We start from the raw sequence: 229,818 nt of genomic DNA on the forward strand, positions 1-229,818 counted from the left end.
GCAAAGCATGACAAGGAATAAATTTGTTTCACCAACCACAGCAGGAACAATGGATTGGGCCAAGCTTGGTATTTTAGCAGCGATGCTCGTTTTTACACATGCGAGCCCGCTCACGAAAATGGGCATCGCATTTTTATTTACTCTAGCTGGCAATCTCCTATTCTTAAAAATCCTTCGCCATATTAAGGTGAACGATACGATCTATGTACCGTTAGTCGGATTAATGTTTGGCGGGATCGTCAGTGCAATATCTACGTTTATCGCCTATAAATATGATCTGATCCAAAACGTATCTGCATGGCTTCAAGGGGATTTTTCTCTTATTGTTCAGGGGCGTTATGAACTGCTCTATGTGAGTGTTCCACTTTTGATCATCGCGTATTTATATGCTGACCGCTTTACAGTGGCTGGTATGGGCGAGAGCTTTGCTGTCAACTTAGGTTTAACGTATAAACGTGTGATGGCGGTTGGTTTGGTGATCGTTTCGATGATTACGTCTGTCACCATTTTAACAGTCGGAATGCTGCCATTTCTCGGCTTAATCATTCCTAATATTGTATCGATCTATCGAGGCGATCACTTGAAAAAAAGCCTCCCGCATACAGCCTTACTAGGTGCCATTTTTGTTCTGATTTGTGATGTGCTCGGAAGGGTGATCATTTATCCATATGAAATTTCAGTTGGGCTCATGGTAGGCATCATCGGAAGTGCGATCTTCCTGTACATGCTATTAAGGAGGAAACGCTATGCATAAGAAACGTATATTATTCCTCATTGCAGCCATTGCAGCCGTGCTGGTCGTGATCTTCATCACCTTTCAAATGGGATACTGGCAGTACACAGTCCCGAGCCGTTTAAAGAAAGTGCTTGCGATGACATTGACGGGAGGCGCTATTGCCTTTTCATCTGTTGTGTTTCAAACGTTGACCAACAATCGAATCTTAACGCCAAGCATTTTAGGCTTAGACGCACTTTACTTGTTTTTACAAACAGCGATTATTTATCTTTTTGGATCGACCAATTTGATGATCGTCAATAAAAATCTGAATTTTTTCCTTTGTGTTGGGCTGATGATTCTTTTTTCCGTGCTGCTCTATACGGTGATGTTCAAACGTAAAAACAAGCACATTTTCTTACTTCTACTTGTTGGTATTGTATTTGGTACATTGTTCAAAAGTCTTTCTTCCTTTATGGAAATGCTCATTGATCCGAATGAATACCAGGTCGTACAGGATAAATCCTTTGCAAGCTTTAACCACATGAATACGGATATCCTACTCATTGCCTCTGTTTTATTTGTAGCGTTATGTCTTTATATTTGGACATTCCGCTCCAAATTAGATGTGATGTCCCTAGGAAAGGAACATGCTGTGAATCTAGGGATTGACTATGACGGCATCACAAAAAAGATGCTGATCGTGATTGCCGTCCTTGTGTCTATCGCAACGGCTCTTGTCGGACCTATTACGTTTCTTGGCTTACTCGTCGTGAATGTGGCAAGAGAGCTATTTCGTACATACCGGCATACGTACTTGCTATTAGGCTCTTTTTTCATCAGTGTCACTGCCCTTGTAGGCGGGGAGTTTCTTGTAGAAAAGGTATTTACTTTTCAAACGCCGCTGAGTGTCTTGATTGATTTAGTCGGCGGATTGTATTTTATTTACTTACTTTTAAAGGAGAGTCGTTCATGGTCGTGATGAAGGGAGTCAGTAAGACATATAACGGAAAAACAGTGCTTCACAAAACAACTGTCAGTGTGAAAAAAGGACAGCTGACCTCTCTCATTGGTCCAAATGGTGCGGGCAAGAGCACGCTTTTGTCCATCATGAGCCGCCTGATTCAGCCAGACACAGGTGCAGCTTATTTAGAAGACAAACCATATAGTGCGTATCCTCCGCAGGAGCTTGCGAAAAAGATGAGTATTTTAAAGCAGTCCAATCACATGAGTGTGCGCCTGACCGTACGGGAGCTTGTCAGCTTTGGCCGTTTTCCTTACTCACAAGGCCATCTGACAAAAGAGGATGAGAAGATGATCGATGTGTCTCTTCAATACATGAGGCTCGTCGATATTCAGCATCAATACTTAGATGAACTAAGCGGCGGACAAAGGCAAAGAGCCTTTATTGCGATGGTACTGGCTCAGGATACGGATTATATTTTCCTAGATGAGCCTTTAAACAATTTGGACATGAATCATTCTGTTGAGATGATGAAGCTGTTTAAGCAGCTCGTCCATGATCTCGGGAAAACGATTGTTGTGGTTCTCCATGATATTAACTTTGCATCTGTGTATTCTGATCATATCGTCGCCTTAAAAGATGGACAGGTGATCCAAGAAGGCGGAGTAGATGAAGTGATTCAAACAGATGCACTTGAACAAATTTATGACATGCGCATACCGATTGAAGTCATTCGTGGTGAGCGTATTTGCTTATATTTTTCTTAAAAAAATGAAGAGGTGATCAAGCATGAAAAAATGGATATGGATGATGACTGTATTAACAGCGATTGTTGTACTCGCTGCCTGCGGTAACCAAGGGAAAACAGAAGGAACAAATGAGGAAACCGTGACGGTAAAAGACATGTTGAATAAAGATGGCGTGAAAATCAAGAAAAACCCGAAAAAAGTCGTCGTGTTTGATATGGGAAGTCTTGATACGCTGGACAAACTAGGTGTGAATGTGACAGCTTTACCAAAACAAGTCGTGCCAACATATTTATCCAAATATGAAGGTGGCAAATATGAGAATGTCGGCGGCTTAAAAGAGCCGAACTTTGAAAAAATTGCAGAGCTCAACCCGGATTTGATCATTATTCAGCACCGTCAAGCAGATGCATTCGACGAATTTACTAAAATTGCTCCTACGATTTTGATGGATGTAGACACTGCCAACTATATGGAATCATTTAAAAAGAATGCCACGACGTTAGGGGAGATTTTTGATAAGGAAGATGAAGTCAAAAAAGAACTTGCAGCCATTGATCAAAAAGTGGATGCATTAAAGAAACAAGCAAAAGAGTTGAAACAAAATGGGTTGGTGATCATGGCGAACGACAGCAAAATGACTGCCTTTGGATCTAAATCAAGATATGGTCTCATCCATGATGTGTTTGGTATCACACCGGCAGATCGAAAGCTTGAGCCATCTGATAAACACGGCCAAAGCATTTCGTATGAGTACATGGTCAAAACGAATCCAGATTTCTTATTTGTCGTTGATCGAGGCGCAGCGATCGGAGAGGAAACGTCTGCGAAACAGCTTGTTGAAAATGATTATGTGAAATCAGTTAAAGCGATCAAAAACAATCATGTGGTGTATTTGAACTCAGATATGTGGTATTTATCTGGCGGCGGCCTTGAATCATTGACTGCCATGATTGATGAAGTGAAGCAAGGAATTGAACAAAAATAATGGATGAAAAGCTGCTCGTCTTGAGCGGCTTTTTTAATTGTGGATTCATAAAAATATGTTGCGTGCAGGAAACTTTCAGTGAAATATGTTATAGTGGAACCTACATTGATAGACTAAGATAGAGTGAGGGTTCGGAAAGGATGAAGGAGAAAACAAGATCAAAAAGAAGGCTGAGACCTTGGGTGAAAGTCGTGCTGTTTATCATGGCATTTGTCATGTTGATGGCGGTATCTGTGACAGGATACGCATATTATAAAATTTCAAAAGCGTCGAATAAGGCGCAAGTCTCGTTAGAAAGAGGAGACACCTCGCAAAAGCGTGTGAAAGCTTTTGATCCAGGGAAGGATAGCTTTTCGGTGCTGCTGCTTGGAATTGACAGTCGTCCAGGTGAAACGGTAGATGAAGCAAGAAGTGATGCGGTCTTACTGGCGGCGGTGAACCGAACAGAGAAAACCATCAAGCTCCTCAGTATTCCTCGTGATTCTTATGTAGATATTCCGGGAAGAGGATATGATAAAATCGCCCACGCCCATGCGTTTGGGAGTGCAGATTTGTCAGTCAAAACGGTAGAAAACGTGTTGAATATTCCGGTAGACTATGTGATTTCAGGAAACTTTAAGGCGTTTCAAGACATTGTAGACGAGCTAAATGGAATTGAAGTAACGATTGAAGATGAAGGCATCGCCAAACAAATGGAAAAGGATTCAAAGGGGAAAGTTCATGTGCAAACAGGCACACATACACTGAATGGCGAAGAAGCATTAGCCTTTGTGAGAACGAGAAAGGCAGATAGTGACCTCATGCGTGGAAAGCGCCAAATGGAAGCACTTCAAGCCATCTTTGAAAAATCTAAATCCATTTCTTCGATCCCGTCATATGACAACATCATTGATACACTCGGTGATAACGTCTCAACCAATTTGTCCATGAAGCAGTTTATCGGACTTTTCCCGTTACTAAGCTCATTGAAATCAGTGGAGACCATTCAGTTAAAGGGACATGATTATCAGCCTGGGAATGTGTATTACTTTGAGTTAGATGGAGCAGGGTTGGAAGAAGTCAGAACAGAGCTGAGAGAACAGCTTGAATTATCATAAATAAGAATGAGCCTGCCGCCGCGGCAGGCTTTATTCTTTTAATAGTAGAGGGTTGCAGGCATCGTTGGGTACCACACGCCATTTAAAGCAAGCGCCCAGCCATCGATCAATTCGGCAAAAATCGAAGGGTCTCTTTATTTTTGTAAAATATAACCATTTTTAATTTTCTTGATGGAGAAAATAACGAGTAAGCAGTTCCTCTACACGATGCCGTATACGCGGATTAAAGTATTTATGCTTTTCTTCATAGCCATTCATGATAAATAAATACGTCGTAAACCCTTCATCGTGTTCAATTTGCTGTACCTTCATTTTTTCTTTACGTAAATGCTGCTTCAGCTGATAAAGTGCTTTTTGAGCTTCCTGTAATGCAGAGGTGACAAGCCGAATATATGGTTCATTTAGTTTAAATGTTTGATGTTCTTTTAAGTGTGTCAAATCACGATTGAGGATGGAGATGACCATTGGAAGAAAGATGGCCTGTTCCATCATCTGAAGCTGTATTGTTGATAGTCTTGTCATGTCCATACCTGCTTTCTTTATGAATAGAACATTTGTTCTTGTTTATTATATCGAATGAGTCAAAGAATCTCAAGGGGGGGATGGAGAGGGGATTCATTTGTATATTTTTATGTTTTCCATGTAAAATGAAAAGTAGACAAACCTTGAAGGAGTCAAACAAGTTGCCATCATTTCTTTCTATCTTTACTCATGAAAATATCACATCATTTTTTGAGAGCTACAAGGCCTTTGGACCAATTGTGGCTATATTGCTCCCTTTAATAGAAGCATTTCTACCGTTTTTACCTCTTGTTGCGTTTGCTGTGGCAAATGCAAATGCGTTCGGCCTTTGGGAAGGCTTTTTATTGACCTGGATCGGTGCAAGCGCAGGGTCTATCCTTGTCTTTGTACTGATCAGAAAATTTGGGCAGATGAGAATGCTGAACTTTATCAGCAGACACCCTTCCATTAAGAAATTGATGCTTTGGGTGGAAAAGCGGGGATTTGGTCCGTTATTTATTTTACTCTGCTTTCCTTTCACACCTTCGGCTGCCGTTAATGTAGTAGCAGGTCTCTCAAGAATTAGCATCTGGCAATTTTCATTAGCTGCTTTATCAGGTAAGTGTGTCATGCTCTTTATCATTAGTTTTATTGGCTATGATCTTTCTGCTTTAGTAAAGAATCCGTTAAGAAGTGTTTTTGCGGTTCTAGTTATCGCTTTATTATGGTATGTTGGAAAGAGAGTAGAAAATAGGTTGAATATTCGAATGAGCAAGCGTGAGGACAAAGGAGGCTCTTAATGAAAAAGAAGCCATTACTATGGTTGATGATTATTACATCCATCGTCTTATTGTTCCAAGTAAAGAATTTCATGTTTGTCACGTACAAAGTAGAAGGGGTTAGTATGGACCCGACATTTACAGATGGAACAGAATTATTAATCAATAAGTTCTCGCCAAAACTCACGAAAATTAACCGGTTTGATTACGTTTTATTTCACGGGCCTAAAAATCAAATTTTGATCAAACGGGTCATTGGGCTTCCAGGAGAAAAGATCAAGTATGAAGATGATCAGCTATTTGTCAACGGAGCAAAGTGGAAAGAACCGTACTTAAAAGAACAGAAAAAACATAAAATGGGGAACGTCCTGACAGGAGATTTTCAGCTGAAAGCCATCACAGGACACGATAAAATACAAAAAAATCATTACTTCGTGGTCGGAGATAACCGAATACATAGCTTTGACAGCCGGCATTTTGGGACCATCTCAAAGGACCAAGTAGTCGGTGTAAAGAGGAATAACGATGAATAAAAAAGAGGCGCTCTGCTCATGCAAAGCGTCTCTTTTTTATTTTGCAGCTTTATAATCAGTCTGTCTTTTTGCCCAGAAATGATGTAAGAATCGAAAAAACGGTGGCAGCATGGCAATCACAAGAATGATTCTGACGACTTGTACAGCGACAACAAAGGTAGAGTCCTCGTGAAGGGTGACTGCTGTTGTCGCCATTTCTGCAATACCCCCAGGCGAAAAAGCAAGAATGGCTGTAATGACAGAAATACCTGTGATTTCTGCAATGGCAATTGAACTGAGAACAGTCGCAGCAATCAGCCCGGCTGAACTGACGACGGCCACAATGAAGGTGTTTTTTAGCCCAACAAACATCTGCTTATTCATTTTTGAACCGATGGTGGCACCTAGAAATACCTGTGAAGCAATATTCGTTTGTGCTGGCCAATAAGGAATCAAATCATGACCTGTGAGCGCACCTGCACCTACTTGAAGAGCTGCGACCCCTAACATGCTGCCGATCAGCCAAGGGGCAGGAAAGTGAAGCCGAACCGCTAGGCGTGACATGAGCCACGCCCCTAAAATGAGCGCGGCGGTCCAAGAGATGTTTGACAGTGTGAAAACGCCTGATGAGAAGGCACTGCCCTGTGCTGCTATAACCGCATCAGATTGATTTTTTGTATTTAAATAGAACACCGTAAATGGGATGGTGAGTACAACCATTAATACACGTATCGTTTGTACGAGACTCACAACAGCTGTATTTGCTCCAACCTCTTGGGCAATCCCCGGCATTGCGGATAGGCCGCCTGGTGCAGTTCCGACAAAGCTGGTCAGCATATCTGTTTTGCTCAGCTTCCATAAGAGAAAGCCGGAGAGCATCGCTAGTAGAATAGAAAAGACGAGCATGAAACTCACTGGGAGCCAATTGTCAGCGAAAATGTGAATGACTTTCATGTTCATTTTCTGTCCAAGTTCGATTCCGAGAATGAATTGACCAAGGAGTAGCCATCTGCTGTGAATACGTATGGTGTTGTTTCCTTTACGCTGAAACAGGGTGGGGCGGCGCATGGCAATAAATGCAGCTGTGATTAACGTACCGACCATCCAGCCAATAGACATTCCTGTTAAAGACAAAAGAAATCCACCTAAACCGCTTATCGCGATCAGAATCAGATCGGCTCGAAGGCTGTTTCCTTGTTTCATCACATGTAAACCTTCTTCCTATATGTTTGTTCAGTAAGTGAAATGTTGTTATATTCACTATAATACAAAAGTCTCTATAAATAAAATACGAATTTTTTCACCATTTTCATAAGATTATCTTATCGTTAATACGCTCTATTTATCTTCATGTAATAATATCGGATTTATATAAATAAAGATATCATTTTTACCAAAAGCAACAACAACACACAACGATTTTCCCCTATTTTTGTTATCAGTTGACTATCATTTTCAATTACACTACAATGCTTAGTGTGGGGTGATGACATGAAAATTCCTTCTTTTAAATATAACGAAAAGGGATTGAATCGTTTTTTTGGTCCTTTAGAGGGAAGGATTATGGAGATTCTTTATCAAGGCGAGGATATGCCGATTAAAGAGGTACAGCAGAAGCTGTCAGATGAGAAGCCGATTAATTTCAACACGGTGATGACTGTGCTGAATCGCTTAACCGAAAAAGGAATTGTGGAAAAGAAAACAAAAGGGCGTTCATCTATTTATAATCCCATTTTAACAAAAGAAGAATTTCTAAATGAGCAAACAAAGTGGATTACGCAAGGGCTGATGGATGATTTCGGTCCACTGGCAGTGAATCATATGGTAGATGCGATTGAAAGTGCTGATCCTGAATTACTCAAAGTACTTGAAGCAAGGCTTGCATCAAAAAAAGAGGAGCAGCAAAATGAATAAAATGAAGTCGAGTCTGCTTTTTTTAGGCGGTATATTGATTGGTTTAGCGATTTTTTATCAGATGGGGTATTATGTGCTCTCAAGCTTTTTCGGGTGGAATCAAGCATATAACCTGATCCATGTATGCCAGTCTGTTCTCGAATTCTACGGATTCACTCCTTTAAAATATTTTCTGGATGCTTTAGTTCTCTACACATTGGGATTTGCGGTTTTCTATATGACGAAGCAAATCAGAAAGTACATCCAATTCAAAGGAAATATGATGATGGCAGTCGATCAGGAAACGACCGATTTTCTATCAGAGAAATATGCAAACGACATCATTGTTTTTCATTGTCATGAACCACTTGCTTTTGCAATGGGGATGCTTCATCCAAAGGTTTACTTATCAACGGCACTTATGGACATGCTTGATGAAGGGGAGATTGATGCTGTTGTTCATCATGAATTGCATCACAAATACAGCTATGACCCTTTAAAGGCTTTCGCTTTTTCAATGCTCACAAAAGTGATTTGGTACATTCCAGTGTTAAAGCATATGAGACAAAGTTACTCCGTTTTTCGTGAAGTGATTGCAGATGACTATGCTATTCGGCAGACAGGCACGGAGCTTGGAGTGGGGCAGGCCCTCTTGAAACTCATTAAAAAGAGAACCCAGTTTCAAAAACAAACGAAGTTTGCGGTGTCCTTTGGAGATCGGGCGTTAAATTTAAGAATACAAAAGATCTTAAACCCAACATACAATATTCCTTTCAATGTACCGCTCATTCCAATCGTGACATCAGCCATCCTCATGGTGGTCTTAATGATTATGCTCAACCTAAATTACTAGTTTTTTTACTTATTCACATTACATTATGTAGTGTAAAAACAGGAGGAAATCACTATATGAAAACGAATCAAGAAATAGGAACACTTTTCGTACGCGTTATCCTAGGTATTATTTTCTTTTTACACGGGCTTCAGGCTTATCAAGGAGGGCTAGGGGGCACAGCTGCATTCTTTGGTCAAATCGGTGTGCCGGAATTTATGGCCTATATTGTGAAGACAATTGAGCTGGTCGGTGGAATTGCCCTGATTTTAGGTCTAGGAACACGTATTTTCGCAGCTTTATTTGTGCCAATTATGGCTGTGGCGATTATAACAGTTAGTTTTTCTAAAGGATTTGTTGGCGGTTATGAATTTGAACTTTCTTTATTGGTCATGGCGCTTTATTTGACACTTAGCGGAAGTAATTTACTGTCAATTGATGGGTTGTTAAAACATCAGCAGCAAAACAATGAAGCAAAATTTCATTAAAATATCATGAAAAACTCCTCCTGCTTTTTGTAGCAGAGGAGTTTTTTTTGATCAAATCGCCTTTTTCTCGTTTGAAAAAGTGAAAGAGATGAGAGGTTTTGTTGATGATAGCAGTTTATTTCACATGTTGAACGAAGAAAAAGGGATTTTCATTTTTTGACGGAACGTATGATCTCCTATTAAAATGAGACTACCTAGGAAACATGGTGCGTTAAAAGATATAAAAACCACACCGCATGCTGCTGTTCATCTGAAGCGATACGTTTCATTAATTCTTTTGTTCCTTGATCCCGGACATAGTCTGATATCGATAAGTAAAAATCGACTGTTTTTTGTTCGTCTTTAAAGGCGAAAACAAGGCCTTCTCTGAATTGATCTGGACAAGTTTCTGTCATGCTTGGTTTGTGGTTTTTACCAGTTAAAGAATAGTATAGCTTTGAAAACAGTTGATAGTGTCTGACTTCATCCTGGCGTATTTCTTGAATGATTTTTTTCGCCTCAGGATTATTTGCTTTTTGGGCAAGTTTTTCGTAGCATTGGATCGCAGAATATTCACCATTAAGAGCCTTCTCAAGGTCTGAAATGATTCTTGTGTTTTGGCGCATGTCATAGGGCGAGTAGTCATAGTAACCGTAATACATGATATTGCCAGCTCCTTTTAGATCATGATGGTTTATGATATGAAAAGAGCTAGGAAAGGTGCCTATTTCTTTTCAATGAAGAAGGAGAAAGGGAATATGATAGGAAAATAGCTATTTACCCTTATTTTCGCTAGAATATGAGTACATAAGAAAGGTGTTGTGGAACGTGGAAATTCAGTTTTTAGCAGGCAGATCGGGGAGTGGAAAAACGACTGCAATCTTAGAGGAGATAAAAGAACAGCTTCGGCTTGATCCGTTGGGTCCGCCAATCATTTTTTTAGTCCCGGATCAAATGACATTTTTAATGGAATACGAGCTTGCAAAAACGTCTGAAGCTGGCGGAATGATTAGGGCCAAAGTATTTAGTTTTACTCGTCTTGCTTGGTCTATTTTACAGCAGACTGGCGGAGCGAACCGGCAATTTGTCACAAGCACAGGGATTCAAATGCTTTTAAGAAAAGTGATTGAAGAGCAGAAAGAAAAGTTTAAAGTATTCAAAAAAGCGAGTGATAAGCCGGGGTTTGTTGAGCAAATTGAAAAAACGATGGCTGAATTCAAAAGGTACTGCATGCTGCCGGAGGATATTGAAAAAATTTCAGCGTCCAGCATGCATTCAGAGTATACAGAAGAAAGACGGGCAGCAGAAAAACTGCATGATCTGCATGTTCTTTATCAGCAGATGGAGCAGCATTTACAAGATGAATATGTGCACTCAGAAGATTATTTGACACTTCTTACGCAGCAAATTCCTTTATCTGATGAACTAAAAGGAGCGCATATTTATATAGATGGTTTTTATCAGTTTACCCCGCAGCAGCTTCTCGTCATTGAGCAGCTCCTGCTGCATGCCACAAAAGTAACCGCTGCTTTCACAGTGGATCGTTCATATCATGACACGCAGCCAAATGAACTTGATCTATTTCGCATGACAGGCAAAACGTATTTTCAACTCTATCAGCTTGCCAAAGAGTGCGGAGCGGACATTTCTGAGAACATTTTGGAGAGAAATAAACGGCATCTTCATACACCAGACCTAGCTTATTTAGAAAATCAATATGAGCAGAGACCGCCGCAGCCGTATCAAGAAGAAACGCCTCATCTCACAGTATCTAAAAGTGCAAACAAACGAGCTGAGATTGAGGGAGTAGCGAGAGACATTCTTGATTTAGTGAGAGAGGACGGCTTCAGGTTACGAGATATTTCGATTGTTGCAAGGCATGTAGACGACTATAAAGATACGTTAAAAGAGGTTTTTCGAGATTACGATATTCCTTTTTTTATTGATGGAAATGAATCGATGCAGTATCATCCGCTCATTGAATTGATTCGTTCGAGCTTGGACGTCATAAAAGGGAACTGGCGGTATGAAGCAGTGTTTCGCTGTGTGAAAACAGAGTTCCTATTTCCGCTAGAACTCGCTAAGAACAAAGCGAGAGAACAGGCAGATCAGCTCGAAAACTATTGTATTGCTTATGGTGTAAAAGGGGAACGCTGGACAAACAGCTCCCGTTTTCATTACAGGCGATTCCAATCATTAGATGAAGATTTTGGACAAACAGATCAAGAAATTGAAATGGAACAAATGCTGAATGACGTGAAAGAATGGATTGTTCCCCCTCTTTTTCAATTGCAAAAAAGATTGAAAAAAGCACAAAAGGTGAGGGACATGGTAGAGGCCATCTATGTCTTTCTAGAGGAAATACAAGTGCCGGATAAGCTTGAAAAGGCAAGGCTTGAGGCTGAAGAAACAGGTAGATTAGCTGAAGCGATGCAGCATGGACAAGTATGGGATGCTGTTATTCAATTAATGGATGAATTTGTTGAAATGCTCGGAGAAGAGGAGCTCTCATTTCCTTTATTCCAACAGATGATGGATACAGGTCTAGCATCTCTAAAGTTTGCTTTGATTCCGCCTTCACTTGACCAAGTATTTATCGGAAGTATGGATCTATCTAGAATGTATCAAGTGAAGTGCACGTTTATCATTGGTGTAAATGATGGCGTTATTCCAGCGCGTCCTTCTGATGAAAGTGTATTGTCTGAGGATGACCGGGAATGGTTAAAGCGAGCAGGAGCAGAGCTGGCAGAGACAGGGAAGGAACGGCTGCTAGATGAGCAATTTTTAATTTACCAAGCGTTATCAAGTCCATCCCGTCATTTGTATCTATCCTATTCGGCTTCAGATGAAGAAGGACGTTCTCTATTGCCTTCGACTTTCATCAAGTATTGCCAAGAGCTTATGCCAAATCACCAGCATGCTCTTTATGTGTTAGATCCAGAACAGCTGGATGACGAGGATCAATTAAAATTTATAGCGAATGAGCATGTCTCGTTATCCTATACCGTCTCGCAGCTGCAGCAATGGCTCAATCAATATCCCATCAGCGATGTATGGTGGAGTGTATATAATGATTTAATGACGTCACCCAATCGGGATGTATCAAAAAAGATCATGTCAAGTTTGTTTTTTACAAATAGAGCGAAGCGCTTAAAGCCAAATGTCACAAAAGAGCTTTACGGTGATCATATTCAAGGCAGTGTTTCAAGGATGGAGAAATTCAATGCGTGTGCATTTTCTCACTTTGCTTCTCACGGGTTAAAACTAAAGGATCGACAATTTTACAAATTGGAAGCACCCGATATCGGTCAGCTGTTTCACTCAGCTTTAAAACATATTTCAGATACGCTCATTGAACAAAAAAAGGATTGGAAGAACTTAACGAAGGAAGATTGTGTCACCTACTCAAGACATGCGATTGAACAGCTTGCTCCGCGTCTGCAAAAGGAAATTTTATTAAGCTCTAATCGGCATGCTTATATTAAAGAAAAACTTCAGAAGATCCTGATTCGCGTCTCTTCTATATTAAGTGAACATGCCAAAGTGAGTGGATTTTCTCCAGTTGGACTTGAATTAGGTTTTGGAGGTCAAGGGCCTCTGCCGCCGTTTACTTTTCAATTGAAAAATGGCTGTACGATGGAGCTTGTCGGAAGAATAGACCGAGTGGATAAAGCAGAAGGTTCAAAAGGGCTGCTTTTGAGAATTGTCGACTATAAGTCCAGCGAGAAAGGGCTTGATTTAGCAGAGGTATACTATGGCTTGGCCTTGCAAATGCTCACTTACTTAGACCTGACAATTACTTATTCTAAAGAATGGCTAGGCATGGAGGCGACTCCTGCTGGAATTTTATATTTCCATATTCATGATCCTCTCATTCAAGCGCCTATTCCGCTCGCAGAGGATGAAATTGAGCAGGAAATATTCAAGAAATTTAAAATGAAGGGTCTGCTGCTTGAAGATGTAGAAGCAGTAAAACTAATGGATCAAACGCTTGAGTCAGGATTATCCCAAGTCATTCAAGCGGGCTTGAAAAAGGATGGATCTTTCCGTTCGGATTCTGCAGTTTTAAGTGAAGATCATTTCCACATACTCACCAAACACGTTCGGCGCACTTTTAAAGAGGCAGGAGAAAGAATTACGAACGGTGAGGTAGAAATTAATCCATATAAATTGAAGGATCAAACACCTTGCCGCTTTTGTTCATTCAAGTCTATTTGCCAGTTTGATGAATCAATAGAGGACAATGAATTTAGAGTGCTCACATCAGAGAAAGATGATGTCATGATAGACCGGATCAAAAAAGAAGGAGATCAGTATGCAAATACCAAAACCGAATAACAGTACTTGGACGGATGACCAATGGGAAGCCATCGTTTCAGAAGGACAGGATATCCTTGTTGCTGCTGCGGCGGGGTCAGGTAAAACGGCTGTCTTGGTTGAACGGCTGATTCGAAAAATGACCCGGCCTGAGGATCCAGTTGACGTAGACCGTCTGCTCGTTGTGACTTTTACAAATGCATCTGCGGCAGAAATGAAGCACCGGATCACTGAAGCACTTGAAAAAGAGTTATCCAAAAACCCAGGGTCACTTCATATGAGAAGACAGCTGTCCCTCATGAATCGAGCCAATATTTCTACCTTGCACTCCTTTTGCTTGCAAGTTCTACGCACCTTTTATTATGAGATTGATCTTGATCCAGGCTTCCGTTTGGCTGATCAAACAGAAGGAGAATTATTAGGAGATGAAGTGTTAGATGAGCTGTTTGAAGATGAATATAAGGCTGGAAAGCCAGCATTCTTTGAACTGGTTGATCGTTACACATCGGATCGGCATGACTTAGATTTGCAATGGCTCGTGAAAAGAATTTATGAATTTTCTAGGTCTCATCCTTCTCCGGAGCAATGGATGCGGGCATTCCTTTCTCTTTATGATGTGGATGCACAAACAAAAGTAGAAAAATTACCATTTTATCCATATATAAGAGAGGATCTTTCTCTCGTTTTCCGGAGCTGTCAGGAGCTGCTCGAACGAGCTCTTACCCTATCAAAAGAGCCGGGTGGTCCAGCACCGAGAGCAGAGAATTTTATAGATGATTTAGAGCAAGTACATGAATTAATCAGGCATCAAGATGATTTTGAGAAGCTTTATGAGCTCTTACCGAACATCAATTTTAAAAGGCTAAAGACGTGCAAAGGGGACGAATACGACCCTGTTCTGTTAGAAAAAGCCACAGAGGCACGCAATCAAGCGAAAAAACAATTAGAAAAGCTAAAAGATGAATACTTTATGCGCAGTCCTGCACAGCATTTAAATAGCTTGGCTGAAATGAAGCCAGTTGTTGAGACCCTTGTGGAGCTTGTCATCCAATTTGGAGAACGTTTCGAAAGAGCAAAACAAGAAAAATCAATCGTAGACTTTTCAGATTTAGAGCATTATTGCTTACGCATTTTAGCGAAGCAGGACGCGGAAGGAAATTTGATCGAAACAGAAGCAGCTAAATACTATCAACAGCAATTTGAAGAAGTGCTCGTTGATGAATACCAGGATACAAACCTTGTACAAGAAACGATTTTAAAGCTTGTGTCTAAAGGGGAACATCCTGCAGAAGGCAACCTTTTTATGGTTGGTGATGTAAAGCAGTCCATTTATCGGTTTAGACTGGCTGAGCCAATGCTCTTTTTAAACAAATATAAACACTTTAAAACAGACGGCAATGAAACAGGTAAGAGAATTGATTTAAATAAAAACTTCCGTAGCCGTTCTGATGTTTTAGACTGTACGAACTTTTTGTTCAAACAGCTGATGGGGGAAACAGTTGGAGAAATTGAATATGATGAACAAGCTGAATTAAAGCTTGGGGCGAGTTATCCGCAAAGCAAAGATACAACGACAGAAATGCTCCTTGTCCATCTAGATCAACATGAAGCGGAAAGCGACGAAGAACGAGAAGAACTAGAGACCGTGCAATTTGAGGCGAGGGTCATTGCAAAGAAAATAAAAGAATTGGTTGAACAGCCTTTTCAAGTGTACGATGCAAAACAGCAAATGACCCGCAACTTGCAATATCGAGATATCGTGATTTTGCTTCGTTCTATGCCGTGGGCCCCGCAAATGATGGAGGAATTGAAGAAGCAGGGAATCCCTGTGTATGCGAATCTTTCGTCAGGCTATTTCGAAGCAACAGAGGTGTCTGTGATTCTTTCTCTGTTAAAAGTAATCGATAATCCATATCAGGATATCCCGCTTGCAGCTGTTTTAAGATCACCTATTGTTCATTTAGACGAAAATGAAATGGCACTTATGAGAACGAGTGATAAAAAAGGCACTTATTATGATGCTGTGAAGGCATTCATGAGTGTAACCCATTCTGATCACCCTACATGCAAAAAACTAGAGAGATTCTTCCGATTTCTGCGTAAGTGGCGTGATTTCTCCATGAATCATTCGGTAGCAGAATTGATTTGGGAAGTGTACCGCGATACCCAGTATGTAGATTATGTTGGCGGGATGCCTGGCGGGAAGCAGAGGCAGGCAAATCTTCGTGCTCTTTATGATCGAGCAAAGCAGTATGAAAAGGCTGCCTTTAGAGGACTGTTTCGATTCCTTCGTTTTATTGAAAGAATGCAAGAGCGTGGAGATGATCTTGGAGCAGCGAAAACGTTCAGTGAAACAGAGGACGTTGTTCGCATGATGACGATTCACAGCAGTAAAGGTTTAGAATTTCCAGTTGTCTTTACCGCAGGACTCGGCAGGAACTTTAATATGATGGACTTAAACCAGTCCTACTTGCTCGATAAAGAACTAGGCTTTGGAAGCAAATATATTCATCCAGAGCTGAGAATTAGTTATGCGACATTACCGCTTGTGGCGATGAAAAAAAAGATGAGAAAAGAGTTATTATCTGAAGAGCTGAGGGTTCTATACGTGGCGCTTACAAGGGCCAAGGAAAAATTATTCCTTGTCGGCTCCGTCAAAAATCAGGTGAAAGCATTAAGTAAATGGCAAAATGCCGCAAATGGAGAAGAGTGGCTCCTCCCTGATTTTGAACGATACCAAGCCAAAACTTACTTAGATTTTATAGGACCTGCTCTCATCCGTCATCAAGCGATGTCATCCATTTTAGAAGAAGCAGGCGATGTTGTTCTCTCACATCCATCATCATTCACCATCTCATTTACTCAAGCCTCAGATCTTCTAAAAGAAGATGTGTCACTTGAAAAGAAGCAGCATGACGAAGTGGTACAAGCATTAATGGAAGGTCTTCCTGTTGAAGGACGTGGTGATTATGAAGAGGAGGTTGCCGAGAGACTCTCATGGAAATACCCATATGTAGCGGCCTCGCAAGTCGGTACAAAGCAGTCTGTCTCAGAGATAAAAAGGATGAAAGAAGTACAGGATGAGTACAGTGTTCCTGCTTCTATTCGAAAAGCTCGTGCAACCTTGTATGACCGGCCGGCTTTTATGAAGAAAAAAACACTCACTGCCGCAGAACAAGGTACTGCGATGCATACAGTCATGCAGCACATTCCGCTTCCTTCAGAAGAGCCTTATGATGAATCTCGTATAGAGCAGCTGCTCGATTCCTTGCAGCAGCGAGACTTACTAACAGATGAGCAAATCCTGTCTATTGATCGAGAAGGGATCATGGCCTTCTTTTCTACTTCTATTGGTCAAAAACTGCGGAAAGCGGACTGGGTGAAACGAGAAGTGTCATTTAGTATGATTTTACCTGTCAAAGAGGTGTACAGCCATATTGATGCAGAGGATGAACCTGTGCTTATTCAAGGAATGATTGATTGTTTGTTTGAAGTAGATGGAAAGCTTTATTTACTTGATTATAAAACAGATAGAGTGCAAGGCAGATATTCTGGCGGACTAGAGGCTGCCGAATCGATTTTGAAAAAGCGCTATGAAACCCAATTAGCGTTATACGCAGCAGCAGTAGAACGTTTAACAAACAGATCATTAGAGGGGAAAATTCTCTATTTCTTCGATGGGAATTTAGAAATTTCTTTATAAAAATAACGGAATGAGAGGTGAATCACATGAGGATTCTGCATACAGCGGATTGGCATCTCGGTAAAACCCTTGAAGGCCGAAGCCGGCTTGACGAGCAAGCTCAGTTTTTAGATGAACTGTATCAAATCGTCAAAGACGAACAAATTGATGTCATTGTGATGGCTGGTGATGCCTTTGATACAGTGAACCCACCTGCTAGAGCAGAGCAGCTTTTTTATGAAAGTCTGTCTGCATTATCTGATAAAGGAAAGCGTCAGGTTGTGGTCATCTCAGGCAACCATGATAATCCGGATCGCTTATCAGCCGCATCTCCTTTAACAAATGATCAGGGGATTCATTTAATTGGCTATCCGACAAATGACATGATCCGCGTCAATGTTCCTTCTTCAAGTGAACGTCTATCCATTGCAGCACTCGCTTATCCGTCCGAGGCGAGGCTAAACGAGGTGCTGGCTGAAACATTTGAAGAGAAACTGCTTCGTGATCATTACAATTTAAAAATACAACAAGCGTTTCAACATTTAAGTGCTCAATTCCAAGCTGATACCGTCAATATCGCAACGAGCCATATTTATGTGGCAGGAGGAAGTCAAACAGATTCAGAAAGACCGATTGAAGTAGGAGGTGCATATACCGTTGCGGCTGAAAGTCTTCCCGAAGCCGCATGTTATGTCGCACTTGGTCATTTGCATCGTCCGCAAACTATCAAACGTGCCAAAACGATTGCCCGCTATTCTGGATCACCGCTTGCTTATAGCTTTTCAGAGTCAGGCTATGCCAAATCAGTCACCATTGTAGATGCAAAGCCTAATGAAAAAGCAAGCTGGAAAGAAGTGTTTTTATCAAGCGGTAAACCACTTGTGAAGTGGAAGGCGACTGAGGGGCTGAGTCAAGTACACGAGTGGCTAGATGAGAAACGGGATCTTCATGCCTGGATTGATTTAGAGATTCATTTAACAGATCAACTGTCAATTGAAGAGATCCATCAGCTCCGAAAGCAGCATAGTGGTTTTGTCCACATTAGACCAAAGTTCAAAGAATTAGAGAAAATAGAAGAAGAAAAACAAGTGGAAAAGCTCTCAATCGAAGAGCGATTCGTGAAATTTTATGAACGCCAGACAGGTGGCGGTCTGCCTGATGAAAAAACAGTCAAGCTGTTTTTAGAGCTTGCCAATGACATGCAAGAGGAGGAAGCGACTTGAAGCCGATCACGCTAACCATTAAAGGACTTCATAGCTTCAGAGAAGAACAAATCATTGACTTTAGCTCTTTATGTGATGCAGGTGTGTTCGGCATCTTTGGACCGACAGGAAGCGGAAAGTCATCCATATTAGATGCCATGACACTAGCACTCTATGGCAAAGTTGAACGTGCGTTAAATAATACACATGGTATTTTGAACCAAGCTGAAGAAAAACTGTCGGTTTCCTTTACATTCGCTTTGCAAAAGGAGCATCACATTTCTTATAAAGTCGAACGTGCTTTCAAGCGAGCAGATGAAATGAAGGTCAGAACGACATTATGCCGGCTGATTGAAATCAGTGATACGCAGACAGTTCTTGCAGATAAAGCGAGTGAGGTCAATCGTAAAATAGAAGAATTACTTGGATTAACAATTGATGATTTTACGAGAGCGGTTGTCTTACCACAAGGAAAGTTTGCAGAATTCCTTTCATTGAAAGGAGCCGACAGACGCCAAATGCTTCAGCGTTTGTTTAATCTAGAAAAGTATGGTGATCAGCTCGTCAAACGTTTGCGGGCAAAGGCTCAGAACCAGTATGGGCAGAAAAATGAACTGCTGGCTGAACTGAATGGCTTAGGAGAAGCTGGCCCAGAGGCATTAGCGCAAGCGAAGGAAGCCGCTAAGCAGGCAAAGGCCATTTTTCATGAGAAAAAACAAATGCGGGACGAAGCGTTAACTGCTTTTACAAAGGCGCAAGCGATTTGGCAGTATCAAAAAGAACTAGAGGCATATGAGACTGAACAAAACAAGCTCAACCTGTTGGCACCAACGATGGAAGAGAAAAAAACTCAACTCAACATCGCGGAGCAAGCAGAGACATTAAAGCCCTATGCGGATGCATTAACAAAGGCTGAAAAGCAGCTTTCTCAAGCGTCAAAAGAGAAGCAAGAAGCAGAAAAACAGTTACTTCATCAACGAACGATCTATGAACAAATGACGCAGGAGTATGAGCGAGCCCGGCAGACAAAAATAGAGACTGAGCCAGCGCTTCTTCAAAAGAAAGAACAGCTGATTCAGTTAAAGGAAATTGAACGTAAAAAAGAGGCGGCTCTTCAGGAAAAGACGGGGCTAGAGCAGCAAAAAAATGAAAAAGCGCAGCAATTGATACAAAAAAAAGCAGAAGCAGAGAATCTCCAATCTCTATTAGAGCGTGCACTGACGAAACAAACACAGCTGAAGCGTGAGCTGGAGCCATTACAAGTCTCTGTAAAAGAGCGGAAAAGTGTACAGGAGGCTTTGCGTTTAAGTGAAAATGTTCAAAGAATCAATCAGAACATTCAAAAGGAAGAACAAAAGATTGGGGAGCTAAAAAAGCGATCCTCACAGGCTGCAGAAGCTTATGAAAAGCTTCAAAAACAGCAAAAAGACCATCACGAAAAAATAGACCAGTCGTTTCAAGCGATTGAACAACTCTATTTTTATGTATGTGAATTTGAGCGAGCTCTTACAGAATGGAGTAAGAGAGAACAAAATCAGAAGCTCGAAAAATTAAAACAGCGTGATGCTGTAAGGGCAGCAGAATTAAGAAAAGAATTAGCGGCAGAGCTTGTAGATGGTGAGCCATGTCCCGTTTGTGGGTCGATTCATCATGATCCAAAAGCTGCGATAGCCAATGACCATGAAGAAACTGTTACCCAAATCGATGAAGTCATTCAAAGAATAGACAAAGAGCTCAAGCAAGCAGAGGAATATGCTAGAGACATGTATGCCGCAAAGCAGCTGCTAGAAACGTATGCCAATCAATTAGTAAAGCAGTTCGCCTTTTTATCTCAAAAAGCCCCCGGTGCGGAGGTAGCTGCAGCAGTAGAAGCAGTGCAAAATCCGCAGTCCTTGCAGCATCTGATTCAAGAATGGAAAGCCATGAAACAAGATATTCAAGAAGTTGAACGTAAACGTGCTCGTTTAATGGATGAAACCCGTGATCAGGCAGCAGAGATGAACAAAATGGAAGATCAATTGACATTTGAACAGCAGCGTATTCAAGAATTAGAGGTACTGATCAAGGAGCTTCAATCTGAGCTTTCAGAGCAAACAACACAATTTGAGCAGGCCTTCCCGCACTTTATATTGAGCCAAGTGCAAGAGATGCAAAAGCAAATCGATGAAAAGGACCAACAAGCAGAAGGCTATAAAGAACGTATTGAGAAAAGTATTTCGTTTTTAGAAGAAAAACAGCAGATAAAAGAGCAGCTGCAAACAACCACATACGATTTAGAGAAGGAGCTAGATAAACTAGCGCATCAGCTAGAAAGTCAGCAGCAGCTCATCCATCAATATGAAACAGATATAGGGCGATATCCATTAAAAGCTGCCTCTATTTCTGATGAACTGATCGAGGTTGAACAGTCTCTTAGTCATCTAAATGAAAAAGAACAGCAATCGTACCAGCAATTAAAGCATACGCAGCAACTGTTTAGTGAGGCGCAAAGCCATTTTTCAAGCAGTGAGCGTCAACTCCAAGAGGCTAACCAGCGAAAACAAGAAGCTGAAGCAGCATGGCAAAAAGAAACAGAGACTTCTCCTTTTCATAAGCCGCAGGAGATTGAGTCTGCTTTCATGGATCGAGCAGTACGTCATACGGTCAAACAGGAAATTGAAGAATTTGAGGATAAAAGAAAGCAGTGTGCTGCAAACTTAAAGCGAATTTCTGAACTGCTGAAAGAGGAGTCTCTAGATGAAGAGCAGTGGACAGAGGTTCAATTAAGAAAAGAAGCGGCAGAAAAGGCACTTGAAGAAGCAACAGTGATGAGCGGGTCTGCACATGAACACCTGCGTGTGATTGAAGAAAATCATCAGCGATTTGCAAGTATTCATGAACGCTTGGAAGGACTACAGCAAGAAATTGATCGGCTCGATAAGCTGCAAACTGTTTTTAAAGGGAATACATTTGTTGAGTTCCTAGCAGAAGAACAGTTAGAAAGTGTCAGCCGTGATGCATCAGCCCGTCTAGGCATTTTGACGAGACAAAGGTATGCAATTGAAGTCGACTCAGAAGGCGGTTTTGTGATGCGTGATGATGCCAATGGCGGCGTTAGACGCCCAGTGTCCAGCTTGTCTGGCGGAGAAACCTTCCTGACGTCATTGGCGCTTGCGCTTGCTCTTTCAGCGCAAATCCAGCTGAGAGGTGAGTTCCCGCTGCAATTCTTCTTCCTTGATGAAGGGTTCGGTACACTCGATCAAGACTTGTTGGATACGGTGATTACTGCACTAGAGAAACTACAGTCTCAAAATTTAGCAGTTGGTGTGATCAGCCATGTGGAAGAATTGAAGATGAGACTGCCGAAGAAACTGATTGTCCACCCAGCAGATCCAAGCGGGAAAGGGACAACAGTATCAATGGAATTAATGTAAATGTTGAGGTGATGACAGGGTGGCAAAGCAAACGATTGGATTATGTGAGCTGTGCGGAAGACAAGATGTCCTGCTCACGGAACACCACTTAACGCCAAGAGAAGAAGGTGGGGCATTTTTACCGACTGCCTTCCTGTGCATCTCTTGCCATAAACAAGTGCATGCCCTTTTTACAAACCAGGAGCTTGCCGCACGTTTGAACACGCTTGATGCGCTAAGACAAGATGAAAACCTTGTTCCGTACATCAAATGGATTCGAAAACAGCCGGCAAGCAAGCTGGTCAAAACAAAAAAATCGAGACAACGCAGAAAGAAATAAGCATAAAAAAGCACTCCTCTAAATGAAATGAGCGTAGAGGAGTCGCTTTATGCATTGCCTACCATATTCTGATCATTTAAGTCAGGATCCACATAGTTGGTGGCGCTAATGCCATTATTTAATATCAAGAAATCTCCGGTATTCCCCGCTCCAGAGCCTAAAGCAGATTTTGACGAACTTTTAGGCGAAAGGTAAAATGAGTCACCGACGTTTACGACGCCTCCAGAAATAGAGTTAATGTAAATGGGTCCGACAATTGCTGGCATAATCGACATCCTTTATTCGAAGTCATATCATCATCATATGCGCAGGTAGGTCCACTTGTGAGTTTGGCGGACTTTCGTCGTTGCTAAATACTAAATAACTGTCGAATATGCTTCACTCGCGCAACGCCATTCATTCTACACGTAGAGCCAATTTGAAATACAGAGGATGACGACACCCCTTCTACATGTATCGAAGAAACTTTAATAACCGGCTTTTCATGGTGAAATGCCGTTCTAACTGATCGTTCTGGCAGCATCAATGGAATGGGCTCATAATACACTTCAAATTCTTTTGCATCTAAGTTTTCTGCTTCATTCCCATAAAACAAACTAATCGTTCGTTGAACAGCCAGCACCTTGATCTTCGGGCATAGCTCCTGTGTATCACCAATTTGAACTACACTCGAAATCCCGACAGAATTCACCTTCGTGAACTTCACTTGAGATGTGCGCTTCATCATTATTGAGGTGACAGAGGAACAAACGGGCCGATAATAAGAGATTCTGGCGGTGTATCGAAAATCGAGGATAATTGTACATGGTCTGTGTCCCCGATGATAAATAGAGAAGAGGACGATACCCCAACTACTTTAATGCTTCCGGTCTCGATGTTGCGGTTGACAACTGTGAAATTCATCCGTTTTCCTCTCCTTTCGTTTCACTTGGAATATGGGCTAAAAAATGCTCAATCGCCCGCTTCACATCATGTTTCACATATTCAGCAATTTGCTCTGAACGCTGCAGCGGGGTCATATCTTCCCGTTGTGGCAGCTGTCCCGCATAGTATTTGATTCTGCTGTCAATTTGTTTTCGAATGTCCTCAATGATATGGTGTTTATTGCTTTCATCAAGAGAGCCTTCATATCGCTCCTCTAGTTCTTCAAGAAGTTCTGGTGCTTCTTCATTTAAAAATGCATCGACAAGCTGGCGTGTTTGATTGAAAAATTGATCAGCCATTTCTTGCTGCATCATTCCAATTCCCGGGGTTGTTGTTTGGCCTACTTCAAAATTTTGAACACTGTTTGGATCAGATGGATTGAGGCCAATATTCAATGTACCTTCCAGCCGCTCGATTTTCAGTTGATCAAATTGATAATCAATCCGTTCAATATTCGTTGTCGGTTTATCTTTGATCATTTGTATTTCCTGCTGAAGCTCGTTAAGCTTTTTTTCAAGCATCATGATTTGTTGTGTTTGCTTTTGAATGATGCCATACACTTGTGAAGCGTTGCTTTGATAGTCATACATTTACATACACCTCCGGGGATTGCAGATGAACTTAAGTTGTTGGTGACTGAAGCGGTACAAAAGGTACTGTGCTTGCGCCTTGAGATTCTTCAATTCCTTGTGAGCCTGCTGCGGCAGGTGCTGATTCTACGTAGCTGCCTGTGTTATACAGGTTGGAAAGCGCCTTGATTGATCCAGCACTCCCAATTTGCAGAACAGATGAGTTACTCACAGACTCCACACGTAAATAATTAATTTGTATCGCTTGATTAATATAGAAGTTCAACGGATTCTCACTCCTTACAAGTTACCAACAAGCGGTTGATCAATGACATCACTGTCGTACGTATTTGTCACACTTTTATAGTTGCTAATGCGCAATTGATCACCAGTGTTAAAACTGCCTGCGCCAGCAAACGTTTTAACCTGACTATTTGGAGAAATGGTGATGCAGTCTCCAACATGAACGACTCCGCTCGTTCCGACGGCATTTACTTTAAAGGCTCCAACAATAGCCGGCATAGCGGTGCACATCCTTTATAAAATTAGTGCGCTTTGATTTTGGGCGTTTCACCATAGCTTATGATGGGTCTTTTAATGTGTGATTGTCTTTTTAAAAGCTTTTGATGAGAGGAATTAGGTGTATGGTTTACCCTTTATTCGAGCATTCTTTAGAGGTGTATTTGCTGCCTTTATTTAAGAGTGTGTCAAGCTCTTGACTGCACCTGATGGTTTCTTCAGCATTCATACCGAATTTTTTTGCAGTCTCAATTAAATGTAATCTTTTTTGTTCAATTTCATAATTGATCATAACGGACGCCAACTCTCACATTTTTTATCAAATAGAAGGATATGGTTAGTATACTCTATTTTTCTATAAAAAAAGCTGTTTCGTCAATATGAGTAATAAAGTGACAAAATTCGAAAAAGTTCTTACGTGCCAGAGGTCTCTTTTCTAATCTCAGCTTGTAAATAACGTCGTCTTTTGTTGATATACTGCCGAATTAACTCTCGCTCTGACTGTAGTACTTCTTTTCGATCTTTCGTATATGGGTCGTCTGCGATTCGGTGCTCAATAGAGTCATGCCATTTCTCGATCATTGGACAGAGGCGGTCCTGTGAAAAATGTGTATCTAGTACATGCTGGAAAAGAGCATAATAGGCTCTCTTGAACGAAGGAATATCTAGTAATCTAGCGGTTAATGTATTAAATCCGCTTACTGGAATATAATCGAACGCCATTTCTTCTCCATGAATGTCACGGCCCCATGTCGCATCATAATCCCAAGGAAGCACTTGAAACCGCCCTTGTTCATTCACATAAAGAGCGTAGTTATGAACAAAGCCATCAAAATTTTGGGTGCACACTACACCAATGAGCCAGCGGAAATATTGATTGACATCAAGGTATTGCTCAATCTTTTCTGCAAAAATGTCGTCTGTTGCTGTATTCAGAAAGTAAATAAATTCGCTCAGTTGCTCGTCATGTCTTGATGTACCCGTTTTTTTCTCGTACCCGAGAAGAAGGTGTTTTTTGGGCTTTTTATCAAATGAACTTAAAAGGGAGAAATTGGCGTCGTCATCTACTGCATAATAAATACCGCCTCCTGATAGTTGCCGTTTTTGAAGAAATAGCTCATCCACGGATTCTATTTTTAAATAAATGCCTTCTTTTCTTCCATTGATGGTCAAGAATACATGAGAAGCGGCAGGGCTTAGCACCCCCATCTGTTCGAAGAAATAAAAGGACAGCCTGTTTCGAATAAAAGAAGGGTCATTGTACTCTGCATTTAAATGAAAGATGGCTTCGCCTTGTCTTTTTTTGGGTTTTCTATATTCAATTTGATAGGACTTTTTCTTGAGCTTTCTAATGTGTGATCCGCGGTAGGAAGCATAAATATGTGATTTGGTCTTGCCGGTTTTAAGAATGGCCTCAACAGGTTCATCGTTCCAGACGTCTTTTCTTAATTCAATAAGATCCTTTGGGTGAATCCAAATATCAAGTTGCTTTAAAGGTTCTGTGGTCATGTGTTCATCAGCCTCCTATGATCTTCTTTACTATATGAAAATGAAGGAATGTCCTGTACCCCTGCTGATAGGTAATCATGGAGTTTTGAAAGAAAGAGGCATTCGCCAAGAACACTTGTCTACCCAGTCTCGTAACATAAAGCAGAGAAGATAAACAGTTTTGTCTGTTTGTTTTGTCAAAGCATAGACTGGGGAGGGGAATTGTTCGTGAGCACATTTGATCATTCACATATTGAACATGCAGTTGATTCACTTCGAAGTGAGGGACGTGATCATCACTTAGATCGTGAACCAGAATCGAGACATTCGCACAAATCAGATCGTTCTCGTCATTCAAAACGCCGTCATTGGTTCTTTGGTGGAGGCGGCTGCCGTAAGTCACACCGCAGTAAAAAAAGCCACAAAAGCTATCGCTCTAAAAAAAGCCGCTGTTCAAAGAAAAGCGTGAAGAGTGAGAAGCCATGCAAAAGTAAAAAGTCGTGTAAAAGTAAAAAATCATGCCGAAGCAAAAAGAGTGAACCGAAAAAATCATGCCGTAGCAAACACAGATCCCATCATAAGAAAAGCTGCCGCAAGTCACACCGCAGCCATCGATCTAAACGTTCTCATCATCACAGACGAAGTCATTCTTGCCGAAGATGCGGAAAGAAAAAGCATCATTCCCGAAGCAGAGGAAATGTTGATCGTAAATGGGATCAAGGGAATATGTGGGAGTATCGACGCTACCGCTAAACATGAGGTCATCATTTTTGAAACCCTTTTTAAAAGAGAGTATGATAAAAAAGGGTTTTTTTTATTTCGTAGAGAAATAAAATGAGACATCATAACTTAGCGAATGAAGATTGTGAGGGGAAGACATGAAGTTTTTTACAGGTGAGATACATCACAGGATGTTTATTGGGGTAGTCATTGATGATGAATGGGTGATGGACGTTAAAAAGGCCGAGGCTAAATTATTTGAGCTGGAGACACTGCCAAACTCTTTAGCTGAATGCATCAACATGGGGGACAAGTTTGTCGAACACGTCAAACAGCTTCTTGATTGGGCTGAGAAAAAAGAGGAAGACCGCGGCTCTTATGTATATCCGCTTTCTGACGTCAAACTCCATGCACCGATTCCAAAACCAGCTAAAAACATCATGTGTGTTGGAAAGAATTATCAAGATCATGTCATGGAGATGGGAAGTGCGGCAGATATTCCTAAAGACGTGATGATTTTTACAAAGGCGCCTACTTCAGTGATTGGACACGAAGCGGATATTCTTCTTCATGAAGGTGTGACAAGTGAATTGGATTACGAAGGTGAGCTTGCCATCGTCATAGGCAAATCAGGGAAGAATATTGCACCTGAACAGGCACGCGATTATATCTTCGGTTACACCATTTTAAATGATGTAACGGCAAGAGATTTGCAGAAAAAACATAAACAATTTTTCATAGGCAAAAGCTTAGATACATCCTGTCCGGTGGGGCCTTATATCGTTCATAAGTCAGTGATCGAGGATCATGGAGCGCTCCATGTGGAAACAAAGGTAAACGGAGAAGTTCGTCAGTCTGCCAGTACGGAACTAATGATCTTTCCGATTGAGGACATTGTTTCAACTCTTTCAAAAGGGATGACGCTAGAAGCAGGTGATATCATTGCAACGGGTACACCTTCTGGGGTTGGCAAAGGCTTTGAACCGCCAAAGTTTTTAGCTTCAGGAGATCATATTGACATCACGATTGAACCGATTGGGACGTTATCGAATCGCGTCAAATAAAGGGCATGTTGACACAGGATTGTCGCTTTGTGTTCGACTTATTTCGTGGTACGATGAGATGGTACTTGTTCTGATAAAGGGGGAAATAACAAATGGGAACACATTTACATATTACAGCGTGGGTACTAGGGATTATTTTATTCTTCGTGGCCTTTGCTCTAGCAGGTAAAAACGACAAAGGTGCTAAAATTGTGCACATGATCGTCAGACTATTCTACTTGCTCATTATCGCAACAGGCGTAGAGCTGTATGTCCGCACAGGAATGAAAATTCCAAGTTTCGGGGGCGAGTATATCGGCAAAATGGTACTCGGTATCCTTGTGATCGGTTTCATGGAAATGGTTCTTGTACGCAAGAAAAAAGGAAAATCAGTGACGGGTGTGTTGATTGGTTTTATCGTGTTTGCGATTGTGACCATTCTTCTTGGTTTACGTCTGCCGATCGGTTTCCATATCTTTTAATATAAAAAGGGCATTGCTTATATGAAGCAGTGCCCTTTTTATGTGACATCAAACTTGGAAACCGACCGGTGACCGTCAGAAGTGGTCCATTCAAAACGAATTTGACCGGCGGCAGGCTCATGGTGACATTGTAGTGCTAGCGATTGTGTATCTGCTGAAAACTGAAAGAAAGAGACGCATTGAAAAGGATGAAAGGAAGAGAAGACACAATCGTAGACGGAAAAGCCAAACTGTTCTACTTGTTCAATGATTTGATAAAAAACGTTTTCAGGTACGAACATGAGTAAGTCAAGCCACCCTTTGGCAAGAGATGCTGTATATTGAATCATTTCACCGCCTTGTACTTCCAACAACTGCCCGTTTTCATGAAGAATCATAGACCCGAGCAATTCTCCTTTTGTCCATCGGTCATTCTCTTCCAAACAGATCATAGAGCTTTGAAGACTTTCTGGCAGCATGATCTCTCCTTCTTCATCTTCGATTAAACAATGCCCGTTTTCAATCAGTAAATACCCGTTACACCACCTTCGGCTGCAGCGCTCGAGATGCTTCATTCGTTTCTCCATTTGCAAAAGCTCCTTTCCTCTTTCTTTTCTTACCAAATGATGCTTGTCCTATACGCCGGAAAAAAAGGACAAATCAACTATCAAGGAGACGATGCATAAACTAAGAAAGGCTGAAAGAGAACACTTGATGAAAAACGGATGGGAGCTGATGATGATGTGTGGAATAACAGGCTGGGCAGACTTTAAAAAGCAGCTCATCCAACAGGATCATGTAATCAATCAAATGACAGAGACATTATCTAAAAGAGGGCCAGATGATACAAATACGTGGAAAAGTGAGCATGTGCTTTTCGGGCATAAAAGGTTAGCGGTTGTAGATGTAGAAGGCGGAAAGCAGCCGATGACATATACACATCAAAACCATGATTATACGGTTGTATACAATGGAGAGCTCTATAACACGGAGGATATAAGAAGAGAATTATTAAAAAAGGGGCACCGCTTTCTTGGGCATTCTGATACAGAGGTTCTTCTTCACGCTTACACAGAATGGAAGGAAGAGTGTGTCACCCATTTTAATGGTATTTTTGCATTTGTGATCTGGGATAGTGAGCGTGAATTATTATTTGCAGGGAGAGACCGGCTTGGTGTCAAGCCATTTTTCTATACAGAACGTCATCATTCCTTTTTATTTGGTTCAGAGATCAAAGCACTTCTTGCTCACCCTGATATGAAAGCAAAAGTCGATCATGAGGGGTTATCAGAGATCTTTGGCTTAGGACCGTCTAGAACACCAGGGCAAGGGGTATTTAAAGGTGTAAAAGAGCTGAGACCTGCACATGCTTTGACCTTTTCAAAAGATGGCCTGCGTGTGTGGAGGTACTGGAATGTCAAAAGCGAGCAGCATACAGACTCACTTGATGACACCGCTCAGCACGTCAAACATCTCTTTACAGATGCTGTCACAAGACAGCTCGTCTCTGATGTGCCTGTTTGTACATTTCTATCTGGTGGCGTTGATTCTAGTGCCATAACCGCCATTGCCGCCAAGCACTTTGAGAAAATAGGGAAAGCGCCGCTTCATACGTATTCCATTGACTACGAAGGAAATGATCAATTCTTTGAGGCAAGTCAATTCCAGCCGAATGCTGACGGCCCTTGGATTGATCAAATGACCAAAGCATTTCAAACGAATCACCACAGCTGTGTCATCGGCCAAAAGGAACTGGCTTCTTATTTGAAGGAAGCAGTTGAAGTTCGAGATTTACCGGGCATGGCAGATATTGATTCATCCTTACTTTGGTTCTGCCGAGAAATGAAAAAGGATTTCGTTGTCGGCCTTTCAGGTGAATGTGCTGATGAAATATTTGGAGGCTATCCGTGGTTTCATATGGCAAATGAAACGAATGGTTTTCCTTGGATGAGATCGACTGAAGCCCGCACGCAGCTTCTTCAAGACTCGTGGCAAAAGAAACTATCACTGAAGGAATATGCGCACAGCAAATATGAAGAAACCGTGGCAGAAACACCTCTTTTAGATGGAGAAACTGGAGTAGATAAAGCCCGGAGAGAACTTTTTTACTTAAATATGATCTGGTTCATGACAACGCTGCTAGATCGAAAAGATCGAATGAGTATGGGCGCGAGCCTTGAGGTGCGTGTGCCATTTGCAGATCATCGCCTTGTCGAATATGTTTGGAATATTCCTTGGGAAATGAAAATGCATGGAAATCGTGAAAAAGGGGTTTTGCGAAAAGCATTAGAGGGAATTTTACCGAATGAAGTGCTTTATCGCAAGAAGAGTCCTTACCCGAAAACGCATCATCCAGCCTATACCCAGGCTGTGAAAGAGATGTTAACAGATTGCCTTGCGCAAAAAGATTCTGTGCTTCATGAATTTTTAGATCCACACCAATTGAAACAGCTGATTGAAACCGAAGGGGCTTCCTTTCAAGTGCCTTGGTATGGCCAGCTCATGAAAGGTCCGCAGCTAATCGCCCATCTGGCGCAGATTCATCATTGGTTTGAAACATATCGAATTGATATAGACGCGTAATAAAGGGTCGGCTTTCTTGCACTTGTTGAAAGGAAGCCGGCTTTTTTGATACATAGCAAGAGACTTTTAGAGCACATCGAAAGTTGATCTAACCTTTCTAATTTGTATAATTAACTTAAAGTGAATTAATTTGGAGGAAAAAGGATAATGAAAATCATTGTGATCGGAGCAGGACCAGGGGGACTTGCGGCAGCGATGATGCTGCAAAGCAAAGGACATGACGTTCATGTATACGAAAAACAGCCCTTTGTTGGCGGACGTAACTCTAAGTTTCAACTTGGTGATTTCACGTTTGATACAGGTCCTACCTTTCTCAGCATGATTCATATTGCAGAGGAGCTGTTCACCTTTGCTGGCAAAAATCTTTATGACTATATCGATGTCATTGAATTAAAAGAAATGTATAGACTAATCTTTCAAGACGAGCAGCTTGATATGATTCGAGATCGAGACGAGATGTACAAACGGTTAGAAGCCTTTGCACGTGGTGAGGGCGAAGGGTATGTACGCTTTATGAACGATACAAAGCGCAAAATGGACCGCCTTACGCCAATTTTACAAAGTAAAATGGACCGTTTTCATCACTATTTGCGTCCGAAGGTGATAAGAGCACTTCCACAGCTCTCGTTAAATAAGAGTTTATATGATGTGCTCTCAGACTATTTCTCGAATGAATCGGTGAAATACGCATTTACGTTTCAATCAAAGTATTTAGGAATGTCACCTTGGGAATGCCCTGGAGCGTTCTCGATCCTTTCGTTTATGGAGCATGATACAGGCGTTTTCCATCCGAAAGGCGGCGTGAATCAGCTGTCAGAAGCGATGGCAAAGGCGGCAATTGAATCTGGAGCAGCCATTCATCTGTCATCTGGCGTCGAAAAGCTGCTCACTGAAGGCAGGAAAGTAAAGGGCATTCGCTTAGAATCTGGGGAAGAAGTACAGGCAGATGAGGTTGTCGTAAATGGAGACTTTGCACATGTGATGACAAAGCTGGTAGAGCCAGGTCTCTTAAAGAAATATAGTGAGAAAAAATTGAAAAAGAAAAAATTCTCATGCTCCACCTTTATGCTTTATTTAGGATTAGATACAATTTATGATGAGCCGCATCATACCATTGTTTTTTCCGATGATTACGCTAAATTCGTCAAAGGAATTACGAAAACGTATGAGCTGCCAGATGACCCGTCCATTTATATTCAAAATGCAAGTATAACAGATGACTCGCTTGCGCCAAAAGGAAAGTCAGCTCTTTATGTGCTGGCACCCGTTGCCAATAATCAAAGCGGTATTGACTGGGAAGCGCATCAAGATGAATTCAGAGAACTTGTGCTGGACACACTGGAGCGGAAAACCGGCTTTAACAATATTAGACAGCATATAGAAGTCGAGCGGATGATCACCCCGAAGCATTGGGAGGAAGACCTTTACGTATATGAAGGAGCTACATTTAACCTTGGCCATCAACTTACGCAAATGATGGTGCTAAGGCCGCACAATGAATTTGACGAATTGAAGCACTGCTGGCTCGTTGGAGGAGGAACGCACCCAGGAAGCGGATTGCCGACCATTTTAGAATCAGCACGCATCACGACAAATGCGATTCTTTCAAAAGAGAAACATACGCACAAAACGATACCTCATCACGAAAAGGGGAGCGCCTCATGAAGAAACATATATTGATTGCAGGTGGCGGTATTGGCGGAATGATCTCAGCGCTCTATTTAAAAAAAGCTGGACATGATGTCACCCTTGTCGAAAAAAATGAACGGCTTGGCGGGAGACTTGCTTTTGTACGTGAGAAAGGATATAAAGTAGATGAAGGTCCGACCATTGTCCTACTTCCTGATATGTTAAAAGGCATTTTACATGAGGTAGGAATTGACGAAACATCTCTTGATCTCTTGCAGCTTGATCCGCTGTACACGATCCAATATCAGGATGGAACATCCTACACGAAGTACTCTGATTCACTGCGCCAGTTAGATGAAATCAGACGTGTATTTCCAAAGGAAGATCAAGGGTTTCTGAAATTTATGGAAGACATGACGAATCGGTTTCAAGAAGGGCAGCAAGCTTTTCTAGAAAAATCGTTTCATGAAAAACGTACATTTTTTACAAAAGCAAATATAAAGATTTTAATGAAATTAAAAGCGTACCGTACGGTTCAAAGCGCTCTAAAAAAATATTTCTCAGATGAACGCCTGCGAGATGCATACGCACTTCAAACCCTCTATGTCGGAGGAAATCCGTATGAAGCATCTGCTATTTATTCGCTTGTTTCATATAGTGAGCACGCCCACGGAATCTACTATTTAAAAGGCGGATATGCCAGTTTAGTAGATATATTGGAGAGACAACTCATAGTGAAGGGTGTGCATGTAAGACGAAATGAAGAAATAGCGCAATTGGAGTTTGAGGGGAAACAGGCGGTCAAGGCAAAAGTAAATGATGAAAACATAGCAGCTGATGCCTTTGTAATCAACGGGGATTATCCAGCGGCGTTAAAACAGCTTGGGTTAGATGAGCAAGACCGGCGTAAATACGTTCCATCCTCTGGCTGCGTGATGGTGTATCTCGGTTTAAATAAGGTGTACCATGAAGCACCTGTTCATCAATTTTTTATGGGAGAACACTTTGATCAGCATATGAAAGAGGTCTTTCAAACGAAAACAGTCCCTCAAGACCCGTCATTTTATACATTTAATCCATCCATCATTGATCCATCTCTTGCCCCAGCAGGCTGCAGCGTTTTGTATATGCTCATTCCTGTTCCTTCAGGAGATCACATCAACTGGGAAGAGGAGACAGACTTTGTGGAAAACATGCTGAAACGTCTTGAGAAAAGAGGCTTTCCGCAATTGCGAGAGTCGATTGTATGGAAAAAGGTAAGAACACCAAATGATTCAATGCGAGAAGGATTGTTTGAGGGAGGCAGCTTTGGACTTGCGCCTAATTTGTTTCAATCAGGCGTCTTTCGCCCGCAAGTGAAGGTGGCAGAGACAGACAATCTTTATGCGGTAGGTGCCTCCATCCATCCTGGCGGCGGGGTACCGATCGTCATGCAAAGTGCGAAGCTCATGGCTTCTGTGCTACTAAAAGATTTGAACGACAGAAAGGAAGTGAAGCTAAGTGGTTGATGTGCAAACAGCATTGAAAGTATGTGAGGAGACCATTCAAACCCATTCAAAAACGTTTTATCGCGCCTTTTCTATGCTGCCTAAAAAGAAAAGACAGGCAGTTTGGGCTGTTTATTCCTTTTGCCGGAAAGCGGATGACATTGTAGATGAGTCTCCTTCACCAAAAGAGGAGTTAACATCCTTTCGGGAGGCGTTTGATCGATTCTTACATGGTGAGGTAGACCGGAATGATCCGATGTGGGTGGCGCTAGAGCATACATTTCAAGAATTTCGTATGGATGAAGCCCCGTTCCGTGACCTGCTCCAAGGACAGGAGATGGATTTAGAGCAGCATAGATATGAAACGTTAGATGAACTGCTCATCTATTCCTATCATGTAGCGAGTACAGTTGGACTCATGCTGCTTCCGATTATTGCGCCGCGTAAAAAGGAACAACTAAAAGAAGCAGCCATTTCGTTAGGGATTGGCATGCAGCTCACCAACATCCTTCGTGATATTGGTGAGGATGCAGCTGAAAGAAATCGCATTTATTTGCCTAAGCAAGTGATGGATCAATTTGGGTATACAGAGCAAGAATTGCAAGAAGGTGTGATCAATCAAGCATTCAAGCACGTATGGGAGTACATTGCTTTTGAGGCAGAGGCGTATTACGAGGAATTTTTTGACCATCTTCATGAATTTCCGCTTTATTCACGTATGCCGGTGAAAGCAGCTGCTCACTTTTATAAGGCCATTTTAGATAAAACTAGAGAAAATGAATACCGCGTCTTTACGCAGCGATCATTTCTTTCAAATCAGGAAAAAGCACTTATTTTAGAAGATATTACGTAATGGAAAAAGGACTGCACCCGCAGTCCTTTTAGCGTGTAGACAAAGACAAACCCCCGCATTCTGTGTCAGGTGTGCGCTCCGGTGCTCACGCATGTCAAAATTGCTCCGCTCCGTTACTTGTTAAAGGTTTTCTATCACGCTGAAAAGAAGACAAAGAGCTAAAATAAAGATCATTTTAGCTCTTTGTCAACAATCTGAATGGACTGCACCCACAGTCCTTTTTATGTGGAAGAAAAACGATACTCCGTCCATACCTTTGAACGCCACCGCCTATACATGAAGATGCCTCTTACCCATTCATCCACGATAAAAGAAATCCAAACCCCAATCAGGCCCATCTCAAGCTGAATGCCTAATATATAAGCGATCGGAAGCCCGATCCCCCACATTGAAATCATCGCCATATACACAGGAAACTTCGCGTCACCAGCAGCCCGCAAGGAGTTAATGATGACCATATTAAAAGAACGTCCAGGTTCTAAAATGATCGTCAATAGGAGGAGTAGGCCGGCGATTTGAATGATCTCGCTGTTGCTAGTGAAAAAAGCAAGCAAATGCGTCGATGATAAAGATAAAGCAATGGAAGAAAGAAGGGAGACGGCAATGGCCCAGTATAAACTTTTCATGCACCTGCGATAGGCAGCATCGAATTCTTTCGCCCCAATATGGCGTCCGATTAAAATTTGAGTCCCTTGGCTAATGGCTGCACCAAACAACATAATGAACATCATCAAGTTCTGAGTATATACTTTTGCTGCTAGTGCCTGCGTTCCCATAAATGTAATAAACAGCGTAATGACCATCTGAGAACCGTTATAAGAGAGCTGCTCGCCAGCAGAAGGAATCCCGATTTTTAGCAGCTTTTTTAAATGCGTCCGCTGGATATGAAACATGTTCTTCAGTGAAAACCGTAACCCAATTCGGCGGCGAACAATCAGGATCATCGCTATTAATCCGATGAACCGAGCAAGTGAGGTTGAAAGGGCAACACCCATTACACCTAACACTGGGAAGCCAAACGGACCGAAAATGACGAAATAATTACCGGCAACGTTTAACAAGTTCATTCCGATGGTGACATACATCGTGTCTCTTGTATATCCATAGCTTTTTAAAATAGCACTATAGGTCATAATGAGCGCTTGAATAAAAGAAAGCAGGCCGACAATTTGTAAAAAGACCGTTGCATCTGGCATCAGCTCACTTGATAACCCCACCATGTGTAAGATTGGAACAGCTAACACAAACATGAGGAGACTAATGACAAAGCTAATCAGGAAGTTGGTTCCTAGTGAAACATAGGCGACTTGAGCCGCTTCCTGCTCGCGGCTCGCTCCTAAAAGCTGAGCAATTACAATCGTCGTACCTGTTGTAATGAAGCTGAACATGACAATCAATAAATTTAGCAGCTGGTTGCTTACACCTACTGCGGCAACGCTGTTATCAGAGTATTGGCTCAGCATGAGTGTATCCGCACTTCCCATGAGCATATATAAAGAGATTTCGATAAAAATAGGCCAAGTTAACGCAAATAATGAAGGGTGGGATCTTTCACTTTTGGCTTGAATCTTTTGAAATGACAGTGCTTGAGGTTTCATCACATAGCCCCCTTTCGTATAAATCCGATTTATAGTGTACCTTGCTTCGACTATAATAAGAAGAGATGAAACCGAAACTTATTGGAGAAATCCGACTTCATAAGGGGATGAATATGGATCTATTTATTACATTTACTGTACCGCCGTTTCCGGTTTATATTGCTTCAGGCAAAGGCATATTTCATCAAGGAGAAAGACATATCTCTAGAATCTTCACTGTATTTGATCTTCTCTATGTCACAAAAGGTAAACTATGGATAACAGAGGATGAGGCGGCTCATCACGTAAAAGAAGGAGAATATATCATTCTATCACCCGGCCTGTCTCACGGTGGACATCTGCCATGCGAAGAAGAAACCCATTATGAGTGGCTGCATTTCTCAATTGATCCATTTGAGTTTACGAACCGGCCGAGAGAACACTGGTTTGATATGAAACAAAATCAAGCCACCTTTGAAAAACCCGCAAAATATGAATTTAGCCTGCCACGTCAAGGAAAAGTGAAAGGAAGAAGCGTGTTAGAGAAGCACCTTTCAGCTATGAGGGCGTTGAATGATGACGCGTCTGAACTTCCGTTAAAAAAACAGCTTCAATTTGAGGAGCTGCTCATTCATTTACAAAAAGAAGCATTTCATATTCCAAGTGCAAAGGAGACCGTCGCATCAGAAGTGGTTCACTATCTCGAGCGCCATTTTATGAAAAAATTACAAATGAAGCAGCTGGCAGAGAAGCTTCATTATCATCCTGATTACATCACACGATGCATGCAGACGGTATATGGACTGACTCCTAACCAGTACATCAATCGTCTCAAAATCGAAAAAGCCAAAAGCCTGCTTGCCTCAACGAATGAAAAAATAGCGGCCATTGCAGAACGTGTAGGTATTGACGACCCTACTTATTTTTCTAAGCTGTTTCGGCAAAATGAAGGCATGCCGCCTATCCAATACCGTCATCTAGCAAGAAGAACGACAAAGTAAAGGAACGTGAAATGATGAAAGGGAGAAAAGAGGAGTTTGTGAGCATACGCCCATTAGACGAAACTGATTTAGAGGTGGTGTGGCATTTGAAATTTAAAGCACCAGACCAGTCCTATCGAAAGTGGAATGCACCTTATTTTCATGAACACGAGATCCCGCTTGCTGCATTTAAGAAACGATACGTACAGGATGACGCCATTCCGCCAAAGCTATATGGCATTGTCATAGGTGGCGAAATGAAGGGCACCGTTTCTTATTATTGGGAGAATGAACGAACACGCTGGCTTGAATGCGGGATTCTTATTTATGACTCACGCTTTTGGAATGGAGGAGTTGGAACAAAGGCGTTAAGTCTATGGATAGATGAGCTATTTTCATACATTAATATCCCGCGAATCGGTCTCACCACCTGGTCTGGTAATGAACGCATGATGCGGTGCGCGGAGAAATGCGGGTTTACCCTTGAGGGAAGACTGCGAAAGGTCCGTTACTACCAAGGAGAGTATTATGATTCTATGCGTTACGGGATGCTGAGAGAGGAATGGCAAAGCCTCCCGCGCCATACCACTGAATAATTATTTTTATTTTTAGGACAAAAGTAGCGTATAATTGAATAAACTAAAAAAGAAGGGTGGCGAATGAGTTGCGCTGGATGACCGGATGGTTTGTGTCGATTATAGTGGCCATTTATCTATTTGTAGATGCGCCTAAACATGGGAAGAATAAATGGCTTTGGGCCATTTTAGGCCTTTTATTCGGGCTCTTTACACTTGGAGTATACCTCATCAAAACAGAAAGAAAAGGATTGGGCTGGACGGTTCTGATCGTGTCCATTATCATCTATTCTATTTTCATTCTAGTCTATGTCTTTTACTTCTTATTGCTGATCATTGGATACTCAAATGCATAATAGAGAGCACGCGTGTACATAAGGGGGTGTTTGAATCTTGAGAATTACGGGTTTATTCGTATCACTTGCTGTTGCCATTTATTTATGGTTTGATGCGCCAAAGCATGGCAAAGACAAATGGCTGTGGGCCATTTTAGGCGTGCTATTTAGTACAATCGTTCTTGGTATTTACTTGATCAAGACAGAAAGGAAGGGACTCGGCTGGACGATTCTCATTTTAACCATCTTGTTTTACCTCATGCTGCTGATCTCTGTTTTGATCGGTATGATTCTTTTTTATCAGAGTCCTTCATGAAGAAGGGCTTTTTTCTTTTACCTTTTGAGCAGGCACACCTGCAATGATCATCTGCTCTTCATGAAAGGAACGATTCACCACTGCATTTGCTCCAATTGAAATATGATTCGCAATATAGATGTTTCCAAACAGCTTAGCACCAGGGCCAATCCATACATGATCTCCGATGGTTGGGACATCATTTTCATGATGGTTTTGACCGATATTCACCCCTTGATGAATATCACAAAATGCCCCGATTTTTGCATGCTTGTTCACAATCAAAAGACCAGTATGATTGATTCTGAGCCCAGGGCCAAAGACGCCAATCGGAATATCAAAGCCAAGCTGCATGCCTTTCTTTTTATGTAAATAGCGGTAAAACCATTTGCGTAATGTGGCTCCGCTATTTGTATAGTATTCATATTTTCGTAAATACCTCTGATATTTCCATATATCATCCCCAAACCACTTTGGTCTTCTGTGCGTGATGGCTAATGCTTTCTTATCCTGTGACAAGTAGTGGTGAAGATCATGCTTCGTTACAATCATCAGATCTCCCTCGATTCCCTTTCGTTTCAGAGAAATTATACCATTAAAACCATTTATATCAATAAAAAATTGTGTTATTGCTTTTTTTCTACATTCATTTCATCCAGCTTTCTGTATAAAATAAGCACTCAGTGACGAGTAGAACAAAAGAACCAGGAAGAATGATTTGTCATTTTTTTCAACATTTTCACGATCAAGCGTTCATCTCCTTACGGCAGTAGATGTTTGTAAAAGATACACGAAAATACCCGTAAAAAAGAAAATATTGCATTCATATGATTTTCGAATCATCTTTTTGAATACAATTGACTTTCATATCGCATATCCTCTAGTCTAGTAAATGAAAATGATAATCTTTATCAATTGGAGGAGTGTTTTATTATGTCCATCAAAACCGTTTCTAAAAATCAGCAGTTTTTAGAGCAGCAAAATCAAAGAGAATCTAATGCAAGGTCTTATCCGAGACGGTTCCCATTAGCCATGCAAAAAGCCGAAGGTATGATCGTGACAGATGCGGATGGCAGAGAGTTTTATGACTGCCTGGCAGGCGCAGGAACACTTGCACTTGGTCACAATCATCCTGTTGTTATAGAAGCTATTGAACGTATGCTTCATGAAAAAAGACCATTGCATACGTTGGACATAACCTCAGAAATTAAAGAAGAATTTGTGAATGAGATTTTTTCTCACTTGCCAGAGGAGTTTGCAAAAAGAGCGAAAATCCAATTTTGTGGACCTACTGGTGGTGATGCGATAGAAGCAGCCATTAAATTAGTCAAGACAGCGACAGGAAATCGTTCGATTCTCTCCTTCCACGGGGCTTATCATGGTGCGACACATGGCACGATGTCATTAAGCGGCAACTTATCTCCAAAGGAAAGAGTGCAAGGTTTAATGCCAGATGTTCATTTCCTGCCTTATCCATATGAATACCGCTGCCCATTTGGGATTGGTGGTAAAGATTCGCACCGCATTTCCAGCTCTTATATTGAGCGTGTATTAAATGACCCTGAAAGCGGCATTCTTCCGCCTGCAGGTATGATCTTTGAAGCCGTGCAAGGCGAGGGCGGCTCAATACCAGCATCCATTGAATGGATGAAAGAAATGAGACGAATCACAAAAGAAAAAAGAATTCCGCTCATTATCGATGAGGTTCAATCAGGCATTGGCAGAACAGGGAAGATGTTTGCCTTTGAACATGCAGGAATAGTGCCAGATGTCATTGTATTATCAAAAGCAATTGGTGGAAGTCTGCCGCTTTCAGTTGTGATTTATGATAAAGACTTGGATCAATGGAATCCAGGAGCACATATTGGCACATTTAGAGGAAATCAAATGGCGATGGCTGCTGGAACCGCTACGCTTAAATTTATAAAAGAATCCAATCTGCTTGATCATGTAGACCAATTAGGTGATCGTATGCAGGCTCATCTAAAAGACATCCAAAAACAAGTGCCTGCACTCGGTGATGTACGTGGAAGAGGTTTAATGATTGGCGTTGAAGTCGTCAATCCAAATGAGAAACAGGATGTGGACGGAAGCTATCCAGCGAATCCAGAGCTAGCCAGTATCATTCAAAAGAATTGCTTCGATAAAGGCTTAATTGTGGAGACAGGAGGCCGTTTCGGAAGTGTAATTCGATTCTTACCACCATTGATCATGACAGAAGAACAGCTTGAAAAAGTCATCGCTATTTTTAAAGAGGCAGTTTACGATGCAATCAACTAAGCCTTCTGTTGATTCATTATTTATTAATCAAAGCCAGCTTGGGAGAGAGTCCTTCCAAGCGGCTCTCCATACATCCATCGACAGCTTACTGGCCCAGTGGCAAAAAGACACAGGACCGTACAGCGGAATATTGCCTGGGAAATTAGCGGCTAGTGTCGAATCGTTATTTCAATTTCAACCGTCTGGTGAATCAATTGATTCTGTCTTTCGAGATATAAAAGAACACCTTTTGCCTCATTTGGTTGATGTGTCACATCCTAAATGCTTGGCACATCTTCATTGCCCGCCCCTCATTCCTGCACTTGCAGCAGAGGTGATGGTAAGTTCCTTTAACCAATCGATGGATTCCTTTGACCAAAGCGGCATTGCTTCTTTGGTGGAGGAGGAAATCCTAAAGTGGCTGTGTGCGAAGTTTTCTTATGGAGATCTAGCAGATGGGACATTTACGAGCGGCGGAACCCAATCTAACTATATGGGACTGCTGCTTGCGAGAGATGCATTTTGCGAAAACACATGGCAATGGAATGTTCAGCAGAAAGGTTTACCGAGCGAAGCTCACCGTATGCGGATTCTCTGCTCTAAGAATGCTCATTTCACTGTGAAAAAATCAGCATCCCAGCTAGGTTTAGGGGAACAGGCAGTCGTACTGGTAGAGACCGATGAGCATCACCGAATGGACCTCAATGATTTGAAGCAGAAGCTGGTTGAGTTAAAGGAGCGTGATCTGCTGCCATTTGCGGTAGTGGCGACTTGCGGGACAACTGATTTTGGCAGTATTGATCCGGTTCGAGATGTGTATGACATCGTCAAGCCATACGGCCTGTGGATTCATGCAGATGCTGCATATGGCGGAGCACTTGTGTTAAGCGAAACCTACCGAAGTAAATTAGACGGTATTGAGCTTGCTGATTCGATCACGATCGACTTTCATAAACAATTTTATCAGCCGATCTCCTGCGGGGCATTTTTGCTAAAGGATAAAAGACATTTTGGTTTGATTGATTATCATGCAGATTATCTCAATCCAAAGGAAGATGAGCTGGAAGGAATTCTACATCTCGTGAATAAATCTGTCCAAACAACGCGCCGATTTGACGCACTGAAATTACTTCTCTCACTTCGTCTTATTGGAGAAGAAGGGTTTGGCGACATCATAGACCATACGATCCTTTTTGCGAAGGATGTGGCTGCGCTCATTGAAACAAATGCTCACCTTGAGGTGATCAATCCTGAGCCAGAGATCAATGCGGTTGTGTTTCGATTTATAGATGATCATCGAGAGGATGACATCAATAAGATCATTCACCGGACATTATTCCAAACAGGTACTGCTGTCGTTGCAAAAACAGTGGTTGATGGTCAAACATGCTTGAAATTCACTTTGTTAAATCCGAGAACGACAATCACACATATTGAGGAAATCCTTTCTGACATCATTGATATCGGGATCGCTCATATTCAATCCGGGAGGGTACTACGTTGAGTCAATATAAACAAATGGCTGAAAATGCAACCATGCAAAGCTTTTTAAACTGTTTTTTACGTGAAACAGGAATCGATCGATCTGCAAAAAAAGAGACCAAAGTAGATGGCTCACTTGTATTCGTGGCAAAACTAGCAAAGCAAGATCTTGAGCTTGTGATTCCGATCCGATATTTTTCACCTGTAGGCCGTCATCTATTTGATTTTCCGATTCGCTTTCGCCCGCAAGGTAGTGAACAAGAAGGCACGATTGTCGATTACACAACACTTGTTGCTTTATGTTCTAAGGAGCTTCTCATTGAATATGGCCGGACAGATGCAGAGGATGAATTCATGCTTCGCATCATTTTAAGCTGCCGGAATATTGAACGATTCTTAAAAGAGAGAGAAAGTGATCGAACGGCTCTTTCTCAAGCTGATTTTGAGTATATTGAGGCGGAGCAGTCACTTCTCCTTGGACATTTAACGCATCCTACACCAAAGAGCAGACAGGGAATGACAGAAGAGGAGGAAGCGGTTTATTCTCCTGAGCTGAAAGGGTCTTTCCAGCTTCATTACTTTAAAGCGCACCATTCTATCGTGCTTCAGGATTCTTCTATTTCACAGTCTGCCGCAAACCTCATGCTAGAGGAGCTCTCACGCCAGGTGCCAGAAGAAAAAGAGAGACTGCATACATTAACAGAAGACGGAGAATATGTCCTCATTCCGATCCACCCGCTACAAGTCAAAGTGGTCATGGAGAAAGCGTTCGTAAAGCGTTATGTGGATGGAGGGAAACTGACTTATTTAGGGCCGCTAGGGTCTGAATACACAGCGACCTCTTCGTTTAGAACCGTTTATCAAAAGGACTCTGCTTACATGCTCAAATTCTCTGTTCCTGTGAAAATTACGAACTCCTTACGTGTGAACAAACAAAAGGAACTTGATCGCGGAGTTGAGATGTCTCGCATTTTAAAAACTGAATTGGGCGTTTCTTTATATGACAAATTCTCTGGATTCCGGGTGATTGAAGATCCAGCGTATCTATCCATTCAAGGAGATGAGGCTGAATCTGGCTTTGAAGTGGTCATTCGTCAAAATCCATTTTTGCATCATGAAAAAGGGGCAAGCTTAATTGCTGGGCTATGCCAGGATCATGCGTATGGAGGAAAATCGCGATTAGCAGGGATCATTCATGAACTTGCAGACGCAGAAGGCCGGTCAACGGAGGCTGTCAGCCAAGATTGGTTTAGACAATATTTAACCATTTCGTTAGAGCCGATGCTCTGGCTGTTTGAAACGTATGGTCTTGCGCTGGAAGCACATCAGCAAAATGCTGTCGTACAGCTGAAGGCTGGTTATCCAGACACATTCTATTATCGTGATAACCAAGGCTACTATTATAGTGAATCGAAAAAGGATAAACTCGCAAATCTTGTCCAAAACTTGAGCGTCAGAAGTGAAACCATTTGTGCTGATGATGTTGCCGTTGAGAGACTGCGTTATTATTTCTTCTTTAATCATTTATTTGGTCTCATTAACGGCTTTGGCACAGAGGGGCTGGCAAAGGAAGAGGTTTTGCTGGCACTTGTTAGAGACACATTGCTCGCTCATGAAGAGAAATATGGTGCATCTGACCTGACAAACAGCCTTCTCCGCTCAAAGGAACTGCCTTCAAAAGCGAATTTGCTGACAAGGTTTGAAGATATGGATGAGCTGACGGGGTCTCTGGAAACACAGTCTCGATACACATCTGTATTGAATCCGCTCTTTTTACATAAGGAGGCGCTGATTGGATGAGGCATCGTATTAAGTTCATTCGCGCTGAATATGAAAGGGACGTCCGGCTTGTCCATAAGTGGATGCAAGAAGAGTACGTTCACCCATTTTGGCATTTGAATATTCCGTTTCCTGCTTTTGAAAAGCATTTTTATCAGGCGATTCATGATCCGCATCAGACCCTTTATTTAGGAACCATTGACGGGACGCCGATGAGTTATTTTGAGGCATACAACGTCAAAGGTGATGTGATTGAATCCTACTATCAGCCTTCTCCGCATGATCAAGGAATTCATCTGTTAATAGGGGAGCCAGATTATGTCGGAAAAGGATTTGCTGCGCCGCTGCTTCAGGCGATGACAGCATTTCAATTTGAGCAGAACAAAAGAACAGAAAAAATTGTTGCTGAACCGGATATTCGCAATGAAAAAATGATTCATGTATTTGAAAAATGCGGCTTTGAACGTGTAAAACCAGTTACTTTACCTGATAAAACAGGGCTTTTGATGTTTTGTGATCGAGATCGATTTGAAAGGAAGTATAACCATGACGTGGTTCAACAAGCAAAATAATGTAGTGGATGTAATTGGGATTGGCATTGGCCCATTTAACCTAGGGCTTGCCGCACTATCTGAAGAAGTAAATGAAATTGACGCTTTGTTTTTTGAAAGAAGTGAAGCCTTTCATTGGCATCCAGGTATGCTCATTGAAGGGACGACACTTCAAGTCCCATTTTTAGCGGACCTTGTCAGCATGGCAGATGTGAAAAGTAAATATAGCTTTCTCAACTATTTGCAGGAGCAAAACCGTTTGTATTCATTTTACTTCCTAGAGGACTTCCATATCCCGCGCAAGGAATACAGTCATTATTGCCGCTGGGTCGCTGACCAATTAGACTCTTGCCGGTTTGGTATGAATGTTGAATCTGTCTCATTGATCGAGAAGGCAGGAGAAAAGCGATATGAAGTGCATGTCCGTCATGTGAAAGATCAAACCGTAGAGGTGTTTGAAAGTAAGCACCTCGTCTTAGGAATTGGCACGCAGCCGGCGATACCAGCATCGCTCCAGCCAGCTTTAGGAGATAAGGTGTTTCATTCTGCTGACTATTTAAAACGCAAGAAAGAAGGCTGTTTCAAAGGAAAGTCTGTGACGGTCATCGGCTCTGGTCAAAGTGCGGCAGAAGTGTTTTATGACATTTTATCAGATGATGAGGCGAAGGATATTCACTGGTTCACACGGTCTAAAGGGTTTTTCCCAATGGAATATTCAAACCTTGGACTTGAGTATTTTTCTCCAGACTATATTGATTTCTTTTATGAGCTTCCGCAAACAAAAAAAGACGCGTTATTAAAGCAGCAAGACTTGCTGTATAAAGGCATCAGCTCTGCGATGATCCGTGATATTTATCACTTGCTTTATGAACGTTCTGCCTGCGGAGAACAGTTGAACACGGTGCTGCAAGCGATGACCGAGGTCAACTTGATTGAGGAAACAGCGGATGGCTTGTCGATTTCCTGCTCTCAATGGATAAAAGAGGAATCCTTTACTCATGAGACGGATATTGTCGTCTTGGCGACTGGCTACCAATCGGTATTGCCGCCGTTCATTGATCCGATTGCCCACCACATTGAGTGGGATGATCAAGGACGATTCCAAGTTGAACGTGAATATCGCCTGAAAACAAACACAATGGGTGAAAATGATATTTTTGTGCAAAATGCAGAGCTTCATACACATGGGGTCGGCGCACCAGATTTAGGGCTTGGGGCTTACCGAAACAGTGTGATTATCAATGAACTTGCCCGAAAAACCGTGTATCCACTATATCAAAAGCACGTCTTCCAGACATTTGGTACACACAAGAACGCAAACACATTTGAAGAAATCAAAGGTTAAGGAGGATGAAGCGATGAGTGTACAAGATGAATTGAAAAAAGCGGTGAATCCTGCTGCTTGGAAAAAGGCAAACCAGCGAATGGTGGCAAAAATGCTGTCTGAATACATGTATGAGGACATGCTTCATCCCGTTCAGCTAGATCGTAAGGATGGCATCGCTCAATATGAATTAATCATTCATGAACATAAGAAATATCGCTATCTCGCAAAACCTCGTTTGTTTGATAGTTATGATACGATCGCTGAATCGATCGAGTGCTGTCAAGACGGGAAATGGACAAAGGATGTCAGTGCCATTGTGTTTTTACTGGACATCCAGCCGATCATTCCAATGTCTTCTGACACAACAGGCCATCTGATCAAAGAGCTTCATCATACCCTGCTCGCAGATGTTCATTTGCTGTCGAAAAAAGCACTTCGTGCGGATGAACTGACAGATACAGATTACGCCTGGATCGAAGGAGAAATGACAGGGCATCCTTGGATTGTGTATAACAAAGGGCGCATTGGATTCAGTTACGATGATTACTTAGCCTATGCACCTGAAAGGCAAGAAAGTGTGCAGCTGTCTTGGATTGCTGTTCACAAAGAACTTGCGACATTCCATGCGGTTGAACATGAAAACTATGAACAAGTGATCGCAAAAGAATTAGATGAAGTGACCATTCGTCAGTTTCACCGCGTCTTAAAGGATGAAGGGCTGAATGCGGCTGATTATTATATGATGCCTGTTCATAAGTGGCAGTGGACTCATATGATTATTCAGCATTTCCCAGAAGATTTGGCCATGCGCCGCATTGTGTATGTAGGAGAGGGGCTTGATCAATATATTCCGCAGCAGTCGATCAGAACCTTTACGAACATTTCAAATAAAGGTAAGCATCATATTAAACTGCCAATGAGTATTTTAAATACACTTGTGTACCGAGGACTTCCGTCAGAACGTACAGTCATCGCCCCTCGTATTACAGCGCATATTAAAGGGATTGCTGATCAAGACTCATTTTTATCTGACGTATGCCGCGTGATTTTACCAGGTGAGAATGCAAGTATCAATGTCGATCATCCATACTACAGCAAATTGTCTGGTGCGCCGTATCAATATCTTGAAATGCTCGGTGTGATTTTTAGAGAAAGCATTTATACGTACTTAGATGAAGGGGAGTGCCCTGTTACACTTGCGGCACTCACTTATGAGGATCATGAAGGAGAGCCGTATATTAAACAGCTCATTGAAAAATCAGGTCTCTCAGCAAAAGAATGGATGGCGAAATTTTTCCATGTCGTGATGCCGCCGCTGCTGCATTTTATGTATCAATACGGTACAGTCTTTTCACCGCACGGGCAAAATACGATTCTTGTGTTAAAAGATCATCGGCCGCATCGTTTGGCGATCAAAGATTTCGTTGACGATGTGAACATTAGTGATCAGCCGCTGCCTGAATTAGCTTCACTAGAAGAAGAGTTAAAAGAAGTGCTGCGCAGTGAGCCGCCGGAAGGTCTAGTACAATTTATCTTTACAGGATTGTTTATTTGTAACCTGCGTTACGTATCAAACGTGTTAGACAATCATCAGCTGTTAGATGAAACCACTCTTTGGCGCTTGCTTGCAGAAGAAATTCAGCATTATCAAGAGCAATTCCCGCAGCTAAAGGACCGTTTTGAATTATTTGATCTATTCCAGCCTCAGTTGACAAAGCTTTGCTTAAACCGTAATCGAATGATTGATTATGGCTATGGAGATGGAGACGACCGGCCGCATGCGTCAGAGCATGGGAAGGTCACAAATGCACTCGCTCATGTTCTTTCATCCGTTGGCGAGAAGTAAAAAAGAAAAGCTGTAGACAAACCCTCGCATTCGGTGTCAGTCCTGCGTGCCGGTGCTCACGAATGTCAAATTCGCTCTACTCCTGTACTCGTCCTTCCTAGACTGCAAAGGTTTTCTATCACGCTGAAAAGAAGACAAAGGGCTAAAATGAGTTTATTTTAGCCCTTTGTCAACAATCTGAGCTGTAGACATCCTTTGTCTACAGCTTTTTGGTTTTTTAAGAAAATGCTTGAGAAGCAAGGAAATAAAGAAGCGCCGGATCGTTCTGCTTTTCTTTTCCGCGAATCATCATAAAATGCGCTTTGTTTGTTTTCGTAAACCCTGCTTCTATAAGTGATGTATGCAGGCGCTCAGCTGTTTCCTCCTGCATATCTAAACGAATGGCACCAGAATAAGATGAGATGAGCGATTGGATGAGTGAAAGCGCCGTTTGTTCATCGTTTGCTGCAAGCGGGCCAATCATCAGATTGGCTGGCGTTTCGACGCCAAAGGCAAAGCCGGTTATTTCGTGATGTTCATCCTTTGCGATCAGCCGGAACGCTGCTCGTTCCATTCGTTTTTTTAAAAAGCTTGCTCGATTGGTGCCTGCACCTTTCTCGTCAAGTGCTTCAATGGACGGAAGGTGCGTTTCACCAGCAGGAGAAAGGTCGATCTTACCTGACACGCGAAGTGCCGAAGGGTTTGTTTTCTGTGCTTTGTATGTATGAATGTAACCGGCCGTGTGAAACCCGATCTTTTCGTAAACCGGCTGCCCCTGTGCAGTAGCCGTTAAAACGACAGGAACGCTCTGATCACTTTGACGAAGCAAGGTGTCAATCATTTTACGTGCAAGGCCTAAGCCGCGATGTGTCTCCGATACAATGACAGCCCCAATTGACGCGACTCTGTCATATTGGAAAAGTCCTGCACATGAGATCACTTGTCCGTCAGTTGTTGTAAAACCTGTAAAATGTCCATTTGTTAAAAGAGATGTGAGTTCTTCTGCATTGTAATCAGGCCAGTCTACCTCTTTTGACAGTGCGATGAGATCTGGTATGTCACCAAGTGTTAATGATCGTTGAATAACGTTTGCCAATACACGCAACTCCTTCTTAGCTGAATTGATCTATCTGTATCGTACCATAAGAAGTCATAAGAAAAAGGAAAAGGGGGCTCCTTTTCCTTTCAGCGTGTAGACAAACCCTCGCATTCGGTGTCAGTCCTGCGTGCCGGTGCTCACGAATCTCAAATTCGCTCCGCTCCGGTACTCGTCCTTCCTAGACTACAAAGGTTTTCTATCACGCTGAAAAGAAGACAAAGGGCTAAAATCAAGATCATTTTAGCCCTTTGTCAACAATCTGAAAGGAAAAGGGGGCTCCTTTTCCTTTTTGTCGGATTAATAATTCAGGTCACGGTTGTATTCATATTCAAAGGTGAGCTGCAAGTTTTTAATCGACACAACGCCCACTTTGATTAATCGTCCACCAATCAACTGAGGAACCTCTGTCGCATTGAAAGACACAAAAAAGCGATCTTTTGCCGGAACCTGACTTGTTCTATAAGAAGAGATGTCCACTTTTTGTCCATTCCAAGCTACGTTCACTGTCCCGCCTTTTAAGGAAGAAACGGTGAATACATAATTGTGTGCGTTTGTACTGCCTTTTTCAGCCTCTAAGGAAAGACCAGTCACAACGGCATCCTGAGGCAAGCTGCTTAAATCAAAAGAAGAATTTGGAGAACCGGATTCATTGAAGCTGTTAAGTGTGGCAGGTGATCCATATCGTTTGGTTGTGCCTTTTTCAATGCTTTTATCAAACACAATACGATACATGTTATCTTCTTCATTTAATAATCGTTTTGGTTTAACGGCTAGGTAGTAATCAGTGCTGGCGGCAATTTTCGGCATATGAATGATCTCGTTTTGGTTGTTTGTCCGCACAGAGGAAGACACAAGTGACCCGTTCTTATTGTAAAGGTAGAGGTCGAAATCATTTCCAGACTTCACATTCACGAGTTTAATAGAAAAGCGGCCATCTGCTCCATCAAATTTGGAGCTGGTGAAACGGTAAAAATCGATGTCATCCATAGAAGAGATACTGCCCTCATGATATAAATACGTTTTACTCAGATGAAGGGAATGCTGTAAGAATTGAGCTTTTTCCATCGTATCATTGTTTGCATAATCACTGTCAGGGTACAGGTGCTCTAATTCTTCTGTATAATATTTTGTTTGTTTCGTAGAGGCTTCACTTGCTTGTGCAGGTGATTGAAAGAGAGGTGTAGCGATGAAGAGGCCGGTAAGCAGTAAAATCCCCATTTTCTTTTTGAACATGACAAACATCTCCTTTTAAGTGAATGACTTTCATTTGTAATATCGGTAAATAAGAGTAAATATTGATATTTATCCCAATATTTATCAAAAAAGAACCTCCAATCACGGAGGTCCTGCATTAATGAACATTAAAATATCGAGCTTCAGGATGAGAAACGACGATCGCTGAAACAGATGCTTCAGGTTCCATCATGAAGCCTTCTGTCAGATAGATGCCGATTTTTTCAGGCTGAAGCAGGTGGAACAGCTTTTCTTGGTCTTCAAGATTTGGACACGCTGGATAGCCGAAGGAATAGCGCTGCCCTTGATATTTGGCCTGGAACCGCTTGTCCATTGTGAAATCGACTGGGTCAGGGAAGCCCCATTTGTCACGAATCACTTGGTGGGTTCTTTCAGCTAAGCCTTCTGCAAGCTCAAGCGCCAGTGCTTGGACAGCATGCATTTTTAAATAATCACCTTCTTGCTTAAATTGCTGCGCCACATCACGTATGCGCGCACCAGCTGTGACGGCAAATAAGGCGATATAATCTTTCTCATTTTCTTCGCTTTTCCGCACATAGTCTGAAATGGAGCGGTATGGAAGTTTCTCCTGTCTTGGAAATTGAAATGTTTCAATGATGCGATCAGGCGCTTCCGGATCATAAATATGCAGATCATTCTCGTTTGAACTGGCAGGGAAGAATTGATAAACAAATGCCGGTGCAAACCAGCCTTTCTCTCTGCCTTCCTGAAGAAGGTCTGTGACAAGCTGTTTTAGCTCCAATGCTTTTGGGTGCTGTTCAGCTAATAATGTTTTGACCTTTCCTTTTAAGCCGAGGTGATGACCAATAAGCATTTGCTCATTCACATAGGGCATAATATGATGCAAATCGATGTCACGCACATAATGGCGTTTTGTATTTTCTGGCGTGAAAACCGGCGCCTGCGGGAGTGCCGCGCGTTTTTCCAGTAATTCAATGACGGCTTTCGGCTGTTTCACTTCTTTCTCTTTGATAAGTGCCTCTTGTTCCGCTGAGGGCTTTGTTTGAAATTGAAGAGGGTTTGCTTTTAACTCATTGGCTAATGACAGGCCGTCCATTGCATCTTTTGCATAAAGGACGGGTCCGTCATAATGAGGCGAAATTTTCATCTTCGTAAATTTCCGTGAAAGAGCAGCACCGCCGACCAAAATGGGAACGGAGATGTTCGCTTTTTGTAAATCTTGAGCGGTCAGTACCATTTGCTGTGCTGACTTGACAAGTAATCCGGATAATCCGATCATATCTGGTTTTTCCTTTTGCACAGCTTCGATCAATGTTTGAGGTGTGACTTTGATCCCGAGATCGACCACTTGAAAGCCATTATTGCTCAAAATGATGTCGACAAGGTTTTTCCCGATATCATGGACATCTCCTTTAACCGTCGCAAGGAGAATCTTCCCTTTGCCGCTTGCATGCTGCTTTTCCATATATTGCTCAAGATACGAAACAGATGCTTTCATGACCTCTGCCGATTGAAGCACTTCAGCCACAATCAATTCGTTTTGATTAAAAAGACGTCCAACTTCAGCCATTCCCTGCATCAAGGGTCCATTGATGATATGAAGAGGTGATTCGAATTGGTCTAAGGCAAGGGACAGATCATCAATCAGCCCTTCTTTTGTTCCTTCGACGACGTATAACGCCAGCCTCTCATCAAGCGATAAGGAGACCTTTGGTTTTTTCTCCGTTTTCTTTTTCCCGCGGTAAAATTGGGTGAATTCGGCAAGGGTTTGATCATTTGTTTCATAAAGTAATGTTTCAGCTAGCTTGATTTCTTCCTTTGGAATCGAAGCGAAACGTTCAAGTTTTTCAGTATTAACGATTGCATAATCAAGTCCTGCTTGGACGCAGTGATACAAATAGACGGCATTCAAGATCTCTCTGCCAACAGGCGGGAGTCCGAAAGACACGTTACTAATGCCTAAAATCGTGAGACACTCAGGCAGTGTTTCCTTGATCATTTTGATGCCTTTGATCGTTTCTTCGGCAGCGCCAATATACTGCGCGTCTCCAGTGCCTACCGGAAAGACGAGTGGATCAAAAATGATGTCACTTGAGGGAATTCCATATTTCTTCGTTAAGAGATCATGAGAACGTACGGCAATCTCGAGCTTTCGTTCTGCTGTTACAGCCATCCCTGTTTCATCGATCGTGCCGACAACAAGTGCGCCGCCATATAGTTTCACAAGCGGAAGAATTTCTTCAAACCGTTCTTCGCCATCCTCGAGATTAATGGAATTGATGATGGCTTTCCCTTGGGAGTACGTGAGTGCCTTTTCAATCACGTGTTTATCCGTTGAATCAATGACAAAAGGAGCTTTGACTTTTTTCATGGCCTCTTGTAAAAAGCCTTCCATGTCTGCTGCCTCGTCACGGTCTGGATCAGCGAGACACACATCAATGACGTGAGCGCCATTTTTCACCTGTGCACGAGCAATTTCTGACGCTTCTTCAAACTTTTGTTCCGCAATCAGCCGTTTGAATTTCCGGGAGCCAATGACATTTGTCCGTTCACCTACAAAAAGCGGACGCATTGCTTCTTCATAAATAAGGGGGTCAATTCCTGATACGGTATGCTGTGACGATTCATGAACCATGCGGCGCGGCTGGAGCGAGCGCACTTCGTCTGATAATGCCTGAATATGTGCAGGTGTTGTTCCGCAGCAGCCCCCGACGATATTTAACCAGCCTTCCTGTGCGAAGGCGGCGATTTTTTTAGCAAGGGAAGCAGGGGATTCGTGATATTGTCCTTCTTCATCTGGGAGACCTGCGTTTGGATAGCAGCTAACAGCTGACTTTGCGATGGAGGAGAGTGTGCGGATATGGTCTGTCATAAATTCTGGACCAGTTGCACAGTTTAGGCCAACGCTGATTGGTTTCATATGCTCAAGAGAGATATAAAAGGCTTCAATATCTTGACCGGCAAGGGTGGTGCCCATTGGTTCAATCGTACCTGATACCATGAGTGGTAATTGAATGCCGGTCGCGTTAAAGGCTTTCTGAATGCCCATGAATCCAGCTTTTACATTCAGCATGTCTTGGCTTGTTTCTAAAAGAAGGGCATCACATTTGCCATCAATGAGTGCGCGAGCCTGCTCTTCATAGTTTCTGACGAGCTCTTCAAAGGTTGTGCCGCCTGTCACAGATAATGTTTTAGTTGTAGGCCCCATTGCGCCTACAACAAAACGAGGCCACTCCGCTGTGGAGAAACGATCTGCTTCATTCTTTGCCAGCTGAGCAGCTCGTACGTTGAGTTCATAGGCGAGATGGCCAAGCCCATATTCATCAAGGACGAGCTTTGTAGCGCCGAACGTATTCGTTTCAATGAAATCCGCACTTGCTTCAAGATATTCCCGGTGGATTGTGGAGATGATGTGAGGGGCTGTCATGTTCAAATATTCGTTACAGCCCTCATACTCTTCTCCGCCAAAGTCCTCTGCTGTGAGATTGGCGTTTTGAATCATTGTGCCCATTGCACCATCAAGGACAAGGATGCGTCTCTTGAGCTGTTCAGTGATAGTTGACATGTACGTTTGGCTCCTTTTCTTTCTGATGGATGTAGGTTGTCAGTTCTGCTGTTAAATCTGATCGAAGGAAAGGGGTAATTAAATAAATGCCATTAAACAATTCGCAGGCTGTATCTAATAAAGAGCGGGCAATCGCTAAGCCTTCTGCTCGCTGCTTTTCCTTATCCTCGCCAGCCTTGACCATAATGTCACGAATGGAATCAGATAATTTGATGCCTGGAATTTCATGATGAATAAACTCTGCATTTCGGCTGCTTGTTAACGGCATAATGCCGATGTAAATCGGTTTATCCAAATGACGGCTTTCCTCATGAATTTTCACTAGCTGTTCCTCTGAATAAACAGGCTGTGAGATGAAATAATCAGCGCCGTATTCTATTTTTTTCTCAAGACGTTTTACTGCTTTATCAATATGACGTACATTTGGATTAAACGCGCCAGCCACTGAAAAATTGGTCTTTTTGCCAAGCGGCTTCCCAGAGAAAGAAAGTCCTTCGTTAAACTGTTTGATGAGACGAATCAAATCAAAGGAGGTTAAATCATAAACAGATGTTGCACCTGGGAAGTCACCAATTTTAGACGGGTCGCCTGTAATGGCTAAAATATCGGTTAATCCGAGAGTGTCGAGTCCCATCAAATGGGATTGTAGCCCAATCAAATTACGATCACGACACGTGATATGGACAAGTGAACGCATATCAAGCTGCTGTTTCAATAATGCACCGCAAGCCACATTGCTAATGCGCGGAGTCGCAAGAGAATTATCAGCTAACGTCAGGGCATCAATGCCTGCACTCTTTAATTCATTTGCTGCGACAAGGAATTTTTCAAAGTTCAGCTTCTTTGGCGGGTCCAGCTCTACGATAATCGATCGTTTTTTAACAGCCAGCTCGTCAAGTCCAGGTTCAGTGCGCTGGTCTTGGATCGAAATGATTTCTTCTTTTAATACTTTCACTTCTTTTTCAGTGATCGGTGCTAAATCTTTAACTGCTTCAGCCATTGCGTTAATATGCTGAGGCGTCGTTCCGCAGCAGCCTCCGATAATGCGTGCGCCTTGATTTCTAAACTCTAGTGCACTTTTTCGGAAATAGTCATTATCTGTATCATAGACGAGTCTGCCTTCTTCAAGAGACGGGAGACTGCTGTTAGGATAGACAGATAAATGAGAATTTTCCAAAATCGGAACGCCTTCGAGTGCCTGAATCATATGATAAGGGCCCAGCCTGCAGTTGATCCCAACGACATCAGCGCCAAGAGAGGATAATTCAGATAAACCGTCCTTCAGCGGTGTACCGTCCTGCAAAACACCTTGCTCGTGCATGGATACGTTCATGACAATCGGGAGAGTCGTTTCTTTGCGCGCAATTTCGAGAACGGCCTTCGCCTCTTCCATATCATAATACGTTTCAAGCAATAATCCGTCAGGCTGTTCATTTAATAGGATGTACAGCTGCTCTCTAAAGCTTCGTTTGATCTCGTCTATCGAGTAGGCATTTTTGTTAAACGTTCGAATGCCGCCAATCGTTCCGAGTACATAAGCTGAGCCAGCGGCAGCTTTTGCAATTTGTACCGCTTTTGTATTGATACGTTTTGTTTCTTCCTCTAAGCCGTAGCGGGATAGTTTAATATAATTCGCACCGTACGTGTTCGTTTGGATGATGTCAGCTCCAGCCTGCACATACGCCTCATGCACTCTTTTCACTTCATCTTCTTTTGATAAATTTAGTTCTTCAAAGCACCGGTCAATGCCGTAAGAGTATAAAAGTGTTCCCATTGCTCCGTCAGCAATCAATACGCGATTTTGTAAGTCTTGTAATAGGCCCATTGTATTCCTCCTTATTTCTATGTAACAAAAAAAGCCTTCTGATAAGAAGAAGACTTTTTGGCTGTATCGTAATTCTTCTCCTTATCTTCCAAGCAGTTGCTTGCTGGATTTAGCACCTTGGTCATAGAAAATACATTTCTACTACACCGGTTGCTGAGGCTTCACAGGGCCAGTCCCTCTGCCTCTCTTGATAAGAAAGCGATATGAACATGTCAATGAATTGAACTTCCATCAACTGTAACGAAAAAATCGAAAATAATCAATGGAAAATTTAAAATTTATCGAAAATTTATAAATTGGACGTCAATCGGCAAATCTGCTTTGCGCATGAGTGAAATGACCTCTTGTAAATCATCTTTATTTTTCCCTGTTACACGCACTTGGTCATCCTGAAACTGCGACTTCACTTTGATCCCAGATTGCTTAATGAGTGCGTTGATCTTTTTGGCATTGTCTTTATCGATACCGCTAATCAGCTTGGCACGCTGGCGTACTGTTCCGCCTAGGGCATGTTCGGTTTTTCCGTAGTCGATGTTTTTAGTTGGTACATTTCGTTTAATCAGCTTTGTCACAAGCACATCTTTTAGCTGTTCAAGCTTGAAGTCATCATCTGAGGTGAGAACGAGCTCTTCTTTTTCAAGTGAAATATCACTTTTACTTCCTTTAAAATCATAACGATTTTTAATTTCTTTTAGCGCTGCTTGAATGGCGTTTTGCACCTCTGGCAGTTCCACCTTCGATACAATATCAAATGAACTTTCTTTTGCCATAACACATGACCTCCAAGTATAGATATTGCGTCTATTTTATCATGCAAACAGGGCAAGAAGAAGCTTTATCATATAGACAAATCAAAGAGTTCAGCCGCTTGCGGTATAAATCAAGGGAAGTTTGTCCACTTTAGCTAACAGAACTAGAGATGTTCATGTTGAAAGAAGTATAGTAGAATAAAGTGAATCAAAAGATGAACGAACGCTCTTTTATGGGCAGATAGGAAGGAAGAGAACATGAGACCAGGTGAGCAATTGACCTTGCAAATAGAGAACGAGATGGAGTACGGCTACTTTTTGACAGATGGTGAAGATTCTGTCCTCTTGCATCGCAGTGAGATGACAGAGGATATTGATGACAGGGATGAAGTAGAGGTCTACTTATATGTAGATCATGAAGAAAGACTAGCAGCTACGATGAAAATGCCTACAATCAATGCACATACATATGGCTGGGTAGAAGTCGTAGACGTTGTAGAAGACATGGGCGCATTTGTCGATGTCGGGCTATCAAAGGATGCACTTGTTGCAACAGAACACCTCCCGCCTTTTGAGGAAGCATGGCCGAAAAAAGGAGACAAACTCTACTGTATGCTGAAAGTCACAAGCTACGGTAGAATGTTCGCAAAGACAGCCACTGAGGATGTGATCAGTGAATTGTTCACTGAGGCGCCAGAAACCTTAATGAACAAAGAAATCACTGGGACAATTTATCGCTTAATTGCGACAGGCTCTTTTATGCTGACAGATACAGGGGTGAGGGGATTTATCCACCGCACAGAACGAAAGGAAGAACCAAGATTAGGATCGGAAGTGACAGGCCGCGTCATTGCGGTGAAAGAGGATGGAACCGTGAACGTTTCTTTGCTTCCTAGAAAGCAGGATGCGTTATCTGTTGATGCAGAAGAAATTTTAACCTATATGAGAACGAGAAATGGCGCCATGCCTTACTGGGATAAAAGTGATCCAGAAGATATTCGTGAACGATTTCAAATGAGCAAGGCGGCCTTTAAACGCGCATTAGGTCATCTGATGAAAAATGATCTAGTCTATCAAGAAGAAGGCTGGACCTACGAGAAAAAGTGAGCATTTGCTCACTTTTTTTATTTTTGTCATAAATAATGGGTTTTTTCAGTGAAAAAAGTCATGAAAAAAGCTGAAAAACCTTCCCTTTATCATTGAAACAACGCCACTCAAATCCGATAAGAAAGGAGTAAGGATGATAAAAGGAGTGTGTTTTTGGATGAAAGTGAAGGTGTCAATACTTCTGATGGCAGCCATGCTCATGGTACTCGCCTCATGCAGCAATCAACAGGGAGGACCACCGAAGTCAAATGTGAAGCATATTGGCGTCATGCTGACAGACGATGGTCTTGGTGATCAATCATTTAACGATTCATCATTTAAAGGTTTAGAAAAAGCACGTGACGGGCTTGGCATTGAATTTGATTATAGAGAAATTGCAGAAACGGATACATACGAAAAAGGACTGGCAGAGCTCGTAAAAGATGGCAATGACCTGATCATCGGTGTAGGCTTCAGTATGCAAGAAGACATAGAAAAAGTCGCAAAAAAATATCCAAAGAAGCAATTCTTGCTGATTGATGCCGTATCTGAGCTGAAAAATGTGACCTCCGTGACGTTTAAAGAAGAGCAAGGCAGCTATTTAGCAGGGGCACTTGCTGCCATGACAACGAAAAGTGATGTCATTGGATTTGTTGGCGGCGTCGATGCGGATGTCATTCATCGTTTTGAAAAAGGATTTCAAAAAGGTGCCAAATCTGTGAATCCGAAAATCAATATCTTATCCACCTATGCAGGTACATTTAGCGACGCAGGCAAAGGTAGTAAAATTGCCAAAGAAATGATCAAAAAGAAAGCAGATGTTTTATATGCCGCAGCCGGCTATACGGGTGTTGGTGTATTAAAAGAAGCACAATCACAAGGCAAATATGCAATTGGCGTAGACAGCGATCAGTACTATACGGCTGAAAAAGCTGTGATTTCATCCATGGTCAAAAAAGTCGATGAAGTGGTCTATCAATTCAGCGAACAGCTCGTAAAGAACAATCAAATCAAAAGTGGGCATATCGTCTATGACTTAAGCAATGACGGAATCGATATGGCCAGAATCCGGGTGCTCAAGGATGCTGAGAAATTGACCAAAAAATTAAATGGACTGAAGCAGACGCTTCTGAAAGAAGAGGGGGCAGCATCATGAGCTTACGTGTCAAAATCTTGCTCAACTCACTCATCTCACTTCTTTTAGCGGTTGGTGTCATCGCCTTTATCATTGTCAGCATGACAAAGATCCAATCATCGAATGAAACAGAAGTTCAAACCTTACTAAACGTACAAAAAACGAAGGCGAGCTTTGAAAGTGTCGAACAAGCCATGACCAATTATTCCATGACACTTTCAGATGAACAGCTAGAGGTCGTTCAAACCGATATCTCTACAGCAAAAAAACAACTCCAAACGTTAAACAAAAACGCAGGGAATATGAACAAAGAAGCATTAACGAGGTTAAATTTAAAGTTTGACACGTGGACCAAGGAAGCGAACAATGCCATTGGTGAAAAAAATGCTTCTGATGCAAGACGTGTGGCAGCAAGAATTGATGGTGTCTTAAACGACGTGCATACGATGAATAAAAGAGCACAAGAAGCGTATGAACAAAATCAAGAGAATGCAGCAGAAAATGTGCAGTGGATCATCACAAGTGCGTTAGTCGCAGCCCTCACACTGATTGTCATCGCCGTCTTTTTAAATATTGGTTTAACGAGATCCATCGTGACACCAATCAAATCACTCTCCTACCGGGCAAAACAGATTGCAGAAGGAAACCTTGCTGTGGAGCGGATGGACATCCGGCGTAAGGATGAAATCGGCGGCTTAAATGAATCATTCAATCAAATGACAGATCAGCTGATTAGTCTGATTAAAGAAATCAGCAATGTCTCAAGTCAAGTGGAGACATTCTCGATCCAGTTAGATGATGAAAACAAAAAGCTGATGGAATCTGCAAATCAAGTATCTGTCTCGACAGACGAAATGGCAAATGGGTCACAAGCCATTTCAGAGGATCTCCAGCATGGCGTTAGCTTGATTGAAAAGATGGATCAGCATGGACGTAAAAATTCCGAACGTTCACAAACAGTCATCCAAAGTACAGAGGATGCGATAGAAGCAGTGGAAAGTGGAAAGCACACGTTAACAGAAACAAAAACGGCGATTGAAAAAAATACACATGCCACAAGGCAAATCGAGCAGTCGGCAGGAGAATTCACGCAATATGCTAGCGGGATCTCGGCTATGGCCAAAACAGTTTCTGACATTGCGGATCAGACAAACTTACTTTCGCTAAATGCGGCGATCGAAGCGGCAAGAGCAGGTGAGGCTGGAAAAGGCTTTGCCGTTGTAGCAGATGAAATTCGTAAGCTTGCCGACGAATCATCTAACGCTACAAGACAAATCTTTGATATGGTCAGTCATATTGAAAGAGGCATTCAATCCATTAGTCAAACTGTCAAAGAAGGGGTCAAGCTTTCTCTTCAGCAGCAGGATGCGATGGACAAAACCTCACACTCCTTTGAAGATATAGAAACAAAAGCACAGCATATTAAAGAAGAAATGGCATGTTTAAATGACCAAATTATTCAATCGACAGAGCTTGGCGGACAAGTGCTGCACTCGATTGAAAATATGAGTGCGGTTGTAGAAGAAACAGCAGCAGGCAGTGAAGAAATTTCTGCCTCGGCCAATGAACAGCTGCAATCGTTCCATCAAATGAACAAACAGGTAGAAGAACTGATGAGTATGACGGCTAGGTTAAATGAAACCGTTCATCGATTTAAACTTTCATAAGAAAAGCACCCTTCCCTATATGTTGAGGGAAGGGTGCTTTTTATGATGGTTTGCCTGTAAAGAAGATCGCAAGCGTGCTAGGACCTGAATGGGACCCGACAGCAGCACCGATGATATGAATATCTATTTCTTTTGGGTGGAATTCGGTTTCGATCAATTGTCTCATGTCTTCTGCAAGTGCAGGATCATCTCCATGACTAATGCCAACCGTTTGGTTCGACCAGTCCGTTCCGCGCTCTTTCATCAATTCAATAATGCGTTTCAGCAGTTTTTTACGTCCACGAATTTTTTCAAGTGGTATCAGTTTTCCATCCTCGACGTGTAAAATGGGTTTAATGCTTAACAAACCGCCAACAAATGCAGAAGCTTTACTGATTCTTCCGCCTCTTGCTAAATACGATAAATCGTCTACAGTAAAAATATGTTGTAAAGATTCACAAAAATGCTTTACAGACGTTTCAATTTCTTGTATTGTATTTCCGTCAATGGCAAGTGATTGTGCGTGTTTAACAGCAAGTCCATAGCCAAGTGAAGCACATTTAGAATCAATGATTCGTAAATCGAAATCAGGGTATTCTTCCTTCACTTCGTTTGCCATCATCACAGCTGTTTGGTATGTACCTGAAAGCTCTGATGAAAAGGCGACATAGATGGCGGACGTATGGGTTTGTGCAACAGAAACAAAGGCTTCCTTGATTCGGTTTGGTGAAGCTTGTGATGTTTTTGGACTTGCGCCTTGTCTCATCGCATCAAATACTTGTTTTGGTTCAATGGTGATCAAATCCTCAAATTCCTGCTCGCCAAGTAACACACGCAGCGGAATGAGTGTCATGTTATGTTCATCATAATAAGAAAGAGGCAGATCAGCAGCACTGTCTGCTATGATATGAACAGTCATCAAAATCCCTTCTTTCTAAAAAAATAAGCCATATTTTACATCTTTTTAGCCTAACTATATCATAGAAATCAACTTTTCGTGTTCAAATTCTAAATTTTAGGGAAAACCATAGAGAGAATGGTAGTGGAGGAATGACAACATGTTCATTGGAGAAGCAAAAAAACTCATTGTCGTCGTCATTGGTGCATTACTCAATGCGATTGGACTGAATTTATTCTTAATCCCAGCTGACGTATATGCGAGCGGTTTTACAGGGGTAGCGCAGCTGTTATCCAGTTTAATCGATCAATATGCGCCATTTTATTTATCAACAGGGATCCTATTATTTATTTTAAACATTCCAGTCGGCATTTTAGGCTGGATGAAGGTTGGCCGTTCCTTTACTTTGTATAGCATTATCAGTGTTGCACTGACGACCATTTTCCTTGGGATTTTACCAGAGACGAGCGTTTCTGAAGATATTTTATTAAATGCTGTGTTTGGCGGTGTGATTTCTGCACTCGGGATTGGAATCACGCTGAAATACGGGGCATCAACCGGCGGTCTCGATATCCTTGCGATGATTTTAGCAAAATGGAAGGATAAACCAGTCGGAACGTATTTCTTTATTTTAAACGGAATCATCATTTTTACAGCAGGATTATTACAAGGTTGGGAGAAAGCATTATATACCCTTGTCACATTATATGTGACCACTAGGGTCATTGATGCCATCCATACAAGACACGAGAAGCTGACGGCGATGATTGTGACGAAGAAAGCAGATGAAATCAAAGAAGCTATTTATGGAAAAATGGTCAGAGGCATTACGACTGTACCAGCGAAAGGCGCGTTTACCAACGAGCAAAAAGAAATGATGGTGGTTGTTATTACAAGGTATGAGCTGTATGAACTTGAACAAATTATTAAAGAAGTCGATCCAAAAGCCTTTACGAATATTGTTCAAACAACCAATATTCTTGGATTTTTCAGACGAGATTAAAAGGTGGGTAGAAGATGAAAAAAGGTGTGGTGCTTCTTCTCGTTCTATTGGTTTTAGCAGCTTGTGGACAACAAAAAAAGGATGAACCAAACAAGGAGGTATCCGGTCAAATGGGAGAGAAAACGGTTGTACTCACAGTAGACCCTGTCCAAAAAGGTTCTTCGGTTCAATTTAACATGTCACTGAAAAATGAATCAGATCGAGATATTGAATTTACATTTAACACAAGCCAGAAATTCGAGCTAAGTGTGTATGACGAAAACGGGAATGAACAATACCGCTATTCGAAAGACCGAATGTTCACACAGGCCATCCAATCCTTTGTGCTGAAGAAAGATGAGGCGTATGATTTTCAAGATACGTGGTCAAACGGTGTGGAGCCGGGAACGTATGAAGCGGTCGTCACATTTAAAGGAAAAGCAGAAGGGCTTAAGCAAATCACGGAAAAGAAAACATTCCATGTGAAATAAGTGCTTCCTGCTTCATGAGAAACAGAAAAAGCTGTCCAGATAGTGGACAGCTTTTTTACGTTAAAGATCATCAAGCATGTCTTGGAAGGTATGCAGCTGGTTTCTTTCTGCATCTGTAGAGTTGGCAAATGCAGATGATACGGCATTTTTTGCTCGCTTGACAGCCTGTTGACGCTCTAACCCAGATGAAAATGAAGAAGTAAGGGCTTCTTCAGTAAATGATTTGGCTTGATCAAAAAGTTCGTTTCTCACAATGAACCTCCAGAAGCATCAGTCTTCATATTTCCCCGGTCCTCCGCCGCTTCTTCAAGTGTGGAACGATACGGAAAACGTGCGTCATGCAGACTGACAGAATCTTTACCTTGTTGTATAAAGCGTTTCGATTTGCTTCTTTTACCCATTCGGAATCCGCCCCTTTACACAAGCTGACAGGTCAACCTGTCTAACGGTAGTATGCCCGCTTTCTTCGGATATGTATGAATGGAAAAATTAAAGAGAGAAGTAATTCGTTAGGAATTTTGCAATCCCATCTTGTTCATTCGTATCTGTGACTTCATTTGAGACGCGTTTCACTGCATCAATCCCGTTGCCCATTGCAACGCCGCATCCAGCAAATTCAATCATCTCTAAATCATTGTCTTCATCTCCAAATGCCACAATTCGCTCCTTAGGAACCCCGTAATAATCACTGATTTTTTGCAGTCCAACGGCTTTGTTCATGCCTGTTTTAATGATTTCAATCACGTGCCACGGAGCGGCCCATCGCCTGTGATCAATTACTTCTGCATGAACATCTGTTAAATAGCTCCGAATGGCTCCGACGTCTTCTTCTTTTGCATGAATTAAGACGCTCGTCACATTCTCTCCAAGGTTGTTTCTAAGGTCTCCGACAGTAACTTTGTTTGCATTCATATTAAATATATCAATGAGTTTTTCATCATGATAATGGAAATACAAATCATCGAGCACTTCAGCCAACACATTGTGCACTTTATACTCCTCACTGATGTCCACAAGCTGTTTAACAACTTGAAGATCAAGTGACGTGTGAAATCTGCCCCATTTTTCATCAAGAGGATGATGGACAAACGCTCCATTAAAGTTCACAATCGGTGAATCAAGCTGTAATTGCTGATAATAAGGAGAGCTGGAACGAAATGGCCGGCCTGTTGATATACATACATGATGCCCGCTGTCTTTCACTTTTTGAATGACGTCAAGCGTGTGTGAAGAAATGGTTTTATCATCTTTTAATAACGTGCCATCCAGGTCAAGTGCGATTAGATAAGGTTTAGTCTCCATAAAATCTCCTTTGATCTGTAAGTGATAGGAGGCAGTTAGTAATGGTGCCTCTTTCTATAGTGTATCTTTATCACATCTTCGTTGTCTACATGTTAAAATAAACAAAGACGGGAATGATAAAGGAGGATTCATAGGCTGTGATCACCATTGATGAGCAAATTGAACACGATATTCCATTTTTACATATCGTAAAAGCTGAAAATAAAGAAAAACCGCTGCCGCTTGTATTTTTCATACACGGGTTTACAAGTGCACGTGAGCACAATTTACACTTCGCCTTTCATTTGGCCGAAAAAGGCATGAGAGTCATTTTGCCTGACTGTGCTTATCATGGTGTAAGATCAGAAAACCTCAGCTTAGAGGAACTGGCATCAAAGTTCTGGGAAATTGTCCTGAACGAAATTCGTGAAATCGACATACTCAAAACACATTTTCAAGCAAAACAATTGATTGAAGCCGATCTGATAGGCGTTGCTGGTACATCTATGGGGGGCATCACGACCTTTGGTGCACTTGCAAAGCATGATTGGATTAAAGCAGCTGTCAGCCTGATGGGCAGTCCGAAATATACGACTTTTCTACAGGCACAAATCATGGACATGCGTCACAAAGGTTTCATGAAAGACATCACGGACGAAGAGGTCAAACAGCAATTAGACGCACTCCGCCCTTATGATTTAACGCTGCAAATGGATCGATTGAACAAAAGACCGCTGTTATTCTGGCATGCGGAAAACGACCCTGTTGTCCCTTATCGCCACGCAAAAGCCCTATATGACGAGTTAGCGGCAACCCAATATAAGCAAGACCCGCACCTGATTCGTTTTATCACAGATGAACAAGCAGGCCACAAGGTCTCAAGACAAGCGATGTTTGAAACGATTGACTGGTTTGTGACGCACCTGAAAAGCACAAACGTTTAGCCAAAAGTAAAAGTACGTTATACTAGTTGAAAAAGGAGTGGATATCATGGATGAAGCATTGAAAGAAAATATTTTAGGCGCCCTAGAACAGGTGATTGACCCTGAGTTAAATGTCGACATCGTCAATCTTGGACTTGTCTATGATGTCGATCTTGATGAGAATGGAAAAGCAGATGTCACCATGACCTTAACATCAATGGGTTGTCCTTTAGCACCAGTTATCGTGGATGAAGTCAAAAAAGCATTAAGCGACCTGCCTGAAGTGAAAGAAACAGAAGTTCACATCGTATGGAATCCGCCTTGGACACGAGACAAAATGTCAAGATACGCTAAAATCGCACTTGGTATTCAATAAGCACATATGAAAAACGCCTGGTATGAGTTGAACTCGTACCAGGTTTTTTTATGAAAAATTAAGGTGGGGGAGAGAATGGCCTGATATAATGGATGTAATTTTAAAGAACGGAGTACCTATAATGAAACGAAAGTGGATATGGATCGTTCTTTTCATGGGATATGCTGCTGCATTTTTTGCATCAATCACTATACGTGAAGGTCAAGCACATAAAAGTCAAAATCTTGATGCCTTTACAGATGTCAGTCATCTCATGCCTGTCAAAATAAAAAAAGTCGTTCAAGGTAAAGAAATACAGACATTAAAAGAAGTATTAGAAGAAGCAAAAGAGAAACATCTGCCGATTTCAATTGCCGGAAAGCAGCATAGCATGGGCGGCCACACGTACTATGAAAACGGGATCGTGCTCGATATGACTAAATTCCGCCAGATTTTAGCATTTGATGAAAACAAGCAGACCATTCGTGTCCAAAGCGGCGCTACATGGGATGATATTCAAAAATTTGTGAACCCATACGGTCTTGCTGTGAAGGTGATGCAATCGCAAAATATCTTTACGGTTGGAGGGTCATTAAGTGCAAACGCACATGGACGTGACATTCGCTATGGGTCACTCATTGACACAGTTCGGTCCTTCAGACTATTAAAAGCAGATGGAGAGATCATCACAGTCAAACCAGATGATGACTTATTCACTGCCGTCATCGGAGGATACGGCCTGTTCGGCGTCATTTTAGATGTTGAGCTTTCGTTAACGAGGGATGAATTATATAAAATGGAAACCACCTCTCTTGATTATCGTGAATACACCGCTTATTTTCAAAAGCATGTAAAAGACAATAAAGAGGTACGCATGCATCTTGCAAGAATCTCAACAGCGAAAAAACACTTTTTGAAAGAGATGTATGTCACCAATTACACCCTCTCTTCTGATCAAGAGATAGAAACATATCGGGAGCTCAAAGAAGATCAGCTTGTCATGCCCTTAACATTTATGCTCGGCCTTTCGAGAAGATTTGATATGGGGAAAGATCTGCTATGGAATTTGCAAAAGAAATATTTCCAAAGTCAAAATGGACAGTTGATCACAAGAAACAATGTGATGCGGTCTGATTCTGCATTTTTAGAATATGAAAATGAGTCTGACACTGATGTGCTGCAAGAATATTTTGTTCCAGTTGATCGTTTTCGTGCGTATATCGATGAAATGAGAGACCTATTACAACATGAAGAGTTGAATTTAATGAATATCACGATACGCTATGTACAAAAAAATGAAAAAGCGGACCTTTCATATGCAAAACAAGATATGTTTGCACTTGTTCTTCTTGTGAATTACGGTTTTGAGAAAGAAGAAAAGGCAGAAGCGAAGCGGATCATCCGCCAAATGACAGATGTCACCCTGCGGCACCATGGAAGCTATTACTTACCGTACATGCCTTATCAAACAAAGGCACAAATGAAACGGGCATATCCTAAAACCGATGTATTCTTTCAAAAGAAAAAGCAGGCAGATCCAGATGGCAGGTTTATCAACTATTTTTATGAAAGGTACAATACTCAATGAATGCAAAAGCAATGAAATGGTTCGTCTACTCACAAAGCCTGCTGTTTTTCGCCAGCAGTCTGATCTTCCCTTTTTACATTCTTTTTATTAAAAATGTTGGATCAAGTTATTCTCAGTTTGGTCTCGCGTATGGTCTGTTTGGTTTAAGCGGTGCGTTTATTCATTTACTCTTAGGGAAACTGCCAGAAACAACCGACAGGCGGCTCTTTTTAATCATTCATTCGTTTGGTATGGCTTTTCTTTTGCTGCTTTTTCCGCACATTACAGAAGTGGAGCAAGTGTATATGATACAGCTTGCACTAGGTGCGCTCGGTGGTTTTCAAAAGCACGGGGAGAAACTGCTCGTTACTGAACTGACAACTGAGAAGAAAAGAATGAAAGAAGTTGGGCACTATCATTTTTGGACAGCTCTTTTTTCATCTATCGCCATTATGCTGGGCGGCCTGTTTGCTGATTTCTTTACCGTTCATTTCATTTTTTATGCAAGCTCCTTATTATATTTATGCAGTGCGCTCATGGTCATCAATATGAAAAACGAAAGATAAATCCGCATGTCTCACGAAGATATGTGGATTTTTTTATGAAAAAAAATGAAAGAAAATATTAAATATACAATTGAATTAATTTTTATACATGTTATAATGTTAAATAATTTCACAAAGACCAAGAGGGTGTATTGACGTTGAAAATAGGTATTATAGGTGCTACAGGGTACGGTGGTGCGGAATTGGTTCGTATCTTAAGGCACCATCCACATGTGAAGGAATGTATATTGTATTCATCAAGTGGTGATGGGCAATCATACAGTCAATCTTATCCACATCTGACAAACATTGCAGATCAAACATTAAAAGCCATTGATCCGGCTGCCATTGTGCAAGAAACAGATGCTGTGTTTTTAGCGACACCAGCAGGCGTATCAAGTGAACTTTCGCCGAAGCTTATGAATCAAGGGGTGCCAATCATTGATTTATCAGGTGACCTGCGTATACAAGATGGAGCAACTTACGAAGCTTGGTATAAACGAAGGGCAGCGGATGAAGCATCCATCCAACAAGCTGTGTACGGTTTATCTGAACTGAATCGAGAAAAAATTGAGCAGGCTGAAGTCATTGCAAATCCCGGCTGCTTTCCTACCGCAGCTCTTCTCGGTTTAGCACCGCTGATGAAACAGAATTTAATTGATGAATCCATGATCATTATAGATGCGAAAACAGGGGTGTCCGGTGCTGGACGATCTGCCTCACTAGGAACGCATTTTTCAGAACTGAACGACAACTTTAAAATTTATAAGGTGAATGAGCATCAGCATACACCTGAAATAGAACAAGTATTGAGAGAATGGAATCCGCAAACGGCAAACATCACATTTTCAACGCATCTTGTCCCGATGACAAGAGGGATTATGGCGACGACGTATACACAATTGAAATCAGATGTCACAAAAGAAGAATTGATGAAGCGGATGAAAGGCTTTTATGAAGATTCCTATTTTGTCAGAGTGAGAGATCACGGGGTGTACCCGCAAACAAAAGAAGTATACGGCAGTAACTTCTGTGACATCGGTTTTCATTTAGATGAGCGAACAGGCAGGCTGACGATCGTGTCGGTCATAGACAATCTAATGAAAGGCGCGGCCGGTCAAGCGGTTCAAAACTTCAACATCATCAAAGGCTTACATGAAGAGGCGGGCCTCACAATGACACCTCTTTATCCATAAGAACAGGGGAGACAACAAACATGATTGAATTAAATGAAAAAAGCATTGTCAAAATAGACGGTGATGTATCATCACCAAAAGGCTTTGAAGCGAAGGGAATTCACATTGGATTACGCTTTTCAAAAAAAGACCTTGGCTTGATCGTCAGTGAAGTACCAGCAGCGAGTGCAGCGGTATACACTCAAAGTCACTTTCAAGCTGCGCCTCTACAAGTCACACAAAAAAGCTTAAAAAAGACAGGGCAATTAAAAGGTGTGATTGTCAATAGTGCCATCGCCAATGCATGTACCGGTGAGCAGGGATTAAAAGATGCATACGACATGCAGGCAGCCTGTGCAGACATGTTAGGGGTAGCGCCTGATTACATTGCAGTTTCTTCTACTGGTGTGATTGGAGAATGTTTGGATATGGATAAAATCAAAAAAGGCATCACCCAGCTGAAAGCAGCAAAAGCAGCAAAAGGCCATTTTGAAGAGGCGATTTTAACGACAGATACGGTCATTAAAAATACAACATACACCCTTACGATAGACGGAAAAGAGATTCTCATTTCAGGCGCAGCGAAAGGCTCTGGCATGATTCATCCGAATATGGCGACAATGCTTGGCTTTGTCACAACAGATGCAAATGTCGAGCAGGAAGCCCTGCAAAATGCACTTCGTGACATTACGGATGTGACCTTTAATCAAATTACCGTCGATGGAGAAACATCGACAAACGATATGGTACTTGTGATGGCAAATGGAATGGCAGAAAATGATGCGCTGAATGAAGAGCATCCAGAATGGCCATTGTTTAAAGAGGGCTTAAAACTAGCTTGTGAGGATTTAGCAAAAGAGATTGCAAGAGATGGAGAAGGCGCAACCAAATTAATCGAAGCGAAAGTCGCTGGCGCTAAAAACAACTTGGAAGCCGGTATCATTGCGAAAAAAATCGTTGGTTCAAGTCTTGTGAAAACAGCCGTATACGGTACAGATGCAAACTGGGGCCGGATTGTCGGAGCCATCGGACATAGCGCAGCTTCCGTTACACCAGAAGAGGTTGAAGTCTATTTAGGCGGACAATGTCTGTTTAAGCATAATGAACCGCAGCCTTTCTCAGAAGAGGAAGCAAAAGCGTATCTAGAGCAGGATGAGATTACGATTTTGATTCAAATGAATGAAGGAAATGGTGAAGCGGCAGCGTGGGGCTGTGACCTTACCTATGATTACGTGAAAATTAACGCGAGCTATCGCACATAATGAAGGGGATAGACATGGATAAAACGATCGTGTTCAAGTGTGGAGGCAGTGTCATTCGAGAACTTTCAGATACCTTTTATGAAAATGTCCGCTCACTTCAAGCTGCTGGATTTAAGCTAGCTATCGTACATGGCGGAGGACCTGAAATCACCAACATGCTGCAAAAATTAGAAGTGAAAACAGAATTCGTTGATGGACAGCGTAAAACAACGAAGCCTGTGTTAGAAGTAGCCGAAATGGTTCTTTCGGGAACAGTTAATAAATACTTTGTTTCAGAGCTGGCAAAGCATGATATTTCATCTGTCGGCGTATCTGGTAAAGATGGTCAGATGCTTGTCGCTGATTTTCTCGATCAAGATGTTTATGGGTACGTTGGTGAAATCAAAGAAGTCAATCCTGAAATGGCAGAAGCATTAATGGAAAAACAATTCATACCTGTTATTGCTCCGCTATCTATGACGGAAAAATGTCAAACCTTAAATGTGAATGCCGATTTAGCAGCATCAGCTGTCGCAGGAGCCATGAAAGCCGATAAGCTCATGTTTGTCACAGATGTTGAAGGCATTTTAAAAAATGGTGAGCTGTTAGATGTCGTCACAGAACAAGAAGCCCTTACACTCATTGATGAAGGCATTATTTCCGGGGGAATGATTCCAAAAGTACAATCAGCTTTAAGTGCTTTATCAGGAGATGTGGATGAAGTCATGATCGTGAATGGCAAAGGCAGTATATTTACAGGGGAAACCTTTAAAGGAACACGAATTGTGAAACAAAAGGAGGCGGTCCTGTGAGTCATCTCTTTCAAACATATGGCCGGTGGAATGTTGAAATAAAAGAGGCTGCAGGTTCTTGGGCAGTCGATACAAATGGTAAAAAATATTTAGACTTTATTCAAGGCATTGCGGTCACGAATTTAGGTCATAATCACCCAAAGGTGCATCAAGCCATCAAGGAACAGCTGGATCACGTTTGGCATGTATCGAATCTATTTCAAAATGGACTGCAAGAAAAAGCAGCAGAAAAGCTGGCAGCAAACAGTTCAGGGGATCTCGTGTTTTTCTGCAATAGCGGGGCTGAGGCAAATGAAGGTGCTATTAAATTAGCGCGTAAAGCCACAGGGAAAACAAATATCGTGACATTTTTGGACTCTTTCCATGGGCGCACCTATGCTGGTATGGCTGCCACAGGTCAAGATAAAATCAAAATCGGTTTTGGACCTATGCTAGAAGGCTTTCACTATGTACCGTTTAATGACCCTGAAGCCATGTCAGCGTGTGAAGTCGATGATGTTGCAGCGGTCATGCTGGAAGTTGTGCAAGGTGAAGGTGGAGTGAATCCTGCTACAGCAGAATTTCTAGAGGCAGTTCAAGCGTTTTGCAAAAAGCATCAAGCACTGCTCATCGTAGATGAAATTCAAACGGGCATTGGGCGCACAGGAACAGCATTAGCATACGAGCAAGCGGGACTTGATCCTGATATTATCTCAGCTGCAAAAGGTCTAGGAAATGGCTTCCCGGTCGGTGCGGTCATAGGGAAAAAAACATTAGGAGACGCTTTCTCACCAGGTTCACACGGAACAACATTTGGAGGCAACATGCTCGCCATGGCAGCTGTGAACGCGACACTCGATGTCATATTCAAAGAAGACTTTCTTTCAGAAGTCAAAGAAAAGGGTGCTTACCTTTTAGAAAAACTGCAAGATGTCAAACAGCTGAACATCGTCAAAGAAGTACGTGGAAAAGGATTGATGGCAGGCATTGAGTGTCATCAGCCAGTAGGTGACTACATCACAGCTCTTAGAGAACAAGGTTTACTGGTGCTTCCAGCTGGTCCGAATGTCATTCGTTTATTACCTCCGCTAAATGTGGAAAAAGCAGAATTGGATCAAGCGATAGAAGCGATCATTCAAGTGTTAGCAAATGAAACGGTCACAGTTTAAATTTTTTTACACAATTACGTATAAAAATGCATTGATATAATTAATTATTCAATTTTGGGGTGACACAAGCATGAAAGGTTATTTAAATTTAGAAGATGGAGCCTCTTTTGAAGGAGATCTGACAGGAGAAGCTGGCATTACTGGTGAAGTGGTCTTTTTTACAGGCATGACAGGTTATCAAGAGGTGCTCACAGATCCTTCCTATAAAGGTCAGATCATTGTTTTCACCTATCCACTGATCGGAAATTACGGCATCAATCATGAAGATTTTGAGAGCAAAAAGCCACAAGTAAAAGCGGTGGTTGTCTATGAGGCAGCTGAGCATTTTTCTCACCATCTTGCTGCGGTAAGCTTAAAAGAGTATTTACAGAAGTGGAACATTCCGCTTCTTACACATACAGATACTCGTGCAGTCGTGCAAAACATCCGGGCAAATGGCACAATGAACGCTGTATTAAGTGTAGACGAAAACGAAACGCCGCCGGCGATGAAACAAGACAATGTAGTAGCTCAGGTCACAGAAGATGAGATCTACACACAAGGCAGCGGCGAGGAACATGTGGCGCTCATTGATTTTGGCTATAAAAAGTCAATTGCAGATTCACTTGTGGCGCGCGGCTGTAAAGTAACAGTCATTCCATATAAACAAATGGAAAAGGTGTTTGAGATCAAGCCGGATGCGATTCTTCTGTCAAACGGACCTGGAGATCCCAAAACAATGAAACCATATTTAAAGACCATTCATGACATCATGATGACCTTCCCGACACTTGGCATTTGCTTAGGTCATCAATTAATCGCTCTTGCACTGGGTGGGGATACGTATAAGCTTCCTTTTGGTCACCGCGGAGCGAACCATCCCGTACAAGATACAGAATCAAAACGTGTCTTCATGACAAGTCAAAATCACAGCTATGTTGTGAATGAAAAAAGCATGAATGACAAAGAAGTGGATGTGAAATTCCTTCACGTCAATGATGGATCTGTAGAAGGATTCATTCATAAAGAGAAGCTGATTATGTCCGTTCAATTTCATCCAGAAGCACACCCAGGACCTGCTGAAAGTGAATGGGTATTCGATGATTTTATTGAGAAAGTGAAACAAGCAAGGAGAGAAGTCGCACATGCCTAAAGATCAAAGCATACAAACCATCCTAGTCATCGGGTCTGGTCCAATCATCATTGGTCAGGCAGCAGAATTTGATTACTCAGGAACACAAGGATGTATGGCCTTAAAAGAAGAGGGCTACAAAGTCATCTTAGTGAATAACAACCCAGCAACCATTATGACAGACGAGTCATTTGCTGATGAAATCTATTTTGAACCGCTTTCAGTTGATTCAGTGACAAGAATCATTGAAAAGGAAAAACCAGATGGTCTTTTAGCCAACCTTGGCGGACAGACCGCTTTAAACCTTGCTGTCGAGTTAGAAAAAGCCGGTGTGCTGAAAAAGCATGGGGTTACACTGCTCGGAACGTCAGTTGAAACAATTGAAAACGGTGAAGATCGAGAGAAGTTCCGTGCTCTCATGAAACATTTGAACGAACCTGTGCCAGATAGTGAAATTGTGGATAATGCGAAAGATGCCCTTCAATTTGCAAAAGAAGTAGGTTTCCCAGTCATTCTTCGACCTGCGTACACACTTGGCGGTAAAGGTGGAGGAATTGCTTTAACAGAAGAGGCGTTTAAACCGCTCATTGAAGGAGCCCTTTTAGCGAGTCCGATTCATCAGTGTTTAGTAGAAAAAAGCATTGCTGGCTTTAAAGAAGTCGAATATGAGGTCATGAGAGATCGTCAAAATACGTGTATCACTGTATGTAACATGGAAAATATCGATCCAGTTGGTGTGCATACAGGAGACTCAATTGTCGTTGCACCCTCCCAAACATTAACGGATCAGGATTATCAAATGCTCCGTTCAGCGAGCCTGAAAATTATTTCAGCGCTGGCCGTAGTCGGCGGTTGCAACATTCAATTTGCTCTTGATCCACTCAGTAAAGAATACTTTGTCATCGAGGTAAATCCTCGGGTCAGCCGTTCTTCAGCTCTTGCATCAAAAGCAACAGGCTATCCGATTGCAAAAATGGCTGCAAAGCTTGCGGTGGGCTATACACTAGACGAATTGAAAAACCCGCTCACAGGCACAACTTATGCTAGCTTTGAGCCGGCACTTGATTATGTCGTCGTGAAATTCCCGCGCTGGCCGTTTGATAAATTTAAACATGCAGATCGTAAATTAGGCACAAAAATGAAGGCGACTGGTGAAGTCATGGCCATTGACCGTAATTTAGAGTCTGCCATTCAAAAAGCAGTCGCCTCACTTGAAATCAAAACAAAGGGCTTTCACTTGCCAGAACTGAAAGAGCAATCGACTGAACAATTATTTGAATTAATCAAAACGCCAGACGATCGTCGTTTTTTCGCAGTCATGGAGCTTCTTTCTAGACAAGAAACGGTTGAAACGATTCATCAAATGACGAAAATCGATCTATTTTTCTTACATGTGTTCAAACATATGATTACACTCGAGCAAGAGCTGAAGAATCATAAGGGAACTCTATCCAAAGACACCTTGAAAAAGGTAAAGGAAAAGGGCTTTCTTGATGAAACGATCGCTTCTCTCACGGGAAGCAGTGAAGAGGCAATTAGACAGCTTCGCCAAGAATATGGCATTGCCGCTTCATTTAAAATTGTCGATACTTGTGCTGCGGAATTTGATGCGAAAACGAATTATTTCTATTCCACATACTTTGGGAAAAGTGATGGAGAGCATCAGGAGAAAACAAAGCAGCGTGCATTGATCATTGGCTCTGGTCCAATTCGAATTGGGCAAGGAGTCGAGTTTGATTATAGTGCAGTACATGGGGTTCTCACCTTGCAAAAGCTTGGATTTGAAACCATCATGATGAACAACAATCCAGAAACGGTAAGTACCGATTATGAGATTGCAGATCGTTTATATTTTGAACCCATTACATTAGAGCATATCTTAAACGTTGTGGAAGCGGAACAAATTGATTTCGTCATCGTCCAATTTGGCGGGCAGACAGCGATCAACGTAGCAGAAGGTTTGGAAAAAGCCGGTGTCACTTTGTTAGGTACGTCTTTTGACACACTAGATGCGCTAGAAGATCGTGATTTGTTCTATCAGCTTCTTGATGAACTGAAGCTTCCTCATGCAAAAGGAGCTACTGCTCATTCAAAAGAAGAAGCACTCGCGCATGCTGCAAGCATCGGTTACCCTGTGCTAATTCGCCCATCGTATGTCATAGGCGGAATGGGAATGATTGTTGTTCAATCTGAAGCGCAATTAACGTCACTGCTTGATCAGCCTGATCATTTGCCATATCCGATCTTAGTTGATGAATACGTCACTGGAAAAGAAGTTGAAGTGGATCTCATTTCTGACGGAAAAACAACCTTCATTCCAACGATCGTTGAGCATGTTGAGAAAGCTGGCGTGCACTCAGGTGACAGCTTTGCCATTTTACCAAGTGTCTCCATCAGCGAGGAGATCAAACAGCAGGTGTATAACGCATCTGAACAAATAGCGGAGAAATTAGCATTCAAGGGCATTATGAATATCCAATTTGTGATCAAAGGCGGTCAGGCACTTGTATTAGAGGTGAATCCTCGGGCAAGCCGGACTGTCCCAGTAGTCAGTAAGGTAATGGGCATTGAAATGATTCCGCTGGCAACACAGTTATTAGCTGGTGCGACGCTTGAAGAACTGAACCCTTCAACGAAAAACAAAGGGGGAACAGCTGTCAAATTCCCAGTTTTCTCATCACATGCCATTCAAGATATCGATTTAAAACTGACACCAGAAATGAAAGCGACAGGTGAAGGAATGTGTGTAGGCAAAAACGTCGAAAGCGCCTTGAAAAAAGTGTTTGCGTCCATCTGGCGTCAGAAAGGAAGTCTCTTTATACAGGGTAGTGAACTGTTAATAGATGAAGCGAAACATGCAGGCTTTGATGTCTGGACTGGCAGCTTTGAATCTTGGCTGCAACAAGGCGATAAATCTCTTCACATTCATTTAGGGGAAGATGAAGAGGCAAAAGAGCAGCGTGTAAAAGCTCTCACACATGGTGTTCAAGTACTAACCGAATATGAAACAGCTCAAGCATTCCTGCAAGGGAAAGAGGGAGATGTGTCGCCCGTATCTCTCCATGAATTATATAAAAAGGAAGTGACGGCATGAATCAAGTAGACGTGCAACCAGCATTATACGGAAAAGACTTTTTATCGTTAAAGGATTTCTCTATCCAAGACATTGCGTACTTAATTGAAAAAGCGGAAGAAATGAAACAAAATCCATATCAGAATTTATTCAAAGGGAAAACGTTAGCGATGATCTTTGAAAAATCCTCTACTAGAACTCGTGTATCGTTTGAAGCGGGAATGACGCAGCTAGGAGGGCACGCGCTCTTCCTCAGCTCAAATGATTTGCAAATTGGCAGAGGAGAAACGATTAGTGATACCGCCCAGGTGCTGTCTGGCTATGTAGATGGCATTATGATTCGGACCTTTGAACATGAGAAGGTAGAGGAGCTTGCAAAATACGCGTCCATTCCAGTCATCAACGGACTGACGGACTACTCCCATCCATGTCAGGCGCTTGCTGATTTATTGACGGTGAAAGAAGCAAAAGGGACATTAAAAGGCGTCAAAGTGGCGTATATCGGAGATGGAAATAACGTGGCTCACTCCTTGATGGTCGGCTGTGCGCAGCTAGGCTGTGACATTGCGGTCGCATCCCCAAAAGGCTATGAACCACTCCAAGACGTGACAGATACTGCACGTGAGTTTGCAAAACAATCAGGCGCAGAAGTGATTGTTACGACAGACCCTGTAGCAGCTGTTCAAGATGCTGATGTCATTTATTCAGATGTGTTTACAAGCATGGGGCAGGAGGTGGAAACAGAGAAACGTCTAGCTGAATTTAAAGAATATCAAGTCAATGATGAACTGATGCGTCATGCAGCAAAGGACTATATCTTCCTTCATTGTCTGCCTGCACACCGCGGAGAAGAAGTAACAGCAGACATTATTGACGGGCCGCACTCAAGAGTATTTCAGCAGGCAGAAAATCGCCTTCATGTGCAAAAAGCGTTAATCAAAGAGCTCATGTATCAACAAACCAAATAAACCTAAATGTGTCCCTGACTCGTATGAGCAGGGACTTTTTGCATATTGGATTGGAGAGGCAATGGAAGGGACATAATAACATCAATCGAGAAAGGAGGATGGAAAATGGGTCAGAAGCATCAGTTTAAATCTGGGAATAAAGCACCTAATAATGGTGTCTATATCGAAATCGGTGAAACCGGAAGTATGGTGAAAGATCCTTTAAAGATTAAGCTCAAAGCAGGCGACGTCTTTCCGGATAACTCGAACCATAACCGTGTTTGGACCTACCAAAGAAAGCCGTAAGCAATTGACTAAGAGTCCATGTGAATAAGTCTTTAGAGGCATGTGTCATGCCTCTTTTTTCTTTATAATAAAAAACAATTAAGTTCAAATTTTCAAATAAATAGTATGAAAAAAAGAGAATGTAAGGTAAAATATGTAATTATTAATAGAGATGTTGAAAGGATTTGTGTGATGGAAAAGACGAATCTCAGTGAAAGTGTTTGGAATAAACGCTTCACCTCATTATTCATATCAAGACTCATTAAAAATAGTGGAGAAAGTTTTGCTTTTACATCCGTTCTTTGGCTATTGATTTTAAGAGGGGATGGAGCGCTCGGTACAGGACTTCTTCTAGCAGTTACAGTTCTTCCTTCATCATTGTTAGCCCCAATACTAGGACCTCTTATGAAAAAGCACCATTTGTCTAAATGGATGTTCGCTTCAGACGTCGTTCGAGCAACAATTGTACTCATTATTCCACTACTGCACTTTTCGTATCTATTGCCCCTATGGTTATTGATCTCATTAATGGTGATTCAATCGGCAACAGGTGCAGCATATAACCCAGCTTCTGTGGCCATCTTACCGCAGATTGTTCCAAAGCATCTCATTCAAAAAGCAAATGCGATCCTGCAATCTTCTTTTGAAATTGTCGCACTTGCAGCAGTGATGGTAGCTGGTCTCTTGGTCAAATTAATTGGACCTGCAGATACACTGCTGATCACAACTGCCTTATTTATCATATCTGGCCTGTTTATTATTGGCGTCAAACTAAAGAAGACAGACGAAGAAAAAGCAGCAGGCATTAAACAAGCAAAGAATACATATCTGTATAACTTAAAAAGAGGCTTCCTTGTTGTCAAAAATCATCACATTTTATTTGCACTGACGCTGTATTGTATTTTAATGAATGTCGCAGCTGCCCCGTGGCAGGCACTATCCGCTGTATACGTAGCAGAAGCGCTGCAAAGTGATTCAATGGTGTATTCCATTTTAAGAGGCGTTGCCGCAGTGGGCGCATTTATGATGGGCTTTGCGCTGGCAAAGGTGAAAATTAAAAGATTTGGTTTGTTCTTTATTGTCGCTGGAATGATTGAAGGGGCAGCGTTCTTTATCACAGGGATGAGCACATGGCTGCCGGTCGTTCTGCTTGCTTCCTTTATTTTTGGCGCCGCCGTCAGTGCGATTAATGTACCGGAAATGGTCATTATTCAAACATCAGTTGACCAGGAGGATCAGCCGCAAGTATATGCTGTGATCAATGCATCATCAAATGTCTTTCTCCCGCTTGCAGCAGTCGTATCGGGTGTCCTGGCAGAAAGATTTGGAGCGGGACTTGTCATTGCTGGCGGAGGAGTGCTTGAAATTTTATCAGGCATCGCGATCTTCCTGTTTACAGGGCTTGCGAAAAGCCATTTGACAGCAGACAAACAGAACGCTGAAACGGTTGAGATGTAAACCAATAAAAAACCCCCTGTATTCAAGACAGGGGGTTTTAGACTGTTGACAAAGGGCTAAAATCATCATTTTAGCTCTTTTTCAGCAACTTACGTATTAAGAGTGTTTTGTTGAACTTTCCGTTTCTTTCATTGGACTTACTTCAGCAAAGATGAATAAAATAACCGTAAACACAATGGCAAGAATGGAAGTCAAAGTAAAATCATAAGCAGCTCCATTCATTGATGCAACGATGTAACCAGCCATATGTGTCAGCAGAAAAGTCCAAATGAGGGTGATAATATAATGCATAATCCCACCGTCCTTTATGTAACAATCTATTGATTATCATACCATAGATACGAGTTAAGGGAAAAGACTGTTTTCCGCCTTTATGTGACCATTTTTAGACCTTCTGCTATAAAAATGAAAAGAATTCTTCTGTCTTTAGGGGATTTCCCTATTCCTACAAGAGTTGTTGTTCATATCATAGAAAGCAGAATCACTGAAAGGAGGCTGGCCATATGGGTGTAAGCGAACGGTTTTTTCAGCTTGGTTCCCAGTGGAACGTCATTCACCTTCCTCAAAAACCAAATGGCTTTGGCATTCTTATCCTCGGTGACCGAAATCACTTTGTGCAGGAAAATACATCATTCTGGCTTCAGCATTATGGAAGAAACCAGCTTTTAACTGCCTTAAAGGATGAAGGATATACATTGTTTAATAGTCATCTTCATGGGAATCACTGGGGATGCGAAGATGCTGTTTTTAGTGCAAAGCAGCTCGTTCATCACACATTAAAACAGGAAATATTAAACCGGGAAATTCATGTGCTGGCGGAAGGGATGGGGTCACTTGTCGCCATGAGCCTTGCCGAAGAGATGCCAGAAGTGCTAAGGTCCATTGCGATGGTGAATCCATGTTTGCATCTGCATGCACAAAGAGAAAGAGAAAAGGAACACAAATTCTTTTACAAACAGCTGATCAAAGAGTTAGCGCAGAGCTATGGCTGCTCTGAAAAGGAAGCTGAAACGTATCCACTGCCTTCTTGCCCCGTTCATTCAGCTCATGTACCGATTCACATATGGCAAAGACTAAGCGGCGCACCATATTCATATGAACTTCACGCAAAGCCTTTTATCGATCAGCATATGATGAATTCAGAACATTGTCAGGTCGATCTCACCTTGCATATGTTTGATCATCCAAGAAGAATCTTTCAGTCCATTCACAAGTTTTATAAATCGCATGAAAGAGAATTGTAATGAATAGGATGATAACAGCCCTTCATGGAAAGGGCTCTTCTTTTTATTCGATATGCTAAAAAAGGGGACATGAACATGGAAACAGGACTGATCATAGGTGCAGATGAATTTTTTGGCCTGACACTTTGTGAATATATGATAAAAGAGGGCATTCAAGTGGATATCACGTGTCCTCAAGAGTATACAGAAAAACAAAAGATGCTATTAGAAGAGCGGATGATGTGGCTCGGCCGGAATGACCTCGTCTGTGTCATTGACCTTCAGGATGGCAAAGAGACATATGACCTGATCTTTATTCAATCAGAGGAACCACATGAAAGAGAGACAGACATCAAAGCGAAACATGGCATGTACCGGATACTGTTCGAAGAACCCGAAGACAAACTGTCCAAACAGAATGTGCCAGCTGTTATTCTTCCTCGCATGTTTGGACCATGGACACTCGATGAAGAAAGAAGAACAAAGAATGACCACTCAGTTTTTGTAGAAGATGTCGCAAAGGAACTTTTGAAGTGGGCGTCGAGCACCAACCAAAGACAGGATATGACGCATCAATTGAAGGTAGAAAGCCAAACAGATGACAAACAAGCAGAAGAAATGATCGCAGATTGGAAAAGACAAAACTCAACATTTTTCGACAAAAAGCAAGAATGATCTTCCATCTTATCTTTTTTCAGTATAAAATAAACCTATATTTAACATACAGGTTCATGCCTGCATGTTGCAAAGGGAGTTGAACATGGCATGAAGTACCAACGGCTTGTCATGATCTTTTCGTTCCTTCTCCTATTATCTGCCTGCTCGCAGGCGCCTTTAAAAGGACATATTGAGAAGGTGGGTTTACTCGTCCCCGATACGATCAATGATCAAGTTTGGGGAACGAAAGGTTATAAAGGCTTACTAAGTATTCAATCGACATTTGGTGTAGATGTTTATTATAAGGAAGGAATGGTCGACAAGGAGAAAATCGTTGATGCCATTGAAGAATTTCATAAAAAAGGAGTCAATTTGATCATTGGCCATGGCAATGAATACAGCGAAATTTTTAACTTGATCAGTGAAGATTATCCCAAAACACAATTTATTACGGTCAATGGATCCAAGCCTCAGGCAGACAATGTCACAAACGTGACGTTTAAAGGAGAAGCCATGGGTTTTTTCGGAGGCATGACAGCAGCGCATATGTCAAAAACCAAAAAGATTGGTATTCTTGCTACATACGATTGGCAAAGCGAAGTAGACGGCTTTATCAAAGGCGCAAAATATCAAGATGAACATGTGCAAGTGCTAGCGGAATTTGTCGAAAACTGGGACGATGCTGACAAAGCTGTGGATCTGTATCAAAAATTGAAAAAACAAGGCGTAGATGTTGTGTATCCAGCAGGTGATGGTTATAATATCCCTGTCATTGAACAAATCAAAGCCGATAATTTATCAGCTATCGGGTATGTCACCGATCAATCCAACCTCGGAAGTCATACCGTCTTAACGAGCACAGTACAGCATGTCGATAAAGCGTATAGTATCATTGCGAAGAAGTTTAATGAAGGCAAGCTAAACGAACAAGATGAGTACTCCTTTGACTTTAAAGAAGGAGTGATCGAAATGGGGAAATTTAGCTCAACCATTGACCGCGCTTTTGTGAAAGACATTGAGAGTGATATTGCGTATTACAAAAAAACAGGCAAACTGCCAAATGAAAAGTGAGGACATTGAACATGCAGCACGAAAAATCGATGGAGTTTTTACAAATTGCCATGAAGTATTTCCCGCAGGCAAAAGAAGAATTAGATAAAGCGGGGATTCAGCTTGAGCCTGAAGCTCTTCAGCCGCTTCTATCATTATTTACATCGGTCATGCAAGAGGCGTATGAGCTTGGAAAAGCAGATGCAGAATCAGAAAAAGCCACACAATAGTGGCTTTTTTTTATGATAATTTTTTCTTGAAGGCACTAATCATAGGGCCAACATCTTTAAACACAGGCTTCAGCTCGTCGATCGAGTTCATAATGTTCCCGATCTGATTCATGACATGCATATAGTCGATTGAGTCATCATTTGATGATGTATCCGCACGTTCCTCCTTTGCTTCTGTCTTGCTTTTCTCCTTTTCAAGTGGCTGACCAAACATCATTGCCGAGAAAATATCCTTTTGCGCCATATCACATGTTCCTTTCTACTATTGGTATATCATTAATCTATGAAAAAAGTGAGAGGAAAGGTTAGACGTTTGTATTGCCAAGGAGAAAAAAATAAGGTAAAATTAGTACCAGATACTAATATAAGATCACAATATCACATGCTCGTATGAGTAAAAGGAGTCTTATTCAATGAATGCTGGAATTATTGGCCTTGGCCGCTATATACCTGAAAAAGTATTAACAAATCATGATTTAGAAAAAATGGTTGAAACTTCTGACGAGTGGATTCGTACTAGAACAGGTATAGAAGAAAGAAGAATTGCATCTGATGATGTCAATACATCACATATGGCGCTTGCTGCTGCAAAAAAAGCATTAGCTGACGCAGATGTGGCTGCAGAAGATATTGATATGATTCTTGTGGCGACAGTCACGCCAGATCAAGCATTTCCGACAGTCGCTTGTATGATTCAAGAACAGCTCGGTGCACATAAAGCATGTGCAATGGATATTAGTGCTGCTTGTGCTGGCTTTATGTATGGGCTTGTTACTGGAAAACAATTTATCGAATCAGGAACTTTCAAGCACGTGCTTGTCGTTGGCGTTGAAAAGCTTTCTCGTATTACCGACTGGGATGACCGCAATACAGCTGTTTTGTTTGGAGATGGAGCAGGTGCTGCTGTGTTAGGATCAGTCAGCGAAGGTAAAGGAATTCTATCATTTGAGCTTGGAGCCGATGGAACCGGCGGGAAGCACTTGTACTTAGATGAAAAAGATCATACAATCATGAATGGACGAGAAGTATTTAAATTTGCTGTAAGACAAATGGGCGAGTCAAGTGTAAACGTCATCGAAAAAGCTGGACTATCGAAAGAAGACGTTGATTTCTTGATCCCGCATCAAGCAAATATTCGCATTATGGAAGCAGCACGCGAACGCTTAGAACTGCCAGTCGAAAAAATGTCGAAGACTGTCCATAAATATGGAAACACATCAGCAGCATCCATTCCAATTTCACTATGTGAAGAAATCGAAGCCGGAAAAATTCATGACGGTGATGTGATTGTAATGGTTGGTTTTGGTGGCGGATTAACGTGGGGCGCAATCGCTATGCGATGGGGCCGATAAAAGAGTGAGGTGCACAAATTAATGGATAAAAAGCGAGTAGTTGTTACAGGATTAGGTGCTTTGACACCTCTTGGCAACGATGTAGAGTCAACGTGGAAAAATGCTGTAGCAGGTGTATCAGGTGTTGGACCGATCACACGTGTCGATTCAAGTGAATATACCGCAAAAGTAGCTGCAGAACTAAAAGATTTTAACATCGAAGATTACATGGAGAAAAAAGAAGCGAGAAAAATGGCGCGCTTCACTCAATATGCAGTTGTTGCTGCTCAAAAGGCTTTAGAAGATTCACGCCTTGAAATCACAGATGAAATCGCACCGCGTGTTGGTGTATGGGTTGGGTCTGGTATTGGCGGACTTGAAACATTTGAAGAGCAGTTTGAAGTGTATTCAAATAAAGGGGCAAGACGTGTAAGCCCATTCTTTGTCCCAATGATGATTCCAGATATGGCGACAGGTCAAATTTCAATTGCACTTGGCGCAAAAGGAGTTAACTCTTGTACAGTCACAGCATGTGCAACAGGTACAAACTCAATTGGTGATGCATTTAAAGTCATTCAGCGCGGAGATGCTGATGCCATGATCACAGGCGGAACAGAAGCGCCGTTAACAAAAATGTCGTTTGCAGGTTTCTGTGCGAACAAAGCCCTTTCGACAAATCCTGATCCAGACACAGCAAGCCGTCCATTTGATAAAAACCGTGACGGATTTGTCATGGGTGAGGGCGCTGGGGTTATTATTCTTGAAGAACTAGAGCATGCGTTAAAACGTGGTGCGACCATTTATGCAGAAATCGTTGGATACGGTTCGACTGGTGATGCATACCATATTACAGCTCCTGCTCCAAACGGAGAAGGCGGCGTCCGCGCGATGAAAGAAGCGATTCGAGATGCAGGTTTGACTGTGGAAGAAATTGATTATATCAATGCCCACGGAACAAGCACACCTTACAATGATAAATTTGAAACAATGGCCATTAAAGAAGTGTTCGGAGAGCATGCGAATCAGCTTGCGATCAGTTCGACAAAATCAATGACAGGTCACTTACTTGGCGCAGCAGGCGGAGTAGAAGCGATTTTCTCTGTTCTTGCGATTAAAGACAGCGTCATTCCTCCAACGATTAACCTTGAAACACCGGATGAAGAATGTGACCTTGACTATGTAGCAAATGAAGCACGTTCAAAAGAAGTTCAAGTTGCTTTGAGTAACTCACTCGGTTTTGGCGGGCATAATGCGACAATTATCTTCAAAAAATACGAAGCGTAATACTTCCTGAGCAGGCGGCGATCAATAAACAGATCGCCGCCTTTTTGCATATGATGAAAATGGAGGTGTTAAACGGTATGGGTCTGATTAATACACAATATCTCATCCATCAATCATCATCATTTCAGGAGCTTGCGGCGCGCTTTGTCCCTTATTTTAAAGGAGCAGCAGAAAAGGAATGGTCCTCTATTCTCTCCCATTTACAGCATCACGGGATGGTGCGGTCTTGGAACCCATGCCAGGAAATGATCGACAAGCTCAAAGAAAAAGGGTACTTTAAGCTCGTCATGAAAGAATACAAAAAGCTGCAAAAACAGTGGGGAGGCCCTGACGTCCCTGTGTTTATTTTACCTGTAAATGAGAGCAGTAAAGAAATCAGAGAGCAATTTTATTATCAATCCGGCATGGCATTTGACGACAAGGTTTTTCTCTTTTTATCGCCAAACACCCCAAAAGAGCGTATCGGTACATTGCTGACACATGAATATCACCATGTATGCAGGTTGCATTTTCTCACGAAAGAAGAAAAAGATTTTACATTCCTTGATACAATCATGATGGAAGGGCTGGCTGAATATGCTGTGTATCATAGATACGGAGAAAGCTTTACAGCCAAATGGACTACATTATATGACGAAGCGCAGCTTCAGCGCATGTACAAGAAATGGGTATCCAGTCACCTTCATAAGAAAGTCCAGGACGACGAAAGACTGATACAGAATCTCCTTTATGGAAAAGGGAACTACCCCAAAATGCTTGGTTACGCCACTGGGTTTTATATCGTGAAAAAGTATTTCAGTGAGCATCGAATGAGCGAGGAGTCTATGATTGCAGAGCCAGCCGAAACCTTTTTAAAAGCGATAGAATCATAAAGTGAATGATTCACATAAAAAGAGGTAAATTACAAATTTACTAAATACTTCTTGATTTCGTCATGTTGATGTAATAATATACAAATATAAAATTTGATAATTCTTTTTATTCTAAAAAGACGGAATATTTAGATTTGGTTCTATTGATCTATGGAGAAAGGAGCGAATGAATGAGCGTACTACTTGAAGTGCAAAACTTAAAAACATATTTTTTTCGAAAAAAGGAACCGATACCTGCTGTTGATGGTGTTGATTTTAGCATCAACAGAGGAGAAACTGTCGCATTAGTCGGTGAGTCTGGATCTGGCAAAAGCATTACGTCCTTATCCATTATGGGTCTGATCAATGGGACTGGTGGAAAAATCATGGACGGTTCCATCAAGCTTGATGGAAAAGACCTTGTTACATATGGTGAAAAGGAATTATGCAGTATTCGCGGTAATGATGTATCCATGATCTTTCAGGAACCCATGACCTCACTTAATCCAGTCTTAACCATCGGGGAACAAATAACAGAAATCCTCATCTATCACAAAAAAATTTCAAAAAAAGAAGCCACCAGAAAAGCGATTGACCTGCTGAAGCTTGTTGGTTTTTCTCGCCCAGAACAAATCATCAAAGATTATCCGCACCGTTTATCCGGCGGCATGCGGCAACGAGTTATGATTGCCATTGCGTTAAGCTGTGATCCGAAGCTTCTCATTGCAGATGAACCAACAACCGCTCTAGATGTCACCATTCAAGCGCAGGTGCTCACCTTGATGAAAGATTTATGTGCAACATTTGGTACATCGATTCTCCTCATAACACACGATTTAGGTGTTGTGTCTGAAGTGGCAGATCGAGTGATTGTCATGTACTGCGGACAGGTAGTTGAAAATGGAACCGTCGAGGAATTGTTTGATGAGCCGCTTCATCCTTACACAGAAGGACTGCTTGAATCGATTCCTGTCATTGATGGAGAGATTCAGCCATTAACGGCGATAAAAGGAAATGTCCCTGCGCCAGATCAGCTTCCGGCTGGCTGCCGCTTTGCTCCTAGATGCCCGAAAGTCAAAGATCGCTGCATGGGGGAATTGCCAAAGCTGAAAACATTAGAAAATGGCAGAAGCGTCAGGTGTTTCTTATATGAGGAGGCAAGCCAAACATGACACTTGCTGAAAATCAGCCACAAATGACAGATCTTCCAGAGAAAGAAACCATTCTTGAACTGAAAAATATTCAAAAGCACTTTCCAATTAAAGCGGGAATTTTGCAGAAGAAAGTAGGTGCGGTCAAAGCTGTTGACGGCATAGACCTCAAGATTTATAAAGGTGAAACGTTAGGCATTGTCGGGGAGTCAGGATGCGGTAAATCGACATTAGGACGGACAATGATTCGCTTATATCAACCAACAGAAGGACAAATTCTATTTAAAGGGCAAGATATCTCTCACATATCTGAATCAAAACTAAGACAATCTACAAGAAAAAACATCCAAATGGTTTTTCAGGATCCCTTTGCATCACTCAACCCTAGAAAAACACTTCGAAGCATCATCAAAGAACCCTACAAAACACATCATTTATACTCCTTAAAAGAAAGGAATGAAAAAGTAGAACAGCTTTTATCAAAGGTAGGTCTTCATCCAAGCTTTGCGAATCGCTACCCGCATGAGTTTTCTGGTGGACAGAGGCAGCGGATCGGCATCGCTCGTGCGCTTGCCATGAATCCCGAGATGATCATAGCAGATGAGCCTGTTTCAGCACTCGACGTATCCATTCAGGCTCAGGTCATTAATCTGATGGAGGAGCTTCAGGAAGAATTTGACCTGACCTATCTATTTATCTCTCACGACCTAAGTGTGGTCAGGCACATTAGTGATAGAGTAGGCGTCATGTATCTCGGCAAAATGATGGAGCTTGCCGATAAGCACAGTCTGTACGATGAACCGCTCCATCCGTATACTCAAGCACTGCTTTCTTCTGTTCCGATCACCCGTAAAAAAGGTCAGGTGAAGAGAGAACGGATTATGCTGCAAGGTGATCTACCAAACCCTGCGAATCCGCCAAAAGGCTGCGTGTTTCACACAAGATGCCCGCATGCGAAAGAAATCTGTAAAGAAAAAGCACCAGCATTTCAGGAATTAAGAACGAACCACTTTGTTGCCTGCCATCTCTACGACGCTTAAAACAGCTTGTATGATCTCATCTTTGAGAGGGGGGATAAAGCGGCATCTGTCAGCATTTCTAAAAAAAGATAGGGGGAATTGTACATGAAAGGTAGAAATCAAAAATCCATTCTGGTCAGTTTACTGCTGATCTTTACACTGATACTTGCGGCTTGCTCTGGTGGAAATAAAACATCTGGGGACAGTGAAAAGAAATCCACTGGTAAGCCTGTACAAGGCGGAGACCTTGTCATTGGTTCAATTGCAGAGCCTACGTTATTTAACTCGCTGTATTCAACAGATGTGGCAAGCTCTGATATTGAGGAAAGAATCTACAGCTTCTTACTTCAAACAGACGGAAAACTCAACCCGCAGCTATCGCTGGCAGAGGATATTAAAGAATCTGATGACGGCAAACAGTATGATGTGACCATTAGAAAAGGTGTGAAGTTTCATGATGGTGAAGAACTGACTGCTGATGATGTTGTGTTTACATACAGCATTCCGATCAATAAGGACTACAACGGAGAGCGTGGATCAGGCTTTGAAGTATTAGATTCTGTCAAAAAGACAGGGGATTACTCTATTGAATTCAAGCTCAATAAAAAAGATCCGTATTTTTATAATGTCACACTAGGAAGCTATGGCATTTTGCCTAAGCATATTTTAGGTGATGTGCCTGTCAAGGATCTCGGCGAAAATGAATTTAACCGAAAAAAACCAATCGGTTCAGGTCCATTTAAATTTGCAGAGTGGAAAGAAGGAAACTATGTCAAACTAGAAGCCTTTGATGATTATTGGGATGGCCGTCCATACCTTGATACGGTCACCATTAAAACCATTCCTGATCAAAATGCAGCCATTGCCCAGCTATCAGCAGGTGATATTGATTTCTTTGCTGTACCGGGAGCAGAGCTGCAAACAGCTGAAAAAGTCAGCAACGTCAAAATTGAATCTGATCTAGGGCTCAATTATTCATATATTGGCTGGAACCAGAAAAATGATCTCTTCAAAAGTAAAAAGGTCCGCCAAGCTCTTACACATGCCATTGATCGTCAAACGATTGTCGATCAAGTGTTAGATGGAGACGGTAAAGTAGCCAACATTCCGGAAAGTCCGCTGTCATGGAACTACCCAAAGACTGAAAATGTCCCAGTGTTTGAATTTGACCAAGAAAAAGCGAAAAAGATGCTCAAAGAAGAGGGCTGGGAGGATTCAGATGGAGATGGCTATCTTGATAAGGATGGCAAAAAGTTCTCCTTTGTATTGAAGACGAACCAAGGAAACAAAGTGCGTGAAGATATCGCTGTCGTTGTACAGCAGCAGCTCAAAGAAATTGGCGTTGAAGCGAAGCCGCAAATTGTGGAGTTCAGTGCATTAATTGAACAGACCACACCGCCTAAGTGGGATTATGATGCTTTGTTGCTCGGCTGGAGCCTTGCAACATTCCCTGATCAGTTCAGCATCTTCCACTCAAGTCAGTCAGAAAAAGGCTTGAATAACATTTGGTATAAAAATGAAGAGGTCGATCAGCTGCTAGTTGATGCGAAGAACTTAAGCGATCGAAAAGAATATTCGAAGGCGTATGAAAAAATTTATGAGCTGATCGCAGAAGACCAGCCGTATACGTTCCTTTATTATGCCAACTCACATCGTGCAATGCCATCTAATCTCCAAGGCTACTCTTACCACCCGAAAGATGAGTATTACAAAATCGAAAAATGGTGGATTGAACAGTAGGCAGCTTGTGAAGAAGGGGAGTCTTCTCCCCTTTTTATATCACAGTATGGCCATCCGATGAAAAAGGAGTTGTGCACATGGTTACATATATCATTAGAAGGACATTGCTTTCCATTCCCATCTTGTTTGGTATTACGATTTTGTCCTTTGCCATTATGAAAGCAGCACCAGGCGATCCGATGTCACTCATGATGGACCCTACCATTAGTGCCGCAGACCGGGAAGCCTTTATTGATAAGTACGGCTTGAACGATCCCGAATATGTGCAATATATGAAATGGCTTGGCAATATGCTTCAAGGTGATTTTGGCACATCCATTGTAAAAAAGGGAACCCCCGTGGCTGATTTGATCTTTGCGCGGCTGCCAAATACCCTCATCCTCATGATTTTTTCTACATTAGTTGCCCTGATCATCGCCATCCCATTGGGTGTCCTTTCAGCAAAACGTCCGTATACAAAGCTTGACTATGGCATTACGGTTACATCATTTATCGGACTGGCTATTCCGAATTTTTGGTTTGGTCTGATCCTCATTATGGTGTTATCTGTGAATCTAGGGTGGTTCCCAACTGGTGGAGTCTCTACCTTGAATGCCGATTTTAATGTGTTTGACCGGCTTCATCACATCATTTTACCAGCCTTTGTTTTAGCAACTGCTGATATGGCAGGGCTCACGCGTTACACAAGGTCGAGTATGCTGGATGTCATGCGGCAGGATTACATTCGCACTGCACGAGCGAAAGGCTTCAGAGAAAACAAAGTCATCTTCAAGCATGGCTTAAGAAACGGTTTGATGCCTGTCATTACGATTTTTGGCCTCATGATTCCATCCTTTATTGGCGGCGCGGTCGTGGTGGAACAAATATTCACATGGCCCGGTCTTGGAAAGCTGTTCATCGATTCTGCCTTTTCAAGAGATTATCCGGTGATTATGGCGATGACCGTTATTTCCGCAGTGCTAGTGGTTGTTGGAAACTTAATAGCGGATATTTTATATGCGATCGTTGATCCGCGTATTGAGTATTAGAAGGGAGCTGAAGCACAATTGGCACAGCCTAATATGGGAACACCACCTGTTGATCTCAAATTAAAGGAAGGCCTTCCGCCAAAACCTGAGACGATGCTGCGTTTATTTTGTGAGAAATTTTTCAAAAATAAATTGGCGGTTGCCGGCTCCGTTATTTTATTGGTGATCATCTTTTCGGCCATTTTTGCTCCATTGATCGCCCCTTACGCACCAGAGCAGCAAGATTTATTGAAGCGGCTCCAGCCGCCAAGTGCAGAGCATTTTATGGGAACTGACAAGTTTGGCCGCGATATTTTTTCAAGGGTGCTTTATGGAGCGCGTGTCTCTCTTTTAGTTGGCTTCGTCTCAGTGGTCGGAGCGATCACCATTGGCACCGTCGTTGGAGCGGTAGCAGGCTACTTTAAAGGATTTGTTGATTCTGTATTAATGAGGTTTGTTGATGTCGTGCTGTCTATTCCGGACATCTTTCTATTGATCACGCTAGTGACGATTTTCAAACCGGGCATTGATAAATTGATTTTGATCTTTGCTTTGACCGGCTGGACAACAACCGCCAGACTGATCCGCAGTGAATTCTTATCCCTGCGAACAAGGGAATTCGTATTGGCGGCAAGAACGATTGGAACGAAAAACCATGTCATCATCTTTTCGCATATTTTACCGAACTGTATCGGTCCTATCATCGTCTCTGCTACGTTGAAAGTAGGTTCCGTCATTTTAGCAGAATCGACGCTCAGCTATCTAGGGTTTGGCATTCAGCCGCCAACGGCGAGCTGGGGCAACATGCTGCAAGATGCACAAAATTTCTCGATTATGGTGCAGGCATGGTGGTATCCGCTTTTCCCAGGTTTACTGATCCTGCTCACCGTCCTATGCTTTAATTTCTTAGGAGATGGACTGAGAGATGCGCTTGACCCTAAAAAACTAAAGTAAGGTTTACACCTTCATAACAAGTTGAATGGGACTTTGCAATACGTTCTCCGTTTCCTTGATGAAATAAAGAAATGCAAACCGTCATTCGTTCAGCTGGAAGTTTTGATAAAGTTGGAATAATTTCTCTATCCCTTGCCCATACTGTGGACAACAGTTTTTAAAAAGTGAGGGATTGGTTATGTTATTTCTTCATGACGTATGGGTGAATTGGTTTGAAGGGGAAGAAAATGGCTACAATGTGTGCCATTTTCATGAGTGGCGCAAGGAGGACAGTGTCGAGTTGTTAGATCAAGTGCCTTTACTCAAGGTGCAGAGTCCTTTGTTTGATTACATAGAGAATGATCTATCAGAGCTGCCGAAAACGCTGCTAGAATCTGTATTTGAGAAATCATATATTCGAAAAAATCATGAACGGCGAAAATTAGAGTATTGCTTTGTCGTAACCGACGGCATCCGAATCATTGCTGTTGATACGATTGGGTATTCCATTCCTGTGAGAAAAAGCCGCTTAATCCCAAGACAGGAGCAACTGGTGTACGAAATGGTGAAAGATGTAAAGGCAGAGGAATATGAATTCTCTAAAGACAGTCTTGAGTCGACGAAAGAGTATCATATTTTATCATTGCCGCCGCAGCACATCAGTGGATTAACGAGAAAAGAAAGACAGCTGAAGCAGCTCATGTTTATGGCGCTCGATCAATTAAAAGGACTTCAAAATAGGGCGGAAATTGCGTATTGGTATACGGAATGGAATCCACGTATGTACAACCAAATCAAACGAATGTCATTCGAGGAAATTTGGAACATGCTTTACAATGAAACAATTGACGGGTGGTCTGAAAACCATTTAGCATTCTGTGAAAAAATGATTAAAGGACAGCCGTTTTTCGAAAAGCTTTGGGAAATGGAAAACGAGTCAAAAGTGAATTAGAAAAAGCTTGCAGCGTGATGAGCTGCAAGCTTTTTTTATTTGCGTTTTCTGCCAAGACCCATCGCATTCTCCATTTTTTTCAGCATTTTGTTTGCCGCGCGGTTTGCCTTTTCAGCGCCTTCGTCTAGAATGCGGTCAAGCTCGTCTGACTCAATGAGTTCATAGTATCGATCTTGTATAGGTTTTAAAGCATCAACCACAACGTTCGCAAGATCTCCCTTAAACTCACCATAGCCTTTGCCTTCATACTTTTGTTCAAGCTCCTCAATAGATACGTTACCTAATACAGAATAAATCGTCAGCAAGTTGGCGATTCCAGGCTTGTTTTCTTTGTCATACTTGACGATGCCCTCTGAATCAGTGACTGCACTTTTAATTTTCTTTTCAAGCTGCTTTGGTTCATCTAATAAGGTAATGAAGGATTTTTGGTTCGGATCGGATTTGCTCATCTTTTTCGTCGGGTCTGTTAATGACATGATTCGAGCGCCTTCTTTTGGAATCTTCACTTCAGGTACAGTGAAGATGTCATTATACTTTCGGTTAAAGCGTTCAGCAAGCGTTCTTGTCAATTCAAGGTGCTGCTTTTGGTCTTCTCCGACAGGTACTAAATCAGTACCGTATAATAAGATATCGCCAGCCATTAATGGCGGATACGTTAACAGGCCAGAAACGACAGCTTCCTTACCAGCGGATTTGTCCTTAAATTGAGTCATTCTTTCTAATTCCCCAATATAAGCGACACATTGCAGCATCCAGCCTGCCTGGGCGTGGGCAGGTACCTCTGATTGGATAAACAATGTCGCCTTCTCTGGATCAAGTCCTACTGCCAAATAAAGAGCCGCTAAGCTTCTAATATTTTGACGAAGAGCTAGCCGGTCCTGACTCACCGTAATCGCATGCTGATCCACCACACAAAAATAGCCATGATAGTCATGCTGCAAATCAACAAATTGCTTCATTGCCCCAATGTAGTTCCCTAATGTCACAGAACCGCTAGGCTGAATGCCTGAGAAAATCGTCTTCTTTGTCATATTAAAACCTCATTTCTTCAATATAAAAAGGCCCACCCATCACTTTTCAACAGAAAAGGGACGAATGAACCGCGGTACCACCCTTGTTATTTCGATCAGAAATCACTCAAGACGTTGATATCGGAGACTGCTCCGTCTAAGCCTACTCACTTTTTAGAAGTGTTCGGTTAGCTGCTCCAAAGCCCATTCCATACATGCCATTATCTGCTCACACCGGCCGCAGACTCTCTGTAAATGGTGAATATATGTACTCTTCTTTTTCATCGCAACAGTATGTCTATCTATTATAAAGGATGACCATGAAAAAGTCACGAAGCCCTTGTGTGACCTTCTCATCATGTCGTTTGACACTTTAAATTTTAGATAAAATAACAACTATCTGTCAGAATTTTTTAAAAAAGGATGATTAATTATATGTATAAAACATTATTCTTGCTGAATTTGTTTAATTATTTTAATCAATTTACGCTTTAATTTGTTGAAGTGATTGAGACTTTAGTTTATAAAAATCCCTCTTTATCCCCATTTACGTTTTTTAAAAATATGTGAAATTGATATTGCAATAAATTATTCTATTCATTATAATGAATTTGTTCACACGTTTGTGCTAGGCTCTTTACATAGTGAAAATTCAGAAAAAACAAAAGAAATAGAAAGTAAGCTATTTAGGGACTTTTTTACGCTATTTCTTAAATCTGAATCTCATCTTCTATCGAGACCTTTGAACTAAAACATATTATAAGGGGGAATACAGTTGAAAAAGCGTTGGTCTGTTGTTACTTTAATGCTTATTTTCACACTTGTATTAAGCGCTTGTGGTTTCAGCGGAAACAAATCAGGCGACAGCACGAGCAGTTCTGGAGAGGCTAAAACAACATTAAATGTGAATATCTCCACTGAGCCTTTTTCTCTACATCCGGGACTGGCAAATGATTCAACTTCAGGAAGTGTCATCCGTCAGACTTTTGAGGGATTAACAAGAATTAACGCTGAAGGAAAGCCAGAAAATGCGATGGCTTCTGATATCAAAACAAGTGCTGATGGTAAAACATACACATTCACACTTCGTGATGCAAAATGGTCTAATGGTGACCCTGTTAAAGCAGAAGATTTCGAATATGCTTGGAAATGGGCATTAGATCCTAAAAATGAATCTCAATATGCTTACCAGCTTTACTATATTAAAGGTGCTGAAGCAGCAAACAAAGGGAAAGCGAAAGTTGCTGATGTTGGCATTAAAGCTAAAGACGACAAAACGCTTGTAGTTGAGCTTGAGAACCCAACACCGTTCTTTACTGAACTAACTGCATTCTATACGTATATGCCAGTCAACAAAAAAGTGGCTGAAAAGAATAAAAACTGGTACACAAATGCTGGTGAAAACTACGTATCTAACGGACCATTTGCTCTTACTAAATGGAAACATGGCGGTTCTATCACGCTTGAGAAGAACAATGAATACTGGGATAAAGATACTGTAAAATTGAAAAAGATTAACATGTCTATGATCAAAGATACAAACACTGAGCTTAGCATGTTCGAAAAAGGCGAGCTTGACTGGGCTGGTTCTCCAACTGGAAACCTTCCTACTGAGTCTCTAAAAACATTGAAAAATAAAGGCAATCTTAAGATCCAGACGATTGCAGGTGTTTATAATTATAAATTCAACACTGAAGTAAAACCTTTAAACAATGCAAACATCAGAAAGGCACTTGCTTACTCAATCAATCGTCAAGCGATTGTTGACAAAATTACACAAGGTGAACAAGTTCCAGCTATGGCAATCGTTCCTCCAACAATGGAAGGTTTCGAGGACAACAAAACTGGCTACTTCAAAGATCATGATGTAGCAACTGCAAAAGAATTTCTTGAAAAAGGTGTGAAAGAATTAGGTTATAAGTCAGTTTCTGATCTTCCAGCATTGAAACTTTCTTACAACACGGATGAAGCTCACCAAAAGATTGCACAAGCAATTCAAGAAATGTGGAAGAGAGACTTAGGCGTGAAAGTTGAACTTGATAACTCTGAGTGGAACGTTTATATCGATAAACTTCACAGTGGAGATTACCAAATCGGACGTATGGGCTGGTTAGGTGATTTCAACGATCCAGTGAACTTCCTTGAGCTTTACAAAGATAAAGACGGTGGAAACAATGACACTGGTTGGGAAAGCAAAGAGTATAAACAATTATTGAATGATTCTGCGAAAGAAACAGATAAAACGAAGCGTGAAGAAATGCTGAAAAAAGCAGAAGAAATTCTCATCAACGATATGCCTATAGCACCAATCTACTTCTACACTCAACTTTGGGTACAAGATCCAAAACTAAAAGGTGTAGTTGTATCTGGACTCGGTGATGCACAATACAAATGGGCACATTTCGAAAAGTAAGAGTTATAGTGTAAGAGATCTACGGCAAGGATCTTAAGGTATATGGAGGATGTCTCTCCATATACCTTTCTTGCTGATTAGAGAAATTGTTGTAAAATCATGGAGGTGCAATTCCGTTGCTTAAATATATCGGTAAGCGATTAATATATATTTTAATCACACTGTTTGTTATTGTAACTGCAACTTTCTTTCTCATGCAGGCAGCACCTGGTGGTCCATTCTCTGGAGAGAAGAAACTTCCTGCTGAAATTGAAGCAAACCTAAACGAGCACTACGGGTTGGACAAGCCCTTATTTGTTCAATATGTAAGCTACTTAGGTTCCGTTGCAACATTAGATTTTGGCCCCTCATTTAAATATAAAGGACAAACCGTAAATGACTTAATCAGTTCTGGATTCCCCGTTTCCTTTACCCTCGGAATTGAGGCAATTCTCCTCGCATTAGCATTTGGTGTATTGTTTGGGGTCCTTGCAGCGCTCTATCATAACAAGTGGCAAGACTATACGATTGCCATTTTAACGATCTTTGGAATTTCAGTTCCAAGTTTCATTTTAGCGGCGCTACTACAATATGTATTTGCATCTGAGGCAAGCTTCTTTGCGATTTTCCCAGTTGCAGGATGGGAGTCTTGGGCCAGCACCGTACTACCTTCTATTGCACTTTCCTTCATGCCAATGGCATTTATCGCTAGACTTGCGCGGTCAAGTATGCTTGAAGTACTAAACAGTGACTACATTAGAACGGCTAGAGCGAAAGGATTAACGAAAACAGCTGTTACGATCAAACACGCGATTCGAAACGCATTGTTACCTGTCATTACATACATGGGACCAATGGCAGCTTCGGTTTTAACAGGTAGTTTTGTCGTTGAGAAGATTTTTGGTATTCCTGGCTTAGGCTCTCACTTTGTCACAAGCATTACAAACCGTGATTACACCGTCATCATGGGTGTCACAGTCTTCTACAGTATTATTCTATTAATCAGTATTCTAGTCGTTGACGTCCTCTACGGTATTATCGATCCTAGAATTAAACTGACGAAGGCGAAGAAAGGGGTCTAACACATGGAAGAGATGAGAAAAGATTTATTTGTGCCCGCGACGGCTGATGCAGCAGAATCTGAAAAAATTTCTAAACCGAGTCTATCTTTATGGAAGGATGCTATGCTTCGCTTCCGTGCAAATAAACTTGCAATGGTTGGGCTCGCAATCATTTTTATTATTGTGATGCTGGCAATCTTCGTTCCGATGTTTTCTAAATATGATTACTCTACGACAGATTTGCTTAATGCAGACCAGCCGCCTTCAAAAGAGCACTGGTTCGGTACGGATGATTTAGGCCGAGACATGTTTGTTCGTACATGGGTAGGGGCAAGAATCTCGATCTTTATCGGTCTTGCTGCAGCTATTCTTGACGTGATCATCGGTATTATCTGGGGAAGTATTGCTGCATTCAAAGGCGGTCGTACGGACGAAGTGATGATGCGTATTGCAGACGTTTTATGGGCAATCCCAACACTATTAATGGTTATTTTAATGATGGTTGTTCTGCCAAAGGGATTATTAACAATTATCCTCGCCATGACAGTTGTAGGCTGGATTAACATGGCACGTATTGTTCGGGGACAAGTTTTACAATTGAAGAGCCAAGAGTACGTTCTTGCTGCACAAACATTAGGTGCGAAAACATCTAGACTTTTATTTAAACACTTAATTCCAAACTCAATGGGACCAATTCTTGTGACGATGACATTAACAATTCCTTCTGCTATTTTCACAGAGGCATTCTTGAGCTATCTAGGGCTTGGTGTACCGGCTCCATTAGCGAGCTGGGGAACAATGGCATCTGACGGAATTCCGGCCATGACGTACTATCCGTGGAGATTATGGTTCCCAGCCGCATTTATCTGTATTACAATGTTTGGTTTTAACGTGGTTGGAGACGGACTAAGAGACGCTTTAGATCCGAAGTTGCGTAAATAAGGAGTGATTAGGATGGAACGTGAACGTATTCTAGAGGTGAAAGACCTTGCAATCTCATTTAAAACATATGGTGGAGAGGTTCAAGCCATTCGTGGTGTGAACTTCCACTTAAATAAAGGCGAGACACTTGCGATTGTAGGTGAATCTGGCTCTGGTAAAAGTGTGACATCACAGGCCATCATGAGATTAATTCCGATGCCGCCAGGTTATTTCAAGCGCGGAGAGATCCTTTTTGATGGGCAAGATATTGTCAAGAAAACCGAAAAACAAATGCAAACCATTCGCGGAAAAGACATCTCGATGATCTTCCAAGATCCGATGACTTCTCTGAACCCAACCATGAAGGTCGGGAAACAAATTACAGAAGTGCTATTCAAGCACGAACAAATTTCAAAAGAAGCGGCTGAAAAAAGAGCCATTGAACTATTGGAACTCGTTGGAATTCCAATGCCTGAAAAAAGAATCAAGCAGTATCCGCATGAATTTAGTGGCGGGATGAGACAAAGGGTAGTCATTGCGATGGCACTCGCAGCAGATCCAAAGCTATTGATTGCCGATGAGCCGACGACTGCACTTGATGTAACGATTCAGGCGCAAATTTTAGAATTAATGAAAGAAATTCAGCAAAAGGTTGAAACATCGATTATCTTTATTACCCACGATTTGGGTGTTGTTGCCAATGTCGCAGATCGTGTAGCTGTCATGTATGCAGGACAGATTGTGGAGACAGGAACTGTCGATGAAATTTTCTACAATCCGAAACATCCGTATACATGGGGACTTTTAGCATCAATGCCAAGTTTGGATACAGATGGCGGGGATGAAGGGAAGCTGACGGCTATCCCAGGAACACCGCCAGACCTGACAAACCCGCCGAAAGGAGATGCATTTGCACTCCGTAGCGATTATGCAATGAAAATTGACTTCGAACAAGAACCACCAATGTTCAAAGTATCCGATACGCATTATGTGAAATCATGGCTACTTCATCCGAATGCACCTAAAGTTGAACCGCCTGCTGCTGTAAAGGCGAGAATGCGTGAACTAGAAGGTAGCTACGAAAAACCTGTATTAGTAAAAGAGGGTGAATAGCATGGCAGAAAAACTGGTAGAAATTAAAAATTTGAAGCAGCATTTCCATACAGCAAGAGGAACTGTGAAAGCAGTTGACGGCGTTTCATTTGATATTTACAAAGGTGAAACACTTGGCCTTGTAGGTGAGTCTGGATGTGGTAAGTCCACTACGGGCCGATCCATCATTAGACTTTATGATGCAACTGATGGCGAGGTTCTTTATAAAGGAGAGAGCGTACACGGAAAGAAATCAAGACAAAAAATGCTTGAATTCAACCGACAAATGCAGATGATCTTCCAAGATCCGTATGCCTCACTTAACCCTAGAATGACAGTCCTTGATATCATTGCAGAGGGCATAGACATTCATGGCCTTGCGAAATCAAAGCAAGCGCGGAAAGAGCGTGTGTATCAATTGCTTGAAACTGTTGGCTTGAACAAAGAGCATGCGAACAGATATCCACATGAATTCTCAGGTGGTCAAAGACAGCGTATTGGAATTGCTCGTGCATTAGCAGTTGAGCCGGATTTTATCATTGCCGATGAACCAATCTCTGCACTAGATGTGTCCATCCAAGCGCAGGTCGTCAATTTAATGAAAGAACTGCAAGATGAAAAAGGCTTAACGTATTTATTCATTGCGCATGACCTTTCCATGGTGAAATACATCAGCGATCGTATCGGTGTGATGTATTTTGGGAAATTGGTTGAGCTTGCACCAGCGAATGAACTATACGAAAACCCGCTTCATCCATATACAAAATCATTACTATCTGCGATTCCGCTTCCAGATCCTGATTATGAGCGTAACCGCAAACGAATTAAGTACGATCCATCTGTTCATAAAGGAACGAACACGGAGTTCCGTGAAGTGAAGCCAGGCCACTTTGTGAGCTGTACAGAGGAAGAGTTCAAAGAGCTCCAGGCTAAACAATAAGAGAAGAAGCACTGCTAGGTCAGTGCTTCTTTTTTATTTTACAAAAAAACAATATTATGGTAATTTTTGATTCGCAAAAAGAGAAGTCTAGGAGGAAATAAGATGTCAAAATGGAAGGCTTTTCGCTATTCAGTGCTTCATTTTCTGATCGTATTCATGCTTTTCTCAACGTCATTTTTGAAGGAACAAAACGGAGGACAATGGTTGCTCGCGTTTATGGTGCTCATTGGCAGCATTTCGTTTTCGGTGGAATATGTGCTTTACCGTCATACAAACAACGAGAAGCCAGAAGCACGGCGCATAAAGTATCTTTATTTAATCATGTTTCAAATAGCGATGACACTCATTCTGTTTGTTTGCTTTCACATGCTCATGAATCGTTCGATATAAAACCAAAACTTTTTTTGTATTGTTTGAAAAAAAGTGAAACCACCTAAGACTTTTTAGCGTCTTACTAGTACAGGCGTTTAAATAGCAGGAAATCGGGAATATATAAGGAAGTGGTTCTTCACTATATCATAAGGAGCGGATCCATGAATTGGTATGAAAAGCTCAGTGAATACTTCCCGATAGAAGAAATGAAGTCAAAAGAGCATATGGAAGCTTTATTAAAGGAAAGAAGTGAAATTTATCATAAGGAAGAAGGGCCTCATCATGTGATGATGTACGCTGAATTCGATTCTTTCATCTTTATTGATTATTTATTTGTTTCCAAAGATGCAAGAGGTGAAGGCCTCGGCTCAAAGCTCATTCATAAGCTGAAGGAAAAAAAGAAACCGATCTTGCTTGAGGTGGAGCCTGTAGATGAAGATGATGCAGATACTGCAAAACGCCTAAAGTTTTACCAAAGAGAGCACTTCAAGCATGCTGAATCAATCGGTTATAAACGCAGGTCACTTGCAACCAATGAAGTGAACCGTATGGAAATCCTTTATTGGTCGCCTCTTACAGATAATGAGGAAGAAATGATGGAGGCCATGAGGAAGACATATGAAAGAATCCATACGTATAAAGATGAAGAATGGTATGGACAATCGTATGAGGATGTTGATGATGTGTTGAAGGTCATTGAAAATAAAAAACAAAAAAATATTTTCGATCATCTCGACTAAATGAGAATGTTCAGACATCAAGCATCACTACAAAAAGAATGAAATTGTTTAGTTTTTGTCACAAAAATTGCAAGAAAATCTGTTCACACTTACTTTTTTATAGTATAATCACTATAAAGATTACTTATTTAGAACAATTTTAATTTAAGAATACAGATCAATATTCATTCTACAAATTGAGGAGTGAAGATTTATGGTAACATTATACACATCACCAAGCTGTACATCATGTAGAAAAGCAAGAGCGTGGTTAGAAGAGCACAATATTCCATATCAAGAGAGAAACATTTTTTCTGAGCCTCTTTCAATCGATGAAATCAAAGAAATTCTTCGAATGACAGAAGACGGTACAGATGAAATCATCTCAACACGTTCTAAAGTCTTCCAAAAGCTAAATGTGAATGTTGAGACAATGCCGCTTCAACAATTGTATAAACTAATCAACGAGCATCCTGGTCTTTTAAGACGTCCAATTATTTTGGATGAAAAAAGATTACAAGTTGGGTACAACGAAGATGAAATTAGACGTTTCCTTCCAAGAACGGTTCGTACATTCCAACTGCGAGAAGCTCAGCGACTTGCTAACTAATAGAAAAGCGAAAAGCTGCCGATCATCTGGCAGCTTTTTTTATTTGTTTTCAGCCGTTTGTTCATAAAAGAGGCTGGCTAAAATGACGGTTGCGACTGTTAAAAATGGAAGTAAAAATTCAAGGGTTGCATGCTGAGCCATAAATTCATTCAATTTCACATCACGGACAATCATTTCACCGCCAGTAAAAGCTAAAAGGGCACTTCCTCCGTATAAAAGAAACGGAAATTTGGTTAATGCTGTATGAATGAGCTTACTTCCCCAAATAATAATAGGCACTGAAATCATTAAGCCAAAAGCGGTGAGCACCATGTTGCCTTTTGCGGCTCCTGCAACTGCGATCACATTATCAAGCGACATAAACAGGTCCGCAATCACAATGGTTTGAACCGCACGCCAAAGGGAGCCGCTGCTTTTAATCCGAATCGATTCTTTCTTTTGTTCAATTAACAGATTGTATCCTATATAAAGGAGAAAGAGCCCGCCGATAAATTGCAAATAAGGGATGGTCAATAAATAAACTGCTGCACCTGTCATCGTAATTCTCATCAGCACTGCCAAAAGTGTGCCGATCCATATGGCTTTATTGCGTTTATCATTTGATAAGCTTCGACTGGCCATCGCAATGATGAGCGCATTATCTCCGCCTAAAATCAGGTCTATGCCAATAATCATCAGTAAGGATACGATCCACTCTGTTTCCACCCATTTCACCTCACGTCACTAATAGAGCTCGTACAACCAATATATGAGGACAATTCAAATATATGTTTCTGCAAGTTTTCTTTGCAAAAAATGCGTTTTTATTTCTTTTATTCATGTTTTATCATAAAATAGACAGTACAAAGCAATACCTCAAGTCTTTAAACGGTTAACATGTAGACGGAACGGGTAAAGTGTAGTAAAGTACTATTAATTGGGAGCTTGTATGTCCCTTCAACATCTTATATAGAAGGGAAGGTTGGCAAAATGGAAATCGAAAGAATAAATGAACATACAGTGAAATTTTATATTTCCTATGGTGATATTGAAGATCGCGGTTTTGACCGTGAAGAGATTTGGTATAATCGTGAGCGCAGTGAAGAGCTGTTCTGGGAAGTAATGGACGAAGTGCACGAAGAAGAAGAGTTTGCAGTAGAGGGACCGCTTTGGATTCAAGTACAGGCCCTTGATAAAGGCCTTGAAATTGTCGTGACAAAAGCCCAACTTTCTAAAGATGGACAAAAGCTCGAATTGCCGATTCCAGAAGATAAAAAAGATCAAACAGAAGAAAGCCTAGATGCACTGCTTGATGATTTTCATAAAGAAGAGCAGGATCAAGAAGAACATAATGAGAAGGACAAAAAGCTTCAACTCCAATTCGTATTGAAAATGGATGATTTTGAAGATTTGATTGCACTTTCTCAATTAAATATGCAGGATTTTACCACAAGTTTATATTCGTTTGAAAACCGTTATTATCTATATGTTGACTTCCACGAGGATTTGTCAGATGAGCAAGTGGAGAATAAGCTCAGCATTCTGCTTGAATACGCCCATGAATCAGTGGTCAGCATCTACAGACTACAAGAATACGGTCAGCTGATTATTAAAGGGAATGCCCTTGAAACGCTTCAACAGCACTTCTCGTAAACAACAAAAAGTCGATTTCTATAGAGGAATCGGCTTTTTTATCTGAATGAATAGTTAAACAAAGAGATCGGCAAGGAGAAAATGAAATGAGAAATTTAGTTAAGGTTCTATTTTTTCTTATCATTACGATAAGTGCTTATTTGATTATCCAAATTTTTGCCGGTGATCTAGCGGTAAGTGTACTCAGTTCCGTCAGTGTTCTCTTCACTTTATCGATTATCTTTATCGGATTTGTCATTTTCTTAGAGAACCGGAACCCGTCTCAAACGATTACGTGGCTTGTCCTGCTTGGCAGCTTTCCGTTATTCGGATTTTTGTTCTATATTTTCTTTGGACGTAATATTAAAAAGCGCCGGCTGTTTGAAAAGAAAGCGGTGCTGGATGAGCAGTTAATTCAGGAAGATGAACGCATTCACAGAGAAGCAATTGAAAAAATGACACATATGGGTGACCATCAGCAGCTTTTATTTAAGCTTGCCCATAGACTTGGACATACCCCCATTACGTATCGAACGTCCTCTAAAGTCCTAACCAATGGAGAAGAAACGTTCTCTCATATTTTTGAAGAGATCAAAAAGGCAAAACATCACATTCACTTAGAATATTATATTCTCCGCCACGATGATCTTGGTCAAGAATTAAAGGACATATTAATTGAAAAAGCGAAAAATGGCGTCATTGTCCGTTTTTTATATGACGATGTAGGCAGCTTAAAGCTCTCTCGTCAATATATTGCTGACCTAGAAAAAGCTGGCGTTCAGATCGTTCCGTTTTTACCAGTAAGACTACCCTTGTTAAATAATAAAATCAACTTCCGAAATCACCGAAAAATCGTGGTGATTGATGGAAAAGTAGGATTTGTCGGCGGTCTTAACATTGGGGACGAATATATGGGCAGAAGCAGGCAATATGGATTTTGGCGTGATACGCACCTGATGATTCAAGGTGAGGCAGTTCGCGATTTGCAGCAAATTTTTATGCAGGATTGGTATTATATGACCAATGAAAGATGCTCAGGCGTGGACTATTTTAAAGATTTTAGCCATATTGAAAGTACAACAGAAGGCGTCCAAATGATTGCCGGCGGACCTGATAAACAGTGGGAGGTCATTAAAAATCTCTTTTTCTCCATGATCATCTCAGCTAAAAAGTCAATTTGGATCGCTTCACCGTATTTTGTACCTGATGATGATATATTGTCAGCGTTGAAAATTGCTTCTTTGAGTGGAGTAGATGTACGGATTATTGCACCGAAGAATCCAGATAAACGCATCGTCTTCCATGCGTCTCGTTCATACTTCCCGGAGCTTCTTGAAGCAGGGGCGAAGGTGTATGAATATGATCAAGGCTTTATGCATAGTAAGTTTATTATTGTAGATAGTGAGCTGGCATCGATTGGGACGGCCAACATGGATATGAGAAGCTTTCATTTGAACTTTGAAGTGAATGCCTTCCTCTATAAAACGAAAAGCACAGAGAAGCTGGTCAACGACTTCTTAGGTGATTTAGAGCAGTCGCATGAAATTGTCCTAGAAGAATTTGCAAAGAGACCTTTGAGAGTGAGACTGTTTGAATCTACCGCAAGATTATTATCACCACTTTTATAAAGATTGTATTTCCCCCATTTTCTAAAAGGGGGATTTTTCATTTTAACGAGGAAAAGCTCGGTGAAACCATGTTTTGAAACGATAAAAGTCCATTTTCGATATTCGCTTCCCTTGATGAGAACAAGCTATAATCTGGTCATCAAAGAGCAAGGGGCGAAATGAATGAACGCAGCGATCATGGATAATGGGAAGCTTATACGAATTACACATCATCTAACGAAAAGTCGGCTAGAGCATGTAAGGGCTACGTGTAAATTTTATTGTCCTGAATGCAGGCAGGAGGTGCAATTAAAGTTAGGCGAGCACCGTGTCTATCATTTTGCACATAAACAGCTGACAGCATGTCCGTTAGCTGCTTCAGGCGAAACGGTTTATCATCAGGCGGGGAAGGCTGCCATCAAGGATTGGCTCACTAGGCTTGGACATGAACCGGTGATGGAGAAGTATGTTTCAAAGGTTCAGCAGCGCCCTGATGTGACCGTCGCTATAGGTGATGCAGGCTATGCGATCGAATTTCAGTGTGCGAATATTTCGCAGCAAGAGCTGCGGAAAAGAACAGAAGGTCTCCGTGCAGCAGGGCTCTTTCCTATATGGATCATAGGTGCAAATCGTTTAAAAAGAACATCTACCCAGCTCTTTTCTTTCTCCTCCATTCATTGGGGAATCTTAAGGCAAACGAAGAAAAGGAGACTGATTTTTTACTGTCCGATCCAGCAAATGTTTCTCCATCTTGATCAAATCCTTGTGTTTCAGCCCACGAAAATATGTGCCACAATGACCGTCAGACCGCCTTCAGCATATCGTCAACTTTCGGCACTTCTATATCCTTCCTTGAGCAAGCGTCCATTAAACAAGCAATGGCTTAGGTGTATTCAGCAATTTAGGCAGAGGCCTCCTGGCATTTTATCAAATGAAAGTAAGCGTTTGAGAAACATTTTTTATGAGCATCACCATACGGCATTTCCGTTTTTGCCATCTGAATTATTTATCCCGCTGACAGAAGCGTATATCTTTTCAAGTCCCGTTTATGTCTGGCAGGGATGTCTATATGATTGGATGGTTAGAAAAAGAGGAAGAGGGCCAGTGACCATTCAACACCTAATAAAAGAAATCTATCGGTGTGTGCAGGCAAAAGAAGTGAAGCTCCGATATGCAGGTGTCTCAATAGAAGAAGTCAAAGAGGTGATCACCGCATATGTAAAGGTACTTGTCTGCCAAGGGTTTTTACACATGACGAAAGAGGGTAATTATGAAGTAACGTCGAATCAAATGCCAATCCGAACAATAGATGAAGTGTTAAAACGAGATGCTTTCTTATTTCATTAGCATGTTTCATGCCCACTTTGATCATGATAAGAAAAAGGTGGTGCTGCTATTGAATAGAAAGAAACGCTTTTTTCTCATTTTTTTAGCCTGTTTGGTATTTATTTCTGCATATGATTTGACAAATATAGTTCAAAACAAAGAAGATAAATACAACACCAATTTCTTTCACTTTCCGAAAGGTTGGTTTAACACAACTCATGCAAGGGGGATTCATATGACTTCACAAAGCAAAAACAACCATTTACCAGACAGAAGCGAAGTAAAAGAAGAAAACAAATGGCGTCTTGAAGATATTTTTGAAAGCGTCGATTCATGGAGCAAGGAATTCGAAGCTGTAAAAAAAGAAATTCCTAAGCTAGCCCAATTTAAAGGCAAGCTGGCTCATTCTGCTGATGTCCTGTATGAAGCCCTAACATTTCAGGATCAACTTTCTGAAAAGCTTGGCAAGCTTTATACATATGCGCACATGAAATACGATGAAGATACAACAAATTCATCATTTCAGGCATTAAATGATAAGGCGTCCAATTTATTTACACAGCTGTCTAGTACATCTGCTTATATTGTTCCTGAGATTTTATCGATTCAAGAAGATAAACTGCAGCAATTTATTCTGGAAAAAGAAGAATTAAAACTTTATTCTCACGCTCTCGAAGAAATTAACAAAGAGCGCCCACATATTTTAAGTGAGGAGCAAGAAGCTTTATTAGCTGAGGCCTCTGAACCTCTCTCATCTTCATCCACAACTTTTAGTATGTTTAACAATGCCGATATTTCGTTCCCTTCTGTAAAGGATGAGAATGGGGAAGAAAAGAAAATCACCCACGGCAACTTCATCACATTTTTAAACAGTGATGATCGTGAAGTGAGAAAGAATGCTTTCAAAGCTGTGTATAAAACATATGATCAGTATAAGAATACACTTGCTTCTACACTGAGCGGTTCGATTAAAAAAGATAATTTTTATGCGAAAGTACGAAATTACAAATCTGCAAGAGAAGCAGCACTATCAAGAAATAGCATTCCAGAAGAAGTGTATGACAATCTAATTGATACAGTTCATCAATACTTACCGTTATTACACCGTTATATTGAATTACGTAAAAAGGTATTAAAGCTTGATGAAGTGCACAATTATGACTTGTATACACCACTTGTGAAAGATGCTGGCATGAAGTTAACCTACGATGAAGCAAAGGATTATATGCTGAAAGGGTTATCGCCATTAGGGGAAGAATATGTGTCCGTGTTAAAAGAAGGACTCAACAATCGCTGGGTAGACGTTTATGAGAATAAAGGGAAACGAAGCGGTGCGTATTCATCAGGAAGCTATGGTACCAATCCATATATCCTGATGAACTGGCAAAATAATATTGATAATTTATTTACACTGGCTCATGAATTTGGGCACTCTGTCCATAGCTACTATACAAGAAAGCACCAGCCTTATCCTTATGGAAACTACAGTATTTTTGTAGCTGAAGTGGCTTCCACAACAAATGAAGCGTTACTAGGCGAATATTTGCTAAATCATTTAGAGGATAAAAAGCAGCGTTTGTATGTGTTAAATCACTTGTTAGAAGGGTTTAGAGGAACGGTATTCAGACAAACGATGTTTGCTGAGTTTGAGCATCTTATTCATGTGAAAGCGCAAGAAGGAGAGGCATTAACGCCAGAGTTCATGACGAACCTTTATTACGACCTGAATAAGAAATATTTTGGCGACGGCATGGTTGTTGATAAGGAAATCGGATTAGAATGGACGAGAATCCCTCATTTCTATTACAACTATTATGTGTACCAATATGCGACAGGCTATAGTGCGGCGCAGGCATTAAGCAAGCAAATATTAGCAGAAGGTAAACCTGCGGTGGAGCGTTATACAGATTTCCTTAAAGCAGGAAGCTCTGATTACCCAATCAATGTGCTGAAAAAAGCAGGTGTTGATATGGCATCTAAGGAACCAATTGAAGCAGCTTGTCAATTGTTCGAAGAAAAACTCAAAGAAATGGAAGAACTCATCTCAAAAACGGGTGAGTAATGAAAAGACTTCTGTCAGACGTGTGAGTGCAAGCTCATCTTTTGACAGGAGTTTTTTTCTGATCATAAAAAAAGACCTCTCATGAGGAGGTCGCAGATTGTTGACAAAGGGCTAAAATGAACTTTATTTTAGCCCTTTGTCTTCTTTTGAAGTCTAGGAAGGACGAGTACCGGAGCGGAGCGAATTTGACATTCGTGAGCACCGGCACGCAGGACTGACACCGAATGCGAGGGTTTGTCTACACGCTGAGACCTCTTCTCATGAGGAGGTCGTTCTTGCACATCATCAACCTTTAAATCCTTTAAAGGTCTTACGGTGGTTCATACGATAGAGCGTAAAGAAAATGGAAGCAAATAAGAGCGGAGACGTCAGATAAAGAGGCAGCATTTTCATTAAGCCTAATATATTTAAAAAGAAACATAAGCCAATGGCAACAAGTCCAATGGTTGTGCTGCGCATGCAAATCCCTCCATTTTTTCGTTACTTTCACTATATGAAAGTGACAACCCTCTTATGTTTTGTGACAAAAATATGAACATATAGCATATCGGTTGTCATAAGTCGACAAAATTTGATATACTACAGATGTGAAATTAATCACATACAAACATTACCCCTTTGTTTGACCGTGAAAAATTTCTCCCATCCCCTTTGTTGTCGTTAAGACATAGTGAAACCGCGCTTATCCCGGCGCGGTTTCTTCGTGTTAAAAAACAGAACATGTGTTCTTGTGTGAGGTAAAGAAAAAACACGGGTCAGCACCCATGTTCATTCTCACAGCGGTAGACGTCAAGATCTGAATGGCTTTCATCTTCTTTATAGCGCCAAAACATTTCTTGATGTACTTGTACACGTTCTACCTTTTTGGCGAAAGCCAGCTTCTTCATTTTTCGTTCAACTTCTTCAAGCGTCAAGTCATATACTACGGCAATCTCTTTTGCAGAGGCAAATTGAAAGTAAGCAATAAACCATTCAATCGGAGGTCGTTCTGAAGGTGTAGGTTTTTCACCAATCATTTCAAAGAGAATTTCCTCGTATATATCATAAGAGTAAGCACCTGAAATCTTTAATCCTTCATCTCCGTTAATCGTATTAAAAAACGCGAAGGTAGGGAGCTCAGATACGTCCATCTCAGCTGCGATTTTCATATCACATTGTAATGCTTTGACAGCACTTTGAGAATGGATATCCCGCTGGAACTCCTCAATGTCCAGTCCGGCACTTTTTGCATTTTCCAGCAAGACATGTTCACTTGTGACATCTTGCTGATGACAAAAAAGGGATTCTTGAATGAGACGTAAAAATTTCATTCCACATTTTCTGCCTTGAAGCTCAGCTGCTTTTAGTGCGAGCGAGGCGAGATAAGGTGATGTCACAATTTGTTCAGACAGCATTTGTTCTTTTTTAGTCTGAGTTTTGGTGGCAAATTTCCCCCATGCTTCTGTCAGCAAATGCTTTTTTCTTTTCCGGTTCAATGCATTAATACTCGAACTTGTGACCGTTCGTAAAGTGAAGAAACGGCCATACTTCATCTTCAATTTTTTAATTGATGGCTCCAATAACCAGCAGTCTGGGCTGAGAGGATCAATGAATACATAGATTTCAATCGGCTTTTGAGGATGTCCGTGACAGTGTGAGAAATATTGATCGTGCTGATTGCAGCTCAAGATCGTCCGTCCTTTTCAGGTGTTTGATTGACCATATGACGAGCCGTCAGAGAAAGCCGCTCAAATAAAAAGTCACGAATATCGCCGGTTAGTCCTACTTGATCCATTGCATCCTCCATGCATTCAAGCCATGCGTCAGCCCGCTCCTCCGTAATCGGAAAAGGGAGATGTCTCGCCCGCAGCATGGGGTGACCATGCTCGTCTGTATAAAGCGGGGGTCCGCCTAAATATTGAGTTAGAAACTGTTTTTGTTTTCTTGCTGTTTCTTTTAAGTCATCCGGGAAAATAGGATGAAGCAAGGGATGACACTTTACATTTTCATAAAAAGTATCAACAAGTTGCGATAGAAGTTCCTCTCCAACCGCTTCGTAAGGTGCGTTAAACGATTGTACCATGTTGACTACTCCTTTTACTCGTAGCTAATAGGATGGATCACCCTATTGCGAATTTCATTTATTTCAAAAGTGATATTCAGTTTATTCTATTTTGTTGTTTCTATTCTTGTATACTTATTTTAACAACCTCAACTCAATTCCACAAACAAACCGCTTTGGCCTATTGGAAATACAGAGAGAGAGGGGTTCCGTGATCAATTGACCATATCATAACACATTCAGTCAAAAAAGGGTGAAAAGCGACATACAAAAAACCGAAGAGGTTATTCTCTTCGGTTTAGGCATAATATTGAGCTGTGATTTTCTTTACATAATTTTGTGTCTCTTTAAATGGGGGAATGCCTCCGTATTTATCTACGTTTCCTGAGCCTGCGTTATAGGCAGCTAAGGCGAGTGAGACATTTCCATTATATTTCTGAAGCATTTGTTTTAAATACTTCGTACCGCCTTCAATGTTTTGGGACGCATCAAAGGCATTGCTCACGCCAAGTGATTTAGCAGTAGACGGCATGAGCTGCATGAGCCCAAGCGCACCTGCATGACTGACAGCATTCGAGCGATAGCCGGATTCTTGCTTGATGACAGCGTGGATCAACTTCTCTGGGACGCCATGCTTTTCAGCCATTTGTGACACGATCTGATTCACCTCTTTTGATGAACCGCTTGAGACCGCTTTTTGAAGCGGCGGCGCATAGCTGTTGTTTAAGACGTTTCCAATGCCATTCGCCGTATTTAATTGAGCGTCATCTGCATATAAAGACTGGGCTTGAAGCTGTTCACTGCCGGCGATGGCAGATAGGTATGGATTCGTACGCGCATATTGTGTGTTCGGAGCCGTTGATGGGTCCGTTCCCATAAAAGCAGAGATTGAGAGCGGGAGACGTGATAGTTCTGATCCGCCTAAAAAATCTTGCAAAAGCGACTGGAATGAAGCTTGAGCGCTCGATTCTTGGCCAGTCGGCATTTGCGATTGCCCGTTATCCGATTGTAACGTTTTGAGCGCTTGAAGCTGCATAAAGGATTGAAGTTGATTGACGTTCATCATGTTCCTCCTTCAAGGAATTCATCTATTCTGTGTTTTCATTTTTTCTTCATAAAAACGTACGACTTTGTTTTTCGTGTTTCGTACAGGAATTTGGAATTTTTGGAGCAATGCGGAGAATGCGGTTTGTCCGATTTCCAGGTCGCTCACTTCAAATTCAAGTTCATAGTCCTCTACTGTTAAATATCGGCTGTGATCCAAAACAATTAAGCCTTCTTTGATCATTTTTTCTGCTCTCGACGTTTCAAGTGAACCAAAATACACAATTTGATTCTTTTGAATGTTCAGATGGTCTAACCTGTCAGCCACTTCGCCTTCTGGTAGCTGAAAATCGTCAAGGCTTGAAGGAGGAGCGATCGTTTGGTGGGTTTCAAGCAAGCCTATCTCGTGTGGTTCCTTTAACGTGAGGACCCATTTGCCGTCTTTTTCTCTCATCCTTAATGCAGCAAATTGAGATTTTATATCAAATTGAGGTGTATCAAAGTAATAGTTGGTTTGAGTGCGGAAATCCGCATCCTTCAATTGAAAATATTGTTTTAGCTGTTCAAATTCTTCTTTCAGTAATAATTGCTTTAGTTCGATTTCAATTTCCTGTGCCACTTTAACATCAACCTTTCATTTAGAGGAAATATTCATATTGTACATGATGTGTGTTCTCTATGTAAAAGTCTGTTTTTTTCTTTATTAAGTCCTTTAACATGTGCCAACATTTAGGCTGAATGGTGTGAAATGTTCATATAAAAGAAGAAAACGGCATTTTCGCAAAAAGTTCGGTTTATCAATATTGAACTTGATATGATAAAATAAAGCTGTACTTTGTTGTAAAGGAGATCATGATGCAAAACAGAATTGAAATCACAGAAGCAACTTTAAAAGAAGACAGGCTGATTTTGACGATCCAGTCAGAGGAGCAAATTCAAAAAGCAAAAGCATCAGGACAAATGCTTGTTGATTCTGATCACTTTGCGTTCGTTTACATACTCGAAACCGAGGAGTCTTTTATGTATCTTATTTTAGGGGAACATACATGGGCTCCATTAAAAGAAGCAATGAATCTTGACATCCCTGTCTATTTGGCGGCGGAAGAACAATCGTTAGAACTCATTCAACTTCATCAGGAATTAAACTATTTAATTGACAATATTAAAGACAATGCCAATTACGGAGATATGGAAGAGAAAGTGAAGAGCACATTCCTCTGAAATAATTAGGTATTTGGAATTGGGGGAAATTTCATGGACAAAAAACAATGGGATCAATTCCTCGCACCGTATAAACAAGCAGTCGAAGAATTAAAAGTGAAACTAAAAGGCATTCGAAAGCTGTATGAATTTGAGGATGACCATTCACCAGTAGAATTTGTCACAGGCCGAGTGAAACCCGTTGCCAGCATATTAGAAAAGGCAAAGCGTAAAAACATCCCGATGCATGAGATTGAAACCATGCAGGATATTGCTGGGCTTCGCATTATGTGCCAGTTTGTAGAAGATATACAAGTTGTGAAAAAAATGCTCCAGTCACGAAAAGACTTTGTGGTTGTAGATAAACGCGACTATATTGCAGAACATAAAGAAAGCGGATACCGCTCGTACCACCTTGTTGTGTTATATCCGCTGCAAACAGTCAACGGAGAGAAGCAGCTCCTTGTCGAAATCCAAATTCGTACGCTTGCTATGAACTTTTGGGCGACCATCGAGCATTCTCTGAATTATAAATATAGCGGGAATATCCCAGAGAAGGTCAAACTGCGCCTTCAAAGAGCTTCTGAGGCAGCATCTCTTCTTGATGATGAGATGTCTGAAATCAGAGGGGAAATTCAAGAAGCACAAGTGGCATTTTCCCGGAAAAAGAAAAACGATAGCTGAGCCTAAGCTTGATCAAATATGATGCTGCCCTCTCATAGCAGCAAGGTGGAAAAGGAGAAGAATTCATGAAATTTGCAGTTTCTTCGAAAGGGAATTCTGTATCTGACACACTTAAAAATAAAATTCAGACCTACTTATTGGATTTTGGAATGGAATTAAATGAAGAGGAACCGGATCTTGTCATTACTGTTGGAGGAGACGGAACCCTTTTATATGCCTTTCACCGCTATAGCAACCGCCTGAATGAAACGGCTTTTGTTGGTGTTCATACAGGTCATCTTGGTTTTTATGCTGATTGGGTGCCAAGTGAAATCGAAAAGCTTGTCCTAGCGATTGCCAAAACACCTTATCATATTGTGGAATATCCGATTCTTGAAGTCATCGTCAGATACAACGATGGCGGCCGGGAAGAGAAATATTTAGCAATGAATGAATGTACGATTAAAAGTATGGAAGGTACGCTTGTGGCAGATGTTGAAATTAGGGGTCAGCTTTTTGAAACTTTCAGAGGAGACGGTCTTTGTTTGTCTACGCCATCTGGCAGTACGGCCTATAATAAAGCACTTGGGGGCGCCATTATCCACCCTTCCATTAGAGCCATTCAGCTGGCAGAAATGGCCTCAATCAACAACAGAGTATTCCGTACGGTCGGTTCACCGCTGATTTTGCCAGACCACCATACTTGTGTAATCAAACCAATTAATGATGTTGATTTTCAGGTAACAATTGATCATTTGTCGCTGCTTCATAAAGATGTTAAATCTATTCAATGCCGGGTGGCAGACGAGAATGTTCGTTTTGCCCGATTTAGACCATTTCCGTTTTGGAAAAGGGTGCAAGATTCCTTTATCGGAAAAGGAGAATAAGAAAGAGGTCGTTCTCGCTGGAATACTTTACGTTAACCAAAACCATGACAGCCAAAGAAAAGGGGCTGCTCTTAAAGGACTTTTTAATTGATCTTGGCATTTCAAAAAGAATGCTGACGGATATTAAATTTGATGGCGGTGATCTGCTGATTAATGGAGAGCATGTCACCGTGAGATACGAGCTTCACGAGGGAGACAGGCTCACCATTTTATTTCCTGAGGAAAAAGTGAGTGAAGGTCTAAAACCAGCTCCGATTCCGCTGGATATTATATTTGAGGATGAGCATGTGCTTGTGCTGAATAAAAAGCCATATATCCCATCCATTCCTTCTAGAGAGCATCCTGAGCATAGTATTGCAAATGGTCTGCTTTACCATTATGCTGAGCAGTCTGTGCGGCTGACGGTTCATTTGGTGAGCCGTCTTGATCGTGATACATCTGGCGTGATGCTTGTCGCCAAACATCGCTTTGCACACAGCCTTTTATCAAAAGCGCAAAAAGAAGGGGAGGTCAAGCGAACGTACAGAGCTTTTACACAGGGCATAATTGCACAAAAGCACGGAACCGTTCGTGCAAAAATTGCCCGAAAAGGGGATAGTATCATTGAACGCATGGTCGATGCGGCTGGCCAGGAGGCAGTGACGCATTATACAGTACGACAGGTAGACGCTGATTTGAACATGTCGGATGTGTCTCTTGTACTTGAAACTGGAAGAACACATCAAATTCGTGTGCACATGCAATATCTTGGTCATCCGCTCATCGGTGATACGCTGTATGGCGGAACGAGCGAGCGGATAGACCGGCAGGCGCTGCATAGTGAAACCCTTATCTTTCCTCATCCGATGACAGGTGAGCAAATGACATTTTCGGCTCCATTGCCAGCTGACATGAAGGCACTGCTTCTTTAAACAATGAAAACCCGGTCACCTGCAAAGCAGGGCCGGGTTTTTATGATGTGAAATGCTGGAATCTAGAATCATCATAAGGCATAGATGAAGGGACAGAGACAGTTTCAAGCTCAGGATATTGAAGAGCCGACAGCTGATTTCCAAAAACGCAGCCTGTATCAATATTGACTGTTTTGCCAACGAATCGAGGTTCTTTCACCGGTGTATGACCGTAAACAATCCACGGTTTTCCTTCATATTCCTTTGCCCAATCCTTCCGCACAGGTCGTCCATCTGGCCAAGTCTCTCCTGTGACAGCGCCAAATAATAGATAGGATCGCATCTGTTTATTCGGCTCCTTTCCAATATCCTTTTCCTTCATCGCTGCGTGTGCAATGATCAGCTCATCTGGGATCAGCACATCATAAAGCGGAGCCTTCTCAAATAACTGTTTAAATTCATGTGATAATTTGTTTTTTTCATGAAGCGGCAGTTTTTTTATTTCGTTCACTGTTGTTTCAATGCCATGCAGTAATTTAACGGGATTTCCTTTCAAATAGCGATAAAGCTTAAAGCAATGGTTTCCAGGCACGTAACGGATCGCTCCATGTGAATAGGCATGTATGACAAATTGCATCACGTCTACTGATTGAGGGCCTCGATCTGTTAAATCACCGACAAGTGCTAGCGTTCTCTTATCAGGATGGACGGGTAATCCATGTTTGAGTTCGTATCCTAGTTTGTATATGAGGGTAAGCAGCTCTTCGTAGCAGCCGTGGATATCACCAATGATATCGAATTTCATAAGGTTTCCTCCTGATCTTTCTCATCCATTCATCGGGTATAAAGAAGTTTGAATTTTAGAACATATAACGAATGGCTTTCATTTCATTTAGGCAATTGTTAGAATCAATGCTTTAACGTAAGACTTAAAAGATTAAACATCAATGTTAGGAGGCTTTAGCCAATGGAGCATACATCTGTTTCATCACTCGTTGTCGTTATTATTGTCGCCTTTTTCACCCCCATTTTATTGCACCGATTTAAGTTGACCATTCCGGTCGTTGTCGCTGAAATTATCATGGGGCTCATCATTGGAAAAAGCGGGTTTCAACTGGTTGTCGAACATGATGCATGGCTAGATACGTTATCCATGCTCGGTTTTATTTTTCTGATGTTTTTAAGTGGACTTGAAATAGATTTTTCTTCTTTTGAATCAAAGAAGAAAGCACGAGAACTTCCAAATGGTTTAAAAGAACCAAATACGTTTAAAGCAGCCACCATAATTTTTCTTGGGGTATTTTGTATTTCCTTTATCCTGTCCTATGCGTTTGTACTTGCAGGGTTTATTCAAAATGCCTTTTTAATGACACTCATCATTTCCACCATCTCATTAGGTGTAGTGGTTCCGACCTTAAAAGAGGAAAAGTTGATGCAGACGAATATTGGTCAAATCATTCTGCTTGTGGCCGTCATTGCAGATTTGGTGACAATGATTTTACTTGCTGTGTTTTCCTCCATTTATGGCGATGGAACAGGGAACATGTGGCTTCTGCTATTATTATTTGCAGCAGGCATTCTTCTTTATTTATTTGGCCGAGTATTTAAGACAAAATCCATTTTTCAGTCCATGTCAAAAGGAACGGTGCAAATTGGGACAAGGGCAATCTTTACTCTCATTATAGTCTTAGTTGCCTTATCTGAATCACTCGGTGCTGAAAATATTCTTGGGGCGTTTTTAGCAGGCGTGCTCGTGTCCCTTCTTTCGCCAAATAAAGAGCTTGTTCAGCAGCTGGACTCATTTGGTTACGGATTTTTAATCCCGATCTTTTTTGTGATGGTCGGTGTGGACTTGAATATATGGGCGCTGTTCAAGGACCCAACCATTATGATCATGATTCCGCTATTGTTTATTGCATTACTGCTTAGTAAGCTAATTCCAATTCTTTATTTGAAAAAATGGTATGACATGAAAAAAGTCATCGGCTCCGGCTTTTTATTAACATCGACGTTATCACTCGTCATTGCAGCTGCGACGATTGGGGAGCGGCTCGGTGTCATTGATCATAAAATGTCAGGCGCACTGATTTTAGTCGCTGTGCTGACGAGTATTTTAACGCCTGTTTGGTTTAAAGCGCTGTTTAAAAAAGAACAAGAAGCGAATCAAAAAAAGCGTGTGACCTTTATTGGCGCAAACCAGCTGACTTTACCTGTGACACTTGACTTGCATCAGGATGAATATGACATCCGTATTTTGCACGTTTTTCAAGAAAATAAAGAAGCACTGCTTGCCGATTCGATCTTTGAAGTTGAAGCGATTGAAGAGTACGACGATGAGACGCTGAGAAAGGCAGGCATCGGCCGGGAGGATGTTCTAGTCGTAGCAACAGGCAGCGAGACGCAAAATAAGGAAATTGCTTTATTTGCAAAAGAAGAAGGAGCGAAACAAGTCATTGCTAGTGTCAACAAAGCTGAGGCAGAGCTGACATTGAAGGAAGCGGGTATTGATACGTTTTCGAATTTCCTATCATCTAAAACGGTGCTAAGAGCCTTGATTGAAGCACCAGATGCGATTCGATTGTTAACAAATGAGGATACTTCCTTGTATCAAATTCAAATGAACAATCATCGGTATCATAATGTCATGCTGAGGGAATTTCCGTTTATCGGTGATTTGGTCTTTGTCCGTATTTTCAGAGGGGTAGACAGCTTAGTACCGCACGGAGATACGACGCTCAGAAGCGGAGACCGCGTGCTTGTGTCAGGTTCCCGGGAGTATGTAGCAGGACTTAGAGCCCAATTAGAGTTGCAATGAACCCTTGACCAATGAACAATTCCTGATTAAGATAGAGGTACAACATTATATGTTTGATCCACTAGGGGAGTCCTTTAAAAGGGCTGAGATAAAAGTGTCGACTTTTAGACCCTCATTACCTGAACAGGTTCATACCTGCGTAGGGAAGTGGTGCGGTTTTTGACTATGCTTTTTACAAATTCCAAGCCACTTTCCACGCGGAAAGTGGCTTTTTTATATGAAGAAACAGGAGGAGAGAAACATGACATTTTCAAAGGAATGTAAAGAGGCAGCAGCAACATGGTGGAATGGAAGCTTTACGCATCCTTTTGTGAAAGGGATTGGAGATGGCACACTTTCACTCGATCGGTTCACCTATTACGTGATGCAGGATTCGTATTATTTAACTCATTTCGCAAAGATGCAAGCATATGGAGCTGCCATTAGTGAGGACTTACATACGACGGGCAGAATGGCGTATCATGCGCAGGGCACGTATGAAGCAGAGCTATCGCTGCATAGAAAGTTCACAGAGCTGCTTCAGATCTCTGATGAAGCACTTGAAAGCTTTAAGCCTTCACCCACTGCTTATGCGTATACCTCACATATGTACAGGTCTGTGAAAAGCGGACGATTTGAAGAAATTTTAGCCGCGTTATTGCCGTGCTACTGGCTATATTATGAGGTGGGAGAAAAGCTGAAACAAACGACACCTGACCATCCGATTTATCAAGAATGGATTTTGACATATGGAGGAGATTGGTTTAAAGAGCTTGTCTTTGAACAGGTCAACCGCTTTGATGAACTTGCGGAAAAAGCACCAGAACATGTGCGGGCCAATATGAAAGAAAATTTTGTGATTTCAAGCTATTACGAATACCATTTCTGGGAGATGGCGTATAAAAAAGAAACGTGGCAAACAGCATGCTTGGATGGGGTTGGTGCAAATGGAACTCCACGCAGTGACAAATGATTCGTTTCCGGTCAATGAGCTGATCAAGCAAATAAAAGCCATTGAATCTAAAGTGGACTTTATTCATATCCGGGAACGGTCTAAAACAGCAAGTGAACTTGTTGATCTCGTGAGACAACTCCTTTCAGAAGGTGTACCGAAAGAGAAACTCGTTATCAATGACCGAGTAGACGTTGCGCTGCTCACCAATATTCACCGGGTACATCTCCCAGGTCACAGCTTTTCGCCAAAGGAGCTGCGACAAAAATTTCCTCACCTTCATGCGGGTGTGTCTGTTCATTCGATAGAAGAAGCCAAAGCGGCCGAGGAAAGTGGTGCAGAGTATGTCATGTTTGGGCACATATATGACACCTCATGTAAACCAGGGCTTAAGGCGAGAGGCGTAAAGCTTGTGGAAGAACTGACTTCTGCGCTGTCCATTCCGGTGGTGGTCATTGGTGGATTGACGCCTGATCGAATCCCGGACTTGATGCATGTGAATGTGAAAGGGATTGCTGTCATGTCGGGAATTTTCACACACCATCAGCCGCACATCATGGCGCAAGCATTTTCTAAAAAGCTAAAGGAGAATCCTTATGAAAAAGCATTATGACATTGCAATCATTGGCGGTGGAATCATAGGGATGTCAATTGCCTATCACCTTGCAAAAGCAGGAAAGCAGGCTCTATTACTTGAGGCAAATGAGATAGGGAAGCAAACGACGAGTGCGGCTGCTGGAATGCTTGGTGCACATGCTGAAGGAGAGGGTCATGAGGATATTTTCTTTCAGGTAGGCAGAGCAAGCCAGACATTATATGAAAAATTAAAAGTCGATCTTCAGCATGAATCAGGCATTGATATTCGGACATCAGTGGGCGGTATTATGAAGGTGGCCTTTACAGAAGAAGAAAAACGTGCACTTTGCCGGATGCAGCATTTGTCCACGTTTCAATGGCTTGAAGCAAGTTGTGTGAAAAAACGTATGCCGCAAATCGCAGATGACATCATGGGAGCAGGTTTCATTGAAGAAGATGTTCATGTTGAGCCTTATGCGGTATGCAGGGCATTGTGGCAGGCGGCTGTTCGGTACGGGGCGGATGTGAAGGAGTTTACACCTGTGATCGAAGTCAAACGGGACAAAGATGTATTAACTGTCAGAACAGCTAAAGGCACATTCACATGTGATGACCTTACGATAGCAAGTGGTGTATGGTCTGGCCGCTTTTTTGAAGAGCTGGGGTTACCTTATTCTCTCTATCCAGTAAAAGGAGAATGTGTGTCTGTGTGGAATAGTGGTCCAGCGCTCGCACACACCATTTACCATGATCATTGTTATATCGTTCAAAGAGATAGCGGAAAGCTGGTGATTGGTGCAACGATGAAGCCAAATGAGTGGCAGGCTGTTCCAACACTTGGCGGCATTGAAGCTGTGATTCAAAAAGCGTCTCAGCTCATGCCTTCTATCAAGGAGATGCCGATTGAAGAGTGCTGGGCAGGTCTTCGTCCGGCGACAAGCGACCGGCATCCCTATATCGGAAGACACCCGGAAGATGAGCGTATCCTTTTTGCGACGGGACATTACCGGAATGGCATTTTACTTGCGCCAATTACTGGAGAAATTATTCGAGACCTGATATTAGGCGAGCCTGTCCAAGAGGAATGGCTTCAAGCGTTTCGCATTGGTCGAAAGGAGGCATTGTTCGTATGAAAATTCAATTAAATGGCAGAGTGGTTGATTTCGATAAAGAGAATGGAACGATCTATGATCTGCTATCAGCCTATCAGCTTGAAAATCGTGTGGTGATCGTCGAAAAGAACCAAGAAGTTATTGATAAAAAAACGTTTCAACAAGTAGAAATTCAACCAAATGACACGATTGAAATCGTTCACTTTGTAGGAGGAGGATGACAAAATGCTACACATTGGCGGAAAAACATTCACATCAAGACTATTACTTGGTACAGGAAAGTATCCATCATTTGAGGTTCAAAAGGAAGCAGTGAACGTATCAGAAGCTGAAATTTTGACCTTTGCTGTGCGAAGAATGAACATTTTTGAAGCATCTCAGCCGAATTTTTTAGAGCAGCTTGATTTATCAAAATATACATTACTTCCAAATACAGCAGGCGCAAGTACAGCGGAAGAAGCGGTGCGTATTGCCCGTTTAGCGAAGGCTTCGGGGCTGTGTGACATGATTAAGGTAGAAGTGATTGGCTGTTCAAGATCCCTTCTGCCAGATCCAGTCGAAACGCTAAAAGCATCTGAAATGCTATTGGAAGAAGGTTTTATCGTGCTGCCGTATACATCAGATGATGTGGTACTGGCAAGAAAATTAGAAGAAATCGGTGTTCACGCCATCATGCCAGGGGCCTCTCCAATTGGTTCAGGTCAAGGCTTACTAAACCCTCTGAATCACTCATTTATTATCGAGCAGGCGAAGGTGCCGGTCATTATTGATGCGGGCGTAGGCTCTCCTAAGGATGCGGCTTATGCGATGGAACTAGGGGCTGACGCTGTATTGCTGAATACTGCTGTGTCTGGTGCAAAGGACCCTGTGAAAATGGCAAAAGCGATGAAGCTGGCCATTGAATCAGGAAGATTAGGTTTTGAGGCAGGACGTATTCCGTTGAAAAACTATGGTACAGCCAGCAGTCCGCAGGAAGGGATGCCAGCATTTTGAGCACACGTTATTCACGCCAAGAGCTTTTTCGGCCGATCGGAACAGATGGGCAAGAGCGGCTAAACGCCTCAAAGGCTGTCATTATTGGAGCGGGGGCCCTAGGGACAGCTAGTGCTGAAATGCTCGTTCGAGCTGGCGTGGGCTCTGTCACCATTTTGGATAGAGATTATATTGAATGGAGCAACCTTCAGCGTCAGCAGCTTTACACAGAGCAAGATGTACAAGACAGGCTGCCAAAGGCTGTGGCGGCTGAAAAAAGACTCAAGCAGGTGAACAGTGAAGTCCGTGTAAGAGGAATCGTCATTGATGTGACCGCTCAAAATATTGATGAACTCGTCAGCGGGGCTTCGATCATTGTGGATGCAGCGGATAATTTTGAGGTGCGAATGATCGCAAATGATGCGGCCATCAAACATCAAATCCCTTTCCTTTATGGAGCCTGTGTAGCCAGCTATGGCATTCAATTCACTGTCATTCCGGGAGAGACGCCGTGTTTACACTGCTTGCTTGAGCATTTACCTGCACAAGGCATGACATGTGATACAGCTGGTATCATTAGTCCGGTTGTGCAGCAGGTGGCGGCATATCAAGTGGCAGATGCTCTTAAATGTTTAACAGGACATCAAGTGACTCCGATATTAAGATCCTTTGATTTATGGACAAATGAACGGTCTGACATTCGGTCCATCTTGTCTTTAAAGAAGGAGCAATGTCCAAGCTGTGGACTGAAGACATATCCATTTCTCTCATATGACCAGAGAGCGAAGGCAGACGTACTTTGTGGCCGCAATACGGTGCAAATCCGCAGTGCAGCAGGGACGCCACCGCCTTTACATGAAGTGGCCATTCGGTTAAAGAAAGCAGGAATGGACGTGCTTGAAAATCCGTATTTGCTTTCTTGTCAAAAGGATGAGTTCAAGCTCGTCTTATTCAAAGATGGCAGGGCGCTTGTACATGGTACAAGTGATATTGTCAAAGCGAGAACCATTTATCATCAATGGATTGGCTAATGAGAGGGTGTGATGAAATGACGATTAAAAAGGCATTAACCATCGCGGGTTCTGATTCTGGCGGCGGAGCAGGCATTCAAGCAGATTTGAAAACCTTTCAGGAGCTCGGGGTGTACGGAATGTCTGCGATCACAGCGATTACAGCGCAAAACACACTTGGTGTTCATGGTATATATCCGCTTTCTATCGAGGCGCTCAAAAGTCAAATAGATGCAGTGGCAGAAGACTTACTGCCAGATGCCGTCAAAACGGGGATGCTGTGGAGTGCTGAAATGATCAACACGGTCGCTGAAAAAACGCTTCAATATCAGATGAAGCTGATTGTAGATCCAGTCATGATTGCAAAAGGCGGGGCTTCTTTATTAAATGAAGATGCTGTCTCTGCAATGCAAACACACTTGCTGCCTGTCAGCTATGCAGTAACACCTAATCTTCCTGAGGCAGAAGTGCTGACAGGCATACGCATTCAGACAAAAGAGGATCGCTACCTAGCAGCAGAACGTCTTTATGAGCTCGGCACGAAATACGTTTTGATCAAAGGTGGACACGGTCCATCTGACGGCCTGATCACAGACCTGTTGTATGATGGAAAAGGCTTTATTGAAGTCACAAATGAACATATTGATACACCACATACACATGGCACAGGCTGTACTTTTGCAGCGGCATTAACAGCGGAAATAGCCAAAGGATGTCCCATGAAGGAAGCCTTTGAAACAGCAGAAACCTTTGTCCATGAAGCCATCAAATATCCTTTGCATATTGGCGCTGGTCACGGGCCTACCAACCATTTTGCTTATCAGCAAAACAGGATCAAAGGATAAAAAATTGGACCGTCTTCACTTGTGGGGACGGTCTCAGTGTGTAGACAAACCCTCGCATTCTTTGTCAGTCCTGCGTGCTGGTGCTCACAAATGTCAAATTCGCTCCATGCCAGTACTCGTCCTTCCTAGACTTTAAGGGCTTTCAATCACGCTGAAAAGAAGACAAAGGGCTAAAAAGAAACTTTCTTTCATCGGAAATTGTCAATATCTTATGATCTGTGATAATATTATGATCAGGTACTAATACTATGTCTTGAAAAAATAGGAGGCTTTAATACATATGAACTTTTCTTTAGAAGGCCGTAATATTGTGGTGATGGGTGTTGCCAATAAACGAAGCATTGCGTGGGGGATTGCTCGCTCACTTCACGAAGCAGGAGCACGTTTGATTTTTACTTACGTTGGAGACCGTCTTGCTGAATCTGTAAAAGAGCTTGCAAGCACACTTGAGCGTGATGATTCAATTATTCTTCCTTGTGATGTGACAAGTGATGAAGAAATTGAAAAATGCTTTGCAACAATTAAAGAAAAAGTACAAGTGATTCATGGTGTTGCTCATGCGATTGCATTTGCAAACAAGGAAGAGCTTGTCGGTGAATATTTGAACACGAACCGTGAAGGTTTTCTTTTGGCGCACAACATTAGTGCATACTCATTAACAGCAGTAGCAAAAGCTGCACGTCCATTGATGACAGAGGGCGGAAGCATTGTGACGCTTACATACCTAGGCGGTGAGCGCGTTGTATCTAACTACAATGTAATGGGTGTAGCGAAAGCAGCACTTGAAGCAAGTGTGAAATATTTAGCAGCTGATCTAGGAGCAGAAGGTATCCGTGTGAACAGTATTTCTGCTGGCCCAATTCGTACTCTATCTGCAAAAGGAATCAGCGGCTTTAATACGATCCTGAAGGATATTGAAGAGCGTGCACCGCTTCGCCGTACAACAACTCCTGAAGAAGTTGGCGATACAGCATTATTCTTATTCAGTGATCTATCTCGCGGCATGACAGGTGAGAATCTTCATGTTGATTCTGGCTTCCATATCATTGCCCGCTAAGCGAATAAATGACTTGCAGCATACCAATGACTGGTATGCTGTTTTTTATTTTTCTTCTGATTTGAAGCATCCGTTCATATATATAAGGAATGAATCATTCGGGAGGGATCAGTATGTCAAATAAAGGTGATGAGAATCAAAAGCCGCTTATGTATATTGTTCAGCCGAGCTATGATGAATCAAAGCCGGCCATGCAAGATATGGTGAGAAAGCGAAAGAAGTCAGAAAAACCGTCAGAAAACAAAAAAAGCGCTAAAGAACCGATCGGAGAAAGCGAACAGGAACCTGTATCACAGGAAGTAGAGCAAAAAAAAGAAGAAGAGCCGCCTGCACTTCAGCAAGAACAAGAGAGCACAGAAGAAGCAGAGCTTATACAAGAACGAGAGCCCCTGAAAGAAGAGGAAAAGCAGCCAGAAGGCGTATTTCATGAAACAAAAGAAGAACCAAGAAGAAAACGAGTGAAAAAGCCTTTAAGTCAAATGAACATTGACGAGAAGGTCGATTTTCTGACAAGTCTGCCTCATAATATGCCAAGAGCACTTTGCCTTGTCGAAGCCGATGGTAAAACATACAGAGGGATTATCATGGATAGAGAAGAAAATACGGTGATCATTCGTACTGCAGGCGGCGGAAATCCAGTCGAATTGGCGATTGATGAGATCTCCTCGATTCATCCGCTTGGTTTTTAATGAATATGAAAAAAGTCCCATTTAGGGACTTTTTTTGTTAGCAGCTACGGTTGATGAGTCGTGGATTTAAGCACTCGATTGCGCAGAAGCAGTCAAGATCCACTTCGATGCAATACTTCGATTTTTCCAATCGGAACACATCACATACGGAATCTTTATCTGTAAAATCTAAAATATGACGGTCTTTGTCAAATGCAATAAGCAAGCTGAGTGTTGCGCAGTGATCAGAGATGTGTTCGACTCTGAAAAATGCAGTGCTGAAGCAAGGTCCTGCATCTACTTCTCCGACGTTTCCGAATGCGACAAATGGTTTTGATTTGGATGTAAATAGAACAAACGGGACAGTGTCACCTAATGAATGTGATGGAGAAAGGAGATTGCTGTAACAGCTAGTCGGGCAATCTTCTTCGACGGCATTTTGTAAGTCATTAATGTTTTCAACAGCCTCTGCTACACAGTTCCATGAATGTTTGCGGCTCATATTCAACCCTCCTATACAAGGAATTTTGTTTGAGTATTTGAGCACTGTCATCATCTACAAGCGATATGTTGTGTTGCGCCGGTTGAAGCCTTTTGGTTCAATCAATGCGGAAGCGGCAGCTTTTTTGCTGACTGCTCCGCATGATTGGTTGTCATTCGTAAGGAAGGGGATGCTTCGACTCATGACAAGTTAGGTCAACGGACGATTTGTTTAGCTGTGGTGATGATGTTTTTTATCTTTCGTTGGCATGACTCTGTCTACAAGTTCTGGGTTTAAACATTGGATCGCGCAGAAGCAGTTCAAATCAACCTCGATACAAAAGTCCGTTTTTTCTAAACCAAAGAAGTCAGGGTCACAAGGGTGACACACGCTCAGCGTATGTCCGTGTACATCAACAGGTCTTAATACAGATAATGTGGCACAGCAGTCATTTAATTTTTCAACCCGGAAGAAGATGGATTCGAAGCATTGGCAATCGTCAACAAATCCTCCAATGTTTCCGAAAGTAGAGAACAATCCGCCCTTTTTATCAAAAAGTAAAAACGGAATTGTATCTTTTCCAGAAACTGTCGGGCTTAATAAATTACTGTAGCAGCTCGTAGGACATTTATCTTCTACAGCTTCCTGCTCTGCTAAAATCTTATCAACCGCATCGCATACACAGTTTTCATCATGTCGGCCATGGTGTTTTCCGCAGCTCATGGATTTCAGCTCCTTTAACAAGGTATTTGACTTTAGTCCTTAACAACATATGTATGCGCCCTCTAGTTGGTGTGGGTAAATGACTAATTATATTTGATGTATTTTTAATAAAAAGAAAAGCAGAGCTTTTCGCTCTGCTTTTGTACATTAGAGGATACCAATTGCAACGATTGTCGCAACAAGTGTCTGAGTAAGTGTTTGGATTGCGATCGAGATGTCTGCATCGATTGTAGATACTGTAACGTTTCTTGAATTTTCGATGACAAGTTTTTGACGGTTTGTTTGTTTGTGAGTAGCGGCTTGCAAGAGATCTTGAGTAACGCGGTCAGCCAAATCACCATCAGCGATTGAGATGTTTGTAATTGTGATAATCGCTGTTTGAACAGCTACTTGGATAGATGCTGCAACTTGTGCGTCAACAGAAGATACGTTAATGTCACATGAGTCTCTGACGATAATGACTTCCTCAGATGTCTGCTTTGTTACACTCACTTGATCAAAGTCTTGTAAGACGTCTTCGTCATTATAATAGTGGCCGTCACAAACAGCTTTTCTTTCGTAGTTGTAATCGCCGTGGTGTGTACAGTTACGATCTAGAGCGACCCAAGAGTATGGTTTAGAATCCATTTCTTTTCCTCCTTCCGTTTACTTTATTAAATGCTGGAATGAACTGTTTTGTCTCGGGCATTTACCCTAGCAGGCAACCCATTTTTATTTAATCGTTGTTACGCTGCGCATCACGGCGCTGCTGAATACGATTTCGAAGCGAATTTCGTTTTGGGCGCACTTGTGATTCAGGCTCGACTTCTTCAAGATGTTTTGCTGCTTCAGCCTGCCTTTTTTTCTCCTGCTGCTGTTCTACGAAATCATTCGCCTTCTTTTGTAGGTCCTCAACTAATTTCAGAATCATTCTTCTCTGATCATCTGAGATATTTGCTTTCTGATCATCGGTGATATTGTTTTTGTTTAAAATATCACTCACAAGAAGGCTTGTTAATGGATCAACATCAGTATTGATTTGAAAATCCTTTTTTTCGTTCTCTTCAGCCACGATTATTTCACCTCTTTCATACGTAATGTTAGAAAAAGAAAGGGTCAAAGAATGCCGGCTTCAACTAAGAGTACATTCAGTGTTTGAGTGAGAATTTGTACGGAGTTTAGAATGGATGCATCAGATAATGTAATCGTGACGTTATAGCAGTTGATGATTTGAATCACAGTTTTCTTTTGGACTGTCACTTGTTGTGTGGATAAAAGCTGCTCTGTGATGTCTGTAGCCAATTCATCGTCTGGTACAAGAATTTGAATTAAAAGAGTAATGATTGTCGTTACGGTCGCTTGAAGGGAGAGTGCAGCTGTTACATCTGTTTTATGAATCGTGACATTTTCAGAATCCTTGATTTCGATGAAATCATCATAATTGCTGATTAATTCGTTTAACAGTTGTGTGTATAATAAATCAGCACTTTCTTCAATAGACAATACTTTCACTCCTTTCTTATCTATACATTATTTAATGCAGCAGAGGCTCAAGGTGGAATCGGAAAGCGTGAAAAAGTACAACCCAATTTTATTTCCGCTCGATTCATCATGGCGGTCTTTCTTTTTGCATATATAAAGAAAGGACGGAAAAAGAAGAAAGAAGGAGGTGGAGGTTCCTGAGTGGTGCTTTGTCATTTGCTATATTTGCCCTCGCATCCTTTAGACTGACGAGGCTGATTGTGTTTGATACCATTACTGCCCCTTTCCGCCGTCTATTTCATGAAGAACAGGAAGAGGTAAACGAACAAGGTGAGGTCGAGACATATATCATCATCAAAGGAAAAGGACTGCGGTCTTGGGTAGGAGAGCTGTTAAGCTGCTATTGGTGTACTGGCATGTGGTGCACTGCTGCTTTACTTGTGATATACATACTTTTTCCTGTCATCAGCATGTGGCTAAATTTACTATTAGCGATTGCCGCAGCAGCAGGCATGATTGAAGCGGTCGTGTCGAAGCTTGTGAAATAAACAGGCATTCTGATCAGACACGCTTAAAAAAAATGCATATACTAACATGGAATAGGAAAGGAAGGGTTGCGATGAAACCAACTGAAACGCCGTCACATATGCTTCAAGGTTATCCAGCGCAGTCAAATCAACAATCTGTTCATACGAAGAAAATCAAGAAGACTGGCTGCGGCTGTGGAAAGAAAAAGAAATATCAATAGTAGCAAAAACAAAAGCCGGATTTATCCGGTTTTTTTGTTGCCTTTTTTTGAGTTCTGCATATGAAAGAGAGAAGGGGTGACCAGAATGGACGCATTCGAACAATTAATCGGCTCTTTGTTCACTAAACCGCATGATGGGAAAGAACAAGCGCACGAAAAGGTTGAAATGGATCTAGCTGATAAAGCGAATGATCTTGAGCAGCACTTAAAGGTATTTGGCGACAAGATGGATGCTTTTGCAAAGGAAACAGAGGCATTCATGATGCGTCATGGAGACACGGCTTACGTATTTAAACAGCAAAAATAAAATTTCCGCACTTTTTTATGTGATCGTCCAAACCATTTCTTGTTTTTTTCATATTTTGTAATGGAGTAGAGGAGGTGCTTAAATATGAGTTGTTACGGTTACGGTGGCGGTTATGGCGGCGGATACGGCGGCGGCTATGGTTCAACATTCGTTCTTGTCGTCGTGTTGTTCATTCTTCTAATCATCGTTGGTGCTTCTTTCTTTAACTAAACAGTAAGAAGGTGAGGGAAGCAATGGGGGAGCCTTTTGCTTTCCTTTCTCTTTGGTCAAACAAGGCCTTAGGATAGGCACATATCTCGCCTATTTTCATATAGTAAGGTGATTACTCCACAAAGAGGAGGCAAATGAATGGATAATAAATTCTTTAAAAGCGTCGAAAATAAAACAGGTGTGAATATGAATGATGTCTTTAAGCTTGCAGGTTCATTGCAAAATGCCAATTTTAAAGATGAGGCGACTGTTCGAGGCGTCATTAAAAAAGTAGCGCAGCTTGCAAACAAACGTGTACCTAAAGAGATGGAAGACAAAATCGTTCAATCGATTACAAGTGGGAAAGAAAAGCTTGATTTCAATACAATCGCTAAAATGATGAACAACAAAAAATAAACAACAGGCTCTCCGTTCAAAGGGGGGCCTGTTGTTTTTGTGTGAATCATTCACGATTTTTCTTTAGAAGAGGGTACAAAAAGCGAGAACGATGAGCGGTTTTCCCTCTTCTAAATGATGGAACAGATAAATAGAGAGATTGTTCTGCTCTTGTCATAGCAACATATAATAAGCGCCGCTCTTCTTCAATAGCTTCCTCATCACCGCTTCTCAGTTCATCAAGTGAGAAATCATGGGGCAGTGCCCCGTCGACCACACAAGTGATGTACACCGTTTGGAATTCAAGTCCTTTTGCACGGTGAATCGTCATGAGCTGAACACCTGGTTCATCTGTTTTTTCCTTTTCAGCAGACTTCATGTGTTCGGCATGTGCGAGAAAGGCTTCAATTGTTTCAAAGCGTTTTGCAGCTGTTTTCACATCACGTACATCATCTGCCCCTTTTTCAAGCACATTCGTATCGTTCACACGTTTTTTTAAGTAATCACCAAGTCCCATCTTTTGTTCAATAAACGCCACAGCGTCAGACGGCTTTAACGTTCGTAAGGTTCGGAACAGGGGAACGATCGATTGGAGCTTTTTACGCTGAAACGGCTGAATGTCTGTTAGTTTTCCAAGGGCGTCTACCATTGAACAATCCTCCGTGATGGTCAGCGCCTTCAGGGTGTTCAGTGTCTGCTGCTTTAAAAAGAAGACCGGCAGCAGCTGTTTCATTGCAGCCACATCATCTGCATCCTGACTTAAAGAAAGAAAGGCGAGCAGCACTCGAACAATTCGTCTGCTGTAAAAGGCTTTCACGCCAGCATCTGTCTCATACGGAATCGCCGATTGATGCAGCCGCTCATAAATGGCGCGTCCTCCCGTATTGGTTCTAAACAGCACGCAGACATCATTCGGCTTTGCTCCGTTTTTAATTTTTTCCTGAATATCTGCCACAATCATGGTCGCTTCCTCTTCCTCGTCATATGGATAAAAGAGAGTGGGAGGGATTTTCTCCGCACGAACAGCTTTTAACGTCTTCGCGTAACGATGCTGGTTCCTTTTAATAATGGCATCTGCACTTGCGACAATTGTATGGTGAGAACGATAATTCGCATGTAAATGGACGATCTGAGCTGAAGGATAGTCCCGTTTGAATTCAAGAATGAAAGCAGGGTTGCTGCCCCTAAAGGCATAAATGGCTTGATCATCATCACCTACACAAAATAGCTGCTCTGATTCTCCGGCTAAAAGCTGAATCAACTGATATTGAACCGGATTAATATCCTGAAATTCATCAACTAAAATATATTTGAATCGTTCTTGATATCGTTTGAGAAGTTCAGGCTGTTCCGTCAGCATGTGTAAGCAGGCAATGGCCATGTCATCAAAGTCAAATTGCTGATGGTCCCGTTTCTGCTGTTCATACGATTGATAGATCGTCCAGATTTTTTTGTCCTTTTCATCTTTTAGCTCAGGAAGTTCGCCTGGTAAACAGGCATTTTTCCAATAGCCGATCGATTGTAACACTTGATCGGTAGGGTAGTCCTTCTCATCAAGTCCTTCATTCATGATTGCTTTCCGAAGGTACTGTTCCTTTTGCCAGTCGAACTTGATCAGGTGCTGGCCGTTCCATCTGTTCGGATCATCTTGAAGCAGCATTTTATAAAAAAGACTGTGGAAGGTGCCCGTCACAACTTGGTTCGCTTGTGATGGATGAAGCTGGTATTGCTTGCGCAGTCTTTCTTTCATTTCACTGCTGGCTTTTGTAGTGAAAGTGACGAGTAATATATGGTGAGCAGGGATTTGATGGTGTGAGATCAGATAAGCCGCTCTAGCCGTCAGCACCCTTGTTTTCCCGCTTCCGGCACCAGCCAGAACAAGCATTGGACCATCTTTATGTGTGACAGCTTGAAGCTGCGGCGCGCTAAAGGTGATTTGAGGAAAAAGGTCAATGGTATGTACTTGTTCATTCTCTTCTAAATGTAAGGCTTCGCTAAATTGAATCGACCTTGGTTCCTGCCAATCATACGATTCCTTTGTTTGCGAGATGACCTGTTTGCCAGTTGGAAAACGGAAGCTGCCAAGTTCTTTGTAGGAAGCACTTTCCTCTGGTTCTTTCTTTTTTTTCATGTTGTCTTCTTGTTCTTCTGCTTTTTCGCACATCTCTTGCTGAGACGTTTGCTTATGAATAAAGGCAGGCTCTTCATGTATATTTAATCTGAAAAAGACGGGTTGTCCGCAATATGGGCAAGATAAGTGCCCTTTTTTCCCCTCATCATGGAGGAATTGATAATGTTCTCTCGAATACGTATGTAATGAGATCGTTCGATCATGTCGTCGTGCGCAATTCAAAGCTAGTCCTCCAATAGTCAATCAATCTTTAAAAGAAACAAATCTAATCATATCAAATGAAGCGTGTTTCAAACAGTCATATTTAGGGAATAGTAGAATAGAAGAGAAGCAAAGGAGGCGTTCTTGATGGGATATATAGCCCCGATTCAGCCGGATCTGTATTTTCAATATATCAATCGTCCTGCTCCTCAGGATAAAGAAGACTATGCGAAAGTGACAGAGGTCACTCGCACCTTTCATGACAAGGTATACAGAGAGCTGGAGAAAAAAGAGGACTTAGTGACAGAAGCAGAAACGAAAGTACAGCAAAAAAAGCGGGAACGCTTTGTACGAGATATGTTTATGGAGGAAGGAAAGGGCATTCATATCAATGCGTATATATAAATGATTGCGCTTTCTTACCTTGACGAACGATAATGAATAATGAAAAGCCAGAGCATCCATGATGCCCTGGCTTTTCTCTTTGATCAAACAGATAGTGTTTTTGTCATTTTGACATGTGTGATACCCGCTTCTTCAAATGGTTCAGAAACGGCTTTGTAGCCTTTCTTTTCGTAGAAAGGAAGAGCTTGGACTTGTGCATGCATAACAGCTTCCTTCGCTCCCTTGGAAGCGGCCTCTGTTTCTAGCGCCTCTAGTAGTCTGTGACCAAGGCCAAAAGAGCGCGCCTCTTTTAGCACACAAATCCGTTCAAGCTTTGCCTTGGGACCTTCAATCATACGCAGTCTAGCGGCTGCCTGCGGCTGATTGTCATCGTTATAAATGACAAAATGGGTGGCTTCGTCTTCTAGTTCATCAATTTCGATCTCTAAAGGAACTTCTTGTTCTTTTACGAACACTTCTTTTCGAACGTAATATGCATCTTCTCGTTGTGTTTGTGCTTTTGCGATGACTGTTTTCAAATGTCTTTATCCCTCTCCTAAAATAAATGTTTCATAAACGGTCCAAGATCCATTCTCTAATTGATATAAAAGATGGAAGCGGTCAACCGTTTCTTCATGATCAATCTTTCTCAGCTTTAATGTGCCAAGTATGTCTGAATGCTCATCATCTGATAATGTTTGAGCCACTGTTACATGCGGAACAAATGCATATTCCGGTGTGCCAGCAAGTGAGTCAGTGTACAATTTTTCATTTAGACCCATTAAGTCCTCGTTCGGTTCTACTTTCATATAAATGACGTTGTTTACAGGAGCGAATGAACTGAATTTTTTAATACGTAAGGTAATGGGAGAAGCATTTTTTGCATACTCTCGCAAGGTTGAAACGATCTCAGCTGCTTCTAGATCCGTTAATTCAAAAGGTGTTCTTAATGTTAAATGAGGCGGTATGAGTGCATAGTTCGGATCATAACGTTTCCGATAAGAGTTCGCAATATCTTGCAATTTTTTTGATGGAAATATAACAACTCCGTATTTCATCATGTTCCCTCCTGATTAAGAAAGTATTTATTATTGTTTATTATAACAAAATTCAGTTGATTAACGAATATGGGAGCATTCTTTTTAACGAAGGGGCAATGAGTGGCTGCCAAAACGTCCATTTATGATCCCCTTCGAATGTCTCAAATAAATAATCCGCACCAGACTGTTCAAGAAGGGCCTTTAAGTCTGCGTTCGGTTTGATAAAATCAAGCACTTGGCCATCTGTTGTTTTCACAGCCGTTTCTTCCGATCCAATTTGATGGATAATGGCATAATGAGAAAGTGCTGTTGACTGTTTGACGGCTTCTAAGACCGACTCATCAACATATGGAGACTGCAAAATCAGCCCGCCAAATAAAGAAGGATAATCAATGGCTGTCATGAGTGAAATCGTAGCGCCTAGTGAATCACCAATGAACGTACGTCCTGACCCAATTTGATACGTTGGATAGTGTTCATCAATATAAGGGACAAGTTCATTTGCCAAAAAGCGTTTATACGCCTCAAACTTTGTGCCATCTGGATGATACGTATCTCGCCTTTCAGTGACATTTTCGTAAGGAACACCAATGATAATCGAGCGTTCTATTTCTTTATTTTGCATCAATTCTTCCGCCTGTCTGCCTATTTTACCTAAGCGGAAATAATCATGACCATCTTGTGCAATGATGACATGATATGTATAAAGCGGGGAGTAATTGACTGGCAAATAGATTAAAACGGTCATGTCCGTCCCAAGTTCTTTTGACTGTAAGGTTTCTTCTTGAATGATTCCTGTTTTCTTCACCATAATCCATTCCTCCAGCTAACCAAATTCATCACAAGTGAAACGTTTCCATTCATTGTAACATGAAAGACAGCGTTGTTCCTATATGCTAACATGCAATCAAATCGGCTGACATCCATTCTATTATAAAATACAGAAAATTTTAATTAATCATTACAATTCCCCTTGAAAAATGAGTTTTAATACGTTACAGTATTAAGAATTAGAACAGACAGACAACACATTCTTATCGTGAGAGGTGGAGGGACTGGCCCTTTGAAACCTCAGCAACCGGTATGCATCACGTCATGTGATGTACCAAGGTGCTAAATCCAGCAAGCAGCTTTTTTGCTTGGAAGATAAGAGGAAGCGATTAAACCCCTTCTTCTTATGAAGAAGGGGTTTTCTGTTTTGAAATCAGATTTTACTTAGGATGGTGTCAAATGACAGAACATGTGGAAACGAAATTAGCGCAAATTGGAAACCGAAGCGAAGAGGCGACTGGCACAGTCAGTCCTCCCGTTTATCTTTCAACAGCATACAGACATAGAGGCATAGGTGAATCAACAGGGTTTGATTACATTCGAACGAAAAACCCAACAAGACAGCTTGTAGAGGATGCGATTGCTTCACTCGAAGAAGGGACGGCCGGTTTTGCCTTCAGTTCGGGAATGGCAGCGATCCAAACGATCATGGCTCTATTTGAGAGCGGAGATGAACTCATTGTCTCATCAGACCTATATGGCGGAACATACCGTTTGTTTGAAAACGAATGGAAAAAATACGGCTTGCGTTTTCTTTATGATGATTTTTCAGATGAAGACTGTTTACGCTCTAAAATCACGCCAAACACAAAAGCCGTCTTTATTGAAACGCCGACAAATCCACTCATGCAGGAAGCGGATATTCAAAAAATAGCGGAGATTGCAAAAGAGCATGACGCTTTGGTCATTGTCGACAACACCTTTTACACCCCAGTCTTGCAAAAGCCGATTACGCTTGGAGCGGACATTGTCATTCATAGCGCAACCAAATATCTAGGCGGACACAACGACGTCCTTGCCGGGCTTGTGGTCACAAAAGGAGAGCAGCTATCTGAAGACATGTTCCAGCATCAAAACGCCATCGGAGCGGTCCTATCTCCATTTGACTCATGGCTTTTAATGAGAGGAATGAAAACATTGGCCCTTAGAATGCGTCAGCATGAGGCAAATGCGAAGGAGTTAGCGGATTTTTTAGAGGAGCAGCCTGAAATTCAAGATGTTCTTTACCCAGGCAAGGGAGGAATGCTGTCATTTCGTGTAGCCAAAGAGGACTGGGTCAATCCATTTTTAAAGCAGCTGAAAACGATTTGTTTTGCTGAAAGTCTTGGTGGAATCGAAAGCTTCATTACGTATCCTGCCACGCAAACGCACATGGACATTCCAGAAGAGATTCGCATAGCAAACGGTGTGTGTAACAAACTGCTCCGTTTTTCTGTTGGGATTGAGCATGTGGATGACCTGAAAGCTGATCTGAAACAGGCACTATCACAAGTGAAAGAGGAGGTACATGCCAAATGACCACACACGATTGGACACTCGAAACAAAACTTGTTCATAATGCGTTTAAAACAGACCGTTCAACAGGTGCAGTCAGTGTGCCGATTCAGCATGCGTCCACGTTTCATCAAAGCAGCTTTGATGAATTTGGCCAATATGACTATTCCAGATCAGGAACTCCTACACGTCAAGCATTAGAGGATACCATTGCAGCGTTAGAAGGAGGAACAAGAGGGCTTGCCTTTGCGTCAGGTATGGCAGCCATTTCAACCGCTTTTCTTCTTTTATCAAAGGGAGATCACGTCCTTGTCACAAAAGATGTGTACGGCGGAACATTCCGTATGATCACGCAAGTCCTTTCGAGATTTGGTATTGAGCATACCTTCGTGGACATGACGGATTTGAATGAAGCCAAACAAGGCATTCAATCGAATACGAAGGTCATTTATATGGAAACACCGTCAAACCCTACACTGGGGATTACGGATATTGAAGGCGTCGTCCAGCTTGCAAAAGAGCATGACTGTCTGACCTTCTTAGATAATACGTTTTTAACGCCTGCTCTCCAGCGGCCGCTAGACCTTGGCGTTGATGTTGTGCTGCACAGCGCAACGAAATTTTTAAGCGGTCACAGTGATGTGCTGTCTGGTTTAGCGGTGGTCAAAGACGAAAAGCTGGGAGAGGAACTATATTCGCTGCAAAACTCTTTCGGTGCGGTCCTGGGCGTGCAGGATTGCTGGCTCGTGCTAAGAGGGTTAAAAACCCTTCAGGTCAGATTAGAAAAAGCAAGTCAAACCGCATTAGAACTAGCTTCGTTCCTCAAAGAACATCCTGCGGTGAAAAAAGTATACTACCCAGGCTTAGATGACCATCCAGGGGCGGACATTCAGCGAAAGCAGGCAAGCGGAGCTGGAGCAGTCCTCTCATTTGAATTAGAAAACCAAGCGGCTGTAAAAGAATTGGTCGAGGGCGTCACATTACCTGTATTCGCCGTCAGCCTGGGCGCTGTCGAATCCATTCTGTCCTACCCGGCCAAAATGTCACATGCCGCTATGCCAAAAGAAGAAAGAGAAAAAAGAGGCATCACGGATGGATTGCTGCGATTAAGTGTCGGGGTCGAAAATGGAGAAGACCTCAAACGCGACTTCAAACAAGCGCTCGGTCAACTAAAGCCCGTCCTTGTGAACCAGTCATAAATGAAGTGGGAAAAAAGCCGGCTCCTGAATCCGGCTTTTTGGCCTTTTTTGAACAAAACCATTGACGCCCTGTATATATGGTTATATAATAGAGACTGTCAGTACAGAAAGCCCAGAACTGATACATAACCCGATTCCGTAGCTCAGCTGGGAGAGCGCTACCTTGACAGGGTAGAGGTCGCTGGTTCGAGCCCAGTCGGAATCATCGTTGAAACCCTTGCCTAGCAAGGGTTTTTTGTTTTTCTGATAACGAATATTTGTTCTGTTTCTTTTGATTGGGGACGAATTGGGGACGAACTTTATCCACCAGATTGTTTCTCAGTATTTTTAGGATCAAAACGACTAAAGTGTTCGACTTACCATCTGGCATCTTTAAAGTGACCGAGCCTTTGACAAGGGGTGCTAGAGTAAAAGCTCGACAGGAAGCACTGTCTGCTGTATTTTTCTATCCTGAAAAGGAAGCCAAAAACAATGGGATAGACGGCTACTTTGGACCAAAAACAGAAAATGCGGTCCCAGCTCATGCATGGGCTTAGCGCTGATGGTATCTATGGTCCGAAGACAAAAGCACTCTTCAAAAAGCATCGAAATAATTAAATCCACTGTCCTTTATTGGATAGGGATTTTTTGTGTTTTAATAGGGAAAAAGTTAGTTATAAGGTTAGGTGAAACGTGATATGGTTGTAAAAAGGAGGTAATATGATGACATTTAAAAAAGCGTCAATATAGGTTATTTTGTTTTGCTTTTATCTTTTATTGTCGTATATTTCTTGCTTCCAGTCGATCAAATATTTACTGCAATCATCATCCTAACCGTACTATTTGGAGTATATCAATTTGTGATTTTCAAAAAACTAAAAGAACAAAAACAGCAATAAAAGACACCCTAGTCTGCATTAGAATGGGGCTATTTTTATTCAACCAGTTCCACACATATACACTTTTCCTGGAGAACTTATTTCGTCCAGTTTTTTATTTTTACGTTTACTGTCCGAGAACATTTTTAAATGTCTCTTTCTCCATAAGTAACAAATGTCAGTGTCTGCACGTGTTCCCCAACGTGCGGAGAAGTAACCTGTTTTCATTTTCAATTGGATCATTACTTGAGCAGCGGCAGCAGCAATCCAGCCAACATAAGGAATATGGTTTAAAATTGCTGCTGCAATTACTCCCAGCTGCCTTTCCCTCTACTGTAACACGGTAATGATCATATTTGGACCACGCCCATTTTCCCTTTTGTTTTTGTGTTGTGAAATTATTATTCGCTAACTGTTCAAGAGAATTACTAACTTTATTCATTTGATTTTCTAATACAATGCTATTTGCAATCTTATTTACTTGTTCTTCAATTGCGGCTATTTCGTAAGATTTTAGTTAGTTACTAGAAACAGAAATATTACCTGTCTCTTTGTTAGAGGTATAGGTGGTTGTTCCAAGTTCAGTTTTAAAAATTGTAGATTAATAGCTTTATGCACTTTTCGAATAAATTAAAAGAAGCCCTAATCTAGAAATAACAGAGTAAAGATAAACTGATAACGTTCAGGAGAATACACATTTGATAAAATATTCAGTGGAGGGGAGAAAGATATGAAGTCACTTTTACTAATTGGACAATCAAATATGGCGGGGCGCGGCTTCAAGCATGAAGTGCCTCCGATTTATAATGAAAGAATCATGATGCTGCGAAATGGTAGATGGCAAATGATGACTGAACCCATTCATTTTGATAGGCCGGTAGCTGGCGTAGGACTGGCGGCTTCCTTTGCGGAGGCTTGGTGCAAGGATCATGAAGGAGAGAAGATTGGTCTTATTCCATGTGCCGAAGGTGGCAGTTCCATTGATGAGTGGTCGCTAGACGGAGCATTATTTCGTCATGCAATAAATGAAGCTAAATTTGCAAAGGAAAATAGCGAATTGGTCGGGATATTATGGCATCAAGGAGAAAGTGACAGCCAAGATGGGAAATACAAAGAATACTATGAAAAAATACTAAGATTATTTCATGAACTAAGAACTGAATTATCTGTACCTAACATTCCGCTTTTAATAGGAGGTTTGGGCGATTACTTGGGAAAGGTGGCATTTGGCGCAGGGTGTGTGGAATATCAACGTATTAATGAGGAACTACAAAAATATGCACATCATAATGAAAATTGTTATTATGTTACTGCGAAAGGTCTTATATCTAACCCAGACGGAATTCACATCAATGCGATGTCCCAGAGAATATTTGGTATAAGATACTATGAAGCATTTCGAAAAGAAGAACATATACATGAACCATTACCAAATGAAAATGAGTTAGTCAATGAATGTCATAATAAAATGAATACTTCAGCGGAGAAAACATATATAGCACTAGAAAATTTCGCGTTGGGCAAGATTACTTACGAAGAGTTGCTGGAGGCTTTATCATAGGCTAAGCTTATGGTAGCCTTTGAATGAAAACGTTATAACTCACATTACTGATAGACAGAAACATTACATATCTCTTGAAAGGATGATTGTGGTGGTGAAAACAGATAAAGTCTCCTCCTGAATACATGAAATCACATTCAGGAGGAGATAAAAAATGTTTAAACAAATAGACGAAAATTACCCGCGAAAAGAGCACTTTCATCATTATATGACGTTAACTCAATGCTCATATAGCCTGGTGATTGATCTAGACATCACGACATTGTATTCAATATTGAAAGAAAAAAAGCTAAAAGTATATCCTGTGCAAATTTATTTGTTAGCAAGAGCTGTGCAAAAAATACGAGAGTTTCGAATGGATCAAGTGAACGATGAACTTGGCTACTGGGAACTTCTCCATCCTAGTTATACGATTTTAAATAAAGAAACGAAGACATTTTCAAGTATTTGGACGCCTTATGACGAAAACTTTGCTCAGTTTTATAAAAGCTGTGCAGCGGACATTGAAACATTTAGTGAAAGCAGCAAACTATTTCCAAAACCTCATATGCCAAAAAACATGTTCAATATTTCAAGTCTACCGTGGATTGATTTCACTTCTTTTCATCTTAATGTATCTACAGATGAAACTTATTTACTGCCAATATTTACGTTAGGTCAATTTAAGATGAAAGAAGAAAAAATCATCTTACCAGTCGCCATTCAAGTACATCATGCTGTTTGTGATGGCTATCACGTCGGTCAATATGTGGAATATTTGAGGTGGCTTATAAAACATTGTGAAGAGTGGTTAAATGATTCATTGCATATTACCTGAAGACAAAAGGTGTTCCCATGGAAATCTAGAAGATGAAGGCAGACTGAAATGAGTCTGCCTTTTTGTTTTGTGATGATAATGTAAATGGGCTAAAGATTTATTGGTGTGCAACAAGGCAATCATGTTAAGTTTCTCAATTGTTCTTTTTGCGGTTTCTTTTCGGTGATTTGTAAATTCCTGTATGTGATAATAAATGTAATATAAGGGAGTTTAGTGAAAGGGGAATAAGGGATGGAGAAAGTTCTTTCTTCACATGTAGGTGTGAAAATAAATGAATGGTATAAAATGATTCGGCAATTCAGTGTACCTGATGCAGAGATTTTGAAAGCTGAGGTAGAACAAGAAATTGAACGAATGGAAGAGGATCAAGATTTACTCATTTATTATCAATTGATGTGCTTTCGACATCAGCTTATGCTTGATTATATCAAACCTTCAGAGCAACGGTCTTTATCCATTGCAGACCTAGTGGATAAAATCGAAAATTCAAATCATAAATTATCCGGCATGCTGCATTATTATAACGCATTTTTTCGTGGTATGTATGAGTTCAGTATAAAAGAATATGTACAGGCCATTCAATATTACAAGATCGCTGAGAGGCAGCTCGCACTGGTTGTAGATGATATTGAGCAAGCGGAGTTTCACTTCAAGGTGGCTGAAGCCTACTATATTATGAAACAAACCCATGTTTCCATGCATCACATTATTAAGGCACTTGAAATTTACGATCAGTATGAGTTATACAAGATTAGAACAGTTCAATGTTTATTTGTAATAGCAGGAAATTATGATGATTTTAAGCAGTATGAAAAATCATTAATACACCTGAATAAAGCCTGTTCCATCGCTGGAAAAATAGCGGATAAAAGGTTGATTGCCAAGGTACTTTTAAATATAGGAAACAATTATGAAAAAAAACAAGATTATGCAAAGGCTATCCAATATTATCAAGAGTCCCTTGAAATATCAGAAGATGGTATGGACGATGTAAAATCGGTCATATATGTTAACCTTTGTTGGGCGCTATATAAGACAGGAAAAACTGATGAAGCATCCAAATTAGTGGATAAAGCTTTGAAACTGATCTCTCATAAAGAGAACCCGCACGAAATTCTATTAATACGTTCTATAAGAACTACATATGAAAGTAATGATGAGGATAAGATTCAAGCTATGCTTCAGACATTTGAAGAAAAGCAGTTGTTTGTTTTCGTAGAAGAATTCACTAAAAATCTTGCAGTTATTCATGAAAAAAGAGGAAAGTTTGAGAAAGCAACAGAATATTACAGGATGGCATTTCAAGCCCAACAAAATATTCAAAAAGGAGAGTGTCTTTATGAGTATTAAAAAAATGATTATTATAAGCTCTATAATCTTTCTAGGTGCAGGTGTATATGAAGCATCTAGTACGATAAAACCAGCATCAAATCGAAATACAACAATGGAAGATTCAAATAGAAATACAACTTTCATTCCACAAAAAATCGATCGAAACACAGCATCTCAAAACGTATAGATGAAAAGAAAACAGACCTTCTTAAGGTCTGTTTTCTTTTTGGGAAACATGTTAAAACAACAAGGCCTATAATAAAACCTTCACAGATATCTTCTACCTTTATTAAGCATAAGGATTTCCATACTTATGACAATATTCATAAAAACCATAACGATTCATAAATATTATTTTTTCAATGTTCTCAGGAGTATCAAATTCTATCATTTCTAAAGTTAAACTAGTAAATTCAATCGGGGCAGTTCCATTTGCGGTGACCAATTGTTTATCTCTTACCGCCTGTTTCTCTATGAACTCACAGGTCGGTTCATAATGTTCGTCATCTCTCCATAAATCAGCAGAATTCCCCGTATGGCTATGATGATTCAACAATCCGTTTTTTGCCAAATAATCCACTGCTCCGCATATCGCCGCTACCGGAATGTTTTGACGAAATGTATTTTCAACGAAATGTAAAAGCTTTTTACTGTCATCACCCCAGGAGTTCCCACCAATCATCACGAGCAAATCAAAATGGTCAGGTTCTGATCCTATGATGTAATCGACAGTTGTTTTAAAACCACCTATTGAACGAACAATTTGCTCTAAAGAAATAGTATAAACTGACCAATCTTCCTTTTGATTTAATGAAGAGGCTAAATAAGCACCTTCCCAATCAGCATACTCATCTAATAGAAGAAAAAACACCTTTTTCATCATTTGTCGCTCCTTAGATTCGTTTTTAACATAATGATAGAGAGTCCACTGTTAAATGGACCTGTGATCTTTCTTTTTATTATATCAATTTCAAAGTGACAGTAAGTGTATAAAATGAGCAAATGAATCGTTGGTCAATGTTATACTTATCTCAATAGATACGAGGAGGCACCCACTTTGAAATCATTCTGGGAAAAAGAAGAAGAGAGTCCTTTTACGTTAAAAAACATAGATGAGGAACAAATTCGTGAAGCAGAGGGAACACTTGGAGTCACTTTACCTGATACATACAAAAGCTCATTTTAGAATGGAATGGCGGCTTTACAGTTCGTAATGCTTTTCCAACTGAACAGCCGAATTCATGGGCTGAGGATCATGTTCAATTTGACCATCTAAGAGGAATCGCCAAAGATGATGGCATCATGAATAGTCCCCAGTTAAGTGATGAATTGGATCTGCCTGAGGGACTTATTATCATCAGCGGAGAAGAAGATACATGGATCGCAATGGATTATAGAGAAACGAAGGAACATCCTCCTATTCACTATTTTGATTTAGAGATGGAAGTAGATTTTAAGCTGGCAGATACTTTTGATGAATTCATTAAGAAATTATATACAGCTGAAGATGCGATGGTCGAAGTAGTAGAAATTGAGGAGGAATCTTCGGATTTGTATGTCAGTAAAGAAGAGCTTGAACTCATATTTGAGAGGCAAGACCTTTGTCAGCAGAATCTCTTCAAAATGGCACATTATCCGATGGAAGAAATGGAAGAGATCGAATGGTTTTTTGATCGTATGAAAAAATGCATTCAACAGATAAAAGATCAACATGTCTTGTATGAAGCAGCGACAACGATTCACTCCATCCTTCTGTTAAACCCGGTTATGCCAAGGAATGACCGTATCAATCAAGAGCTGCAAGAAATTGCTGAGTTTCTAGAGAATAGTGGAGAGCCTCGTACCGTCTTTTTGGGAGAAGACATTCATCCAGTGAAAAAAAGCCCTAAAAAGGGCTTTTTTTAAGTAGCTTGATCTAATTCTTGAAAAAACTGTTTGAGTTGATCAATGAAAACTAATTTGGATTTTCCTTTTTTATAAATGAACTCGATTTTGATGTTGAAATTGATGGATGGATCTATCGAAATTTGTTTTAATGTTCCTTGCTCTAACTCATTTCTAACGCAATGATGAGGAAGAAACGATAGTCCCATTCCTTGATATTCAGGTGCGAGAGTAAATCCGATTTCAACGTTTCTGGGCTCACTGTCAAGTGTATGAATGGCGCAATCTCCTAACAGCTGATTGGATTCAGATAAGGCAATGGCGTATTGAAACCATGTCCCTGGTTGATTAGGTTTTTGCGTCATTTGATGTTGAACAAATGATTCAGCTTCTTCGTACGTATAGTTTTCCCAAGATTGATATGTTGCAATAGAGGGATTTGCTCGGTACTGATAAAATGCTTCAATATCTTGCAGATCAAATTGACGAATAACTACCCGGTTTGTCCTTGTGAATATGCTGTTTGCATTCTTCATGTTTTACCCTCATTTTTTAGTTTGTTTTTGATTTGTAAAAGTCTGTCAGCCATTCAGATAGCTGCTGCTGTGCTTTGCTGACAAATCGATCTGCATAATAAGTTAATTCTAAGTGACGAACAGGTGCCGGATCAGCAATAGGAATCGATACAATATTTGGCCACGTCGAATGGTATTGCAGCAACCCTCGCGGCTGAATGGTTGCACCGATGCCGGCTTCAACCAGCTGCAATAATGAAGATGCGGACCCAACTTCCATGACGGTGTCCAGTTCAACTCCCTGTTCTTTACATACGTCATCTACTAAATCCCTTCCTAGATATCCCTTCGGATACATGACCAAAGCATGCTGCGTCAGCTCTTCCAATGTCACTTCACTCTTTTGGGCTAGATCACTTTCTGAATGAACAAATAATTCGTAGGGCTCACTTCCAAGTGGAATTTGAACGAGACGCTTATCCGCAGGCCCTCGCAGCCCGATGCCGAGATCCACTTTATGCGAAAGCACCTCTTCACGAACGAATATGGTTGAAAATGCTTTCAGATTGATTTCGCGATAATGTGTTTTGAATTCTACGAAAAGCGGAACAAGCTGAAAGTCAAGATCGGAGGGGAGTACTGCGAGACGAACGGTTCCTCGCTTCTCGGATAACAGTTCTTTCATGGCATTTTTCGCATCTCTTTCAGCTTGAAGCATTTTCATACCATATTGATAAAGTAGAGAACCAGCTTCGGTTGCGACCACTTTTTTGCCGATTCGATCGAAGAGCGGCATCCCAAGTTCTGCTTCAAGCAGTCGAATCTGCTGACTTAGTGTAGGCTGTGATATCCCTAAATGCTCAGCGGCTTTTGTGAAATGTAGATGTTCGAATACTGCCATAAAATACGTAATATTTCGAGTGTCCATATTTTATCCTTTCACGAATGATAGTATTTTACTATCATCATAATACGAATTATTGTATTGATCAATGAATGTGGCAGACGTATACTCTAAGTAACCTCAACAAGATGAGAGAGGAAGAAGAGTATTTATGAAAAAAATATTTTATTTAGCCGCTTTATTTTTAGCTGCATTAAACTTGAGGCCGATCATTACGTCTGTGGCTTCTATGATGAGTATGATTCAATCAGAGCTGGGTGTAAGCGCACTGACAGCAAGTCTTTTAACCACTTTACCTGTCTTGTGTATGGGGGTGTTTGCGCCTGTAGCAACTAAACTAAGCCGCCGTTTTGGTTTAGAGAGGACGCTTTTTTTCTCGATTCTTCTCATCACGATCGCTACTGGACTACGTGGGACGAGTCAAACGGTTGCCATCCTTCTCATCACTGCATTTGCAGGAGGCGTTGGGATTAGCTTTGCAGGACCTTTGTTGTCTAGTTTTATCAAAAAGTATTTCCCGAAAAATCCGGGAATTGTGAGTGTCTATTCTATTTCGATGACGATTGGTGCAGCACTTGCTTCTGGCTTCACCATTCCGATATATCTTCGCAGTGAGCATAACCTTCCGCTCGCCTTGTCTTGCTGGGCGGTTTTAGGGATCATCGCATTGATCTTATGGCTAGGGCTGGCTCGGAAAAAACAACAGGCTGATCATGCAGTTTTACCGCTAAGGCTGCCGCTGCGAAACAAAAAAGCCATTCAATTCACCTTGTTCTTTGGCTTTATGTCCAGCATGTTCTATTCGTTAACAGCATGGATTTCACCCATCGCCCTTAGTTTTGGAAATAGTCCACAGTATGCCGCCATGCTGCTGACGATATTTACACTGATTCAGGTTCCGGTGGCACTACTCGTTCCAGGAGTCGTCACTCGCTTAGGAAAACCGAAATTATTTCTGATCTTATGCAGTGTGTCAGAACTGATCGGCCTTATTTTCCTTCTACTTCCAATGCCGATTTTGCCAGCCGTCATTTTTCTAGGGATTGGGGCAGGGGGATTATTTCCTTTAGCACTTATGCTGCCCATTATTGAGACGCGTACACCGGAGGAAGCTGGTACATGGTCCGCTATGTCGCAGATGGGAGGATACATCATGGGCGGGTTTGGTCCATTTTTCATTGGTTTGGTTTTCGATCTAAGCGGACATTTTCAAGCTTCCATTGTCGCAATGCTCGTCATTGTCTCATTGATGATTGGCGTTCAGTTATCAATGAAATTAGGTAGAAAAGAGGAAGAAGTGTCGAGTTAAATCATGCTGCTTCACATTTCAATCAAAACGGGGAGGTTTTATTGCTTAAGAAGGGGAGCCTGGGGAGAGATACTGGGTGCTTGTTTATGATGGAACGTAAGGAATGTCTTCATTTTTCGCAGCCGCTTTTATAGCTTTTCTTTATTGAGTTTGCGCAATAATGGAATATTTCACAAAATAATAGAGTCACTAAAGGAGGCAAGTATTGCCTCTCTTTTGTTGTTTTAGGAGTAAACACGAGTGATACTTTCATTTAACCAGAAATGCTATTGCTTTTTTGCTCGATTAAGAGTTTGATTATAATAGAGACTGTAAAACAGAAGGCGATAGAATAATTCAGTATCATGAGCTCCAGTTATTTTTTTGTACTTTTGCAAGATATGTTCCGAGAAAAATTTGCACAAAAAGAACTAGAGGTGAATAATATGACAACCTATGAGTCGAAGGATATTTTAAAGCAAGCAATCATGAAGACGTACAATCAATACGATGAAGAATTCAATATGATTCCAGAAGAAATGAAAGATGATCGAATAGAGGATGTAAGCCGAACTCCTGCAGAAAATTTGGCCTATCAAGTTGGTTGGACAACCCTGCTGCTTCAATGGGAGCAACACGAAACTGAAGGAAAGGTTGTCCATACGCCAGCAGAAGGTTATAAATGGAATCAGCTTGGCACATTATATTCTCATTTTAATGAGAAGTATGCCTGCCAATCACTAGTCGCATTAAGAGCTCAGCTCAAACAGAATGTTTTAACTATTTGTGATATGTTGGATCGTATGAGTGAAGAAGAAGTGTTTGAACCTCATCAACGAAAATGGGCGGATGATGCGACAGCAAAGGCTGTTTGGCCAGTTTATAAATTTATTCATGTGAATACCGTTGCCCCTTTTAAAAATTTCCGTACTCAAATTCGTAAATGGAAACGATTAAAACAAGTTCTACCTAGGGATGGCTCTACTATTTGAAATAGGAGAGCATTCAAAAAACCTGACTACATACATGTAATCAGGTTCTTCTTAGTTTCAATGTTTAGGTTGGATCTCTAATGTTTTGGACTTGTAAACAACAGTTTCACGCCAAAGCCTACTAACACTACACCTGTTATTCTATCAATTGTTGTTTGAACTTTCGCTGATAATAAGAATTTTCTGATGTAGCCAAGTAGAAATACAATCGTTGTAAACCACAATATAGACAATAGCGCGTATATTGAACCCATTACGACAAACTGAAAGCTTGTATTCAATCCTGGTGTGACGAATTGAGGTAAAAACGTTAAGAAGAAAATAGCTACCTTGGGATTTAATGTATTTGAGATTAATCCCTGTTTAAAAGCCGAATGTTTTGGCGATTGGACTTCATGAGATGGGGCGTCTTTCTCTTTTTTATGAATGAAAGAAGACACACCTAGATAGATGAGGTAGATAGCGCCTAGATATTTAATGATTTCAAATGCTAAGGCAGACTTCATTAGGATTAAGGAAAGTCCAAATGCTGCAGCAAGTGTATGAATAAGAGCGCCTGATGTTAGACCTAACGCCATCTTGATCCCATCAGATTTCCCAGTACCAATGGTTCTTTTCGTGATTAAGGCGAAATCAACTCCAGGAGAAGCAACGACAAATAAGGTAAGTAGAAGAAAAGTCAGAAGATCATTCATATCCATACGTCCTTTCAAAAGTAATAATCCATATTAACGCACAAGTGTATAAATTGCAATACGTATCATACAGTTTATTCGCAGTATAAATTGCCTGAAAAGCTATTCATTATTTAAAATGCATACTCTTTCTCTTTATTCCACGTTAAGCCTTATTGGTCAAGAGGTTTTTGATTGCTTGCTGGATGGTATTCTCATCCTTAAACATTTTATTACAATATTTGTTTCCAAATTTGTTTCCAAATGATAAAGCTTCCTTGAGTATTTTAACCATGTTATAATGTAATATCTTAATTCCTAAATGGAAATATGACTTATTATGTTTATAGATATTATTGTACTCAGATTGCATTTGATCAAGATACATCATATTTGATAAATTGAGGTGAAAGACATGTCAGTTATTATATCAACAGATGATTTAGAGCATATTTGTCCTAATTGTAATGGAACAGGTCATGTTTCTATTAAAAACGAAAAAATCATATGTCCAAAATGTGATGGGAAAGGTGTTATTCTCACTGCTTTAGGCCAAACATTACTTCATTTTATGAAGAAGCATATTTAATTTCATTACCGTAAAATAAATTATCGACCCTTTTATATAACGTGCTGGAATGTTTCTGGTGAAAAATTGAATCGGAAGATCATCAATGAAAGACGAAACAAAAAGTGACTCTCTACATTTGATGGAGAATTTAGCTACTAATGCATGTTTCTTGTCACAATCAGGAAATACAGATGACTCTGTGAAAAATTTCTTATAAAAACGACTATTACTCACATGACTCCATTGCAGGGGCTTTTTTTTTGCGGTTTCTTTTCGGTTAGAATGATAATATATGTCATTATAGGGAAAATGGAGGAGGGGGTAAGGACTGATGGAGAAAGTGCTTTCTTCTCACGTGGGCTTGAAAATCAATGAATGGTATTATCATATTCAAAGATTTAACGTACCGGACGCCGAGGCATATAAAGAAGAAATAAAATCAATGCTTGATCATATGGAAGAGAATCAGGATTTATTATTGTATTTCTCACTTATGGAGTTCAGACATAAATTAATGCTTGATTACTTGAATCCTTTAGAAAATGGGAAAGAGCGGGCGAACTTTAGGGAACTCGCAATGAAGATCAAAAGGGATCAAGAGAAATTAACAGGGTTACTTGAGTATTACTTCATTTTTTTCTACGGCATGTACGAATTTGAAAACTATGAATATCTAAACACCATTACCTTCTATAAACGAGCAGAAAAAAAAGCTATCTCTTGTTAGTGATGATATTGAACGTGCCGAGTTCAATTACAAAATGGCTGAAATCTATTACCACATGAAACAAACCCATATGTCCATGCATCATATCGCCCAGGCGATAGAGTGCTATAGAGAAAAAGATACATACACAGTAAGAGAAATACAATGTTCTTTTGTCATTGGATTAAACTATATAGATATGGGCTGCCCCGAAAAAGCAATACCCCATTTTGAACACGCAATAGAAAAAGCCGCCGACAACTCAACAAAACGATTAAAAGGATCAGCGCTCTATAATTTAGGGTTGAGTTATTTTCATAACAAAGAATTAGCATAAGCAATTACTCATTTTAATGACTCGATTCGCGCATTTAGAGAGCAGGGATACGAGCATTTAAATAGAATCTTAGATCCACTCATTATGTTGTCAAAAGCCTACTTCAAAAAGAAAGAACAGGATTTAGGTACATATGCTTTAAATAATGGCATGGAACTATCTGAAAAGCTGAAAGATCATGTTCTGTTATTGATATTCAAGTTTTTAAAATCACTATACGTTGACAACAATTTTGAGCAATTGGAAAAAATAATGGAATTGTTAGAAATAAAGTCAATGTATCCTGATCTTGAAGATTTAGCAAAAGATGCTGCAAAATATTATAATGAATTGGGAGATAAAGACAATGCGATGCTTTTTTATGAGAAGATTCTTTATTTCCAAACTCAAGTGAAGCGGGGGGACTGTCAGTATGAAATTTAAAACTTTATCAGTTGTATTAATGATGATCAGTGTAATAAGTGTTGTTAGTTATTTTACGTCTGAAGTGACAGCAAGTCATGATGAAGCAAGGAGAGGTCATACGGCAAGTATCGGTTATTCTGCTTAAATAAAAGGCCCTTAATGGGGCTTTTTATTTTAAGGGTGATATTGAATATATCGCATGAATTCGGAGTCATTAAAATGTTAAAATCAAAATTATTCCGAAGGATTTCCACTATATTATTTGTTTTAACCTTTATGATTAGCCTATTCAATATGGGACACCAGCGTTCTATTATGTTGTCCTTATTAGTAAGATGCTGGTGATCAGTTTGTTAAATGGTATGTTTTTCGGAACAATTTTCTATTTGATCGTCACCTTTATCAATACTAAGTCTTCCAAGCAAAATCAATAATAAGTGAGCGGCCAAATGGCCGTTCTTTTTTGTTTAAAAAAATCGAACATCTTATAAAAGAGAAAAGAGATTACTTAATCTTTTACCTAACCATCAGATTGGAATTCCTAAATATGTATTTTTCATAATAAATTCATTTATTTTTAATAACCTACTGCATGATATTTTAAAGGATGTTACCGATGGATGTAAGGAATGATTGGCTAATCTTTCAATAAGTGTTGGAGGGAAATCTGAATTACAAAATTGAAAATGGTGTATATGAGAAATATAGGACCATACGGCAGCAAAAAGAATTTAGATATGATGAAGGATTAAAAATTAGATGGTCAAAAATCATTTAAACGATCAATTGCTATTCTTGGATTAAGAATGGCTTTTATCTTTTGAAAAACCACTATGTGAAAACAGCACAGCTTATTTCATCACCCATTGTCTCATTCGTGTAGGTATTGAAAGTGAGATTGTGTTGACTCCTCCACTAGACGTGTTACATTTTTTTCTCCTATAAAACTCCACTATAAACTCATTCAAAAACTTTAGAGTGGAATACACTATATTGAATAAAAGATAAAATTAGAGAAAGGGAGGCTTTTTCATGGCAAATATCACACAGGATTTATCAGCTCTAGGCTTAAACATCTCACAAAATGTAGGATTAGGTAATCAATCATCTACACCTAGTACAAGTACAGCGAAATTTAGTGGACTTTTTGCGGGACTTCCACCAGGTACTGATCTTAGCATCGTTGGTGATTCAGGTTTCTTTTATGGCCCAGGAAATTTTGTCACGTTTAATCAATTGGCGGGCATTGTATTTTTTAATGACCCAGGATTAGGAGGTACGGGACCTACTTTAATAGATGTGAACAAAATTGAAAGTGTGACGTTCCCTAGTTAAATATTGTCACATTCTTTGGTATGTGAATGAACCTATAGCTGGCATGCGTTCGTATTTAATCAAATAGGTTATTTCCAGGGGAATATTTGAGATCATGAATGAAGTTACTAAAGGATGCTATAGTGTGCTAGATGTTGACACCATCAATCATTTAAAGATGTACAGAAACATGAAAAAACATCATTCAGTCATTTTGCTGGATGGTGTTTTTTCTTATATGAAAGGATTCACGCTGCATAATTGACGAGGTGCAAGTAGGTGAAGATGACTTCTTCAAGTGTCGATATGAATATCACTGAAGGGTATAAAATACTTCGACAATTTCGTGCGACAGCAATGGCTAATCGTCATACTTACTTTATGAAGGTTTAGGGTCGTTCACTAGCTTATCTAAGCACTCGATATATCATCTTTTTGAAGAGGAACAGACTCATACATGCGAGTCTTGAATGTTTCCATGCAACATGGAATAAACATAATGCATGAGGAAAAATGGATGTATGAGATAAGCAGGGAGGTTATACGAGTGCAAAAGATTTGCCGGGAAGTCTGGATCGAAGTCAGTCTTGATGCAATAAAGAGAAATATACAAGCCATTCAAGCGCATATTCCAAGGAAAAGTAAGATCATGGCAGTGGTGAAAGCGAATGCTTATGGACACGGGTCAGTGGAGGTAGCGCGACAGGCACTGGAAAGCGGTGCGACAGAGCTGGCGGTTGCCAGCTTGGAAGAAGGCATTGTATTGCGAAGAGCGAAAATTGAAGCGCCTATTCTAGTCCTCGGATTTACCCCGCTCGACTGTGTAAAAAAAGCTGCGACATGGAGAATTGACCTATCCGGTCTTTGTGCAGACTGGATCAATGAAGCAAATGAGATTTTAGCGGAAGAAGAAAGTCAGCATCGGCTTGGCATTCATGTCAATGTCGACACAGGCATGGGGCGACTAGGCGTTCGAACGAAGGAAGAGCTTTTGGAAGTCGTTGAGGCACTTGAAGAAAGTGAATACCTCCGATGGGATGGAATCTTTACGCATTTCTCAACTGCGGATGAGCCGGACCCCGATTTCACATTGCTTCAGCACAATATTTTTACTGATTTTCTTCGTTTTCTAAAAAAACAAGGAATTACGCTGCCTACCGTACATATGAACAATACGGCTGCTGCCATCGCATTTCCTGAATTTAGTGCCGATATGATTCGGCTTGGCATCGGACTTTATGGACTTTATCCCTCGCAATATATTCAAAGCTTGGATGCTGTTCAATTGGAGCCGGCTCTAAGTTTAAAGGCGAGAATTGCTTTCGTGAAGGAAATGGTGACAGAGCCTAGAACCGTCAGCTATGGTGCTACCTATGTGGCAAAGCCTGATGAAGTCATTGCGACTATACCGATTGGCTACGCGGATGGGTACTCGCGTGCTTTATCCAATAGAGGATTTATGCTTTTCAGAGGAAAACGAGTGCCGATTGCGGGGCGAGTCACAATGGATATGACCATGATCAGTTTAGGCGAAATGAAGGCAAAGCAAGGCGAGGAAGTCGTCATTTACGGCCGTCAAAAAGGCGGAGAAATTTCTGTCGATGAAATCGCCGAAATGCTCAATACGATTAACTATGAAGTCATCGCCACCTTAAGCCGCCGTGTTCCAAGGTTTTATCGTCGAGGTGGGAAGATTATTAAAATGTCAACACCGGTGATGTATGTGTGAGTTTTTTATTATAAAAGTTAATCCGTAATTACTTTTAATTGTAAACTTTGTAAAAAATAAAACGATAAAAAGGAGGAATAGAACGATTTGGAGGAATGAGAAATGAGAAAAAGTTTTTTATTATTCGTTGCAGTACTTCTTTTAATGAGTACTCTTAGTCCATTTAAAGCAAATGCAGCAAAAACAACTGGCTGGGCTAAAAGAGCTGATTTACCAGAAGAACGTATTAATGCTGGTGTGGGAGTAGTTGATGGAAAGATTTATGTGTTTGGTGGAGCAAGTGAAAAAAATAAGTTGAATAATCAAACATTTATGTATGATCCTAAAAAGGATGCTTGGGAAGAGAAAGCCAGTATGCCAAGAAATAGAACAGGGGGTACTTATGCTACAGTAGGTAAAAAAATCTATCTAATAGGTGGAATTAACGAAGAGACAGAAGTAGCTTATAACACAATAGATATTTATGATACAGAACTTGATCAGTGGGCTGAAGAGCCGATTCAAATTCCAAGAGACCCGGTATTTTCAGCTTATAGTAAGGGAACTTTACACGCAGTTGCAGTGAAAGAGAATATATATATTGTATCTTCAAAAAACTCTTATAAGAATAATGTCTATCAATACAATACAGCCTCTGGTGAATGGAAGAGCTTGAACTCATCGGGTTTACCATCTCGAAATGGGAGAGCCATTTCTGAAATTGACGGAAAAATATATGTTGCAGGTGGCGAAAATTCGATAGGGCATAGTAGAGAAAAGTATTTGTTTCAGTATGATATTGCAACAGATACTTGGAAGAGACTAATTGATGTTCAGTTAACATCTTATACATATGAACCCTCCTATGAAACTTACAATGGAAAGTTCTTTATTATTGGTGGGCAATTATATGGTGATGGTTCGAAAAATATGGTAAACAAAGTTCAGATTTTCAATCCAAAAGATGGTCAATTTAAAAATTCAGCTTATGAATTGCCAGAAGGAAGAGTATCAGCTGTTGCAGCAATTGTTGATGATCAATTATATGTTATTGGCGGACGTGACTACTCGTATTATATGAGACATCTTTCTGTAAAAAGTGATTACAGATCAGTGATTTCTATTTCATTAAAAGACTTACAAGTGACTGAGGATGAAACAAAGCCGGATGATGGGACAGCAGAAGATCCAAAGGATCAAGACGGAACAAAGCCAGATGATGGCACAACCGAAGAACCGAAAGATCAAGACGGAACAAAGCCAGATGACGGCACAACCGAAGAACCGAAAGACCAAGACGGAACAAAGCCAGATGATGGCACAACGGAAGATCCAAAAGACCAAGATGGAACAAAGCCAGATGACGGCACAACCGAAGAACCGAAAGACCAAGATGGAACAAAACCAGGAGAAGAAACTGCGAAAGGTATACTTTCTATTACCATGGTCAATGGGTTACAAAAGGATTATCTGCTCTCAATGAAAGAAATCAACGATTTTCTTAACTGGTATAAAGAAAGAAGCTTTGGAATCGGAATGAACTTCTATGAAATTAATGATGAACACAATAAAGGACCTTTCGCAAGTAAGAAAGATTATGTGATATACCAAAATATTTTAACGTTTGATATCAAGCAATATTGATAAAATGGAAAGCTGCTGATAATAGATCAGCAGATTTTTGTATTTTTACATAATTGTTAAAATTAGGATTAACATCATAAAAAAACAAGATATTTTTTTAAAAATCTGCTAAACATCCTATAACCACGTCCGATAATAGAATTGTCAGGGTTGATAAGCCCTAGAATAAAGGACTTTTTTCAGACAAGGACGTCTGTCAGGTCCCAATTACATGGAGGTAATAGGAAATGAGAATTAACCACAATATCGCAGCACTTAACACATTGAACCGTTTGTCTGCAAACAACGGTGCTAGCCAAAAGAACATGGAGAAACTTTCTTCTGGTCTTAAAATCAACCGTGCAGGAGATGACGCAGCAGGTCTAGCAATCTCTGAAAAAATGCGTGGACAAATCCGCGGATTAGAAATGGCTTCTAAAAACGCACAAGACGGTATCTCTCTTATTCAAACAGCTGAAGGTGCATTAACTGAAACTCACTCAATCCTTCAACGTGTTCGTGAACTAGTGGTTCAAGCTGGAAACACTGGTACACAGCAAGATGAAGACTTAACTGCAATTAAAGATGAAATGGATGCTTTAATTGAAGAGATTGATGGTGTTTCTGATCGTACAGAGTTCAATGGTAAAAAATTGTTAAATGGTGACTATAAAGCTTCAACTCCACCAGCACCAACTGATCCATCTTTAGTTTTCCAGATTGGTGCTAATGGTACGCAACAAATCAAAGTTAACATTCAAGATATGGGTGCTGATGCATTAGGCGTTGATGATGGTGCTGGTGGCATCACTGCAAACCAATCGATTAAAGATTTAGATGTAACAGCTTTTGCAACTAATGCAGCAGACGCAGCAGATGTTGGATTTGATACTCAACTTAAGATTGTTGATTCAGCTATCAATCAAGTTTCATCTCAACGTGCTAAACTTGGTGCGGTCCAAAACCGCCTAGAGCACACAATTAACAACCTTGGTGCATCTTCTGAAAACTTAACAGCTGCTGAGTCTCGTATCCGTGACGTTGACATGGCGAAAGAAATGAGTGAGTTCACGAAGAACAACATTCTTTCTCAAGCTTCTCAAGCAATGCTTGCACAAGCGAACCAACAGCCACAAAACGTACTTCAATTACTACGTTAATGAAAGGCCCCTTTATGGGGCTTTTTTTTATGCTCTTTTTTCTTCGCTTTTTCTCCTTCTCCTGATTTATGATTCTTAAATCCCCTTGATAAATGATGAAAAATGACCTTTAAATTTGGCATACTCTAGCGAAACGATCATAATGAATAAGACTTTTTCCTTATTTATCCCTTTTATGTTAAACATTTTCCATTAAAGTTCGATAAATGGATTGTAAGGCTTACAAAAAAATTCTAATTTAGAACTTTTAGACATGGATGTCTAATTGGTTCAAAACACATGGAGGTAATAAGAAATGAGAATTAACCACAATATCGCAGCACTTAACACATTGAATCGTCTTTCTACTAACAACGGTTCAAGCCAAAAGAACATGGAGAAACTTTCTTCTGGTCTTCGCATCAATCGTGCAGGGGATGACGCAGCAGGTCTTGCGATCTCTGAAAAAATGAGAAGTCAAATCCGTGGTTTAGAAATGGCTACTAAAAACTCTCAAGATGGTATCTCTCTTATTCAAACGGCTGAAGGTGCACTGACTGAATCTCATGCGATACTTCAACGTATTCGTGAGCTTGTTGTTCAAGCAGGGAACACAGGTACACAACAGGAAGAGGATTTAGCATCAATTCAAGATGAAATCTCAAACTTGCAAGATGAGATTACAAGCATTTCTACTCGTACAGAGTTTAACGGGAAGAAATTATTAGACGGGACTTATTCGTCTAAGGGTGCTGAAGAAGGTGGTGAGGCACAAAGCCTTGTATTCCAAATCGGTGCAAACGCAACACAACAAATTACACTTAACATTGAAAACATGGGTGCTTCAGTTTTAGGAACAGATGGGACTGCTGAAGGTGAAGATGGAGCTGGTTCTGTTGCTGGCATCGATGTGACAAAATTCATTAGTGCAAGTGATGAAGATGGCGAGGAATCTGCTGGATTTGATGCACAACTTGGTATTATTGAAACAGCCATTAAGCAAGTGTCTGCTCAGCGATCTAAGCTTGGTGCGGTCCAAAACCGTTTAGAGCACACAATCAACAACCTTAGCGCTTCTGCTGAAAACTTAACAGCTGCTGAGTCTCGTATTCGTGACGTTGACATGGCGAAAGAAATGAGTGAGTTCACAAAGAACAACATTCTTTCTCAAGCTTCTCAAGCGATGCTAGCACAAGCAAACCAACAGCCACAAAACGTACTTCAATTATTACGTTAATGAAAAAGCCCCATTGAGGGCTTTTTTTTATGTCAATCTGATGGCAGCAATTGCTGTAAACGAAAGTCAGGAACAGCTTCATGGAAAAAAGCTTGATTTAATTCGTCGTTCTCTTTGTCCCATTGACACCACCAACGAGCAGTGTCACCAGAGGAATCAGCTTGAATCATGTCATGCAGCTGCTCTAGGTTGATGATCTCTCTCGGTTCAGTTAAGAAAGAATGCATACGGTGATACGCCTCAAGACGTTCAGCCTGTTTTGTTTGAACAGCATATTGTACGTAGCGATTTAAATATTCTTGTACAAATGTCAAATGGGGAATAGGCTTTCCTCCCTTTAACTCGACTCCTTCCCATGCCATATCAGCAATCGCACAAAGCCACCAGCCAGGCTCATTGGCGTGCTGCATTTGTTGTAAGGTGTTCCTTTCAAAAGACAACCGTCCCTTTCCTTGTGCTTGCTTGAGCATACGCTCGAGTGTTTGCGCCTCGACCGCTGCTTTTGTCATTCCCTGCCCATGAATCGGATCTAATGTACACAAGGCATCGCCCATTACCAATAAACCACTTGGCCAATTATGCATTTGTTCATAGTGATTTCTCACACAAGCAGGCAGTCTAAATCCCTTTGGCTTTGTAAAAGGAGTTAAATGGGTGATGGCTTCTGCTATAGCGGGATGGGTAAGCGCAGCGGTTTCTGAATCAAATTGATCAGCATCCGTTGTTGGATAATGTGAGCCGCCCGCTGCTGAGAGAAGAACAGCTACTAAATCATGATCTACCCGTTCAAACAATCCTGTCGGAATTTGTTTATGTGGCTGTCCAACTACGACCATTGATTGCAAGTTTGGCGCCTCAGGTGGTATCTGGTAGTATCTTGTGCTGTAGCCAAGAGAGACGCTTAACTCATCTGTCTGTGGCAAGGGCAGTTCTGCATCTTTCAGCCATTTTGGCAATTTAGACATTCTTCCAGACGTATCGATCACTAAGTCTGCTTTCATTTGATGAATGATTCCTGGCTTTACACGCCGGTCTTTCACAATGAGTCCTATGACTTGATTTGTTCCTTCCTCAAACTGTAGCGAGATCGCCTCATGTTTTTTTAAAAAATGAACACGTTCCTCACTTAACATTCTTTGCATCAGCACCCACTCTAGCAAGGCACGTCTTGTGACAGCTGTTTCTTCTGTATCGGTGAGCGCTAATTCACCATCTTTTGTGATAAATCGAGATGTTTGATGCCATGTATTAAACCCGCCTATTGCCAGTAACTCTTTTGTATAACCAGGAAATAGACGCTCAAATATTCGCTTGCCAAGTGGCAGCATTCTATGTGGATGAAAGGCTTGAGGAGTGCCGAGACGGTTCTCAGGAGAATTTGGCAGTTCGTCCTTTTCAATGATAAACACCTGATGATAAAACGTTGATAAAACCTTTGCAGCGAGCATTCCGGTGATACCGCCGCCAATGACGATCGCCCGCTCATATTTCATGGGTTGTGTCACAACATGCGCCTCCAATGAATAAGTAAAATGGTTACATGACCATTTCATCATATGTTGATGCTCTAATTATAGCAAATTTGCGCTTTTTTGAATATATTAAGGAAATGACATACTTTTTACCTGTAAATATGAGAAAGTAACTTCAATTCATTTGTGCACTCGCTTTAGGTTTTTCGCTCAAAAATCAATTGGAGCAGCCCGAGCAGGAAAAGAGGGAGCAGATTTTAGTGTTGTAGCAAGCGAAGTCCCAAAATTATCAAGTGGAACCTCACGTGCAACTGAAAATATTGAAAGCTCATTGCAAGGGATTTTCTCTAACATCCAAACATACATTACTTGAGAGTAAGGAACATATGATGGGGTCATCATTAGACCAAGCTTTACTTGTGACAGAGTTTAGTGAAATTGTGGAGCGGTTGACTGTGGTAAGCAAAGAAAGGAAAGGCTTTATGCAAAAGGTGATGTAAACGTAAAAAAACGAATCTAAAGAGGATTCGTTTTTTGATGACTCGTTATTTTCTGTTTCTTTTTTCAAAGCGATAATCGTACGTTTCGCCTTTTACAACATTTAAAAACTCGTGTCCAATTTGAACCAGCTGTGTATTTTTCCATTTGATGAGAGGATCTTTATCAGGGTATTTCCAGTAAATCGTTTTCTTTCGATGGGTCAGTTTGTTTTCAATTTCTGCTCTGACTGCGTTCTCCTTTAGCTTTCCTCCACTATGACGATAGGTGTTGATGATATATGTTCCGTCGGGTGATGACATAGAGCGGATGAATGTTCCATGAGACACGCCTTGAAGAGAGAAGCATTTCCAATAAATGATACCAGCAAAGCTAATGAATAAGATGACAAGGATGATGGTGGTTTTCTTTTTTAACATGAATTCCTCCAGATTTAGATCACAATAATGCTAATTTATGAGAGAGAATACAAAAAGATTCATATAGTCTAAAAGTTCTACTTGTTTCAATTATCGGTCATTTTTTCTCAAAATTCAACAGAAAGCCGTAAAGATAAGGAAAATTTAAGGATGTCTTCATGTGGATAGACGATTCGAAAACACTTTACAAAAGAATTTGAGATCAGTAGACTTATGCTCATATAGAGGAATGGGGCAGATAGAATGACGCAAATCATCGATACGTATCAAAATTATGAAGAGCTTTCCGCTCATGAAAGAAAAGGGATTGACTATCAAATTCTACACAAGCGGGAAGGAGATCAGCTTCTGATTTTGTCGCCTCATGCCGGAGGAATTGAATCAGGCGTGAGTGAGCTGATCCATGAATTAGCAAGCGATTATTCAATGTATTTATTTGAGGGCCTTAAAGTGAAAGGCAATCATGTTCTTCATATTACAAGCACACGTTTTGATGAGCCGATTTGTCTTTCTCAAGTGCATACACATCATTATACGTTTGCGCTCCACGGCTACGGAGAAACAGACGTGCTTCAAACATTAGTGGGCGGTACAGACAGAGAAAGAGCTGCAGAAACCGTGAAACGTTTAACATTGAATGGTTTTCCTGCATTGCTTTTGTCTGAATCAGATCGTTTTTCTGGAACACATCCTCATAATATTAATAATCAATGTCTGACAGGAAAAAGCGTTCAAATTGAAATCAGTCAAGCTCAAAGAAGAGCATTCTTTCAAGACTTTAGGCGGCGCTACCGGCGTGATACACAAAATGAACAATTTTATAGATACACAAATGTACTGAAACAAGTATTAAGCCTTTATGAATAAACCTCTTTTGTCATGCGTGCAGGTGTTTACGTTTGATAAGCAGCTTCTTTTTCCGCAACCCTTTCCGCTTTCATTAAATAGGAAGTAAACTCCTTTTGAAAGCGAATGCCTACTCTTCGCTGTTCGAATAAGGCAAGCCGTTTTTCAGCAAAAGCCCAGGTGACGTGAAATGTTTGAGCAATTTGCAAAATAGCTTGCTGACGTAGATTTGGAAGCTTCATTTGCAGGAGCAAAAAGGTCGGAACACAAAAGTGATACATGAATTGTTTTGCCTGAAACTCTTGCAGTTCTCGAAAGAGCCTATGCATTTTGAAATGATTGCCTGCGTGTTTCAACACATGACAGAGCTCGTGGGCAAAATCCTGCCACTGTTCTTCTGGTGATAGGGATCTGTTTAAAATAATACTGTAAAGACCTTGATGTTTGATCATCATGCTGCCGGTATCCTCGTAATGGACCCATACATGAAATTCAGAAGCGATCCTTTGCATGTCTACATATGCAGGACCGCTTATTTGTAGTTGAGCGTATAACCGTTTAATATCTTCTTCTAAATGGGTTAAAAAATAAGTCATTTAAAAACCTCCACACAAACGTATGTTCTATTTTTGGCATAAAAGAAAAGTCCGTATAGGACTAAATGGCTAATAAAGCTATCGCTTACTTTTTATATCGGCTTGTTTTTAACAATTTTAACATAAAATCAAAGAAAAATGGAATTATTTCCTGTTTTTTTCTTCATTTTTTCATTTTCACTATTAAAAAGGGAAGATTGAATTCAAATTTTACCATAGTCTTATAACTAAAACAAACAAAATTTGTCTTACGAATGCCACCGATTGATGAGAAAGATCAATTCAATCTAGCAAAAGGGAGTGCAGAACATGGTACAAATTTATCAAGATTTTATTCCAGTTGGAAACGGAAACCGGCCAGGATACGCCATGACACCGATGTATGTGACTGTTCATAACACAGCAAATACATCTAAGGGAGCTGACGCGAAAAGTCATGCGGCATACGTCAAACGACCAACGACAGAGGTGAGCTGGCATTTTACAGTGGATGATCGTGAAATTTTTCAGCATCTGCCTTTAAATGAAAATGGCTGGCATGCAGGGGACGGACATGGGAATGGTAATAGGAAATCGATCGGAATTGAAATTTGTGAAAATGAAGATGGGAACTTTCAGCAGGCTGTCAAACATGCTCAATGGCTCATTCAAAAGCTATTAAAAGAACATGACATTCCATTAGTAAATGTGGTTACACATGAGCATTGGTCTGGAAAAGCATGTCCACGCCTGCTTCTATCTACATGGGATGCATTTAAAAAAGGAATTGAAACCGCAGGTGATCCGGCGACGGTCATCACGTATGTGGTCAAAAGCGGGGATACGTTAACAAGTATTGCTAAAGCCCATGGCGTCACTGTGAGTGATTTACAGAAATGGAATGACATTAACGACCCGAACACGATTCAAATTGGACAGGTTCTCAAAATTTATCGCAATGATGGAAAAATCATGTATGAGCTGCCAGATGGGATTTTAAAGGTGACATCTCCTTTGACGAAGGGGGAGCACGTACGCCTCGTCCAAAAAGCGCTTGCCGCTGTTTATTTTTATCCTGATAAAACGGCTGTAGATAAGGGAGTTGACGGAATTTACGGGGAAAAAACGGCCAATGCTGTAGCGCGTTTTCAGCTGATGAATGGTCTGACAAGTGATGGGGTATACGGACCTAATACGAAGAAAAAGCTGCTTGAGCAATTAAATAAGTGAGTTTTTCTGTTTGTATGAATGAATGACTGCTTCACTTTTTTCATTTAATTGGCGGACATAAGGGGACGGCTGAAATTCAGCAAACTGAACATATCTCAATTGTTTGATTTTCTTTTTCATTTTGGCACCTCAATGGTTACAGCATATGGTTTTATTGTATGCGAATCGATGTAAAAAAGGAATCAGGACGCGGGTTTAGTTCCGCGTCCTTTAGTGTGATCAAGCTTTTTTATTTTTATACTCATCCAGAAGCTGTTCATTCTTTTTGAAAATACGCTCTGTATGGGGGCTTACTTTGTAATCGGCCATACTAATATGGCGTTTCTTCTTTAAAATCTTAAAAGGGTTTTTCTTGCGATTGTTGTTATCCCCTTGAAGTGCGTGGTCCATCTTCATCACCTTCCTCTTCGTCAGGCAAGATTAGGTCATAAATTGTTGTAAGTGAAGTCATTAATAAATAGTCAAACTCAGTGACAATCTCATCAGAGGTCAGCTTTATGACAAAGTGTGCATCTGCTACCGAAAACGGAATGAGCACCAATTTGCCGAAATCATCGTAATATACTTCCTGCCTGTCAAGCTTTGCCTGAATGAGAGCTCGCTGGTCTAGTGTTCGCAGCAGGTCATCTTTTTGTTCCTGTGTATCATACGGACACAGAACCGCTTGAATATTCATTTTTTCTGCAAAAGAATAAATCAGCCGTTCAATTCCCTCTATATATGCCTCTATACTTCCATAATATACATGGATCGGTTCGTTTTTCAATAGGTATTGGTACGTTTTTAGTTTATTGAGGTAAGAATGAAGTAGATCGTTGTTTTGTTCAAGGAGTTGATGGGTGTCGGTTTCCAGCTCATGATTCCCAAGCTTTTTAATATAGGAGCTGAGAAAAATGAAAGCATCGGTTAATGCGAAAAAAACAGCAATGATTAAGTAGTGCATCCAATCGGTGAAGATTGAAGAGGGGTCATTTGTCCAATAAACAACAGCACCAGCTACATAAATCCAATACCACGTTTTGCGAATGGCAAACATTTTTTCTTTTACTTTTTGTTCAAAGCGCCATACAGCAAATACATACACAGCAAGGGCACCTAGCAATAACCATACGGTCAATTGAAAAAATAATAGCATGTCGTTCTCTCCCATAGACAATTGAATACTTATTTACTTCTATGGGTATGATTGGAAAACCTTCTTCATGAAAAAAACTGCCTGCAAGAACAGGCAGTTTGCATGATTAGAGAATTGCGTTTAACACAAAGTATATGAGAGCACCTAGAGTCCCTGAAATCGGTAATGTGATGACCCAAGTGACAAGCATACGTTTTGCCGTACCCCAGTTCACACCTTTGACTCTGTGCGCAGAACCTACGCCTAGAATAGAAGATGAAATAACGTGTGTGGTACTAACAGGTAAGTGGATAAACGTTGCACCGAAAATAATGGCTGCACCAGTTAAATCGGCAGATACTCCGTTTACTGGACGGATTTTCATGATTTTACCACCGACTGTTTTAATAATCTTCCAGCCGCCAACAGAAGTACCAAGTCCCATTGCAAGTGCACAAGAGAATTGTACCCAGAATGGAATGTCATCAGTTGTATGAAGATTACCTGCAATTAAAGCCATCGTAATAATTCCCATCGCTTTTTGCGCATCGTTCGTTCCATGGGTATACGATTGAAGTGCAGCAGTTAAAATCTGAACACGTCGGAATTGTTTATTTGTTTTTGCTAGATTGTTGTCTCTGAATATAAATTTAATAATGGTATACACGATATATCCCAATACGAAAGCTAGGATAGGTGAAAGCAAAAGTGCTTGAATGATTTTAATGAATCCCGAATAGTTTAAAGCGCCAAAACCGGCAGAGGCGATAACAGCCCCTGCAATTGATCCAATCAGTGCATGTGAAGAACTACTCGGAATCCCGTAATACCAAGTAAGCAAGTTCCAAGTGATGGCCGCAATTAAAGCAGCTAAAATGACAACAGAACCGTTTTGAAGTGTAAATGGATCTGCGATGTCTTTTGTAATGGATTTTGCCACACCTGTAAATGTCATTGCTCCTAAGAAGTTCATGAACGCTGCCATAATAATAGCATGTCTTGGTTTTAACGCTTTTGTTGAAACTGAAGTAGCAATGGCATTTGCTGTATCGTGGAATCCGTTAATGAAATCAAAAGCAAGTGCACAAATGACAATGAATATGGTAAGGATGAGTAATATGTCCATGTTTAACTAACCCCGTTACGCATTCTTCATAATGATTGTTTCTAGATTGTTGGCAACACTTTGACAGGAATCAGCAATTTCTTCAAGTGTTTCGTAAATTTCTTTGTATTGTATCACCTTAATTGGATCTGTTTCTTTTCCAAACAAATTCTTTAGTGATTTTCGATAAAGATTGTCACAATTATGCTCAATCTCTTTGATCTTGATTGCGTGCGGTTGAATATCTTTCAAGCGATTTTCAGCCAGTAAATCAATCGTGATTAAAATTTCTTTCGCACATTCTCTGATGTAGTGACTGAATTTGTCGATATGTTCGTCTGAGCTTGTCATTGAATAAATTTCCATTGTCGCTGAAAAATGCTCAATTCCATCTAAAACATCGTCGAGGCTATTCGTCAATTGAAGAATGTCTTCACGCTCAATCGGTGTAATAAAGGCTTTGTTCAGCTCTTTAATCATGGTATGAACATGATGATCACCTTTTGTCTCATATTCCTTCAATGTGTCAGAAAATTCTTTCAGAGTGGTTTGATTTGTTACTTTATAGCTAACAAAATACTCAGCAGTTTCATCTAAATTTTTAGCAATTTCCGTTAACAAGACGGAAAACTTGTCTTTTTTCCTTTTTAACATGTAAAAACCCTCCATTGTATAAATGAGACAATGCACACATCAAATAATTATATATTCTTTTGTCGAAAAAAAACAGGTGTAGTCGAAAATTTCTTCAGTTTTTCTATTTGATCTTATTCTGACCTAAAGATGAAATCTCAACACACCTTTTTCAGAAAGGGGAAAAGAAACGGAAAAAGCGGCCCGTTTTTGGCGCCGCTTAAAGGTTAAGAAGCTGAATGAATCAGTTTAAAACGTTCACAAACAAGAAGCATGTCTTCTTTAAAGTCTAATCCGTATGGCTTGAGTGCTTCTGTGAAGAATTCTTTATGGACTCTATACCAATAGTCATATGATAGATCGCCTTCACCTTCTGCTTGTGCAAATGATTCAGGGACTTCATTCATTGGCATCACATCTACATGCATAATTTCGATGATGGCTTTAGGTTCATCCTGGCTGTCCAAAATGATCGCATATTGCCCAGCCTTCGGAAGCGGCTCCTGTTCCTTTTCATAAAAAATATGTCCAGAACAAGTGGCTGTTTTTTTCCCTTGCTGTACAAGGTCAAGTAAGTGATCTGGATCTGCACCAAATGCCCAAGCCGAAACAAACGTGTTAGCTGGTGCTTTTTCTGATTTATCTTCCCAATACGTTTCCCAAAAAATGTTGCTTTTGTGGTTCACCATTTTTCCCCCTTTGTCATGTGTTTATTATACCGTTAAAGCAAATACGTGAAAACATTATGTCATTATCCCTACTTTTTGTGCATGTCATATGTTTTGAAAAAGCGTGTTTTATTTGAATTATGTAGGAGTATAGAATGAAAATTTTTGAAATTTTAGAATAATCTATTGTATTCTGGTCAAGAAGTAGGTAATGTCAAAGTAAGAATATGGAAGGGGTGTTGTTTATGAAACGCATTTCTCTAACTGTTTTGTCCATATGTCTGTTTGTTTTCTCGTTTTTTCTTCCTGTCAGCCAAGTCACTGCAAACGAAACTCATGGGAATAAAGTAGCTGTTGGCAAAGATGGCATGGTGGCTACAGCTCATCCGCTGGCATCAAAAGTTGGTGCTGATGTATTGAAAAAAGGTGGAAACGCAGTTGATGCTGCTGTTGCCATCCAGTACGCACTGAATGTGACAGAGCCGATGATGTCGGGAATTGGCGGCGGAGGATTTATGATGGTTTATGATGGAAAGACAAAAGAAACATCCATCATCAATAGTAGAGAGCGGGCACCACAGGGCGCAACACCTGACATGTTTTTAACTGATGAGGGAAAAGTCATCCCATTCGCTGAGCGATCCACACATGGTAATGCAGTTGGTGTTCCCGGGACAGTAAAAGGTCTTGAGGCGGCATTAGATAAGTGGGGGACTCGTTCTATGAAGGAATTGATTAAACCTTCTATTCAGCTGGCAGAGGATGGATTTGAAATTGATTCGGTCCTTGCAAAAGCCATTGATGATCATCAAGGGAAATTGAAAAAAACGGCTGCAGCGTCAATCTTTCTTCCAGATGACCAGCCGCTCAAAGAAGGAGATCTGCTTGTTCAGCCAGGTCTTGCAAAAACATTTAAACTGATTGCGAAAAAAGGAAGCAAGGCGTTTTATGAAGGTAAAGTAGCAAAGGCACTCGCAAATACGGTCCAAGATTTTGGTGGTACGATGACAACAGATGACATTGATCATTATGAAGTCAAGACTGACAAGCCAATCTGGGGAGACTATAAAGGGTACCAGCTTGCAAGTATGCCTCCGCCAAGCTCGGGCGGGGTGTTTATGCTACAAATCCTAAAAATACTTGACCACTTTAACCTATCTCAATATGACCCCAAATCGTTCGAAAAATATCAGCTGCTTGCTGAAACAATGCATCTCTCCTATGCTGACCGAGCCGCATATGCCGGCGACCCCGAATTCGTAGATGTTCCACTAAAAGGACTATTAGACGATGATTACATTTCAGAAAGAGCCTCTCTTATTCAATTAGATCAAATGATTCAAAACCCGACAGAAGGAGATCCGTGGGTGTATGAGGATGAAAAAAATCCATCTCCAATTGTCCCGCAGCCAGAAGATAAAACCATTGGTGAAACCACCCATTTTACTGTTGCAGATCAGTGGGGAAATGTTGTGTCTTTTACAACAACCATTGAACAGTTATTTGGTACAGGGATCCTTGTCCCGGAGTATGGTTTTTTCTTAAATAATGAACTCACGGATTTTGATGCAAGGCCTGGCGGCGCCAATGAAGTGCAGCCAAATAAACGTCCATTATCAAGTATGACGCCAACGATTATATTTAAAGATGGAGAGCCTGTCATGACCGTTGGATCACCTGGAGGAACAACGATTATTGCTTCTGTTTCACAGACGATCCTGAATTTGCTTGAATATGATATGGAGCTTCAGGATGCGGTGGAAGAACCAAGGATTTATACAAACAGTTTAACTTCTTACCGCTATGAAGTAGGTGTCCCTCTCGATGTGAGGACAAAGTTAAACGATATTGGACACCGTTTTGGCAGTTCGCCTATTGATATAGGAAACGTGCAAGCTCTGCTAATTGATCGAAAAGCAGGGACATTTACTGGAGTAGCTGATTCAACCAGAAATGGAACCGCTGTTGGTGTCAATTTAAAGCTATCTGCAAATCAATAACATTTCCCGGGAAAAGAAGCGTCTCTTGAAGATGGCGTTTCTTTTCTGTGTAAACAAAAAGAAAAAGACACTGTTGACTCCTGTGAATAGTTTGAATATATATAGACTAACATCAATCATACATAGCTGATCGGACAACCGAAGGCTCTTGGCATTTGAAGTACAGGACTGTGATGTATTTCAAATGCTAAGGGTCTTTTTTGCGTAGAAAAGGCAAGGGTGGTGTCAACATTATGTGATAACAGGAGAGCGGGATAACATGAAAAAGTGGAAATGGGTCTCGATCGTGACCACCTTATTAATCATCACGAGTACTCCATGTTCAAATGCGAATGAAGACTCAAATCAAAAGGGGAAGATTGATCTGTTAAGTAGTGCGAAAGCACAGATCGGTTTTGTGTTCCAGCAATATGCTCTTTTTCGAAATATGATGATAATGCTGCGTATGGTCTTAAGATGAAACCAAGAGGAGAAAGGCTGCCCAAAAAAGACATCAAAGAGCGGGTGCATGAGCTATTAGAGGTCGTTCAGTTAACGCAGAATGAGCACCGCTATCCAGAGCAACTGTCAGGCGGACAAAAGCAGCGTGTAGCGCTGGCACACACGCACTTGCTGCATCTTTTTTTATAAAAATTTCCCTAGGAACATTGACTTATAATTTCGAATATTATAATATCTTTACAAAGGTAACAAAGATGAACATTTTTAAAAACAAGTGGTTGAGATCGCTTTATAAAAGGTTCTATTCCAAAATGTTCTTTCTTTTTGTTACATTTGTTCATATTTACATCAAATGAAAGAGGTGATTGTTTGAATAACTTGTTTGAATTAGATAAGGAACTAATTGAGCTGCAGTACGATGCATCTTCGAGAGAGGAGGTGACCGCATATTTAGCAGAACGGTTAGAAGCTGGGGGTTATATTAAATCGAGCTTTCTACCAGCAGTGCTTGAAAGAGAAAAAACATATCCTACAGGCTTGCCTCTTGCGACCTTTGGAGTGGCTATTCCGCATACAGATCCTGAACATGTGAACAAACCGGCGATCAGTGTAGCGACTTTAAAGGAACCTGTCATTTTTCATAAGATGGGAAGCCGTGATGAAACAGTGCAAGCCAAAATTGTATTCGTCCTTGCAATCTCTGAACCTAGTAAGCAGCTTGTGATGTTAGAAAAGCTCATGGCGCTTTTTAGAAAAGAAGAAGTGATGAATAAGCTATCTCTCATGACATCGAATGAAGAAGCTGTTGATGTCCTTCAACAAGAATTAAACCAATAGTCTTTTACGAAAGAATGTAAGCGCTTTATCTGAAAAATTCAGGAGGTGGATGTATGATCAAGCAAGCCGTCGATTTTATATTAGACCTTGGGCCAACTATTATGCTCCCGATTATTATGACGATTTTCGGTATGATTTTAAGGCAAGGCTTTAAGAAATCTTTCCGAGCCGGTATCACAATCGGAATTGGATTTGTCGGTGTCAACCTTGTCATTAATTTGCTCGTGAGCGGTCTTGGACCAGCAGCAAAAGCCATGGTCAATTCCCTTGGATTAAAGCTCGATATTTTGGATGTCGGCTGGCCGATTGGAGCTGCCATTTCATTTGGTACACCTGTTGCCCCTTTGATGATTCCTCTTGTGCTTTTGTTAAATGTCATCTTGTTGTCCGTTAATTTTACGAAAACACTGAATGTGGATATTTGGAATTTCTGGCATTTGATTTTCGCAGCCTCTGTTACTTACTACGCTTATCATAATATGTTCTTGGCCCTTGCCGTTGGCTTGATCGTCTCTGCAATTACGCTTAAATTAGCCGATTGGACGGCGCCAACAATTGAACACCATTTCGGATTAAAAGGCGTATCGATGGCTCATGCTGAAACGGTCAACTTCGCGCCGCTTATGTATGCGTCAAACCGCGTCATTGATAAAATCCCTGGTTTAAACAAAATTCATGCTGATCCAGAAACATTGAAGAAACGTTTTGGCATTTTTGGCGAGCCGCTTGTGATGGGTCTCATACTTGGTATCATTATTGGTCTTCTTGGCGGCTATGATGCGAAAGGCGTCATGACTCTTGGTATTCAAATGGCAGCAGTTCTTGTGTTAATGCCAAGAATGGTTGCCTTGTTAATGGAAGGACTTATTCCAATCTCTGAGGGCGCTCGTTCTTATATTCAAAAGCGTTTCCCTGGAAAAAATGTCTATATTGGCTTAGATACAGCGATTGTGATCGGTCATCCGGCGAATATGGCTGTAGCCCTTTTGATGGTGCCGATTACGATTTTGCTCGCTGTTGTTCTTCCTTACAATGGCATGCTGCCATTTGCGGATTTATCGGTTCTGCCATTTACGGTTGTATGGGCAGTAGCAGCCGCTCGTGGAAATATTATTCGCGGCCTCATTAACAGTATTTTTACATTAATGATTGTCTTCTTCATCGCAACGAATCTCGCACCACTTGCGACAACAATGGGTAAAGCAGTAGGCTTTGATTTCCCAGAAGGGGCAAACATGATTTCAGGTATTGATTTAGGTTCTCACGTCATTCCTTGGATCATGGTGAGACTTCTTGATCCGAGCAACCCTTACTTTATTGCAGCGATTGTGTGTGCACTGGCTTATGCGCTTCTATGGTACTGGGTGCGAAATGATATTAAAAAGCAGTATGCAAAAGAAATGGGCTTAGATCAGAAAGACCAATAAACAAGCTGGAGGGATTCTTATGGCAAAGAAAATATTGGTATCGTGCGGAACAGCAGTTGCAACATCAACGGTTGTTGCAAAAAAGGTAGAAGAGACGCTAAAGGAAAAAGGATACGATGTCGTGGTTGAACAGTGTAAGGCATCTGAAGTACCGCAAAAAGCGGAGGGCGCCGATTTAATTGTAACGACAACGCCTGTAAGTGATACAAAAGGAACTCCTGTGATTCAAACATTATCTTTTTTAACCGGATTTGGCATTGAAGATGATATTGAGAAAATCATTGATCATATTAAGTAAACTTTGCATGGAGGAGCTTTTGTAGCTCCTTCCATGTCACCTGAAAGGAGGGAGTCTTATGCAGCAGCATGCTTATAGCCGAACGTCTGCGGTGTTTTCTATTTTTCTTCCGGCCCTGCTCATCTGTCTGTTTTTTCTCTGGTCTCTTTATACCTTAATGTCGGCAGGACCTGAACCGTTAGCTGTGTTAGGTGTTTATACGCTACCTATTCTGATGCTTTCTAGCATCACGGGACTGAATCAGCCGACGAACGTCATCATTAGTGGAGATGAGCTGAAGATAGGTGCTTTTGGCAGATGGCACACATATGCTGTTTCCGATATCAAAGGAAAACTGTTTTTAAAGCCATATCCCCATATCGGGAAAGTATATGTCAGAGTGGGGCAGGCGCGAATATTCGGAGGACGTTACTGGATATCAAGTGAGATAAGTGAATACAAGCAGCTTGTTCAAACTTTACACGGTCTTGCGAAGTGTGATGAAAAGGAGGATGCAGCTACATGAAATCAGCTGTCTTTTATTCTTCAGAGGACATTCGTTATGAGGAGAGGGAGCGGCCTGCGATTGGTGATGATGAAGTTCTTTTAAGGATGCGTGCCTGCGGCTTATGCGGGACGGATATTTACAAAGCAACACATGAGACGGTACCTCCTGGGACGGTGCTAGGACATGAAATTGCTGGTGATATTGTCGAAACGGGCAGTCACGTGACAAATGTCCATACGGGAGACAGGGTGTACGTGGCACATCATGTCCCTTGTTTCACCTGTGACTTTTGTCAAAGAGGATTTTATACAATGTGTGCCCAGTTTTCAGCTACAAATGTAGAGCCAGGCGGTTTTTCAGAATATATCCGTGTTCCTGCTTTACATGTAAAGCACACAATGGGCAAGCTCCCGCATGGCGTCTCATATGAGCAAGGAGCCATGGTCGAACCAGTTGCCTGCTGCCTGCATGGGTTTGAACGAGCGCCTGTTCATCCTGGAGATTCTGTACTGATCCTTGGAGCGGGTCAAATTGGCTGCATTCAATTACAGCTCACCAAATATTATTTAGCTGAGAAAGTGATGATAACGGATGTGAATGAGAACCGGTTGCTTCAAGCGAGAAATTTAGGTGCAGACGTCGCTTTTCATCCAGCATCTGAGCCAGTGGAAAAACGGGTCATGAAAGAAACAGATGGAAAAGGGGCAGATCTCGTCATCATTTCTGTTGGGAGCAGTGCGCTTTTAAAAGAGGCGTTTCAAGCTGTAGCTAGAGGCGGGACGATTTTGGTATTTGCGCACTTTCCTAAAGGAGATGTCTCCATTCCGGCTGAGCGATTTTTCCATGATGAAGTCAAGGTAGTGGGGGCCTATTCTTCGCATCCGTATCATTATGATGAAGCGCTTCAGCTTCTGAAGGCGAAGGTGGTTCACACAGAGAAGATGGTGACGCATCGCTATCCTTTAAGTCAGCTGCTTCAGGCGATAGAATGCGCGAGGCACCCTGAAGGTGAGAGCGTCAAAATCATGATGTATCCAGATGAATGAGAACGTATGAGATTGAAAGAGAAAGAGAAGTTCTTTGGAAAAGGGCTTTGCCTTTCTCTTTTTTTCTGATAAAAAATGAAAACGCTTAAAAATGAAACGGAAATGCTTGACTTCAATGACACTTAAACGTATGATAATTACAAATGTAACACATAAGAACAAATGTAAAGGGGAGAGAAGAAATGCAAAAACAAATCACTTTGCCTGAACAGATTAGTCATGAGAAATTAGCAGATTTATATAAACAAATGTGGTTAGTCCGATATTTTGATGAAAAGGTCGATCAATTCTTTGCAAAAGGACTCATTCATGGAACGACTCATTTATGTGTTGGACAGGAAGCGTCAGCTGTTGGCTCTATTGCCGTGTTAAAAGATGAAGATAAGATCGTCAGCACACACCGTGGACATGGACATTGTATTGCAAAAGGTGCAGAGGTCAATAAAATGATGGCTGAACTGTTTGGACGTGAAACCGGCTATTGCAAAGGAAAAGGCGGCTCGATGCATATTGCCGACTTAGAAAAAGGGAATCTTGGAGCAAATGGCATCGTTGGCGGCGGTATCCCGCTTGCAACAGGCGCAGCGCTGACATCTAAAATGAAGCAGGAAGGCTATGTTGTCCTTTGTTTCTTCGGAGATGGTGCGACAAATGAAGGCAGCTTCCATGAAGCGTTAAACCTTGCATCTATTTGGGATTTACCTGTTGTGTTTATTTGTGAAAACAACCAATACGGCATGTCTGGACCTGTGAAAGAAATGATCAACATTGAAGACATTTCAACAAGAGCAAAGAGCTACGGGATGCCAGGAAAAACCGTCGATGGAAATGACATGGTCGAAATCATGAACACAGTAGATGAAGCGGTGAGCCGTGCAAGAGCTGGAGAAGGTCCATCACTCATTGAAATGAAAACGTATCGCTGGAAGGGCCACTCAAAGAGTGATGCGAAAAAATACCGTACACGTGAAGAAGAAACGGAATGGAGACAAAAAGACGGAATCAAACGCTTTAAGTCACTCTTAATTGATCTAAATGTTTTGACAGAGGAGCAGGCAGCAAACTTACAGGAAGAAGCGAAGAAGGAGATCGAAGCATCTGTTGAATTTGCTAAAAACAGTAAAGAACCGTCAATTGACACACTATTAGAGGATGTATACGCCTAATTAGGAGGGGAATCACGTGACAAAAACAACAGTGAGAGAGATTTCATATTTAGAAGCCGTTCGAGAGGCTATGAGTCAGGAAATGAGAGAAAACCAAGATGTCTTCATTTTAGGTGAGGATATCGGCGTATATGGAGGCGCTTTTGGGGTTACGCGCGGCATGATTGAAGAATTCGGTCCAGAGCGCGTACGCAATACGCCAATTTCAGAGGCTGCCATCGCAGGGGGCGCAGTCGGGGCTGCTTTGACAGGCATGCGTCCGATCTTAGAACTTCAATTCTCTGACTTTATCACCATCGCTATGGATCAGCTTGTCAACCAAGCGGCCAAAACACGCTACATGTTTGGCGGAAAAGGAAAGGTGCCGCTTGTTGTGAGAACACCAGCAGGCTCTGGAACAGGTGCTGCGGCTCAGCACTCACAAAGTTTAGAAGCGTGGATGGCTCATATCCCGGGATTAAAGGTGGTCCAGCCTTCAACGGCTTATGATGCAAAGGGACTTTTAAAGGCAGCAATGGATGATGACAATCCTGTTATTTTCTACGAGCATAAGCTTTTATATAAAACAATCGGTGAAGTGCCAGAAGAGCAGTATTCGATTCCTTTAGGGAAAGCGGATGTGAAAAAAAGCGGGAAGGACGTCACGATTGTAGCAACAGCTATTATGGTGCATAAAGCATTAGAAGCGGCGAAGGAATTAGAAGCAGAAGGAATCGATGTTGAAATCATTGATCCAAGAACACTCGTACCTTTAGATGAAGAAACCATTATCGAATCTGTGAAGAAAACGGGTAAATGTATCGTTGTTCATGAGGCGGTGAAACGAGGCGGATACGGCGGAGAGATTGCGAGTATGATAGCGGAAAGTGAAGCCTTCGACTACCTAGATGCTCCTATTAAACGACTTGGCGGTCTTGCGGTACCAATACCTTATAACCCAACGCTTGAAAAAGCGGTCATTCCACAAGTGCCAGATATTATTGAAGCAGCAAAAGAGCTTGTGCGCTCTTAAATAAAGGGGAGAAGATCATGCCAAAAGAGATATTTATGCCGAAGCTAAGCAGTACGATGGAGATCGGCACCTTGCTTCAATGGTTGAAAGAAGAAGGAGATTCGGTTGAAATCGGTGAGCCTCTTTTTGAAATTATGACAGACAAGATCAATATCGAGGTGGAAGCCTATGATGATGGCATTTTTCTGAAGAAATACTATGAAGCCGATGATCAAATTCCTGTTAATGCTGTCATTGGCTATATCGGAGAAGCAAATGAACAGGTGCCAAGCGAGCCGCCTGAACAAGCAGATGAAGAATCCTCGGGCAGCGGCGAATCATCAGTAGAATCTGCTTCATCCGGTTCTACTGAAGCCGAAAAGATCTCTGCTGAAAAAGTCCGTGCCACGCCTGCGGCGAGAAAAACGGCGAAAGATCACCATGTGCCGATTCACGAGGTATCTGGCACAGGACCAAAAGGGAGAATTCAAAAGCGGGATGTCGAAGCAGTCGTCCATACTGATAAGAAAGATCAGCGTGTGTCACCGCTTGCAGGAAAAGTGGCTGCTCGTGAAGGAATCGATTTAGCGGCAATTGCTGGATCTGGCGCTCACGGAAAAATCATGAAGAGTGATGTGAAAGCAGCAGCTGTACAAAATGCAGACTCTGCTCCAGTGAAAACACAAAAACTAGCTGGCATGAGAAAAGTGATCGCTGATCGCATGTCACAAAGTGCCTTTACAGCACCGCACGTTACATTAACAAGTGAAATCGATATGACAAAAGCGAAAGAAGTGCGCAAGCAGCTATTGCCGGCGATTGAAAAAGAGACAGGCTACAGATTGTCGTTTACTGAAATCATCATTCATGCAGTCAGCAATGTCCTTACGCGCCACCCGCAAATCAATATGACGTTTGAACAAAATGAGCTCCATTTCCATGAGGATGTGCACATTGGTCTAGCTGTTGCTGTGAAAGACGGCTTAATGGTTCCAGTCATTTCTCATTCGAATCAAAAAGGATTAAAACAGCTGACAAAAGAGGCAAAAGAAATTGGCCGAAACGCACGTGATCAAAAACTGCTGCCAGATCAGCTGAAAGGGTCGACATTTACCATTAGTAACTTAGGCATGTATGCCATTGATACCTTTACCCCGATTATTAATCAGCCAGAAGTGGCGATCTTAGGTGTTGGACGCATTCAAGAAAAACCTGTTGTCATAGACGGAGAAATTCAGGTGCGGTCAATGATGGGAGTCAGTTTATCGTTTGATCACCGAGTGGTAGATGGTGCACCAGCGGCTGCCTTTTTAACAGATCTCAAAAAAGTGCTTGAACAACCATTTGAATTGCTAATGTAGGAGATGAATCGGATGACGAAAACGTATGATCTGACAGTCATTGGCGGAGGGCCTGGCGGGTATACTGCTGCCCTTCAAGCAGCGGAGCGCGGACGAAAGGTCGCTTTAATTGAAGAGGATTTTCTAGGTGGTACTTGTTTAAATCGAGGCTGTATCCCTTCAAAGACACTGCTCAAACATGCAGAAGTCATTGAATCAATTGAGAAGGCGAAAAGCTGGGGAATCGAAACAGGAGACTTGGTCCTTTCCTTCGAAAAAATGAGAAAGCGTAAAAATGATGTCATTGAAAAGCTCAGAGGCGGAATCGCCTTTTTAATAAAGAAAGGAAAGATTGATGTATATAACGGCAGAGGTACAGCTGTCACAAAGCATCGGATTGAGATTGAAAAGCAAGACGGATCAGAATCGATTGAAACGAAAGAGCTCATTATTGCGACCGGATCTTCACCTGCCATACCGCCAATTCCGGGGCTCAAAGAGATTCATTTTGATACAAGTGATACGATCTTTGACATCCCGGATATTCCTGCTTCTGTCGTCATTATTGGCGGAGGTGTCATTGGTCTTGAGCTCGCATGCATCTTCCAGAGTCTACAATCAAAAGTCACGATTATTGAAGCGGCTCCGTCCATTATTCCGCAAGAGGATGAAGAAGCATCTAAACTGCTAGAAAGAGAATTGAAGAAAAAAGGGATTCATATCGCAAAGAAAACCACTGTGGCAGAGGTGACAGAAAGCGAAGGAGTCAAAGCGGTTCATGCAGCAGATGATAAAGGAGAGACTCACATCTTTACGGCTGAAAGACTGCTCGTTTGTGTAGGGAGAAGACCTAATATATCAGCTGTAAGCCAGCTTGATCTTCAGTTGGATGGTCCTTTTATCAAAGTAAACGGTCAGATGCAGACAAGTGCTGAAGGTGTATATGCGGTTGGTGATGTTGCCGGCGGCTATCAGCTAGCTCATGCGGCGATGGCAGAGGCAGCCGTTGCGGTCAGCAATGTATGCGGCGAGCCTGAAAAAATGAATGCTGACATCGTACCTAGGTGTATTTATACATTACCAGAGGTGGCGAGTGTTGGGCTTACAGAGAAAGAGGCGAAAGCCAAAGGGCTTAACGTGCGGGCAGAACGATTCGATTTAGCCGCAAGCGGAAAAGCATTGGCGGCAGGTGTTCAAACAGGCTTTATTAAACTGGTGTACGACACAGCATATGGGGAAGTTATTGGCGCCACTATGGTTGGTCCGCACGTAACAGAGATGATTTCAGAAGCTTCCTCATTTATGTATTTAGAAGGGACAGCAGAAGAGATGGCTAAAATGATTCATCCGCATCCAACCATCTCAGAAGGCTTTTATGAAGCAGCCCTTCATATCGTGAGCAAGCTGAGAAAATAAATGCCAAACAAGTGATAGGGAGGAGATGCATGTGCACGCCCAGCTTCATCAGAAAGCGGCACTTGTAACAGATAGCACAGATGGATTTGGAGAAGCCATCTGCCTGGCTTTAGCCCGGGCAGGTGCACATGTTTTTATACACACTTTTCATGATGAATCAAAGGCAAAAACCATTAGTAAAGAGATTCAAAAAATAGGCGGTAAAGCCAGTATCATCATGAATCCACTTGAGACACCGCGTGATGCGACGAACATGATGAGGCAAGTAATTGATACATGCGGCAAGCTTGATATTTTGGTCAATCAAGCACAGCAAAAAGCGGGCGCGGAGCTTGCCGGCGTAAGTCCTGATAGATGGGTGGATGAAGTGGAATCGACCGTAAATACAGCTTTTCTTTCCAGTCAAGCCGCTGTATGGCACATGGTTGACCATAAGCAAGGCTGTATCATTAATATATCGTCATCAGGCAGTATAACAGGTGATGGCGGGATGTCACATGCTACATCGAATAGTGTGCTGAATGCCATGACAAAAGGTTTAGCGCGAGAATTTAAAGACAAAGGCATCCGGGTGCTGGCACTATTGCCGCCTCCTCTCCATTTGCTTCCTGACACAGAGCAAATCAAGGAGACTGTGGCTCATATGACGGTGTTCTTAAGTACCTCGTATGGGGCATTTACAGATGGAGCAGCGATTATGCTTGATGGAGGTGAGAGCGCTGGCTAATCATCAAAAAGCAGTTCTTATCGTTGGTGGAGCCCAAGGGATCGGGAAAGAAATTGCCGAGCGTTTTTTAAAAGAAGGGCATCGTGTTGCTGTGTCAGATATAGATGAACAGCGACTTTCATTCTTCAAAAAACAGCATCCTCAGCTGCTGACGCTTCAAGCTGACGTTTCATCGTGGGAAAGTGTTCAGCAGATGATGTCAGCAGCTGCAAGGGAGCTAGGCGGCATTGATCATCTTGTGTATTCAGCAGGGATGACGAAATCACTTCCTTTTTTAGAAGTTGATTTTTCGCTTTGGAAAAAGACGCTGGCTGTAAATTTATATGGTCTTTTTTATTGCATTAAAGCCTCGGCACCCTATTTATGTGAGCGGCAAGAAGGCAGTATGGTCATTATTGGATCAGGATCTGCGATGACAGGATCTGGCGGCGGTATTCAGTACTACGCGTCCAAAGCAGGTGCTTTTGGCCTGATGCGTTCGCTCGTAAAGGAATTAGGCACACATCATGTGCGCATTAATGTGATTGCACCCCGCGTCATTGAATCTCAAATGCTTGATACCCTTTATTCTACTGAGGAGGAGAAAAGGCAGCTCCAATCGCTCATTCCTGTCGGGAGATTAGGAAAACCTGAGGATATCGCAGAACTCACTTTATTTCTCGCAAGTGACGAGGGAAGCTATTTGCACGGACAGATTATCCTGTTAGATGGCGGGAGAACGTATCAGCCGAAATATACCGAGGGAAAAAGAGCGGAGAGTTGATCGCTCTTTTTGTCATTTTCATAACAATTGTTCCAATTAGAAACGAATGTTTGGTATACTGGGAATCATAGTATATTAAAAGGATGATGTCACATGCTGAATTGGGAAGAAAGACGACAGCTCGTCAAGGTTGCTCATCTTTATTATACAGACGGGTGGACGCAGCAGGAGATTGCAAAAAAGCTAAATGTCTCAAGGCCAGTCATTTCAAAACTTCTACAAAAAGCAAAAGATGCGGGAATCGTTGAAGTGTACATTAAAGACGAAAGCATTCATACGGTGGAACTGGAAAAGCAGCTAGAAACGACCTTTCAATTAACAGATGCTGTCGTTGTCCCAAGTGTCGGGACAATGCCTGAGATGGTCAAGCGGGCAGTCGGTCAGGCAGGAGCCTATTATCTTTCTAAAAACATGAAAGATGCTGAGAAAATCGGCATTTCTTGGGGGACCACGCTTGCTGAGCTTGTGAAAGAATATCCGTTTGAACGAAGAAACGAAGTCAAAGTCATCCCTTTAGAGGGCGGGATGGGCAGGCAGGCAGTCGACATTCATGCCAATCAGCTGGCATATGAGCTGGCAAAGAAAATGAATGGCACGTGTTCCTATTTATATGCCCCGGCAATTTTAGAAACAGAAGAATTAAAAGAGCGGCTTATGGCAATGCAGGATATAGAAGCTGTGCTTGAAGAAGGCCGAAACGTGGATATTGCCCTCATCGGTATTGGTAACCCGCATAAAGGCTCTACTTTAAAAACAGTCGGTTATTTAAAAGAAGAGGATTTATCTGGTTTAAGACAATCAGGAGCTGTCGGTGATATTGGTTTTCGCTTCTTTGATGGTGAAGGTAAACCTGTCCAAGATGAACTGAACCAGAAAGTCATTGGATTATCGTTAGAACAATTAAAGAGCGTCGAAAAAGTCATTGCTGTAGTGGAAGGAACCCATAAAGCTGAAAGTATTTTAGGGGCTTTAAATGGCGGCTTCATTCAAGTGCTGGTGACAGACGAACAGACTGCGGCAGCCATTTTAAAGGAAGCATCAGTCCAATAAACGGCTGGCAGTGATCGTATTGTATAAAAAGAGCAACATCAAACGAGAAAGGAGCTGTGTATCTTGAAGCAAACCGAAATGGAAGCAAACCTACATTGTACTCGGTGCCAAGAAGAGACCCTCCACAGCATCGTTTATGTGAATGATCAGATGAAAAGCGTAGAGTGTACAGAGTGTCATCAGAAGATCAGTGTGAAAGTCGACATCATGAAGGAATTTTACAAAGAAGTTTACGAAAAAATTGCCACAAAGCCGAAGCGGGTGACGCAGGAATATAAGGCGAATCTGAATGGCTTTATCTCAAGGCTCCCAATTCGCGTTCTAAGTAAGCCATACCGGCTCATGAGATATTTAAACGAATCATACAAAGTGATCAAGCAATATAAAAAATAAAGCAGAGGCTATTTAGCGCTCTGCTTTATTTTTTGTCTTTTTCATATAATAATAAATAGGCAGTCCAGCCAATCCGATCAGCATGGAGAAAAGGCAGCTTTTCCAATCCGTGATCATCGTGCTGATTAAGACGAATAAAGAGCCAATAATCGCAATGATCGGTGTCAGCGGATAAAGTGGTACGCTATAAGCGCGCTTCATTCCGCTGTTTTGTTTTCTTAGCTTAAATACAGCGAAAAAGGCCATCACATAAAAGATATAAATCATGAAAATCGAAACCTCTGACAGCTTCTCAGGATTACTGACGATCATAAATACAATGGCGATCAAAATTTGCACAAATACAGCGACCCAAGGTGTTTGGAAGGTAGGATGTATACGTGAAATGGCTTTGGCGAAAGGGATTTGTTTTCGTTCTGCCATCGCAAAAATCACACGAGGGAATGAAAGAACCTTTCCGTTCAAACAGCCAAAGATACTAATGATGATCCCAATGCTAATGATTTTACCGCCAATTGGACCAAAGAGCATCGTAGCAGCAGTACTTGTCGCATTTTCACCCAGCTGAACGATATCATTAGCTGGTAATACGTGCAAAAGTGCCACATTAATAAAGAGATAACAGGCTGTGACAATTAAAATCCCGCCTGCCATCGCTCGAGGAAGCAGTTTCTCTGGGTTTTTCATTTCACCGCCAAGCGCTGCAAGCAAAATCCAGCCATCATAGGCAAACAATGTAGCCAAAACCGCCGCACCGAAGTTCATCTGAGCGATACTGTCGTTGACAGCCGTGAAGATGTTTTCATTTCCTTTCCATAAGCCAAACACAATAATAGCGGCAATCGGGACAAGCTTTCCGATCGTGGTTAGCCCTTGTACAAACCCACCGTATTTCGTTCCCATTATGTTGATGACACATAAAAATAGAACCGTAATAATGCCAATGGCTGTAGACCATAAAGAAGAAAGAGAAAATAAATTGGCTAATAATGAACCAAAATAAAGACCAAGAGCACCAATAATGGCAGGTCCGTAAATGATAATTTGCACCCAGCCGCATAAGTAGCCCCAAAATTCACCGTACACTTCTTCAAGATAAGCATACAAACCGCCGGTTCGCGGGATTTGTGTACCAATTTCGGCGACAGTCAGTCCGCCTGCAAGGGTTAATATCCCGCCTAACAGCCAAGCAAATAATGCGATGTCGGAGCTTCCTGAATAGGAAAGGACGTTGCCTGGCTTCATAAAGACGCCTGACCCGATAATGGTCCCGATGACAAGAGATAGGGCAAAAAATAAGCCGATGTCTTGTTTTAACGCTGGTTGTTCTTTGTTCATTACACACGACCTCCTGCATCACTTTCGTACGTTACTGTGACATGTATTTTGTTCATTGTAATACGATTTTAGGAAAACAAGAATTAAAAAAATTTTCTGATTTTCGTATTTGTCTCTAAAAGTGTTTATTTATTGGAGATATTAGGGTGAATGTTGTGTTAAAAACGAACGATATAAGATTATTTTCGTTTTAATGTTAATTTAAAGGGCGAAAACCGAACATACAGTAAACGTGCAGCCAAACGGTTGACTTTTCTTGAAAAATGACCTATTTTATTCATAAGGATATTATCTTGAATTCGAGATATTTTGAAATAGGAGTGAAAATAATGAAAATAAATGGGATTCACCACGTATCTGCACTAACAGCCAATGCTCAGAAAAATGTTGATTTCTACCGCCGAATCCTTGGCTTGAAACTTGTGAAGAAAACAGTCAATCAGGATGACCCTTCTATGTATCACTTGTTTTATGGAGATGAGGTCGCCTCACCAGGAACGGAGCTCACATTCTTTGAAATTCCAATGCTGGCCAGACGTTTGGAAGGAACAAATGCCATCACACGCACAGGCCTTCTCGTTTCTTCTGAAGAAGCACTTTCATTTTGGGAAAAGCGGTTTGAAGAAAAAGGCGTGCAGCAAGAAACAGCTTCCTTAAGAGGCGGCAGACCTGCCTTGCGATTTACAGATCCAGAAGGGCAGCAACTATTTTTGACAGTAGAACCGAACGGACATGAGGCAGGTTCACCGCCAGTACATGACGATATTCCTGCAGATTTTGCGATTAGAGGTTTAGGCCCAGTAGAATTAACAGTTGCAAAAGCAGAAAAAACGATCAGCGTCTTAACGGATATCCTTGGTTTCACTGAAAGGGCACGTGAACAATCAAATGACGGTGAGATCGTGACCATTTTTGAGTCAGGAAATGGCGGTGCTGGAACAGAAATTCATGTGATCGAAAAAACTGAAGGACCTTCTGAGCGTTCCGGCAGAGGAAGTGTGCATCACGTAGCCTTTCGCGCGGAGGATGCAGAGGAGCTGGAAAAATGGCATGACAAAATATCAAAAGCAGGCTTCACGAACTCTGGTGTTGTGGAACGCTTCTACTTCAAAGCACTTTACTTTAGAGAGCCAAATGGTATTTTGTTTGAAATTTCAACAGATGGCCCTGGGTTTACAGTAGATGAAGGAGTGGATGAGCTTGGTGATCAGCTAGCACTTCCGCCATTTCTAGAGCACAAACGAGCAGAAATTGAACAACGATTAACCCCAATCCAGTCATGATCAAAAAGCAGCTCAAATTAATGGGCTGCTTTTTCGTTAGGAGCTTACTTCCTTTGATTCCGATTGCGTTAATGTGACCTGTTTTGTTTCTTCTTTTCCGTTTCGAATGAGTGTGATCTTCACCGCGTCTCCTACTTTTGCATTCGTGTAAAGCTTGTGTCGTAATTCACTGCCGGTTTTTACTTTCTTGCCATTGATGGCGGTAATGACATCCTCTGATTTTAATCCAGCTTTTGCAGCAGGTGAGCCGGCGGCGATATCTTTGACGTACACGCCTTTATCCAGCTGACTGCTTTTGAGTCCTAGTGTTTCTTTCTGATAAACATTTGGGACTTGTTCAAGATCCAGCATGCTAATGCCGATATAAGGACGCACAATTTTTCCTTTTGCGAGAAGCTGTTCGGCGATGGGTTTGACATCATTTATTGGGAGCGCGAATCCAATTCCTTCAACACCTGTTTCAGAGATTTTCATACTCGTGATTCCCACAACCTTTCCGTCTGTTGTTAAAAGCGGTCCGCCGCTGTTGCCGGGGTTAATGGCTGCATCTGTTTGAATGACATTAATGCTGCTCTCGCCAGCTGATGTATTCATAGAGACGGTTCGATCGACACCGCTGACAATTCCTTGCGTCACGGTTCTTGATAAATCTTCGCCAAGCGGGTTTCCGATCGCGATGACAGTTTCTCCAGCTCGAAGTGAAGAAGAATCGCCTAATGTCGCAGCCTTCGTGACATTGCTGCTGCTAATTTCTACAACCGCTAGGTCAGTCAGCGGGTCTGCACCGACCAATTTTCCTTCAACGGTTTTGCCATCGTGCAAGGAGACCGTCAGTTTGTTTGCCCCTTCAATGACATGGTTGTTTGTTAAGACATAGGCTTTACTGCCGGATTTTTTAAAAATAACCCCAGAGCCTGTACCAGTCTCTTCCTCTTGACTGCTTTTGTTTTGATTTTGCTGTGATTCATCGAAAGGCGTATTGACATCGCCAAAACCCGCTGCCGTTTGACTTTGCGTTTGGTAGTTTGTTATGCCGACAATGGCTGGTGATACATTTTCGACCATGCTTGAGATGCTGCTTGATGAATTCGATGTTTGTACGGCTGTCGTTTTTGACGTTTTGGCGTTTGTATCATTTGTTGATACAGCTTCTGTTTTTGTTGACGATTTATTTGCTCTACTGCTTTCTGAGTGCTGAGCATATGGCGTGAGGACGTAGACACCTAATGCTAACGTGCCGCCTACAATGCCGCTTACGAACGGCTTAAACCAGCCACTCGGCTTCTTCTTCGGTTTTTGTGGTTGTTCGATTGTTTGTAATTCATAAGAAGGTTGTTTTTCATCTTTGTAATTTGTCATTCGGATCACTCTCTTTCATCAATTTTTACATGTATGTGTTCAAGGTGTTTTACGGTATGTGGTGGATACTGACTTTATCGTAAGAAAAAAATGTGGGATAAAAATGAAAACATTGTGGGAAATTGTTAAAATAAGTAGTGAATCTAAGCAAAATAGAGGAGATTAAACTGTGGAGACAATCGGAATCATTGGATATGGAAGCATGGCTGATATGATGGTACAAAAATGGCTGGAAAAAAGGGTGCTAGATGCCCGTCAGTTCATGATCCATACAAGAAGTGAAACGGAGCGGCTGCATCAGCTCAAAGAGAAGCACGATGATGTAAACATCTGCTCATTAGATGAACTCTCTGCGTCATGTGATGTTCTGTTTGTCTGTGTGCCGCCGCTTGCTGTACTTGACGTTCTGGATCAGCTGCACCCGGCAAAGAAAGCGATACATATTGTGTCAGTGGCAGCGGCTGTGACGTTAGATAAATTAACGCAGCATACGAATCAACCAGTATCCAGATACATCCCAACTTTGACTTCAGCCGTTGGGACGGGCGTATCGCTAGTTGCGCATGGTGTAACCGTAGGGGATGAAGAGAAAAAACGTTTGAACCGTCTGCTTTCAGCCTTTAGCATCGTCCGGGAAGTGGAGGAAGACCGGTTTGATGCGGCGAGTAATTTGACAAGCTCTTCTCCTGGTTTTATCGCTGCTATTTTTGAAGAAATGGCGAAAGCCGCTGTGAGAAATAGTGAGCTTTCCTTAGAGGAAGCATATGAATTTTTAACTTATGCGCTTTTAGGCACAGGCCAAGTCCTTGTAGAACACGGCCTCACATTCGCTGAAACGGTCAATAGGGTGGCGACAAAAGGCGGGATTACAGGAGAAGGCGCTGCGGTCATTCAAAAGCAGGCACCGCAGATGTTTGATGACTTATTTACACAAACCATGAAGAAATACGATCAGCTGAAATCGCAGATAGACGAAGCAAATAAACACCACTAAAGACATAGTTAGTGGTGTTTTATTTGTTAAAAAAATCCTTTACTTTCTATTCTTTTGACCTGTAGCAGATGAGTCTAAACTCCTTATTTTTAGAAAATGTATTGAAAAATCAAACAAGTTCTCATATAATTTTTTAGAAAATTTAGAAAAATATAAACAAATTTTAAGTTTAATTAAAGGGGGATGGAGATGAAGCTCTATGTATCTGTCGATATGGAGGGTATTACTGGTCTAGCTGATCATACATTTGTCGATGCCCGTCAGCACAATTATGAGCGGGGCAGAAAAATCATGACAGATGAAGTGAATGCCTGTGTAGAGGCTCTTCTTGGGCATGGTGCAACCGATATTTTGGTCAACGACAGTCATTCTAAAATGAATAATCTCTTGATCGAAGAACTGCATGAAGAGGCAGCCCTCATATCAGGCGATGTAAAACCTTATTCAATGGTTCAAGGATTAGATCAAACGTATGATGCAGCTGTTTTTTTAGGCTACCATGCGAGGGCATCAATGAAAGGTGTGATGTCCCACAGTATGATTTTTGGTGTCAGACATTTTTACATAAATGATCATCCAATTGGTGAAATGGGCTTTAATGCGTATGTCGCAGGCTATTATGGTGTTCCGGTGATCCTTGTATGCGGAGACGATCAAGCAGCACTTGAAGCAGAAAAGCTGTTGCCTGGCGTGAAAACAGTTGCAGTGAAAGAAACCATTTCAAGATCTGCTGTGAAATGCTTAACCCCAGCCAAAGTAAATAAACAAATCTCGCAGCAAGTGGAAGCTGCAATGAAACAGATTCATCAAATAAAGCCGCTGACGCCTCCTGATCAGCCGCTGCTCAAGATTGAGTTCGCCAATTATGGACAAGCCGAATGGGCGAATTTAATGCCGGGTACTGCCATCATAGAAGGGACGACGACGGTGACGTATCAAGCAAAAAATATATTAGAAGCCTACCAAGCGATGCTTGTCATGACAGAGCTTGCCGCACGTACAACATTTTGTTAAGCGAGGGGGAGACAGCAGATGGCCAGCTTTTTGCTCAGGCGTTTTATTGCAATGATTGCCACGATCTTAACCATTACGACTTTAACGTTTATTTTGATGAAGGTCATTCCAGGATCGCCCTTCAATGAAGAACGAAATACAAACGAAACCGTCCAGCGAAACCTCGAAAGCTACTATCACTTAGACGAACCACTTTATGTTCAATATGTCATCTATTTAAAATCCATCGTTACCTTTGATTTTGGTCCTTCCATTAAAAAGCCCTCTGAAAGCGTCAATGATCTATTGGCGAGAGGCTTCCCAGTCTCATTAGAACTTGGTCTTATCTCAATTTTGATTGCTGTCATCTCTGGCATCCTGCTAGGGGTCATGGCTGCCCTCCGGCATAATGGTTTGATTGATTATATCGCCATGACCATTGCTGTTTTCGGAATATCCATTCCAAACTTTATCTTTGCTACCTTATTAATTCAGCAGCTTTCTGTGAATTTGAAGCTCTTCCCCACAGCGATGTGGACAAGTCCGATGCATATGGTGCTTCCTACAATCGCACTGGCTGTCGGTCCAATGGCTATTATTGCCCGGTTAACGAGATCGAGCATGATTGAAGTACTGACGCAGGACTATATTCGCACTGCCAAAGCGAAAGGACTTTCTCCTTTTAAAATTGTGTTTAAACATGCACTTCGGAATGCGCTTTTACCCGTTGTGACCATTCTTGGAACACTTGTCGCAAGTATTTTAACAGGAAGTTTTGTCATTGAAAAAATATTTGCCATTCCTGGAATGGGAAAATACTTTGTCGAGAGTATTAACAACCGTGATTACCCTGTGATCATGGGTACCACTGTTTTTTACAGCATCATCTTAATCACACTTCTTTTCATTGTAGATGTGGCGTATCGTCTGCTTGATCCAAGGATTCAGCTGCATCAGAAAGGAGGAAAGGCATGAGCGTACACCTTCAGCACGATCAACCAAACCGAAACCATGAAGTGCCGGATGAATGGTTTTCTCCTAGAGAGCAAAAGAAGACCGAAGCCCATGCCATTAAAAGACCCTCTCTTTCGTACTGGGCAGATACATGGAGACGGCTAAAGCAAAATAAGCTCGCGATGTTTAGTCTATCGGTGCTGATTTTTCTTTTTATGATGGCGGTCTTAGGTCCACTGCTTGCCCCAAATCATGTGACAGAGCAGCGGCTTTCGATGCAAAATCTACCGCCCTCGGCTGCTCACTGGTTTGGAACGGATGAGCTTGGACGAAATGTGTTCACGCGTACATGGTACGGAGCACGCATTTCGTTATTTGTAGGCGTGATGGCAGCCCTCATTGATTTTGCCATCGGCGTGATTTATGGCGGTATTGCGGGCTATAAGGGCGGGAGATATGACCATGTCATGATGCGAATCGTCGAGGTACTCTACGGTCTTCCTTATTTACTCGTCGTCATTTTATTGATGGTGCTCATGGGGCCCGGGCTTGTCACCATTATTGTAGCACTCACCGTCACAGGGTGGATTGGAATGGCGAGAATCGTGAGAGGTCAGGTTCTTCAGCTGAAAAGCCAGGAATATGTCCTTGCCTCGAAAACCTTTGGTGCAAAAAGCCTGCGAATCATCCGCCGGAACTTACTGCCGAATACGATGGGGCCGATTATCGTTCAGATGACTCTGACTGTGCCGACAGCGATATTTGCTGAAGCGTTCTTAAGCTTTCTCGGTTTAGGAATCCAGGCGCCATTTGCAAGCTGGGGCGTGATGGCCAATGATGCTCTGCCGACTGTCCTGTCAGACAATGGTCACTGGTGGCGTTTGTTCTTCCCTGCATTTTTTATTTCACTGACGATGTTTTGTTTTAACAATTTAGGTGATGGCTTGCAAGATGCGCTTGATCCAAAGATGAAGAGGTGATGGCGCTTTGAAAAAAGTTCTTCAAATGATCGATCTGCATGTCAGCTTTCGGACATATGGCGGATCGGTTCAAGCGGTACGCGGGGTGAATGTGGATGTGTATGAAAAAGAAACCCTTGCCATTGTTGGAGAATCAGGCTGCGGAAAAAGTGTGACGTCACAAAGTATCATGCGGCTTCTTCCGGCATACAGCGCTCATGTAGATCAGGGGGAAATTTGGTTTCGTGACCGTAACTTGCTTTCTTTATCTGAAAAAGAAATGCGCGCCATCCGTGGTGTCGATATCTCTATGATCTTCCAAGATCCGATGACCGCATTGAACCCGACTTTGACAATCGGTGATCAGCTGATGGAAGCAGCGAAGGAGCATCAGAAGCTGACAAAAAAAGAAGTGAAAGAAGCGGCTGTTCGAATGCTTGATTTGGTTGGCATTCCGCAGCCGAAGGAGAGACTAAAGCAATATCCACATCAGTTCAGCGGCGGAATGAGACAACGGCTCATGATTGCAATGGCGCTGATTTGCGAGCCGAAGGTGCTGATCGCAGATGAACCGACAACTGCCCTTGATGTCACCATACAAGCGCAAATTTTAGAGCTATTTAAAGAGATTCAGAAGAAAACAGGTGTCACCATTATCTTAATCACACACGATTTAGGGGTTGTAGCTCAAGTCGCAGATCGAGTGGCTGTGATGTACGGAGGGAAAATCGTTGAGGTCGGCACAAGACGGGATATCTTTTACAGTCCGCAGCACCCGTACACAAAAGGACTGCTGCAATCCGTTCCAAGACTTGATATGAAAGATGAACTCATTCCAATTGAAGGAAGCCCGCCGGATTTATTTGCTCCACCGAAAGGCTGTCCGTATACAGAGCGCTGCCCGGCAGCCATGAAAGTGTGTGATCATATCATGCCGCATGAAACGCAGCGTTCACCTACACATACAGTGCATTGCTGGCTCCAGGATGAACGAGCAAAACAAACGATTTTATCTGTAACACAAAGGGGGAGTTTCTCATGAGAAAAAAAGGTTGGATCGTCAGTGTATGTTTGTTAACAATCATGCTGCTCGCAGGATGTACAGCCAATGAGCAAGCAAGTAAAGGATCGTCAAGCAATAAGGGTGGAGAGAAAGTGTTAACCATAAATAACGAAAACGAACCGACGTCGTTTGATCCGCCGATTGGTTTTAATAATGTATCTTGGCAAGGGCTGAATAACTTAATGGAGGGGTTAACGAGACTGAATGAAAAGCACGAACCATCTCCTGCAATGGCAGAAAAATGGGAGATTTCAGAGGACGGGAAAACGTACACATTCCATTTAAGAGATGGTATCAAGTGGTCGAATGGTGATCCAGTCAAAGCGAGCGACTTTGAATATGCTTGGAAGCGGCTGTTAGATCCGAAAACAGGATCTTCTGCATCGTTCTTAGCATACATGATTGAAGGAGGCGAGGCATTTAACAGCGGCAAAGGAAAGAAAGAAGACGTGAAAGTCACCGCTGTAAATGACAAAACGCTTGAAGTCCAACTTGCGTACCCGCAGAAATCTTTCTTAAATATGACCGCAAATCCTGCCTTTTTCCCTGTGAATGAGAAGGTGGCAGGGAAAGATCCGAACTGGGCGAAGGATGCCAAAACCTTTGTCGGGAATGGACCGTTTAAGCTCACAGAGTGGAAGCATGACGAGAGCTTCACAATGGAAAAAAGTGAGACGTATTGGGACAAAAAAATGGTTAAGCTGGATCAAGTGAAATGGCTGATGATCAGTGATCGAAACACAGATTATCAAATGTATCAATCAGGAGATTTAGATACTGCCTTTGTCCCAGCAGAGCAAAGTGAAAATCTGCTGAAAAATAAAGATGTACAAATTGAAGATCAGGCCGGACTGTTCTTTTATCGTCTGAATGTGAATATGGAACCTTTTCAAAATAAGAACATTCGCAAAGCCTTTCAAATGGCCATCAACCCGCAAGATATCGTGGATTATGTGACGAAAAATGAAGAGAAGCCAGCACGTGCCTTCGTCTCGCCGGGGATTCTAGATTCAAAGGGTGAGGATTTCAGAGAAGCTCGCGGCGATCTTGTGAAAAATGATAAGAGTGAAGCTGCGAAGCTGTTAGAAAAAGGGCTGAAGGAAGAAAACTATTCGAAGCTGCCGCCCGTCACATTAACATATAGTACAAAGCCTGAGAACAAGAAAAAGGCGGAAGCCATTCAGCAGCAATTAAAAGAAGCGCTAGGTGTAGACGTGAAGCTTGCGAACATGGAAGCGAATGTGTTTGCAGAAGATCAAAAAGCACTGAAATTCCAATTCTCGCAAAGTTCATTTTTAGCAGATTATGCAGATCCGATCAATTTCCTAGAGAGCTTCCAAACAGGGAATGCGATGAACCGGACAGGGTGGTCAAATGACACCTATGATCAGCTGATCAAAAAGGCGAGCCAAGAAGCAGATGAACAAAAGAGAAACAGCATTCTGCATGATGCGGAGGCACTTCTCATTGAAGAAGCACCGATCATTCCGATACATTTTTATAACCAAGTACATCTACAAAAAGAAGGCGTGAAGGGCATTGTCCGTCACCCTGTTGGTTATATCGATTTGAAATGGGCGCAAGTAGATGGAGAGTAAATGAAGTAAATGTGGTAAAGGGACGCTTTGAAAAAAGCGTCTCAGCGTGTAGACAAACCCTCGCATTCGGTGTCAGTCCTGCGTGCCGGTGCTCACGAATCTCAAATTCGTTCCGCTCCGGTACTCGTCCTTCCTAGACTTCAAGGGCTTTCTATCACGCTGAAAAGAAGACAAAGGGCTAAAATAAAGGTCATTTTAGCCCTTTGTCAACAATCTTGGACGCTTTGAAAAAAGCGTCTGTTCCTTTATTCGTTCATGTTATGAAGAAGATGCCCATAGATTGAAAGAAAAAGAGAAAGAGGGGATATGGCATGAACCAGCTGCCAGCGGCACTTCAAACAGGGGATACGGTGGGGGTTATTGCACCAGCAAGCCCGCCTGATGAGCTGAAATTAGCAAAAGGGATTGCCTTTTTAGAAAGCCTTGGGCTGAAGGTGAAAAAAGGGAAGTATATTGACTGCCGGTATGGGTATTTAGCAGGCCGCGATCATAAGCGAGTAGAAGATCTTCATCGCATGTTTCAAGATCCAGAAGTGAAGGCCGTTATTTGTGCTTGCGGAGGATACGGGACTGGAAGAATTGCGGAAGCGATTGATTATGACCTCATTCGCCGGAACCCAAAAATCTTTTGGGGTTATAGTGATATTACGTTTTTACATACGGCCATCCAGCAGCAGACGGGTCTTGTGACCTTTCATGGCCCGATGCTTTCCTCTGATGTGGGATGTGAGGAGGTCCATCCGTATACGAAGGATACTTTTTTGCAGCTGTTCACTCCGAAGACCTTTACGTATGCGCATCACCTGTCACCACTTCAAACCTTCTATCACGGCACTGCCTCAGGCGAAATCACAGGAGGGAACCTTGCCCTGATCGTGACAACACTTGGTACACCGTTTGAGATCGATACGAAGGGGAAGCTTTTGTTCATTGAAGATATTGACGAAGAACCATATAAAATCGATCGAATGATGCAGCACCTTACATCTGCTGGCAAATTGGAGGATGCGGCTGGATTCATCATAGGGGATTTTCATCAATGTGAGCCAAAAAAGAAAGAGCATTCCTTAACGCTGGAAGAGCTATGGGAGACCTATATTGTGCCGCAAAAGAAACCTGCACTTGGCGGCTTTCGGATCGGTCATTCATCTCCGAATTTTGCCATCCCAATAGGCGTGCAGGCTGCACTAGATGCGACGGGGAAAAAACTGCATATTTCTCCAGGTGTCGCAGCGAAAGAGGCGATCAAATGAAAATCGTAGATGTTCGTACATGCAGAACGAGTGTACCGCTAAAGAAGCCGTTCAAAACCGCTTTAAGAACGGTGTATGACGCAGCATCTCTCATCGTGATCATCACATATGATCAAGGGGACATCAGCTACGGAGAGGCAGTCCCAACATCGGTGATTACAGGTGAAACGCTGGAAAGCATCGACTATGCCATCTGTGAAGTGATCAGGCCGATCTTGCTCGGGGCTTCATTGTCGCAATATGAACAAATCTTTTCAGCTATAGACCGTGTGCTCGCTTGCAACACAAGTGCAAAGGCTGCAATTGATATGGCGATTTATGATGGCTTAGCGAAACAGGCAGGGCTTCCACTTTATCAATACCTTGGCGGATATCGCGATCAGCTTGAAACCGATTATACAGTCAGTGTAAACCGGCCGCTAGAGATGGCAGAAGATGCGAAGCAATACGTAGCTGAAGGCTTTCATACTTTAAAGATAAAAGTAGGAAAAGATGACATAGACACTGATATTCAGCGCATCAAGCGGATTCGAGAAAAAGTCGGGCCGGATATTCAGATCAGGCTCGATGCAAACCAGGGCTGGACGTGGAAGGAAGCGATCGTGGCCATTCGAAAAATGGAGGCGCTGAATATCGAACTAGTTGAGCAGCCAGTGCCTAAAGAAGATATCGAAGGCCTGCGCCGGGTGACGGAAGCCACAGACACGTTGATTATGGCGGATGAAAGCATTTTCGGGTTCCATGATGCGATCAAGGTGCTTGAAACGAGAAGCTGTGATCTGATGAATTTAAAATTAATGAAATCAGGTGGTATAAAAGAAGCACTGAAAATCAATGGTTTAGCAGAAGCTTACGGCGTAAAGTGCATGGTTGGCAGTATGATTGAGAGCAAAATTGGCATTACAGCAGCCGCTCATCTCGCCGCAAGCCAGCCGAATATTACCCGCTACGACTTTGATGCCCCGCTTATGCTAAAAGAGGACTTAATAGACGGAGGAATCGTGTACAAAGGAAAAAATATATTCTTTCCACCACATCATGGGTTAGGCATTCAAGGAGTGAAAGGAGTCTCGTGATGATATATGAATCAAAGGTTCCAGTCGCGAATGTATGGACAGCGCCGCAGTCGCCAAGAGAAATTGATCGAAAGATTCTTCAGGGTTCCGTCAAAATCAAAGAGTGGATTAACCAGCAAACCTACGAAGAAAAATTGGCTTTATGTGAAGAAAATCTGATTCAATCGCAAGTGCTGCTCGGCGAACGAGTCATTGGATTAAAAGAGACAGACGGATGGATGAAAGTCGTCATCCCGCAGCAGGCAAGCCGGAAACATCCGCAAGGCTATCCTGGCTATATCCCTATTCAGCAATTAAAGCAAGTAACGGAGGAAGGTGCGCCAGCTACAACCCATGTCGTAGGTCAGAAAAAAGCCGTGTTATATCAAAAAGGGAAAGCGGATATGGAGGTTAGTTTTTTAACAGAGCTGGCAGCGGTTGAAGAAGCCAGTGATCACTTTCATGTTCTTACCCCAGTAGGAAGGAGAGAAATCAAAAAAGAGGATGTGCGTCCGGTTTCATTGCCTTTCACTATGACGGGTAAGGATGCCTTAGACATTGGAAAACAATTTATCGGGCTTTCGTATTTATGGGGCGGCATGAGCAGCTTTGGCTACGACTGTTCCGGTTTTGCTTACAGCATGTACAAAGCGTGCGGATATCTTTTGCCAAGAGATGCAAGCGAACAAGCAGTTCAAGGAACCCCGGTCACATCAAGCCATTTAGAACCAGGTGATCTGATGTTTTTTGCAAATGAAAATGGCAAGGGAGCTGTTCGCCATGTTGGGATATATGCGGGGGATGGCCTCATGCTTCACTCGCCTAAAACCGGTAGACAAATTGAGCTTCTTTCCCTTTCTGGCACTTCATATGAGAGAGAATGGGCAGGTGCAAGGCGGTATTTGCCAAGCGAAAGGGGGAAGGTGTGATGGCAGTTGAACCACTTTTACAAGTCAACAATCTCAAAAAACATTTTCATCTATCCAAAGGAAAAACCTTAAAAGCATTAGACGGCGTCTCTTTTCAGCTGAAACAAGGTGAAACCTTTGGTCTCGTTGGTGAATCTGGCTGCGGGAAATCCACACTTGGGAAAGTGCTCATGCGGCTTTACGACCCGACAGATGGTGAAGCCTTGTATGAAGGGAAAAGTCTTCACCACCTGTCTAAAAGTGAAGCATTTGATTTCAATAGACAAATCCAAATGGTGTTTCAAGATCCGTATTCATCTTTAAACCCAAGGCTGTCAGTAAAAGATATTATGCTCGAACCGATGGAGATCCATAACCTTTATGGGAGTCAAAAGAAGAGGATTGCCCGCGTGAAAGAACTACTTGAAGCGGTAGGGCTAAGTTATGATTTCGCCACCCGCTATCCGCACGAATTTAGCGGAGGACAGAGGCAGAGAATAGGAATTGCAAGAGCACTTGCCTTAGCCCCAAAATTTATTGTGGCAGATGAGCCGATTTCTGCACTAGATGTATCTGTTCAAGCACAGGTCGTGAATGTGCTGAAAAAGCTGCAAAAAGAGGAAGGATTAACGTTTCTATTCATTGCGCATGATTTGTCTATGGTCAAATATATCAGCGATCGAATTGGTGTGATGTATTTAGGACATCTCGTGGAAATGACGAGCAGTGATGCTTTATATAAGACGCCGCTGCATCCGTATACACAGGCTCTGCTATCTGCTATCCCCATTCCAGATCCTGACGTGGAAGACAAGCGCAAAAGATTCATTTTAAAAGGAGAAATTCCAAGTCCAGTGAACCCGCCAAGCGGCTGTGTATTTCGAACAAGATGTCCTGCCGCCATGGACATCTGTGCTGAAAAAAAGCCAACATTACAAGCAGCAGAAGAAGGACATGAAGTCGCCTGTCATTTATACGATAGGAAATAACGCCATGCCATGGCATAGGACAAGCCGCATAAAAGCCAGCAAGTAGACAAACTGTTCTACAAGCTGGCTTTTTTGTATTTATGAACGCTTAATAGGCAGTGTGCAGCATCTAAAAGAGCCGCCAGATTTAATGATTTCTGAAAAATCCACTTCAATGACGGTGTAGCCGTGAGCGGTTAATGCAGCATTTGTTTCTTGATTGATCGGTAAGCTGATCACTTTTTTCTTCCCAATGGATAGAACATTGGGTCCAAGTGTGAATTGCTCTTGTTCACTTATTTCAATCAGGTCATAATGCTTTTTGAGCAAGTGAAGATCCTTTTTGGTGAAGGCTTCAGGGTAAATCAATATCTCCTCATGAGAAAGAATATTCATCACACAATCGAGATGCAAAATGTGAGGAGGAAGATGAATGGGAATGATGTCGTGATCCGGCAGCTCTTTTTTTAGCTGATGGATAGCGGCTGGATTTGTTCTTTTGCTCGTTCCAACAAATACACGGGTCTGATCCACAAGCACATCGCCGCCTTCAATCGTTCCATCTGTCACGGTGACGGTTGTCCATCCCTTTGCCTGAGCCCACTCTTTTAAGGATTGTTCTTCCCCTTGCCGAACCGAAGCGGCCATGTTTGACACAAATAAGGTATGTCCAATCGTAAACCCAATATCCCGAGTGAAGACTTGTTCAGGAAAGCGGTCATTTGCAGGAAGCAGGGTAGGCCGTACATGATGGTGTTTTAACGTTTGAATCAGCTGCTTATGCTGAGCCACTGCTTTGATTTGAGAAATATTTTCTCTAGCAAAATGCTTTTGGGTTTCGTTGATGATTTGTTTGATTTCCATATAGATAGGGCTGCATAAGAGGACTTCTTGTAAAGCATCATATTCACTCATACAGTGCGGCGTTTTGTACACTTTCTCTGATTTCATAGAATCCATCAAATGGCCTCCTTGTTCGTAGATAGTTCTATTATTCCTCCTTCTAGTAAATGTTGAAACATTTCCGAAAGAAAATCTCTCATGTGAGACTAAAGCAAAAAGTTTAGACAAACCTAAAAGAATAGTGTTTAATAAAAAGCGTTCCGCATCAAAGAAATCAGCAAGAAGGGGCTATGATGATGAGTGAAGAAAATTTCAAGTATTGTAAAGAATCAAAAGTCGTTAAAACAAGCAGGGTATTCCCTCTCGATACGAATAACCATCAAACATTATTTGGCGGTAAATTAATGAGTTATATAGATGATATTGCCTCCATCTCGGCAGCAAGACACAGCCGATGTGAAACGGTCACGGCATCAATGGATTCAGTTGATTTTTTAGAGCCGATTGGACAAAAAGAGTCTGTATGCTTAGAGTCCTATGTCACATGGGTCGGCACATCTTCTATGGAAGTATTCGTCAAAGTCATCAAAGAAAACTTAATGTCTGGAGAGCGCAGACTCGCAGCGACTTCATTTCTTACCTTTGTCTCGCTAGATGAAAATGGGAAGCCAAAGAAAGTCCCACAAGTCATGCCGGAAACAGAGGAAGAAATCATGCTGCATCAAACAGCGAAGCAGCGAGCAGAGGAAAGAAAAAGCCGCCGAAAGCATAGTAAAGCATTGGCTGACGCACTTGGGACAGATAAACCATGGGCGTAAAAATCACCCTTTAAGCGGTGATTTTTTTCTATTATGGTATCTTGCATGACAAGGTAGTATGTGGTAAGATGAAGCTATCTTGTGGTGCAAGGTACTGAAATCGGAGGAATAATGATGACAACATCAACACAAATGCTAAAAGGAATTTTAGAAGGCTGCCTGCTGTCGATTATTTCTGAAGGTGATATTTATGGGTATGAAATGACGAAGAAGCTCGCGCATTATGGATTTGATCAAATTAGTGAAGGAAGTATTTATCCGATTCTGCTGCGTATGCAAAAAGAACAGCTGGTCAGCACGGTCACAAAAGCATCAGCAAGCGGGCCGAAAAGGAAATACTATACGCTCACTCAAGCGGGAGAACATGCGCTAACAGATTTTATTGCACGCTGGAATGAGCTGTCAGGAAATGTAGAGCGCTTATTACATAAAAGGAAGTGAGAATATGGTAACTAAAGAAACAAGACACATATTACTAGAGCTGAAACTCTATCTCATATCAAAGGGGAAAAATGAGGACGAAATTGACGAGGTCATGGATGAATTGACAACACACGCTGTCGAGGCTGAGAAAGATGGCAAATCAGGTGAGGATATATTTGGCGGAGATCCGCGGGGCTTTGCTGATGAACTGGCAAAAGAGCTTTCAAGACATCATAAAGACTGGGTTCCATTTGTCAGTGCCTTTTTGATTGGGTCGCTCTTTTACATGATTTTAGCAGACGCAGTCAGTCAAAGCTTATCGTATTCTTGGTACGCACTGATTGGTTACCCGCTCATTTTAGTGGCCAATGTCATCATAACGATTGTGATGTTTAGAGCGTCTGCCTTTCAAACAAGCCGCCGGGCATTTTTCTATTTTTGGATCTTAGGGATCTTTCAGCTGACGGCCATGATCACAGTGAAATTATTGGATCAAAAGCTCGGTACACCATTACTTGTGCTTACTTCAAGCCAAAGATGGGGCGTCATCCTTCTGATGTTGCTTTGTATCGTCGTATTTAATGCAATCTTAAAGGCGAATGTCGTTTCACTGATTCCGATTATTTTTTTCGGACCGCAGCTCATATTCGAATGGATTGGCTGGACGTCACCAAGTGTGCTTCTGCTCACAAGCCTGCTATCTGTTGTCATCTTAATATTGCTCACGCTAGTTGTCTTGCGGAGAACAAACAAGAAAAATGAAAATACCATGTAAAACAGAGCACATCCTATACGATGTGCCTCAGCGTGAGGACAAACCCTCGCATTCGGTGTCACTCCTGTGTGCCGGTGCTCACGAATGTCAAATTCGCTCCGCTTCGGTACTTGTCCTTCCTAGACTTCAAGGGTTTTCATATCACGCTGAAAAGAAGACAAAGAGATAAAATAATCTTTATTTTAGCCCTTTGTCAACAATCTGGAGCGCATCCTATATGATGTGCTTTTCTTTTTCTAAAAAAATGTAGAAATGGAATCATGTTTTTCATTACAATGGGAAGAGGACAAAAATGAAAAGGGGTTCTGTTTTTGGATATTGTATGGGGGTATATACTCGTTTTTGTATTGGCTGCTTTGCCTTTTTTTGAAGTGGTTGGTGTCGTTCCGCTGGCAATCTTAAGTGGACTGCATCCTGTGACATCAGCGGTGATTGGGTTCATCGGCAACTTTCTTACAGTCTTTCTTCTCATTGTCTTCGTTGACCGGTTTAAAGCATGGCGGTTGAAGAGAAAAGAAGATAAAAGTGATGAAAAAGGGGAGAAAAAGCAGCTGCGGGCCAGAAAAATTTGGGAACGATATGGTCTTCCTGGTCTTGCACTCGTCGGTCCTTTTATCATTGGCAGTCATTTAGCGGCTTTTATGTGTATGAGCTTCGGTACGAAAAGAAAACAAGTGGCGGTGTGGATGACAGTCAGCTTAATGATGTGGACAGCACTAGCAGCTAGTTTAACCGGTGCGGGCTTTCAATACTTTGCCCCGGAATCAAATGGATTGTTTGGAGATATCTTTAGCAAGTAAGCGAGGGGAGGAGAATAGGTGAAAAATCAGACACGGACAGTGCTCGAAACAGAACGCCTTAGCCTTAGAACAATGAATGAGCATGATGCACCATTCTTATATGAAAAGTTGTTCCAAGATGAAGAAGTCATGAAGTATTATCCTTCTTTAAAGGATGAAAAACAGACGAAAGAGTGGATTGCCTGGAATCAAAAAAATGACCGCATGTACCATACCTCCCTGTGGGTCATTGAAGATAAAGAAACGAAGGAACCGCTTGGACAAAGCGGAATTGTGCTGCAAAACATTGAAGGACAAACTGAGCTTGAAATTGGCTATATGCTAAAAAGAGCGGCGTGGGGAAAGGGGTATGCTGTTGAGGCCGCACGAGGCTGTCTGACATACGGCTTTGAAGAAATGAAGGTCAGACGAATGGTAAGCTTAATTCGTCCTGAAAATGAAGCGTCAGTGAAGATCGCTTTAAAAATGGGCATGAAAAAAGAAAAAACCATTTCAAAATGGGATCAAATCATTGATGTATACAGCATCACCCGTGACGGAGAAATCGGCTCGCTTGAACAATAAAGAGAGCCGATTTTTCTTTTATACACGCTGTTCTAACTGAAGTAAATATTTCTTGCGTTCAATTCCTCCGCCATATCCGCCAAGCTCACCGCTTGTTTGAATCACACGGTGGCAGGGAATGATAATCGCCAATTGATTGGCACCATTTGCATTGCCAACCGCCCGAACCAAATGAGGATCGCCAAGCATGATGGCAAGATCTCGATACGATCTCGTTTCGCCTGGCGGAATGCGTAAGAGAAGATCCCACACCTTTTTCTGAAATGGGGTGCCATGTAAGGAAAATGGCACAGTAAACTGCGTGAGTTTTTTTTCAAAATATAAGGCCAATTCCTTTGCTAATTGCTGATGAACGTTTGTTTCTCCAACTAAAATACGGGCATGATGCTTCTTTCTCATGGTCTCAATTTCTTTTTCAAGCCCCCGCCTGTCCATAAATTCCAGTAAATACACATGTGTGGCATCTGTCACGCTGATCATCCGCCCGATCGGTGTAGAAATAAAATTGGCATGCAGGATGTTGACCTGTGCTTTTTTAGGTGGATTCCCCATAATTTTCGTAAATGCATCATTGAAGGCACTAGAAGATTCATAGCCGAAGGTGACTTGCTGATCAATGACTTTTTTTCCGTTCAGAATTTCTTTAAAGGCAAGTCCCATACGGCGTGATCTAGCATATTGAACAAAGGTCATTCCGTAGATTTCTTTAAATTTTCTTCGCGCCGTTGCAGAGTGAATCCCTAATTGGCGAAAGTCTTCTTCTTTCCATCGTTTCTCAGGACTTTTTTCAACTGCTGAAACGAGTGTTTCGACTTCTTCTGGAATGCTGTTAGGGAATGTTAATGGTGTGCAGCGTTTGCACGGGCGATACCCTGCTAGCAGTGCTTCTTCTGCTGTAAAGAAAAACTCACAGTTTTCATATTTCGGTTTTCTGGCGGTACATGTGGCATGGCAGAAGATGCCGGTTGTTTTGATGCCAGCAAAAAATGTGCCGTCATATTGCGGATTTTTTTCAACAAGTGCTTGATAAAATGCATGTTTTTGTTCGTCGGTCATCATCATATGATCCACCCCTTGTTTTCCTATAAAATGATTGATTTTGTTATTCATGATTTCTCTACGGTCTGACACAGAACGAATCATTTGTACACACAAAGGCATGACCTTAATCGTTCATAAAATGGATCTTGTTTCATTATATCAGCCAAGTACTAAAAGCGGTTTTCGATATCATGACATCCGTTTGGTTCGAAGCTCGCAGCACGGTCTCATGATTTCCTCTTGCTATGATTTAGTATACTTCGGCTCACATCACTTTCTTTCGAAAAATGAACAAGTATATTTGATTGAGAAGGTAAAGCAGTAGACCGGCATACTGGGGTGTGATACAATTTTTTCATACAGAATCTGCTCTATGGCAGGTCTGCTTATGATGAATTGGTTTTCTAGGGTTCCGTGCGGCGACGCAGTCTGGACCGAGAGAAAACACATAGGGTCTTTAGAATAGACCATATGGACACGGAGGGATAAAAGCCCGGGAGATTTGATCAAACGATCGATTTCCGGGCTTTTTTTGTTGCATGGAATCGGTAAGAAAGGAAGAGATCGGATGAAATGGGGAAATGTATTCATTGCGGCCATATTTGAAGTCGGCTGGGTGATGGGACTGAAATATGCCCACTCCCTCTTGGAATGGAGCGCAACCATCGTTTGTATTATCGTAAGCTTTTATTTACTCATGAAAGCAACGAATGTGCTGCCAGTTGGTACACTTTATGCCGTCTTTACCGGGCTTGGAACAGCAGGTACCGTCATCTTAGGCATGGTACTCGGTGAACCGGTTCAGCTTGTTAAATTACTGCTGATCATGATGCTTTTGTGCGGTGTATTAGGACTGAAACTGACAACAGGTGAAGAGAAAGGAGAGGCTGAATCTTGAGCTGGCTTTTACTCATTGGTGCAGGCATCTTAGAAATGCTTTGTGTCACCATGATGAATCAATTCCAGAAAGATCGACATCTGAAATGGATTTTATTCATTGCAGCTGGATTTTCGCTGTCCTTTCTGATGCTGTCTCTTGCGATGAATACAATTCCGATGGGAACAGCGTATGCCATTTGGACTGGAATTGGAGCTGCAGGAGGCGCCATTGTCGGCATGCTGTTTTACGGCGAGTCGAAAGAGGCGAAACGCATTTTCTTTATCGCACTGATATTGTCTGCGGCGGTAGGGCTAAAAATCATTGAATAAAAAAAGGCTGGCATCTGTTTGCCAGCCTCAGCGTGTAGACAAACCATCGCATTCGGTGTCAGTCCTGCGTGCCGGTGCTCACGAATGTCAAATTCGCTCCAGTACTCGTCCTTCCTAGACTGCAAAGGTTTTCTATCACGCTGAAAAGAAGACAAAGGGCTAAAATAAAGATCATTTTAGCCCTTTGTGTCACATCGAATGATGATTGGAATCGTTTTCATTTTTGCGGTAAAGCTGACTCACAAGCAGAAAACATACACCAAACGTGAGTAAAGGAATGAGTCTTTCTCCGGTCATAAAAAGATAAATGCCGGTAATTAGACATACGATGCCGAGCCAAAAGCTCACTTTACCAAATAAAGTCATGCTTTTCATCTCCATCACTCCTTTTGTGATAAAAGGTCTATTCATATTATATCACGCCTGATGCGGAATTGAATGAATATTCATAAAAAATGCGGCTCTCAATTGCTTTTTCTCTTTCCAGTCCAGTATAATATTTCATTAGAATGAAAACGTAAAAGAGGTCATGATACATGAGAACATTGATTACAGAGAAACTTGAATTACACAGACAAAAGCACGAGCAAAAAGGAAGATTACTTGTCAGCTGCCCGGATCAGCCCGGTATTGTGTCTGCTGTATCTACCTTTTTATTTGAGCGCGGAGCAAACATCATTGAATCCAGTCAATACACAACAGATCATGAAAGTGGTCGGTTCTTTTTAAGAATTGAATTTGATTGGAAAGACATCTCGGCTAATATTGCTCAGCTGAAAAACGGCTTTGAGCCAATTGCTGAATCATTTCAAATGACGTGGAGCATGTCACGCGCAAGTGAGCTCAAAAAGCTGGCGATCTTCGTGTCAAAAGAACTTCATTGCTTACATGAGCTTCTATGGGAATGGCAGAGCGGAAATTTAATGGCTGAAATTGCGGTTGTCATCAGCAATCATGAAACGGCAAAAGATACAGTAGAAGCGCTCGGGATTCCATTCCATCATGTGAAGGCAAATAAAGACATTCGCAAAGAAGCAGAAAAACAGCAGCTCGCATTATTAGAAGAGTACGATATTGATGTGGTTGTGCTTGCTAGATACATGCAAATTTTAACGCCTGCCTTTATTGAACAGCATCCGAACAAAATCATTAATATTCACCATTCCTTCCTGCCAGCGTTTATCGGTGCGAACCCATACAAACGGGCATATGAGCGGGGTGTCAAATTAATCGGTGCGACTTCTCACTATGTAACAAATGATTTAGACGAAGGGCCGATCATTGAACAGGATATTGAGCGGGTAGATCACCGGGATGATGCAGAGGCACTAAAGAATATTGGTCGTACGATTGAACGAAGTGTGCTTGCACGTGCTGTCAAATGGCATCTAGAAGATCGGATTATTGTTCATGAGAATAAAACGATCGTGTTTAATTGACCGCTTGACTTTTCTGAAGCAATTGGTGATAATATAAAAAAATTAATGAGCGTTGAAAAGGAATAGTAAGCAGGAACTGCTGTGTAAAGAGAGCAAATGACAGGCTGAAACATTTGCCGCAGACAGCTGCTGAACCTACCCTTTGAGCCTTAGAGGAAAAATCTAAGCGCAGGCCTGGCGTTACAGGAGTTGAGTGGAATAAGCACACGCATGCTTATTCAATGAAGGTGGTACCACGGAAAATCCCTTTTCGTCCTTTAATTAAGGAGAAAAAGGGATTTTTTTGTGCCTAAAGGTATAGCGGAGGGAATCAATGATGAAAAAGCAAAGGATCGTCATAAAAATTGGCAGCAGTTCATTAACAGAGCAAAAGGGAGCCATTGATGAACAAAAAATGTGGGATCATGTGAGAGCCATTGCAAAGCTTAAAGAGGCAGGACATGAAATCATTTTAATTTCGTCAGGGGCTGTTGCGGCGGGATTTGGCAGTTTAGGATATCCATCAAGACCTGTGACCTTAAAAGGAAAACAGGCTGCTGCTGCCGTTGGTCAAGGCTTATTAATGCAGAAATATACAGAGCTATTTTCACAGTTTCACATGACACCTGCACAAATGCTTTTAACACGTAATGACTTTTCAGATCGCACAAGATATCGAAATGCTTACGCAACGATGATGGAACTATTGGAAAGAAAAATTTTACCGATCATTAATGAAAATGATTCGGTTTCGATCGAGGAGCTTACCTTTGGTGATAATGACATGCTGTCGGCTCTTGTCAGTGGATTAATCCATGCAGATCAATTGATCATCTTAACTGACATTAACGGAATTTATGATGCAAATCCAAATGAGCATCCTGACGCGAAGCGGTTTGATGCATTGACACACATTTCAGATAAATTGTTTTCATATGCGAAGAGCACTGGTTCGAAGGTTGGAACAGGCGGGATGAAATCAAAGCTGTCTGCTGCACAAACCGCACTTTCACTTGGCGTCAAAGTCTTCATTGGCATGGGTACAGGGGAAGACAAGCTTCTTCACATTCTCGCAGGTCAAGGTGATGGAACGTATATCGGTGAACAAGACTTATCATCGGTCAATAACCGCCGTCAATGGATTCAATTCCACTCACCTGTCTCTGGGAAGATCATGATTGATGCGGGAGCGGAAGCGGCGATTTTGCACAACGGCAGAAGCCTTCTTCCGGCGGGTGTCATTGATGTCGCTGGTGATTTTTCTAAAGGAGAGGTCGTTGAAGTCGTCGGTCCGAACGGATTAGTTGGTAAGGGACAAACATTGTACGCATCTGATGAGCTTCTCGGCATTAAAGGAATGCGAAGTGATGAGCTTTCACATGAGAAGCCTGAGGTCATACACCGAGATCACTGGGTGCAGCATGTACAAAACTGAGGAGGGAATACGATGAATGAAGTTCTTGAAAAAGCAAAAAAGGCAAGTGCGGCCAAAGATCAGCTGCTATTAAAAACGACTGAACAAAAGAATGCTGCTTTACACGCAATCGCAAAAGCTCTAAAAGCATCTTCAGCTTTTTTAATTGAGGAGAACGAAAAGGACGTTCAAGCAGCCGAGGAAAAGCAGTTCACCCCATCTGTCATCGACCGGATCACACTCACGGAAGAGAGAATTGAAGCAATCGCAGATGCTACGCTTCAACTGGTTCAGCTAAAAGACCCAATTGGTGAAACGTTAGAAACCATTCAAAAAGAAAATGGCCTTTTGATTGAAAAAGTACGTGTGCCTCTCGGAACGGTTGGGATGATTTATGAAGCAAGGCCGAACGTGACAGTAGATGCTGCGACCCTTTGCTTGAAAACTGGAAATGCTGTGATCCTTCGAGGAAGCTCATCGGCCATCCATAGTAATAAAGCGATTGTGAAGGTCATTCATGAAGCACTTCATGCAACGGATATTCCAGTAAACAGTGTGCAATTGATTGAAGATACAGGCCGAGAAACGGCTAAAACGCTGTTCACCTTAAATGATTACCTAGATGTCCTCATTCCCCGCGGCGGGAAAAATTTAATCGATCTCGTTGTGAGAGAGTCTACCGTGCCAGTACTTGAGACAGGCGCAGGGAACTGTCATATTTACATTGATGAAACAGCCAAAAAAGAGATGGCTGAACAGATTGTTCTGAATGCCAAAACCCAAAGACCATCTGTTTGTAATGCCATTGAGAGCATTGTCATTCATGAAACATGGGCAAAGGCACACGGCGCTTCGCTATTTGAAGCACTTCATACAAACGGGGTAGAGATCCGAGGCGATGAAGCTGTATGCGCACTTGCTCAGGGCGCAACACTTGCGACAACTGCTGACTTTGAAACGGAATTCTTAGCACCAATTGTCAGTATCAAAATCGTTCAGAACATAGAAGAAGCGATTCAACACATTCAAACATACAGCTCCAAGCACTCTGAAGCCATCATTACGGAAAATGATCAGCATGCGGCATTTTTCTTAACAGCCGTCGACGCTGCCGCTGTTTATCATAATGCCTCCACTCGATTTACAGATGGTTTTGAATTTGGCTATGGCGCAGAAATAGGCATTAGTACACAAAAACTGCACGCAAGAGGGCCGATGGGTCTGCCAGCCTTAACTTCTGAAAAATTTGTCATTCGTGGTCAAGGACAAATAAGAGAATAACGATGTCAAAAGAGAGTCTAGTCACTACAGGCTCTCTTTTTCCTTTCATTTTTGTATTTCTCAGGTCAAGTATGATAAAATATGGTAATGTTTTATATTTTGAGAAGATTGGAGAAGGCAACGTATGGCGAAAATCATTCCCTCTTCGGATATTGGAGTGAAAATCAACAAGTGGTATGAATTAATCCGCAGATTTGATTCAGAACAAGCAGAACAGTTAAAGCAGGAAATTCGCACCTCTCTTGATTCAATGGAAGAAGATCAGAATTTGCTTCTCTATTTTTCTTTAATGGAATTTAGGCATGAGGTCATGCTCGATTATTTAAAGCCATTAAAGGAAGGAAAGCTTCGCGCCAACTTTTCCGAGCTTTCGAAAGAAATAGATGAGCATCAAACGCATGTCACAGGCATGCTTGAATACTACTATCATTTCTTCAGAGGCATGTATGAATTCGGCCGGAGGCAATACATTGCTGCCATATCGTCTTATCAAAAGGCGGAGCACAAGCTTTCTTTTGTATCCGACGATATTGAACGTGCGGAATATCATTTTAAAATGTCAGAAATATATTATCACATGAAACAAACACATATTTCGATGCACCATGCCAAACTAGCGCTGGATGTCTATATTCAGCACGAACTATATGCGCTTCGTACCATTCAGTGTGAATTTATTGTAGCTGGTAATTATGATGATATGAGAAGGCATGAAAAGGCATTACCACATCTCGAAAGAGCACTTGCGAGATCAAGAGACTTTCAGAATGTGCGTTTTATTGCTTCCTCTTTGTTTAATATGGGCAACAGCTATTACAGAATGGGTGAATTGAACCGCGCACTCGACTTAATGAAAGAATCCATCTCATTATTTGATCAAAATCAATCTGATCATCTTCGTCGATCGATAGATCCTCTTTATACAGCCGCTCAGATATTATACAAACAAGGTAAAAACGAAGAAGCATTATACTACAGAGAAGAATGTATGAAACGAGCAGAAGCTCTGCAGGATGACATTCATATTCAAAAGACAATATTTCTAGAGGCGTTGTACTTGAGACAAGACGCTGAGCATATTAAACGAATTTTCCATTTTTTAGAGTCTGCTTATGCATATCCCGATATAGAGGAGCTAGCATTAGACACCGCAAAGTATTATAATGAAATAGAGGATTATGAAAAATCTTCCATGTTCTATGGGGAAGCGGAACATGCTCGAATCTATATTCAGAGAGGGGATTGTTTATATGAATTTTAAAAAATGGACAGTCGTCTGTACAAGCATCATGATCATGGCATTATGGGTGGTATCAGCTAGTGCCGCTCCGGATAACAGAAACCACACGTTAGAACAACCGAATCCGCAGCATGTCACCATTTAAAAGCCCTATGTAGAGGGCTTTTTTTATTGATTGACTGCCTTAAAAATGAGCCAGCGTGATATGTTCATAAAAATGAAACTTGTAGGAAAGCTTAATAAGAGTGTTTTTCATTGACTCTTGAAATTAGATTGTGTACAATTAAATTGTAGAAAATATTAATGAAGAGAAAGAGGGTTATATTCATGTCAGACGTTTTATTTACTGCAACGGTATCAGCTGTAGGAGGAAGAGAAGGAAAGGTTGTTTCAACAGATGGAGTACTAGAGCATGATGTGGCAATGCCTGGAACACCAAGAGCGAAAAAGCTTGAAAAAGCAACAAATCCAGAGCAATTATTCGCAGCAGGCTACTCTGCATGTTTTGATTCTGCCCTTCAAATGGTAGCGAGACAAGAGCGCATCCGTTTTGAAAGTGAAGTAACGGCACATGTGAGCTTAGTCAAAGACAGTTCAGATGGCGGTTTCAAACTAGGCGTTAAATTAGAAGTAAAAGGAACTGGAATCGAGCAATCAGCATTAGACGAACTGGTTCATAAAGCACACGGCGTATGTCCATATTCAAAAGCAACTCAAGGAAACATTGAAGTAGAACTAGTGGCTGTCGCACAATAATTGACATCATAAAAGGCTGAGGGATTGTTCCCTCAGCCTTTTGGCTGTGTTAATTTTTGCAAAAGCTCATGTAAAGAGGCGCGCAATGTTTTAAGCTCTTCTTCTGATCTGCCAGTTCCAGACAGCATACGAAATGGAATCGCAGTGGCCTTCTCTTTTAGCTGTACTCCATATTCAGTTAAACGAATTTGCACAGATCGCTCATCCTCTTTTGAACGCTCGCGGATGATGAGTCCGTTTTGCTCCATCCGTTTGAGCATGGGGGTGAGTGTACCGGAGTCTAAATACAGAAGCTCGCCCATTGTCTTCACATTTAACGTCCCATGCTCCCACAATAAAAGCAGTGCCAAATATTGCGGGTAGGTGATGTTTAACTCTTCTAATAACGGTTTATACTGCTTCGTCATCTCTCTTGAACTTGCATATAACAAGAAACAGAGCTGATTTTCCAGCTTCATATGTTCGAATTCATTTGTCATGTCAGTCACCAACTATTTTTTGTCATACTTATCATTGTATAAGATTTTCTTCCTTTTTAAAATAAATACAGACTAAAAATGAAAAATTCCTCAATGTGCGATAAATGTTTGAGAAATGAATAGAACGTGAAAGGTATAAATAGAAGAAGGAGGAGATGAAGATGAAACCATTATTCACAGCAAAAGTAAAGGCGCAGCATGGAAGAGCTGGGCATGTTCGTTCAGACGATGGTGTGCTTGATCATAACATTGTCATGCCAAACGCAAAGAAAGATGGAGAGACTGGCACGAATCCAGAGCAATTATTTGCAGCAGGCTATGCGGCCTGTTTCGGAGGAGCGCTTGAACAAGTAGCGAAGAAGCAAGGGGTAGAAATTGAATCAGAAGTAGAGGGACATGTTAGTCTTTTAAAAGATGAAAGCGATGGCGGCTTTAAACTTGGCGTGAAGCTGATTGTGTCCGCTAAAGGCCTTGACCATGACAAAGCAAAAGAGCTTGTCGAGGCTGCGCATCAATTCTGTCCATATTCAAAAGCAACAAGAGGGAACATTGAAGTGGAGCTTGAAGTGGCTGAATAATGAAAAGAAGACAAAGGGCTAAAATAAAGGTCATTTTAGCCCTTTGTCAACGATCTGACACCTGCTCTCAGCAGGTGTCTTTTTTTAATATTCTTTCTTTTTGTCGTATGTTTCCCAAGCTTCAAACGGTGCAAGGGTTTTTTGAAGAGTCAGCTGGTAAAATGGAATGTTTCTTGATTCGTATTCTTTGTTGATTTCTTCATAAATAAACGAGTCATCAAAACCAGAAGTCGCGGCATCCTGATGTCCAGCTGCAAAATACACGGCTTTTGGTCTAGCCCAGTAAATAGCGCCGAGGCACATCGGGCAAGGCTCACAGCTTGTATATAAAATACAATCTTCTAATTGGTATGTATGTAGAGCCTGGCACGCCTTTCGAATGGCTGTGACTTCTGCATGTGCAGTTGGATCATTATTCGTTGTGACATTGTTGCTTCCCTCTGCAATAATCTGACCATCCTTGACAATGACTGCTCCAAAAGGACCGCCAGTACCACTATTGACTCCTTCTACTGCAAGATCAATTGCGCGTTGTAAAAAAGCTTCGTGACTCATTGTCTACCTCCCTTTGTTCGACTGACTTCTCTAGTATAAACGAATCATGCTAGAAAAGGAATCATCCTAGTAGATGATCGAACAGGACAATACGCGCATAAAAAACCCCTGCCATGTTCAGCAGGGGAGAGAAATCAATTATGCATGCTGCGCCAGTTTTTTACGAGCCACTTCAGCAGCTGTGACCATATTTTTCAAAGCAGCAATGGTTTCAGGCTCTTGTCTTGTTTTTAGACCACAGTCAGGGTTGACCCAGAAGCGATCTGTCGGACAAACGTTCAGCGCATCATCAATGATTTTACTCATTTCTTCAACAGATGGAACGCGCGGGCTATGGATGTCATATACCCCAAGTCCAAGTCCTTTCAGATACGGATGTTTTTCTAAATAATCAAGGAATCCGCCATGACTGCGTGAGTGCTCAATCGTGATCACGTCTGCATCAAGGTCTTCGATGGTATCGACAATATCCTCGAAGTTACTGTAGCACATATGTGTATGAATTTGCGTTTCATTTTGAACAGAAGATGTTGATAAACGGAAGGACTCGGCTGCCCAGTTTAAATATTCTGCCCAATCACTTTCTTTGAGCGGAAGACCTTCTCTAAGCGCAGGCTCATCCACTTGAATAACCTCAATACCTGCTTTTTCTAACGCTTCTACCTCTTTACGCAAAGCGAATGCGATTTGGAAGGCAATGTCTTTCCGGGAGATATCTGTTCTTGGGAAAGACCAGTTTAAGATGGTGACAGGTCCTGTCAGCATTCCTTTGACCTTTTTCTCAGTTAAGCTTTGTGCGTAAACCGTTTCTTTCACTGTCATCGGCTCTGTAAATTCTACATCTCCATAAATGATTGGCGGCTTCACGCAGCGTGATCCATAGGATTGCACCCAAGCAAATTTCGTAAAGGCAAATCCGGCTAGCTTTTCACCGAAGTATTCAACCATGTCTGTACGTTCAAATTCTCCATGAACGAGAACATCCAGGCCAATCTCTTCTTGAATATCAATCCATCTTTGTGTTTCTTTCTTAATAAATTCATCATATTCAGCATCTGTCCACTCGTTTTTACGCCATTTTTGACGAGCACTTCGCACTTCAGCTGACTGCGGGAAGCTGCCAATTGTTGTCGTTGGCAGGAGCGGCAGTTCAAGAGATTCGTTTTGGATACGAAGGCGTTCTTCAAAGGCAACTGGACGTTTAAAATCTTTAGATGAAAGATTGTTGCGTTCGGCTGTTAGATCCGCATTTGTTCCTTTCGCGAATTCCTTTAAGGTAAGAAGCGCTTGTGCTGCTTCATTGATGTCTGCATCAATGGCAGCCGCTCCTTTTGTTAAGCCTTCTTTTAATCGTGTTAATTCAGCCAGCTTTTCAGTGGCATAAGAAAGTCCGTTTAATAGTTTTTCTTCAAGCTGTTCGCTTGGGTGTTTCGCAACTGGCACATGAAGCAAGCTGCTTGAGGGCTGTAGCCACACTTCTTTCGGCTGAACGTCAGCAATCACTTCAGAAATGAATGATAATCTTTCGCCAAGATCTGATCTCCAAATATTTCTTCCATCAATGATGCCTGCTGCTAAAATTTTATCTTTCGGGAAGCCATGCTTCTTCACTTGATCAAGGTTGCGACCTTGATCATGGACAAAATCAAGACCGATGGCTTCAACAGGATAAGAGACAAGCTCTTCATAGGCATCCACTGAATCAAAGTATGTTTGAAGAAGAATGTTTAAGGCAGGTACGGCTTCTTTGATTGTTTGATAGATTTCTTTTACTGCTGTCACGTCTTCACTTGAAGCGGTGACAAGTGCAGGCTCATCAATTTGAACCCATTTGACGCCGGCTTCTTGAAGCTCTTTTAAAACTTGAGTATAAAGCGGCACTAGACGCTGCTCGATCTCTTTCACTTCATTTGCTTCATAGCCTTTAGAGAGAGAGACAAATGTATAAAGTCCAAGTACAACAGGTTTTGTTTCAACGCCAAACGCCTTTTTTACCTTTTCGTAAGCTTCAAGCGGTTTGTTGTGTGTGAGTTTGAATTCGGTGCTTTTTTCGTATTCTGGAACGATGTAGTGATAGTTTGTATTAAACCATTTTGTCATTTCACTTGAGACAGCATCTTTTGTTCCTCTTGCCATCGCAAAGTATGTATCTAGCGGGTCTTTCAAGCTGCGGAAGCGCTCTGGAATCCAATTGAACATAACAGCAGTATCCAGCACGTGATCATAGAAGGTGAAGTCTCCAGAAGGAACAACATCAATTTGTTGGTCAATTTGTGTTTTAATGGCGGTTAAAAATTGTTCATCCAGTGTGCTTAAGAGGGTTTCACGGTCCGTTTGACCCTTCCAATAAGACTCAAGTGTTTTTTTCCATTCTCTGTTTAAACCAATTCGCGGAAAACCTAGATTACTTGTTTTAACAATTGTCAATTCCAATTCCTCCTCTAAATTTAAAAAGACATCTACACTCATGATCAAGATTGATGAGGGCAAATGTCTGGTTTAAAAAGACAAAATGTGTGTGCGAAATCAAGCGTGAGCATAACTGACGCTTTTCCGACATCTCCTATCAACCGTAGGGGGTTTGATGTGATAGAGCGGCTGGTATCCTGGCTGGTGAATCTACAAGCTTTTCATCCTTCCCATCCTCATGACAGTGGATCAAAAAGAAAAGCTCTCCTCACTTACAGTGGCGGGACCGCGCCGGATTTTCACCGGTCTTCCCAATTAAAATTCGACGTGGCATCGAATTACCGACTCTCAAACTATGAATTTATTGTGTTCGATTATATAACGTTCACTTCATTTCGTCAAAGTAAATTTTGAATAATTTTAATTAAAAAAATCCTGAGAAAATTCGATCTATTCTCAGGACCTATATTTAAGCTATAGAGATAAAAGATCTGCTTCCAATGTTTTTTCTAAAAGTACTTCAGGCGCAGTTAAATATAAAAATCCGTTCCCTACAAGGGTTTTCGATTGTTTCAGTGGAAGGGTTCTTCTCACAAGCTGAGCATAGACCTCAGGCTCTGTCAGCTTGCGCTGGAACGCTTCTTCCTCGGCATTTTTAATAATGGCCAGTGCACCGCTCACGTGAGGGGCAGCCATTGAAGTACCTGTCAGTCTGCCGTATTTATGGTTAGGGAGAGTGGATAAAATGTCTTCTCCTGGAGCGACGAGGTCGATTTCTTTATTGGCATTGGAAAATTCAGAGGATTCTCTTGCAAGGGAGACAGAGCCGACGGCAATCACCTCATTGTATGCAGCTGGATAGGAAAACTCTTCCGTACGCTCGTCCCCGTCACCTTCATTTCCTGCTGCGCAGACAACAAGCACACCGCTTTTCACCGCATTTTGAATGGCTTCCTGCAGGGCTGGCTCATTGCTTGGACCACCGAGAGACATGGAGATAATATCAGCCTTCTGCTCAGCGGCATAGTTGATGCCATTAATGATCCATTCGTATTTCCCGCTGCCATTTTCACCGCCTAGGACTTTCACGATCAGCAGCTTGGCTTCAGGGGCAACACCTAAAATGCCGCCATTTTGATCCGTTGCTGCAATCGTTCCTGCTACATGGGTGCCATGTCCGTTGTAGTCTTTCACATTATCCGCATCTCCGTTATCATCATCGGTAAAGTTCTTTCCTCCGATAATCTGATCTTTTAAGTCGGGATGCTCCGTGTCGCAACCTGTATCAAGGACAGCAATGGTTATGCCTTTTCCTTTGAAGCCACTTGACCAAAGTTCGGGTGCTTTAATCTCCTGAATACTTTCCGGCGTCTCTTTCGCTTCCATCACATTGGCTTTTACTTCATACGGAATTAAGCGAATGTCACCTTTCATAAGAAAGCCCTCCTTATTTTGTTTTCAAAGTAGATTCAGGCTGCGTAATGTTATTGTATAAAACAAACTTTTGATCGGAAAGGGTCAATTGTAATAATTTTTCAAATAATCAATCTATTATTAAATGTGCAGTTCTCCTCGCTTCTTGCCGAAAGAGGTCACCTTTTGAGGAAAACTCTTGATATCATATGAAAAAGAGGGAAATGCTGCATAGTGTGTTTGCACCTGTACAGAGCAAAATGGGTGGAAAGAACTAAAAAGGGCAGACTGAAAAAAACATCGAAATCAAGCGATAGATGAGATGAAAAGAGAAGAAGGCATATATGAAATGTTTTTGTTCGAAAATAAATTCCTCTTTCATGAAAAATAAGATATGAAGATTGTGACTGTTCCAAATGTGAAAGGCAACATATAATAATGGAAAGACAAGCCTGCCTTTTAGATAGGAGAGATAGAGATGAACAAAGGGAAGATACTCGTGATCGAAGATGAAAAGAAAATTGCAAGGGTGCTGTCACTTGAACTTGAATATGAAGGATATGAGGTTACAGTCAAAGATACAGGCATGAACGGACTCCAGGCTCTTGAAGAAGGTAGCTTCGATTTAGTGCTGCTTGACGTCATGCTGCCAGAATTAAGCGGCCTTGAGGTGCTTAGAAGGGTTCGAAAGACAAATACAGCCACGCCCATTATTTTGATTACAGCAAGAGGGAGTGTTCCTGATAAGGTAAGCGGCCTTGATCTTGGGGCAAATGATTATATTACAAAGCCTTTTGACATAGAGGAATTATTAGCGCGAATTCGTGCGCAGCTGAGATTCAATATAAATGCGCAAGAAGAAAAGGAGACAGAGCTGAGTATAGCAGATCTGACCGTCAATGAGAAAACAAGAGACATACAAAGGGGCGGGCAAATGCTTGAGCTCACACCGAGAGAATATGATCTGCTTGTCCACTTGCTAAAGCATCAGCAGCAAGTGCTCACAAGGGATCAGCTTTTAACAGCCGTTTGGGGCTTTGATTACTTCGGTGACACAAACGTGGTGGATGTCTATATTCGCTATTTAAGGAAAAAAGTCGACTACCCATTTGAAAAACAGCTAATTCACACAGTGAGAGGTGTGGGTTATGTGATGAAAGGATAAAGAATGAGATTAAAAAATAAAATCCAGCTTTATACGTCGTTGTCTTTGTTTTTAATGGTGCTGCTGATTCATACAGCCATTTATTTTATTTTTTCGATAACTTTGACGCAAAAAGATATGTCCCGGCTGTCTGAGGTAGCTGAAAATATTGCCATTGCTTTGAAAAAATCAGAAGAAGAGGGTCTTCCATCTTCGGAGCTGCTGAAAGCCTATTTGCCCCAAAATGGGATGATTCGTGTTGTGACAGAAACGGGTAAATCAAAGCTGACTGTCACAAAGGAATCAACGTTTAGTTCACTGCCTTTTACATATGAATCTGGTCAGACAGCAGAAATTAAAGAATACAACAAGCATATGATTGCGTTCGCTGCGATTCCGGTTATTTGGACAAATGGCGAGATTGTATCGCTACAAGTATATGAAGAAATTGAAAATACGGAAGAGAATTTAGCGTTATTAAAAATGATTTTAATCGCTGCAGGCGTTTTATTTATTGTGCTTTCCTATTTTGCAGGCCACATTTTAACCAAACAAATCGTCCGCCCTATTAGTAGAATGACCAATACAATGAAGGCAAGTATGAAAGAGAAGGCGTTTAAGCGAATCAAACTAGCAGGCGATTCAAAGGATGAATTGTATCAAATGGGACAAACCTTTAATGAAATGTCAGAAATACTCGAGAAACATTATGAGAAAGAGCAGCAATTCTTGCATGATGCCTCTCATGAATTGAAGACACCGATTACCGTCATTTTGAGCTACAGTCATTTATTAAAGCGCTGGGGACAGACACGTCCAGAGGTTGTAGAAGAATCATCTCAAGCGATTCATGATGAAGCGAAAAAAATGAAAAGGCTGACAGATCAATTATTAACACTTGCGAAAAATGGTCAGCCGCTTTACTTGGACATGAAGCCAGTTGATCTTGGTCATTTATGCAAGCAGGTATGTCATACACTTGAAGTCGCAACCAATCGAACCATTGACTCTGATGTGCAAACAGATCAGCCGCTCGTCGCTGAGGGGGACGAAGAGAAAATCAAACAGCTTTTGACCATCTTGATTGATAATGCGGTTAAATATAGTGCAGAGCCAGTTGGTGTGACCTGCGGGAGAGCAGGAGACAAGCCGTTTATTTCAGTCATTGATAAAGGAATTGGCATAAAAGAAGAGGATCTGCCGAAAATCTTTGACCGCTTTTTCCGTGTGGATGAAGCGAGAAACAGTGAGACGGGCGGAACCGGACTCGGCCTTTCAATTGCAAAGCAAATTGCTGAAGAGCACGGGGCCGAACTGAAGGTAGACAGTCGTATAGGCGAAGGGACAACCATGACCATTCTTTTTCAGAAATAAATAGGTCTTTTCTCATCGATTTCTCATTTCCTCCTTATAAAATAGGAAATAGGAAGGAGGCGCTGCATGTCTAGAAAAACGAAAATGGTACTTGCGCTCGCAGGATGTCTCGTCATTCTTGCGGCCTTTGCAATGCTTATGATTCAAACCATTGATCAAAAATTATTAAGTGAAGCCGAAATCAAAAAAATCATCGCAAAAGACTACAATGGAAACATTACAAATATTGATTTAATCAATCATAAACAGGACTATACATTGACGCTGGAAAATTCAAATGGCATTTATCAAATCATTGCATCTTCCGCAAACGGTCAAATGAAAGAAATCAAACAGTTAAAAAGCTATCAAAAGCCAAATGAAAAAAATGCTGCACTGCAAGCAGAAGAAGCGGCCGTTAAAAAAGTGAACGGAACCGTGATCCAAAAGAAAGAGAAGTCAGATCGTTTTATCTTTACGATCCAATCAAAAAAAGAATTATATCAAGTGGATGTCGATAAACAAACCTTTAAGGTGATAGAAGCAGAAAAGAAAAAAACAACATCTAAAGAAAAGAAGGTGACGAAAATAACGGTGGAAGAAGCCATTCAAATCGCCGTAAAAGAAGTCGGAGGGACAGTGGATGATGCAGATCTTGAAACGTTTAGCGGCATGCTCGTGTTTGAGGTGGAGCTAGATTTGCCTGATGGTAGAGAGGCAGAGGTGCTTGTGAACGCGTATACAGGAGACATTGAAGGCATTACGTATGAAAACTAATCCTTTTCTCATGATATTCTCATGTTTCTTTCCTTCCTTTATCATCTTGTTTTATTAAGATAAAGGAGAAATCAAACAGAGGAGGAAATGAACATGATGAAAAAAGTACTAGTAGCTACAGCATTAACAGGAACTCTTGTCGCAGGTGGTTTCACACTTCAAGCGCAAAATACAAATCAAACAGCAAACGCAGAGCAAGTGGTGCAAAAGAAATCATCGTTTGTCTCAAAGAAACAAGCTGAAAAAGCAGCACTAAAAGTGGTGAAAGGCTATGTGGATGATGTGGACCTTGAGCGTAAAAAAGGAAAATGGGTGTATGAGGTCGAGATTAAAAAAGGCGGCTTTGAATATAAAGTATATGTCGATGCAAAAACAGGAAAAGCGCTTAATGATCCAGTGAAAGAAAAGAAACAAAATGTGAAAATCACAAAAAAGCAGGCTGAAAAAATTGCCCTTGCAAAAGTAAAAGGCTCAGTCACAGATTCAGATTTAGATAAAGAAAATGGTGTGTACATTTATGAAATTGAAATCACTACACCAGGCGGCGAGGAAGTTGATTTTGAGATTTCCGCTAAAACAGGCAAAATCCTGAAGCAAGAATGGGATGATTAAGCAATGATCGAACCTTACACTTTCATGTGTAAGGTTTTTTCATTAGGACAAACTACGGGAAAGGAGGCGAGAGAATATGAAGAAGAAAGAAGAAGAGCAGACAATGGATCATGCGGAATATGTTCCGCACCCTGATGGAGAAGGATATGCTTTGTTTTTGCATGATTCCTTTCATCTCCTCTCCCAAGAGGATATGAATCAGCCGGAAGAGGAATAAAAGACATGAAAGGGCGATGGTCAACTTGTCTATCGCTCTTTTTTTTGAAAAGTAAGCGAATACATGAGTTGACTTGGCATCTTGCTTATTGACATCATTCCACTTTTTCTGTAATCTCATTGTGTTAACAATATGAGACTTCGTTAGGTGAGGCTCCTGTATGGAGATACGCTGCTGCCCAAAAATGTCCAAAGACGCCAATGGGTCAACAGAAATCATCGACATAAGGTGATTTTTAATGCAGCTGGATTTTATCCTATGCCATACAGTGCTAAAGCTCTACGATTGAAGGAGCAAGTGTTTATTTTGCTATGCTTACAAAGCGCCTTCATTCGGTTGAAGGTGCTTTTTTATAAGAAAAGGAGGTGTGGGGATGGATCATCCCGATTCGCGACACATAGAGAGTATGTCAAAAGATCAAATTGAGACATCAGATAGAGGAGATCCTGACCCCCGCACATTCTAAGGGATTCGGGTATCTCCTGACTTTGGGGAGGTAACAGCAATGATACAGAACATTACGTACGATGAACTCATTTTAAGAATCATTATTTTATTAAGAGATGGCAAACGCAAAGAATTTAAAAACATTATGGAAGAGCTTCAGCCGTATGATATGGCCTATTTATTTAAAGAGCTTCCAGAAAAACACCGCGGCCGCTTTCTCAGTTTTTTAACAGTCGATGATGTAACGGAAATGATGGGTGAGCTTGAGCGGGAATATCAAGAGATCGTTCTTGAAAAAGTAGGGAAAGACAAAGCTACCTTCGTTACAAACAAAATGGATAACGATGACTTAGCTAACTTGTTCGATGAAATGGATGATGACCTAAAAGATCAGCTTTTATCAAACATGGAAGCAGAGGAATCAAAGGCCGTCCAGCTTCTCATGAATTACCCTGCTGAGACAGCAGGCCGGATCATGACCAACCGTTATGTATGGATACCTCAGCATTATACGGTTCAGGATGCGGTTGTGAAGCTGAAAAGCTTTGCTGAAATTGCAGAATCGATCAACTACTTATATGTGATCAATGATCAAAAACAGCTTGTAGGTGTCCTCTCATACCGTGATCTTATTTTAGGTGAACCGGATGAAAAAGTGCAGGATCTCATGTTTACAAGAGTCATTGCCGTCGGAGCATTTCAAGACCAGGAAGAAATCGCAAAGCTGATTGAACGGTATGACTTTCTCGCCATTCCTGTTGTGGAAGAGAACAATGTCCTTGTCGGAATTGTCACAGTCGATGATATCATTGATGTCGTCATTCAAGAGGCAGGCGAAGACTATGAGAAGTTTGCTGCCTCTGGTAAAGATATTACGTTTGACACGCCGTCATTTGTTGCGGCATACCGCCGTCTTCCTTGGCTGATTTTACTATTATTTATTGGACTGATTTCAGGCAGTATATTAAATTATTTTGAAGATACCCTTCAGCAAGTTGTTGCTCTTGCTTTCTTCATGCCGATGATTGCAGGTATGACAGGGAATACTGGTACACAGTCTCTTGCAGTCGTCATTAGAGGGCTTTCAAAAGAAGAATTAACGAAAAAAACCATTATGCGCCTTATTTTTAGAGAGCTGAGAACAAGTATTTACATTGGCATTGTCTGTTCAATCATTATTACAGTTGTCGCGATGGTTTGGCAGGGCAATATGATTTTAGGATTTGTCGTTGGTTCCTCACTCCTTGCGACACTCATTATTGGAACAATGGCAGGTACTGTCGTGCCCATTATTTTACACAGATTAAACGTGGACCCGGCTATTGCATCTGGACCGCTGATTACAACATTGAATGATATTTTATCACTGCTTATCTATTTTGGGATTGCCACAGCGTTCCTTCATACACTGATGTAGCAAAAAGACTGTAAAACGTGTCGTTTTACAGTCTTTTTTGAATAAAGATTGCATATAGCGCTTTCATCCTTTACATTTTAAGGAGAAGGTGGGAGAGAAGCATGAAGAAGTTCTTATTCATTTTGATGTGTATTCTTTTGCTTAGTGCATGTCAAAGGGAAGACGAAGGGAAAGACAGGCGGCTTGTTGCTGCAGAGCACATGCTTGAAGCGATCGCTGAAGGGAATAAAAGAAAAATGGAGAACATCTATGTCGAAGGTGCGGTCCCAAGTCCGAATGATATTCTGACATTAAAAAAAGAATGGGGCATTGAGAAGCTTTCCTATCAAGACTTTCAGCTGGAAGAAGCAAGCATTCATGTCTTTCATGCGAATTATAAAGATGCTCAAACTGGAGAGAAAAAGGCACTTGCCCTTCGGGTAAAGGAAGATCCTGAAAGAGGTGTCCTCATTGACTTTGTAGGGGTTGTCGAAGGAGATGAAGCGTCGTCTAAATAAAAAGAATCGTTCAAAAGAGCGATTCTTTTTTGTTTATCGATTTTTGTACCGGAAGTGTGCATTGATCTGGCCTTCCAGCATTTTTTTCTTAAATTGCCCGCTTTTTAACGCCTGTTCTTTTTTCTTCATATCTTTTAAAATTTCGGCTGTCTGCACACCATCTTCCCGTTTATTGGCGATGTCCATTAAACGTTCTACATCAGAAAAAGAATATTTCCGCGTGCCTCTTGTTGAGCGCTGGGGGTAGATGAGTTTACGTTCCTCATAATATCGGATTTGCCTGACAGAAAGCCCTGTTAATTCACTGACAATCCCGATTGAAATGACTTTTTTATCTTTATAAGATACATCTTCCTGCGTCATATACTCACCCCTGCAAGTCTTTTCTTTATATTATATAGAACGACAAGTAAAAAAACCTAACGTTTGTTAGAAAATATAACATAAAAACGAAAAAAATGAAAAAATCATGGGAGGAAACTTAACACTAAGCGTGCAAAGCATCTCACGAGCACATATAATAATGGTGAATTGAAATAGGAGGAGGAGCATATGATGGAGCAAACACAGATCATCCGTATGGCAAAAGAAATCATCGCTTTAGATGTGAAGAGGGACGAATTGCTTGAGCAATTCATGCAGGCTGCGGGTCAGAATGCACATGCTCTTCTAAGAGCCGTACAAAATGATTTGTATAAAAGGTCTTCATAAGCACCCGATCCATATCAATTGATAGGAGGGGATATTCGGTGCGGCGTATATTAAAAGAAGCTTTAGCGAAAGAAAGACGTTATTATACGAAGCAGCTGTGTTCGTTAGGGGTTTACAGCCCTGACACGGCCAAAAACATGACAATTAGTGACTTAAAAAAAGAGTATCATTTCTTTTTCAACAAAACAGAGCGCAATCTGTGAAAATCCCTTTAAATGTGCGCAAGTCACATAGAGGGTTCTTTTTTTGCGTGTTCAATATTATTTCAATATTGAATTTTGTAGAATTTTGACGAATTAGTTGCAAGAAAACATAGAGTCTTTACAGATTATGTTAAAATTTGTCGTAACTTGATGGTTTGCTAAAAAAGCTTTTTTTCGAGATGATTGTGAAAAATAAGAAGGATTTTAAAAGTTTATATCGAAATCTTATACATAACACGAATGGAGTCAATTATGTGGTTGAAAGGGTTTTCAAAACGTACTTCTATTTTTTACGAAAGGCTCCAACTGCACCGCAAGAAAGCCTTGAAGTTAAAAAAATATTATAAGAGGTAGATATGTGATGAGACTATCGTTTAATGAAGAAGAAGTAGAACGTTCAATGACGCTTTACAAGGTTTTTGCAAGAGCATTTAAAAGCGTTTCAGAACACAGTATTAGAGACAGCAAAGAGCATGGATTTAATCCAACTGAATTTGCCGTTCTTGAATTGCTGTACACAAGAGGTGCTCAAAAGCTTCAGCAAATCGGCTCAAGACTCCTGCTTGTCAGCGGGAATGTCACGTACGTAATTGACAAGTTAGAACGAAATGGTTTCATTGAAAGAGAACAGGACCCAAAGGACAAACGGTCGGTTTATGCCCATTTAACAGATAAAGGGCGCAGTTATCTTGATAAGATTTACCCGATCCATTCTCTTCGTATTGCGCGGGCGTTTTCTGGTCTGACGCGTGAAGAACAAGAGCAATTGATTAGTCTGCTGAAAAAAGCGGGCATTCACAGTCAGCATTTATTATTTAGATAAAACGAAAAGGTGCCATCGTTGGCACCTTTTTTTATGTGTCCAGCTCATGTGCAGGATAGGCGATGAATTTCTCAATATCGCTTGCTGGAAGGGGTTTTGCATAATAAAAGCCTTGTAAGTCGTCACAGCCCTGCGCAGATAACAGCTGCGCCTGTGCGAAGGTTTCAACGCCTTCTGCAATGACTTCGAGAGATAATTGGTGGCCCATCGCTATAATGGCACCTGTGATCTGTTCAGACTTTGAATCACTTAGAATATCCTCAATGAAGGATTTGTCAATTTTTAGTCTATGAATTGGCAAATCCTTTAAATAGCTTAAGGAGCTGTGACCTGTACCGAAATCATCAATACTAATGCGAACCCCAAGCTGCTTAAGTGACGTAAGCACCTGTTTTGATTGCTTAATGTTGTCCATTGTCATACTTTCTGTGACTTCAAGTTCGAGCAGTGACGGCTTAAGGTCGTATTTTTTCAGTGTCAGCTTGATCAAATCAATTAAGTCCTCAGCATTGAACTGTTTAGCAGATAAATTGACGGCCACAGGAATCTTGAAACCATTGTCATACCAAATTTTTGCCTGCTTACACGCGGTATCAATGACCCATCTGCCTATATCAATGATAAGGCCTGATTCCTCGGCTAGTTCAATAAAAGCCTCAGGTGACTTTAAGGAGCCGTCTGGTGCTTTCATTCTTAAAAGGGCTTCAACCCCTGTCATTTTTCTTGTTTTGGCACTGACTTGAGGCTGATAGTGAAGCACAAACTGCTCTCTTTGAATGGCATCTCTTAACTCCAGCTCTCGATTTAGCCTGTCTTCACTCGATTTTTCCATTGATTCGGTGAAGAACTCATAACGGCTTTGCTTATGTTTTTTGGATAAATACATCGCCATATCGGCTTTTCTCATCAGTTCCATCCCATCTTTGCCATTTTGCGGGGAGATGGCGATTCCAATACTGATCGATGTAATGAGTTGATGATTCTGGATGAAAAAAGGGCGTTCAAATTGACGGATGATATTTTTAGAAAGCTGTTCAATTTTATATGTATCATGCTCCAAGTGTGGGAAAATCATTAAAAATTCATCTCCGCCAAGTCTAGCAATAAAGCCATTGTCCGGTAAACATTGCGTCAGTCTGTTTGCAGCGGCTTTGAGCAGTAAGTCCCCTATGTTATGACCAAGTGCATCATTAATAATTTTAAAACGATTCAGGTCAAGAAAAAGAACAGCCGTTGATGTCCTTGTCTCTCCTTGAGTGGATAAAACATCATTTAAATGATTGATACCGTGACGCCGATTAGGAAGCTCAGTTAATGCATCATAATGTGCCATCACATGAATTTCTTTTTCTGCAATCCGCTGCTGCGTTAAATCCTTTAAAACAAGATAAATGCTGTCAAGTGTATTGTTGACATGAACAGGTATGTAAGTGACATGGTAATAATAAAAACGATCTGCTGCTTTCAGTTCTGCTTCACGTGTGATGGCCTTCTTTGATTGGTAAATAAATTCTTCCCACATCTCAGTCGGCATCACGTATCGGCTGACATCATCACCAATCCAGGAATTGCACACTTTTAAAATTTGCTTACCTGAGTCATTAGCAGAAAGTACCTTTCGATCGACAGATAACACGATAATGCCATCGATATTATGTTTGATGAGTGATTGGAATCGCTGCTCATTTTCCTTTAGCTTATCTGACTGCTTCATGATTCGGTGATCAATAAAAGCGCCGAAAATCATCAGCGTTTGGACAATAAGAGTCATCAAACCAATGAAAATGGATAGACTGAATGGCGACATTTCAAGAGAACCACCCGCAGCGACCTGTCCCTCTGAATGAAAAAACATGGTAGAAGCAGCCATTCCGGTATAGTGCATACCAGCAATAGCACCACCCATCACGAGTGCGCCAGCTATTTTTAACAGATGATCTTCCTGTCTTTTCTCAGATCGATGGAGCCGAAAAAAGAGATTTAACGAAAAGTAAGAAGCTAGCGCAGCAAGGAAAAACGAAAGGAAAAAGAGGACTGGATCATAGCTAATTGAAACATTGGCCATTGATTCCATTCCGAGATAATGCATGCTGCAAATAGCCGATCCCATAGTGATTGAACTAATCAGCAGTCGTCTTGTGGAAAGCTGCTGCTGAATGCATATCGAAAAAGCGATCAAAGAACCGATAAAGGATGCCAAAATCGATAAAATCAGTAAAGGGGTTTCGTATGTGATGCCAGAATGCATGTGAAATGCCGTCATACCGATAAAATGCATCGACCATATCCCCATCCCCATGATCATTGCACCAATGATCAGCCATCCCTTTTTCTTTGCGCCGCTTGACTGTATCACTCGGCTGGCTAAATGAAGAGCTGAGTAGGAGGCGACAGCGGCGACAGCGACTGACAGAAAGACAAGCCATCCGTTGTAACTTCCTGTTAAATGTGTCATGTGAGAAAACCTCCTGTATCCAAAAACAGACATATATTTAATATATCGGATCGATTGTCCCTTGTGTTCACTTTTCATTCACTTAAAAAGGACAATCAGCATTTTTTTCGTTCATTTTTTATAGTAAAATCAAATTTTAATGTAAAAAAACGATGAAAAGTGAATCGTTTCTTCGGTTTTATTCGTTTAATAAGTGGCACGGTTCTAAAAGTGATAGGGCCTGTCAAACTGATTATGTGTGAAAGGGATTGATGAACATCGAAGATTTTATTATTTCTTTAGCTGATGCCTTTAAGAATTTGTCGTACTTTGGCATCTTCCTCGCATTATGCATTGAATTTGTTCCTGCTGAAGTGGTTTTGCCTCTCGCGGGTTACTGGGTCTCAGAAGGGGACATGGCCTTCATCGGTGTTGTGGCTGCAGGATCGATTGGCGGCGTGGCTGGCCCTTTGACCTTGTACTGGTTAGGACGTTACGGCGGCAGACCCTTTTTAAATAAATATGGGAAATACTTTTTTGTAAAACCTGAGTCGCTTGATAAATCGGATGCTTTCTTTGAAAAGCATGGCGGTTTTGTCGCGTTTAGCGGCCGGTTTATTCCAGGAGTGAGAACCCTTATTTCCATTCCATGCGGTATTGCCAAGATGAATGTGTGGGTATTTTGCCTGTATACGTTTTTGGCCATTACGCCGATTACGTTTGTGTATGTGTATCTAGGATTTATGCTTGGGGAGAACTGGAAAGAGGTTGGCGCCATTTTAGATCCATATCTTTTACCGATTGGGATCGGTGTTGTGTTATTGTTCGTTCTTTACGTATGGTTTAAGCGAAGAAAGAGAAAAACAGAAACGCCAACTGCTTAATCACGGTATTGGGATGCACGTAACCTGTTGACAATCCAGTATCTATTGATTAATATATAAGTAATCTAAATATTCTTAATCCCACCAAAGGGGAGTAGCGTCCGGTATTACCGGAAACAAAGTCGTCATTACATGGACTTACGTTCCATCGGCTTTGTTGGCATGATTCTACATATCACATGTCTAGCAAGACCTTTGCCATTTCAGGCAAAGGTCTTTTTTGCATTCATAAGCCTTTGTCTGTTGTGGGACAATAGATAAAAAAACAAGGAGGAATGATGATGGATGCAGCAATTATTTTAGAATACGGGTGGGTTCTTCTCGTATTGATTGGATTAGAAGGGATTTTAGCAGCTGATAATGCGCTAGTCATGGCCGTGATGGTCAAACACCTTCCTGAAAAGCAAAGAAAAAAGGCATTGTTTTACGGACTTGCGGGTGCGTTTGTCATGCGATTTGGTTCTTTATTTCTTATTTCGTTTTTAGTGGACGTGTGGCAAGTTCAAGCAATTGGCGCAATTTATCTTCTTTATATTTCCATTCACCATATTTTGAAATCTCATGTATTTAAGAAAAAGGAATCAGAAACAAACATGAAGCAAAGCGGCTTCTGGGCAACAGTTGTGAAAGTAGAGCTTGCCGATATTGCTTTTGCAGTAGACTCTATTTTAGCAGCCGTCGCTTTAGCGGTGACACTTCCAAACACAAATCTTCCGCAAATCGGTGGACTTGATGGCGGTCAATTTATCGTTATTCTTTTAGGCGGTATCATCGGTCTAATCATCATGCGATTTGCAGCAACTGTCTTTGTGAAGCTGTTGAAAACAAGACCAAGCCTAGAAACAGCAGCATTTGTCATTGTCGGATGGGTTGGCGTGAAGCTCACGCTTTATACACTTTCACATCCTGCCATTGGAGTCGTGTCCTCTCATTTCATTCATTCAACATTATGGAAAATCATTTTCTGGACGGTGCTTCTCGCGATTGCAGCATTTGGCTGGTTTTTATCAAGTCCATCCAGAAAGGGCGGGCAAGAAAGCAAGGAAAAACAAGAAGTGCGCCTAGAAGAGTAGGTTTTTTGAAAGAAATATCATTTCATTTTCATAACACGTATATTACAAAAAAGGGGGAGATACCCCCTTATTTCTTTGCTTTTAGACGAAACGTTGTAAAGTAGATAATGAAATACGTGTCATAATTGAGTAACAGGAAATGAATTCCTCATTTCTTCCTTTGCGCTTCCCTCATAAATTAGCTATCATAAATGAGTAATATAGGGAGAACTGAGGTGAAACCATTGCTTAGCCTTTCGTTTAAAAAAGGAAAGAAAAAGCAAACATTAGAGCAGTCGGCTATCAGTATCCAACAAGGTGATAGCAATCTGCAAAATGCATTAATAGAGCAATACAAACCATTTGTCGCTAAGACGGTTTCATCCGTTTGTAAACGATATATAGATGAAAAAGATGATGAATTCAGCATAGGCTTAATTGCCTTTAATGAAGCGATAGAAAAATACTCTGCTGAAAAAGGAAACTCACTCCTTGCTTTTGCGGAATTAATTATTAAAAGAAAAGTGATCGACTATATTCGAAAAGAAGCAAGAAATGCGCCAACGGTTCAAATGGACCTTCAAGAAAGTGAGAATGGCGAATACTCTCAAAGCATGATTGAAGCAGAGCTTTCTGCAAAAGAATATAGGCGTTTAATTGAACAAGAACACAGAAGAGAAGAGATTGAACATTTTAAAGAACGATTGAAAGGATACGGCCTCACGTTTCAAGAGTTGCTTGAGCATTCACCAAAGCATGCAGATGCCAGGCAAAATGCAATTAAAGTGGCCCATACACTTGTTGAACACGATGAGCTAAGAACCATTTTATTTCAGAAAAAACAATTGCCAGTCAAACAGCTGGAAAAGCTAGTGGAAGTTAGCCGCAAAACGATTGAGAGAAATAGAAAATATATCATTGCGATGGCGATCATTATGACGGGTGATTATGTGTATTTGAAAGATTACCTTAAAGGGGTGCTTAATTCATGAGAAGAGGCATTATAGTAGAGAAAAACAAAAAATATGTCACGCTGCTGACCCCTGATGGACAATTTCTGCGGACAAAGTACGAACAGCAAAACTATGAAATCGGGCAAGAAGTGACATTTCCGAATGAATCACGTCTCGAAAGAAAAAGAGCCGGTTTTTTTGACCTGCTCCGTTTACGTCCGTTAAATGCAGGAATTCTATCAATCGCAGCTATTATTGTCGTGATTTTCACTATGATGCCATCTTTCTCAAGTCAAAGAGCATATGCATATATGACGATTGACATTAACCCAAGCTTTGAGCTAAAGCTGGATCACAATTATCAAGTGATCGGTGTCACACCGCTGAATAAAGATGCGAAACAAGTACTCGCCAGTATGAAAGATTTGGAAAAAACCGACATGACCAAAGTGGTGCAGGAAATCATAGACGATTGTGATAAAAAGGGATACGTGAACCATTCTAAAAGCATTTATATTTCAACTGTTTATGAAAACAAGCAGGATCATACATATAAAACAAACGTAAAAAGCAAAATTAACACCATCTCTGGTGAATATCAAAAGCGCGATTACAAGCTTGAAACTGTGGAGGGTGACCTGGAAACAAGAGAGAAAGCACAAAAGGCAGGCATCTCAACAGGAACATATATTAGAAATCAAGAAATGCAAGACAAAGAACAAGAAGACATCAAAAAGAATGAAGACGCAGATGGTGATGCTGTCAAAGAAGAAGAGCCAAAGAAAGATGATGAAGATCAAGCAGACAAAGACGAACAAGAAGAAGTAAAGACAGACGATAGTGAAGAGGTGCAGCCTGATCAAGAGGCTCCTGAAGGCGAAGACAAAGAGCAGCAGGAAGTAGAGAGGGAAGAGCAAGGTTCTGTTCAAACGCCTCACCAAACAAAACCTGATGATGAAAACAAAGACAAACAGATCAAAGAGGAAAAGGATCGCTCTTTCGATAAAGAGCAAAAAAAAAATCACTCAACTGACCCTGATGGTCATGCTGAAAAGCACGCAAAAAAAAACGACAGGGATCAGAAACGACCGCCCGGTGAACGAAAAAGAGAACATGCAAAGCAAAAAGGAAAAGATGTGCCGCCTTCTTATCGCGAGAAAAGGCATGAGCACACATATGAACAATAAAAAACGCCAGAATTACTCCGGCGTATTTCACCATGTCATTATTTAGATTGATTGCCCATTTGTGATTGAGCCTGTTGAACGAGTCTTTTTGTGATTTCGCCGCCAACAGAGCCGTTTGAACGTGCGACTGTATCTGAACCGAGAGTCACGCCAAATTCTTGAGCGATCTCGTATTTAAATTGATCTAATGCTTGTTCTACTCCAGGAACAAGAAGTTGATTTCGGTTTGCCATGATCATATTCCTCCTTTCACCTCATGTTTGTTGCGCCTTCTTATTTTGAAAAAAACTGCCTGCAATTATGCTGGCAATTGCTGCACAAAAAAACCGAGGTGATAAAGGTCACCTCGGCTCTGATTTAAGCTTTTTCAGCTGCAGCGTATTAAACATCATTTCTTGTGCGGTGCTTTGCAAGTGAGAAGTGAAAACAGAGAAGACTGTAGAACTGATAATGCCTTTAATCAAGTGCCATTGCGGCTTCGACAATTCTGTAAACCCTTCACGGAGCTTGTCTGTCTGCTCCTCTGTCATTTCTCGTAAATTCGTTTCCTTTAATGGAAAATGTGTATGATGATAAATAAAATCAAGGACATGCGCATATGCTTCATAAAAGCGGATGGGGCTAATAATATCATCCGTTCGATCTGTGATTGTGTTTAATAAGGCAGATAAGATCATGCGAATGGAATCAAAATCAAATACTGATTTTAAATCCCTGACAATTAATAAAATAACGACCTGATCAATGGAGTACTTTTTGCCAAGCTCTGGATGGCCGATCATATCCTTAATATCACGTTTGATCCAGTTTTGAATCGCAGTCGATTTAAGTGAAGTCAGCTCACACAAGTTACCAAGCTCAACAATTTCATTCGTTGAAAGTCCGTGCTCCGATTTTTGCTTCCGCCGTTCGAGCTTCTCAAAAAACGAAGGGATTTTTATTTCAACATATTTATGTTCCTTATCGCTTTTTACAGATGAATTCAAAAGCTGAAGCGGAGTCAGATCTCCCTCTCCTTTTAGAGAATACAGAAGTCTTGTCATGTCAATTCTCGTTAATTTAAAAGTCACCATGTTCCACCTCATTTTGTACGTCAAAAACGTGATTATTGATCTAATTCAACATCATAATCTCTTTTTGATGAAAATGCAAAATAAACTAAAACTGGAACGGAGCGTCACAATTTGTTCACTATTCATCGGTTACAAGTAGCGTGATCATTGAAATGGCGGGGCTTAAGCCGTTATGATAAACATAGAAAACGATTCCTTTTCCTTGCAATTTGAGACGTTTATTTTTATAATTTTATTAATAAGTTCATTTGAACTTAATATGACAGCGGAGGTTATGTATGGGTAAAAGAATTTTTCTGTTTATATTAACGAACATTCTTGTTATCACTACGATTGGTATTGTACTGTCGGTTATTAGTGCAGCAACTGGTGTTGGTTCTTATATAGGAGCAGACGGAAGACTTAATATCATGTATCTTCTTGTATTCAGTGCAGTTGTTGGTTTTGTTGGCTCGTTTATGTCATTAGCAATGTCTCGCTGGATGGCAAAAATGATGATGGGTGTGCGCGTGTTAAACCCTGAAAAGGATACGTTAACATATGATGAGCAGCAGCTTGTTGATCGCGTTCACAGATTATCTAGAGCAGCAGGCCTTTCTAAAATGCCTGAGGTTGGTATTTATCAATCATCTGAAGTAAATGCTTTTGCGACAGGTCCTTCTAAGAGAAGATCACTTGTTGCTGTATCGACTGGATTGCTGCATGAAATGGATGATGCAGCGGTTGAAGGTGTTATTGCTCACGAAGTCGCTCACGTTGCGAACGGTGACATGGTGACAATGACGCTGCTACAAGGGATCGTCAACACGTTCGTTGTTTTCCTTTCAAGAATTGCGGCATGGATCGCAAGTCGTTTCGTTCCACGTGAAGAGCTTGTGCCGATTGTCCACTTTATTGCTGTAATTGTCTTCCAAATTATTTTCTCTATCCTAGGAAGCCTTGTCGTGTTTGCCTATTCTAGACATCGTGAATTCCATGCAGACCGCGGCGGTGCTGACCTTGCAGGAAAAGACAAAATGATTCATGCACTTCGTTCTCTTGAGGCGTATACGTCAAGAATCAAAGATGATGATCAAACAGCAGTCGCGACACTAAAAATCAGTGGTAAAAGAAAAGCTTCTCTTTTCTCGACACACCCTGATTTAAACGAAAGAATCAGAAGGTTAGAAGCAAAATAAGAAAGACCAAAAAGACATTCTGTGATAGGATGTCTTTTTCTTTTTGATGAAAAAGAAAATAAAGCATAAAATATCTTTAAAATCATGTCTCTTTTCATTACAATGATAAGTATTGAAAAATGAAAGTTAAAAGAAGGAATAACAATGAACCCAATAAAAAAGCTAATTGACCGGCTATCGGCTTTTCAGCTGATTGCCCTTTATTATTTTCTCGCTGTCACAGTCTCATTTGTTCTTTTAAGTTTGCCAGTTGCTCATCAAGAGGGAGTAAAGTGGACATTTATTGATGCCCTATTTACAGCTGTGAGTGCTGTAAGTGTCACAGGTCTGACCGTTGTTGATATTTCACAAACATTTAGCGTCACAGGTATGTGGATTCTTGCGTTTGTTCTGCAAATCGGTGGAATCGGAATTATGACCCTCGGCACCTTCGTATGGATCGTTATGAGAAAAAGGATTGGCATTAAAGAAAGAAAACTCATTATGGCAGACCAAAACCAAAGCAATTTATCAGGAATTGTGAAACTAATGAAGCAGGTCTTATATTTAATTTTGCTGATTGAGTTTGTCGGCGGTTTGATTTTAAGTATGTATTTTCTCAAATATTACGACGTGCAAGGGGCTTTTTTACATGGCTTTTTCTCAAGTATTAGTGCGACAACCAATGGAGGATTTGATATTACAGGGAATTCGTTGATCCCTTACAAAGGTGACTATTTTGTACAATTTATTACGATTCTGCTTATCATTTTTGGAGCCATTGGCTTTCCGGTGCTGGTTGAAGTAAAGGACTATTTATTTAATCAAGACCGGAAGCATGCATCGTTTTCTCTGTTTACAAAAATCACAACGATCACGTTTGGCAGCCTAGTCGTTGTTGGCGCAATCGGGATATTTGCACTTGAAGCAGGTTTTACCTTTCTAGGGAAGAGCTGGCACGAAATTTTGTTTTATTCTTTGTTCCAATCAACGGCTACAAGAAGTGGTGGGCTTTCGACATTAGACATTACTCAATTAACAGAGCCGACGCTGTTATTTTTATGTTTGCTCATGTTTATCGGGGCTTCTCCAAGCTCGGTGGGAGGCGGAATTCGGACAACTACGTTTGCCCTTAATTTACTCGCCCTGTTTCATTTTGCACGGGGAAATAAGTCCATCAAAATTTTCAAAAGAGAGCTTCACCAAGCGGATGTTAATAAATCCCTCATGGTGACGATGATGGCCTTTATCTTGGTATTTGGTGCTACATTCCTGTTAACCTTATCAGAACATAATACACTTCTTGAAAATTTATTTGAAGTTTGTTCTGCTTTCGGAACAACCGGTTTGTCACTAGGGATTACCTCTGACCTCACTGTATTTGGTAAGTGTATTATCATGATGGTCATGTTTATCGGCCGGATTGGGATTCCAAGCTTCTTATATTTAATTGGCCGGAGAGAAAGTGAAGCGAATTATCATTACCCGAAAGAGCGCGTTATTATTGGCTAAACAGCATTCCCTGTGAATGCTGTTTTTTGATTTCCATTATATAACTGGCTAATTCACGCGAGATGTTCGCA

At 41.4% G+C, this 229,818-nt stretch carries 236 protein-coding genes, 1 tRNA gene, 6 pseudogenes, 7 riboswitches and 2 other annotated features (1 of these 252 cut by a window edge); of the genes and pseudogenes, 175 read left to right on the top strand and 68 right to left on the bottom strand.

The window, feature by feature from the left end:
* The 5 genes from ACYH0L_RS05130 to ACYH0L_RS05150 form a co-directional block, all read left to right on the top strand.
* Positions 1-754 carry the 3' portion of an ABC transporter permease gene (locus ACYH0L_RS05130; protein ID WP_099728126.1) on the top strand. It extends 197 nt beyond the left edge of the window, so the window shows 754 of its 951 coding nt (coding positions 198-951); the start codon falls outside the window, past its left edge; its stop codon occupies positions 752-754.
* Positions 747-1,697 (top strand): iron chelate uptake ABC transporter family permease subunit, encoded by a 951-nt coding sequence (locus ACYH0L_RS05135; RefSeq protein WP_099728127.1) that lies wholly within the window; start codon positions 747-749, stop codon positions 1,695-1,697. The genes ACYH0L_RS05130 and ACYH0L_RS05135 overlap by 8 nt, the downstream gene beginning before the upstream one ends.
* Positions 1,688-2,446, top strand: coding sequence for an iron ABC transporter ATP-binding protein (locus ACYH0L_RS05140; protein ID WP_099728128.1), 759 nt, complete (start codon positions 1,688-1,690; stop codon positions 2,444-2,446). The genes ACYH0L_RS05135 and ACYH0L_RS05140 overlap by 10 nt, the downstream gene beginning before the upstream one ends.
* A 22-nt stretch (positions 2,447-2,468) precedes the next feature.
* The gene (locus ACYH0L_RS05145; protein ID WP_256499446.1) at positions 2,469-3,413 is read left to right on the top strand and encodes a siderophore ABC transporter substrate-binding protein; all 945 of its coding nucleotides are present in this window, start codon (positions 2,469-2,471) and stop codon (positions 3,411-3,413) included.
* Between the two features lie 140 nt (positions 3,414-3,553).
* Positions 3,554-4,510, top strand: a complete 957-nt coding sequence (locus tag ACYH0L_RS05150; RefSeq protein WP_230030945.1) for an LCP family protein — start codon at positions 3,554-3,556, stop codon at positions 4,508-4,510.
* A 159-nt stretch (positions 4,511-4,669) separates the two neighbouring features.
* Here the strand turns inward: ACYH0L_RS05150 and ACYH0L_RS05155 are convergent, their stop codons facing one another.
* Positions 4,670-5,032: a YhjD family protein gene (locus ACYH0L_RS05155; protein WP_099728131.1), complete on the bottom strand. Its 363-nt coding sequence runs from the start codon at positions 5,030-5,032 to the stop codon at positions 4,670-4,672.
* A 161-nt stretch (positions 5,033-5,193) separates the two neighbouring features.
* Between ACYH0L_RS05155 and ACYH0L_RS05160 the strand changes: the two genes are divergently transcribed.
* Both ACYH0L_RS05160 and lepB read left to right on the top strand, forming a co-directional pair.
* Complete coding sequence (locus ACYH0L_RS05160) at positions 5,194-5,811, top strand: TVP38/TMEM64 family protein (protein ID WP_099728132.1); 618 nt, start codon at positions 5,194-5,196, stop codon at positions 5,809-5,811.
* A complete protein-coding gene (gene lepB / locus ACYH0L_RS05165; RefSeq protein WP_230030944.1) occupies positions 5,811-6,323 on the top strand; it encodes a signal peptidase I in 513 nt (170 codons plus the stop codon). The genes ACYH0L_RS05160 and lepB overlap by 1 nt, the downstream gene beginning before the upstream one ends.
* A 36-nt stretch (positions 6,324-6,359) precedes the next feature.
* Here lepB and ACYH0L_RS05170 read toward each other — a convergent pair whose 3' ends face one another.
* The gene (locus ACYH0L_RS05170) at positions 6,360-7,505 is read right to left on the bottom strand and encodes an AbrB family transcriptional regulator (protein WP_099728134.1); all 1,146 of its coding nucleotides are present in this window, start codon (positions 7,503-7,505) and stop codon (positions 6,360-6,362) included.
* Between the two features lie 288 nt (positions 7,506-7,793).
* Here ACYH0L_RS05170 and ACYH0L_RS05175 point away from each other — a divergent pair, with 288 nt between their 5' ends.
* Genes ACYH0L_RS05175 through ACYH0L_RS05185 form a run of 3 tightly spaced genes read left to right on the top strand, consistent with a single transcriptional unit; the run spans position 7,794 to position 9,515 of the window.
* The gene (locus tag ACYH0L_RS05175) at positions 7,794-8,216 is read left to right on the top strand and encodes a BlaI/MecI/CopY family transcriptional regulator (protein WP_024425495.1); all 423 of its coding nucleotides are present in this window, start codon (positions 7,794-7,796) and stop codon (positions 8,214-8,216) included.
* The gene (locus tag ACYH0L_RS05180) at positions 8,209-9,048 is read left to right on the top strand and encodes a M56 family metallopeptidase (protein ID WP_230030943.1); all 840 of its coding nucleotides are present in this window, start codon (positions 8,209-8,211) and stop codon (positions 9,046-9,048) included. The genes ACYH0L_RS05175 and ACYH0L_RS05180 overlap by 8 nt, the downstream gene beginning before the upstream one ends.
* Positions 9,049-9,104: 56 nt before the next feature.
* Positions 9,105-9,515: a DoxX family protein gene (locus tag ACYH0L_RS05185; protein WP_249705426.1), complete on the top strand. Its 411-nt coding sequence runs from the start codon at positions 9,105-9,107 to the stop codon at positions 9,513-9,515.
* A gap of 194 nt (positions 9,516-9,709) precedes the next feature.
* Here ACYH0L_RS05185 and ACYH0L_RS05190 read toward each other — a convergent pair whose 3' ends face one another.
* The gene (locus tag ACYH0L_RS05190; protein WP_249705427.1) at positions 9,710-10,156 is read right to left on the bottom strand and encodes a ferritin-like domain-containing protein; all 447 of its coding nucleotides are present in this window, start codon (positions 10,154-10,156) and stop codon (positions 9,710-9,712) included.
* A gap of 166 nt (positions 10,157-10,322) precedes the next feature.
* Here ACYH0L_RS05190 and addB point away from each other — a divergent pair, with 166 nt between their 5' ends.
* Genes addB through ACYH0L_RS05215 form a run of 5 tightly spaced genes read left to right on the top strand, consistent with a single transcriptional unit; the run spans position 10,323 to position 22,427 of the window.
* Positions 10,323-13,832, top strand: coding sequence for a helicase-exonuclease AddAB subunit AddB (gene addB, locus ACYH0L_RS05195; RefSeq protein ID WP_256499447.1), 3,510 nt, complete (start codon positions 10,323-10,325; stop codon positions 13,830-13,832).
* Positions 13,810-17,514, top strand: a complete 3,705-nt coding sequence (addA, locus tag ACYH0L_RS05200; protein ID WP_256499448.1) for a helicase-exonuclease AddAB subunit AddA — start codon at positions 13,810-13,812, stop codon at positions 17,512-17,514. The genes addB and addA overlap by 23 nt, the downstream gene beginning before the upstream one ends.
* 26 nt (positions 17,515-17,540) lie before the next feature.
* Positions 17,541-18,716, top strand: a complete 1,176-nt coding sequence (gene sbcD / locus ACYH0L_RS05205) for an exonuclease subunit SbcD (RefSeq protein ID WP_099728140.1) — start codon at positions 17,541-17,543, stop codon at positions 18,714-18,716.
* On the top strand, positions 18,713-22,108 hold the full coding sequence (sbcC, locus tag ACYH0L_RS05210; RefSeq protein ID WP_230030940.1) for an exonuclease subunit SbcC: 3,396 nt from the start codon (positions 18,713-18,715) through the stop codon (positions 22,106-22,108). Before sbcD ends, sbcC begins: the two co-directional genes overlap by 4 nt.
* Positions 22,109-22,127: 19 nt before the next feature.
* Positions 22,128-22,427 carry an HNH endonuclease gene (locus ACYH0L_RS05215; protein WP_230030939.1) on the top strand — a complete coding sequence of 100 codons (300 nt, stop codon included), beginning with the start codon at positions 22,128-22,130 and terminating at the stop codon, positions 22,425-22,427.
* 47 nt (positions 22,428-22,474) lie between these two features.
* Here ACYH0L_RS05215 and ACYH0L_RS05220 read toward each other — a convergent pair whose 3' ends face one another.
* The 8 genes and pseudogenes from ACYH0L_RS05220 to ACYH0L_RS05255 form a co-directional block, all read right to left on the bottom strand.
* Entirely contained in the window at positions 22,475-22,693 is a 219-nt protein-coding gene (locus ACYH0L_RS05220) for a spore germination protein (protein WP_003211468.1), read from the bottom strand.
* A 22-nt stretch (positions 22,694-22,715) separates the two neighbouring features.
* A pseudogene (locus ACYH0L_RS05225) lies at positions 22,716-23,154 on the bottom strand (spore germination protein GerPE).
* Entirely contained in the window at positions 23,154-23,330 is a 177-nt protein-coding gene (locus tag ACYH0L_RS05230; RefSeq protein ID WP_099728144.1) for a spore gernimation protein GerPD, read from the bottom strand. The pseudogene ACYH0L_RS05225 and the gene ACYH0L_RS05230 overlap by 1 nt, the downstream one beginning before the upstream one ends.
* Complete coding sequence (gene gerPC / locus ACYH0L_RS05235) at positions 23,327-23,941, bottom strand: spore germination protein GerPC (protein WP_099728145.1); 615 nt, start codon at positions 23,939-23,941, stop codon at positions 23,327-23,329. Before gerPC ends, ACYH0L_RS05230 begins: the two co-directional genes overlap by 4 nt.
* A 31-nt stretch (positions 23,942-23,972) precedes the next feature.
* The gene (locus ACYH0L_RS05240) at positions 23,973-24,206 is read right to left on the bottom strand and encodes a spore germination protein GerPB (protein ID WP_099728146.1); all 234 of its coding nucleotides are present in this window, start codon (positions 24,204-24,206) and stop codon (positions 23,973-23,975) included.
* Positions 24,207-24,220: 14 nt separating this feature from the next.
* Positions 24,221-24,442, bottom strand: a complete 222-nt coding sequence (locus ACYH0L_RS05245) for a spore germination protein (protein WP_003211745.1) — start codon at positions 24,440-24,442, stop codon at positions 24,221-24,223.
* A gap of 127 nt (positions 24,443-24,569) precedes the next feature.
* Positions 24,570-24,731, bottom strand: coding sequence for an aspartyl-phosphate phosphatase Spo0E family protein (locus tag ACYH0L_RS05250; RefSeq protein WP_099728147.1), 162 nt, complete (start codon positions 24,729-24,731; stop codon positions 24,570-24,572).
* Between the two features lie 122 nt (positions 24,732-24,853).
* Positions 24,854-25,948, bottom strand: coding sequence for a CotH kinase family protein (locus tag ACYH0L_RS05255; protein ID WP_230030937.1), 1,095 nt, complete (start codon positions 25,946-25,948; stop codon positions 24,854-24,856).
* 207 nt (positions 25,949-26,155) lie between these two features.
* On the opposite strand from ACYH0L_RS05255, the pseudogene ACYH0L_RS05260 reads away from it, so the two are divergent.
* The 4 genes and pseudogenes from ACYH0L_RS05260 to ACYH0L_RS05275 form a co-directional block, all read left to right on the top strand.
* Positions 26,156-26,230, top strand: a pseudogene (locus ACYH0L_RS05260) (CotG/ExsB N-terminal domain-containing protein); the annotation flags it as partial.
* 169 nt (positions 26,231-26,399) lie between these two features.
* Positions 26,400-26,765, top strand: a complete 366-nt coding sequence (locus ACYH0L_RS05265; protein WP_180275542.1) for a hypothetical protein — start codon at positions 26,400-26,402, stop codon at positions 26,763-26,765.
* Positions 26,766-26,805: 40 nt separating this feature from the next.
* Complete coding sequence (locus tag ACYH0L_RS05270) at positions 26,806-27,711, top strand: fumarylacetoacetate hydrolase family protein (RefSeq protein WP_249705435.1); 906 nt, start codon at positions 26,806-26,808, stop codon at positions 27,709-27,711.
* Positions 27,712-27,803: 92 nt separating this feature from the next.
* On the top strand, positions 27,804-28,172 hold the full coding sequence (locus ACYH0L_RS05275; protein WP_099728150.1) for a YisL family protein: 369 nt from the start codon (positions 27,804-27,806) through the stop codon (positions 28,170-28,172).
* A 38-nt stretch (positions 28,173-28,210) separates the two neighbouring features.
* Here the strand turns inward: ACYH0L_RS05275 and ACYH0L_RS05280 are convergent, their stop codons facing one another.
* Complete coding sequence (locus ACYH0L_RS05280) at positions 28,211-28,738, bottom strand: DUF2777 family protein (RefSeq protein WP_099728151.1); 528 nt, start codon at positions 28,736-28,738, stop codon at positions 28,211-28,213.
* A 154-nt stretch (positions 28,739-28,892) separates the two neighbouring features.
* Here ACYH0L_RS05280 and asnB point away from each other — a divergent pair, with 154 nt between their 5' ends.
* From asnB to ACYH0L_RS05300, 4 genes are all read left to right on the top strand, one after another.
* Positions 28,893-30,734, top strand: a complete 1,842-nt coding sequence (asnB, locus tag ACYH0L_RS05285) for an asparagine synthase (glutamine-hydrolyzing) (RefSeq protein WP_327925104.1) — start codon at positions 28,893-28,895, stop codon at positions 30,732-30,734.
* Between the two features lie 147 nt (positions 30,735-30,881).
* On the top strand, positions 30,882-32,399 hold the full coding sequence (locus ACYH0L_RS05290) for a phytoene desaturase family protein (protein ID WP_327925070.1): 1,518 nt from the start codon (positions 30,882-30,884) through the stop codon (positions 32,397-32,399).
* Positions 32,396-33,871 carry a phytoene desaturase family protein gene (locus tag ACYH0L_RS05295; RefSeq protein ID WP_327925068.1) on the top strand — a complete coding sequence of 492 codons (1,476 nt, stop codon included), beginning with the start codon at positions 32,396-32,398 and terminating at the stop codon, positions 33,869-33,871. Before ACYH0L_RS05290 ends, ACYH0L_RS05295 begins: the two co-directional genes overlap by 4 nt.
* Positions 33,864-34,703, top strand: coding sequence for a phytoene/squalene synthase family protein (locus ACYH0L_RS05300; protein WP_099728154.1), 840 nt, complete (start codon positions 33,864-33,866; stop codon positions 34,701-34,703). The genes ACYH0L_RS05295 and ACYH0L_RS05300 overlap by 8 nt, the downstream gene beginning before the upstream one ends.
* Before the next feature lie 221 nt (positions 34,704-34,924).
* Here ACYH0L_RS05300 and ACYH0L_RS05305 read toward each other — a convergent pair whose 3' ends face one another.
* A complete protein-coding gene (locus ACYH0L_RS05305; protein ID WP_099728155.1) occupies positions 34,925-36,301 on the bottom strand; it encodes an MATE family efflux transporter in 1,377 nt (458 codons plus the stop codon).
* Between the two features lie 113 nt (positions 36,302-36,414).
* Between ACYH0L_RS05305 and ACYH0L_RS05310 the strand changes: the two genes are divergently transcribed.
* The 4 genes from ACYH0L_RS05310 (at position 36,415) to ACYH0L_RS05325 (ending at position 38,486) form a co-directional block, all read left to right on the top strand.
* Entirely contained in the window at positions 36,415-37,281 is an 867-nt protein-coding gene (locus ACYH0L_RS05310; protein WP_256499657.1) for an AraC family transcriptional regulator, read from the top strand.
* A gap of 14 nt (positions 37,282-37,295) precedes the next feature.
* Positions 37,296-37,856, top strand: a complete 561-nt coding sequence (locus ACYH0L_RS05315) for a GNAT family N-acetyltransferase (RefSeq protein WP_230030932.1) — start codon at positions 37,296-37,298, stop codon at positions 37,854-37,856.
* A gap of 77 nt (positions 37,857-37,933) precedes the next feature.
* The gene (locus ACYH0L_RS05320; protein ID WP_099728170.1) at positions 37,934-38,191 is read left to right on the top strand and encodes a hypothetical protein; all 258 of its coding nucleotides are present in this window, start codon (positions 37,934-37,936) and stop codon (positions 38,189-38,191) included.
* A gap of 37 nt (positions 38,192-38,228) precedes the next feature.
* Positions 38,229-38,486 (top strand): hypothetical protein, encoded by a 258-nt coding sequence (locus ACYH0L_RS05325; RefSeq protein ID WP_099728158.1) that lies wholly within the window; start codon positions 38,229-38,231, stop codon positions 38,484-38,486.
* Here ACYH0L_RS05325 and ACYH0L_RS05330 read toward each other — a convergent pair.
* On the bottom strand, positions 38,481-39,017 hold the full coding sequence (locus ACYH0L_RS05330; RefSeq protein WP_230030931.1) for a serine O-acetyltransferase: 537 nt from the start codon (positions 39,015-39,017) through the stop codon (positions 38,481-38,483). The two genes, ACYH0L_RS05325 and ACYH0L_RS05330, sit on opposite strands and share 6 nt — an antisense overlap.
* 381 nt (positions 39,018-39,398) lie before the next feature.
* Here ACYH0L_RS05330 and ACYH0L_RS05335 point away from each other — a divergent pair, with 381 nt between their 5' ends.
* Genes ACYH0L_RS05335 through ACYH0L_RS05360 form a run of 6 tightly spaced genes read left to right on the top strand, consistent with a single transcriptional unit; the run spans position 39,399 to position 47,709 of the window.
* Positions 39,399-40,745 (top strand): aspartate aminotransferase family protein, encoded by a 1,347-nt coding sequence (locus ACYH0L_RS05335; protein WP_230030930.1) that lies wholly within the window; start codon positions 39,399-39,401, stop codon positions 40,743-40,745.
* Positions 40,732-42,228 (top strand): pyridoxal phosphate-dependent decarboxylase family protein, encoded by a 1,497-nt coding sequence (locus ACYH0L_RS05340; protein ID WP_230030929.1) that lies wholly within the window; start codon positions 40,732-40,734, stop codon positions 42,226-42,228. The genes ACYH0L_RS05335 and ACYH0L_RS05340 overlap by 14 nt, the downstream gene beginning before the upstream one ends.
* Positions 42,225-44,006, top strand: coding sequence for an IucA/IucC family protein (locus tag ACYH0L_RS05345; protein WP_230030928.1), 1,782 nt, complete (start codon positions 42,225-42,227; stop codon positions 44,004-44,006). Before ACYH0L_RS05340 ends, ACYH0L_RS05345 begins: the two co-directional genes overlap by 4 nt.
* The gene (locus tag ACYH0L_RS05350; RefSeq protein ID WP_099728163.1) at positions 44,003-44,557 is read left to right on the top strand and encodes a GNAT family N-acetyltransferase; all 555 of its coding nucleotides are present in this window, start codon (positions 44,003-44,005) and stop codon (positions 44,555-44,557) included. The genes ACYH0L_RS05345 and ACYH0L_RS05350 overlap by 4 nt, the downstream gene beginning before the upstream one ends.
* A complete protein-coding gene (locus ACYH0L_RS05355) occupies positions 44,532-45,881 on the top strand; it encodes a lysine N(6)-hydroxylase/L-ornithine N(5)-oxygenase family protein (protein ID WP_230030927.1) in 1,350 nt (449 codons plus the stop codon). Before ACYH0L_RS05350 ends, ACYH0L_RS05355 begins: the two co-directional genes overlap by 26 nt.
* A gap of 13 nt (positions 45,882-45,894) precedes the next feature.
* Complete coding sequence (locus tag ACYH0L_RS05360; protein ID WP_230030926.1) at positions 45,895-47,709, top strand: IucA/IucC family protein; 1,815 nt, start codon at positions 45,895-45,897, stop codon at positions 47,707-47,709.
* 217 nt (positions 47,710-47,926) lie between these two features.
* Here ACYH0L_RS05360 and ACYH0L_RS05365 read toward each other — a convergent pair whose 3' ends face one another.
* The 5 genes from ACYH0L_RS05365 to ACYH0L_RS05385 form a co-directional block, all read right to left on the bottom strand.
* A complete protein-coding gene (locus ACYH0L_RS05365) occupies positions 47,927-48,784 on the bottom strand; it encodes a GNAT family N-acetyltransferase (protein WP_099728861.1) in 858 nt (285 codons plus the stop codon).
* 300 nt (positions 48,785-49,084) lie between these two features.
* Positions 49,085-50,020, bottom strand: a complete 936-nt coding sequence (locus tag ACYH0L_RS05370) for an anti protein (RefSeq protein WP_482354416.1) — start codon at positions 50,018-50,020, stop codon at positions 49,085-49,087.
* A 118-nt stretch (positions 50,021-50,138) separates the two neighbouring features.
* Positions 50,139-53,567, bottom strand: a complete 3,429-nt coding sequence (gene metH, locus ACYH0L_RS05375) for a methionine synthase (RefSeq protein WP_482354417.1) — start codon at positions 53,565-53,567, stop codon at positions 50,139-50,141.
* Positions 53,551-55,392 (bottom strand): bifunctional homocysteine S-methyltransferase/methylenetetrahydrofolate reductase, encoded by a 1,842-nt coding sequence (locus ACYH0L_RS05380; protein ID WP_099728300.1) that lies wholly within the window; start codon positions 55,390-55,392, stop codon positions 53,551-53,553. Before ACYH0L_RS05380 ends, metH begins: the two co-directional genes overlap by 17 nt.
* A 78-nt stretch (positions 55,393-55,470) precedes the next feature.
* Positions 55,471-55,589, bottom strand: a riboswitch (SAM riboswitch).
* Positions 55,590-55,670: 81 nt separating this feature from the next.
* Entirely contained in the window at positions 55,671-56,162 is a 492-nt protein-coding gene (locus tag ACYH0L_RS05385) for a YajQ family cyclic di-GMP-binding protein (protein ID WP_230030923.1), read from the bottom strand.
* Between the two features lie 237 nt (positions 56,163-56,399).
* On the opposite strand from ACYH0L_RS05385, the gene ACYH0L_RS05390 reads away from it, so the two are divergent.
* The 3 genes from ACYH0L_RS05390 to ACYH0L_RS05400 all read left to right on the top strand — a co-directional run bounded on the left by ACYH0L_RS05390 (position 56,400) and on the right by ACYH0L_RS05400 (position 60,029).
* Positions 56,400-57,248 carry a CvfB family protein gene (locus ACYH0L_RS05390; protein ID WP_230030922.1) on the top strand — a complete coding sequence of 283 codons (849 nt, stop codon included), beginning with the start codon at positions 56,400-56,402 and terminating at the stop codon, positions 57,246-57,248.
* 157 nt (positions 57,249-57,405) lie between these two features.
* Positions 57,406-58,383, top strand: a complete 978-nt coding sequence (locus ACYH0L_RS05395; protein ID WP_249705442.1) for a BMP family lipoprotein — start codon at positions 57,406-57,408, stop codon at positions 58,381-58,383.
* Entirely contained in the window at positions 58,380-60,029 is a 1,650-nt protein-coding gene (locus tag ACYH0L_RS05400; protein ID WP_230030920.1) for a methyl-accepting chemotaxis protein, read from the top strand. Before ACYH0L_RS05395 ends, ACYH0L_RS05400 begins: the two co-directional genes overlap by 4 nt.
* A gap of 40 nt (positions 60,030-60,069) precedes the next feature.
* Here the strand turns inward: ACYH0L_RS05400 and ACYH0L_RS05405 are convergent, their stop codons facing one another.
* Complete coding sequence (locus ACYH0L_RS05405) at positions 60,070-60,927, bottom strand: DegV family protein (protein ID WP_099728296.1); 858 nt, start codon at positions 60,925-60,927, stop codon at positions 60,070-60,072.
* 139 nt (positions 60,928-61,066) lie between these two features.
* On the opposite strand from ACYH0L_RS05405, the gene ACYH0L_RS05410 reads away from it, so the two are divergent.
* Positions 61,067-61,909, top strand: a complete 843-nt coding sequence (locus tag ACYH0L_RS05410) for a YitT family protein (RefSeq protein ID WP_099728295.1) — start codon at positions 61,067-61,069, stop codon at positions 61,907-61,909.
* A 14-nt stretch (positions 61,910-61,923) separates the two neighbouring features.
* Positions 61,924-62,379 (top strand): BsuPI-related putative proteinase inhibitor, encoded by a 456-nt coding sequence (locus tag ACYH0L_RS05415; protein WP_283775162.1) that lies wholly within the window; start codon positions 61,924-61,926, stop codon positions 62,377-62,379.
* A gap of 60 nt (positions 62,380-62,439) precedes the next feature.
* Here ACYH0L_RS05415 and ACYH0L_RS05420 read toward each other — a convergent pair whose 3' ends face one another.
* The 3 genes from ACYH0L_RS05420 to ACYH0L_RS05430 all read right to left on the bottom strand — a co-directional run bounded on the left by ACYH0L_RS05420 (position 62,440) and on the right by ACYH0L_RS05430 (position 63,681).
* Complete coding sequence (locus ACYH0L_RS05420; RefSeq protein ID WP_099728293.1) at positions 62,440-62,631, bottom strand: DUF3813 domain-containing protein; 192 nt, start codon at positions 62,629-62,631, stop codon at positions 62,440-62,442.
* Positions 62,628-62,780 (bottom strand): hypothetical protein, encoded by a 153-nt coding sequence (locus ACYH0L_RS05425; protein ID WP_008348539.1) that lies wholly within the window; start codon positions 62,778-62,780, stop codon positions 62,628-62,630. The genes ACYH0L_RS05420 and ACYH0L_RS05425 overlap by 4 nt, the downstream gene beginning before the upstream one ends.
* 88 nt (positions 62,781-62,868) lie before the next feature.
* Positions 62,869-63,681: a Cof-type HAD-IIB family hydrolase gene (locus tag ACYH0L_RS05430; protein ID WP_230030919.1), complete on the bottom strand. Its 813-nt coding sequence runs from the start codon at positions 63,679-63,681 to the stop codon at positions 62,869-62,871.
* Positions 63,682-63,818: 137 nt separating this feature from the next.
* Between ACYH0L_RS05430 and ACYH0L_RS05435 the strand changes: the two genes are divergently transcribed.
* The 13 genes from ACYH0L_RS05435 (at position 63,819) to ACYH0L_RS05495 (ending at position 78,300) form a co-directional block, all read left to right on the top strand.
* Positions 63,819-64,604: an alpha/beta fold hydrolase gene (locus ACYH0L_RS05435; protein ID WP_256499454.1), complete on the top strand. Its 786-nt coding sequence runs from the start codon at positions 63,819-63,821 to the stop codon at positions 64,602-64,604.
* Between the two features lie 46 nt (positions 64,605-64,650).
* Positions 64,651-64,959 carry a metal-sulfur cluster assembly factor gene (locus ACYH0L_RS05440; protein WP_034322974.1) on the top strand — a complete coding sequence of 103 codons (309 nt, stop codon included), beginning with the start codon at positions 64,651-64,653 and terminating at the stop codon, positions 64,957-64,959.
* Positions 64,960-65,080: 121 nt separating this feature from the next.
* Positions 65,081-66,526, top strand: coding sequence for an FAD-binding oxidoreductase (locus tag ACYH0L_RS05445; RefSeq protein ID WP_230030918.1), 1,446 nt, complete (start codon positions 65,081-65,083; stop codon positions 66,524-66,526).
* A complete protein-coding gene (locus ACYH0L_RS05450) occupies positions 66,523-67,071 on the top strand; it encodes an MFS transporter (protein ID WP_034322969.1) in 549 nt (182 codons plus the stop codon). The genes ACYH0L_RS05445 and ACYH0L_RS05450 overlap by 4 nt, the downstream gene beginning before the upstream one ends.
* 137 nt (positions 67,072-67,208) lie before the next feature.
* On the top strand, positions 67,209-68,246 hold the full coding sequence (gene argC / locus ACYH0L_RS05455; protein ID WP_230030917.1) for an N-acetyl-gamma-glutamyl-phosphate reductase: 1,038 nt from the start codon (positions 67,209-67,211) through the stop codon (positions 68,244-68,246).
* Between the two features lie 20 nt (positions 68,247-68,266).
* Positions 68,267-69,487 (top strand): bifunctional ornithine acetyltransferase/N-acetylglutamate synthase, encoded by a 1,221-nt coding sequence (argJ, locus tag ACYH0L_RS05460; RefSeq protein WP_482354418.1) that lies wholly within the window; start codon positions 68,267-68,269, stop codon positions 69,485-69,487.
* 14 nt (positions 69,488-69,501) lie between these two features.
* Positions 69,502-70,278, top strand: coding sequence for an acetylglutamate kinase (argB, locus tag ACYH0L_RS05465; protein ID WP_327925055.1), 777 nt, complete (start codon positions 69,502-69,504; stop codon positions 70,276-70,278).
* Positions 70,275-71,426 carry an acetylornithine transaminase gene (locus tag ACYH0L_RS05470; RefSeq protein WP_327925054.1) on the top strand — a complete coding sequence of 384 codons (1,152 nt, stop codon included), beginning with the start codon at positions 70,275-70,277 and terminating at the stop codon, positions 71,424-71,426. The genes argB and ACYH0L_RS05470 overlap by 4 nt, the downstream gene beginning before the upstream one ends.
* A gap of 70 nt (positions 71,427-71,496) precedes the next feature.
* Positions 71,497-72,558 (top strand): carbamoyl phosphate synthase small subunit, encoded by a 1,062-nt coding sequence (locus tag ACYH0L_RS05475; RefSeq protein ID WP_230030914.1) that lies wholly within the window; start codon positions 71,497-71,499, stop codon positions 72,556-72,558.
* The gene (locus ACYH0L_RS05480) at positions 72,551-75,631 is read left to right on the top strand and encodes a carbamoyl phosphate synthase large subunit (RefSeq protein ID WP_327925053.1); all 3,081 of its coding nucleotides are present in this window, start codon (positions 72,551-72,553) and stop codon (positions 75,629-75,631) included. The genes ACYH0L_RS05475 and ACYH0L_RS05480 overlap by 8 nt, the downstream gene beginning before the upstream one ends.
* On the top strand, positions 75,628-76,578 hold the full coding sequence (gene argF, locus ACYH0L_RS05485) for an ornithine carbamoyltransferase (RefSeq protein ID WP_230030912.1): 951 nt from the start codon (positions 75,628-75,630) through the stop codon (positions 76,576-76,578). Before ACYH0L_RS05480 ends, argF begins: the two co-directional genes overlap by 4 nt.
* A gap of 105 nt (positions 76,579-76,683) precedes the next feature.
* Entirely contained in the window at positions 76,684-76,863 is a 180-nt protein-coding gene (locus ACYH0L_RS05490) for a YjzC family protein (protein WP_041110112.1), read from the top strand.
* Positions 76,864-77,034: 171 nt separating this feature from the next.
* On the top strand, positions 77,035-78,300 hold the full coding sequence (locus ACYH0L_RS05495; protein ID WP_230030911.1) for an MFS transporter: 1,266 nt from the start codon (positions 77,035-77,037) through the stop codon (positions 78,298-78,300).
* A gap of 96 nt (positions 78,301-78,396) precedes the next feature.
* Here ACYH0L_RS05495 and ACYH0L_RS05500 read toward each other — a convergent pair whose 3' ends face one another.
* Positions 78,397-78,591: a YjzD family protein gene (locus tag ACYH0L_RS05500; RefSeq protein ID WP_034322948.1), complete on the bottom strand. Its 195-nt coding sequence runs from the start codon at positions 78,589-78,591 to the stop codon at positions 78,397-78,399.
* 212 nt (positions 78,592-78,803) lie between these two features.
* On the opposite strand from ACYH0L_RS05500, the gene ACYH0L_RS05505 reads away from it, so the two are divergent.
* From ACYH0L_RS05505 to ACYH0L_RS05520, 4 genes are all read left to right on the top strand, one after another.
* Complete coding sequence (locus tag ACYH0L_RS05505) at positions 78,804-79,544, top strand: hypothetical protein (protein WP_099728281.1); 741 nt, start codon at positions 78,804-78,806, stop codon at positions 79,542-79,544.
* A gap of 75 nt (positions 79,545-79,619) precedes the next feature.
* A complete protein-coding gene (locus tag ACYH0L_RS05510) occupies positions 79,620-80,198 on the top strand; it encodes a nad binding enzyme (RefSeq protein WP_099728280.1) in 579 nt (192 codons plus the stop codon).
* Positions 80,199-80,288: 90 nt separating this feature from the next.
* Entirely contained in the window at positions 80,289-81,251 is a 963-nt protein-coding gene (locus ACYH0L_RS05515) for a BMP family ABC transporter substrate-binding protein (protein ID WP_099728279.1), read from the top strand.
* Between the two features lie 11 nt (positions 81,252-81,262).
* Entirely contained in the window at positions 81,263-81,460 is a 198-nt protein-coding gene (locus tag ACYH0L_RS05520; protein WP_099728278.1) for a ComZ family protein, read from the top strand.
* Positions 81,461-81,470: 10 nt separating this feature from the next.
* Here ACYH0L_RS05520 and ACYH0L_RS05525 read toward each other — a convergent pair whose 3' ends face one another.
* Positions 81,471-81,704 (bottom strand): hypothetical protein, encoded by a 234-nt coding sequence (locus tag ACYH0L_RS05525; RefSeq protein ID WP_099728277.1) that lies wholly within the window; start codon positions 81,702-81,704, stop codon positions 81,471-81,473.
* A gap of 169 nt (positions 81,705-81,873) precedes the next feature.
* On the opposite strand from ACYH0L_RS05525, the gene ACYH0L_RS05530 reads away from it, so the two are divergent.
* The 9 genes from ACYH0L_RS05530 (at position 81,874) to ACYH0L_RS05570 (ending at position 91,728) form a co-directional block, all read left to right on the top strand.
* Positions 81,874-82,812, top strand: a complete 939-nt coding sequence (locus ACYH0L_RS05530) for a beta-ketoacyl-ACP synthase III (protein WP_099728276.1) — start codon at positions 81,874-81,876, stop codon at positions 82,810-82,812.
* A 21-nt stretch (positions 82,813-82,833) separates the two neighbouring features.
* Positions 82,834-84,075 (top strand): beta-ketoacyl-ACP synthase II, encoded by a 1,242-nt coding sequence (fabF, locus tag ACYH0L_RS05535; protein ID WP_099728275.1) that lies wholly within the window; start codon positions 82,834-82,836, stop codon positions 84,073-84,075.
* A 77-nt stretch (positions 84,076-84,152) separates the two neighbouring features.
* Positions 84,153-84,947: a DUF2268 domain-containing putative Zn-dependent protease gene (locus tag ACYH0L_RS05540; protein ID WP_230030909.1), complete on the top strand. Its 795-nt coding sequence runs from the start codon at positions 84,153-84,155 to the stop codon at positions 84,945-84,947.
* A gap of 170 nt (positions 84,948-85,117) precedes the next feature.
* Complete coding sequence (locus ACYH0L_RS05545) at positions 85,118-86,098, top strand: ABC transporter ATP-binding protein (protein ID WP_099728273.1); 981 nt, start codon at positions 85,118-85,120, stop codon at positions 86,096-86,098.
* A gap of 23 nt (positions 86,099-86,121) precedes the next feature.
* Positions 86,122-87,117 (top strand): ABC transporter ATP-binding protein, encoded by a 996-nt coding sequence (locus ACYH0L_RS05550; RefSeq protein WP_256499658.1) that lies wholly within the window; start codon positions 86,122-86,124, stop codon positions 87,115-87,117.
* A gap of 84 nt (positions 87,118-87,201) precedes the next feature.
* Positions 87,202-88,836 (top strand): peptide-binding protein, encoded by a 1,635-nt coding sequence (locus tag ACYH0L_RS05555; RefSeq protein ID WP_230030907.1) that lies wholly within the window; start codon positions 87,202-87,204, stop codon positions 88,834-88,836.
* A gap of 77 nt (positions 88,837-88,913) precedes the next feature.
* Complete coding sequence (locus ACYH0L_RS05560) at positions 88,914-89,864, top strand: ABC transporter permease (protein ID WP_099728270.1); 951 nt, start codon at positions 88,914-88,916, stop codon at positions 89,862-89,864.
* Positions 89,865-89,897: 33 nt separating this feature from the next.
* Positions 89,898-90,797, top strand: coding sequence for an oligopeptide ABC transporter permease (gene opp4C / locus ACYH0L_RS05565; RefSeq protein ID WP_099728304.1), 900 nt, complete (start codon positions 89,898-89,900; stop codon positions 90,795-90,797).
* Between the two features lie 178 nt (positions 90,798-90,975).
* Complete coding sequence (locus tag ACYH0L_RS05570; RefSeq protein ID WP_039177811.1) at positions 90,976-91,728, top strand: YjbA family protein; 753 nt, start codon at positions 90,976-90,978, stop codon at positions 91,726-91,728.
* A gap of 35 nt (positions 91,729-91,763) precedes the next feature.
* Here ACYH0L_RS05570 and trpS read toward each other — a convergent pair whose 3' ends face one another.
* A complete protein-coding gene (gene trpS, locus ACYH0L_RS05575) occupies positions 91,764-92,759 on the bottom strand; it encodes a tryptophan--tRNA ligase (protein WP_099728269.1) in 996 nt (331 codons plus the stop codon).
* Between the two features lie 53 nt (positions 92,760-92,812).
* Positions 92,813-93,032, bottom strand: a binding site (T-box leader).
* A gap of 481 nt (positions 93,033-93,513) precedes the next feature.
* Between trpS and ACYH0L_RS05580 the strand changes: the two genes are divergently transcribed.
* The 8 genes from ACYH0L_RS05580 (at position 93,514) to spxA (ending at position 100,845) form a co-directional block, all read left to right on the top strand.
* Complete coding sequence (locus ACYH0L_RS05580; RefSeq protein WP_256499462.1) at positions 93,514-95,151, top strand: peptide ABC transporter substrate-binding protein; 1,638 nt, start codon at positions 93,514-93,516, stop codon at positions 95,149-95,151.
* Positions 95,152-95,267: 116 nt separating this feature from the next.
* Entirely contained in the window at positions 95,268-96,212 is a 945-nt protein-coding gene (locus ACYH0L_RS05585; protein ID WP_099728267.1) for an ABC transporter permease, read from the top strand.
* A 3-nt stretch (positions 96,213-96,215) separates the two neighbouring features.
* On the top strand, positions 96,216-97,133 hold the full coding sequence (locus ACYH0L_RS05590; RefSeq protein WP_099728266.1) for an ABC transporter permease: 918 nt from the start codon (positions 96,216-96,218) through the stop codon (positions 97,131-97,133).
* 12 nt (positions 97,134-97,145) lie between these two features.
* The gene (locus ACYH0L_RS05595) at positions 97,146-98,225 is read left to right on the top strand and encodes an ABC transporter ATP-binding protein (protein ID WP_268254798.1); all 1,080 of its coding nucleotides are present in this window, start codon (positions 97,146-97,148) and stop codon (positions 98,223-98,225) included.
* A gap of 1 nt (position 98,226) precedes the next feature.
* Positions 98,227-99,144, top strand: coding sequence for an ABC transporter ATP-binding protein (locus ACYH0L_RS05600; protein WP_099728264.1), 918 nt, complete (start codon positions 98,227-98,229; stop codon positions 99,142-99,144).
* 102 nt (positions 99,145-99,246) lie between these two features.
* Positions 99,247-99,534, top strand: coding sequence for a hypothetical protein (locus ACYH0L_RS05605; protein WP_256499463.1), 288 nt, complete (start codon positions 99,247-99,249; stop codon positions 99,532-99,534).
* 143 nt (positions 99,535-99,677) lie between these two features.
* Positions 99,678-100,256 (top strand): GNAT family N-acetyltransferase, encoded by a 579-nt coding sequence (locus tag ACYH0L_RS05610; protein WP_099728262.1) that lies wholly within the window; start codon positions 99,678-99,680, stop codon positions 100,254-100,256.
* 193 nt (positions 100,257-100,449) lie between these two features.
* Positions 100,450-100,845 (top strand): transcriptional regulator SpxA, encoded by a 396-nt coding sequence (spxA, locus tag ACYH0L_RS05615; protein WP_003211421.1) that lies wholly within the window; start codon positions 100,450-100,452, stop codon positions 100,843-100,845.
* 39 nt (positions 100,846-100,884) lie between these two features.
* Here spxA and ACYH0L_RS05620 read toward each other — a convergent pair whose 3' ends face one another.
* Positions 100,885-101,550, bottom strand: coding sequence for a TerC family protein (locus tag ACYH0L_RS05620; RefSeq protein WP_230030906.1), 666 nt, complete (start codon positions 101,548-101,550; stop codon positions 100,885-100,887).
* A 264-nt stretch (positions 101,551-101,814) separates the two neighbouring features.
* Here ACYH0L_RS05620 and mecA point away from each other — a divergent pair, with 264 nt between their 5' ends.
* The 4 genes from mecA to pepF all read left to right on the top strand — a co-directional run bounded on the left by mecA (position 101,815) and on the right by pepF (position 107,451).
* Entirely contained in the window at positions 101,815-102,477 is a 663-nt protein-coding gene (gene mecA, locus ACYH0L_RS05625; protein WP_230030905.1) for an adaptor protein MecA, read from the top strand.
* An 86-nt stretch (positions 102,478-102,563) separates the two neighbouring features.
* Positions 102,564-104,084, top strand: a complete 1,521-nt coding sequence (gene cls / locus ACYH0L_RS05630) for a cardiolipin synthase (protein ID WP_099728259.1) — start codon at positions 102,564-102,566, stop codon at positions 104,082-104,084.
* 162 nt (positions 104,085-104,246) lie between these two features.
* Entirely contained in the window at positions 104,247-105,410 is a 1,164-nt protein-coding gene (locus tag ACYH0L_RS05635) for a competence protein CoiA (RefSeq protein WP_327925046.1), read from the top strand.
* A 214-nt stretch (positions 105,411-105,624) separates the two neighbouring features.
* A complete protein-coding gene (gene pepF, locus ACYH0L_RS05640; RefSeq protein WP_305881449.1) occupies positions 105,625-107,451 on the top strand; it encodes an oligoendopeptidase F in 1,827 nt (608 codons plus the stop codon).
* Between the two features lie 285 nt (positions 107,452-107,736).
* Here the strand turns inward: pepF and ACYH0L_RS05645 are convergent, their stop codons facing one another.
* The 5 genes from ACYH0L_RS05645 to ACYH0L_RS05665 all read right to left on the bottom strand — a co-directional run bounded on the left by ACYH0L_RS05645 (position 107,737) and on the right by ACYH0L_RS05665 (position 111,155).
* Positions 107,737-107,910: a hypothetical protein gene (locus ACYH0L_RS05645; RefSeq protein WP_099727585.1), complete on the bottom strand. Its 174-nt coding sequence runs from the start codon at positions 107,908-107,910 to the stop codon at positions 107,737-107,739.
* 296 nt (positions 107,911-108,206) lie between these two features.
* Positions 108,207-109,118, bottom strand: coding sequence for a ClpXP adapter SpxH family protein (locus ACYH0L_RS05650; protein ID WP_099727584.1), 912 nt, complete (start codon positions 109,116-109,118; stop codon positions 108,207-108,209).
* Positions 109,115-109,513: a globin domain-containing protein gene (locus ACYH0L_RS05655; RefSeq protein WP_099727583.1), complete on the bottom strand. Its 399-nt coding sequence runs from the start codon at positions 109,511-109,513 to the stop codon at positions 109,115-109,117. Before ACYH0L_RS05655 ends, ACYH0L_RS05650 begins: the two co-directional genes overlap by 4 nt.
* 277 nt (positions 109,514-109,790) lie before the next feature.
* A complete protein-coding gene (locus tag ACYH0L_RS05660; RefSeq protein ID WP_099727582.1) occupies positions 109,791-110,555 on the bottom strand; it encodes a lytic transglycosylase domain-containing protein in 765 nt (254 codons plus the stop codon).
* A gap of 21 nt (positions 110,556-110,576) precedes the next feature.
* On the bottom strand, positions 110,577-111,155 hold the full coding sequence (locus tag ACYH0L_RS05665) for a CYTH domain-containing protein (protein ID WP_099727581.1): 579 nt from the start codon (positions 111,153-111,155) through the stop codon (positions 110,577-110,579).
* Positions 111,156-111,391: 236 nt separating this feature from the next.
* Here ACYH0L_RS05665 and ACYH0L_RS05670 point away from each other — a divergent pair, with 236 nt between their 5' ends.
* The 4 genes from ACYH0L_RS05670 (at position 111,392) to ACYH0L_RS05685 (ending at position 114,197) form a co-directional block, all read left to right on the top strand.
* Positions 111,392-111,757, top strand: a complete 366-nt coding sequence (locus ACYH0L_RS05670) for a UPF0738 family protein (protein ID WP_099727580.1) — start codon at positions 111,392-111,394, stop codon at positions 111,755-111,757.
* 33 nt (positions 111,758-111,790) lie between these two features.
* A complete protein-coding gene (gene yjbM, locus ACYH0L_RS05675; RefSeq protein WP_099727579.1) occupies positions 111,791-112,420 on the top strand; it encodes a GTP diphosphokinase in 630 nt (209 codons plus the stop codon).
* A 65-nt stretch (positions 112,421-112,485) separates the two neighbouring features.
* Positions 112,486-113,286 carry an NAD kinase gene (locus ACYH0L_RS05680; RefSeq protein ID WP_008355343.1) on the top strand — a complete coding sequence of 267 codons (801 nt, stop codon included), beginning with the start codon at positions 112,486-112,488 and terminating at the stop codon, positions 113,284-113,286.
* Between the two features lie 17 nt (positions 113,287-113,303).
* Entirely contained in the window at positions 113,304-114,197 is an 894-nt protein-coding gene (locus tag ACYH0L_RS05685; protein WP_180275518.1) for an RluA family pseudouridine synthase, read from the top strand.
* Between the two features lie 40 nt (positions 114,198-114,237).
* On the opposite strand, the gene prpE is transcribed toward ACYH0L_RS05685, so the two are convergent.
* Positions 114,238-114,981: a bis(5'-nucleosyl)-tetraphosphatase PrpE gene (gene prpE, locus ACYH0L_RS05690; protein ID WP_099727577.1), complete on the bottom strand. Its 744-nt coding sequence runs from the start codon at positions 114,979-114,981 to the stop codon at positions 114,238-114,240.
* A gap of 162 nt (positions 114,982-115,143) precedes the next feature.
* Between prpE and ACYH0L_RS05695 the strand changes: the two genes are divergently transcribed.
* The 10 genes from ACYH0L_RS05695 to ACYH0L_RS05740 all read left to right on the top strand — a co-directional run bounded on the left by ACYH0L_RS05695 (position 115,144) and on the right by ACYH0L_RS05740 (position 124,183).
* Entirely contained in the window at positions 115,144-116,991 is a 1,848-nt protein-coding gene (locus ACYH0L_RS05695) for a monovalent cation:proton antiporter family protein (protein WP_099727576.1), read from the top strand.
* Between the two features lie 53 nt (positions 116,992-117,044).
* A riboswitch (TPP riboswitch) is annotated at positions 117,045-117,154 on the top strand.
* A 78-nt stretch (positions 117,155-117,232) separates the two neighbouring features.
* Complete coding sequence (gene tenA / locus ACYH0L_RS05700) at positions 117,233-117,943, top strand: thiaminase II (RefSeq protein WP_099727575.1); 711 nt, start codon at positions 117,233-117,235, stop codon at positions 117,941-117,943.
* Positions 117,918-118,535 carry a thiazole tautomerase TenI gene (tenI, locus tag ACYH0L_RS05705; RefSeq protein ID WP_099727574.1) on the top strand — a complete coding sequence of 206 codons (618 nt, stop codon included), beginning with the start codon at positions 117,918-117,920 and terminating at the stop codon, positions 118,533-118,535. Before tenA ends, tenI begins: the two co-directional genes overlap by 26 nt.
* A complete protein-coding gene (gene thiO, locus ACYH0L_RS05710; RefSeq protein ID WP_099727573.1) occupies positions 118,519-119,631 on the top strand; it encodes a glycine oxidase ThiO in 1,113 nt (370 codons plus the stop codon). The genes tenI and thiO overlap by 17 nt, the downstream gene beginning before the upstream one ends.
* Positions 119,628-119,831, top strand: a complete 204-nt coding sequence (gene thiS / locus ACYH0L_RS05715; protein ID WP_099727572.1) for a sulfur carrier protein ThiS — start codon at positions 119,628-119,630, stop codon at positions 119,829-119,831. Before thiO ends, thiS begins: the two co-directional genes overlap by 4 nt.
* Before the next feature lie 4 nt (positions 119,832-119,835).
* Positions 119,836-120,603, top strand: coding sequence for a thiazole synthase (locus ACYH0L_RS05720; protein WP_249705212.1), 768 nt, complete (start codon positions 119,836-119,838; stop codon positions 120,601-120,603).
* Complete coding sequence (locus ACYH0L_RS05725; RefSeq protein WP_249705213.1) at positions 120,600-121,613, top strand: thiazole biosynthesis adenylyltransferase ThiF; 1,014 nt, start codon at positions 120,600-120,602, stop codon at positions 121,611-121,613. The genes ACYH0L_RS05720 and ACYH0L_RS05725 overlap by 4 nt, the downstream gene beginning before the upstream one ends.
* A 17-nt stretch (positions 121,614-121,630) precedes the next feature.
* Positions 121,631-122,437 (top strand): bifunctional hydroxymethylpyrimidine kinase/phosphomethylpyrimidine kinase, encoded by an 807-nt coding sequence (thiD, locus tag ACYH0L_RS05730; protein WP_249705214.1) that lies wholly within the window; start codon positions 121,631-121,633, stop codon positions 122,435-122,437.
* A gap of 280 nt (positions 122,438-122,717) precedes the next feature.
* Positions 122,718-123,494, top strand: a complete 777-nt coding sequence (fabI, locus tag ACYH0L_RS05735) for an enoyl-ACP reductase FabI (protein WP_003211867.1) — start codon at positions 122,718-122,720, stop codon at positions 123,492-123,494.
* 113 nt (positions 123,495-123,607) lie between these two features.
* Entirely contained in the window at positions 123,608-124,183 is a 576-nt protein-coding gene (locus tag ACYH0L_RS05740) for a CotO family spore coat protein (protein WP_249705215.1), read from the top strand.
* Positions 124,184-124,220: 37 nt separating this feature from the next.
* Here the strand turns inward: ACYH0L_RS05740 and ACYH0L_RS05745 are convergent, their stop codons facing one another.
* The 5 genes from ACYH0L_RS05745 to ACYH0L_RS05765 all read right to left on the bottom strand — a co-directional run bounded on the left by ACYH0L_RS05745 (position 124,221) and on the right by ACYH0L_RS05765 (position 126,857).
* Positions 124,221-124,664, bottom strand: a complete 444-nt coding sequence (locus ACYH0L_RS05745; RefSeq protein ID WP_008348434.1) for a CotY/CotZ family spore coat protein — start codon at positions 124,662-124,664, stop codon at positions 124,221-124,223.
* 210 nt (positions 124,665-124,874) lie between these two features.
* Positions 124,875-125,366 (bottom strand): CotY/CotZ family spore coat protein, encoded by a 492-nt coding sequence (locus ACYH0L_RS05750; RefSeq protein WP_099727567.1) that lies wholly within the window; start codon positions 125,364-125,366, stop codon positions 124,875-124,877.
* 147 nt (positions 125,367-125,513) lie between these two features.
* Complete coding sequence (locus ACYH0L_RS05755; RefSeq protein ID WP_099727566.1) at positions 125,514-125,993, bottom strand: spore coat protein; 480 nt, start codon at positions 125,991-125,993, stop codon at positions 125,514-125,516.
* Between the two features lie 88 nt (positions 125,994-126,081).
* The gene (locus ACYH0L_RS05760) at positions 126,082-126,417 is read right to left on the bottom strand and encodes a spore coat protein (protein WP_099727565.1); all 336 of its coding nucleotides are present in this window, start codon (positions 126,415-126,417) and stop codon (positions 126,082-126,084) included.
* 44 nt (positions 126,418-126,461) lie between these two features.
* Positions 126,462-126,857, bottom strand: coding sequence for a spore coat protein (locus ACYH0L_RS05765; protein ID WP_230030893.1), 396 nt, complete (start codon positions 126,855-126,857; stop codon positions 126,462-126,464).
* A 167-nt stretch (positions 126,858-127,024) separates the two neighbouring features.
* Between ACYH0L_RS05765 and ACYH0L_RS05770 the strand changes: the two genes are divergently transcribed.
* From ACYH0L_RS05770 to spoVIF, 5 genes are all read left to right on the top strand, one after another.
* Positions 127,025-127,375, top strand: coding sequence for a DUF1360 domain-containing protein (locus tag ACYH0L_RS05770; RefSeq protein ID WP_099727564.1), 351 nt, complete (start codon positions 127,025-127,027; stop codon positions 127,373-127,375).
* Between the two features lie 71 nt (positions 127,376-127,446).
* Positions 127,447-127,575 (top strand): hypothetical protein, encoded by a 129-nt coding sequence (locus ACYH0L_RS05775; RefSeq protein ID WP_256499472.1) that lies wholly within the window; start codon positions 127,447-127,449, stop codon positions 127,573-127,575.
* An 85-nt stretch (positions 127,576-127,660) separates the two neighbouring features.
* Positions 127,661-127,882, top strand: a complete 222-nt coding sequence (locus ACYH0L_RS05780; RefSeq protein WP_099727563.1) for a hypothetical protein — start codon at positions 127,661-127,663, stop codon at positions 127,880-127,882.
* Positions 127,883-127,966: 84 nt separating this feature from the next.
* Positions 127,967-128,092, top strand: a complete 126-nt coding sequence (locus tag ACYH0L_RS05785; protein WP_099727562.1) for a YjcZ family sporulation protein — start codon at positions 127,967-127,969, stop codon at positions 128,090-128,092.
* 138 nt (positions 128,093-128,230) lie between these two features.
* Positions 128,231-128,488, top strand: coding sequence for a sporulation-specific transcription regulator SpoVIF (spoVIF, locus tag ACYH0L_RS05790; protein ID WP_003212292.1), 258 nt, complete (start codon positions 128,231-128,233; stop codon positions 128,486-128,488).
* A gap of 46 nt (positions 128,489-128,534) precedes the next feature.
* Here spoVIF and ACYH0L_RS05795 read toward each other — a convergent pair whose 3' ends face one another.
* Positions 128,535-130,820 (bottom strand): UvrD-helicase domain-containing protein, encoded by a 2,286-nt coding sequence (locus ACYH0L_RS05795; protein ID WP_482354419.1) that lies wholly within the window; start codon positions 130,818-130,820, stop codon positions 128,535-128,537.
* A 126-nt stretch (positions 130,821-130,946) separates the two neighbouring features.
* Between ACYH0L_RS05795 and ACYH0L_RS05800 the strand changes: the two genes are divergently transcribed.
* Positions 130,947-131,204, top strand: a complete 258-nt coding sequence (locus tag ACYH0L_RS05800; protein ID WP_230030892.1) for a hypothetical protein — start codon at positions 130,947-130,949, stop codon at positions 131,202-131,204.
* Positions 131,205-131,287: 83 nt separating this feature from the next.
* On the opposite strand, the gene ACYH0L_RS05805 is transcribed toward ACYH0L_RS05800, so the two are convergent.
* The 3 genes from ACYH0L_RS05805 to ACYH0L_RS05815 are packed head-to-tail and all read right to left on the bottom strand — an operon-like array spanning position 131,288 to position 133,034.
* Complete coding sequence (locus ACYH0L_RS05805; protein ID WP_099727559.1) at positions 131,288-131,722, bottom strand: GNAT family N-acetyltransferase; 435 nt, start codon at positions 131,720-131,722, stop codon at positions 131,288-131,290.
* Positions 131,723-131,728: 6 nt separating this feature from the next.
* Entirely contained in the window at positions 131,729-132,241 is a 513-nt protein-coding gene (locus ACYH0L_RS05810) for a YjcG family protein (protein WP_482354481.1), read from the bottom strand.
* A 52-nt stretch (positions 132,242-132,293) separates the two neighbouring features.
* Positions 132,294-133,034, bottom strand: coding sequence for an alpha/beta hydrolase (locus tag ACYH0L_RS05815; protein WP_099727557.1), 741 nt, complete (start codon positions 133,032-133,034; stop codon positions 132,294-132,296).
* Positions 133,035-133,254: 220 nt separating this feature from the next.
* Positions 133,255-133,376, top strand: a riboswitch (SAM riboswitch).
* 77 nt (positions 133,377-133,453) lie between these two features.
* Here ACYH0L_RS05815 and ACYH0L_RS05820 point away from each other — a divergent pair.
* The 9 genes and pseudogenes from ACYH0L_RS05820 (at position 133,454) to ACYH0L_RS05860 (ending at position 140,501) form a co-directional block, all read left to right on the top strand.
* Complete coding sequence (locus ACYH0L_RS05820; protein WP_482354420.1) at positions 133,454-134,572, top strand: methionine biosynthesis PLP-dependent protein; 1,119 nt, start codon at positions 133,454-133,456, stop codon at positions 134,570-134,572.
* Positions 134,569-135,747 (top strand): cystathionine beta-lyase, encoded by a 1,179-nt coding sequence (metC, locus tag ACYH0L_RS05825; RefSeq protein WP_482354421.1) that lies wholly within the window; start codon positions 134,569-134,571, stop codon positions 135,745-135,747. Before ACYH0L_RS05820 ends, metC begins: the two co-directional genes overlap by 4 nt.
* A 132-nt stretch (positions 135,748-135,879) precedes the next feature.
* Positions 135,880-135,952, top strand: a tRNA-Val gene (locus ACYH0L_RS05830).
* Between the two features lie 145 nt (positions 135,953-136,097).
* Positions 136,098-136,344 (top strand): annotated as a pseudogene (locus tag ACYH0L_RS05835) (peptidoglycan-binding domain-containing protein); the annotation flags it as partial.
* Positions 136,345-136,487: 143 nt separating this feature from the next.
* The gene (locus tag ACYH0L_RS05840; RefSeq protein ID WP_482354422.1) at positions 136,488-136,625 is read left to right on the top strand and encodes a hypothetical protein; all 138 of its coding nucleotides are present in this window, start codon (positions 136,488-136,490) and stop codon (positions 136,623-136,625) included.
* A gap of 709 nt (positions 136,626-137,334) precedes the next feature.
* Positions 137,335-138,165 carry a sialate O-acetylesterase gene (locus ACYH0L_RS05845; protein ID WP_230030886.1) on the top strand — a complete coding sequence of 277 codons (831 nt, stop codon included), beginning with the start codon at positions 137,335-137,337 and terminating at the stop codon, positions 138,163-138,165.
* A 154-nt stretch (positions 138,166-138,319) separates the two neighbouring features.
* Positions 138,320-138,982: a type A chloramphenicol O-acetyltransferase gene (gene catA, locus ACYH0L_RS05850; protein ID WP_230030885.1), complete on the top strand. Its 663-nt coding sequence runs from the start codon at positions 138,320-138,322 to the stop codon at positions 138,980-138,982.
* Between the two features lie 231 nt (positions 138,983-139,213).
* Positions 139,214-140,332 (top strand): response regulator aspartate phosphatase, encoded by a 1,119-nt coding sequence (locus tag ACYH0L_RS05855; protein WP_230030884.1) that lies wholly within the window; start codon positions 139,214-139,216, stop codon positions 140,330-140,332.
* On the top strand, positions 140,322-140,501 hold the full coding sequence (locus ACYH0L_RS05860) for a RapH phosphatase inhibitor (RefSeq protein ID WP_099727532.1): 180 nt from the start codon (positions 140,322-140,324) through the stop codon (positions 140,499-140,501). The genes ACYH0L_RS05855 and ACYH0L_RS05860 overlap by 11 nt, the downstream gene beginning before the upstream one ends.
* 102 nt (positions 140,502-140,603) lie before the next feature.
* On the opposite strand, the gene ACYH0L_RS05865 is transcribed toward ACYH0L_RS05860, so the two are convergent.
* The gene (locus ACYH0L_RS05865) at positions 140,604-141,194 is read right to left on the bottom strand and encodes a type 1 glutamine amidotransferase family protein (RefSeq protein WP_106038834.1); all 591 of its coding nucleotides are present in this window, start codon (positions 141,192-141,194) and stop codon (positions 140,604-140,606) included.
* Between the two features lie 177 nt (positions 141,195-141,371).
* On the opposite strand from ACYH0L_RS05865, the pseudogene ACYH0L_RS05870 reads away from it, so the two are divergent.
* Positions 141,372-142,219: pseudogene (locus ACYH0L_RS05870) on the top strand (SMI1/KNR4 family protein).
* On the opposite strand, the gene ACYH0L_RS05875 reads toward ACYH0L_RS05870, so the two are convergent.
* Entirely contained in the window at positions 142,216-142,734 is a 519-nt protein-coding gene (locus tag ACYH0L_RS05875) for a GNAT family N-acetyltransferase (protein ID WP_099727530.1), read from the bottom strand. The pseudogene ACYH0L_RS05870 and the gene ACYH0L_RS05875 sit on opposite strands and share 4 nt — an antisense overlap.
* A 16-nt stretch (positions 142,735-142,750) precedes the next feature.
* On the bottom strand, positions 142,751-143,641 hold the full coding sequence (locus tag ACYH0L_RS05880; protein WP_099727529.1) for a LysR family transcriptional regulator: 891 nt from the start codon (positions 143,639-143,641) through the stop codon (positions 142,751-142,753).
* A gap of 127 nt (positions 143,642-143,768) precedes the next feature.
* Here ACYH0L_RS05880 and ACYH0L_RS05885 point away from each other — a divergent pair, with 127 nt between their 5' ends.
* Together ACYH0L_RS05885 and ACYH0L_RS05890 are read left to right on the top strand one after the other, a co-directional pair.
* Entirely contained in the window at positions 143,769-144,926 is a 1,158-nt protein-coding gene (locus tag ACYH0L_RS05885) for an MFS transporter (RefSeq protein WP_256499478.1), read from the top strand.
* A gap of 425 nt (positions 144,927-145,351) precedes the next feature.
* Positions 145,352-145,897 carry a ClbS/DfsB family four-helix bundle protein gene (locus ACYH0L_RS05890; protein ID WP_256499479.1) on the top strand — a complete coding sequence of 182 codons (546 nt, stop codon included), beginning with the start codon at positions 145,352-145,354 and terminating at the stop codon, positions 145,895-145,897.
* 77 nt (positions 145,898-145,974) lie between these two features.
* On the opposite strand, the gene ACYH0L_RS05895 is transcribed toward ACYH0L_RS05890, so the two are convergent.
* On the bottom strand, positions 145,975-146,592 hold the full coding sequence (locus ACYH0L_RS05895; protein WP_256499480.1) for a LysE family translocator: 618 nt from the start codon (positions 146,590-146,592) through the stop codon (positions 145,975-145,977).
* Positions 146,593-146,986: 394 nt separating this feature from the next.
* On the opposite strand from ACYH0L_RS05895, the gene ACYH0L_RS05900 reads away from it, so the two are divergent.
* From ACYH0L_RS05900 to hag (ACYH0L_RS05935), 8 genes and pseudogenes are all read left to right on the top strand, one after another.
* Positions 146,987-147,160, top strand: a complete 174-nt coding sequence (locus ACYH0L_RS05900) for a tryptophan RNA-binding attenuation protein (RefSeq protein WP_256499481.1) — start codon at positions 146,987-146,989, stop codon at positions 147,158-147,160.
* A gap of 313 nt (positions 147,161-147,473) precedes the next feature.
* Positions 147,474-148,608: pseudogene (locus ACYH0L_RS05905) on the top strand (response regulator aspartate phosphatase).
* Complete coding sequence (locus ACYH0L_RS05910) at positions 148,598-148,735, top strand: aspartate phosphatase (protein WP_230031111.1); 138 nt, start codon at positions 148,598-148,600, stop codon at positions 148,733-148,735. The pseudogene ACYH0L_RS05905 and the gene ACYH0L_RS05910 overlap by 11 nt, the downstream one beginning before the upstream one ends.
* An 887-nt stretch (positions 148,736-149,622) precedes the next feature.
* Complete coding sequence (locus ACYH0L_RS05915) at positions 149,623-149,925, top strand: hypothetical protein (protein ID WP_099727526.1); 303 nt, start codon at positions 149,623-149,625, stop codon at positions 149,923-149,925.
* 526 nt (positions 149,926-150,451) lie between these two features.
* On the top strand, positions 150,452-151,633 hold the full coding sequence (gene alr / locus ACYH0L_RS05920; RefSeq protein WP_256499482.1) for an alanine racemase: 1,182 nt from the start codon (positions 150,452-150,454) through the stop codon (positions 151,631-151,633).
* Between the two features lie 102 nt (positions 151,634-151,735).
* Positions 151,736-153,256 (top strand): Kelch repeat-containing protein, encoded by a 1,521-nt coding sequence (locus ACYH0L_RS05925; RefSeq protein WP_256499483.1) that lies wholly within the window; start codon positions 151,736-151,738, stop codon positions 153,254-153,256.
* 227 nt (positions 153,257-153,483) lie between these two features.
* On the top strand, positions 153,484-154,395 hold the full coding sequence (gene hag / locus ACYH0L_RS05930; protein WP_256499484.1) for a flagellin Hag: 912 nt from the start codon (positions 153,484-153,486) through the stop codon (positions 154,393-154,395).
* Between the two features lie 295 nt (positions 154,396-154,690).
* Positions 154,691-155,611 carry a flagellin Hag gene (gene hag, locus ACYH0L_RS05935; RefSeq protein ID WP_099727518.1) on the top strand — a complete coding sequence of 307 codons (921 nt, stop codon included), beginning with the start codon at positions 154,691-154,693 and terminating at the stop codon, positions 155,609-155,611.
* A gap of 32 nt (positions 155,612-155,643) precedes the next feature.
* Here the strand turns inward: hag (ACYH0L_RS05935) and ACYH0L_RS05940 are convergent, their stop codons facing one another.
* Positions 155,644-157,116 carry an FAD-dependent oxidoreductase gene (locus ACYH0L_RS05940; protein ID WP_482354423.1) on the bottom strand — a complete coding sequence of 491 codons (1,473 nt, stop codon included), beginning with the start codon at positions 157,114-157,116 and terminating at the stop codon, positions 155,644-155,646.
* A gap of 151 nt (positions 157,117-157,267) precedes the next feature.
* Between ACYH0L_RS05940 and ACYH0L_RS05945 the strand changes: the two genes are divergently transcribed.
* The gene (locus ACYH0L_RS05945) at positions 157,268-157,456 is read left to right on the top strand and encodes a methyl-accepting chemotaxis protein (RefSeq protein ID WP_256499487.1); all 189 of its coding nucleotides are present in this window, start codon (positions 157,268-157,270) and stop codon (positions 157,454-157,456) included.
* 172 nt (positions 157,457-157,628) lie between these two features.
* On the opposite strand, the gene ACYH0L_RS05950 is transcribed toward ACYH0L_RS05945, so the two are convergent.
* Complete coding sequence (locus tag ACYH0L_RS05950) at positions 157,629-158,000, bottom strand: DUF5412 domain-containing protein (RefSeq protein WP_099727516.1); 372 nt, start codon at positions 157,998-158,000, stop codon at positions 157,629-157,631.
* A gap of 243 nt (positions 158,001-158,243) precedes the next feature.
* Here ACYH0L_RS05950 and ACYH0L_RS05955 point away from each other — a divergent pair, with 243 nt between their 5' ends.
* Positions 158,244-158,867, top strand: a complete 624-nt coding sequence (locus ACYH0L_RS05955) for a poly-gamma-glutamate hydrolase family protein (RefSeq protein WP_099727515.1) — start codon at positions 158,244-158,246, stop codon at positions 158,865-158,867.
* Positions 158,868-158,893: 26 nt separating this feature from the next.
* Here the strand turns inward: ACYH0L_RS05955 and ACYH0L_RS05960 are convergent, their stop codons facing one another.
* A complete protein-coding gene (locus ACYH0L_RS05960) occupies positions 158,894-159,442 on the bottom strand; it encodes an ImmA/IrrE family metallo-endopeptidase (RefSeq protein WP_099727514.1) in 549 nt (182 codons plus the stop codon).
* Between the two features lie 309 nt (positions 159,443-159,751).
* On the opposite strand from ACYH0L_RS05960, the gene ACYH0L_RS05965 reads away from it, so the two are divergent.
* The gene (locus tag ACYH0L_RS05965; RefSeq protein WP_099727513.1) at positions 159,752-160,651 is read left to right on the top strand and encodes an N-acetylmuramoyl-L-alanine amidase; all 900 of its coding nucleotides are present in this window, start codon (positions 159,752-159,754) and stop codon (positions 160,649-160,651) included.
* On the opposite strand, the gene ACYH0L_RS05970 is transcribed toward ACYH0L_RS05965, so the two are convergent.
* From ACYH0L_RS05970 to ACYH0L_RS05995, 6 genes are all read right to left on the bottom strand, one after another.
* Positions 160,640-160,771: a hypothetical protein gene (locus tag ACYH0L_RS05970; protein ID WP_256499489.1), complete on the bottom strand. Its 132-nt coding sequence runs from the start codon at positions 160,769-160,771 to the stop codon at positions 160,640-160,642. The genes ACYH0L_RS05965 and ACYH0L_RS05970 overlap by 12 nt on opposite strands.
* 99 nt (positions 160,772-160,870) lie before the next feature.
* Positions 160,871-161,047 (bottom strand): type II toxin-antitoxin system SpoIISB family antitoxin, encoded by a 177-nt coding sequence (locus tag ACYH0L_RS05975; protein WP_078061713.1) that lies wholly within the window; start codon positions 161,045-161,047, stop codon positions 160,871-160,873.
* Positions 161,016-161,786, bottom strand: coding sequence for a type II toxin-antitoxin system SpoIISA family toxin (locus ACYH0L_RS05980; protein WP_099727512.1), 771 nt, complete (start codon positions 161,784-161,786; stop codon positions 161,016-161,018). The genes ACYH0L_RS05975 and ACYH0L_RS05980 overlap by 32 nt, the downstream gene beginning before the upstream one ends.
* Positions 161,787-161,892: 106 nt before the next feature.
* On the bottom strand, positions 161,893-162,891 hold the full coding sequence (locus ACYH0L_RS05985; protein WP_099727511.1) for an inorganic phosphate transporter: 999 nt from the start codon (positions 162,889-162,891) through the stop codon (positions 161,893-161,895).
* Between the two features lie 15 nt (positions 162,892-162,906).
* Positions 162,907-163,524 (bottom strand): DUF47 domain-containing protein, encoded by a 618-nt coding sequence (locus ACYH0L_RS05990; protein WP_099680243.1) that lies wholly within the window; start codon positions 163,522-163,524, stop codon positions 162,907-162,909.
* A 206-nt stretch (positions 163,525-163,730) separates the two neighbouring features.
* Positions 163,731-164,189, bottom strand: a complete 459-nt coding sequence (locus ACYH0L_RS05995) for an ASCH domain-containing protein (RefSeq protein ID WP_099727522.1) — start codon at positions 164,187-164,189, stop codon at positions 163,731-163,733.
* A 227-nt stretch (positions 164,190-164,416) separates the two neighbouring features.
* Between ACYH0L_RS05995 and ggt the strand changes: the two genes are divergently transcribed.
* From ggt to ACYH0L_RS06070, 15 genes and pseudogenes are all read left to right on the top strand, one after another.
* Complete coding sequence (gene ggt / locus ACYH0L_RS06000) at positions 164,417-166,171, top strand: gamma-glutamyltransferase (RefSeq protein ID WP_099727510.1); 1,755 nt, start codon at positions 164,417-164,419, stop codon at positions 166,169-166,171.
* A 259-nt stretch (positions 166,172-166,430) separates the two neighbouring features.
* A pseudogene (locus tag ACYH0L_RS06005) lies at positions 166,431-166,771 on the top strand (ATP-binding cassette domain-containing protein); the annotation flags it as partial.
* Between the two features lie 210 nt (positions 166,772-166,981).
* Positions 166,982-167,449 carry a PTS sugar transporter subunit IIA gene (locus ACYH0L_RS06010; RefSeq protein ID WP_099727509.1) on the top strand — a complete coding sequence of 156 codons (468 nt, stop codon included), beginning with the start codon at positions 166,982-166,984 and terminating at the stop codon, positions 167,447-167,449.
* A gap of 53 nt (positions 167,450-167,502) precedes the next feature.
* A complete protein-coding gene (locus tag ACYH0L_RS06015; RefSeq protein ID WP_099727508.1) occupies positions 167,503-168,876 on the top strand; it encodes a PTS galactitol transporter subunit IIC in 1,374 nt (457 codons plus the stop codon).
* 19 nt (positions 168,877-168,895) lie between these two features.
* The gene (locus ACYH0L_RS06020) at positions 168,896-169,174 is read left to right on the top strand and encodes a PTS sugar transporter subunit IIB (protein WP_003212259.1); all 279 of its coding nucleotides are present in this window, start codon (positions 168,896-168,898) and stop codon (positions 169,172-169,174) included.
* Positions 169,175-169,232: 58 nt separating this feature from the next.
* On the top strand, positions 169,233-169,679 hold the full coding sequence (locus tag ACYH0L_RS06025; protein WP_099727507.1) for a hypothetical protein: 447 nt from the start codon (positions 169,233-169,235) through the stop codon (positions 169,677-169,679).
* Positions 169,676-170,707: an alcohol dehydrogenase catalytic domain-containing protein gene (locus ACYH0L_RS06030; protein WP_099727506.1), complete on the top strand. Its 1,032-nt coding sequence runs from the start codon at positions 169,676-169,678 to the stop codon at positions 170,705-170,707. Before ACYH0L_RS06025 ends, ACYH0L_RS06030 begins: the two co-directional genes overlap by 4 nt.
* Before the next feature lie 182 nt (positions 170,708-170,889).
* Positions 170,890-171,873, top strand: coding sequence for a pyruvate dehydrogenase (acetyl-transferring) E1 component subunit alpha (gene pdhA / locus ACYH0L_RS06035; protein WP_099727505.1), 984 nt, complete (start codon positions 170,890-170,892; stop codon positions 171,871-171,873).
* Between the two features lie 31 nt (positions 171,874-171,904).
* Complete coding sequence (locus ACYH0L_RS06040; RefSeq protein ID WP_099727521.1) at positions 171,905-172,885, top strand: alpha-ketoacid dehydrogenase subunit beta; 981 nt, start codon at positions 171,905-171,907, stop codon at positions 172,883-172,885.
* Positions 172,886-172,902: 17 nt separating this feature from the next.
* Positions 172,903-174,225 (top strand): dihydrolipoamide acetyltransferase family protein, encoded by a 1,323-nt coding sequence (locus ACYH0L_RS06045; protein WP_230031116.1) that lies wholly within the window; start codon positions 172,903-172,905, stop codon positions 174,223-174,225.
* Positions 174,226-174,237: 12 nt separating this feature from the next.
* Entirely contained in the window at positions 174,238-175,620 is a 1,383-nt protein-coding gene (gene lpdA / locus ACYH0L_RS06050; protein WP_482354424.1) for a dihydrolipoyl dehydrogenase, read from the top strand.
* A 25-nt stretch (positions 175,621-175,645) separates the two neighbouring features.
* Complete coding sequence (locus tag ACYH0L_RS06055; protein WP_230031118.1) at positions 175,646-176,347, top strand: SDR family NAD(P)-dependent oxidoreductase; 702 nt, start codon at positions 175,646-175,648, stop codon at positions 176,345-176,347.
* Positions 176,325-177,110 carry an SDR family NAD(P)-dependent oxidoreductase gene (locus tag ACYH0L_RS06060; RefSeq protein WP_482354482.1) on the top strand — a complete coding sequence of 262 codons (786 nt, stop codon included), beginning with the start codon at positions 176,325-176,327 and terminating at the stop codon, positions 177,108-177,110. The genes ACYH0L_RS06055 and ACYH0L_RS06060 overlap by 23 nt, the downstream gene beginning before the upstream one ends.
* 93 nt (positions 177,111-177,203) lie before the next feature.
* Positions 177,204-178,160, top strand: coding sequence for a sugar-binding transcriptional regulator (locus ACYH0L_RS06065; protein ID WP_099727500.1), 957 nt, complete (start codon positions 177,204-177,206; stop codon positions 178,158-178,160).
* 63 nt (positions 178,161-178,223) lie between these two features.
* A complete protein-coding gene (locus tag ACYH0L_RS06070) occupies positions 178,224-178,553 on the top strand; it encodes a bh protein (RefSeq protein WP_230031120.1) in 330 nt (109 codons plus the stop codon).
* Between the two features lie 12 nt (positions 178,554-178,565).
* Here the strand turns inward: ACYH0L_RS06070 and ACYH0L_RS06075 are convergent, their stop codons facing one another.
* On the bottom strand, positions 178,566-179,891 hold the full coding sequence (locus ACYH0L_RS06075; protein WP_327925395.1) for an APC family permease: 1,326 nt from the start codon (positions 179,889-179,891) through the stop codon (positions 178,566-178,568).
* A gap of 329 nt (positions 179,892-180,220) precedes the next feature.
* On the opposite strand from ACYH0L_RS06075, the gene ACYH0L_RS06080 reads away from it, so the two are divergent.
* A complete protein-coding gene (locus ACYH0L_RS06080; RefSeq protein ID WP_099727497.1) occupies positions 180,221-181,174 on the top strand; it encodes a ring-cleaving dioxygenase in 954 nt (317 codons plus the stop codon).
* A gap of 36 nt (positions 181,175-181,210) precedes the next feature.
* On the opposite strand, the gene ACYH0L_RS06085 is transcribed toward ACYH0L_RS06080, so the two are convergent.
* Positions 181,211-182,533, bottom strand: a complete 1,323-nt coding sequence (locus ACYH0L_RS06085) for a S1C family serine protease (protein WP_482354425.1) — start codon at positions 182,531-182,533, stop codon at positions 181,211-181,213.
* A 169-nt stretch (positions 182,534-182,702) separates the two neighbouring features.
* Between ACYH0L_RS06085 and proG the strand changes: the two genes are divergently transcribed.
* The 10 genes from proG (at position 182,703) to ACYH0L_RS06135 (ending at position 193,299) form a co-directional block, all read left to right on the top strand.
* Positions 182,703-183,527, top strand: coding sequence for a pyrroline-5-carboxylate reductase ProG (gene proG, locus ACYH0L_RS06090; protein WP_230031123.1), 825 nt, complete (start codon positions 182,703-182,705; stop codon positions 183,525-183,527).
* 189 nt (positions 183,528-183,716) lie between these two features.
* Positions 183,717-184,541: a M55 family metallopeptidase gene (locus ACYH0L_RS06095; RefSeq protein ID WP_099727494.1), complete on the top strand. Its 825-nt coding sequence runs from the start codon at positions 183,717-183,719 to the stop codon at positions 184,539-184,541.
* Between the two features lie 18 nt (positions 184,542-184,559).
* A complete protein-coding gene (locus tag ACYH0L_RS06100) occupies positions 184,560-185,495 on the top strand; it encodes an ABC transporter permease (protein ID WP_099727493.1) in 936 nt (311 codons plus the stop codon).
* Positions 185,492-186,454 carry an ABC transporter permease gene (locus ACYH0L_RS06105; protein ID WP_230031124.1) on the top strand — a complete coding sequence of 321 codons (963 nt, stop codon included), beginning with the start codon at positions 185,492-185,494 and terminating at the stop codon, positions 186,452-186,454. Before ACYH0L_RS06100 ends, ACYH0L_RS06105 begins: the two co-directional genes overlap by 4 nt.
* A 7-nt stretch (positions 186,455-186,461) precedes the next feature.
* On the top strand, positions 186,462-187,475 hold the full coding sequence (locus tag ACYH0L_RS06110) for an ABC transporter ATP-binding protein (RefSeq protein ID WP_099727491.1): 1,014 nt from the start codon (positions 186,462-186,464) through the stop codon (positions 187,473-187,475).
* Positions 187,472-189,094 (top strand): peptide ABC transporter substrate-binding protein, encoded by a 1,623-nt coding sequence (locus tag ACYH0L_RS06115; protein ID WP_230031125.1) that lies wholly within the window; start codon positions 187,472-187,474, stop codon positions 189,092-189,094. The genes ACYH0L_RS06110 and ACYH0L_RS06115 overlap by 4 nt, the downstream gene beginning before the upstream one ends.
* A 311-nt stretch (positions 189,095-189,405) precedes the next feature.
* On the top strand, positions 189,406-190,347 hold the full coding sequence (locus ACYH0L_RS06120; protein WP_230031126.1) for a S66 peptidase family protein: 942 nt from the start codon (positions 189,406-189,408) through the stop codon (positions 190,345-190,347).
* Positions 190,344-191,423 (top strand): mandelate racemase/muconate lactonizing enzyme family protein, encoded by a 1,080-nt coding sequence (locus ACYH0L_RS06125; RefSeq protein WP_230031127.1) that lies wholly within the window; start codon positions 190,344-190,346, stop codon positions 191,421-191,423. Before ACYH0L_RS06120 ends, ACYH0L_RS06125 begins: the two co-directional genes overlap by 4 nt.
* Positions 191,423-192,331 (top strand): C40 family peptidase, encoded by a 909-nt coding sequence (locus ACYH0L_RS06130; RefSeq protein ID WP_249705150.1) that lies wholly within the window; start codon positions 191,423-191,425, stop codon positions 192,329-192,331. Before ACYH0L_RS06125 ends, ACYH0L_RS06130 begins: the two co-directional genes overlap by 1 nt.
* Positions 192,331-193,299, top strand: coding sequence for an ABC transporter ATP-binding protein (locus ACYH0L_RS06135; protein WP_249705151.1), 969 nt, complete (start codon positions 192,331-192,333; stop codon positions 193,297-193,299). The genes ACYH0L_RS06130 and ACYH0L_RS06135 overlap by 1 nt, the downstream gene beginning before the upstream one ends.
* A gap of 78 nt (positions 193,300-193,377) precedes the next feature.
* On the opposite strand, the gene ACYH0L_RS06140 is transcribed toward ACYH0L_RS06135, so the two are convergent.
* On the bottom strand, positions 193,378-194,238 hold the full coding sequence (locus tag ACYH0L_RS06140) for a dimethylarginine dimethylaminohydrolase family protein (RefSeq protein ID WP_249705152.1): 861 nt from the start codon (positions 194,236-194,238) through the stop codon (positions 193,378-193,380).
* A gap of 179 nt (positions 194,239-194,417) precedes the next feature.
* On the opposite strand from ACYH0L_RS06140, the gene ACYH0L_RS06145 reads away from it, so the two are divergent.
* The 5 genes from ACYH0L_RS06145 to ACYH0L_RS06165 all read left to right on the top strand — a co-directional run bounded on the left by ACYH0L_RS06145 (position 194,418) and on the right by ACYH0L_RS06165 (position 197,501).
* On the top strand, positions 194,418-194,939 hold the full coding sequence (locus ACYH0L_RS06145; protein ID WP_034322378.1) for an acyl-CoA thioesterase: 522 nt from the start codon (positions 194,418-194,420) through the stop codon (positions 194,937-194,939).
* Between the two features lie 114 nt (positions 194,940-195,053).
* The gene (locus ACYH0L_RS06150; RefSeq protein WP_099727484.1) at positions 195,054-195,380 is read left to right on the top strand and encodes a PadR family transcriptional regulator; all 327 of its coding nucleotides are present in this window, start codon (positions 195,054-195,056) and stop codon (positions 195,378-195,380) included.
* A gap of 4 nt (positions 195,381-195,384) precedes the next feature.
* On the top strand, positions 195,385-196,137 hold the full coding sequence (locus ACYH0L_RS06155; protein ID WP_230031128.1) for an HAAS domain-containing protein: 753 nt from the start codon (positions 195,385-195,387) through the stop codon (positions 196,135-196,137).
* Between the two features lie 311 nt (positions 196,138-196,448).
* Positions 196,449-196,937, top strand: a complete 489-nt coding sequence (locus ACYH0L_RS06160) for a small multi-drug export protein (protein ID WP_230031129.1) — start codon at positions 196,449-196,451, stop codon at positions 196,935-196,937.
* 18 nt (positions 196,938-196,955) lie between these two features.
* Positions 196,956-197,501 (top strand): GNAT family N-acetyltransferase, encoded by a 546-nt coding sequence (locus ACYH0L_RS06165; protein WP_230031130.1) that lies wholly within the window; start codon positions 196,956-196,958, stop codon positions 197,499-197,501.
* An 18-nt stretch (positions 197,502-197,519) separates the two neighbouring features.
* On the opposite strand, the gene ACYH0L_RS06170 is transcribed toward ACYH0L_RS06165, so the two are convergent.
* Entirely contained in the window at positions 197,520-198,563 is a 1,044-nt protein-coding gene (locus ACYH0L_RS06170; RefSeq protein WP_230031131.1) for a bifunctional transcriptional activator/DNA repair enzyme AdaA, read from the bottom strand.
* Between the two features lie 372 nt (positions 198,564-198,935).
* Positions 198,936-199,044: riboswitch (guanidine-I (ykkC/yxkD leader) on the top strand.
* Between the two features lie 66 nt (positions 199,045-199,110).
* Between ACYH0L_RS06170 and ACYH0L_RS06175 the strand changes: the two genes are divergently transcribed.
* Both ACYH0L_RS06175 and ACYH0L_RS06180 read left to right on the top strand, forming a co-directional pair.
* The gene (locus ACYH0L_RS06175; RefSeq protein ID WP_099727479.1) at positions 199,111-199,440 is read left to right on the top strand and encodes a DMT family transporter; all 330 of its coding nucleotides are present in this window, start codon (positions 199,111-199,113) and stop codon (positions 199,438-199,440) included.
* The gene (locus ACYH0L_RS06180) at positions 199,437-199,751 is read left to right on the top strand and encodes a DMT family transporter (protein WP_099727478.1); all 315 of its coding nucleotides are present in this window, start codon (positions 199,437-199,439) and stop codon (positions 199,749-199,751) included. The genes ACYH0L_RS06175 and ACYH0L_RS06180 overlap by 4 nt, the downstream gene beginning before the upstream one ends.
* A 189-nt stretch (positions 199,752-199,940) precedes the next feature.
* Here the strand turns inward: ACYH0L_RS06180 and ACYH0L_RS06185 are convergent, their stop codons facing one another.
* Positions 199,941-200,126 (bottom strand): hypothetical protein, encoded by a 186-nt coding sequence (locus ACYH0L_RS06185; RefSeq protein WP_024719622.1) that lies wholly within the window; start codon positions 200,124-200,126, stop codon positions 199,941-199,943.
* A gap of 161 nt (positions 200,127-200,287) precedes the next feature.
* Here ACYH0L_RS06185 and purU point away from each other — a divergent pair, with 161 nt between their 5' ends.
* The 6 genes from purU (at position 200,288) to ACYH0L_RS06215 (ending at position 205,860) form a co-directional block, all read left to right on the top strand.
* A complete protein-coding gene (gene purU, locus ACYH0L_RS06190; RefSeq protein ID WP_099727477.1) occupies positions 200,288-201,190 on the top strand; it encodes a formyltetrahydrofolate deformylase in 903 nt (300 codons plus the stop codon).
* 43 nt (positions 201,191-201,233) lie between these two features.
* Positions 201,234-201,451: a binding site (T-box leader), on the top strand.
* Between the two features lie 55 nt (positions 201,452-201,506).
* Positions 201,507-202,604 (top strand): glutamate 5-kinase, encoded by a 1,098-nt coding sequence (proB, locus tag ACYH0L_RS06195; protein ID WP_230031132.1) that lies wholly within the window; start codon positions 201,507-201,509, stop codon positions 202,602-202,604.
* A 12-nt stretch (positions 202,605-202,616) separates the two neighbouring features.
* Entirely contained in the window at positions 202,617-203,864 is a 1,248-nt protein-coding gene (locus ACYH0L_RS06200; protein ID WP_482354426.1) for a glutamate-5-semialdehyde dehydrogenase, read from the top strand.
* A 124-nt stretch (positions 203,865-203,988) separates the two neighbouring features.
* Positions 203,989-205,125: a Rap family tetratricopeptide repeat protein gene (locus ACYH0L_RS06205; protein WP_099727474.1), complete on the top strand. Its 1,137-nt coding sequence runs from the start codon at positions 203,989-203,991 to the stop codon at positions 205,123-205,125.
* On the top strand, positions 205,115-205,249 hold the full coding sequence (locus ACYH0L_RS06210; protein ID WP_256499494.1) for a phosphatase: 135 nt from the start codon (positions 205,115-205,117) through the stop codon (positions 205,247-205,249). The genes ACYH0L_RS06205 and ACYH0L_RS06210 overlap by 11 nt, the downstream gene beginning before the upstream one ends.
* Before the next feature lie 182 nt (positions 205,250-205,431).
* Positions 205,432-205,860: an organic hydroperoxide resistance protein gene (locus tag ACYH0L_RS06215; RefSeq protein ID WP_060596095.1), complete on the top strand. Its 429-nt coding sequence runs from the start codon at positions 205,432-205,434 to the stop codon at positions 205,858-205,860.
* A gap of 32 nt (positions 205,861-205,892) precedes the next feature.
* On the opposite strand, the gene ACYH0L_RS06220 is transcribed toward ACYH0L_RS06215, so the two are convergent.
* Complete coding sequence (locus ACYH0L_RS06220; RefSeq protein WP_099727472.1) at positions 205,893-206,339, bottom strand: MarR family winged helix-turn-helix transcriptional regulator; 447 nt, start codon at positions 206,337-206,339, stop codon at positions 205,893-205,895.
* A 161-nt stretch (positions 206,340-206,500) separates the two neighbouring features.
* Here ACYH0L_RS06220 and ohrB point away from each other — a divergent pair, with 161 nt between their 5' ends.
* Positions 206,501-206,917: an organic hydroperoxide resistance protein OhrB gene (gene ohrB / locus ACYH0L_RS06225; protein ID WP_099727471.1), complete on the top strand. Its 417-nt coding sequence runs from the start codon at positions 206,501-206,503 to the stop codon at positions 206,915-206,917.
* 84 nt (positions 206,918-207,001) lie between these two features.
* Here ohrB and guaD read toward each other — a convergent pair whose 3' ends face one another.
* From guaD to ACYH0L_RS06240, 3 genes are all read right to left on the bottom strand, one after another.
* Positions 207,002-207,472, bottom strand: coding sequence for a guanine deaminase (gene guaD, locus ACYH0L_RS06230; protein WP_230031134.1), 471 nt, complete (start codon positions 207,470-207,472; stop codon positions 207,002-207,004).
* A 138-nt stretch (positions 207,473-207,610) separates the two neighbouring features.
* Positions 207,611-209,899 (bottom strand): 5-methyltetrahydropteroyltriglutamate--homocysteine S-methyltransferase, encoded by a 2,289-nt coding sequence (metE, locus tag ACYH0L_RS06235; protein ID WP_230031135.1) that lies wholly within the window; start codon positions 209,897-209,899, stop codon positions 207,611-207,613.
* A gap of 152 nt (positions 209,900-210,051) precedes the next feature.
* Positions 210,052-210,243, bottom strand: a riboswitch (cobalamin riboswitch).
* 112 nt (positions 210,244-210,355) lie between these two features.
* A complete protein-coding gene (locus ACYH0L_RS06240; RefSeq protein ID WP_099727468.1) occupies positions 210,356-211,315 on the bottom strand; it encodes a S8 family peptidase in 960 nt (319 codons plus the stop codon).
* Positions 211,316-211,772: 457 nt separating this feature from the next.
* Between ACYH0L_RS06240 and ACYH0L_RS06245 the strand changes: the two genes are divergently transcribed.
* The 7 genes from ACYH0L_RS06245 to ACYH0L_RS06275 all read left to right on the top strand — a co-directional run bounded on the left by ACYH0L_RS06245 (position 211,773) and on the right by ACYH0L_RS06275 (position 217,758).
* Positions 211,773-212,459, top strand: a complete 687-nt coding sequence (locus tag ACYH0L_RS06245) for a response regulator transcription factor (protein ID WP_249705225.1) — start codon at positions 211,773-211,775, stop codon at positions 212,457-212,459.
* Between the two features lie 3 nt (positions 212,460-212,462).
* Positions 212,463-213,812 (top strand): sensor histidine kinase, encoded by a 1,350-nt coding sequence (locus tag ACYH0L_RS06250; RefSeq protein WP_249705226.1) that lies wholly within the window; start codon positions 212,463-212,465, stop codon positions 213,810-213,812.
* A 66-nt stretch (positions 213,813-213,878) separates the two neighbouring features.
* Positions 213,879-214,568 (top strand): PepSY domain-containing protein, encoded by a 690-nt coding sequence (locus ACYH0L_RS06255; protein ID WP_327925387.1) that lies wholly within the window; start codon positions 213,879-213,881, stop codon positions 214,566-214,568.
* Between the two features lie 93 nt (positions 214,569-214,661).
* Positions 214,662-215,180, top strand: coding sequence for a PepSY domain-containing protein (locus tag ACYH0L_RS06260; RefSeq protein ID WP_230031139.1), 519 nt, complete (start codon positions 214,662-214,664; stop codon positions 215,178-215,180).
* 76 nt (positions 215,181-215,256) lie between these two features.
* Positions 215,257-215,397 carry a hypothetical protein gene (locus tag ACYH0L_RS06265; protein WP_003212346.1) on the top strand — a complete coding sequence of 47 codons (141 nt, stop codon included), beginning with the start codon at positions 215,257-215,259 and terminating at the stop codon, positions 215,395-215,397.
* 132 nt (positions 215,398-215,529) lie between these two features.
* Positions 215,530-215,694, top strand: a riboswitch (M-box (ykoK) riboswitch).
* Positions 215,695-215,902: 208 nt separating this feature from the next.
* On the top strand, positions 215,903-217,261 hold the full coding sequence (gene mgtE / locus ACYH0L_RS06270) for a magnesium transporter (RefSeq protein WP_249705228.1): 1,359 nt from the start codon (positions 215,903-215,905) through the stop codon (positions 217,259-217,261).
* 101 nt (positions 217,262-217,362) lie between these two features.
* Positions 217,363-217,758 (top strand): metal ABC transporter substrate-binding protein, encoded by a 396-nt coding sequence (locus ACYH0L_RS06275; RefSeq protein ID WP_099727462.1) that lies wholly within the window; start codon positions 217,363-217,365, stop codon positions 217,756-217,758.
* A gap of 33 nt (positions 217,759-217,791) precedes the next feature.
* Here the strand turns inward: ACYH0L_RS06275 and ACYH0L_RS06280 are convergent, their stop codons facing one another.
* The gene (locus tag ACYH0L_RS06280) at positions 217,792-218,121 is read right to left on the bottom strand and encodes a MerR family transcriptional regulator (protein ID WP_008361347.1); all 330 of its coding nucleotides are present in this window, start codon (positions 218,119-218,121) and stop codon (positions 217,792-217,794) included.
* A 192-nt stretch (positions 218,122-218,313) separates the two neighbouring features.
* Between ACYH0L_RS06280 and ACYH0L_RS06285 the strand changes: the two genes are divergently transcribed.
* The 3 genes from ACYH0L_RS06285 to ACYH0L_RS06295 all read left to right on the top strand — a co-directional run bounded on the left by ACYH0L_RS06285 (position 218,314) and on the right by ACYH0L_RS06295 (position 219,495).
* Entirely contained in the window at positions 218,314-218,469 is a 156-nt protein-coding gene (locus ACYH0L_RS06285) for a hypothetical protein (RefSeq protein WP_099727520.1), read from the top strand.
* 38 nt (positions 218,470-218,507) lie between these two features.
* Positions 218,508-218,672 (top strand): stress protein, encoded by a 165-nt coding sequence (locus ACYH0L_RS06290; RefSeq protein ID WP_099727461.1) that lies wholly within the window; start codon positions 218,508-218,510, stop codon positions 218,670-218,672.
* 358 nt (positions 218,673-219,030) lie between these two features.
* Complete coding sequence (locus tag ACYH0L_RS06295; protein ID WP_095408317.1) at positions 219,031-219,495, top strand: MarR family winged helix-turn-helix transcriptional regulator; 465 nt, start codon at positions 219,031-219,033, stop codon at positions 219,493-219,495.
* 31 nt (positions 219,496-219,526) lie between these two features.
* Here the strand turns inward: ACYH0L_RS06295 and ACYH0L_RS06300 are convergent, their stop codons facing one another.
* Complete coding sequence (locus ACYH0L_RS06300) at positions 219,527-221,950, bottom strand: EAL domain-containing protein (protein WP_249705229.1); 2,424 nt, start codon at positions 221,948-221,950, stop codon at positions 219,527-219,529.
* A gap of 251 nt (positions 221,951-222,201) precedes the next feature.
* Between ACYH0L_RS06300 and ACYH0L_RS06305 the strand changes: the two genes are divergently transcribed.
* The 4 genes from ACYH0L_RS06305 to ACYH0L_RS06320 all read left to right on the top strand — a co-directional run bounded on the left by ACYH0L_RS06305 (position 222,202) and on the right by ACYH0L_RS06320 (position 226,005).
* Positions 222,202-222,813: a DedA family protein gene (locus ACYH0L_RS06305; protein WP_370461126.1), complete on the top strand. Its 612-nt coding sequence runs from the start codon at positions 222,202-222,204 to the stop codon at positions 222,811-222,813.
* A gap of 77 nt (positions 222,814-222,890) precedes the next feature.
* A riboswitch (yybP-ykoY riboswitch) is annotated at positions 222,891-223,061 on the top strand.
* A 33-nt stretch (positions 223,062-223,094) separates the two neighbouring features.
* Positions 223,095-223,886, top strand: a complete 792-nt coding sequence (locus ACYH0L_RS06310; RefSeq protein WP_099727458.1) for a TerC family protein — start codon at positions 223,095-223,097, stop codon at positions 223,884-223,886.
* A gap of 215 nt (positions 223,887-224,101) precedes the next feature.
* A complete protein-coding gene (gene sigI / locus ACYH0L_RS06315) occupies positions 224,102-224,857 on the top strand; it encodes an RNA polymerase sigma factor SigI (RefSeq protein WP_256499499.1) in 756 nt (251 codons plus the stop codon).
* A complete protein-coding gene (locus ACYH0L_RS06320; RefSeq protein ID WP_249705230.1) occupies positions 224,854-226,005 on the top strand; it encodes an anti-sigma factor domain-containing protein in 1,152 nt (383 codons plus the stop codon). The genes sigI and ACYH0L_RS06320 overlap by 4 nt, the downstream gene beginning before the upstream one ends.
* Positions 226,006-226,043: 38 nt before the next feature.
* Here the strand turns inward: ACYH0L_RS06320 and ACYH0L_RS06325 are convergent, their stop codons facing one another.
* Complete coding sequence (locus ACYH0L_RS06325) at positions 226,044-226,238, bottom strand: alpha/beta-type small acid-soluble spore protein (RefSeq protein ID WP_099727455.1); 195 nt, start codon at positions 226,236-226,238, stop codon at positions 226,044-226,046.
* 108 nt (positions 226,239-226,346) lie between these two features.
* Positions 226,347-227,078: a DUF1836 domain-containing protein gene (locus ACYH0L_RS06330; protein ID WP_099727454.1), complete on the bottom strand. Its 732-nt coding sequence runs from the start codon at positions 227,076-227,078 to the stop codon at positions 226,347-226,349.
* 278 nt (positions 227,079-227,356) lie between these two features.
* On the opposite strand from ACYH0L_RS06330, the gene htpX reads away from it, so the two are divergent.
* Both htpX and ACYH0L_RS06340 read left to right on the top strand, forming a co-directional pair.
* Positions 227,357-228,256, top strand: coding sequence for a protease HtpX (gene htpX / locus ACYH0L_RS06335; protein WP_099727453.1), 900 nt, complete (start codon positions 227,357-227,359; stop codon positions 228,254-228,256).
* Between the two features lie 144 nt (positions 228,257-228,400).
* Positions 228,401-229,747 carry a TrkH family potassium uptake protein gene (locus ACYH0L_RS06340; protein WP_367307712.1) on the top strand — a complete coding sequence of 449 codons (1,347 nt, stop codon included), beginning with the start codon at positions 228,401-228,403 and terminating at the stop codon, positions 229,745-229,747.
* Positions 229,748-229,818 lie beyond the last annotated feature (71 nt).

It is taken from the genome of Bacillus sp. MC1252, from assembly GCF_056838025.1.

Excerpts from the sequence above, each read along its gene's own strand:
- ACYH0L_RS05135 (WP_099728127.1), top strand. The coding sequence starts at position 747 with ATGCATAAGAAACGTATATTATTCCTCATTGCAGCCATTGCAGCCGTG.
- ACYH0L_RS05140 (WP_099728128.1), top strand. The coding sequence starts at position 1,688 with ATGGTCGTGATGAAGGGAGTCAGTAAGACATATAACGGAAAAACAGTG.
- ACYH0L_RS05145 (WP_256499446.1), top strand. The coding sequence starts at position 2,469 with ATGAAAAAATGGATATGGATGATGACTGTATTAACAGCGATTGTTGTA.
- ACYH0L_RS05150 (WP_230030945.1), top strand. The coding sequence starts at position 3,554 with ATGAAGGAGAAAACAAGATCAAAAAGAAGGCTGAGACCTTGGGTGAAA.
- ACYH0L_RS05155 (WP_099728131.1), bottom strand. The coding sequence starts at position 5,032 with ATGACAAGACTATCAACAATACAGCTTCAGATGATGGAACAGGCCATC.
- lepB (WP_230030944.1), top strand. The coding sequence starts at position 5,811 with ATGAAAAAGAAGCCATTACTATGGTTGATGATTATTACATCCATCGTC.
- ACYH0L_RS05170 (WP_099728134.1), bottom strand. The coding sequence starts at position 7,505 with ATGAAACAAGGAAACAGCCTTCGAGCCGATCTGATTCTGATCGCGATA.
- ACYH0L_RS05175 (WP_024425495.1), top strand. The coding sequence starts at position 7,794 with ATGAAAATTCCTTCTTTTAAATATAACGAAAAGGGATTGAATCGTTTT.
- ACYH0L_RS05180 (WP_230030943.1), top strand. The coding sequence starts at position 8,209 with ATGAATAAAATGAAGTCGAGTCTGCTTTTTTTAGGCGGTATATTGATT.
- ACYH0L_RS05185 (WP_249705426.1), top strand. The coding sequence starts at position 9,105 with ATGAAAACGAATCAAGAAATAGGAACACTTTTCGTACGCGTTATCCTA.
- ACYH0L_RS05190 (WP_249705427.1), bottom strand. The coding sequence starts at position 10,156 with ATGTATTACGGTTACTATGACTACTCGCCCTATGACATGCGCCAAAAC.
- addA (WP_256499448.1), top strand. The coding sequence starts at position 13,810 with ATGCAAATACCAAAACCGAATAACAGTACTTGGACGGATGACCAATGG.
- sbcD (WP_099728140.1), top strand. The coding sequence starts at position 17,541 with ATGAGGATTCTGCATACAGCGGATTGGCATCTCGGTAAAACCCTTGAA.
- ACYH0L_RS05220 (WP_003211468.1), bottom strand. The coding sequence starts at position 22,693 with ATGCCAGCAATTGTCGGACCCATTTACATTAACTCTATTTCTGGAGGC.
- ACYH0L_RS05230 (WP_099728144.1), bottom strand. The coding sequence starts at position 23,330 with ATGAATTTCACAGTTGTCAACCGCAACATCGAGACCGGAAGCATTAAA.
- gerPC (WP_099728145.1), bottom strand. The coding sequence starts at position 23,941 with ATGTATGACTATCAAAGCAACGCTTCACAAGTGTATGGCATCATTCAA.
- ACYH0L_RS05245 (WP_003211745.1), bottom strand. The coding sequence starts at position 24,442 with ATGCCGGCTATTGTTGGAGCCTTTAAAGTAAATGCCGTCGGAACGAGC.
- ACYH0L_RS05250 (WP_099728147.1), bottom strand. The coding sequence starts at position 24,731 with ATGATCAATTATGAAATTGAACAAAAAAGATTACATTTAATTGAGACT.
- ACYH0L_RS05255 (WP_230030937.1), bottom strand. The coding sequence starts at position 25,948 with ATGACCACAGAACCTTTAAAGCAACTTGATATTTGGATTCACCCAAAG.
- ACYH0L_RS05270 (WP_249705435.1), top strand. The coding sequence starts at position 26,806 with ATGAAGTTTTTTACAGGTGAGATACATCACAGGATGTTTATTGGGGTA.
- ACYH0L_RS05275 (WP_099728150.1), top strand. The coding sequence starts at position 27,804 with ATGGGAACACATTTACATATTACAGCGTGGGTACTAGGGATTATTTTA.
- ACYH0L_RS05280 (WP_099728151.1), bottom strand. The coding sequence starts at position 28,738 with ATGGAGAAACGAATGAAGCATCTCGAGCGCTGCAGCCGAAGGTGGTGT.
- asnB (WP_327925104.1), top strand. The coding sequence starts at position 28,893 with ATGTGTGGAATAACAGGCTGGGCAGACTTTAAAAAGCAGCTCATCCAA.
- ACYH0L_RS05290 (WP_327925070.1), top strand. The coding sequence starts at position 30,882 with ATGAAAATCATTGTGATCGGAGCAGGACCAGGGGGACTTGCGGCAGCG.
- ACYH0L_RS05295 (WP_327925068.1), top strand. The coding sequence starts at position 32,396 with ATGAAGAAACATATATTGATTGCAGGTGGCGGTATTGGCGGAATGATC.
- ACYH0L_RS05305 (WP_099728155.1), bottom strand. The coding sequence starts at position 36,301 with ATGAAACCTCAAGCACTGTCATTTCAAAAGATTCAAGCCAAAAGTGAA.
- ACYH0L_RS05310 (WP_256499657.1), top strand. The coding sequence starts at position 36,415 with ATGGATCTATTTATTACATTTACTGTACCGCCGTTTCCGGTTTATATT.
- ACYH0L_RS05315 (WP_230030932.1), top strand. The coding sequence starts at position 37,296 with ATGAAAGGGAGAAAAGAGGAGTTTGTGAGCATACGCCCATTAGACGAA.
- ACYH0L_RS05320 (WP_099728170.1), top strand. The coding sequence starts at position 37,934 with ATGACCGGATGGTTTGTGTCGATTATAGTGGCCATTTATCTATTTGTA.
- ACYH0L_RS05330 (WP_230030931.1), bottom strand. The coding sequence starts at position 39,017 with ATGATTGTAACGAAGCATGATCTTCACCACTACTTGTCACAGGATAAG.
- ACYH0L_RS05335 (WP_230030930.1), top strand. The coding sequence starts at position 39,399 with ATGTCCATCAAAACCGTTTCTAAAAATCAGCAGTTTTTAGAGCAGCAA.
- ACYH0L_RS05340 (WP_230030929.1), top strand. The coding sequence starts at position 40,732 with ATGCAATCAACTAAGCCTTCTGTTGATTCATTATTTATTAATCAAAGC.
- ACYH0L_RS05350 (WP_099728163.1), top strand. The coding sequence starts at position 44,003 with ATGAGGCATCGTATTAAGTTCATTCGCGCTGAATATGAAAGGGACGTC.
- ACYH0L_RS05355 (WP_230030927.1), top strand. The coding sequence starts at position 44,532 with ATGACGTGGTTCAACAAGCAAAATAATGTAGTGGATGTAATTGGGATT.
- ACYH0L_RS05360 (WP_230030926.1), top strand. The coding sequence starts at position 45,895 with ATGAGTGTACAAGATGAATTGAAAAAAGCGGTGAATCCTGCTGCTTGG.
- ACYH0L_RS05370 (WP_482354416.1), bottom strand. The coding sequence starts at position 50,020 with ATGTTCAAAAAGAAAATGGGGATTTTACTGCTTACCGGCCTCTTCATC.
- metH (WP_482354417.1), bottom strand. The coding sequence starts at position 53,567 with ATGTCAACTATCACTGAACAGCTCAAGAGACGCATCCTTGTCCTTGAT.
- ACYH0L_RS05380 (WP_099728300.1), bottom strand. The coding sequence starts at position 55,392 with ATGGGCCTATTACAAGACTTACAAAATCGCGTATTGATTGCTGACGGA.
- ACYH0L_RS05385 (WP_230030923.1), bottom strand. The coding sequence starts at position 56,162 with ATGGCAAAAGAAAGTTCATTTGATATTGTATCGAAGGTGGAACTGCCA.
- ACYH0L_RS05390 (WP_230030922.1), top strand. The coding sequence starts at position 56,400 with ATGAGACCAGGTGAGCAATTGACCTTGCAAATAGAGAACGAGATGGAG.
- ACYH0L_RS05395 (WP_249705442.1), top strand. The coding sequence starts at position 57,406 with ATGAAAGTGAAGGTGTCAATACTTCTGATGGCAGCCATGCTCATGGTA.
- ACYH0L_RS05400 (WP_230030920.1), top strand. The coding sequence starts at position 58,380 with ATGAGCTTACGTGTCAAAATCTTGCTCAACTCACTCATCTCACTTCTT.
- ACYH0L_RS05405 (WP_099728296.1), bottom strand. The coding sequence starts at position 60,927 with ATGACTGTTCATATCATAGCAGACAGTGCTGCTGATCTGCCTCTTTCT.
- ACYH0L_RS05410 (WP_099728295.1), top strand. The coding sequence starts at position 61,067 with ATGTTCATTGGAGAAGCAAAAAAACTCATTGTCGTCGTCATTGGTGCA.
- ACYH0L_RS05415 (WP_283775162.1), top strand. The coding sequence starts at position 61,924 with ATGAAAAAAGGTGTGGTGCTTCTTCTCGTTCTATTGGTTTTAGCAGCT.
- ACYH0L_RS05425 (WP_008348539.1), bottom strand. The coding sequence starts at position 62,780 with ATGGGTAAAAGAAGCAAATCGAAACGCTTTATACAACAAGGTAAAGAT.
- ACYH0L_RS05430 (WP_230030919.1), bottom strand. The coding sequence starts at position 63,681 with ATGGAGACTAAACCTTATCTAATCGCACTTGACCTGGATGGCACGTTA.
- ACYH0L_RS05440 (WP_034322974.1), top strand. The coding sequence starts at position 64,651 with ATGGATGAAGCATTGAAAGAAAATATTTTAGGCGCCCTAGAACAGGTG.
- ACYH0L_RS05445 (WP_230030918.1), top strand. The coding sequence starts at position 65,081 with ATGAAACGAAAGTGGATATGGATCGTTCTTTTCATGGGATATGCTGCT.
- ACYH0L_RS05450 (WP_034322969.1), top strand. The coding sequence starts at position 66,523 with ATGAATGCAAAAGCAATGAAATGGTTCGTCTACTCACAAAGCCTGCTG.
- argJ (WP_482354418.1), top strand. The coding sequence starts at position 68,267 with ATGATTGAATTAAATGAAAAAAGCATTGTCAAAATAGACGGTGATGTA.
- argB (WP_327925055.1), top strand. The coding sequence starts at position 69,502 with ATGGATAAAACGATCGTGTTCAAGTGTGGAGGCAGTGTCATTCGAGAA.
- ACYH0L_RS05475 (WP_230030914.1), top strand. The coding sequence starts at position 71,497 with ATGAAAGGTTATTTAAATTTAGAAGATGGAGCCTCTTTTGAAGGAGAT.
- ACYH0L_RS05480 (WP_327925053.1), top strand. The coding sequence starts at position 72,551 with ATGCCTAAAGATCAAAGCATACAAACCATCCTAGTCATCGGGTCTGGT.
- argF (WP_230030912.1), top strand. The coding sequence starts at position 75,628 with ATGAATCAAGTAGACGTGCAACCAGCATTATACGGAAAAGACTTTTTA.
- ACYH0L_RS05490 (WP_041110112.1), top strand. The coding sequence starts at position 76,684 with ATGGGTCAGAAGCATCAGTTTAAATCTGGGAATAAAGCACCTAATAAT.
- ACYH0L_RS05495 (WP_230030911.1), top strand. The coding sequence starts at position 77,035 with ATGGAAAAGACGAATCTCAGTGAAAGTGTTTGGAATAAACGCTTCACC.
- ACYH0L_RS05500 (WP_034322948.1), bottom strand. The coding sequence starts at position 78,591 with ATGCATTATATTATCACCCTCATTTGGACTTTTCTGCTGACACATATG.
- ACYH0L_RS05505 (WP_099728281.1), top strand. The coding sequence starts at position 78,804 with ATGGGTGTAAGCGAACGGTTTTTTCAGCTTGGTTCCCAGTGGAACGTC.
- ACYH0L_RS05510 (WP_099728280.1), top strand. The coding sequence starts at position 79,620 with ATGGAAACAGGACTGATCATAGGTGCAGATGAATTTTTTGGCCTGACA.
- ACYH0L_RS05515 (WP_099728279.1), top strand. The coding sequence starts at position 80,289 with ATGAAGTACCAACGGCTTGTCATGATCTTTTCGTTCCTTCTCCTATTA.
- ACYH0L_RS05520 (WP_099728278.1), top strand. The coding sequence starts at position 81,263 with ATGCAGCACGAAAAATCGATGGAGTTTTTACAAATTGCCATGAAGTAT.
- ACYH0L_RS05525 (WP_099728277.1), bottom strand. The coding sequence starts at position 81,704 with ATGGCGCAAAAGGATATTTTCTCGGCAATGATGTTTGGTCAGCCACTT.
- ACYH0L_RS05530 (WP_099728276.1), top strand. The coding sequence starts at position 81,874 with ATGAATGCTGGAATTATTGGCCTTGGCCGCTATATACCTGAAAAAGTA.
- fabF (WP_099728275.1), top strand. The coding sequence starts at position 82,834 with ATGGATAAAAAGCGAGTAGTTGTTACAGGATTAGGTGCTTTGACACCT.
- ACYH0L_RS05540 (WP_230030909.1), top strand. The coding sequence starts at position 84,153 with ATGGGTCTGATTAATACACAATATCTCATCCATCAATCATCATCATTT.
- ACYH0L_RS05545 (WP_099728273.1), top strand. The coding sequence starts at position 85,118 with ATGAGCGTACTACTTGAAGTGCAAAACTTAAAAACATATTTTTTTCGA.
- ACYH0L_RS05550 (WP_256499658.1), top strand. The coding sequence starts at position 86,122 with ATGACAGATCTTCCAGAGAAAGAAACCATTCTTGAACTGAAAAATATT.
- ACYH0L_RS05555 (WP_230030907.1), top strand. The coding sequence starts at position 87,202 with ATGAAAGGTAGAAATCAAAAATCCATTCTGGTCAGTTTACTGCTGATC.
- ACYH0L_RS05560 (WP_099728270.1), top strand. The coding sequence starts at position 88,914 with ATGGTTACATATATCATTAGAAGGACATTGCTTTCCATTCCCATCTTG.
- opp4C (WP_099728304.1), top strand. The coding sequence starts at position 89,898 with ATGGGAACACCACCTGTTGATCTCAAATTAAAGGAAGGCCTTCCGCCA.
- ACYH0L_RS05570 (WP_039177811.1), top strand. The coding sequence starts at position 90,976 with ATGTTATTTCTTCATGACGTATGGGTGAATTGGTTTGAAGGGGAAGAA.
- trpS (WP_099728269.1), bottom strand. The coding sequence starts at position 92,759 with ATGACAAAGAAGACGATTTTCTCAGGCATTCAGCCTAGCGGTTCTGTG.
- ACYH0L_RS05590 (WP_099728266.1), top strand. The coding sequence starts at position 96,216 with ATGGAAGAGATGAGAAAAGATTTATTTGTGCCCGCGACGGCTGATGCA.
- ACYH0L_RS05595 (WP_268254798.1), top strand. The coding sequence starts at position 97,146 with ATGGAACGTGAACGTATTCTAGAGGTGAAAGACCTTGCAATCTCATTT.
- ACYH0L_RS05600 (WP_099728264.1), top strand. The coding sequence starts at position 98,227 with ATGGCAGAAAAACTGGTAGAAATTAAAAATTTGAAGCAGCATTTCCAT.
- ACYH0L_RS05605 (WP_256499463.1), top strand. The coding sequence starts at position 99,247 with ATGTCAAAATGGAAGGCTTTTCGCTATTCAGTGCTTCATTTTCTGATC.
- ACYH0L_RS05610 (WP_099728262.1), top strand. The coding sequence starts at position 99,678 with ATGAATTGGTATGAAAAGCTCAGTGAATACTTCCCGATAGAAGAAATG.
- spxA (WP_003211421.1), top strand. The coding sequence starts at position 100,450 with ATGGTAACATTATACACATCACCAAGCTGTACATCATGTAGAAAAGCA.
- mecA (WP_230030905.1), top strand. The coding sequence starts at position 101,815 with ATGGAAATCGAAAGAATAAATGAACATACAGTGAAATTTTATATTTCC.
- cls (WP_099728259.1), top strand. The coding sequence starts at position 102,564 with ATGAGAAATTTAGTTAAGGTTCTATTTTTTCTTATCATTACGATAAGT.
- ACYH0L_RS05635 (WP_327925046.1), top strand. The coding sequence starts at position 104,247 with ATGAACGCAGCGATCATGGATAATGGGAAGCTTATACGAATTACACAT.
- pepF (WP_305881449.1), top strand. The coding sequence starts at position 105,625 with ATGACTTCACAAAGCAAAAACAACCATTTACCAGACAGAAGCGAAGTA.
- ACYH0L_RS05645 (WP_099727585.1), bottom strand. The coding sequence starts at position 107,910 with ATGCGCAGCACAACCATTGGACTTGTTGCCATTGGCTTATGTTTCTTT.
- ACYH0L_RS05655 (WP_099727583.1), bottom strand. The coding sequence starts at position 109,513 with ATGGTACAATCGTTTAACGCACCTTACGAAGCGGTTGGAGAGGAACTT.
- ACYH0L_RS05660 (WP_099727582.1), bottom strand. The coding sequence starts at position 110,555 with ATGAACGTCAATCAACTTCAATCCTTTATGCAGCTTCAAGCGCTCAAA.
- ACYH0L_RS05670 (WP_099727580.1), top strand. The coding sequence starts at position 111,392 with ATGCAAAACAGAATTGAAATCACAGAAGCAACTTTAAAAGAAGACAGG.
- yjbM (WP_099727579.1), top strand. The coding sequence starts at position 111,791 with ATGGACAAAAAACAATGGGATCAATTCCTCGCACCGTATAAACAAGCA.
- ACYH0L_RS05680 (WP_008355343.1), top strand. The coding sequence starts at position 112,486 with ATGAAATTTGCAGTTTCTTCGAAAGGGAATTCTGTATCTGACACACTT.
- prpE (WP_099727577.1), bottom strand. The coding sequence starts at position 114,981 with ATGAAATTCGATATCATTGGTGATATCCACGGCTGCTACGAAGAGCTG.
- ACYH0L_RS05695 (WP_099727576.1), top strand. The coding sequence starts at position 115,144 with ATGGAGCATACATCTGTTTCATCACTCGTTGTCGTTATTATTGTCGCC.
- tenA (WP_099727575.1), top strand. The coding sequence starts at position 117,233 with ATGACATTTTCAAAGGAATGTAAAGAGGCAGCAGCAACATGGTGGAAT.
- tenI (WP_099727574.1), top strand. The coding sequence starts at position 117,918 with ATGGAACTCCACGCAGTGACAAATGATTCGTTTCCGGTCAATGAGCTG.
- thiO (WP_099727573.1), top strand. The coding sequence starts at position 118,519 with ATGAAAAAGCATTATGACATTGCAATCATTGGCGGTGGAATCATAGGG.
- thiS (WP_099727572.1), top strand. The coding sequence starts at position 119,628 with ATGAAAATTCAATTAAATGGCAGAGTGGTTGATTTCGATAAAGAGAAT.
- ACYH0L_RS05720 (WP_249705212.1), top strand. The coding sequence starts at position 119,836 with ATGCTACACATTGGCGGAAAAACATTCACATCAAGACTATTACTTGGT.
- thiD (WP_249705214.1), top strand. The coding sequence starts at position 121,631 with ATGACGATTAAAAAGGCATTAACCATCGCGGGTTCTGATTCTGGCGGC.
- fabI (WP_003211867.1), top strand. The coding sequence starts at position 122,718 with ATGAACTTTTCTTTAGAAGGCCGTAATATTGTGGTGATGGGTGTTGCC.
- ACYH0L_RS05740 (WP_249705215.1), top strand. The coding sequence starts at position 123,608 with ATGTCAAATAAAGGTGATGAGAATCAAAAGCCGCTTATGTATATTGTT.
- ACYH0L_RS05745 (WP_008348434.1), bottom strand. The coding sequence starts at position 124,664 with ATGAGCCGCAAACATTCATGGAACTGTGTAGCAGAGGCTGTTGAAAAC.
- ACYH0L_RS05750 (WP_099727567.1), bottom strand. The coding sequence starts at position 125,366 with ATGAGCTGCGGAAAACACCATGGCCGACATGATGAAAACTGTGTATGC.
- ACYH0L_RS05755 (WP_099727566.1), bottom strand. The coding sequence starts at position 125,993 with ATGGATTCTAAACCATACTCTTGGGTCGCTCTAGATCGTAACTGTACA.
- ACYH0L_RS05775 (WP_256499472.1), top strand. The coding sequence starts at position 127,447 with ATGAAACCAACTGAAACGCCGTCACATATGCTTCAAGGTTATCCAGCG.
- ACYH0L_RS05780 (WP_099727563.1), top strand. The coding sequence starts at position 127,661 with ATGGACGCATTCGAACAATTAATCGGCTCTTTGTTCACTAAACCGCAT.
- ACYH0L_RS05785 (WP_099727562.1), top strand. The coding sequence starts at position 127,967 with ATGAGTTGTTACGGTTACGGTGGCGGTTATGGCGGCGGATACGGCGGC.
- spoVIF (WP_003212292.1), top strand. The coding sequence starts at position 128,231 with ATGGATAATAAATTCTTTAAAAGCGTCGAAAATAAAACAGGTGTGAAT.
- ACYH0L_RS05800 (WP_230030892.1), top strand. The coding sequence starts at position 130,947 with ATGGGATATATAGCCCCGATTCAGCCGGATCTGTATTTTCAATATATC.
- ACYH0L_RS05810 (WP_482354481.1), bottom strand. The coding sequence starts at position 132,241 with ATGAAATACGGAGTTGTTATATTTCCATCAAAAAAATTGCAAGATATT.
- ACYH0L_RS05815 (WP_099727557.1), bottom strand. The coding sequence starts at position 133,034 with ATGGTGAAGAAAACAGGAATCATTCAAGAAGAAACCTTACAGTCAAAA.
- ACYH0L_RS05820 (WP_482354420.1), top strand. The coding sequence starts at position 133,454 with ATGACAGAACATGTGGAAACGAAATTAGCGCAAATTGGAAACCGAAGC.
- metC (WP_482354421.1), top strand. The coding sequence starts at position 134,569 with ATGACCACACACGATTGGACACTCGAAACAAAACTTGTTCATAATGCG.
- ACYH0L_RS05845 (WP_230030886.1), top strand. The coding sequence starts at position 137,335 with ATGAAGTCACTTTTACTAATTGGACAATCAAATATGGCGGGGCGCGGC.
- catA (WP_230030885.1), top strand. The coding sequence starts at position 138,320 with ATGTTTAAACAAATAGACGAAAATTACCCGCGAAAAGAGCACTTTCAT.
- ACYH0L_RS05855 (WP_230030884.1), top strand. The coding sequence starts at position 139,214 with ATGGAGAAAGTTCTTTCTTCACATGTAGGTGTGAAAATAAATGAATGG.
- ACYH0L_RS05860 (WP_099727532.1), top strand. The coding sequence starts at position 140,322 with ATGAGTATTAAAAAAATGATTATTATAAGCTCTATAATCTTTCTAGGT.
- ACYH0L_RS05865 (WP_106038834.1), bottom strand. The coding sequence starts at position 141,194 with ATGAAAAAGGTGTTTTTTCTTCTATTAGATGAGTATGCTGATTGGGAA.
- ACYH0L_RS05875 (WP_099727530.1), bottom strand. The coding sequence starts at position 142,734 with ATGAAGAATGCAAACAGCATATTCACAAGGACAAACCGGGTAGTTATT.
- ACYH0L_RS05880 (WP_099727529.1), bottom strand. The coding sequence starts at position 143,641 with ATGGACACTCGAAATATTACGTATTTTATGGCAGTATTCGAACATCTA.
- ACYH0L_RS05885 (WP_256499478.1), top strand. The coding sequence starts at position 143,769 with ATGAAAAAAATATTTTATTTAGCCGCTTTATTTTTAGCTGCATTAAAC.
- ACYH0L_RS05890 (WP_256499479.1), top strand. The coding sequence starts at position 145,352 with ATGACAACCTATGAGTCGAAGGATATTTTAAAGCAAGCAATCATGAAG.
- ACYH0L_RS05895 (WP_256499480.1), bottom strand. The coding sequence starts at position 146,592 with ATGAATGATCTTCTGACTTTTCTTCTACTTACCTTATTTGTCGTTGCT.
- ACYH0L_RS05900 (WP_256499481.1), top strand. The coding sequence starts at position 146,987 with ATGTCAGTTATTATATCAACAGATGATTTAGAGCATATTTGTCCTAAT.
- ACYH0L_RS05910 (WP_230031111.1), top strand. The coding sequence starts at position 148,598 with ATGAAATTTAAAACTTTATCAGTTGTATTAATGATGATCAGTGTAATA.
- ACYH0L_RS05915 (WP_099727526.1), top strand. The coding sequence starts at position 149,623 with ATGGCAAATATCACACAGGATTTATCAGCTCTAGGCTTAAACATCTCA.
- ACYH0L_RS05925 (WP_256499483.1), top strand. The coding sequence starts at position 151,736 with ATGAGAAAAAGTTTTTTATTATTCGTTGCAGTACTTCTTTTAATGAGT.
- hag (WP_256499484.1), top strand. The coding sequence starts at position 153,484 with ATGAGAATTAACCACAATATCGCAGCACTTAACACATTGAACCGTTTG.
- hag (WP_099727518.1), top strand. The coding sequence starts at position 154,691 with ATGAGAATTAACCACAATATCGCAGCACTTAACACATTGAATCGTCTT.
- ACYH0L_RS05950 (WP_099727516.1), bottom strand. The coding sequence starts at position 158,000 with ATGTTAAAAAAGAAAACCACCATCATCCTTGTCATCTTATTCATTAGC.
- ACYH0L_RS05955 (WP_099727515.1), top strand. The coding sequence starts at position 158,244 with ATGACGCAAATCATCGATACGTATCAAAATTATGAAGAGCTTTCCGCT.
- ACYH0L_RS05960 (WP_099727514.1), bottom strand. The coding sequence starts at position 159,442 with ATGACTTATTTTTTAACCCATTTAGAAGAAGATATTAAACGGTTATAC.
- ACYH0L_RS05965 (WP_099727513.1), top strand. The coding sequence starts at position 159,752 with ATGGTACAAATTTATCAAGATTTTATTCCAGTTGGAAACGGAAACCGG.
- ACYH0L_RS05970 (WP_256499489.1), bottom strand. The coding sequence starts at position 160,771 with ATGAAAAAGAAAATCAAACAATTGAGATATGTTCAGTTTGCTGAATTT.
- ACYH0L_RS05975 (WP_078061713.1), bottom strand. The coding sequence starts at position 161,047 with ATGAAGATGGACCACGCACTTCAAGGGGATAACAACAATCGCAAGAAA.
- ACYH0L_RS05980 (WP_099727512.1), bottom strand. The coding sequence starts at position 161,786 with ATGCTATTATTTTTTCAATTGACCGTATGGTTATTGCTAGGTGCCCTT.
- ACYH0L_RS05985 (WP_099727511.1), bottom strand. The coding sequence starts at position 162,891 with ATGGACATATTACTCATCCTTACCATATTCATTGTCATTTGTGCACTT.
- ACYH0L_RS05990 (WP_099680243.1), bottom strand. The coding sequence starts at position 163,524 with ATGTTAAAAAGGAAAAAAGACAAGTTTTCCGTCTTGTTAACGGAAATT.
- ggt (WP_099727510.1), top strand. The coding sequence starts at position 164,417 with ATGAAACGCATTTCTCTAACTGTTTTGTCCATATGTCTGTTTGTTTTC.
- ACYH0L_RS06015 (WP_099727508.1), top strand. The coding sequence starts at position 167,503 with ATGATCAAGCAAGCCGTCGATTTTATATTAGACCTTGGGCCAACTATT.
- ACYH0L_RS06020 (WP_003212259.1), top strand. The coding sequence starts at position 168,896 with ATGGCAAAGAAAATATTGGTATCGTGCGGAACAGCAGTTGCAACATCA.
- ACYH0L_RS06025 (WP_099727507.1), top strand. The coding sequence starts at position 169,233 with ATGCAGCAGCATGCTTATAGCCGAACGTCTGCGGTGTTTTCTATTTTT.
- ACYH0L_RS06030 (WP_099727506.1), top strand. The coding sequence starts at position 169,676 with ATGAAATCAGCTGTCTTTTATTCTTCAGAGGACATTCGTTATGAGGAG.
- pdhA (WP_099727505.1), top strand. The coding sequence starts at position 170,890 with ATGCAAAAACAAATCACTTTGCCTGAACAGATTAGTCATGAGAAATTA.
- ACYH0L_RS06045 (WP_230031116.1), top strand. The coding sequence starts at position 172,903 with ATGCCAAAAGAGATATTTATGCCGAAGCTAAGCAGTACGATGGAGATC.
- lpdA (WP_482354424.1), top strand. The coding sequence starts at position 174,238 with ATGACGAAAACGTATGATCTGACAGTCATTGGCGGAGGGCCTGGCGGG.
- ACYH0L_RS06055 (WP_230031118.1), top strand. The coding sequence starts at position 175,646 with ATGCATGTGCACGCCCAGCTTCATCAGAAAGCGGCACTTGTAACAGAT.
- ACYH0L_RS06060 (WP_482354482.1), top strand. The coding sequence starts at position 176,325 with ATGGAGGTGAGAGCGCTGGCTAATCATCAAAAAGCAGTTCTTATCGTT.
- ACYH0L_RS06065 (WP_099727500.1), top strand. The coding sequence starts at position 177,204 with ATGCTGAATTGGGAAGAAAGACGACAGCTCGTCAAGGTTGCTCATCTT.
- ACYH0L_RS06075 (WP_327925395.1), bottom strand. The coding sequence starts at position 179,891 with ATGAACAAAGAACAACCAGCGTTAAAACAAGACATCGGCTTATTTTTT.
- ACYH0L_RS06080 (WP_099727497.1), top strand. The coding sequence starts at position 180,221 with ATGAAAATAAATGGGATTCACCACGTATCTGCACTAACAGCCAATGCT.
- ACYH0L_RS06085 (WP_482354425.1), bottom strand. The coding sequence starts at position 182,533 with ATGACAAATTACAAAGATGAAAAACAACCTTCTTATGAATTACAAACA.
- ACYH0L_RS06095 (WP_099727494.1), top strand. The coding sequence starts at position 183,717 with ATGAAGCTCTATGTATCTGTCGATATGGAGGGTATTACTGGTCTAGCT.
- ACYH0L_RS06100 (WP_099727493.1), top strand. The coding sequence starts at position 184,560 with ATGGCCAGCTTTTTGCTCAGGCGTTTTATTGCAATGATTGCCACGATC.
- ACYH0L_RS06105 (WP_230031124.1), top strand. The coding sequence starts at position 185,492 with ATGAGCGTACACCTTCAGCACGATCAACCAAACCGAAACCATGAAGTG.
- ACYH0L_RS06115 (WP_230031125.1), top strand. The coding sequence starts at position 187,472 with ATGAGAAAAAAAGGTTGGATCGTCAGTGTATGTTTGTTAACAATCATG.
- ACYH0L_RS06120 (WP_230031126.1), top strand. The coding sequence starts at position 189,406 with ATGAACCAGCTGCCAGCGGCACTTCAAACAGGGGATACGGTGGGGGTT.
- ACYH0L_RS06125 (WP_230031127.1), top strand. The coding sequence starts at position 190,344 with ATGAAAATCGTAGATGTTCGTACATGCAGAACGAGTGTACCGCTAAAG.
- ACYH0L_RS06130 (WP_249705150.1), top strand. The coding sequence starts at position 191,423 with ATGATATATGAATCAAAGGTTCCAGTCGCGAATGTATGGACAGCGCCG.
- ACYH0L_RS06135 (WP_249705151.1), top strand. The coding sequence starts at position 192,331 with ATGGCAGTTGAACCACTTTTACAAGTCAACAATCTCAAAAAACATTTT.
- ACYH0L_RS06140 (WP_249705152.1), bottom strand. The coding sequence starts at position 194,238 with ATGGATTCTATGAAATCAGAGAAAGTGTACAAAACGCCGCACTGTATG.
- ACYH0L_RS06145 (WP_034322378.1), top strand. The coding sequence starts at position 194,418 with ATGAGTGAAGAAAATTTCAAGTATTGTAAAGAATCAAAAGTCGTTAAA.
- ACYH0L_RS06150 (WP_099727484.1), top strand. The coding sequence starts at position 195,054 with ATGACAACATCAACACAAATGCTAAAAGGAATTTTAGAAGGCTGCCTG.
- ACYH0L_RS06155 (WP_230031128.1), top strand. The coding sequence starts at position 195,385 with ATGGTAACTAAAGAAACAAGACACATATTACTAGAGCTGAAACTCTAT.
- ACYH0L_RS06170 (WP_230031131.1), bottom strand. The coding sequence starts at position 198,563 with ATGATGATGACCGACGAACAAAAACATGCATTTTATCAAGCACTTGTT.
- ACYH0L_RS06175 (WP_099727479.1), top strand. The coding sequence starts at position 199,111 with ATGAAATGGGGAAATGTATTCATTGCGGCCATATTTGAAGTCGGCTGG.
- ACYH0L_RS06185 (WP_024719622.1), bottom strand. The coding sequence starts at position 200,126 with ATGAAAAGCATGACTTTATTTGGTAAAGTGAGCTTTTGGCTCGGCATC.
- purU (WP_099727477.1), top strand. The coding sequence starts at position 200,288 with ATGAGAACATTGATTACAGAGAAACTTGAATTACACAGACAAAAGCAC.
- proB (WP_230031132.1), top strand. The coding sequence starts at position 201,507 with ATGAAAAAGCAAAGGATCGTCATAAAAATTGGCAGCAGTTCATTAACA.
- ACYH0L_RS06200 (WP_482354426.1), top strand. The coding sequence starts at position 202,617 with ATGAATGAAGTTCTTGAAAAAGCAAAAAAGGCAAGTGCGGCCAAAGAT.
- ACYH0L_RS06205 (WP_099727474.1), top strand. The coding sequence starts at position 203,989 with ATGGCGAAAATCATTCCCTCTTCGGATATTGGAGTGAAAATCAACAAG.
- ACYH0L_RS06210 (WP_256499494.1), top strand. The coding sequence starts at position 205,115 with ATGAATTTTAAAAAATGGACAGTCGTCTGTACAAGCATCATGATCATG.
- ACYH0L_RS06215 (WP_060596095.1), top strand. The coding sequence starts at position 205,432 with ATGTCAGACGTTTTATTTACTGCAACGGTATCAGCTGTAGGAGGAAGA.
- ACYH0L_RS06220 (WP_099727472.1), bottom strand. The coding sequence starts at position 206,339 with ATGACAAATGAATTCGAACATATGAAGCTGGAAAATCAGCTCTGTTTC.
- ohrB (WP_099727471.1), top strand. The coding sequence starts at position 206,501 with ATGAAACCATTATTCACAGCAAAAGTAAAGGCGCAGCATGGAAGAGCT.
- guaD (WP_230031134.1), bottom strand. The coding sequence starts at position 207,472 with ATGAGTCACGAAGCTTTTTTACAACGCGCAATTGATCTTGCAGTAGAA.
- ACYH0L_RS06240 (WP_099727468.1), bottom strand. The coding sequence starts at position 211,315 with ATGAAAGGTGACATTCGCTTAATTCCGTATGAAGTAAAAGCCAATGTG.
- ACYH0L_RS06245 (WP_249705225.1), top strand. The coding sequence starts at position 211,773 with ATGAACAAAGGGAAGATACTCGTGATCGAAGATGAAAAGAAAATTGCA.
- ACYH0L_RS06250 (WP_249705226.1), top strand. The coding sequence starts at position 212,463 with ATGAGATTAAAAAATAAAATCCAGCTTTATACGTCGTTGTCTTTGTTT.
- ACYH0L_RS06255 (WP_327925387.1), top strand. The coding sequence starts at position 213,879 with ATGTCTAGAAAAACGAAAATGGTACTTGCGCTCGCAGGATGTCTCGTC.
- ACYH0L_RS06260 (WP_230031139.1), top strand. The coding sequence starts at position 214,662 with ATGATGAAAAAAGTACTAGTAGCTACAGCATTAACAGGAACTCTTGTC.
- ACYH0L_RS06265 (WP_003212346.1), top strand. The coding sequence starts at position 215,257 with ATGAAGAAGAAAGAAGAAGAGCAGACAATGGATCATGCGGAATATGTT.
- mgtE (WP_249705228.1), top strand. The coding sequence starts at position 215,903 with ATGATACAGAACATTACGTACGATGAACTCATTTTAAGAATCATTATT.
- ACYH0L_RS06275 (WP_099727462.1), top strand. The coding sequence starts at position 217,363 with ATGAAGAAGTTCTTATTCATTTTGATGTGTATTCTTTTGCTTAGTGCA.
- ACYH0L_RS06280 (WP_008361347.1), bottom strand. The coding sequence starts at position 218,121 with ATGACGCAGGAAGATGTATCTTATAAAGATAAAAAAGTCATTTCAATC.
- ACYH0L_RS06285 (WP_099727520.1), top strand. The coding sequence starts at position 218,314 with ATGGAGCAAACACAGATCATCCGTATGGCAAAAGAAATCATCGCTTTA.
- ACYH0L_RS06300 (WP_249705229.1), bottom strand. The coding sequence starts at position 221,950 with ATGACACATTTAACAGGAAGTTACAACGGATGGCTTGTCTTTCTGTCA.
- ACYH0L_RS06305 (WP_370461126.1), top strand. The coding sequence starts at position 222,202 with ATGAACATCGAAGATTTTATTATTTCTTTAGCTGATGCCTTTAAGAAT.
- ACYH0L_RS06310 (WP_099727458.1), top strand. The coding sequence starts at position 223,095 with ATGGATGCAGCAATTATTTTAGAATACGGGTGGGTTCTTCTCGTATTG.
- ACYH0L_RS06320 (WP_249705230.1), top strand. The coding sequence starts at position 224,854 with ATGAGAAGAGGCATTATAGTAGAGAAAAACAAAAAATATGTCACGCTG.
- ACYH0L_RS06325 (WP_099727455.1), bottom strand. The coding sequence starts at position 226,238 with ATGGCAAACCGAAATCAACTTCTTGTTCCTGGAGTAGAACAAGCATTA.
- ACYH0L_RS06330 (WP_099727454.1), bottom strand. The coding sequence starts at position 227,078 with ATGGTGACTTTTAAATTAACGAGAATTGACATGACAAGACTTCTGTAT.
- htpX (WP_099727453.1), top strand. The coding sequence starts at position 227,357 with ATGGGTAAAAGAATTTTTCTGTTTATATTAACGAACATTCTTGTTATC.
- ACYH0L_RS06340 (WP_367307712.1), top strand. The coding sequence starts at position 228,401 with ATGAACCCAATAAAAAAGCTAATTGACCGGCTATCGGCTTTTCAGCTG.